The organism is Nonomuraea sp. NPDC001831, assembly GCF_042892035.1.
Classification (GTDB): Bacteria; Actinomycetota; Actinomycetes; order Streptosporangiales; family Streptosporangiaceae; genus Nonomuraea.
On the sequence record NZ_JBIATU010000007.1, the window covers coordinates 219159 to 436819 of the forward strand.

A 217661-nucleotide genomic window follows, 5' to 3' on the forward strand; every position below is an offset into this window, starting at 1 on the left:
CTTGACGCGGAACCACGTCCGGGCGTCGCCGTACAACTGCTGCTGGGCCTGGGACGTGCAGCCGCGCGAGCTGTGACGTACGCGTCCGCCCGACGGCAGATTCGCCTCGAACTGCTCGTCCGTCAGGCTGCCGTGGATGGCGAGGAGCCAGGCGTGCCGCCGCTCCGGCGGGAGGCTCATCCCGTGGACCTGGTTGGGGTGGGGTGATCCGCCATGCGTTCCGCCGGTGTCGTAGCCGCGGGCGCCGGCCGCGTTCACGTCGTCCACGACGTAGGGGAACGCGGGGGGCGGCGCGTACTCGACGACCCAGTAGGCGAAACCTCCGTGCCGCATGCATCGCTGGATGAGGAGCTCCTCCGCGTCGTGCAAGAGTGCCTCTTCCCGCGGCGTGGGATCACGAGAAGCGGTGAGCGCCGGCGTCGGGACCGCGGCTCCCGAGCCGGCGGCGACCGTGGCCAGCACGCCCGCGAAGGCCAGCCACCGCCGCCACCGCGAGGACGGACTCATCGGCCCGGCCGCGCCGCGGGGCGCGGGATTCTTCGAGGCATGGCGGCGGCCTTTCCGGAGGAAGGGGATGCGCGAGAAGCCGCCCGGACGCGGGCTGCGCGGCGAGCGCCGCGCCACGAGCCGGCGCTCTCACGACCCTCAGTCTCGGCCGCCGGAGAATTGTCCGGCACCCCCATCCGCCACCCCGGACAAACCTGATCGATCTCCTCCGCTTCCCTCCCGCACCAGCGTGCCCAACGGCAACACCCCCGTCGCCCGTCGACGGTGGCCCGCTCGTGTTCGCCTCACGTTCCGTGGGGCGCTACGCAGCCTGTCGCCTGGGACGCATGTCGAACATGTAGAAGACGAGCAGCAACACGTAGAACACGAGCGCGCCAATCGCGCTGAGCGCGCCGATGACGGTCGCGACGAGATAGAGCACCGGCCCCATGCCCCAGCGGAATCGCAACGAGCGCGCCTCGGCCGGAGTGATGTGCCCGCCGAGGTGGCGGTGCCCCGACGAGGCGTACCACCACACGGCGTTGTAGAAGATGCCGCCGATCACCAGCACGATTCCGTAGAAGACGGCGGCCATCTGGGTGCCGTGGTCGGCGTGCAGCGCCTCGGCCAGCACGTGCGTGGGAAACGGCAAGAAGGCGACATCCATCAGGAGGAGCACGTTGAGGGCCAGCAGCGGGCCGTCGGTCCGGCGGATGAAGTGGAACATCCGATGGTGGTTCATCCAGATCATTCCCACCAGCAGGAACGTCACCATGTAGGCGAGGTAGGACGGCCACAGGCGGATCAGCGCGCCCCCGAGGTCCTCTTCCCAGCCCTCGGGCAGCCGGATCTCCAGCACCAGCAGCGTGATCGCGATGGCGAAAACGCCGTCGCTGAACGCCTCCAGGCGCCCGGTGCTCATCACGGAAGAGTCATCACTCACGCCGCGTATCGTAGCGAGCGAACCAAGTCGCCCGACGACGGGCAGTTCGCCGCATTTCTACTGCTAGCCGGGCCTCGATGCACCGCTACGTCTCAGCGGCACGGCGAGGCTCAACCTCGTCAGCACACCGGAGAACCTCAACCCAACCTCTGTAGTGCTGTGGTCCGGCCATCCCGCGCGACTCGGTCAAACAAGGGGACCGCAGCGCTGCTCCGACAAGTTGAGTCCGAGCGAGATGGCTCCCCTCGACTTCCGGAAACGGAAAAGGGCTCGACCCGCTTAGCGGATCAAGCCCTCTACCTGGTCAAACTGTGTCGGGGTGGCGGGATTTGAACCCACGACCTCTTCGTCCCGAACGAAGCGCGCTGCCAAGCTGCGCTACACCCCGGTGCACGCCCGTCTTGCGCGTGCTTGAGAAAGTCTAGCGGACTTCGCGGGTACTCGTGACCGCCTCAGCGCCGCGGAACCAGCGTGAGCAACGTCGCCTCCGGGAAACACGCGAAACGGGCCGGTGCGTACGGCGAGGTGCCGAGGCCGGCGGACACGTGCAGCCAGGCGTTCTCGTGCCGGCTCAGGCCCTTCACGCGGGCACGGTCGATGCCGCAGTTGGTGACCAGGGCGCCGTAGAACGGGACGCAGAGCTGGCCGCCGTGGGTGTGACCGGCGAGCAGGAGCTGGTAGCCGTCCTCGGCGAAGCGGGTCATGTTGCGCGGCTCGGGGGAGTGCATGACGCCGAGGCGGAGGTCGGCGTCGGCGGGGGCCGGGCCGGCGACCAGGTCGTAGCGGTCGCGGGAGATGTGGGAGTCGTGGATGCCCGCCACCGCGACGTCGAGGTCGCCGATCTTGACGCGGGCGGTGGTGTTGTTCATGTCCAGCCAGCCCTCGGCGGCCATGCCGGCGCCCAGTTCCTCCCACGGGAGGTTGGGGATGTGCTGGCGGCGGTCGTTCTTCGAGGTACGCCAGAGGTAGCGGGCCGGGTTCTTCGGCTGCGGGGCGTAGAGGTCGTTGGACCCGTAGACGAACAGGCCGGGACGGGACAGCAGCGGCTCCAGGGCGTGCAGGAGCGCGGGGACCGCTTCGGGGTGGGCGATCGAGTCGCCGGTGTTGACCACCAGGTCGGGCTCCAGGGCGCCCAGGGAGCGCACCCAGTTGATGAGCATCGTGCGCCTGGGGGTCAGGTGCAGGTCGGACAGGTGCAGCACGCGTACGGGACGCCGCCCGCGCTCCAGCACCGGCACGTCGAAGCGGCGCAGGCGGAACCAGTTGCGCTCCACGACGGAGGCGTAGCCCAGCCCGGCCAGGCCGAGACCGATCATGGACAGGGGCACTGCGACGGCTTTCCTCACGTACTCATGATGCCTGACAACGGGCACGAGCCGTCCCCGCAGACGGCAAGATGGACCGCATGAGCGCAATGAAGGACAAGCTGAAGGCCGATCTCACGGCCTCGATGAAGAGCCGGGACGAAGTCCGTCTCCGGACGATTCGCATGGCTCTGGCGGCCGTGAACGTCGAGGAGGTGGCGGGCAAGGCGGCCAGGGAGCTCAGCGATGACGAGGTCATCAAGGTGCTGACCAAGGAGGCCAAGAAGCGGCGCGAGGCCGCCGAGGCGTTCCAGAACGCCGGACGCACCGAGCAGGCCCAGGCCGAGCTGGACGAGCAGGCGGTGCTGGAGGAGTACCTGCCGGCGCAGCTCTCCGACGAGGAGCTGGCCCAGATCGTCGACGCGGCCGTGGCCGAGACCGGCGCGTCGGGGCCGCAGGCCATGGGGCAGGTCATGAAGGTGGTCAACCCCAAGGTCGCGGGCAGGGCCGAAGGCGGCCGCGTCGCCGCCGCCGTCCGCGCCCGCCTCACGGCCTGACCCCGGCACCACTTCACCCACCGACCGCCACACCCGCGCCGCCTTCACCTGGGAGGCCGTCGCCCGTGCCGCCTTCGTGTGGGGCGCCTGCGCGTGGGATGCCCTCGCTCGGGACGCCCTCGCTCGGGACGCCGCCCTTGGGACGTGACTGCGGCGGTCCTACATGGCGGCGGCGGTCCGAGGGAGTGGCGGTGCCGGTTCACCGGGCGGTGTCGTGGCCCCGCGGCGGTGTCGGTCTGAGAGGTGTTGTGGGAGGTGGCCAGGGGGCGGCTGTTGAGGGCCGTCTCTGGGAAGCCTCTGGAGGCGTTGCAGGAGGGGCTGGGCGGCCATGGAAGGGCAATCCGGTGGCAAAGGCTGTTCGGGGCCGCCCAGTGCCTCTCAGCGGCGGGTTCGGGCCGCCGGGGCGGTGAGCCCGGTGTCGGCCCGCCCGCCGAGCCCATCGCCGAGCCCGCCGAGCCCGCCGACTCCCGGCCCGCCGCCCAGCCCGCCGCCGAACCCGTTGCCCGGCCGCTGCCAGTCGCCCGGCCCGCGCCCGTCCCCGCCGTCGCCACGGTCGTTGTGGTCGCCGAAGAAGTTGTCGAACGGGTCGCCGTCCCCGGGCCCCTCGTCGCCGCGCTTCTTCTTCTTGGGCTTCGGCGCGCACTTGTCGGAGCAGCCGCCGAACCGCGAGTGGTCCACCGGCGTGAACTTCGCCGGCTCCACCCCCTTGAGCGCCTGCATCATCGCCTGCTTCCAGATGGGCCCGGAGATGGAGGCGCCGTACACGTACGGGAAGTACTGCCCCCCGATCGTGACCCCGATCAGCTTGTGGGTGGAGGCGCCGCGCGGGTCGCCGAGGCTCACGGCCGAGGACAGGTTCGGGGTGTAACCGGCGAACCAGGCGGACATGTAATCGTCGGTCGTTCCGGTCTTGCCGGCCGCGTCACGTCCGATGCCGCCCACGCCGCTCATCGTGCCCTTGGTGAACACGCCCGACAGGATGCCGCTGACCGCGTCGGCGACCTCCTCCTCCATGACCTGCGAGCACTTCGGCTTGTACTGCTTGGCGGCGCCGTTCCTGTCCTTGATCTCGGTGATGGCCAGCGGCTGGCAGTACTGGCCGCGCGAGGCGAACACGGCGTAGGAGTTGGCGATCGTGACGGGGTCGACCTCGTTGACGCCCAGCGTGAACGTCTCGACCTCGCGCAGCTTGCCGCCGTCGGCCCGCTTGACGCCGAGGCGCTTGGCGAGCTTGACGACCTTGCAGAGCCCGACCTCCTGCTCCAGCTTGAGGAAGAACGTGTTCACCGAGCCCCACGTGCCGGTCTGCAGGGTCTTGAAGCCGCCGCCGCCCTCGCTGGAGTTGTGCGCGGTGTGCGAGGGGTCGCCGACGTTGTCGCCCTTGCAGTCCTTGAAGGAGTTGTAGCCGCTCGCGGTGAACCCGGCCGGCGCGGGGAAGCCGTCGCCGTACTTCAGGCCCTCCTCCAGGGCGGCGGCCAGCGTGTACGCCTTGGCCGTCGAGCCCTGCTGCAAGCCGCGCCCGCCGCCGTGCGCGGCGTCGGCGACGACGTTGTAGCTCATCTCGTTCTTCTTCTTGCTGCCGCCGAACTTGCGCGAGGCCGCCATCGCCTTGATCTCGCCGGTGCCGGGCACGACCATGGCCTGCGCGGCCACGGGCTTGTCCTTGGGGCTGACGTACTTCTTGATGGCCTTCTCGGCGGCCTTCTGCATCTTGGGGTCGAGCGTGGTCTTGATCGTCATGCCGCCGCGCTGGAGCAGCTTCCTGCGCTCGTCCTGGTTCTTGCCGAAGTCGTCGTTGTTGAGGATCTCGTACTGGACGTAGAGGCAGAAGTACGGGAACTTGCTGGCCTCGCAACCACCGGGGAACTTGACGTCCTTGTAGCCGAGCTTCTCGGCCTTGGCCGCGTCGGCCTCCGCCTGCGTGATCTTGTGAATCTCGGCCATCCGGTCGAGCACGGTGTTGCGGCGCAGCAGCAGCCGCTCGCGCGACTCGGGGCCGACGTTGGGGTCGGTGCGGGCCGGGTTCTGGACGGCGCCGGCCAGCGTGGCGGCCTCCGACAGATCGAGCTCGGAGGCGGGCTTGTCGAAGAAACGCCTGGCCGCGGCCTGGATGCCGTGCGCGCCCGCGCCGAAGTAGGCGATGTTGAGGTACTTCTCCAGGATCTGCTGCTTGCTGTACTTGCGCTCGATCGCCATGGCGTAGCGCAGCTCCTGGAGCTTGCGGGACATCGTCGGGGCGATGGCCGCCTGCTGCTCCTCCGGCGTCTCGGCCTTGTTGACCAGCACCTGCTTGACGTACTGCTGGGTGATCGAGGAGCCGCCCTGCATGACGCCGCCGCCGGTGAGGTTCTTCACCAGGGCGCGGGCGGTGCCCTCGACGTCGATCGGGCCGTGCTCGAAGAAGCGGAAGTCCTCGATCGCGATCAGCGCGGTCTGCATGATGGGCGCGACCTTGTCGAGGGTCACGGACTGCCGGTTCTCGTAGTAGAACTGGGCGATCTGCTTGCCGTTGGCGTCGACCAGCTTCGTGCGTTCGGGCAGCGGGGGTTCGTCGAGTTCCTGGGGCTTGAGTTCGAGGCCGTCCATGGCGGTCTTGGCCGACACGCCCGCCCCGCCCACCGCCGGCAGCGCCACCGCCGCCGCCAGCACACCCGCCGCCGTCCCGGCGATGATCAGACGCAGGACGCTGACGAGCGGGTGGGAGCGGTCTTTGCGCTTCGCTTGCACGCTCCCAAGGGTACGTCGAAACACTGTCCTTATCGGTAACACGACACCATTTCGCCTTGACTGGGAGGGGTGACTAGTCATTCCCGGTCAACAGTCCGGCGAGAAATTGGTCCTCTGGGGTCTGTCGGCCCGAACGTGAAGTTGCGTACGTTCATCCTCTGCGGCAACTGAATACGGAGGCTCGGCGCCCGCGCCCGTCGGCCCCAAATGACGACTGACCACCTAAGGGGAGTGGGGTCGAAAAATGTGGATCACGGATTGGACCTCCCGTGCCGCCTGTAAGGGTGCGGACCCGGACGCGCTGTTCGTCCAGGGCGCCGCACAGAACAGGGCGAAGCTGATCTGTCGAGGATGCCCGGTCCGTACCGAATGCCTCGCCGATGCGCTGGACAACCGCATCGAGTTCGGGGTGTGGGGCGGTATGACCGAACGCGAACGCCGCGCGCTGCTCAGGCGCCGGCCCGACGTGGACTCGTGGCGCGACCTGCTCGAGTCCGCGAAGGAAGAGTACGAACGGACCAATGAGCTGATCGCGGGCTGATCGGGCCCGCGGCGGGAAAGCACGGCCGGCGCCGCCCGTCGGCCGTGCTTTCTCTACGCGCTCGCCAACAGGTTCCCGATCTGCCGCAAGCCGGCTAGGTCGTGGACATCTCCGGACATCGCACGTACCTGTGCCACGGGCACCGTGGGATGCGCCGAGACGAAATGCTCCTGCTCGCGGCTCTCGCGAGTGGCGAGTTGCATCCGGCCGGTGTGCAGCCGCAGCACAGCGGCCGTCAACTCGTGTTCGCCCCTCGACGCCAGGTCCTCGGCCGCGGCGGCGCTGCGTGCCGCCGAGAGCGCCGAGCCGGGCGACACGTGCACCCGGTTCACCACGAGCCCGGCGAGGGGCATGCGCTCCTCGGCGAGCCGTTCCACGAAGTACGACGCCTCCCTCATCGCGTCGCGCTCCGGCGCGGCCACCACGAGGAAGGCCGTGCCCGGCGCCTGCAACAGCTTGTACGTCATCTCGGCCCGCTGCCTGAACCCGCCGAACACGGCGTCCAGCGCGGACACGAACGTCTGCAGGTCCTTGATCACCTGCGCGCCGAGCAGCTTGGTCATCGCGCCGGCCATCAACCCGAACCCGGCGTTGAGCAGCCGGAACGCGCTGCGTCCGCCCGCCTTGGCGGGAGCGGTGAGCAGCCGGATGAACCGTCCGTCGAGGAAGCGGCCGAGCCGCTCGGGCGCGTCGAGGAAGTCCAGCGCCGACCGCGAGGGCGGCGTGTCCACGATGATCAGGTCCCACTCGTCGGAGCGGCGGAGCTGGCCGAGCTTCTCCATCGCCATGTACTCCTGCGTGCCCGAGAAGCTGGAGGACAGCGACTGGTAGAAGGGGTTCGACAGGATCTGGCGGGCCCGTTCCGGGTCGGCGTGCGCCTCGATGATCTCGTCGAACGTGCGCTTCATGTCGAGCATCATGGCGAAGAGCTGGCCGCCGCCCTCGGGCGAGCTGACCAGGCGCGGGGTGTTGTCCAGCTCGGTCAGGCCCATCGACTGGGCCAGGCGGCGCGCCGGGTCGACGGTCAGCACCACCGCGCACCGGCCGCGTTCGGCGGCGCGCAGGCCGAGGGCCGCGGCGGTCGTGGTCTTGCCGACGCCGCCGGAGCCGCAGCAGACGATGATCCGGGTGCCCTTGTCGTCGAGGATCGCGTCGACGTCGAGGGGGATGGGCTTCTTCACGCGGCTCCCCGGTGGGTGCGGAGGATTTCGGCCAGCTCGTACAGGCCGGCCAGGTCGACGCCGTCGGCCAGCAGCGGCAGCTCGACGCGCGGCAGGCCGGCCTCGGCCAGCGACTCGCGCTCGGCGTGCTCCAGCTCGGTGCGGCGGGCGTGCTCGACGACCTCCTCGGCGAGCGCCTCGGCCATCGCGGCGGCGTCGGAGGTGTCGGCGAGACCGGCCGCCTTGAGCCCGAGCGCCAGCTCGCCCACGTCGAATCGGCCCTTGACAGCCATGTCAAGAGCGGCCTGTGGAAGCAGTGATTCACGGACCATGTTGATGAAAACGCAACCTGCGGGGAGCCCGGCCGAGCGCAATTCGGCGACCCCGTCGAGGGTCTCCTGCACCGGCATCTCCTCCAGGAGGGTGACGAAGTGCACCATCGTCTCCCTGGACTTCACGACGCCGTTCACGAGTTCCGAGTGGTTCTTGATCGGTCCGACCTTGGCCAGGCCGGCGACCTCCTGGGTGACGTTCAGGAAGCGCGTGATGCGGCCGGTGGGCGGCGCGTCGAGGACGACGGCGTCGTAGACCCGGCGGCCGTTCTTGCCCCGCCTGCGCACGGCCTCGGTCGTCTTGCCGGTGACCAGGACGTCGCGGAACCCGGGGGCCACGGTGGTGGCGAAGTCGACGATGCCCATCTTGGTCAGCGCGCGCCCGGCCCTGCGCATGCCGTAGAACATCTCCATGTATTCGAGCATGGCCTCTTCGGGATCGATGGCCAGCGCGTACACGTCGCCGCCGGAGGGCGCGACGGCGATCTTGCGCTCCTCGTAGGGCAGCGGCGGCAGGTCGAAGATTTGGGCGATGCCCTGCCTGCCCTCCACCTCGACGAGCAGCACCTTGCGCCCGCCCGCGGCCAGTGCGAGGGCGAGGGCGGCGGCGACGGTCGTCTTGCCGGTGCCGCCCTTGCCGGTGACGACGTGCAGCCGCACGTCGCCCCAATCCGTGTCCGGGAAGTCCACGTTTCGAGGCTACCGAACGGTTACTTGTCGAAACCCGACGGCCACCGTTTGATTGCTCACATTGTGGTCACCGCCTCCCGTACGGGTGGGGTGACAGGCCGGGAAGCGGCTTTCCATGAGATCGTCATGCCATGAAGAAATGGGAGTACCTCACCGCTCCGGTGCTGATCCACAACACGAAGATGATCCTCGACAACTTCGGGTCCGACGGCTGGGAGCTCGTCCAGATCGTCCAGGGCGCCTCGCCCGAGCAGCTCGTCGCCTACTTCAAGCGGGAGAAGGCATGACCCCCGAGGAGCGGATCGCCGAGCTCGGGTACGAGCTGCCCCAGCCGGTGACGCCGCTGGCCGCGTACGTGCCGACCGCCCGTACCGGTGACCTGGTCTACACCTCCGGCCAGGTGCCCATGCTGGAGGGCAAGCTGCACCAGACCGGCAAGCTCGGCGTCGACCTCGGCGTCGACGAGGGCAAGGCGCAGGCGCGCATCTGCGTGCTCAACGCGCTGGCCGCGCTGAAGGCCGAGCTGGGCGAGCTGTCCCGGGTGCGGCGGATCGTCAAGGTCGTGGTCTTCGTGGCCAGCGCGCCGAGCTTCACCGAGCAGCCGCAGGTGGCCAACGGCGCCAGCGACTTCCTGGCCGAGGTGTTCGGCGAGGCGGGCAAGCACGCCCGCAGCGCCGTGGGCGTGGCCGCGCTGCCGCTGGACGCCCCCGTGGAAGTGGAGCTGATCGCGGAGGTCTCCTGACCATCAGGATGTGTCACCATGACCGAGTGATGTTCTAGTAGGAGGTCAGGTGGCCGGTCTTCCCCTTCCCGACGAGCTCGCCGCGCGAGCCAGAGAGATCATCGCCGGGCGGCTCGCCCCCGTCCCGGCGCGCGACGCCGCCACGGTGGTGATCCTGCGCGGCTCGGGCCCGCGCGGCGGGCCCGAGGTCTACCTGCTCCGGCGGAAGTCCACGATGGCCTTCGCGGCGGGCGCCTACGTCTTCCCCGGCGGCTCCGTCGATCCACGCGACACCGACCAGGCGGTGGCCTGGGCCGGGCCGTCCCCCAAGGAGTGGGGAGAGGTCTTCCACGCCAGTGAGAACGTGGCGCGCGGGCTGGTGTGCGCGGCCGTGCGGGAGACGTTCGAGGAGTCCGGGGTGCTGCTGGCCGGGCCGGGGCCGGACAACGTGGTCGAGGACACCACGGGCGACGACTGGGAGGCCGACCGGCTGGCGCTGATCGACCGGAGTCTGGCCTTCGCCGACTTCCTGGCCAAGCGGGGCCTGGTGCTGCGGTCCGACCTGCTCAAGCCGTGGGCCCACTGGATCACGCCGGAGATCGAGCAGCGCAGGTTCGACACCCGGTTCTTCGTGGCGGTGCTGCCCGAGGGGCAGCGCACGCGCGACGTCGGGGGCGAGGCCGACCACGTGGTGTGGCGGCGGCCGGCCGAGGCGATCGAGCTGTGGCGCGCGGGCGAGATCTTCCTGATGCCGCCCACCTCCCACACGCTCACCGAGCTGGCCGGGCACGACAGCGTGGCGTCCGTGCTGGCCGAGGAGCGGCGGATCACCGCGATCCTGCCGGCGGCCGTGGAGGTCGAGGGGGAGATGAGGTTGATGACGCCGTGAGCGGCCTGCACATCCCGCTCGGCACGCCCGACGGCTCCCGTACCGAGCACGCCGAGAACCTGCTGGCGCCCAACCCGTCCGCCATGACGCTCGACGGCACCAACACCTGGGTCATCGGCACCCGCGACGCGGTCGTGGTCGATCCCGGGCCCGACGACGAGGCGCACCTGCTGCGCGTACGTGACCATCTGGGCGAGCGGCGGGTCACCCAGATCCTGCTCACGCACGGCCACGCCGACCACAGCGGCGGCGCCAAGCGGTTCGCCGAGCTGGTCGACGCCCCCGTACGCGCCCTCGACCCGCGCCACCGGCTCGGCGACGAAGGGCTCGGCGACGGCGACGTGATCACGGTCGACGGCCTGGAGCTGCACGTCCACGCCACGCCCGGCCACTCGTTCGACTCGCTGTGCTTCTGGCTGGCCCAGGACCGGGCCATGCTGACCGGCGACACCGTTCTCGGCCGGGGCACCACGATCATCGCCCAGGACGGCGGCCTCGGCGACTACCTGCGCAGCCTCGACCGGCTGCGGGCGGCGGCCGAGGGCCTGGGGGCGCGGGCGCTGCTGCCCGGCCACGGCCCGGTGCTGCCCGACCCGATCGCGGCCCTCGACGGCTACATCGCCCACCGGCGGCAGCGGCTCGACCAGATCAGGGCGGCGCAGGCGCAGGGCGCGCGCACGCCGCGGGAGGTCGTCGAGATCGTGTACGCCGACGTCGACAGGTCGCTCTGGCCCGCCGCGGAGGTCTCCGTGCGGGCCCAGCTCGACTACCTGGAACGGTTGTAGAGCCGGTCCATGTCGAGGATGACCACGGCCTTGGCCTCGATGCGCAGCCAGCCGCGCTGGGCGAAGTCGGCCAGGGCCTTGTTCACCGTCTCGCGCGAGGCCCCGACGAGCTGGGCCAGCTCCTCCTGGGTGAGGTCGTGGTGCACGCGCATGCCGTCGTCGGTCTTGGCGCCGAACCGCTCGGCCAGGTCGAGGAGCTGCTTGGCGACCCGGCCGGGCACGTCGGTGAAGACCAGGTCGGCCAGCACGTCGTTGGTGCGGCGCAGCCGCTGGGCCAGCGCGCGCAGCAGGTGCAGCGCCACCTCGGGGCGGCCGGTCAGCCACGGGCGCAGGTCGTCGTGGCCCAGGCCGGCCAGGCGCACGTCGGTCAGCGCCGTCGCCGTGGCGGTGCGCGGACGCGGGTCGAACAGCGACAGCTCGCCGAACATCTCGCTCGGGCCGAGCACGCTCAGCAGGTTCTCGCGGCCGTCGGGCGACGTGCGGGAAAGTTTGATCTTGCCTTCGAGCACGACGTAGAGCCGGTCGCCGGTCTCGTTCTCGTGGAAGAGGGTCTGTCCCTTGGACAGCTGGACCTCGGTGATGCTCGTCCGCAGCGCCGCGGCGCTCTCGCGGTCGAGCGCGGCGAACAGGGGGGCCTTGCCCAGCACATCTTCGGTGTTCACTCTGCCTCCTCTGCTGCCATTGTGACTCACCCCACTCCGGGCGGCACACACAGGCTATGGGAATGCCCGGGTTAGCCCGGTATTGCCCTGTTGTGTGGCGCACTGAAGTGTATGAACAAATCGGGTGACCTGCTTACTTCCGCAGGAGGTCGTCCACGGAGGCGACCGCCGTCGCCATCGTGTGGCCCAGCAGGACGCGTACGACATGGGCCGCCGAAGGGCGGCCGGCCGGCTCCGGACGGCGGCACCGCTCGACGACGCCGCGCAGCGGCTGCGGCAGCGCGCCGGACCCGCTCGCGAACCTCACTAGCTCGGCCCAGTCCCGCACGTCGGCGGCCGGACCGCCGCGGCCGGGCGAGCCCTGGACGCCCACCAGCACCTGGCCGCGCGTGCCGAGCGCGACGTTGTCCGGGGTGAGCCGCAGGCCGGTCACGCCGTGGGCGTGCATCCTCGCCATCGCCGCCGCGCTGCCCAGCGCCAGCCGGTGCAGCGCCGCGCCGCGCAACGGCCCGCCCGCGCGGACGAACTCGGTCAGTGACTCGCCCTTGTGCCGATCGCCCATGGTCGCCGCCCTCCAAGCCGCCAGGTTGTACGCGAACGCGGCGTAGAAGGTTCAACCGTTCCCATAGTCTTGCGGCATGGCCACGAACGCGGCGGGGCGCAAGCCGGAGACCCAGCTCGCCCTGGTACGGCGGGCACGCAAGATGAACCGCATCCTCGCCGAGACCTACCCCGACGCCCACTGTGAGCTCGACTTCCGCAACCCGCTGGAGCTCCTGGTCGCCACCATCCTGTCGGCCCAGTGCACCGACAAGCGGGTGAACATGGTGACCCCCACCCTGTTCGCCAAATACCCCACCGTCGAGGACTACGCCGCCGCCGACCGCGCCGAGATGGAAGACATCATCCGCTCGACCGGCTTCTTCCGCGCGAAGACCAACAGCATCATCGGCATGGCCCAGGCCGTGTGCGAGCGTTACCGCGGCGAGGTGCCCGGCCGGCTCAAAGACCTGGTCACCCTGCCCGGCGTGGGCCGCAAGACCGCGAACGTGGTGCTCGGCAACGCGTTCGGCGTGCCGGGGCTGACCGTCGACACGCACTTCCAGCGGCTCGTGCGCCGCTTCGGCTGGACCGAGGAGACCGACCCCGTCAAGATCGAGCACATCGTGGCCGAGCTGCTGCCCCGCCGCGAGTGGACGATCTTCTCCCACCGGGTGATCTGGCACGGCCGTCGCATCTGCCACGCCCGCCGTCCGGCCTGCGGCGTGTGCCCGCTGGCGAGCCTGTGCCCCTCCTTCGGCACCGGGCCCACCGGCGAGGCGGAGGCCGAGAAGCTGGTCAGGCCCGGTCCCTTCTCCTGATCCCCGAGCCGCGGGAAGTGATCGAGGCCGTGCCGTGTTGGAGGTTGGCGTGACAGAAGTGCCCGACTGGCTCGAACGGCTGGCGGCGCAGGCCGCGCGCATCACGGTCCCCCGATACCTGCGTCCCCCGGCCGACGGCGGGCGCCCGGCCGCGGTGCTGATGTTGTTCGGCGAGGGCCCGCTCGGCCCCGACGTGCTGCTCATCCAGCGCAGCTCACGCGGGCGCAGGCACGCGGGCCAGCCCGCCTTCCCCGGCGGCGGCGTCGATCCCGGCGACGGCGGCCCGGTCGGCGCGGCCCTGCGCGAGGCGGAGGAGGAGACCGGCGTCGATCCCCGCGGCGTCCGCGTCCTCGGCATGATGCCCGAGCTCTACCTCGACCACAGCGACAACCGCGTCACCCCGGTGTTCGGCTGGTGGCACACGCCGTCCGCCGTGCACGCGGCCTCGCCGGACGAGGTGGAGTCCGTGGAGCGGGTGCCGATCGCCGAGCTGGTCGATCCGGGCAACCGGGTCATGTTGCGGCATCCCAGCGGGCTCGCCGGCCCGGCCTTCCACGTGCGGGGCATGCTGGTGTGGGGGTTCACCGCCATGGTGCTCGACGCCGTGCTGCGCGAGGGCGGCCTCGAACGTCCCTGGGACCAGGCGCGGCTGGAGGACCTGCCGGCCGAGGTCGTGCGGCTGGGCCTGCGCGAGCGCACCACTCCGGCCCCCTGACGCAGGACGCCGGGCCAGGGTCGCTCCGGCGCCCTGACGCGGGACGCCGGGCCGGGGTCACTCCGGGGCTCTGAGCGAGACGCCCAGCGAGGCCCAGTCGGCCACGTCGGCGTCGTCGTCGGCGGCCAGGGTGCGCAACATCTCCAGGCCGGCCCGGTCGGGCGGGTCGCCGAGCACGTGCTGCAGCGCGTACGCGGCCCCGTACCGCACCCGGGCATCGCCGTGACAGGCCAGGTCGATCACCGAAGGCAGCGAGCGGGGGTCGGCCAGGTGGCCGAAGGCGATCAGCACGGAGTACAGGACCATGGCGTCGTCCTCGCTGGCGGCCAGGTAGCGCAGCACCGGCAGCGTACGGTCCACGAACGGCCGCAGCATGCCCATGATGTCCACCCCGAGCAGGCGCTCGGCCACGTTGTCCGCAGCGCACAGGCGGCGTGCCTCGATGAACGACTCCAGGTCGGCCCGCTGGCGCAGCTGGCAGATCACGTGCCAGCGCAGCGGGCCGTCCGGATCGGTGTCGCTGAGAGCTGCCTGGATGAGATCGCGCACTGTTCCCTCGGCCGGCGGCATACCGCTCAAGATAGCCAGGCGGGTGACGCCGTCCTGGCGGAAGACGTGCACACTTGACCGTATCGCTGGCTACCTTTGAAGCGTGCGCGGTGATCTGCTTGACCTCATATTGATCGGCCTCGTGATCGCCTTCGGCGTATCCGGCTACCGACAGGGCTTCATCATCGGCGCGATGAGCTTCGTGGGGTTCGTGGGCGGCGCCGTGCTCGGCATCTTCATCGCTCCGCCGATCGCCAAGGCCGTCGTCGACGGCGACACGCCGCAGGCGCTGCTCGCGATCGTGATCGTCTTCCTGGCCGCCACGATCGGCCAGTTCGCCTCCTCCACGGTCGGCGCGGTCGTGCGCAGCCACGTGACGTGGGAGCCGGCCAAGATGGCCGACGCGGTGGGCGGCACGTTCGCCAGCGCGCTGTCCGTGCTGGTGATCGCCTGGCTGATCGGGTCGCTGATCGTCTCGACGACGTTCACCCCGCTGGTCGACCAGGTCAAGAACTCCGCGCTGCTGACCACCGTCGACGACGCGATCCCGCAGGCCGCGCGCAACTGGCAGCAGCCGTTCAAGAAGTTCGTCGACAGGTCGGAGTTCCCGCCCGTCTTCGACGCGATCGGCGCCGACACGCTGATCGACGTGCCGCCGCCCGCGCAGAGCATCCTCCAGGGCGCCAAGCTGGGCCGGGCCCAGCGGGCCATCGTCAAGGTCCAGGGCAACGCCGAGAGCTGCAACAAGCACATCGAGGGCACCGGCTTCGTCTACGCCGACGACCGGATCATGACCAACGCCCACGTCGTCGCCGGCGTCACCCGCGATCTCGAGGTCATCGACTACAAGAACGTGCGCCACCCGGCCAAGGTCGTGCGCTACAACCCCCAGCGCGACATCGCGATCCTCTACGTGCCCGGCCTCGACCTGCCGCAGCTCAGCTTCGAGGCCGACGGCAAGCGCGGCGCCAACGCGATCATCGCCGGCTTCCCCAGGGGCAAGGGCTTCACCGCCGAGCCGGCCCGCATCGGCGGCCGCCTCGACGCCGAGGGCCCCGACATCTACCACGGCAGCAACGTCCGGCGGAAGGTCTACGCGATCCGCGGCAAGGTGCTGCCGGGCAACTCCGGCGGCCCGCTGCTCACCGTCGACGGCCGCGTCTACGGCGTGATCTTCGCCGCCGCGGTCAGCGAGAAGGACACCGGTTACGTGCTGACCGCCGAGGAGGTCGCGCCCGACGCCGGCCAGGGCAGGAACGACACCTCCGCGGCCAGCACCCAGGAGTGCGACTAACCGGGCAGCTCGCCCAGGACCAGGGCGATCGCCTCGGCGGGGTCGCTGTCCTGGGTCAGGCCGGTGGCCGCCCTGCCGACGGCGTCGTAGTCGCCGCCGTACGCCTGCGCCCTGGCCGCGCCGCGGCTGAACAGGGTGACCGCGCCGCGGCCGTTGCCGCGCTGGAGGTGCGTCAGGCCGACGCAGATCTGCGCGAGCCCCTGCCACAACTCGCGCTCCTCCTCGGGCGCGCACTTCCAGCGGCCCTCGAAGACCTCGTGGGCGTTGAACGGCAGCCCTTCGGCCAGGAAACGCCGCGCGTCGGCGAGCGCCTGTTCGGTGGTGGGGGCGTAGTCGTCGGGGACCCGGTCGACGCCGGGCGAGCCGTAGGGGAGCGGCCTGCCGTACGCGTCGCGTGGCCTGGCGTTGCGCGGCTTGCCCTGGGGGTCGCGGTCTCTCATCGCTCGCGGGGCTTCCTCATCGGTCGGGCTCGGGGTCGGCCAGCCAGCCGAGCAGCTCGGTGTCGAACACGTCGGGGATCTCTTCGTGGGGGAAATGGCCGGCGCCCTCGAACAGCCGCCAGCGGTAGGGGGCGGCGACGTACCGGCTGGAGCCCTGGGCGGTGCGGGGCAGCACGCACGGGTCGAGCGCGCCGTGCAGGTGCAGCGTCGGCGCCTCGATCTCGGTACGCATGACCCGGGCGTAGCGGCGGCCGTCGGGCCGCAGCTGGGAACGGCCGAACCAGCGGTGGTACTCCAGCGCCGAGTGGGCCACGGCGGGGATCCGGAACGCCTCCCGGTAGGTGCGCGCGGTCTCGGCGTCGGGCCAGCCGGGCGCCGACCAGCTCGTCAGGATGCGGCCGACCAGGGCGGCGTCGTGCCGGGTGAGCCGGCGTTCGGGCAGCAGCGGGAGCTGGTAGCCGAGCGCGTGCCGGCCGGCCTTGAACTGGGCGGGGTCGGTCATCAGCGCGTTGCGCAGCCGCAGCGGGTGCGGCGCCGAGACCGCCACCAGGCGGCGCACGCACTTGGGGTCGAGCACGGCCATCGTCCAGGCCAGCAGGCCGCCCCAGCCGTGCCCGACGACGACCGCGCCGGTCTCGCCCAGCGCGCGGATCAGGCCGGTCGCGTCGGCGGCCAGGGTGGGCAGGTCGTAGCCGCGCGGCGGCTTGTCGCTGCCGCCGTAGCCGCGCAGGTCGGCGGCGACCGCCCGGAAACCGGCCCGGGCGAGGGAGGTGAGCTGGTTGCGCCAGGTCCACCAGAACTGCGGGAACCCGTGCAGCAGCAGGACCAGCGGCCCCTCGCCGGCCTCCACGACGTGGAAGCGGGTGCCGCCGGCGTGCACGGCCCGGTGTGTCCACGGGCCGTCGATCTGGACGACCGTCTCGTCAGGTGCCATCACGACTCACCGGCTGGCCCTCGGGACTGGGCACGGGAAGCGGCTGCTCCTCCGGCGTCGCGATCTCCTTGAGGCCCTTGATCGACCTGGCGGTGCGCTTCATCCCGGCCAGGCCCTTCAGCCGGCGTACGCCGACCAGCACCAGCAGGCCCGCGGCCACCAGGTAGAAGACGGTCACGATGAGGAAGGCCAGCCAGTTGGGCAGCCACTGGGCCAGCACGTACGCGATGGTGAACGAGGCCAGGATCAGGCACAGGTGCGCCATGAACGCGGCGGCGGCGAACAGGCCCGCGGCCATGCCCACCCGCTTGGCGTCGAACTTGAACTCGGCCTTGGCCAGCTCGATCTCGGAGCGGACGAGGTCGGAGATATGGCTGCTGGCCTGGGCGACCAGCGAGCCCAGGGATTCTTCCTCGGGAGTCTGCGGCATGAACGTCTCCTATCGAGGCCTGGTGGCCGTGTCAAACATCCCGTACTGACGGCTGGGCGCCACCGAACACGCCGAGGACGCTGCTACTCACAGAACTACCCGATCGCCCACGATAACGCCGTCCGGTGGAGACAGCTGAGGCGCATGCCCAGTTCGGGCATGCGCCTCAGCTGTCCTGCGGCCTGATCAGTCCTCGGACTTGGCCGCGGGCAGCTTCTCGGAGATGAGGTTCATCACCGTGCTGTCGGCCAGCGTGGTGACGTCGCCGATGCTGCGGTTCTCGGCCACGTCGCGCAGGAGACGACGCATGATCTTGCCGGAGCGGGTCTTCGGCAGCTCGGGGACGACCAGGATCTGCCGCGGCTTGGCGATCGGGCCCAGCGTCTTGGCCACGTGGTCGCGCAGCTCGGCGGCGATGTCGTCGCTCTCCTCCACGCTGCCGCGCAGGATCACGAACGACACGATGGCCTGGCCGGTCACCGGGTCGGTGGCGCCGACCACGGCCGCCTCGGCGACCTTGGGGTGGCTCACCAGCGCGCTCTCCACCTCGGTGGTGGAGATGTTGTGGCCGGAGACGAGCATGACGTCGTCGACGCGGCCGAGCAGCCACAGGTCGCCGTCCTCGTCCTTCTTCGCGCCGTCGCCGGGGAAGTACATGCCCTCGAAACGCGACCAGTACGTGTCGATGTAGCGCTGGTCGTCGCCCCAGATCGTGCGCAGCATGGAGGGCCACGGCTCGCGCACCACGAGGAAGCCGCCGCCGCCGTTGGGCACGCTGTTGCCCTGGTCGTCGACCACGTCGGCGTTGATGCCCGGCAGCGGCCGCATCGCCGCGCCCGGCTTGGCCGAGGTGACGCCCGGCAGCGGGCTGATCATGATCGCGCCGGTCTCCGTCTGCCACCAGGTGTCCACGACCGGGCAGCGGTCGTGGCCGATGTTCTCCCGGTACCAGACGTAGGCCTCGGGGTTGATCGGCTCGCCGACCGAGCCCAGGACGCGCAGGCTGGACATGTCGAACTTGGCGGGGATGTCGTCGCCCCACTTCATGAACGTCCGGATCGCCGTGGGGGCGGTGTAGAGGATCGTGACCTTGTACTTCTGCACGATCTCCCAGAACCGGCCGCGGTGCGGGGTGTCCGGGGTGCCCTCGTAGATGACGCTGGTCGCGCCGTTGGCGAGGGGGCCGTAGACGATGTAGGAGTGGCCGGTGACCCAGCCGATGTCGGCCGTGCACCAGTAGATGTCGGTCTCGGGCTTGAGGTCGAAGACCGCGTGGTGCGTATAGGCGGTCTGGGTGAGGTAGCCGCCGGTCGTGTGCAGGATGCCCTTGGGCTTACCGGTGGTGCCGCTGGTGTAGAGGATGTACAGCGGGTCCTCGGCGTCGTGGGGCTCGGCGGTGTGCTGGTCGCTCTGGCGCTCGACCAGGTCGTGCCACCACACGTCCTTCTCGCCCACCGCGACGTCCTGGCCGGTACGCCGTACGACGAGCACGTTCTCCACCTGGGGGCACTCGGCGACGGCCTCGTCCACGGTGGGCTTGAGCGCGCTCGGCTTGCCGCGGCGGTAGCCGCCGTCGGCCGTGATCACGAGCTTGGCGTCGGCGTCGTCGATGCGGCTCTTGAGCGCGCCGGCGGAGAAGCCGCCGAACACCACCGAGTGGATCGCGCCGATGCGGGCGCAGGCCAGCATCGCGATCGGCAGCTCGGGGATCATCGGCATGTAGATGGCCACCCGGTCGCCCTTGCCCACGCCGAGCTCCTGCAGGGCGTTGGCGGCCTTGCTGACCTCGGTCTTGAGGTCGTTGTAGGTGAGCGTGCGGCTGTCGCCCTCGGGCTCGCCCTCCCAGTGGTAGGCGACCTTGTCGCCGCGTCCCTCCTCGACGTGCCGGTCGACGCAGTTGTAGGCGACGTTGAGCTCGCCGCCGACGAACCACTTGGCGAACGGCGCGTTCCACTCCAGCGTCGTGTCCCACCGCCTGGCCCAGGTCAGCCGCTCGGCCGCGCGCTCCCAGAAGGCGAGACGGTCGGCGTCGGCCTCGGCGTAGGCGGCGGCGGTCACGTTCGCGGCCGCGGCCAGCTCAGCCGGTGGTGCGAACCGGCGGTTCTCCTGCAGCAGGTTGGACAGCGCCTGGGTCTCGTTGCCAGGGGTCTCCGGGGCCACTTCGTGCTCCTTCTATGGCCAGGTGGGATAGGTCGGGTCCCACTTCACCAGCTCACGGCCTCCCCACACAAGAGGTCTAGACAGGTCTGTACCGATTCGCGTGGGTGGCCGCACGATTATCAGCTCGCATGACAAACGCAATTGAACTGTTGTCATCCTGAAATCAGGAGAATATGCGGTTCGGCGTGGCGGGAAAAAGCGGGGGGTGCCGTAGCGCCTAATCCGGCGGCGGTCCGGTCCATGGCGAGGGGCGGCGTGGCGCCTCATATGGCGGTGGCCGTGGTCGCGGGCGGGGCATGACGTGATGCCTTTTGCGGCGGTGGTGTGGCCCGTGGCGGGGCATGGTGCGGTGCTATTTGCGGCGGTGGTGTGGCCCATGGCGGGGCATGGTGCGGTGCCATGTGCGGCGGTGGTGGGGCCCGTGGAGGGGCACGGCGTGACGCCTTTCGCGGCGGTGGTGGGGCCCGTGGAGGGGCATGGCGTGATGCCTTTCGCGGCGGTGGTGTGGCCCATGGTGGGGCACGGTGTACCCGCCGGTAAGGTCGGTTTCCGTGAGTGACCCATTGGCCGTCATCGCGCGGTTCCCAGGCGTGTCCGAGGCGGTTGACGAGGCCCGGCAGGCCGTCGACAGGCTCTATCGGCATCGCGTCCTGCGCCGGGCGAGCCCGGCGGTGTCCACCGAGTCGTCCCTGCGTGGCGCGCGGGCCTCGGCCGCGATCGAGGGCGCCGACGTGCCGCTGGACGCGCTGCGCCGCGACGAGGTGCACGACCCGCTGGTCCAGGGGGCGCTGCGGGCGTCCGCGGAGATGGGCCGGCTCGGCGCCACCTGGCGGAAGGCGCCGAGGCAGGTGCTGGCCCGCCTGCACACCGTCGCCGCCGCGGGGCTCGCCGACCAGCCCGCCTTGGGACGTCCCCGTACGGACGACTCGGCCCCCGACCCGCTCGGGCTCGGCCCCGCGCCGGGGGCCGCGGAGACCGCGACGCGGATGGAGGCCCTGCTCCGGCTGCTGGAAGGGGCGGGCAAGGCCCCGGCGATCGTGCTGGCCGCCGTGGTGCACGCCGAGCTGGCGGTGCTGCGTCCGTTCGGTACGTGCGACGGCGTCGTGGCCCGCTCGGCGGAGCGGCTGACCCTCGTCGAGTACGGGCTCGACCCGAAGTCGCTGGTCGTCGTGGAGATCGGGCACCTGGAGCTGCCGTACGCGGAGGCGCTGCGGGCGTACCTGACCGGCACCCCCGAGGGCGTCGGTCAGTGGGTACAACACTGTGCCTCGGCGGTAAGCCTGGGGGTGCGGGAGACCACCGCGATCTGCGAAGCGATGCAGCGGGGCTGACGGACGGGCTGGTCACATAGCTGACGGCGTCTCGTGCGAGACGCCGTCTGCCGGTGCATCACACCGGGTTACCAAGCGTGCACCTCAATTCGTCGGAGCGGGTCAAGCCCGTCACGACGCGCCTCCCGCGGCTGGTCGCACGTGGGTGCCCGGCTGATGCACCCGGACAAGTGGTCCGTAACACCTTTCTACGTCGGATCCCCCCTGATGGGAACCCCTTGGCACAAGACCTTTACCGGGCCGTGGGGCGGCCGGGAGGGTTCCGTTGCGGCGCCCGCGAACGCCAACCCGTTACCTACCTGTGACGATTACGGACAGTGATCGCCTTTATGCGATCGTTATGGGGTGGCGAAAAAACTTGGCGAAAATGCCAGATTACTGCTCGACGAAACTCGAGTGGATCGGGCAGCATACGGTGGTATCGCCCGAAACTGGAGCGACTGAGTGAGGGATTGCTTTGCAAGTCTCTTGCCATGCTCCGGTGAAGTGATGAAAGCTTTCTTCTGAAACGGGACCGGCTCTACCCCCCCGGAGCCGGACCGATCAGGCGACCCCCGCTCTCCCCCCCGGCGGGGGTCGCCCTTTTTCCGCCCCAGGTCGTCTCGGGCTCACCGGTTGTCCACAGGCGGTACGTGCCTCGGCGCCGCCGTCCACAGAATCCCGTTCGCCCTCTCGCGACGTCCCTCCTCACCGGCAGGGTTGGCCTCCCACGCCCCCGCAAGAGGAGGACCCCGTGCACCGCCCCCTCGTCATCACCGAGGACCACGACCTCCTCGACGACCTGGTCCGCATCGCGGCCGCCGCCGGCGCCCAGCTCGACGTGGCCCAGTCCCCCGCAGGCGCGCGCCCCTACTGGAACCTCGCCCCCCTGGTCGCCGTCGGCCCCGACCAGGCCGACGCGCTCTCCGCCACCTCGCCGCCCGCCCGCGACCAGGTGCTCCTGGTGACCCGCGTCCCCGACGACCCCGACACCTGGCGAAAATGCGTGGCCGTGGGCGCCCAGGGCGTCGTCCGCCTGCCCGGCGACGAGCGCCACCTCGTGGAGCGCTTGGCCGACGCCATGGAGCCCGAACCCCGCTCCGGCGCGGTGACCTGCGTCGTCGGCGGCCACGGCGGGGCGGGCGCGAGCGTGGTCGCCGCCTGCCTGGCCCTGCGCGCCTCGGGCGACCGCCTCCGTACGCTGCTGGTCGACGCCGACCCGCTGGGCGGCGGCATCGACGCGCTGCTCGGCCACGAGGAGGCGGCGGGCGCCCGCTGGGGCGACCTCGTGGCCAGAGAGGGAAGGATCAGCTCCACCGCCCTGCGGGCGGCGCTCCCGTCGTTCGGCGACCTCGCGGTCCTGTCCTTCCACCGGGGCGCGGTGGCCGCGATCCCGTCCCAGGCCATGCGCTCGGTCCTGGAAGCGGGCCGGCGCGGCTTCGACCTGATCGTCGTCGACCTGCCACGCCATCTCGACCCGGCCGCCGTGGAAGCCCTCACCAGGGCGACCACGACCCTGACGGTCACCACGGCAGACCTGCGCGGCATCCTGTCCACCGTCCAGGTCCTGGGCGAGCTCCGCAAACACACCTCCGACGTGCGGGCCGTCCTGCGTCCCGGCGTCCTCGACGAGGAGACGGCCGCGGCGTCCCTCGGCATCCCCGTCGCCGCCAACCTGCCCGACCACCCGAGGCTCACCGCCACCCTCAACCGCGGCGAGCTGCCCGGGCTCGGCCCGCGCACGGTCCTCGGGGCCCTCTGCGCCGCCCTCCTCCGCGACCTGCTCCCGGCATGAGCGCCGCAGAGGAGGTCTCGCCGGAGCTCGTGGAGGCCGTCCGCGTCCGCCTGGCGCGCGCCGGTGTGGAGCCGACGGCGGCCCAGGTGGCCGTGGCGCTCCGGGCCGAACGCTCGGTCTACGGAGACGCCGAGATCCTGGCGGTGGCCCGCGCCCTGTGCGCCGACCTGATCGGCGCCGGCCCGCTGGAGCCGCTCCTGGCCCGCCCCGACGTCACCGACGTACTGGTCAACGGCCCACGCGAGGTGTGGATCGACGACGGCGGCGGCCTGCGCCGCACCTCCGTCACCTTCACCGACGACGGGGCGGTCCGCAGGCTGGCCCAGCGCCTCGCGGCCGCCGCCGGTCGCCGGCTCGACGACGCGTCCCCCTACGTCGACGCGCGGCTGGCCGGTGGCGTCCGGCTGCACGCCGTACTGCCGCCGATCGCGTCCGGTGGCACCTGCGTGTCGCTGCGTCTGCCGCCGCGCCGCACCTTCACCCTGTCCGACCTGGTGTCGGCCGGCACGATCGCCCCGGCGGCCGTCACGGTGCTGACGGCGATGGTCGACGCCCGGCTCGCCTTCCTCGTCACCGGAGGCACCGGCACGGGCAAGACCACGCTCCTGTCGGCCCTGCTGTCCCAGGCCGACCCGGCCGAACGGCTCCTGCTGGTGGAGGACTCCGCCGAGCTGCGCCCTCTGCACCCCCACGTGGTCCGTCTGGAGACGCGCCCGGCCAACCTCGAAGGAGCGGGCGGGGTGGGCCTGCGCGACCTGGTGCGCCAGGCGCTGCGCATGCGTCCCGACCGTCTCGTGGTGGGCGAGGTCAGGGGAGCGGAGGTCGTCGACCTGCTCGCCGCCCTGAACACCGGCCACGAGGGCGGCTGCGGCACCCTGCACGCCAACGCCGCGGCCGACGTGCCGCCCCGCCTGGAAGCCCTCGGCTGCGCGGCTGGTCTGACCAGGGAGGCCGTGCACAGCCAGCTGGCCGCGGCCCTCGACGTGGTCGTCCACCTGACCCGCACCCGCAGCGACGGCCGAAGGCGCGTCGCCGAGATCTGCCTGCTCTCCAGAACCCCGGCCGGCCTCGTCGAATCGGTCCCCGCCCTCACCTTCGCCGCGAACGGCTCCTCCCACACCGGCCCCGGCTACGAATCCCTGCTGCGCAGGACATCGTGAAGGCCTCCGGGCGATGACCGCCGCGCTCGTCTCGGCCCTGTCCACAGCCTGCGCCATCTGGTTGTGGACCGGCCCCGCCACGCCCGCCCGCCGCCTGCACGCGCTCCTGACCGCTCGCCATCGCCAGCTCCCATGGCAGCACCTGCTGCGGGCCACCCTCACCCGCCCCGGTCCCGCCCGCCGCGCCGACTCCTGGCGCCGGGCCTCCATAGAGCTGTGCCAGTCGCTCTCGGCCGAGCTCGCCGCGGGCCGCACCCCCGGCGAAGCCCTGACCCGGGCCATCACGACAGTCGACTTCCCCGACCCGCAAGCTCTGCGCCCCGCCCTGGCCGCCGCGCGAGACGGCGGCGACGTCTCCGCGGCCCTCACGGCGGCGGCGCCGGCTCAGGGCGGCGAGGGCCTCCGCCGGCTCGCGGCCTGCTGGGACGTCAGCCTCACCGTGGGCGCCGGCATGTCCGCCCTGGTCGAACGCGTCGGCGGCACGCTCCGCGCCGCCCAGACACACCGCCAGGACGTCGCCGCCCAACTGGCCGGCCCCCGCACGACGGCCCGGATGCTCGCGGGCCTGCCGGTCCTCGGTCTGCTCATGGCGGGAGCGCTCAACATGCATCCGCTGAGCTTCCTGTTCGGCACCTGGCCGGGCCTGCTCTGCCTCCTGTCCGGCACCGCCCTCGACGCCTGCGGCCTGTGGTGGACCCACCGCATGGCCACCAAGGCCCAACCCTGACCCACCACGCCTTCGGACACCTGTAGGCCAGTACTTCGGCGTGATCTGTAAGCCGGTACTCCGGCGAGGCGTCCTCATCTCTGCCAACCGAACCTCTGGATTTCGTCCGATGCTCCCTGTGTTGTCCGCCCTCTGCGCAGCCCTCGCGACCTGGTTGTGGTCAGCCCCATGCGTCCCGGCAGACCGCCTCAGCCGCCTCCTGCCCGCGCCCGGCCCGCCGTCGAGCCCCGCCACATCTCCGACGGACGTCCCCGCCCAGCCCGACTGGCTCGACAAGAAGGATCCCCACCACCGCCGCCCGAGCCGCAGAACCGTCACCACCGCCGCCGTCACCAGCGTGATCACCGCCCTCCTGGTCGGCGGCCTCCCAGGAATCGCGGTGGCCCTTCTGCTGACCCCGGTGACCGCCCTGATCCTGCACAGGAAGGAACCTCCGCGGTCCCGCCAGGAACGCGAGCAGATCACCGCCGATCTACCCTTCGCCGCCGACCTGATGACCGCCTGCCTTCTCGCCGGACAACCGGTGACCGCTGCCACCGACCTGGCCGCGACCACGATCGGCGGCCCCCTCGGTCAGCGTCTGGCATGGGTGGGCAGCCAACTCCGGTTGGGCGCCGACCCCGAGCCGACCTGGGCGACCCTGGCGAAGGACCCGGCCCTGAGCCAGCTGTCGAGAGCCATGAGCCGGGCCGCGCAGACCGGTGCCCCGCTGGCGGACGTCCTGACCCGGCTGGCCGACGACGCCCGAGACACTGCCAGAGCCGCCTCACTCGCCGCCGCCCGGACCGTGGGCGTGAAGGCGGTCGCCCCGCTGGGTCTGTGCTTCCTGCCGGCTTTCGTCCTCCTCGGCATCATCCCGGTGATCGCCGGCCTCGCTTCCACGATCGTCCTGCCGTGACGTCCCCCTTGGCGGCGGCCTTGTCCACAGTCTGGGGGCCGACGCGCCGACAATCCCCAGAACGCCATTCGGCCTGACGGCGGTTGTGCCTTCTCGGCGAACCTTGGACTCCCGCCGGACAAGACCCGGCTCCGACCACCTGGAGGCACGATGCAAGGTCCCGCCACCATGCCAGGCACCCACAGCCCCACTCCAGCTCACGCGTACGCCACCTCATCCTGGCCCACCGCCTGCACCGAGCCGGCCACCACCACGCCGCCCCCCGAAGCCGACGACTCCTCCGACGTCGAGACGGCAGCCACCCACGCTTCCTCGACCATCCCCGCACCTCCCAGCGGGCCCACCGGGCAGAGCTCACGCTGGTACCCCGGCAAGTGGATCACCTGCGCTGTCGCGAACCGAGAGCGCGGCATGTCCACAGCCGAATACGCAGTCGGCACCATCGCGGCCTGCGCCTTCGCCGCGCTCCTGTTCAAGGTGGTCAGCAGCCCGGAGGTGCAGGAGATGCTGAAATCCCTGATAGACCGAGCGCTCAAGATGACCGGATGACCCTCCCCCAGACGCGGAACGCCGCCACCAGGCAACGGTCGGCATCACGCGGCTCGGTGACGGCCGAGACCGCCGCCATGCTGCCCGCGCTCATGATCGTCCTGGCAGCCGCGCTCTGGGCCATACAAGCGGTGAACGTCCAACTGGAATGCGTGGACACAGCCCGAGCGGCAGTGCGCGCCGCAGCCCGAGGTGAGCCGCTGGACCAGGTCCGCGAACTCGCCCGCTCCGCCACCCGCCCAGACGCACACGTAGAGATCGCCCGCGACGCAGAATTCACCCACGTAGAGATCGCAGTAGATGTACGACCAGCTTGGGGCGCTTCGCTGCCGGCCGTCCGCGTGTCGGCCTCGGCGACAGCCGCCACAGAACCGTGACGTCACGCAGGTGCCTGCCGAAATGAGATCTGCCAGGAGGACATGAGCCCTCGTGTCCTCCTGGCAGCCGGGGGGCGAAATCTCCAACCCCTACGGCGTCTTCTACCCACAAGAAGAGACAACAACTCCGCGACGCGGCACGGAGATCGTCAGCGCGGGAGGTGCGGAAGCGTCTCAAAGCTCAGCGAATCGACGACCTTTCACCGATCAATCACTGTGAGGACAAGGATGATCAAGCACAGGGAACGAGGGTCGGCGACCTTATGGGGAGTGGCCCTCATGGGGCTCCTGATGGCGGTTGCCGGAGGGTTGGCCTCCGTGGGGGCGGTTCGTGTGGCCCGCCATCGGGTTGACAGCGCGGCCGATCTGAGCGCTCTGGCCGCGGCCAGAACGGCCATCGTCGACCCCGAGGGCGCTTGCGGCAGGGCGGCCGCGTTGGCCAGAAAGAACGGTGTCCGGCTGGCGGCTTGTGAGATCACAGGAGAGATCGCGGACGTCCGGACCTCGTTGTCGATCACCTTGCCGATCGCCGGAGCACACACCCTTACAGGCAGGTCTCGCGCGGGGCCGGTCACGATGTCACCTGGCTAGCAGCTGATCGCAGCGGCCGGTCGTCAGGCCGCCGTCCTGGGTCCTTGGGGGCGCGTGATCGATCCCGACACATGCATGCCTCGGGGCGTTGCGCGCGAGTCCGGCCACTGGCTGATCGGGAGACGGGGGCGGCGCGAGGCGAGATGCCAACGCGCCTGCGGCGGCTCCGGTGCTCACTCTGCCGTCAGTCCCTCGACCAGGCCGGTGGTCGGCCTGCCGAGGAGTCGCGAGAGATCGTCACCGACGCGAGCGAAAACTCCCGCGGCGATGGTCTCGTCGAGACGTGCCAAGAAGCCGGCCAGCTCGCCGTCCATCCCGGAGTTGATCAGTGCTACCCGCAGCTCTTCGGAAGTGACAGGGCGGTACGTGACCTCCCGCTTCAGGACGACCGACATCGCGTCGGCAATGTCGGCGTAGGTGAAGTTCGTGTCGCCGGAGAGGCTGTAAGTCACATTGTCGTGCCCAGCTGTGGTGACGACGACGGCCAACGCCTCAGCCAGGTCCTTCCGGCTGGCTGCGGCAACGACGGCGTCGCCGGTCGCCGCGGCGAGAACGCCGGTGAAGCGGGGGCCTGCCAGCGTCTGGATGTAGTTCTCGATGTACCAGGTGTTCCGCAGGATCGTGTACGTCACGCCGGACGCGGTGAGAGCGTCCTCTGTCGCTCTGTGGTCGGCGTTGATCTCGAACCGGTCGTCGTCGGCTCGAACTCCGCTGGTGTAGTAGAGGTGCCGGACGTTCGCGTTCTTCGCTGCCTCGATGACCGACTCGTGCTGAGCGAGACGGTTCGGGTCTCTGCCCGAGATCAACACGATGTCGGAGTGCCTGGCGACCAGCTCTGCGACGCCGGCTGAATCCGACAGGTCGACGGCGGCGGTGCTGAACCCGGCGGAGGCGAGTTCCCCCAGACGTGCCTGGTTCCGTCCGGCCGCGGTGATTGTTCCGGGGCTGGTTCCGCGAGCGACCAGCGCGTCAAGGAGGTGGCGGCCGAGTCCCCCGGTAGCTCCGAAGACCAGGGTGCTCGCCTCAGGCGCGGTCATGGAGGGTGATCTGGTAGCCGTCGGGGTCGGCGAAGGTGAAGGTGCGGCCGAAGGGGCCGTCGATCGGTGCGGAGACGATGGTGTGGCCGTCGGCGAGGAGAGCATCGTGGATGGCCTGGACGTCGGTGGCGTGCAGCCAGATCGCGGCACCGATGCCGGGCTGGGCAACGGAGCCGAGATCGGTGCCGGGAACGACTTCGCGGAGTGCGAAGGCGATCGGCTTCGTCTCGAAGACGACGGCGTGCGGAGGGCCGGCCTGCGAACGGACGAGGCCGAGGTACCGCTCGTAGAACGCCTGCGAAGCGTCGAGGTCGCGCGCTTGCAGCGAGATGAAGTCGGGGCCGGTGACGGGCATGAGGATGCTCCTTCAGCTCTATGTCAGTTTTCTGACACGCCTCAATGTATGTCAGAATACTGACATGAGTCAAAACGGGGCCGGCGTCGACCTGGACAAATCGCTGGGCTACCTGCTGAAAGAGGCTTCGAGCGCCCTGCGGGCAGCCATGGAGGAGGTGCTGCGGCCACTCGGGATGAGCGTGACGCACTACTCCTGCCTGGAGTTGCTGGCTCAACGGCCGGGCTTGTCGAACTCCGAGCTGGCGCGTGGCGCGTTCGTGACCCGGCAGTCGATGAACGTGCTGCTCCAGACCCTGGAGCGAGACGGCTACGTGACCAGGCCCGCGGAGGCGCCCGTGGGGAAGGCGCTTCCCGCGCGGCTCACGCCTCGCGGCCGACGGAGCCTGGAGAAGGCGAGCGCGGCGGTCCGGTCCGTCGAGGTCAGAATGCTGGCCGGCATGACCGAGGCCGAGCAGTCGGACGCGTTCCGGATTTTGCAGAGCATGATTCATTCGCTGCGCGATGGCGACGACGGGGCATAGCTGGTTTCTCGGTGCACGATTCGTCGCGTCGGGACAGTGGTGTGGCGGAGCGTGGAAGTCTGTGCGAGGGACCTCGAACTACTGGCCACCCTGTTCTGCGATGGGCTGATAATCGTTCGGCGGGCGAAATGAGTAAGGGCCTTATGGCGTGGGCTGCGGGCATCGATGGTGGCGTGCGAATCAGCGGGTGTGAGGTGCGAGGCGTGGCGGCTCGTGCGCTGGGGCTTTCCGCTTGAAGCGTGCGGAGTAAGGCGCGAGGCGTGCCGGGATGAGTCGACGGCGGCTTCGCCTGGAACCTGGCGGAGCAAGTTGAAGCCAGGGGGGCGGCGGGGGATCGGGCAACGTAGGGCGGTTGGCGGCCGAGGCGGCATGCGGTTCATCGACGGGAAGCTGGCGCGGCGTGCCGGCAGCGGTGTTCGTGTCGAGGTGAGAGGCGTCTTGGGGGCGTCCGGCCAGCGTGCGGTCGGCGGGGGGTGTCGCGTGAAACGCCACGGAGGGTTCGTGGGGCGTGTCCCTTGTGAAACGCCACGGGAGGTTCGTGGGGCGTTCTCGCGTGAAGCGTTGCAGGGAGGTTCGTGGGGGCGTTCTCGCGTGAAGCGCTGAGGAGGCTCGCTGGACGTTCCGGTGTGAAGCGCTGAGGGGGTGCGCGAGACGTTCCCGTGTGAAGCGTTGCGGGGAGGCCCGGGGCGTTTCGGTGTGAGGCGGGGCGCGGAGATTCTCGGGATTTGCTCTTAGGTGAGGTATTGCGCGAAAGTCTGGGGCCGAAGTTGTTTGATTGATGGAAGAGGCGCCTTTTCGGCTGGGGTTTATTGGTGTTTTTGGATCATCCCCATCAAACAGGCGATATTTCTGTGAGTTGCGGTGCAATGTCGCAATCGAGTCACGACTTCTTGGACGCGGTGTCCAAGAGTTCGCTACGTCGCATAAGGTTCCGCTTACCCTCGGTTCATGCCATCCACGGCGCGCCTCCAGAACGTCGCCAACAGGGCGAATTCAGGAGCGGTCGGTGACCGCATCGGCCGGGCGGACTGCACTTCCGGTCGTCGCGTGCACGCCCCCTGGACGGTCATGCGGCGCGAGGCTCTCTGTGGAGGGAATCGTCGTGACGGTGGTTGGCAGAGTGGTGGCCGCTGTGGCGGTCGTGGCGGGTTCGATCGTCCTGGGCGGGTCGGCGCAGGCGGCTGTGGTGACGCGGCAGGCCGAAGCCTCTGGGCAGATCACGTCGCCTTCCGACGGCCAGGTGGTCACAGGGTCGTCCGTGACGGTCTCTGCTCAGACCGGGTTGATGCAGCTCAAGATGGGTTTGTACGTCGAAGGCCCCGCCACCCCGAGCCAGAGGGTCGCCGGAGGCGGGGCGAACCAGACGATCTCCGGTACGTTCGACGCCGGCAGCGCGCCCAACGGCACCTTCACCGTGACGCTCAAAGGAGACATCACGGGCACCAGGTACGCCACCAGCACGTTCAAGCTGCGGCGACCTCCCGAGCCCCCGAGGAACGTGGACGCGCGTCTGGAGGGCGCCACCAAGGTCGAGGTGACCTGGAGCAAGGGCTCGGAGCCGGATCTCCAGTCCTATGAGGTCTCCACAAGTCAGTCCGGCGTCGTCGGCCGGCTGTCCGCGGACAACGCATGCTCCGGCTCCTCGTGCAAGGCCGCCCTCGCGGTGCCCGCCAAGGCGGCGGGGCGGCGGGTGGGCATCACGGTCAAGGCGTTCCGCGGCGACGGCGACGGTGGTTCGGTCGCGTCGGGCAAATCGGGTGTCGCGTACGTCACGGTTCCCGCGCCGGCCGCGTCCCAGCCCAAGAAGCAGACGACCAAGCAGCAGACGACCAAGCAGACGACGAAGACGGGCGGGAGGACGCGGGTCGATCCGCTGCCGACCCTCCCGGCCAAGAAGCACGTCAGGCCCACGACCGTACCCACCCGCAAGCCCACGACGACCCGCAGGCACACCTCCGCCCTGCCCGCAATGCCGGAAAGTCACCCGACCTCGACCGCGGACGACCCCAGCCGCGAGGAAGCGTCCGGGACGAACAAGCGCGCGGACGACGACACCGAAGCGGCTGCGATCCAGGCGGGCGGCGTCAGGGCAGAGTCGGACGAGTCGCCGACGGGGAACTTCGGGCAGTACGGGATGTACGTGACAGGAGGCCTGCTACTTCTCCTGCTCGCGGCGCACGCCGGTGCATGGGCTCGGCGGCGCGCGCTGGCCACCGGCGCCGGACGTGGCGGTGCGAGCGCCGCGGCTTCGGCCAGCCGTGCAGCCACATCAGCAGGAAGCAGGACGGTTCAGCCCAACCCCGACGAGGTTCCGCGAGCCAGGACAGCGTCCCGACGTCCTACCGTGGTGCTCGCCGTCGCCAGGACACGCATGCCGGAACCTCCCCAGCCGAACCCCTCGACGCCCCTGCCCGAGCCTGCGATCAGGCAAGGCGCCGGCGAAGACGAGAGGGCAGGGGATGCGCAGGGCCAGGCGCGTGAGACGCCGCAGCGTGCTCTCGAAGGGGCGGCCGCCGCACCTGGTCCGCTTCCCGAAAGCGCGGCCCCCAGGGCGGGAGAGGCTCAGGGGGCATACGACGTTCGGGGGTGGCGGGAGGCGGAGCCAAGGGGGGCTCGGATGTCGGGTGGGGCGTCGGGGCAGGTGCCGGTCGCTCTGCCGATCCATCTGAGCGTGCAGGACTTACGCGCGGCCCAGAAAGCACGGGAGACAGGCCGTCACGAGGCTCGGCCGAAAACGGGCCAGGAAACGGGCCAGGAAACGGGCCGGGAAACGGGCCGGGAAACGGCGAGGGAGGCAGGGCAGGATCCGCAGAATCCGCCGCGCATCGCGTTGCCCAGTTCGGCTGTCACGGACGTTCCCGAGCCCGCCACCGGCCCCGTCGTCCCACCCGCCACCCCCCTGGAGCAGCGTTGGGACGACTACCTGCCACCGTCGCCCAGGTGCATGGAGGACAGCGGTTTCTGGGAGCGTCCGCTGCCGGGCGCCGGCGACTTCTGGGCCTCCGACGATGACGATGACGATGACGACGAGCGGGCGTATGCGGGGCGCCGGCCGGAGAAGGGTGACAGTTAGGACAGGGGGCCGGGGGCGAGGAGGATGTCCAGGAGCTGGAGCGCGCCGCGTTTGTGCAGGGGCTCGTTGCCGTTGCCGCACTTCGGGGACTGGATGCAGGACGGGCACCCGCGCTCGCACTCGCAGGACGCGATCGCCTCACGCGTGGCCGTCAGCCAGTCGGTGGCCCGCGCGTAGCCGCGTTCGGCGAAGCCCGCGCCGCCTTCGTGGCCGTCGTACACGAAGACGGTGAGCAGGCCGGTGTCGGCGTGCAGTTCGGTGGAGACGCCCCCGATGTCCCATCGGTCGCAGGTGGCGAACAGGGGGAGCAGGCCGATCGAGGCGTGCTCGGCGGCGTGCGCGGCGCCGCCGAGGTCGATGTCCGCCGCCGCGAGCGGCGCGACCGCCGTGGCGGGCAGGGTCCACCAGACCGCGCGGGTGCGGAGGGTGCGGGGCGGCAGGTCGAGGGGTTCGTCGCCGAGCATCTCGCCTGACTGCAGGCGTCTTTTCAGGTACGAGACCACCTGCCTGGTCACCTCCACCTCGCCGAAGTGCAGCGTTCCCGGGCCGAGGGGGCGCGAGCGCTGGGTGGCGAGGATGGAGATGTCGGTGATGTCGCGGGCGAACGTGGAGTAGTCGGGATTGGCTGCCTCGACCAGGGCGACTCCGGCGTCCAGGTCGAGGGTCTCCACGAGGAAGGTCTCGCCCTGGTGGAGGTAGACCGCGCCGGTGTGGACCGTGGTGTGGGCGGACGGCTCGTCCACGCTGCCGAGCAGGCGGCCGGTCGACGACTCGACCACCTGGATCGGGGCGCCTCCGCCGCCTCTGATGTCGGCGAGGTCGGTGGCGCGTTCGCGGCGGGTCCAGAACCAGCCTGCGGGACGGCGTCTCAGGAGGTTCCGGGCGACCAGGTCTTCCAGGACGTCGGCGGTGGTGGCGCCGAAGACGGGCAGGTCGTCGTCCGTCAGCGGGATCTCGGCGGCGGCGGCGCACAGGTGGGGGCCCAGGACGTACGGGTTGTCCGGGTCCAGGACGATCGCCTCCACCGGCCGGCCGAACAAAGCCTGCGGGTGGTGGACGAGGTAGGTGTCCAGGGGGTCGTCCCTGGCGATGAGCACGGCGAGGGCGTCCTGGCCGTCGCGTCCGGCCCGGCCGGCCTGCTGCCAGAGGGAGGCGCGGGTGCCGGGCCAGCCGGCGATCAGCACGGCGTCCAGGCCCGAGACGTCCACGCCGAGTTCGAGGGCGTTCGTGGTGGCCAGGCCCATGAGGGTGCCGGCGCGCAGGGCCTTCTCCAGGAGGCGGCGGTCCTCGGCGAGGTAGCCGGCGCGGTAGGCGGCGACCTTGTCGGGGAGGGCGGCCAGGTCTTGGACGTCGTCGGGGATGGCCCAGGTGAGCGGGCTCGGCGGGGTGGAGTGGCGCGGGTCCTGGACGTCGGATGCGGCGCTTCCGGTGGGGGAAGCGGAGTCCTGAGGGGGCGAGGAGGAGGTGAGCGGCGGGGACTCGGCGCCGGGGGAGAAGCCCGGGGGCGTGGCTTCGGGTGTCGCGTGCGGGGGCCACGGCGTGGTTTCGGGCGTGGCGTGCGGGGGCCACGGCGCGGTTTCGGGCGTGGCGTGCGGGGGCCATGGCGCGGTTTCGGGCGTGGCGTGCGGGGGCCAGGGGGCGGTGACGGAGAAGGCGACGTCGGCCAGCTTGGCGCGGGCGGACAGGGCGACCGTCTCGGCGCCGCGTCGCGAACGTACGAACGCGAGCGTCCGTACGTTCGCCAGGACCAGGTCCGCGAGGAGGTCAGCGGCCTCCGCGGTGGCCGTGCGGCGCACAGGAGCCCCTCCCTCGCCCCGCAGGTCCGTCAGGGGCGGTTCCCAGAGCGCGATGGTCGTGGAACCCTTCGGAGAGGCGTCCGTGGTCACCTCGTCCATCTCAAGCCCCGTCAGCCTCATGGCGAACACGCCGGGCTCGCTCGCCGTGGCCGAGGCGAGCATGAACGTGGGGCGCGAGCCGTACCGGGCGCAGACGCGGCGCAGACGGCGCAGGATCTGGGCCACGTGCGAGCCGAAGACGCCGCGGTATCCATGGCACTCGTCCACGACCACCATGCGGAGGCGGCGGAAGAACGAGGACCACTGCGCGTGGCGGGGCAGCACGCCGCGGTGGAGCATGTCCGGATTGGTCAGGACGTAGTTGGCGTGCTGGCGGATCCACGTACGTTCCTCGAAGGGGGTGTCGCCGTCGAAGCAGGCGGCGCGCACCTGCGTGATGCGCAGTTCGCGCAGGCCGCGGAGCTGGTCGGCGGCCAGGGCCTTGGTCGGCGTCAGGTACAGGACGGTGCCGCCGTCGAGGCAGGAGGCGACCGCCGGCGTGAGGTACGCCAGGGACTTGCCCGAGGCCGTTCCGGTACTGATGATCACGTTTCGGCCACGGAAAGCCAGGTCGGCGGCTTCGTGCTGGTGAGGCCAGAGTCCTGTAACTCCACGGTTCGCCAAGCGCGTAACCAGGACTTCCGGCGCCCAGTCCGGCCAACGCGCTTGACCCGCCTGACGTGCAGGAACATGCTCCACATGGGTGACACGCTCATGACGTGCGGGAACTCCGAGCAGGTGGGCGAGGAGTGGACCTGCCTGTTGTGGGGAGGATGCCGAGGAAGTCACTGTTTCCAGTCTTGCATCGATGGGCAAAGTCGCCGGGAATCGTGATTTCGTATAGACACAAGCCAGACGCGTGGTTGAATGCCGCGCGTCAGGGTCGGACAGTCTGGGGCCACGCTCCAGATTGCCAGGCCCGCAAGAGTACTTTCGCAGGCGAGGCGCTGGAGGATCTGTGGATCTGAAGTTGGATCACCGCACCGAAGACCGACTCACCATCGTGGAGGTCGAGGGTGAGATCGATGTCTACACGGCGCCGAGATTGCGTGAGCTCCTCATCGACCTGGTGAACAAGGGCAACTTCCACCTTCTGGTGAACATGGAGAAGGTCGACTTCCTCGACTCCACGGGGTTGGGAGTGCTCGTCGGAGGGCTCAAGAGGGTCCGGGCGCACGACGGCTCGCTCGAGCTGGTGTGCACCCAGGAGCGCATCCTCAAGATCTTCCGCATCACCGGTCTGACCAAGGTCTTCGGGATTTACGCTTCCGTCGACGAGGCCAAGGAAGCTCACGGCAAAGACAAGTAGCATGGCTACCGTCGAGCTGACGTTCAGCGCTCTCCCCGCGCATGTGCGGACCGCCCGGCTGGTGGCCACGGCGATCGCCCGTCGTACCGGCGTGGAGGAATCGCTGCTGGACGAAGTCAGGCTCGCCGTGGGTGAGGCATGCTCCCGGGCGGTCGAGGCGCATCGACTTCACTGCCCGGGCGAGCCCATCCGCATCGAGCTACGTGACGACTCCGGGCGTTTCGAGGTCACGGTCAGCGATCTGGCCCCCAGTGACGAGATCAAGCAGGAGCAGCCGCTCGATCTGGGCATGCTCTCTGACTCGTTCATGTCAGGCTTCGGCATCGCCGTCATCACGGGTCTGGCCGATGACGTCGAGGTCTTCCCCAGCCCCAAGGGGACGAACATCCGGATGAGCTGGCCCGCCTCCAACGGGGCGGGTTCCTGACCTGACATCGCTTGGATCGGTCCCTTGTCTCCCAAGGGACGTGTTCGAGCTGGTCGGGTGTGGTTTCAGGGGCGATAGACGGGGATGAGGGGGTGTCCGGTCGTGGCATGCCTTCCTCCCTGTCGAGTCGCACCACGTTTCCGCATGTCCTGACGAGGGTGCCGGCTGCCTCGTCCTGTCGGCATGTCCGGACGGCCCGCACCGATCCGAGAGAAGCGGCAGCGTGTGCGCGGTCGTCGGCGGACCAGCCCCAGGGTCTTGGCCAGGCCTGGTGCAGGGGTCAGCGAAGTTGGGTGCAGGGGTCCTGCGGGAGCGGTTCAGCGAGGTCCCGATGCGGGGGTTCAGCGCCGCAGGGGCACGGCGTGGACCGGCGAAGAGCTCAGGGCGATCCGGCGCGGGGCCCGGCACGGCATCGAAGCAGTGCGAGGGCCGCACGTCTCCAGGTCGCACGTCTCCAGGTCGCACGTCTCCAGGTCGCACGTCTCCAGGTCGCACGTCTCCAGGTCGCACGTCTCCAGGTCGCACGTCTCTACATCGCACGCCTCTACGTCGCATGCTGCCTGGGCTTCGGCCTCAAAGCAGGCCAAAGCCCGCTTCGCGCGTTCAACCGCTGTGTTGTACGGCGAGACGTCCAGGTTTCGATCGGGCGGTTGCTCGGGGGCGCGGACTGCGGGCCGGCTGTGCAGGCGGTTCTGCAGGGAGCGGGTAGCGGCTGGGATCGAAGGGCGAAGATCTACGGCGGCGCAGCCGGAGGCTGGAGTCCGAAGGCCAGTGCGGCAAGGGTCTGGGCTGGGGGCTGAGGGCTCGGTACGTTGCGACGCCTTCGCCGGCGAGGGGCGCGCCTGAGGGCCGGGAGGCCAGGATGGCGAGGCTCGGCCTGCGCTGCCTGACGTGCCCTGGTAGAGCAATACGACTGCCCATGGATCTTGCCGCCGCAGTGGTGTCTGTGGACAGGGATAGGAGTTGTCCACAGGCTGTGGATGAGTGGGGGATAGTCGGCCGGGTTGTTGGAAGGGCTTGCGCTGGGCGCCGTGTGTCGCGGGGCGTGTGGCGGCGGGCCGTGTGGGCCTGGCTGTGTCCCTGCGAGGCCGTGGCGTTGTGCCGCGTCGGTCAGGCCGCGGCCGGCGGCCCCGTGTCACGTGGGCGCGTCCACCGGTCGTGGCGCCCCGCCGCATCTCGCGGCGGTGGCGCCGGAAGGTGGCGCCGGAAGGTGGTCCCGGATGGTGGTCCCGGATGGTGGTGCTGGAAGGGGGGCCGGTGGGTGGGGCCGGGAGGTGACGGTCCGGCGGGGGTGTCTGGAGGTGCCGCCAGGTGGTGGGGGCGGGGCGCGGTTGGCAGAGGGCGGTTGTGGGTGGGGGTGGGCGTGGAGGGGGATCGGCGTGTCGTGGGGATTAAATCTGGGTTTCGGGCGGTCCGATTTGTGGGGTTGTCATGCCCGTAAACCTGAGGAAATTTCGCCTGTCAGATCTCAAACCGGCCCGCTGTCAGGGGATTACTGAACGCCCGCGCAAATACCCGCCCCGAGAGCCTTCATATCCGTTCAGTGCCTGCGTAGACTCCCGGCACCGGCCAAGGTGATCCGGCGGAACCGCGGATTCAACCGGAAGCGGCACCCACAACCCGGATGGTGCCGCACCCGCCCGCCGAGAGACCCGCAGCACCGTTCGGGCGAGACGACCGGTCTTGCCGAGGAGAACGATGAGCAGGCACATGCTGGCATTGGCGCCAGCGCCCAATCTGTCCCTGAGCGGTAACAATCTCACCATAGTGATCGTGGTAGCCGCGGTCGCGCTGATCGCGCTAGCCGTCGCCGGCGGCCTCGTACGCGAGGTGCTGTCCGCCGGCCAGGGCACCGAACGCATGCAGAACATCGCGCGAGCCGTGCAGGAAGGCGCGGCTGCCTATCTCGCGCGCCAATTCCGCACACTGGCGATCTTCGTGATCGTCATTCCCTTCCTGTTGCTCTTGCTACCGGGCGAAATGGACGTACGCGTCGGTCGCTCGATCTTCTTCGTGGTCGGTGCGGTGTTCTCCGCATTGACCGGATTCATGGGCATGTGGTTGGCGGTGCGCGGAAACGTGCGCGTCGCCGCCGCGGCCAACGAGTCGGGCGAGAAGCGCGCCATGCGCGTCGCCTTCCGCACCGGCGGCGTCGCCGGCATGTTCACCGTCGGCCTCGGGCTGCTCGGTGCGGCCGTGGTCGTCTTCATCTACCAGGGCGAGGCGCCCCACGTTCTCGAAGGCTTCGGGTTCGGGGCGGCGCTGCTGGCGATGTTCATGCGAGTCGGCGGCGGCATCTTCACCAAGGCCGCCGACGTCGGCGCCGACCTGGTGGGCAAGGTCGAGCAGGGCATCCCCGAGGACGACCCGCGCAACGCCGCGACGATCGCCGACAACGTCGGTGACAACGTCGGCGACTGCGCGGGCATGGCGGCCGACCTGTTCGAGTCGTACGCGGTCATGCTGGTCGCCAGCCTCATCCTGGGCAAGGTGGCCTTCGGCGAGCAGGGCCTGATCTTCCCGCTGATCGTGCCCATGATCGGCGTGCTGACGGCGATCATCGGCATCTTCGTCACCGGGCTGCGCGACCGAGACCGCAGCGGCATGGCGGCGATCAACCGCAGCTTCTTCATCTCGGCCGGGATCTCGGCGGTGCTGGTCGCCGCGGCGGCCTTCTGGTATCTGCCCAGCAGCTTCGGCGCCCTGTCGGGCTCGACCGTCACCTCCGACGCCGATCCGCGCCTGATCGCGGTGGGCGCGGTGCTGATCGGACTGGTCCTGGCCAGCGCCATCCAGCTGCTGACCGGCTACTTCACCGAGACCAACCGCCGTCCGGTGCGCGAGATCGGCGAGAGCTCGGCCACCGGCCCGGCCACCGTCATCCTCGCCGGCATCAGCGTCGGCCTGGAGTCGGCCGTCTACTCGGCGCTGATCATCGGGGGCGCGGTCTACGGGGCGTTCCTGCTCGGGTTCGGGAACGTCACGATCGCGCTGTTCGCGGTGGCCCTGGCCGGCACCGGCCTGCTGACCACGGTCGGCGTCATCGTCTCCATGGACACCTTCGGCCCGGTCTCCGACAACGCCCAGGGCATCGCCGAGATGTCCGGCGACGTCGAGGGCGAGGGCGCGCGGGTGCTCACCAGCCTCGACGCCGTCGGCAACACCACCAAGGCCATCACCAAGGGCATCGCCATCGCCACGGCCGTGCTGGCGGCGACGGCGCTGTTCGGCGCGTTCCGCACGGCGGTGGAGGACCAGCTCTCCAAGGCCGGCCAGGACATCAAGGCGGCGCTCGGCGCCTTCTCCACCTTCAGCCTCAGCATCGACCAGCCCAACGTGCTGGTGGGGCTGATCGTCGGCGCCGCGGTGGTGTTCCTGTTCTCCGGCTTGGCGATCTCGGCGGTCGGCCGCGCGGCCATGCGGGTGGTCTTCGAGGTACGCGACCAGTTCCGCAACAAGCCGGGCATCATGGACGGCACCGAGAAGCCCGAGTACGGCCGCGTCGTGGACATCTGCACCCGCGACTCGCTCCGCGAGCTGGCCACGCCCGGCCTGCTGGCGGTGATGACCCCGATCGCGGTCGGGTTCGCGCTCGGCTACGCGCCGCTCGGCGCGTTCCTGGCCGGCGCGATCGCCTGCGGCACCCTGATGGCCGTCTTCCTGGCCAACTCCGGTGGCGCCTGGGACAACGCCAAGAAGCTGGTCGAGGACGGGCACCACGGCGGCAAGGGCTCCGAGGCCCACGCCGCCACGGTCATCGGCGACACGGTCGGCGACCCGTTCAAGGACACCGCGGGCCCGGCCATCAACCCGCTGATCAAGGTGATGAACCTGGTGGCGCTGCTGGTCGCGCCGGCCGTCGTCCTGTACGCGGGCAACGCCGCGCTGCGGGTCGGCATCACGGTGGTGGCGGTGGCGGTGGTCGTGGCGGCCATCGTCGTCTCCAAGCGCAGGTCGGTGACGAGCGAGCCGGCCAACAACGACCGCGAGCACGAGCCCGTGGCCTCGTAACGACCAATCGGCGAGACGCCCGTCCCGGCCAGGGGCGGGCGTCTTCGCATGTGGGTGGGTGGCGCGGGGACGGCGGGGGCGCGGTGGGAAACTGGGCGGGTGGAAGAGGACAACCGGCCCTCGGGCGGGAAGACGCTGGGCCTGATCCTGCTGGCGATGCTGGTCATCCTGGGCGTGATCATCGGGCTCGGGATCTGGGCGTCGAGGGGATGACGGGTCGACGCATGGACGGGTCAACGCATGGACGGGTCGACGACAAGTCGAGGAAATGACGGGTCGACGCATGGACGGGTCGACGACAAGTCGAGCGAATGACAGGTCGAGGTGACGACGTGACGCGGACCCTGATACTGCTCCGCCATGCCAAGGCCGCACAGGTGCCCGGCCTGGCCGATCGCGAACGTCCGCTGACCGAGCGCGGCGAGCGCGACGCCGGCCGGGCCGGCGACGAGATCAGGGCGGCCGGGCTGAGCCCCGACGCGGTGCTCTGCTCACCGGCGCTGCGGACCAGGCGCACCGCCGAGCTGGCCTTCCCGGGCATGGAGATCAGCTACGAACGCGACATCTACCAGGCATATCCGGAAGAGCTGCTGGAACTGCTCCGCAGGACCGACCCGGAGCTGGGCACGGTCGTGTTGTGCGGGCACAATCCCGCGGTGCACGAGCTGGCCCTGCAACTGGGCGGCGGCGACTACGGCTTCCGGCCCGGGGCGTTCGCGGTGATCCAGGTGGAGGCGGCGTGGGTAGACCTGTGGCCGGGGGAGGGACGCCTGGTCACGCACTGGGCTCCCAAGGAGCACTGACCAGGGACGACGCCTATGCGGGGGGCCGCCAGAGCGCTGCGTGACGGCTTCTCGCTGCCCGCGCGTCCGCCCTGGGGGTACGGGCTGCTGTGCGGGCTCGCGGTGGCCGGGCCGCTGCTGGCCGGGGTGCTGGCGGGCCGGCCGCAGTCGGGGGCGTTCCTGGCCCTCGGGGCCTACCTGACGGCGTTCGGGGACACGTACGGGCAACCGTACGCGGCGCGGGCGCGGTCCATGGCCATCAAGATCGTGCTGATCGCCGGCGGGTGCTGGCTGGGCCTGTATCTGGCGGACCGGCCCTGGTGGGCGGTGCTGGCGCTCGGAGCGGTCGCCGCGGCGGGCGGCCGGTGGCGTACGGTCGGTACGCCGCCCGCGTTCGCCCTGGTCACCGGGTTCTATCTGGCGGTGCCCGCGGGTTTCGGGCCGCCCGAGCTGATGGTGTTCGGCGGCCTCCTGTACGCCGTGCTCGCCCTGGCCCTGTGGCCGTTGCGCCGGTTCGACCCGCTGGCGACGGCGCTGGGCGAGGCCGTCCGCGCCGTGGCCGGGCTGCTCGACGGGCTCGCCGGCGACGACTGGGACGAGCGCAGGGAACGCGCGTCCAAGGCCCTGGAGACGGCGGCCACGGCGTCGGCGTCGTTCGAGAGCATGGACGCGGCCGGCCGGTCCGCCGGTGCGTACGTCGAGGCGCTGGTCCGGATCTTCCACGAGACGGTGGCGCTGCGCGCCCTGCGCGCGGCGGCCCCGGACGAGCAGGACGGGATCGACGACGTGGCCACGACGCTGGCCGCGGACCTGCGGGAGGCCGCGGACGGGCGGCGGGCCGGGGTGGTGGAGGCACTGGCCGTCACCGCCGACTACGCCGAGCGCCTGGGCGCACGCGAGCCGGGCGCCGACCCGGCGGCGCTGCGCAGCGGCGCGGTGCTCGGGCAGGCCCGGCGCTGCCTGGACCGGATCGCGGTGGGGGTGCGCACGGTCGGCCTCCTGGCCGCCCGGCACGTGCCACCGGCGGGCCGCGGGTTGCTGCCGGGGTTGCCAGGAAGGCCGCCGACGGGCGGCGGGCTGCTGGCGGGGTTGCCGGAAAAGCCGCCGGAGGGCCGCGGGCTGCTGCCCGGGAAGCCTGCGGCGGGCCGCCGGCTGTTCCCGCGGCTGCCGTGGAAGCCGCCGCCGGGCGGTTCGGGGCCGGAGCACGCCGGGCGGCTGGGGCTCACCGCCGCCGTGGCGATGGCGCTGATGCTGGGGGTGCACGAGCAGTACGGCAAATGGTTCGTGTTCACCGTGCTGCTGGCGGTGCGGCCCACCTACGGGGACACCGTCGAGCGGGTGGTGCTGCGGGTGGCCGGCACCGTGGCGGGGGCCGCGGGGGCGGCGCTGATCCTGGCGGCGGTGCCGGGGCCCTACACGATCGTGGGGACGGTGCTCGTGTTCGGCACGCTCGGGTTCGCCCTGCGCGAGGTGAGCTACGGCTACTGGTCGATCTTCGCGACGCCGCTGGCCATGATGCTCACCGACTTCTCGACCCGGCTCGACTGGGAGGCGGCGGGGATCAGGCTGGCGCTCACCGCGGCCGGCGGCGTGCTGGCGCTGGCGGCGGCCCGGCTGCTGTGGCCGCGCGGCCAGGCCGGACGGCTGCGCGGCCTGGCCGCCGAGCTGCTGCGCGAGCACGCCTGCCTGGTCCGCGCGCTGGCCGAAGGCGACCTGGACCGGCTGCCCGACCGTACGGAGTCCGCCGGGACGGCGGCCGACCGGCTGCGCGAGTCGCTGGACAAGCTGGACAAGGAGCCGGGCGGCAGGGCCCCGGCCGAGCTGCGCGCCGCGCTGACGCTGGCCAGGAAGGTCAGGGACGACGCGATCCTGCTCGGCGCCGTGCTGCGCGGGGCCGCACCCGGCTCGGACGCCACCGCCGGCGTGCTGGACGCGGTGGCCGACCGGCTGGACGCCGTGGGGCAGGCCGTACGGGAGCGCGAGCCGCCGCCCGCCGCCGACGCGTTCGAGTCGCAGCTGGACGAGGTGGCGCGCGAGGTCAGCTCGCTGATGGAGGAGGCGGCGGCGGGGGAGGGCACGGCCGTGCGCAGGCGGCTGCGGCACGCGGTGACCGCCCACCCGGCGCTCAGGTCGCTCTGCAAGGACGCGCTCGACCTGGCCGCCGAGGTCACCGCCCGGTTCAGGACGTGAGCACGCCGTCCTCGGCGTCGGCGGCCTCGACCTCGTCCCTGGAGATGCCCAGGAGGTAGAGGATCGAGTCGAGGTAGGGCGTGTTGACCGCGGTGTCGGCCGCCTGCCGGACGACGGGCTTGGCGTTGAAGGCGATGCCCAGCCCGGCCGCGGCGATCATGTCGAGGTCGTTGGCGCCGTCGCCGATGGCCACCGTCTGGGAGATGGGCAGCCTGGCCTCCCTGGCGAACCGCTCCAGTGCGCGGGCCTTGCCCGGCCGGTCGACGATCTCGCCGACGACCCGTCCGGTGAGCTTGCCGTCGATGACCTCCAGGACGTTCGCCGCCGAGTAGTCGATGCCCAGCTCCTCGACCAGGGCGTCGGTGATCTGGGTGAAGCCGCCGCTGACGATGGCGAAGCGGTAGTCGAGGCGCTTGAGCGTACGGACGAGGGTGCGGGCGCCCGGGGTGAGCACGACCTCCTGGCGCACCTGCTCGAACACCTCGGCCGGCAGCCCCTCCAGCAGCGCGACCCGGCGGCGCAGCGACTCGGCGAAGTCGAGCTCGCCGCGCATGGCCTGCTCGGTGACCCGGGCGACCTCGTCGAGGCAGCCGGCGTGCGCGGCCAGCAGCTCGATGACCTCGCCCTGGATGAGGGTGGAGTCGACGTCCATGACGATGAGCCGCTTGGCCCGGCGGGACAGGCCGGTGCGCTGGACGGCGACGTCGACCTCCTGGGCGGCGGCCTCGGCGGCCAGCTCGACGCGCAGGGCGGCCGGGTTGGCGCCGGAGACCGACAGCTCGATGCAGGTGACGGGCCACTGGGCGAGGCGTTCGATGCGGTCGATGTTCGCGCCGGCGGCGGCGATGCGGCCGGCGATGCCCGCGATGGCGGCGGGCTGGAGGGTGGCGCCCAGCACGCTGACCGACAGGCGGCCGCGGCGGCGCTGTTCCTTGGCCTGGGAGCCGGTGGAGAGCTCGACCTCCATCCCGAGGTCTTCGGCCACCCGTTCGACGGCGGTCCACATCGCGCCGAGGGTGGTGCCCGTGCCGGTGGACGGGCCGCCGGCGTACGCGACGAGCACGCCGAGCGTGAGCCTGCCGCGGATGACGACCTGTTCGATGTCCGCGACCGTCACCGGGAACCCGGACAGCACGGAGAAGAGCCTGGAGGTGACACCGGGCCGGTCGGGGCCGGTCAGGGTGATCAGGAGGGTGCGCTGGTCCACATCCAGCCACGGTACTGCGCCCGGTCCGGTGCCCGCGCAGCAGGCTCGCCATTCGGACACGGGCGCAGCGTGACTAGCGGACGATCCTGGTCCTGACGGTCTTGGCGTAGCCGTGCACGGGGACGCCGACGCGCTCCAGCTCCTCCTCGGCCAGCGCCCACGTGCCCTTCTCCTGGTCCCACATGCCCTGCTGGACGTCGTAGGAGACCACGCCGAGGGTCGCCTTCTGCGTGCCCGTGGCGTTCTTCTTCAGCTTCGCGTAGAAGTCGAGGCGCACCCAGTCCTTCTTCTCCAGGACGTAGGGGACGCTGCAGTACAGGGCGCGGCCGTCGAGGGTGCAGACGGTGCCCTTCGGAGCGTCGTAGCGGACCCTGCGCAGGTCCACGCCCTTCGGGAACTGGCCGCCCACGAACCAGGCGTCGGCCGAGAACGGGCCGGTGTTGGTGGCCTTGAGGCTGTACCTGATCTGGCCGCCCGCCTTGGCGGTCTTCGACGCCTGCAGCTTGATGTCGAAGACCGCGAACGGGGCGTCGGCCGCCTTGACGGCGTGGGCGGCGGTGGTCGTCGTGGCGGACGCGGGCACCGCCGGGACAATCAGCGCACCGGCCAGCAAAGCCAGCGAGGCGACCTTAGTGAGGGAGTTGCGCATCAACGTCTCCGGAGAGGAAGTGGCACGGGGACGCGCACGAACAAGCCCCCGTAAATGTCCGCTGTTCCTATCACGAGGGCAAAATCCATGTAAAGCTTATTTATCCAGAATCAAGTGCGTGTCGCCGAACTCGTGCCACAGATATCCCTTCCGCAGCGCTTCTTCGTACGCGCGTGCCAGCGCTTTCTCGCCGGCGATCGCCGTCAGCATGAGCAGATGGCTGGAGCGCGGTTCGTGCAGACCGGTGATGAGCCCGGTGACCGCCCGTACGCCGGCGGCCGGGGTGACGACGTGGCCGGTCCAGCCGGAGGCGGCGCCGACCTGGCCGTCCGGGCCCACGGCGGTCTCCAGGGCGCGCACGACGGTCGTCCCCGCGGCGATCACCCGGCCGCCGTTCCGCCGGGTCAGGTTGACCAGCCGGGCGGTGGCGGCGGGCACCTCGTACCGCTCGGCGTAGGGCCGCTCGTCCTTCTCGGGCGAGGCCACGCCGGTGTGCAGCGTGACGGGCGCGATCGTCACGCCCCGCGAGACCAGCGCGGTGACCAGCTCGGAGGTGAACGGCCGGGCCGCGCTCGGCATCTCCGCGCTGCCCGGCACGGTGGCGAACACCGTCTGGTAGGCGTCGATGGGCCAGTCGGCCGGCACGTACGAGTAGCGGATCGGACGGCCGTGCTCGCGCAGGTACGGCAGCACGTCCCGGTCCAGCCGCGCCCGCCACAGCCGCGGCGTCTCCCGTTCGATCAGCCGCAGCGTGGCCCGGCCGGGCAGCGGCAGCCACTCGCCCGGCTCCCCGCCGCCGTACGGCTCGGACGCCTTGGCGGTCCTGCGGCGCAGCTCGACCAGCCAGGTGCCGTCCTCGCGGGCGGTCGAGAAGTGCACGGCGAGCCGGTCGAGGCGGACCGCCGCGGGCAGCGTCGCCGAGTTGTTGACCACGATGAGGTCGCCGGGGTCGAGCAGTCCGGGCAGGTCGCCGAACCGGTGGTGGGCGGGCTCGGCCTCGCCGCGCGAGACCATCAGGCGCACCGCGTCCCTGGTCAGCCCGCGCGCCTCGGGCGGCTCGTGGGCCGACAGGTCGTCGGGCAGCGCGAAGTCCAGCAGCGCCGTCATTGCAGGCTCACCTTCCCGCCCGCCGGCCGGGACGTGACCAGGTCGCGCAGCGCCGCGGCCACTTTGGCGGGGTCGGTCGCCGCCGACGCCTCCTCGGCCCCGACGGCGTCGGCGAGCATGCGGGTGTTCATCTCGCCCGGATCGGCCCACCAGACCCGCAGGCCGGGCTCCTCGGCGGCCAGCACGTTCGACAGCTGCTCCAGGGCGGCCTTGGTCGCGCCGTAGCCGCCCCAGCCCGGGTAGGCGCCGGTGGCGGCGTCGGAGGTGATGTTGACCACGGCCCCGCCGGCCGCGCGCAGGGCCGGCAGCGTGGCCTGGATGAGCGCGAGCGGCGCGGTCACGTTCGTCTCCAGCAGGACCCGGAACGCCTCCAGCGGGTAGCCCGCCAGCGGCGGCAGCGGGGTCACCCCGAGGTCACTGGCGTTGTTGACCAGGAGGTCCAGCTCGGGCACGGCCCGTCCCAGCCGCGCGACGTGCTCCGGGTCGGTCACGTCGCCGGGGATCGCGGTGGCGCCCAGCTCGTCGGCGACCCGGCGCAGCTCGTCGGCGCCGCGGGCGGTGAGCGCGAGGGACCAGCCCGCCTCCGCCAGGGACCTCGCCAGGGCGAGGCCGAGGCCGCGGGAGGCGCCGGTGATGAGAGCGGTGTTCGTCATGACCTCGACGCTAGGATCGGCGCGCCGCGCCGGCATCGGGCGCAGGGCCCGCCCCGGCCTGGGCACATCGTCCTAGGACTCCGCCCCTGGAGCGGGACCCTAGAGTGGGTCCGTGAGCTCATCGGACCGGGACGAGATCCTGCAGGCGGTGAGTTCCGCCGTGCTCGCGGTCACCCGGCATCTGTCGGTCCGCGAGGTGCTCCAGGTCATCGTACGGTCGGCGCAGCGCCTCCTCGACGCCCGCTACGCCGCGCTCGGCGTGCCCGACGACGACGGCTCGTTCGCCGAGTTCGTCGCCGAGGGCATCACCGACAAGCAGTGGGAGGCCATCGGCCCGCTGCCCAGGCAGCACGGCATGCTCGGCGCGATGCTCCGCGAAGGCACCCCGGCCCGGCTGCCCGACCTGCGGGAGGACCCGCGGTTCGAGTGGTGGCCGAAGGCGCACCCGGTGATGAAGGACTTCCTCGGCGTCCCGATCCGCGATGCCGACCAGGTGATCGGCATCATCTTCCTGGCCAACAAGCGCACCCCCGGCGGGTTCACGCAGGAGGACCAGGAGCTGCTGACGCTGTTCGCCGCGCACGCCGCCATCGCGCTCACCAACGCCAGGCTCTACGAGCGCGGGCGCGAGCTGGCCATGCTGGAGGAGCGCAACCGGGTGGCCCGCGAGCTGCACGACGCGGTCACCCAGAAGTTGTTCTCGCTCCGGCTGACCGCCCAGGCCGCCGCCACCATGCTGGACAAGGCCCCCGAGAAGGCGCACGCCGAGCTCGAACGCGTCCAGCGCCTGGCCGGGGAGGCGCTGTCGGAGCTGCGCGCGGTGATCGTCGAGCTGCGTCCGGCCGAGCTCGACCGCCACGGGCTCGCCGAGACGTTGCGCAAGCACGTGCGCATGCTCGACCGGCTCCACCCCTCGCTGGTCACGTTCGAGTGCGACGAGCTGCCGCCGCTCGACTCGGCGGTGGAGGTGGCTGTGCTGCGGGTGGCCCAGGAGGCGCTGCACAACGCGCTCAGGCACTCCGGGGCCTCGCGGGTGTCCGTACGCCTGGCCCTCGGCGACGGGGCGCTGGCGCTGACCGTCCACGACGACGGCGACGGCTTCGAGCAGGGGGAGTCGCGTGGCCTGGGCCTGGTGTCGATGCGCGACCGGGCGGAGTCGGTCGGCGGGGCGATGACGGTCTCCTCGGCCCCCGGCCAGGGGACCACCGTACGCGTGGAGGTGGGCGTGTGATCCGGGTGCTGATCGCCGACGATCATCCGGTGGTCCGGCAGGGGCTGCGGACGTTCCTCGATCTCCAGGACGACGTCACCGTCGTCGGCGAGGCGGCCGACGGCGCGCAGGCCGTCGAGCTGGTCGTCGAGCTGAGGCCCGACGTGCTGCTGCTCGACCTGAAGATGCCGGTGCTCGACGGGCTCGGCGCGCTGGAGCGGCTGGCCGGCTCGGCCACGCGGGTGGTGGTGCTGACGTCCGTGAGCGACCGGTCCGACGTCGGCCCGGCGATGCGGGCGGGGGCCGCGGGCTTCCTCTACAAGGACGTCGATCCGTCCGCGCTGGTCCAGGCCGTGCGCGCGGTGCACAACGGTCAGGTGCTGCTCGCGCCGGAGGCGGCCGAGGCGATGCTGGCCGCCCCGGCGCCCGCGGCCGCCGTGCCGGGGCCGGCGCCGCTGACCGAGCGGGAGCGCGAGGTGCTCGCCCTGATCGCGGCCGGGCGGTCCAACAGGGAGATCGCGCGCAGCCTCGCCGTCGCCGAGAAGACCGTCAAGACCCATGTGTCGAACGTGCTGATGAAGCTGGGCGTCCAGGACCGGACGCAGGCCGCGCTGTACGCCGTGCGGCACGGCCTGGCCTGACCTCGGCGGCCTTCGCCGGTCGGGCCCCCGAGCCGCCTACGAGTGGCGTGCCGGCTCGAAGATGGCGTGATGGGCGGCCACCAGGGCGCGGCGCACCGCCCGGTCGAGCTCCCGCAGGGCCGTGGCCCTGGCCGCCACCTGGGTCGAGGTGAGCCCGCGATCGTCGGCCAGGACGAGGACGGCGGCCAGCCGGGTGGCCAGCGTGGAGACGCGGTGGGCGCGGGCCGGGTAGCCGGGGGCCAGTTCGCCGCCGCGCTGCGGCCTGTCGGGCCGGGCCTGGGCCGGGCCGTCGACGCCGGTCAGCGCCTCGGTGGCGGCGCGCATGGCCGACGACAGCTCGTGCTCGGCCTCGGCCAGCGAGGGCAGGTCCTGGCGTACCGGCCCGGCGTCGTGCACCTCCAGGCGGGTCCCCACGTAGGAGGAGCCGCGCCGGTCGGGCACGGGCACCAGGCCGAGCCGCCGGTCGCGCAGCACGGCGACGGCGGCCTGCCCGGCCTCCACGGCGGAGGAGTTGAACGGCGCCGGCCCGGACAGCCCCAGCGGGTCGCCGGGCGCGGGAAGGGCGAGCCGGAACTCGTGCAGACCGTCGGACCGCAGGTTTGCGAGGTATTTACGCAGCGGCACGTCACCGGCGACGACGGGCCCCGCGACGGCTTCCACGTGGTCAGCCGCCTCGTCGAGGCCGACGTGACCGGAGAGCCACGCGTTGCCCCAGGCGACCAGCGAGGGACAGACAGGTGATTCAGGGTGCACCGATCCACGATAAGCGCTCGCCCTGCAATAGGTTTGTCCCCAGGGTGACTCCAGAGGTCCCCAGGGTGACTCCAAGGGAGGGAACGGGGATGGGTGGTCAGGTGCTGCGGCTCCAGGACGTCGCCGTCAGGCGCGACGGAGCGGCCCTGCTGCGCGGCATCGACTGGACGGTCAACGAGGACGAGCGCTGGGTCGTCATCGGTCCCAACGGCGCGGGCAAGACCACGTTGTTGCAGGTCGCCGCGACGTTGCTCTATCCGACCGAGGGCGTGGTCGAGGTGCTGGGGGAGCGGCTGGGGCAGACCGACGTGTTCGACCTGCGGCCGCGCATCGGGCTGGCGAGCGCCGCGCTGGCCGAGCGCATCCCGCCGGAGGAGAAGGTCATCGACCTCGTCCTGACCGCCTCGTACGCCATCATGGGCCGCTGGACGGAGGAGTACGACTCCAACGACGTCACCAGGGCCGTCGAGCTGATCGACATGATGGGCGCGGCCCACCTGATCAGGCGGCGGTTCGGCACCCTGTCGGAGGGCGAGCGCAAGCGGGTGCAGATCGCCCGCGCGCTCATGCCCGACCCCGAGATGCTCCTGCTCGACGAGCCGGCCGCCGGCCTCGACCTGGGCGGCAGGGAAGACCTGGTGCGCCGGTTGTCGGCGCTGGCCGGCGACTACCGCTCGCCGACGCTGGTGCTGGTGACGCACCACGTCGAGGAGGTGCCGAGCGGGTTCACGCACGGCCTGCTGCTGCGGCACGGGTCCGTGGTGGCGCAGGGGCCGCTCGACCACGTGATGACGGCCGACAACCTCTCCCGTACGTTCGGGGTGCCGCTGACGCTCGACCGGAGTGCCGAGGGCCGCTGGTACGCCAGGGCACACTGACCTCACTGGATCACCATTTATGCGGATATCGGTCGCCTAAAGGTGAAACGAAATATCATGCACCGAGTCGGTCCCCTCGACTCCGGAGCTTCGCCATGTCGACCGAGCAGCTCGTCGTCGCCCTCGTCGTGGTCGCGGCGATGGGTTTCGTGGTGGTCCGCAGCATCCGCATCGTCCCGCAGGCCACGGCGGCCATCATCGAACGGCTGGGCCGCTACCACCGCACGCTGACGCCCGGGCTCAACATGGTGGTCCCGTTCGTCGATCGCATCAAAGACCTGATCGACCTGCGGGAACAGGTGGTCTCGTTCCCGCCGCAGCCGGTGATCACGTCCGACAACCTGGTGGTGTCGATCGACACGGTGATCTACTTCCAGGTCACCAACCCCAAGGCGGCCACGTACGAGATCGCGAACTTCCTGATCGGCGTGGAGCAGCTCACCGTCACCACGCTGCGCAACGTGGTCGGCGGCATGGACCTGGAACGCACGCTGACCTCGCGCGAGGAGATCAACACCGAGCTGCGCGGCAGCCTCGACGAGGCCACCGGCAAGTGGGGCATCCGGGTCAACCGGGTCGAGCTGAAGGCCATCGACCCGCCCGTGTCCATCCAGGACTCGATGGAGAAGCAGATGCGCGCCGACCGGGACAAGCGCGCCGCCGTGCTGGCCGCCGAGGGGCAGCGTCAGGCGGCGATCCTGGCCGCCGAGGGCGACAAGCAGGCGGCCGTGCTGCGCGCCAGGGGCGAGGCGGAGGCCGCCGTGCTGCGCGCGCAGGCGGACGCCGAGGCCCAGGCCATGCGCGCCAAGGGCCAGGCCGACGCGATCGGCATGGTCTTCAAGGCCATCCACGACGGCAAGCCCGACCAGCGGTTGCTGGCCTACCAGTACCTCCAGACGCTGCCCGAGATCGCCAAGGGCGACGCCAACAAGGTGTGGATCGTGCCCTCGGAGATGGGCAAGGTGCTGGAAGGGCTGGGCGGGCTGTTCGCCCCGCCCGCGCCCAAGAACCCCGAAGAATAACTCAAACACATGTACGGATAAATACCGGCCTAAGTGGGTATAAATCAGTACATGAAGGGTGATCGGGTGGAGATCGTCATCGACGCGGGCGGCTCCCCGCGAACCTACGAGGTCACGGCCACCCGCGCGGGCCGGCGCGTCGAGGTGGCCAACCGGCGCGGGCTGGTGGAGGTGAGCGAGGTCACCCGGAGCGGCACGCCGGTACGCACGGCCCGATTCATGTCCAGCCGGATCCTCGCCCTCGTGGAGCATCCGGCCGACGAGGCCGCCGGGGACGACTAGCGGAAGTCCGCCACATGGTCCTCGGCCCACTGGCGGAAGGTCAGCGCGGGCCGGCCGAGCAGTCGCTCCACCGTGTCGGTCACCCGCTCCGGGTTGTCCACCGCCGCCCCCCAGCCCTTCAGCGCGGCCTCCACGAACCCGGGATCGCCCCAGGCGGCCGTCAGTTGCGCGCGGGCCTCGTCCAGCGGCTGCTCCTCCCAGCGCACCTCGTGCCCGGCCACCTCGCCGATGATCCGCACCTGCTCGGCCTGGGTGAGCTGCTCGGGGCCGGAGAGCACGTACCTGCCGCCCGTGTGGCCGGCCGAGGTGAGCACGTGCGTGGCCACCGCGGCGATGTCCTTCTCGTGGATCAGCGCCCTGACCGCCTGCCCGAACGGCCAGCGCACGACTCCCTGCCGGATCTGGGCGGCCCAGCCCAGCGTGTTGGCGGCGAAGCCGCCGGGCCGCAGGAACGTCCAGGCCAGGCCGGAATGCCGGATCAGCCGTTCGACGCTCTGGTGGAACAGCGTCGGCTCCTCGCCGTCGGCCAGGTCCTCGACGTCGGCGGACAGGTAGACCACGCGGCGGGCGTGCCGGGCGAGGGCGGTCACCGCGCCCGCGGTCGCCGCCTCGGAGTAGCCGGGCCACAGCAGGAAGACGCTCTCGACGTCCCGCAGCGCCGGTTCAAGGGTCTCGGGCACGGTCAGGTCGCCGCGCACGGCCTCCACGCCCTCGCGGAGCCGGGCCTTGTCGGGGTTCCTGACCAGCGCCCGCACGTCGAGGCCCGCCTCCGCGAGCTGGGAGACCACATGTTTGCCCACATTGCCGGTCGCGCCGGTCACCAGGATCTTGCTCATGGCCCCGACGGTAGGACCTCAAGTTAAGTTCAGGTCAACCCCGGCCGTACCTGGATCGTGCCGTCGCGGCGGACGCGGGTCTCGAACATGGGCGCGGGCGCGGTCGCGGGACCGTGCTTCACCGAGCCGTCGGCCAGCCGGAACGTGCTGCTGTGCCAGGGGCAGACCACGCACGCCTCGCCGTCCTCCATGACCAGCCGGCCCTGGTGCAGGGGGCCCGCCAGGTGCGGGCAGCGGTCGGCCAGCACGGTCACCCCGTCGCCCTGGCGCAGCACGAAGAGCTGGATGTAGCCGAGCCGGCGGGCGACCGGCCTGCCGTCGGGCAGGTCCTTGAGCGGGCACAGGTCGTGCCAGCCCAGCGGCACGAGATGGGCGACCTGCGGCGCGTGGTTGGCCCCCGCGGCCTGGCGGTAGGCCATGTGGCCGCCGAGGTAGCCGCCCAGCCCGCCCAGCCCGAGCCCGACGTACGACAACACGCGCCCGGCCCGCTCGGCGCCGCGCAGCCGGGCCACCAGCGAGGCCGACATCAGGCCCAGGGCGGTCATGTTGGCCGCCATGTGCACGAAGCCCACGCGCTGCTGCTCGCGGTGGAGCGAGGACCAGTCGGTCAGCCCGGCCGCCGCCGTGGGCAGTGCGTTGGCGATGCCCGTGGCCAGGAGCAGCCTGCTCGCCCTGGGGTCGGCGTGGGCCAGGTCGAGCACGGCGGCCGACAACCAGCAGCCGAGGGTGACCGTGGCCAGCGGCGGGTGCAGCGGTTTCCCCGTGGGCACGCCGTGCAGCAGGTCGCGCAGGGTGCCCTGACGCAGGCGCTCGCGTACGACCTTGGCCAGCCCCCGGATCGGTTTGTCCATCGCCTTCGACTTCTCGAGTCGATCGGCGAGGTCAACCGGACCGACGAAACCCCGCAATTGCCGACGTCTCGCTCGCACTGTCTCTTTCACGACAAGTCCCCTACCCCGGCCTAGACGGGATCACTCGGAGAGGTGTCCCCTGGCCACGGAGAGTTCTACCAGCTCCAGCGCGTACGCGCCGAGGGAGGCCGACCCCTCCTGGATGATCCGCACCTTCTCCCTGACCTCGCCGGCCGTCACCTTGAACAGCGGCCAGGTGCCGCCCTCGGTGTGGTGGTTGGCCAGGATCGGCGCGAACCGGTCGAGCGCCTTGGCGAACCGGGCCTCCGGCGTCTGCCTGGCCTCGAACTCGTCCCAGAGCTCGCGCAGCCGGGCGCCCTGCTCCGCGGGGAGCAGGCCGAAGATGCGGTCGGCCGCGGCGGTCTCGGCGGCGGCCTGGGCGGCGACCGCCACGTGGTCGTAGACGAAGGTGTCGCCGGCGTCGATCTCGACCAGGTCGTGCACGAGTAACATCGCCACCACCCGCTGCAGGTCCGTTCCGGGCGGCGCGTGCTCGCCGAGGACCATCGCCAGCGTGCCCACGTACCAGGAGTGCTCGGCGGAGTTCTCCCGCCGCGACCCGTCGATCAGATGGTTGCGGCGGATGATCCGCTTCAACTTGTCGATCTCGACGGCGAACGCGATCTGGGCGTACAGGCGGTCCTCTTCTGGCGCGATAGTCACGCGCGACACCCTAATGTGCGGTGATCACCCCGGTTGGTGAAATCGTGACCGGAACTCCGTTGAACACTGCGTTACCACTTGGGATATCCAGGGCGGATTCGTCCGTCAGCACGTTCGTGTTGACACCGGCGTGTTGGGCCGCCACCTGCTGCGTGCTGCCCGCGTGCCCCCAGCCGTGCGGCAGGCTGACCACGCCCGGCATGATCGTGTCGGTGGGCTCCAGCGTCACCGTGAGACTTCCGATGGCCGAGGTGACCACGGCCTGGCCGTCCAGGCCGAGCCTGGCCACGTCGGCGGGGTTGATCTGGAGCGTGCAGGTGTTGGTGCCGCCGACCAGCGGGCCCACGTTGTGCAGCCAGCTGTTGTTGGAGCGCAGGTGGCGCCGCCCGATCAGCACCATGTCCGGCGGCTCCTCCGCCAGCCTGCCGCGCAGGCGCTCGACGTCCTCGACGAGCTGCGGCGGGGCCAGCTCGATCATGCCCGAGGCGGTCTTCAGCACCTCGGGCAGCCGGGGCTCCAGCGCGCCGAGGTCCAGGCCGTGCGGGTGGTCGAGCAGCTTGCGCAGCGACAGGTCGCCCTTGCCGGCCCACTCGCCGTACGGGCCGAGCCGGAGCATGAGGTCCAGCCTGCGCTCGGCGCCCGTCTCGCCCTCCAGCGCGGCCCGCAGCGCGGCCACGTCGTGCCCCTCGACGCCGGAGCCGGGCGTCTGCACGGCCTTGCGCAGCATCTCGCCGATCAGGAACTCGTCCAGGGCCTCCTCCGGCCCGTCCGTCCCTCTCGTCACTCCCGCCCCTCCCGGGCCTTCCATGCCGGACGCGATCACGGCCAGCCTGGCCAGGATCCGGGCCTCGCTGGGCCGTCCGTCCAGCGGCAGCGCGGGGCGCGAGTAACGGGCGTAGTTGCGTACGGCGAACCCGAGCAGCGCGAAGTCGTAATGGCCCGACTGCAGCACGCGCGGCGGCGGCAGGATCACGTGCGCGTGCCGGGTGGTCTCGTTCAGGTACGGATCGACGCTCACCATGAAGTCGAGCCCGGCGAAGGCCGCCGCCAGCCGGTCGCCGTGCGGCGCGGACAACACCGGGTTGCCCGCGATCGTGACCAGCATCCTGACCTGGCCCTCGCCCGGCGTCTCGATCTCGTCGGCCAGCGTGGCCACGGGCAGCTCGCCGTTGGCCTCGGGCAGCCCCCGCACCCGGCTGCGCCACCGGCCCGTCGCGTACGGCCGCCGCCGCGCCCCGAACTCGGTCGCCGGCTTGGGGAACATGGCGCCGCCGGGCCGGTCGAGGTTGCCGGTGAGCACGTTGAGCACGTCCACGAGCCACTGGGCCAGCGTGCCGAACTCGGCCGTGCAGGTGCCCATCCGGGCGTACACGGCGGCCGTCCGCGCGCCGGCCAGCTCCCTGGCCAGCCGGACGATCGTCGCGGCCGGCACGCCGGTACGCCGGGAGACCGCCTCCGGCGGGAAGTGCTTGGCCGCCTCGCGCACCTCGGCCAGCCCGTTGACCTCGTGCCACGGCCTGGCCAGGTCCTCGGCGAACAGCGTGTGCACGATCCCGAACAGCAGGTACGCGTCCGAGCCCGGCCGGACGAAGACGTGCTCGTCGGCCAGCGCCGCCGTCCTGGTGCGGCGCGGGTCCACCACGACGAGCCTGCCGCCGCGGCGGCGCAGGGCCTTGAGCCGGCCGGGGAAGTCGGGGGCGGTGCACAGCGAGCCGTTCGACTCCAGCGGGTTGGCGCCCAGCATCAGCAGGAAGTCGGTCCGGTCCAGGTCGGGGACCGGGACGGCCAGCGGGTGGCCGAACATCAGGCCGCTGGCGACGTGCTTGGGCATCTGGTCGGCGGTGGCGGCGGTGAAGACGTTCCGGGTGCCGAGCGCCTTGATCAGCGGCCCGGCGTAGAGGCCGCCGGCCATCGTGTGGGCGTTGGGGTTGCCCAGGTAGACCGCCACCGACCGGCGTCCGTACCGCTCGGTGACCCGGGCCAGGCCCTGCCCGACGGCCTCGAACGCCTCCTCCCAGCTCGCCTCGCGCCACTGGTCGCCCTCGCGGATCAGCGGCTTGCTCAGGCGGTCGGGGTCCTCGTCGAGGCGGCCCAGGCTCGCGCCCTTGGGGCAGATGAACCCCTTGCTGAAGGGGTCGTCCCGGTCGCCGCGGACGCCGATGACGTGCCCGCCGTCGTCGAGGGTGAGCGTCAGGCCGCAGACGGCCTCGCAGAGGGGACAGGTGCGGTGGACGGTCGAGGTCATCGCGACTCCTGAGTTCGCCAGGTGAACTCATCTTGGCCCGTCCCGTCCGCATGGGGAAGCCCCGGGAGCCCCCGCGGTCCCCGGGGCCGTTCCTAGGGAGATGTCCCGCTTTCCCTAGGTCATCGGACGACCTGCGGCAACGCCAGCGGCGTGCGCAGATCGTGCGGCTCCTCCAGGTCGGACCGCAGCGGCGTCCAGGAATGGCGGCCGTACAGGCGTTCCAGGCCGGGAGCGGTCACGCCGGGCAGCTCGTCCCGCCGGACGATCTCCACCAGCAGCAGGTGGGCCCGGTCGCGGTGCCGGTGGACGGTGGCGCTCCTGGCCCAGCAGGCCGCCGCGATCTCCGCGGCGTAGGCGTCGAACTCCTCGGCCGAGATGCCCGCCCGCGTCATGACCAGCGCCTTCTCGCCCCTGGCCGAGGGGGTGATCCAGAGCACCAGCGGGATCCGTCCCGACCGGGTGTGCATGGTCGTCTCCAGGCAGACCCGCTGCAGGCGGTGGCGGGAGACCACGCACCAGAAGTGGGCCAGGGCCCAGTTGCGGCCGGTCCTGGTGACGGCGGGCACCGAGACGGCGCTGCTCAGCAGGACGAACGGCACCCAGCGGCCGTCCCGCGCGGCGCCCAGCAGGGCCAGGACCAGCAGTCCCAGCGCCCCGAGCACCATGAGCTCGCTGCGGACGCGCCAGATCCGCGTCAGCGGGCCCCCGCCGCCCGCGCCCGGCAGGTCCTCGACGGCCGGGTAGATCTGGTTGCGCGGGTTCCTCGGCACGTCAGGACACCTCCTCGGGCACCCGTGACGCCACCGTGAGCTGGTCGAAGCGCGGGTCGCGGTAGGCGCGGGCGCCGAAGCCCGTCCTGGTGACCGTCCAGCCCCGGTAGATGGCGAACTCGTCCGGCTCCATGCAGATCTCGCGGTCCGTCCATGCGATCAGATCCCGGATCCGGGTCTTGATTCGGCCGAGCCCCTTGGTACCTTGTGAGTACATAGAAGACCCCTTTCGCGGCATTTCCAGAGGTGGCTTCTTCGCCGGGTCGCAGATCGGGTCTCCGTCCCGCCGCAGGGTGGCAGCCCATATGCGGCGAACGCGGATCCGGTCTCGGCCCGGCAATTTCTTTCGTGCTCCGATGAGCGACACGCTTTTCAGGTGATGGGACGGTCCTTCCGGCAAGCGGCCTCCCTTGGGCGGACATTCGTATCCGGGACGGCTCCGTTGCCGGTGAGGCGGCCCTGTCGCGGGCGCCCGATCGTGAGCGGAGAGCCCGACGCGCGGGGCCGTTTCGTCATCCCGGCCTCCCCTCGTCGGTCGAGAACCCTCCTGGCTCGATCGTCCTCCGCGTACGGAGATGCTGCAATACATCGAGCAAGGGAAGAATTAACTTTCTTCGCAGGTTGCCGTTCCAGTTGCCGTGCAACTTGCATGCGTTCTGTCAGGTGTATATGAGACGTCCGAGGTGGCCGTAAATCCTCCCCCCGACCTCTATACCTACGTGAAGCCTTGTCTTGCTCCCACGCTCTCTCCGTGAAAGCCTTCGGGCAACCCCATGCGGCAGAGTTCGTGCAAGTTGCAGTGTAAGATTGAGTGAACGGCCCACAAACCGGGTTGCCAAACGATCCGTTCCCGCCACACCTTCATTCCCGACAAGGAGAGTGGACGGTGCCATCGCAGCAGGGCAGTCCGACAGTGCGCAGGCTCCGCCTAGGCCAGGAGTTGCGCCTCCTTCGCGAACGACGGAAGTTCACCGGGGCCCGGGCGGCGCGCGAGCTCGGCTGGTCGGCCAGCAAGGTCAGCCGCATCGAAGCCGCGAAGACCATGCCGAGCGCCGCCGACATCAAGGCGTTGGGCGAGCTCTACAGTCTCGACGGCGACAGACTTGACGAACTCTTCGGCCTCCTGCGAGATGCGGAGCAGCGCGGGTGGTGGGAAGATTATGAAGACTCCCTTCCCGAGGAGTACATCAGGCTTCTCGGGCTGGAGGCGGAGGCGACGGTTCAGCGCAACTGGGAACCCCAGTTGGTGTCCGGTCTCCTCCAGACCGAGGACTACGCGCGAGAGGTCATCCTCTCCGCGCGCGGAATCGTCCGGATCACGCACAGCGGCGTGCGCAGTCGCGTCGAGGCCCGCCTCGACCGTCAGCAACGGGTTCTGCACCGGCCCGATCCCTGCCGCCTCAACGTGGTGCTCGACGAAGCGGTGCTGATGCGGCGCTTCGGGGAGCCCTCGGTCATGCGGGAGCAGATGGAACACCTCATCGAGGTCTCCCTGTTGCCGCACGTCAACGTCCGGGTGTTGCCGCTGGACTCGCTCCATCCGGTCAATACCGGGGCGTTCATTCACCTGAAGTTCACCGGTTTCGACGATGTCGTCTATTTGGAGCACTTGTACACTGCTCACTTCGTAGAGGACCTCGAACGAGTCGCCGGCTATGAGAACGCTTTTGACCACATGTGGGCAGAGGCACTCGACGAGGACGAATCCCGCGTACTCATCCAACGCAAAGCCATGTTGTGGCGGCGCTAGAGCACGCGGTCCCAGTAGGCGGGCAATGGGGCCTGCCTATACCTTTTGGGGAGAAAATGCACACCACTACGATCCCGAACTGGCGGAAGAGCACCTTCTGCAATGGAGCGACCGCTTGTGTCGAGGTCGCCCCTCTGGCAGACGGCAACGTCGCCCTGCGGGACAGCAAGGTTGAGGACGGCCCCGTGCTCGTCTTCACGCCGTCCGAATGGGCCGCCTTCACCGCAGGGGTGCGTGACGGCGAGTTCGACCTGCAGACCCTGGCTGCTGCCGCCGGGTGAGCAAGCGGCCCTGACGAGTTGGCGACACAACCTTCAGGGCCGCCCACGACGAGCCCCGGTCCGAGTTCGCCGGCTCGTCCCGCCTCGTAGGGTTTCCCAGATCCGGCCCACAGCCGCCGCCGCAGCGTTCAGCGCGGCAGGACGTGCGCGGCCGACGAGCAAATGATCCGGCGCCGACGTTCTGCTCTGCCGCCAGGCGTCGTCGATCGCATCGACGAATCGCAGGGCGGCTTTGTCATCCGCGGTCGCGCGTCGGTAGTCACGTGTGCTCTCCCAGAAGCGTCCGCCTGCCGAGGCCGTTGTCCGGCAGCCCCAGCCCGCGCCGCAACACCGGATGGGTCATCTGGAGCTGCATCAGCTGGAGGTGGTGGGCGCGGTTGGCGGCCGAGCGTGACAGCCGCATCTCCTTGGCCTGCAGGAAGAGCGAGAAGCCGATGGCGACGAGCGCGAAGGCGGACAGGATCGCCGAAGCGGCTCCATAGGTCTCGCCGACCGCGCTGAGCTGCTGCCACCGCGCATCTTCCGGCACCAGCAGCTTGAGGAGGAGCGGCGAGCCCATCGTCATCGCGATGAGGCAGGCGACCGCTGCCAGGAGGAGCGTCAGCAGGGTCGACCGCCGCGGAGATCGGGATGCCATGCGTACATGGTGACGAAGGGCTCGCGTCCCGTGAAGGCGAACCGGCGATGGTCGGCGACCCGTGGTGGGGCGATCACCGCCGGCCGGCACGTCAGCGGCGGCGGATCAGGAAGAGGCTGCTCAGGCCCGCCAGGACGGCCAGGGCCGCCATCGCGACGGCGGCCATGAGGGAGGCCGAGACGGTGCCGTGGCCCTGGCTCAGCGAGATGAACAGGGTGCCCACGGTCGAGACGCCGATGACCTGGCCGAGTTGCATCACGGTGAGCAGTGCGCCGCTCGCGTCCGCCGCGTACGCGCCGTCGACCTGCTCGGTCGCCATGTTGGTCACCGCCACCTGCACGCCGAGCCCGGCGCCGATGAGGGCGCTCATGACCGCGTACAGGACGCCGCCGTCGGCGGCGAGGCCGAGGCCGAGGTAGGCGGGCGCAGCCACCACGTAGCCGACCGGGACGAGCGGGCGCTGCAGCCCCGCGGGCAGCCGCGGCCACAGCAGGCCGACGAGGCCGAAGGCGAGCGCGCACGGCACCAGCATCATGCCCGAGCCGAGCGGGGAGAGGTGCAGGTCGCCCTGCAGGTGCAGGGCCGAGGTGAACAGGAACGCGCCCCACGTCGCCGGGCCGAACAGCAGGATCGCCAGGCCGGGACGCATGCCCGGCGCGGCCAGCACCTTGGCGTCCACCAGCGGACGCCCGCCCCGCCCTGTCACCCAGCGCTCGACCCGGACGAACGCCACGAACATCACGACGCTGAGCCCCATCGAGACCCAGCCCCAGACGGGCCAGCCCAGGTCACGTCCGAGCACCAGCGGCACCACGAACAGCAGCACGGCCGCCGACAGGGTCACCAGGCCCCACGGGTCGAGCCCGGTCCTGCCGCCGCCCTCGTCGGCGGGCAGGGCGCGGAACCCGATGCCGAGCAGCACCGCCCCGACCGGCACGAGCACCAGGAACACCACCCGCCAGCCGGCTCCGAAACCGAGCAGGATGCCGCCGAGCGCCTGGCCCACGACGATGCCGCCGCTGATCACCAGTGACCAGAGCCCGATCGCCCGTCCGCGGGCCGCGCCCTGGTAGTTGCGCTGGATCAGGGTCAGCACCTGCGGCATCATCAGGGCCGCGCCGGCGCCCTGGGCGAGGCGGAAGCCGATCAGCCAGCCCGTCGAGGGCGCGAGGCCGGCGCCGAGCGTGGTGACGGTGAACACGGCCAGTCCGCCGAGGAAGGCGTTGCGGTAGCCGAAGAGGTCGCCGATCCGGGCGCCGGTGATCAGAAGGACGGCATAGACAATGGTGTAACCGGCGACGATCATCTGCAGCCCCGCGCCGGAGGAGTGCAGGTCCGCCTCGATGGTCGGGGTGGCCACGTTGACGATGTTGACGTTGAGGATGGCCAGGAACTGCCCGACGAGGATCACTGCGAGGAGCAGACCGCTGGCCTTGGCCCTGTCCGGTGGGGTGACCTGGACAGGAGTGGTGACAGTGGCGGATTCGGTCATGTGTTTCATTATTTAGCGAACCCGATACCAGTAACGAGAGTCCCTTTATACTGGTATTAGCGGCACCTGGATAAGTGTGCGCGGATGCCCCCATAGTGGAGGTGTGACCGTGACCGAGGCAAGACGTACGGATCTGGCGGCGTTCCTCCGGACTCGCCGGGCGCGCATCACCCCCGAGATGGTGAACCTCGCGCCGGGCCCCCGCAGGCGTACGCCGGGGCTGCGCCGCGAGGAGGTCGCCCAGCTCGCCGGGGTGGGCGTCACCTGGTACACGTGGCTGGAGCAGGGCCGGCCGATCAACGTCAGCGGCCAGGTGATCGACGCCGTCGCCCGTACGCTCATGCTGGACAACGCCGAGCGGCAGCACCTCTACCGGCTCACCGGCCAGGCCGAGCCCCCCGCCGTCGCCGACGCCAGCCGCATGCCGCCCGAGCTGCAGGGCATCCTCGACCAGCTCGGCGACATGCCCGCGTCCGTCACCAACAGCCGTTCGGACCTGCTGGCCTGGAACGCGGCCTACGCCACCCTGTTCCCGCACGTCGTCGAGGCCCCGGACGGCGAGCGGAACTCGTTGTGGCAGACGTTCGTCAACACGGAGGCCCCGACCACCCTCGTCAATCGCGAGTCGGAGCTGCCGCGCGCGGTCGCGGTCTTCAGGGGCGCCTACAGCCGGCACGCCGACGACCCCTGCTGGCAGGACTTCGTGCGGCGGCTGAGCGCGGAGAGCGCCGAGTTCGCCCGCATGTGGGCCAGGCAGGACGTGGCCGAGCCGGGCCCCCGCGTGAAGGTCTTCAAGCACGAGGTCGCCGGCGACCTCCGCTTCAGCACGACCAGCCTGAACGTCTCCGCCACGCCCGAGACGCGGCTGATCGTCTACAGCCCCAAGGACGACGCCACCAGGTCCGCTTTGACCTGGTTGATGGGTACCAAGTCCTAATCTGCCGCCCATAGAATGCTCGATCCGTAAAAGTCTGGATCGAGCGGAAATGGCGGTAGATGAGACTCCCCCGTGTGCTACCGGTGCTGGTCGTCGCCGCCTCCCTCGCGGCATGTTCGTCGGCACCTGACAAAGAGCCCCAGAGCAAGCAGGTCGAGCAGCAGGCGGCCGGGTCGCCGAGCTCGAAGCCGAAGCCCGCGCGCCGGCCGTTCACCATCTCCTTCGGCGGCGACGTGCACTTCGAGGGCGTCCTGCGCGGCAGGCTCGCCAACCCGGGCACCGCCCTCGGACCCATCGCGAACGTGCTGCGCAAGGCCGACCTGACGATGGTGAACCTGGAGACCGCCATCACCACGGCCGGGACGCCCGCGCCCGGCAAGCAGTTCACCTTCCGCGCGCCGGCGACCGCGTTCAGCGCGCTCAAGGCGGCCGGGGTGGACGTCGCCTCCATGGCCAACAACCACGGCATGGACTACATGGAGAGCGGCCTGGCCGACTCGCTGGCGGCCATCAAGCGCAGCAAGTTCCCGATCGTGGGCATCGGGGCGAACGCCGCGCAGGCCTACAGACCCTTCCGCAAGACGGTGAACGGCAACCGGGTGGCGATCATCGGCGCGACGCAGGTGCTCGACGCCGAGTTCATCCAGTCGTGGACGGCCACGGCCGACAAGGGTGGACTCGCCTCGGCCAAGGACGAGGCGAGCCTGCTGAAGGCCGTACGCCAGGCGCGCAAGACCTCCGACACCGTCATCGTGCACCTGCACTGGGGCACCGAGATGCAGAAGTGCCCCAACGAGGCCCAGCGTTCGCTCGCCCCCAAGCTGGTCGCGGCGGGCGCCGACGTCGTGGTCGGCGGGCACGCGCACATCCTGCTCGGCGCCGGATACCTGGACGACGCCTACGTCAGCTACGGGATGGGCAACTTCGTCTTCTACAACTCCACCCCGGGCACCACGGGCAGGACGGGCGTGCTGACGCTGACGATCAACGGCCGCAAGGTGCTCAAGGACCAGTGGACCCCGGCCACGATCCAGGGCGGCATCCCGATCCCCATGACGGGCGCGGCCAGGACCCAGGCCGTGAGCGACTGGAAGGCGCTGCGCTCGTGCTCGGGGCTGGCCGCGCGGCCATGATCGATCTATCCTCTGGACAGTTCGTCCAATAGGAGGTCGCCCATGCGGCTGGGTGCGACCGGCGGTCTTCGAGGAGGGCGCCCCCGCCGCGCCCGCGATCCTGCTGCCGGCCCACCGCGTCAGGGACGCGCGCAACGGGCTGGAGCTCCACCGGCGCAACATGTTCGCGCCGTGCACCCGTGGCGGGGGGCCGCCACGCGACGACGGGGGCGGCCCGGCGTCGCTGATATCGCTCGAATTGAAGATTATTCGCGAAATATCGTCTCGCAATATAGTGTGCCGGGCATTGTGCTGAACAATATGGCGGTCGTCGTCCGGAACATTTTATCGAACATATCATCGGCGGGGGTGTCGTCCCGGGCCGCATTCCCATCCGGCGGCACCGGGCCATCGGGTGTCCGCGCTGCGCCGCGGGCCGCGGGCCGGGCCGGATTCGGCGCGCCGACCAGTACGGATATTCGGTTATGCCGGCCCGTGGATTTCGCCATGGGCGACGCGACGGGCAGTCGTCCGAGAAATCCCGCAAATTAGTAGGTAACGATCGTGCAGACGAGAGAAGATGAATCCGTGTCTTCGCCGCAAATGGATGATGACTGCGTCCACCCCAAAGCTCTCCGGCGGCAGCCGGCCCAACGCCGCAGCGCCCGGCGCGTCGAGCGCATGCTCGACGCCTGCGCCGAACTCCTCGACGAGACCGGCTACGAGGCCCTGTCCACCACCCGCATAGCCGAGCGGGCAGGCGTCGCGATCGGTTCGGTCTACCAGTTCTTCCCCGACAAGCGGGCCATCACCCAGGAGCTCACCCGGCGCAACGTCGAGCAGTTCGTGGCGCGCGTGGGGCTGCGGTTCATGGAGGAGGAGTACCGCGGCTGGTGGGAGGCCGTCGATGCGATCATCGACGAGTACGTCGACATGCACCGCACGGTCCCCGGCTTCAGGAGCCTGCACTTCGGCGACGTCGTCGACCTCAACCTGCTCGACTCCGACTCCGAGAACAACACGGTCATCGCGGGCAGGCTGCGCGGCCTGCTGCTCAAGGAGTTCGGGCTGGCCGACAGCGAGACGCTCGACCTGGCCGTGCTGGTCGCGGTCGAGGCTGGCGACGCGGTGCTCAAGCTGGCCTTCCGGCGCGACCCCGCCGGCGCGCCCGACATCATCGACGCCGCCAAGCACCTGGTGCGGGGGTTCCTGTCGCGTCAGCTCAAGTCGTGGTCGCCGCACGTGCTGACCGAGGGCGAGGTGGGACGCTGACCGAGATCTGGGCATGACAGCGACGAGCGATCGTCGCTGTCCGTCACGGGTCTTCCTGAGGTGAGGATGTACGAGCTTCCGCCGTCCGCCTTCAAGCGCAGTGCCCCCTTCGACCCCCGCAACAGGCGTGGGCCGGTCCGCGTCGCGCTCGGGCTCGCCCGGGCCGTGCGGTCCGCGGTCGCCGGCCGGATCACCGGGCCGTGCCGGCGATGACCGGCCGGTGGGCGCCGGGCGCGGCCCGCCGCCACGACTCGGGCACCAGGGGCGCCGCCTCCCGGTGCCGGCGTCTGGCGGACTGCCGGTCGCCCAGCGCGGTCGCGGGCACCTGCTGGATGCGCGGCGTCACCGGCGTGCGCAGGCAGGGCAGCGGGAACGACACCGGCCGGACGTCCCGGGCCTGCCGGACGTCGAGCCTGGCCCGCAGCGCGTGCAGGTTGCGTTCGGCCGTCTGGATCGCCTCCAGCCGGGCCGACAGGTACCCGGCCACACCGGGCCCGAGGGCCGAGAGAACGACGGCGCAGGCCAGCGTGAAGGTCATCTGCCTGGACATGCCCATTACAGCCCCCTCCGCCCGCGTACCGCAAAGCATGCCGTATATGCCCGCTGACCTGCGCATACACGCGCAGCGTGACCAGCCTTGGACGAGACGTTGCCGAATTTGCATGTGACCGGCGATGCGCATTGACCGGGCAAACCGCCTGGCGGCTCGGTAGTCTCGCGGGTGTGGCGCATGTGACCCGAGAGCACCTTGATCGTCTGCTGGAGCAGGCCCTGCTGGCCGACGACCACAGTTCCTTGGCCAGTCGGCTTTACGACGTCGCGCTCGGTTATTCGTCCGGCGACGTCTCCAGGGCGTCCATCCTCGTCCTGGCCGCCGAGGAGTGGCGAGCGGCGGGACAGCCCGCACGCGCGATGGAGTGTTTCCAGCGCGCCGTGGAGGACGGCGGCGACGCGGGCTTCGACCCGCGCGCAGGCATCGCCGACACCCTCTTCGAGCTCGAACGGCCCGACGAGGCCCGGGAGCTCATCGAGACCATCCGCGCGGAGGGCGACGTCTCCACGGCGACGGCCCACACCATCGCGGAGACCCTGGTCGCCTACGGCGATCTGCGGGGCGGCCTCGAATGGGCCACCCAGGCCGTGCTGGGCTGCGACGAGGGCGACCCCGAGCAGGTGGCGCTGCTGCGGACGCGATACCGGATCAGGGTCGACCTCGGCCTTCCGGAGGACGAGCTCGACGAGCTCGTCTCCTAGTCCGGGGGCCGGCCGGCGGGCCCCGCGCGGGGCCCGGCTTGTCGCGTGCCCGCGAAGCCGGGCCGGAGGGGCCGCGACAGTGCGCGGCCACGGCCCCTCCGGCTGAGGAAGCCCGGGCGCGGCAGGCACGACCCGCGCCCGGACGCATTGGCTCAGTGCAGGTCGAGACCGGGCAGCAGGCGGCTGAAGCCGTCGATCGCGGGGTAGCCGCCGGGCAGCGCCGACGCGCCCTCGATGCTCTGCACGGCCCTGGGCAGCAGGGTCGAGATCAGGTCTTCGCCGACCTCCCGCACCGGCTGCCGCGCCTTGCCCGGTGACTTCGCGGCGCGGGCCGAGGCGGGGGCGGTCGGCCTCTCGTCGAGCGTCGTCTCGGCCGGCACCCGGGCCGCGACGGGCGTCTGCGGCAACGCGGGGAGGGCGGGCAGCGCCGGCACCTGCAGCGTCGTCGCCAGGTCACGCATCCCGCTGTTGCCGGAGGCCGCGGGGAACAGCGCGGGCGAGGCGCTGTTCAGCGAGGGCATGCCCCACGTCGCCCCGACGCCGCCGAGGTCGGCCAGCGGGCCCATGGCGGACCTGGCGGCCGCCAGACCCGTCAGGCCGAGCCGCCTGGCCATGTCGCCGGCGGCCATGGCCAGCTTGCCGACCTCCTCGGTGACGACCCGGTGGCCGTTCGTCCTGCCTTCGTTGAGCTGGAGCTTGGCGTGGCCGTCGCAGTACGAGGCGATGGCCTCGGCTCGCGGCCGGCAGGTGTCGGCCACCGAAGGACCGGCGACCGGCCAGGTGAGGCCCGCGGTCAGAGCGGCCACCGTGAGGATGCTTCGGATCTTACGAGATGACACCGCACGTCCCTCTGATCGGAATCGGTGATCTGACGAACGCCGAAGCTAGCCACGTGTCCGGCCGGTCGCGTGCGGCTTGTCCGAAGGGTGGCGGGAACCTTACCCCGCGGCGACGGGACATGACCCTGGCATGACATGCCGGAGCCCGGAGATCCGTGGGGATCTCCGGGCTCGACGCCACGGCCTCAGCCGCGCTGGATGAGCAGCTCGTCGTCGCCGAGCTCCACCCTGACCTTGTCGCCGTCGGCGATCTCGCCGGACAGCACGGCCTTGGCCAGCTTGTCGCCGATGGCCGACTGGACCAGGCGGCGCAGCGGGCGGGCGCCGTACATGGGGTCGTAGCCGGTCAGCGAGAGCCATTCGCGGGCGGCCGGGCTGACCTCCAGCGTCAGCCGGCGGTCGGCCAGCCGCTGGGCCAGGCGGTCGACCTGGAGGTCGACGATCTGGGCCAGCTCTTCGGAGCCGAGCGCGTCGAAGAGGATGACGTCGTCGAGCCGGTTGAGGAACTCCGGCTTGAACGAGCCGCGCACCGCCCCCATGACGGCCTCGCGCTTGGCGTCGTTCTCCAGCTTCGGATCGACCAGGAACTGCGAGCCGATGTTGGAGGTTAGGATCAGGATCGTGTTGCGGAAGTCGACCGTGCGGCCCTGGCCGTCGGTCAGGCGGCCGTCGTCGAGCACCTGGAGGAGGATGTCGAACACCTCCGGGTGCGCCTTCTCCACCTCGTCCAGCAGCACCACCGTGTACGGCCGCCGCCGGACGGCCTCGGTGAGCTGGCCGCCCTCCTCGTAGCCGACGTAGCCGGGAGGCGCGCCGACGAGCCTGGCCACGCTGTGCTTCTCGGAGTATTCGCTCATGTCGATGCGGGTCATCGCCCGCTCGTCGTCGAACAGGAACTCCGCCAGCGCCTTGGCCAGCTCGGTCTTGCCCACACCGGTGGGCCCGAGGAACAGGAACGAGCCCGTGGGACGGTCGGGGTCGGCGATGCCGGCCCGGCTGCGGCGCACGGCGTCGGAGACGGCCTGTACGGCCTGCTGCTGGCCGATGAGCCGGCGGCCCAGCTCCTCCTCCATCCGCAGCAGTTTGGCCGTCTCGGCCTCCAGCAGGCGGCCCGCGGGGATGCCCGTCCAGGAGGAGATGACCTCGGCGATGTCGTCGGCGCCGACCTCCTCCTTGACCATGGCGTTGTCCGGCGGCGCGGCGTCGGAGGCGGCCTGGAGGGCCTGCTCCAGCCGGGGCACCTCGGCGTACATGAGCCGGGAGGCGGCCTCGAAGTCGCCGTCGCGCTGGGCCCGCTCGGCGGCGCCCCTGGCCTCGTCGAGCTGCTTCTTCAGCTCGCCGACCTTGTTGAGCCCGGCCTTCTCGTGCTCCCAGCGGCCGACCAGGGCGTTGAGCTCCTCCTGGCGGTCGGCCAGCTCCTGGCGCAGGCGGTCGAGCCGCTGGACCGACGCCTCGTCGGTCTCCTTCGTCAGGGCCAGCTCCTCCATCTTCATGCGGTCGACGCTCCGCTGGAGCTGGTCGATCTCCACCGGACGGGAGTCGATCTCCATGCGCAGCCGCGAGGCGGCCTCGTCGACCAGGTCGATGGCCTTGTCGGGGAGGAAGCGGTTGGTGATGTAGCGGTCGGACAGGGCGGCGGCGGCGACCAGGGCGCTGTCGGCGATCTGCACCTGGTGATGGGCCTCGTAGCGGCCCTTGAGCCCGCGCAGGATCGCGATCGTGTCCTCGACCGTGGGCTCGCCCACGTAGACCTGCTGGAAACGGCGCTCCAGCGCGGGGTCCTTCTCGATGCGCTCGCGGTACTCGTCGAGCGTGGTCGCGCCGATCATGCGCAGCTCGCCGCGGGCCAGCATGGGCTTGAGCATGTTGCCGGCGTCCATGGCGCCCTCGGCGGCCCCCGCGCCGACGACGGTGTGCAGCTCGTCGATGAACGTCACGATCTGCCCGTTGCTCTCCTTGATCTCGGAGAGGACGGCCTTGAGACGCTCCTCGAACTCGCCGCGGTACTTCGCGCCGGCCACCATCGCGCCCAGGTCGAGCGAGATCAGCCGCTTGTTGCGCAGCGACTCGGGCACGTCGCCGGCCACGATGCGCTGCGCCAGGCCCTCGACGACGGCGGTCTTGCCGACGCCGGGCTCGCCGATCAGCACCGGGTTGTTCTTGGTGCGGCGGCTGAGCACCTGGACCACGCGGCGGATCTCCGAGTCGCGGCCGATCACCGGGTCGAGGCCGCCGCCGCGGGCCCGCTCGGTCAGGTCGACGCCGTACTTCTCCAGCGCCTGGTAGGTGTCCTCGGGCGTCTCGCTGGTGACGCGGGCGTGGCCGCGTACCTTCTCGAAGGCGTCGAGCAGCGCCTGCGGGGTCGCGCCCTGCGACTTGAGCAGCTCGGCCATCGCGCCGCCGTCGGCCGCCAGGCCGACGAGCAGGTGCTCGGTGGAGACATAGAGGTCTTCGAGGCGGTTGGCGTGCTGGGCGGCGGTGTTCATGACGGTGAGCAGCTGCCGCGAGCTCGACGGCGCGCCCACTGTCGCGCCCTGAGCCTTCGGCAGCGCCGCGAGCTGCTCCTCGACGCGCGCCCGCAGCGTGCGCCAGTCGGCGCCGACCGCTTCGAGCAGCGGCACGGCCGTGCCGCCCGTCTGGGAGAGCAGCGTGGAGAGCAGATGGGCCGGAGAGATCTCCGGGTTGCCCTCGGCGGCGGCGCGCCGCATGGCACCCGAGAGAGCTTCCTGGCTCTTCTGGGTGAGCTTGTAGTCCATAACCTAGGCCCCCGGTGGCAGCTCGTAGCGGATCAGCGCCCGGACCATCCGCATCTCGGCGCGCAGGCGGTGAACCTCCTCACGCAGCCGCAGAGCTTCGTTCTCGAGCTCGAGAATCCGCTTGATGCCCGCGAGGTTGATGCCCTCCTCCTGGGAGAGCCGCTGGACCTCGCGGAGCTGGATGATGTCTCTTGTGGAGTAGAGGCGGCCGCGCCCGGCGGTGCGGCCCGGGCTGACCAGGCCGAGCCGGTCGTACTGGCGCAGCGTCTGCGGGTGGAGCCCGGAGAGCTGCGCGGCCACCGAAATCACATAAACAGGCGTGTCGTCGGACAGGTCGAAATAGTTGGCGTCCATCGGCTACTCGCTTCTGGCTCGCTGAATCAGATCGGCGCGCGGGTCGTCGCCCGCGGTCGCGGTGTTGAACTCGGTGAGGAGCTCGCGCGACTTGTCGTCGAGCGTCTTCGGCACGAGCACCTCGACGCTGGCGAGCAGGTCACCCTTGGTGCCGTCCTTGCGGGTGACGCCCCTGCCCCGCACGCGGAACGTGCGGCCGTTGGGCGTGCCCGCCGGGATGCGCAGGGTCACCGGCATGCCCTTGAGGATCGGAACCTTGATCTCGGCGCCCAGCGCGGCCTCCGAGAACGTCACGGGAACCGTGATCGTGAGGTTGTCGCCCGTCCGGCCGAACACGGGGTGCGGCTTGACGTGCGTCAGGATGTAGAGGTCGCCGGCCGGGCCGCCGTTCTCGCCCGGCGCGCCCTTGGCCTTGAGCTTGACCCGCTGCCCGTCGGCCACGCCCGCGGGGATCCTGGCCTGGATCGTGCGGGTGCTCTTGGCCCGGCCGCTGCCCTCGCACACGGGGCAGGGGTCGTCCACGAGCAGCCCGCGGCCCTTGCAGTCGCGGCAGGGCTCGGAGAAGGCGAAGTTGCCCAGGTTGCGGCTGGCCGCGCCGGTGCCCTCGCAGGTGGGACAGACCCGGGGGGTCGTGCCCGCCTTGGCGCCGGTGCCGCTGCACGCGGTGCAGGCGGCCGAGCTGGTCAGCCTGAGCGACACCGTGGTGCCCTCGACGGCCTCGGTGAACGAGAGCGTGACCTCGGACTCGACGTCCTGGCCGCGGCGCGGTCTGGTCGCGCTCGTCGTGCGGGTGGAGCCCCCCGCCCCACCGCGGTTGAACAGCCCGCCGAACAGGTCGCCGAGCCGCTCACCGGCGCCCCCGCCCTGCTGGCCGGCGGTGCCGCCGAACAGGTCGCCGAAGTCGAACGGGAAACCGCCACCGCCGGGGCGCTGACCGCCCACCCCGGACCCGAACAGCGTGCGCGCCTCGTCGTACTCCTTGCGGCGCTTGCTGTCGGACAGGATGTCGTACGCCTCCGAGACCTCCTTGAACTTGGTCTCCTTGGTGGCGTCGCCCTGGTTGGTGTCCGGGTGGTACTGCCTGGCCAGCTTCCGGTACGCCTTCTTGATCTCGTCGGCGGTGGCGGTCTTGGGCACACCAAGGACGGCGTAGTAGTCCTTTTCCAGGTAGTCCTTGGTGCTCATCTACGGCCCTTCGTCCTTTTGTCAGTTTGCTTCGTCGTCATTGGACGCGGGAGGAGCGTCCTCGGGCTCGGCCACCGCCACCCGCGCCGGGCGCAGCACCCGCTCACCCATCCGGTAACCGGGCTGCAGCACCTCGATCGCGGTGGGCTCGGTCACGTCGGGCGAGTAGCTGTGCATCAGTGCCTCGTGGACCGTCGGGTCGAACGGGTCGCCCTTCTGGCCGAAGGCGCTGAGGCCCAGCTTGGTGAGCGCCGACTCCAACGACTCCGCCACCTTCGCGAAGCCGCCGTTCAGCTCGCCGTGGTCACGGGCCCGTCCGATGTCGTCGAGCACGGGGAGCAGCTCGGTCAGCGCGCCGGCGACGGCCTGCTCGCGGACCGCTACCCTGTCGCGCTCGACCCTTCTGCGGTAGTTCGTGTACTCCGCCTGGAGGCGCTGGAGGTCGGCGGTCCGCTCGGCGAGCTGGGCCGCCAGCTCACCGTCCTGGGCCGCCGCCGGCGCCTGCTCGGCGGGCGCCTCGGGCTGCTCGCCCGAGGTCTCCCGAACCTCGCCCGTCTCCGGGTCGATCTTGCGCTTGTCGCGGATCACCGGCTCCTCGTGCCCGTTGTCGCGCGCCGGCATCACTGGTCCTTCTTCGGCTGGTCTTCGTCGACGATCTCGGCCTCGACCACGTCGTCGTCGGCCTTGGCGCCCTGACCGGCCGAGGCGTCCTGCGGAGCGCCCTCGGGGCCGGCCTGCTGGCCCTGGCCGGCGGCGTAGATCGCCGAGCCCATCTTCTGGCTGACCGTGGCGAGCTTCTCCGCGGAGGTGCGGATGACGTCGGTGTCGGTGCCCTCAAGAGCCTTCTTCAGCTCGGCCAGGGCGTCGTTGACCTCGGTCTTGATGTCGCCGGGGACCTTGTCGTCGTTCTCGCGGAGGAACTTCTCCGTCTGGTAGGCCAGACCGTCCGCGTTGTTGCGGACCTCGGCCTCCTCGCGGCGCTTCTTGTCCTCCTCGGCGTACGACTCGGCCTCGCGCATCATGCGCTCGATGTCGTCCTTCGGCAGCGCGGAGCCGCCGGTGATGGTCATCGTCTGCTCCTTGCCCGTGCCCAGGTCCTTGGCGGAGACGTTGACGATGCCGTTGGCGTCGATGTCGAAGGTGACCTCGATCTGCGGGATGCCGCGCGGCGCCGGGGCGATGCCGGTCAGCTCGAAGGTGGCCAGCTTCTTGTTGTACGAGGCGATCTCGCGCTCGCCCTGGTAGACCTGGATCTGCACCGACGGCTGGTTGTCCTCGGCCGTGGTGAAGACCTCCGAGCGCTTGGTCGGGATCGTCGTGTTGCGCTCGATGATCTTGGTGAAGATGCCGCCCTTGGTCTCGATGCCCAGCGACAGCGGGGTCACGTCGAGCAGGAGGACGTCCTTGACCTCACCCTTGAGCACGCCGGCCTGGAGGGCGGCGCCGATGGCGACGACCTCGTCGGGGTTGACGCCCTTGTTGGGCTCCTTGCCGCCGGTCAGCTCGCGGACGAGCTCGGTGACGGCGGGCATGCGGGTCGAGCCGCCGACGAGCACCACGTGCGCGATGTCGGAGACCTTGATGCCGGCGTCCTTGATGACCTGGTGGAACGGGCCCTTGGTGCGCTCGAGCAGGTCGGCCGTCAGGCGCTGGAACTCGGCCCTGGTCAGCTTCTCGTCGAGGTGCAGCGGGCCCTCGGCGGAGGCGGTGATGTAGGGCAGGTTGATGTTGGTCTCGGCCTGGCTGGACAGCTCGATCTTGGCCTTCTCCGCGGCCTCACGCAGGCGCTGGAGGGCCATCTTGTCCTTGGCGAGGTCGACGCCGTGGGCGTTCTGGAAGCGCTTGACCAGCTCGTCGACGACGCGCTGGTCCCAGTCGTCGCCACCGAGGTGGTTGTCGCCGGAGGTGGCCTTGACCTCGACGAAGCCGTGGCCGTCCTCCTGGCCGACGTCGAGCAGCGAGACGTCGAAGGTGCCGCCGCCGAGGTCGAAGACCAGGATCGTCTGGTCCTGCTCCTTGTCGAGCCCGTAGGCGAGGGCCGCGGCGGTCGGCTCGTTGATGATGCGCAGGACGTTGAGGCCCGCGACCGTGCCGGCCTCCTTGGTGGCCTGGCGCTGGGCGTCGTTGAAGTAGGCCGGGACGGTGACCACCGCGTCGGTGATCTTCTCGCCCAGGTACGCCTCGGCGTCCTGCTTCAGCTTCTGCAGCACGAAGGCGCTGATCTGCTGGGGGGAGAACTTCTTGCCGTCGATCTCCTGGGACCAGTTGGTGCCCATCTCGCGCTTGACCGAGCGGATCGTCCGGTCAACGTTGGTGACGGCCTGCCGCTTGGCGACCTCGCCCACCAGGACCTCGCCGTTCTTCGCGAAGGCGACCACGGACGGCGTGGTCCGCGAGCCCTGCGCGTTGGCGATGACGGTGGGCTCACCGCCCTCGAGGATCGAGACGACGGAGTTGGTCGTCCCAAGGTCGATACCTACCGCACGTGCCATGAGTACGTCCTTGTAGTCAAAGTTGAGTCGGTTGGACTCAAGCTACGGATTCGTGTCGTCTTTGTCAAACGACTTGAGCCTACCCGACTCAACCCCGATGAGCGCGTCGGCATTCCCACGAACTGGGGTGATTCCACACATCAGGCGTAACGGGGGCGGACGCCCGGCGGTTCCACCGGCATGAGGAAGCCGCCCACCTCGCGGTCATGAGGAGGGCGGCCGAGGGGGACGTCGGGCGTTAGGGCTTCGCGCCGTCCACGAGCTTGCGCTTGCCGAGGGCGTGCTTGAGCTTGACGGTCGTGGTCTTCTCCACGGCCAGCATGATGCAGGAGACGCTCTTGGCCTTGGGGGACGTGCCCTCGTACAGGGTGATGGTGACCTTCCTGGCGGTCTCCTTCACCTTGACCTTGTCCAGCACGGTGCACGGCTCCACGCCCGACCACCAGGTGAGCTTGACCTGCTTGCCGCGTGCGAGGGACGCGGCCTTGGTCCAGCGGACCTTGTGCACGTTGATGGCGTCGCCGGTGGGCTTGACCGGCTCGGGGGCCTTGCTGGGGGCGGACGTGACCGGTGTCACGACGTGCTCGGCGGGCGTCTGCGGCAGCGGACGGGCGGCCGGCGGCGATGTGGCACAACCCGTCGCGAGCACCAGAGAACCGGCGAGAAGAGTCGCTGTCGTCATTGTGCGCATATCCCTAAGACGAAAAGGGCAGGTCCGCGGTTCAGCGATATACCCGGGAAGTGGGCGGTTAGTGTGGGTCACGTGCTCCGTCAGGCAATGCTCGCCGTCTCCAAGAGCGAACGCGCCGAACGCGTCATCACCACATCGCCGCTGACCAGGGACGTGGTCAAGCGATACGTCGCCGACGACGTCGGCGAGGTCATCCGCGCGCTGTCCCACGAGGGCCTGCTGGTGACCGTCGACCACCTGGGCGAAGAGGTGACCGACAGGAGACAGGCCGAGGCGGCCGTGCGCGAGTACCTGTCGCTGCTCGACCGGCTGCCGCCGGGCGGCGACGCCTCGGTCAAGCTGACCGCGCTCGGCCTGCGGCTGTCGGAGCAGGTCGCGCTCGACAACGCGGCCACCATCTGCGAGGCGGCGGCCGCCCGCGGCATCACGGTCACGCTCGACGCCGAGGAGCACGACACGATCGGCGGCCTGCACTTCGTGCACGCCACCCTGCGCAAGGAGCACCCCGACGTCGGGATCGTGGTCCAGGCGTACCTGCCCGACGCGCTCGAACGCTGCGAGAAGCTGGCCGGCGCCCGCGTCCGGCTCTGCAAGGGCGCCTACACCGCCCCCGGCGCCTACAGCAGGCCGGCCGACGTCGACCGCTCGTTCGTGCGCTGCCTCAAGATCCTCATGGCGGGCACCGGCTACCCCATGATCGCCACGCACGACCCCAGGATGATCCAGATCGCCTCCACCCTGGCCGTGCTCGACGGCCGCGACGTCAACGGCTTCGAGTACCAGATGTTGTACGGCGTGCGCCCCGGCGAGCAGCGCCGTCTGGCCGGCCTCGGCGGCCAGGTGCGCGTGTACGTCCCGTACGGCGCCGACTGGTACGCCTACCTCATGCGCCGCCTGGCCGAACGCCCCCGTAACCTGGCGTTCTTCCTCAGGTCGCTGCTGTCGCGGGGCTAGTAGGCTGGGCCGGCGTCCGTTCCCCCTTCGAGAGGTCGAGATGATCGCGATTCTGGGCACCGGCAAGATGGGCGAGGCCCTGCTGTCCGGGCTGCTGCGCGCCGGGTTCAAGCCGGGCGACATCATGGCGACCAGCCGCCGTCCGGAGCGGGCGCAGGCGCTGCGCGAGACCTACGGCGTGCGCACGGTCGACAACGCCGAGGCGGCCAAGTCGGCCGACACCCTGATCCTGGCCGTCAAGCCCCAGGACATGGCGACCCTGCTGGCGGAGATCGCCCCCTACGTCCCGGCCGACCGTCTGGTCATCACGGCGGCGGCCGGCATCACCACCGCGTTCGTGGAGCAGCGGCTCGGCGTCGAGGTGCCGGTGGTCCGGGTCATGTCCAACACGCCGATCAAGTTCGACGAGGCGATGAGCGTGATCTCGGCGGGCGCGCACGCCGGCGAGGAGCACCTCAAGCTCACCGAGGGCCTGCTCAAGCCGGTCGGCAAGGTGCTGCGCATCCCCGAGTCCCAGCAGGACGCCGCGACCGCGCTGTCCGGCAGCGGCCCCGCCTACTTCTTCTACCTGGTCGAGGCCATGGTCGACGCGGGCATCCTGCTCGGCATGCCGCGGGCCGCCGCGCTCGACATGGTCACCCAGTCGATCGTCGGCGCCGCCGTGATGCTGCGCGACTCCGGGGAGCACCCGGTGATCCTCCGGGAGGCCGTCACCTCGCCGGGCGGCACCACGATCGCGGCCATCGCCGAGCTGGAGCGCCACAGCGTGCGCGCCGCCTTCCTGGCCGCCATCGAGGCCGCCCGCGACCGGGGGCGTCAGCTCGCCTCGGGCTGACCCGCGGCGGGGGAGCCGGCTCGCCTCGGGGTGACCCGCGGCGGGAGAGCCGGCTCGCCTCGGGGTGACCCGCGGCGGGAGAGCCGGCTCGCCTCGGGGTGACCCGCGGCGGAAGAGCCTGCCGTGCTGCTCAGGCGTCCCGCCGCTGCATGAGCACGGCCCCCGCCGCCACCGCGACGGCGACCCACAGCGCGTAGACGCCGAGCCCGCTCCACGGCCCCAGCGGGTTCCCGGGCTGGTCCAGCACGATCTCCAGGCCGGCGTTGGTGGTGAAGTGGTCGGCGACGGCCTTGCCCCACGCGCCGGGCAGCGCGTTGGTGAGCTGCGGCAGCACCATCATCAGCGCGATGGCCGAGACGATCGCGCCCGGCGTGTGCCGGATCAGCGTGCCGAGCCCGAGCCCGAACAGGCCGCAGGCGGTGAGGTAGAGCCCGGCCCCGAACACCGACTGCGCCGCGGTGCCCATGTCGACCGAGCCCGGCCGCAGGATCGCCACGCCGACGGCCACCGCGGCCGCCGCCGCGACCGTGGAGACGACCAGCGCCGTCACGGTGAACACCACGATCTTGCCGGCGAGCAGCCTCATCCGCCTCGGCACGGCCAGCAGCGACGTGCGGATGCCGCCGGTCCGGTACTCGCTGGAGATCACCAGCACGCCCAGCGTGGCCATGGACAGGGAGGCGAACATGATGCCGGTCAGGCTCGTCATGACGGCCTGGTCACCGGTGATGGGCTGCCCGTCGGCCGTGGCCCTGGACGCGACCGACAGCAGCCCGCCCAGGCCGATCAGGAGCAAGGCGGTGACGGCGAGCGTCCACACCGTCGAACGCACCGAACGGATCTTGGTCCATTCGGACCTCAGGATGTCGGTCATGACGAGTACTCCACACTGTCCTTGGTGAGCTCCATGTACGCCGCTTCGAGCGAGGGCTGCACGAACGTCAGCTCCTCCAGGGGGATCCCGGCCCGAGCGGTCAGGGTGCCGATCTCCAGCGTGCTCATCGCGGTGACGCGCAGGTGGTCGGGGTACAGGTCGCCCACCTTGACCAGGTCGGCGACCTCGGCCAGGCGCGGCGAGCGCACCCGTACGTAGCCCTGCGAGCTGCGCCCGATGAACTCCTGCACGCTCGTGTCGGCGATCAGCCGGCCCCGGCCGATCACGATCAGGTGGTCGGCCGTCTGGGCCATCTCGCTCATGAGGTGGCTGGAGACGAACACCGTGCGCCCCTCGGCCGCCAGCTTGCGCATGAACGTGCGGATCCACAGGATGCCCTCGGGGTCGAGCCCGTTGACCGGCTCGTCGAAGAGCAGGATCTCGGGGTCGCCGAGCAGCGCGGCCGCGATGCCCAGGCGCTGCGACATGCCGAGCGAGAAGCCGCCGATCCGCCGCCGTGCCACCTCGCGCAGGCCGACGGCCTCCAGCACCTCGTTCACCCGGCTCGCCGGGATGCCGTTGCTCTGGGCGATGGCCAGCAGGTGGTTGCGGGCGCTGCGGCCGCCGTGCACGGCCTTGGCGTCCAGCAGCGCGCCCACCTTGCGCAGCGGGTGCCGATGTTCCTGGTACGGCCGCCCGTCCACCAGCACGGACCCGCTCGACGGCCGGTCGAGGCCGAGGATCATCCGCATGGTCGTGGACTTGCCGGCGCCGTTGGGCCCGAGGAACCCGGTCACCTGGCCGGGCTCGACGTCGAACGACAGGTCCGCGACGGCATGGGTGGCGCCGTAGCGTTTGCTCAGGTTGGTTGCGCGAATCGCCGTCATGTCACCAAGCGTGCCGCCGGCGCCCGCCGTTCTCTTCGGCCGTGAGGACGTTCTTGCCGGGCGCGGCCTGGGAGCCTGGTCCTAGTCTCCAGGTTTGATCAGCGCCGCCTCGTACGCGACGATCACGGCCTGCGCCCGGTCCCTGACCCCGATCTTGGCGAACAGGCTGGTCACGTGGTTCTTGACGGTCGAGGGGGAGACGGCCAGCTGCCCGGCGATCTCGGTGTTCGACCGGCCTCTGGCGATCAGCACGAGGATCTCCCGCTCGCGCTCGGTCAGCGCGTCCAGCCCCCGCGGCGCGGGCGCGGCCGGCGGCCTCGACGCCCGCACGAACGTGCCGATCAGCCGGGTCAGCAGCCGCGGCGCGACCGCCGACTCGCCCCGGTGCACCACGCGCACGCCCTCGATCAGTTCCTCGGGGGAGACGTCCTTGGGCAGGAAGCCGTCGGCGCCCGCCCGCAGCGCCGCGACCACGTTCTCGTCCAGGTCGAACGTGCTCAGCGCGAGCACCCGCACGCCCGGCAGCTCCGAGGTGATCAGCTCGGTCGCCCGCACGCCGTCGAGCCCCGGCATGTGCAGGTCCATCAGCACCACGTCGGGACGCAGCCGCCGGCTCAGCTCGACGGCCGACTCGCCGTCGCCGGCCTCGCCCACCACGGACAGGTCGGGCTGCGCGTCGAGCATCAGCCGGAACCCCTTGCGGACCAGCTCGTGGTCGTCGACCAGCAGCACAGTGATCATGTTGCCTCCAAGGGGATGCGGGCGTGCACGCGAAATCCTCCCCCGGGACGCGGGCCGGTCGAAAGCCGGCCGCCGCACAGCGCGACCCGCTCGGCCATGCCGCCCAGCCCGAACCCCGGCGTGCCGCCCGGCTGCGGCACGCCGTCGTCGAGCACTTCGACCTCCACCGCCTCGGACCCGTAGGCCAGGCGCACGCTGGCCCTGGCACCGGCCGCGTGCTTGCGGGTGTTGGTCAGGGCCTCCTGCACGATCCGGTAGACGGCGTGGTCCACGGCCGAGGGCAACGCCACCGGCTCGCCCGTGACGGTCAGGCTGGCGGGCAGCCCGGCGCTCCTGGCCTCGCCGATGAGCGCGGGCAGCCGGTCGGCCCCCACGCCGGTCGCGGCGTCCGGGCCGTCGTTGCCGTCGGCCCGCAGCACGTGCAGCAGCCGGCGCATCTCCGACATGGCCTGGCGGGCGGTCTGCTGGGCGCTCTCCAGCGCCTCGCGGGTGACCTCCTGCTCCGGCGCGAGCGTGGCCCGCGCGCCGCCGACCAGGGCGTTGATCACCGTGATGTGGTGCGCGACGACGTCGTGCAGCTCCCGCGCGATGCGCCGCCGCTCGGCCTGTACGGCGGCGTCGGCGGCCTCCAGCCGGCTGCGCTCGTTCAGCTCGGCCCTGGTCTTGACCAGCGCGCCGATGCCGGCCGGGATCGCGACGACGAAGGCGCCGGCCAGGAACTGCCCGATGCCCGGCCCCTTGATCTCCATCACCGTGCCGTAGGCGACGATCCCCGCCACCGCCATGACCAGCGAGGGACGGCCGGAGGAGTGGCGCGCCAGGCTGTAGAAGGCGATGCCCTCCGGGATGGTGGCCGACGTCACCAGTCCGGCCGCGATGCCGATCAGGTCCACCACCGTGACGGCCCCGGCCACCAGCACCGGCCTGGTCCGGCGGACGAGCAGCAGCACGCTGGTCAGCAGGAAGTGCGCCGACCCCAGCGCCCCGTCGACCCCCGTCTGAAGGGACGACACGATCACCCCGAGGCTCGCGAACAGAGCGAGCACGACCACGATCGTGGTGTCGAAAACCCGGGGACGTCGGAAGAAATTGAAGATTCTGCGGAAAGGTCGCGCCCAGCGCACCATAAAACACTAAGTCACGAAATTTCTGATGCGACCGAGGCCGTCCCCGACGATCACCCGGGCTACAACCGGAACAGGGCGCTGCGGTAACGTCGGCGCAAGGTGAGGGACGCGCGGAGGGCGGGGCATGAGCCGAACGGCACGAGTCATCTGGGACGACGCTCTCACCTCCTACAACTTCGGCCCGAGCCACCCGCTGGCGCCCATCAGGGTCGAGCTGACGATCGCGCTCGCCCGCGCGCTCGGCGTCCTCGACAAGGTCGAGATGGCCGGCTGCGCGCCCGCCGGCGACGACGAGCTGGCCATGGTGCACGACCGCGCCTACATCGAGGCGGTCAAGGGCGTCTCCGTGGCCGGCGTGCCCGACCTGCGGGCGGGGCTCGGCACCACCGACAATCCGGCCTTCAAGGGCGTGCACGAGGCGTCCGCGCTGATCGCGGGGGCGTCCCTGGCGGCGGCGCGCGCGGTCTGGGAGGGCGCGGCCGAGCACGCCGTCAACGTCGCGGGCGGGCTCCACCACGCCATGCCGGCCGCGGCCAGCGGCTTCTGCGTCTACAACGACCCTGCTCTGGCCATCGCCTGGCTGCTGGAGCAGGGGGCCACCCGGGTGGCCTACGTCGACGTCGACGTGCACCACGGCGACGGCGTGCAGGCCGTCTTCTACGACGACCCCCGGGTGCTGACGATCAGCCTGCACGAGAGCCCGCGCACGCTGTTCCCGGGCACCGGCTTCCCGCACGAGACCGGCGCGGAGGGCACGGCCGTCAACGTGGCGCTGCCGGCCGGCACCGGCGACTCCGGCTGGCTGCGCGCCTTCCACGCGGTCGTGCCGCCGCTGCTGCGCGAGTTCGGCCCGCAGATCCTGGTCACCCAGCACGGCTGCGACAGCCACGCCCTCGACCCCCTCGCCAACCTCATGCTCAGCATCGACGGCCAGCGCGCCGCCTACGCCGCCCTGCACGACCTGGCGCACGAGACGGCGGGCGGCCGGTGGATCGCGGTGGGCGGCGGCGGTTACGAGCTCGTCCAGGTCGTGCCGCGCATCTGGACGCACCTCATCGCCGTGGCCGCCGGCCATCCCGTCGATCCGGCCACGCCCACCCCCGACGCCTGGCGCCAGTACGTCAGGGAGCGCACCGGCGAGGCGCCCCCGCTGACCATGACCGATGGCCGCAACCCGGAATTTCACGACATCTCCGGCGGTTATGACCCAGCGGACCCCATCGACCGTGCGGTCATGGCGACCCGGCAGGCGGTGTTCCCCCTGCACGGCCTCGATCCGATGCCCTGACGACCGCCCCGAGGACGCCTGACGGCCCTCGATGCCCCTGATGAGGAAGACCTGTGCTGAGCCGCGACGAACTCCGCCGACACCTGATCCACAGCCGCATCGCCGGTGACGTCGCGACGTCGCGCGAGAACAACCTCGACCACTACAGCTCGCTGGCCAACCGCGACCCGTACTACATGCTCGGCCTGACGTTCGAGCAGCCGTGGAGCTTCCGGGACGTCCTCGACCTGATGGCCAAGTCGGCCGGCGTGGTCGCCGATCCCGGCCACCGCCGGGGCCAGGACACCATCGACCCCGACCTGACGATCGACGCGATCGACGCCATGGCGGCCCGCATCGCGTCGGTGTTGTCGCGGCCGTCCCCGCGGGTGTTGTTCGCCACCGGCCACCCGACCGGGCTGCTCGCCGTCCACCTGCCGCTGGCCAGGTTCGCCGTCGAGCGCGGCGCGACCCTGCTCACCCCGGCCGAGGGCTGGACGTACGCCGGCTCCGGCTTCGGCCGCCCGCGCCGCCTGCGCTACCTCCAGGACGTCGCCATGCTCGACGACCGCGGCGGCTTCGTGCACACCCACGACTCGGCCCCGATGCGGCACATGCTCGACGAGCTCGAAGGCGAGCTGCCCGACCTGGTGATCGCCGACCACGGCTGGGCGGGGGCGGCGGGCGAGGCGGGCGTGCCGACGGTGGCCTTCGCCGACAGCAACGACCCCGGCCTGTTCCTCGGCGAGGCCGAGGGAAAGATCGACGTCGTCGTGCCACTCGACGACAATGTGCTACCCCGCTATTACGCTCCGCTGACCGAGCGGTTGGTCACTCTGGTCTCACGAGCCCTTTGAGTCGAAAACGGCCCTCCCCATACCGTCTTTTCGCGCCTGCATTCCAAGAGGCTCGCTGTCCCTTTGCCAACTTTTGATGGGGCTTGGGCGACTCTTATGTGTGGCAACTTGGACAGTTCCAAGGTCCAGGCGAGGTGCTCGGCCCGGCTGCTAACCAGCGACTTTACTGGTCCGGCTGACAGGTGGCTCCGCGGACTGAGAAAATAGGGGGTTTGCGCACCCGGAGTCCCGACTTACGCTGACGGCAGTACACGTGCGTGAGCAATGGCACCAGTGGGGATAACCCGGAAACACGTGCGGAAGAGGCGTCCGATGGGTGCAGGCGAAAGACCTCTCAGCGAGGTGAAGTTCCTGACCGTGGCTGAAGTCGCGACGGTCATGAGGGTGTCCAAGATGACGGTGTACCGGCTCGTCCACTCAGGTGAGCTGCCGGCCATCCGAGTTGGCCGGTCGTTCAGAGTGCCCGAGCAGGCGGTCCACGACTATCTGCGGGAGGCCTACATCGAGGCAGGTTGAAGTAGCGGCGCGCCCGAACGCGCCGTGAATTCGGTCGCGGGAGAAGCCCGGCCTGCGCACCACGAGGCCGGGCTCTCACCCCCCAAGGGGCGATCTACCTCGGATCGCCGGTAGTCTGTGACCCGGTGTGCGCTCGCACATCGATTCAGACTTGCTATCAGTACCTGGGGGTCCCGTGGGCTCTGTGATCAAGAAGCGCCGCAAGCGGATGGCCAAGAAGAAGCACCGCAAGCTGCTCAAGAAGACGCGCATCCAGCGGCGCAACAAGAAGTAACCGACGCAGCTGCGAGGCGCTGATGACCCACACCGTGCTTGTCACCGGGGTCTCGCGCCACATAGGCGCCCGGGTGGCGAGCGTCCTCGCGGCTGACCCGGAGATCAGCCGCGTCATCGGAGTGGACACCGTGCCGCCCCCCTCGCTGACGCGGGACGGCGGCATCACTCTGGGCCGGACGGAGTTCGTCCGGGTCGATCTGCGCAGCCCCGACATCGCTGAGGTGATCGCGGCCGCGGACATCGACACCGTTGTGCACATGAGCCTGGTCAGCGCCCCGTCCAAGGGCGACGGCAGGGCTGCCATGAAGGAGCACAACGTCATAGGCACCATGCAACTGCTCGGTGCCTGCCAGCGGTCGTCGACCGTGCGGCGCGTGGTGGTGCGCTCCACCACCGCCGTCTACGGCTCGTCCCCGCGCGATCCCGCGGTGTTCACCGAGGACCTGGAGCCGCACGTCGGCCCGGTCCACGGCTACGCCAAGGACGCGGCGGAGGTCGAGGGCTACGTGCGCGGTTTCGCGCGCCGCCGCCCCGACGTGACGGTGTCGTTGCTGCGCTTCGCCAACTTCATGGGTCCTGGCGTCGACTCGCCGCTCACGCGGTACTTCACCCAGCCCGTCCTGCCGACGGTGTTCGGCTTCGACCCGCGGTTGCAGTTCGTCCACGAGGACGACGCGGTCGAGGTGCTGCGCAGGATGGCGAACGAAGACCACCCCGGCACGTTCAACGTGGCCGGGGCAGGCGTGTTGCTGCTGTCGCAGTGCGCGCGGCGGGCCGGGCGGGCGTCGTTGCCGCTGTTCGCGCCCGTCTTCCGCACGCTCGGCAACACCGTGCGCAGGCTCGGCCTCGTCGAGTACTCGCCCGAGCAGCTGCGGCTGATGAGCTACGGCCGGGCGGTCGACACCGCCAGGCTGGAGGCCGAGCTGGGCTGGCGGCCCAAGTACACCACCGCGGCGGCCTTCGACGACTTCGTGCGTTCACGGGGTATGCACCCGTTCGGAGGTGTGCGTCCGTGAGCGTGCCGCACGAGGAGGAGGGCCGGGTGATCCCGATCAGTGCCGCGCCGTCCTACGAGGAGCCCGACCCGCTGGCGCGGCTGCTGGCGTTCGTCCGCCGGCGCATCACCGGCGAGTACGAGGTCGACGAGTTCGGCTACGACCCCGAGCTGACCGACAAGGTGCTCCTCGAGCTGATCAGACCGCTCTACCACCGCTGGTTCAGGGTCGAGACGGCCGAGCTGAAGAACGTGCCCGCCGAGGGCGGCGCTCTGGTGGTGGCCAACCACTCCGGCACGCTGCCGGTCGACGCGCTCATGATGCAGGTCGCCCTGCACGACGAGGCGGGCCGGGCCGTCCGCCTGCTCGGGGCCGACCTGGTCTACCAGCTCCCGCTGCTCGGTCACCTGTCCCGCAAGACCGGCCACACGCTGGCCTGCCCCGAGGACGCCGACCGGCTGCTGCGCAAGGGCGAGCTCGTCGGCGTGTTCCCCGAGGGCTTCAAGGGCGTCGGGAAGCCGTTCTCCGAGCGCTACAAGCTGCAGCGGTTCGGCCGGGGCGGTTTCGTGGCCTCGGCGATCCGCGCGGGCGTGCCCATCGTGCCCACGGCCATCGTGGGGGCCGAGGAGATCTACCCGAAGATCGGCGACCTGAAGTTCCTGGCCCGCATGCTCGGCGTCCCCTACGTGCCGATCACGCCGTTCTTCCCGCTGCTCGGGCCGCTCGGGCTGGTGCCGCTGCCGTCCAAGTGGATGATTCAGTTCGGCGAGCCGATCCGCACCGACGAGTACGAGCCCGCCGCGGCCGACGACCCGATGCTGGTGTTCAACCTGACCGACCACGTGCGGGAGGTCGTCCAGCAGATGCTCAACGAGTTGCGGCTGCGCAGGGGGCCGGCCTTCCCGCCGTTCCTGTGACCGCCGTTCCTGTGACCGCCGTTCCTGTGACCGCCGTTCCTGTGACCGTCGTTCCTGTGAAGGGTGCAACCGGTCGCGCCCGGCCGGTGTTCTCGCGGGTGTAGTCACTGACACCCGAGAGGAACCTCTTCGATGGATCTCCAGCTTTCCGGCCGTGTGGCCGTCGTCACCGGCGCGTCCAAGGGCATCGGCCTGGCCGTCGCGCGCACCCTGGCGGAGGAGGGCGTGCACGTCGTGGCGGCCTCGCGGACCGCGCCCGACGCCAAGGTGACGCACGTCGCGGTCGACCTGATGGACCCGCAGGCGCCCGCCCGGGTGATCGCCCGCGCCGTCGAGGAGTTCGGCGGGGTGGACATCCTGGTCAACAACGCCGGCGGGCCGCCCCCCGGCGTGACGCTGCCCCGGGTCGGGTTCATGGCCCCGGGCGACGACGACTGGCAGGCCATGTTCGAGTTCAACCTGTTCGCGGCCGTACGCATGATCCGCGCGGCCGTGCCCCTCATGGTGGAGCGCGGCGGCGGCTCGATCGTGAACATCTCCTCCGGCTCGGCCCGCCAGCCGGGGGCCATGAACGTGGACTACGGCGCGGCCAAGGCCGCCATGAACCACGTGAGCAAGGCCGTCTCGGAGGAGTACGGCCCGCAGGGCGTCCGGGTGAACACGATCTCGCCCGGCCCGGTGCTGACCGACTGGTGGACCAAGGACGGCGGCGCCGCCGACGTCATCGCCGGGATGGCCGGGGCCTCGAAGGAGGACGTCATCGCCCAGGTCGCCCCCGGCATGATGAAGCTGGCCACCGGACGCCTGGTGAGCCCGCAGGAGATCGCCGACATGGTCGCCCTGCTGGTCTCGCCGCGCTCGGGCAGCACGACGGGCGCCGACATCGCCGTGGACGGCGGGTTCCTGAAGGAGATCTGAACCCTCTTGGCGGGTTGTGGCAAGACATCCGTGACCGATTCTCCACAGAAGGGCGGAGATGATCACGCAACCCGCCACCAGGGGGGCGGACTCGGAGCTCGTGAGCGCCTCCCTGACCGAGCCGGAGGCGTTCGCCGAACTGTTCGACCGCTACTCCGCCATGCTCTACCGGTACGTCTCCAAACGCCTCGGCCCTGAGCCGGCCGAGGACCTCGTCGGCGAGACGTTCCTCGTCGCGTTCTCCCGCCGCAAGAGCTACGACCTGTCCTGCCCCGACGCCAGGCCGTGGCTCTTCGGCATCCTCACCAAGCTCATCTCCCGCCACCACCGCAAGGAGGCGGCGCGGTACCGGGCGTTCCTGCGGGCCCCCCTCGACCAGCACGTGGAGTCGCCCGCCGACCGCGTCGCGGCGGGGGTCACGGCGCAGGCCGCCCGTCCCCGCCTGGCGGGCGCGCTGGCCGCGCTGCCCGCCAAGGACCGGGACGTCCTGCTGCTGATCGCCTGGGGCGACCTCACCTACGAAGAGGTCGCCCGGGCGCTCGGCATCCCGATCGGAACCGTGCGCTCCCGCCTCAACAGGGGCAGGCGGAAGGTACGGGCCGCGCTCGGCGACACCAACCCCATGCTGGAGGAGGAGTGACCATGGACGACCTGCGGATGCTCCGCGACCTCGGCGGGGAACTGGAGCACGAGCCGCCCCCGACGCTCGCCCGCCAGCGCGACCGCCTGCTGCGGGAGCGCCCGCGGCGCAGATGGAACGCCTACTGGACGGCCGGCCTGGTCGCCGTGGGCACGGCCGCGGCCGTCGCGGTGCCGACCATGCTGGTCAACGGCAACACCGTGGCCGGTCCGTCGACGGGCGCGCGGCCGGTCGACATGAGTGGCGCCCGCAACATCCTGGTGATCGGCTCCGACACGCGCGACGGGCCGGGCAACGCCAAGTACGGGCCCCACCTGGCCAGGACGCCCGACAAGGGCGGCAGGCGCTCCGACACCATCCTGCTCGTGCACGTGCCCGCCGACCGCGGCCAGGCCGTCGGGGTCAGCGTGCCGCGCGACTCGATCGTGCAGATCCCGTCGTGCGGGTCCGACCCGGCGCGGAAGGACATGGTCAACTCGGCGTACAACACCGGCGGCGCGTCCTGTCTGGTCAAGACGCTGGAGAAGCTGACCGACGTCCGCATCGACCACACGGTCGAGGTCGACTTCGCCGGCTTCAAGGGCATGGTGGACGCCCTCGGCGGCGTGCAGATCACGCTCAGGTCCCCCGTGGACGACAAGGCGGCGAAGCTGAGACTGCCCGCCGGCAAGGTCACCCTGAACGGCGAGGCCGCCCTCGGCTACGCCCGGCTGCGCCGCTACGGCGACGGCTCGGACATCCAGCGGATCAAGCGGCAGCAGATCCTGCTGCTGGCGATGCTGAAGAAGGCGAGGAGCGCGGCCGCCGACCCGGCCCGGCTGCGCGGCTTCCTCGGCGAGGTGCGCAAGTCGGTCAGGACGGACCTGAGCCTGGAGGCCATGGTCGAGCTGGCCAGGGCCACGTCCGCGACGAAGGTGACGTTCGTCACCGTGCCCTGGAAACCGGCCCAGGACGATCCCAACCGGATCGAATGGCTGCAACCGGACGCCAGGAAGCTGTTCGAACGCCTGCGATGACCGGCGCCGGCGCGCGCCCGGCCGTGGACGTCAAGGAGCCGTCCACGCCGCCGGGCGCGCGCGGGCGGCCTCGTCGGCGGCCTCGTGGGCGGGCGGTCAGTGGGAGCGGTAGTGCCTGCGCAGGGCGATGCCGGCCGCCACGCCGCCCGCGATCGCGCCGACCCCGGCCGCGATCGGCAGGGCGGTCATGGTGGCCTTGCGGCCGGTGCGGAAGTCCTTGACCGGCCAGTCGTGCTTCCTGGCGTGCTCGCGCAGCTCGCTGTCGGGGTTGATCGCCACCGCGCTGCCGACCAGCGACAACATCGGCAGGTCGTTGGCCGAGTCGCTGTAGGCCGTGCAGCGGGTCAGGTCGAGCCCTTCGCGGCGGGCCAGCGCGCGCACCGCCTCCGCCTTGGCCGGGCCGTGCAGCAGGTCGCCCACCAGGTGGCCGGTGTAGACGCCGCCGGCGGTCTCGGCGACCGTGCCGAGCGCGCCGGTGAGGCCGAGCCGCTGGGCGATGACCCGGGCCAGCTCGACGGGCGTGGCCGTGACGAGCCAGACCCGCTGGCCGGCGTCGAGGTGGCTCTGCGCGAGCGCGCGGGTGCCGCCCCAGATGCGGTCGGCCATGACCTCGTCGTAGATCTCTTCGCCGAGGCGGACGACGTCGTCGACCTTGGCGCCCGCGACGAAGGCGAGCGCGGTCTCCCGGGCGACCGCGATGTGCTCGGGGTTCTCGTTGCCGCGCAACCGGAACACGGCCTGGCCGACGGCGAACTTCAGCAGATCGGACGTGGTGAACATGCCGCGCGTGGCCAGCCCGCGGGCGAAGTGGTAGATGGACGCGCCGCGCATCATGGTGTTGTCGACGTCGAAGAAGGCCGCCGCCTCCAGGTCCGGCTCGACCGGCTCGGCCGGCGCGACGGTGACCGCCGCCCGCGCCGCGGCCTCGCCGGCGGCCTCGGCCTCAACCTCGTGTCGTCGTCGCATTAGCCGCCACATGCGGTTCAGCTTACCTAGCCGGTGCCACGAGCCCCTCGATGTAGTCGAGGTAGCCGGCGGCCTGTCCCTTCTGTGCCTCGTTGAGGTGGTCCAGCATCGGCTCGACCGTCTCCCGCTGCTTCTGGGCGAACTTCTTGATCTTGGACGAGCGGGGCTGCGTACGCGTCAGCCGGCTGATCCCGGAGCGGGTGGAGTCCTCCATGTCCTTGAGCGTCTGGCCGACCAGCGGGCTGTCGGTGGACGAGCCGAGCAGGCTGGCGACCTCCTTGGCGCGGGTCTCGGCCGAGGCCAGCTCGCGCTCGCCGCGCTGGGCGTCGTCGGTGCTCAGGTGCACGAGGGTGCTCTCCGCGGCCCGCTTGAGCGGGTAGAGCGTGTCACCGGGGACCGCCTGGTAGGTGGCGAAGGACGCCACCATCATCGCCCCCGCCAGACCCAGCGTGGCGACCTGGGACAACAGCGGACGGCGTCGCCGGCGCACGGCCGGAACGGCCGGGCCCGGCGCGCGCTCCTCGTCGGGGGCCGTCAGCAGCAGGCGGCCGGAGACCAGGTCCTCGCGCAGGCGCTCGCGGAAGGCCGCCCCGGGTCCGCCGCCCAGAGACGGGCCGTGCAGCTCCGTGAGACGCTCGATGACGAGCTCCCGCCGCCTGCGCGCCCTACTCATGACAGCTCCCTGAGGGATCCAGCCGTGACAACTGGCCTAACGAGGTGCGGGTGGGAGAGGTTACGCCAGGTCGTGCTTGAGTGCCCTGGCGAGCGTTCGAATGGCCCGAAACTGCAGCGCTTTGATCGCTCCACTCTTCTTCCCCATGATCAACGCGGTTTCCGCGAGCGAGAGGCCGTGCAGGAAGCGCAGCACCACGCATTCCTGCTGGTCGGGATTGAGATCGCGGACGGCGCGCAGCACCCGGTCGTTGATGATGGCCGTGACCACCGCGTTCTCCGGGATGTGCGCGCCTTCGAGCGGCACGTCGATCAGCTCTCCCGTCGGGATCTCCAGTCGGTAGCGGCCGGACTTGAAGTGGTCGGCCACCAGGTTCCTGGCGATGGTGACGAGCCAGGCGCCGAAGTCGCGGCCCTGCCAGGTGAAGTCGCCGATCCTGCGCAGCGCGCGCAGGAAGGTCTCGCTGGTCAGGTCCTCGGCGAGCTGGTGGGAGCCGACCCGGAAGTAGATGTAGCGGTAGACGAGGTCCACGTAGCGGTCGTAGAGCGTGCCAAAGGAGTCCGTGCATCCGTTCTTGGCGTGCAGCACCAGCGTACGGATGTCGTCGGGCACTTCTTCGCGCACGCCAAGCTCGCCCGTCCGGGCAGGTCCAGCGACCGCTGGAGCAAGCAGCCCGGCGAACGGCCACGAATCAGGCATCCGGTATCCCTAGGGGTAAGGGGTGCGGCGTGCTCGAATACTCTAGAAATCAACTGGAAATTCCACAATCCGCGCCTGCTGGCCTGGCTACGAGTAATCGCCCTATACCGTATAGGCGCATACCCCACAGCCTGCGGCGAAGCCCCTCATGGAGCGCCTGTTTCCTCTTCGGCTACCGGCCGGGAGGCATCGTCCGGCAGCATTGGAGTCACCATGGAGATCCTCGTTGCTGTCATAGCCCTTGCCGGTGCGCTCCTCGCCGCCGTCGCGACCGGAGCCCTGATCAGGCGGCTGCGCGACGAGCCCGAGGGCTGGTTGATCGCCTGGACCGTTGCAGCCGGCGCCCTGTGCCTGTCGCTGGCCGCGATCGGCGTCGGTTACGTCCTGGGGTTCGGGCCGGTCACCTTCCGCCTCTACCAGGTGACCGGGTCGCTGCTGGCGCCGCTCTGGCTGGCCGTGGGCCTCATCCAGCTGCTGTCCGACAAGGTGCCGCCGAGGTTCCTGGCCTGGTTGTTCGGCATCGCGCTCACCGTCGTCTCCGTCGCGATCCTGACCTTCGACCCGCTCAGGTCCACCGACCTGGGCAAGGCGCTGCCGTCCGGCTCTTCCATGTGGGGGCTCATCCCGGACAAGCTGCTCATCGGCGTGCACACGATCGACGTGGTCGTCCTGCTGGCGTGCGTGGTGGTGGCCGGGCTCAAGTGGCGCGGCGGCGACGAGTACGACACCGACAACCTCCACGCGGTCCTGGTCATCGCGCCGTCGAGCATCGCCCTGGTCGGGGCCATGCGGTTCTCGGTGCCGCCGCTGTTCACCACCGCGCTGCTCGCGGTGGGCGCGGCGGCGATCTGGTACACCGTGCTGCGCCCGCTGGCGCCGTACGAGGACGACGAGGACGACCTGGAGGCGCCGCAGCACGACGACGTGGAGCGCCGGCCGGGCCGCAGGGCCGCGCCCGAGCCCGTGCCGGCCGCCGTGCCGCCTCCCGTGGCGCCCCCCGTGGCGCCCCCTGTGGCGGCCCCGCGCCGCTCGCCCGGCCTGGGCGACCTGGTGGCCGAATACCGGGCGGGCGACCAGCAGGTCGACCACGCCGCCCGGATGGGGGCCGCGCCCGACTCGGGCCCCGCGACCGGCTACATCATGAACGGCTCCCCGCCCCCGCGCATGGACACCTCCCCGCGCATGGACGCCCAGCCCCCCCGGCCCGACTACGCGATGCCCGGCACCGGCGTGGTCTACCCGGGCGCCGAGCTGTTCACCCCGCCGCAGCCCCAGCAGGCGGGCGGCAGGCCCTCACCCAGCATCTACGGCCTGCTCACCGTCTTCACCATCATGGACGGCGCCGGCGACGCGTTCGACCGCCTGGCCGAGGCCACCGTCGAGGCCGTGCGCCGCGGCGAGCCCGACACGCTCGTCTACGCCTGCCACGCCGTCAAGTCGGCCCCGCTGCAGCGCATCGTCTACGAGCTCTACCGCGACGAGGTCGCCTACCGCGACCACCAGCGGCAGCCGCACGTCGAGCGGTTCCTCAACGAGCGTCAGGCGATGGTGCTGGCCACCAACGTCATCGAGCTCAACGTCAACGCCGCGAAGGTGGTGCCGCTGCCCACCGTCATGTTCTGACCGTCATGTTCTAGGCGAGGGCGGCGCGCAGGCGGGCCTCGTCGACCCGCCAGAAGTCGTGCTGCACGCCGTCGATCAGCGTCACCGGGATCATCTCCCAGTACTTCTCCCTGAGCTCCTCGGAGGAGTCGATGCTGACCTCCTCCCACGGCACGCCCAGCTCTCCGGCCACCCTGGCGATGACCGCGCGGGCGTCGTCACAGAGGTGGCAGCCGGGTTTGCCGAGCAAGGTGATGCGATGCATGTCACCAACGGTAGCGCCCCTACTTTGTGCATCGGTTCACAAAGGGATTAACCTGAAAGACGGTTCTAATCCGTTCAGCGGTCCCCACCGCCCGTTCCCTGGAGCTCCGGCACGTGAAGAGCACGTCCCAGTCCCGTGACCGCGGCATCCCCGAGGCGACGGTCGCCAGGCTTCCGCTGTACCTGCGGGCGCTGCACGGGATGGCGGAGCGCGGCGTCGCGACCGTGAGCTCGGAGGACCTGGCCGTGGCCGCGGGCGTGAACTCGGCCAAGCTCCGCAAGGATCTCTCGCACCTCGGCTCGTACGGCACCCGCGGCGTAGGCTACGAGGTGGAGTACCTCGTCTACCAGATCTCCCGCGAACTCGGCCTGACCCAGGACTGGGCGGTCGCGATCGTCGGGGTCGGCAACCTCGGCCGCGCCCTGGCGAACTACGGCGGCTTCGTCTCCAGGGGCTTCCGCGTGGCCGCGCTCTTCGACGCCGACCCCGAAGTCGTGGGCGACACCATCGCGGGGTTGAATGTGGAGCACATCGACGAACTGGAAGCCGTCATCAAGCGGCGTGGAGTCTCGATCGTGGTACTGGCGACACCGGCGGCAGCGGCGCAGGAAGTGTGCGATCGTGTTGTCGCCGTGGGCGTGACCAGCATCCTGAACTTCGCCCCAGTCGTTCTCACCGTTCCGGACACCGTCGACGTCCGGAAGGTCGACTTGTCAATCGAACTGCAGATTCTCGCGTTCCACGAGCAACGCAAAGCTGGAGGGCCACTCATGGCGGTGGACGGTCAATGAGTGTTCTGGCGATCGGACTCAGCCACCGGACCGCTCCGGTGGCGCTTCTCGAACGCGTCTCGGTGACCGGTGACGCGCTGGTCAAGCTGCTGCACGACGTGCAGCAGGACACCAGCGTCGCGGAGGCCATGGTGATCTCGACCTGCAACAGGGTCGAGATCTACGTCACGGTCGACCGCTTCCACGCCGCGGTCACCTCGATCAGCGGGCTGCTGGCCGTCCACTCCGGCGTGCCGGCCGACGAGCTGACCCCGCATCTCTACGTGCACTACGAGGAGCGGGCCGTCGAGCACCTGTTCTCGATGGTGTGCGGCCTCGACTCCATGGCCGTCGGCGAGGGCCAGATCCTGGGCCAGGTCCGCCAGGCGCTCAAGCTCGCCCAGAAGCACGGCACGGTCGGCGCGACCCTCAACGAGCTGACGCAGCAGGCCCTGCGCGTCGGCAAGCGCGCCCACACCGACACCGGCATCGACCAGGCGGGCCCTTCGCTGGTCTCGGCGGGCCTGGCGCTCGCCGGCGACCTGGCCGGGCGGCGCGCGCTGGTGGTGGGCGCGGGCTCGATGAGCTCGCTGGCCGCCGTCACGCTCCAGCGCGCCGGGGTCACCGACATCGTCGTGGCCAACCGCACGTACGAGCGGGGCGCGCGGCTGGCCGAATCGGTCGGCGGCCGGGCCGTCGCGTTCGCCGCCGTGCGCGAGGAGCTGGCGGGCGCCGACGTCGTCATCACCTGCACCGGCGCCGGGCGGCACGTCATCACCCCCGACATGCTGACCAGGGGCGTGTTCCTGCTCGACCTGGCGCTGCCGCACGACATCGACCCGGCCGTGCGCGAGGTGCCCGGCGTCACGCTGGTCGACCTGGAGACGATCCAGGAGTCCGGCGTCGGCGCGCGCGGCGGCGACGCCGTCGAGTCCGTGCGCGCGCTCGTGGCCGAGGAGCTGAACGCCTACCTCGACGCCGCCCGCGCGGCCCGCGTCACCCCTACCGTGGTGGCGCTGCGCAGCAAGGCGGCGGGCGTGGTGGAGTCCGAGCTGGGCCGCCTGATGATGCGCATGCCCGATCTCGACGACAAGGCCAGGGACGAAATCGCCATGACCGTGCAGAGGGTCGTTGACAAACTGCTTCACGAGCCGACTGTGCGTGTCAAGCAGCTCGCCGCCGGTCCAGGGGGCGATCATTATGCGGAAGCCCTGCGTGAGTTGTTCAATCTCGATCCGAAGATGCCCGCGGCCGTGAGGGAGGTGGAGCTGTGAACCTGCGGTTGGGCACCCGCCGCAGCATGCTGGCGACCACGCAGTCCCAGATGGTGGCCGACGCCCTCACCGCGCGCACCGGGCGCCCGGTCGAGCTGGTGGGCGTGACGACCTTCGGCGACGTGACCAAGGCGCACCTGGCGCAGCTCGGCGGCACCGGCGTGTTCGTCAGCGCGTTGCGCGACAAGCTGGTCGAGGGCGAGATCGACTTCGCCGTCCACTCGCTGAAGGACCTGCCGACCAAGCAGGACCCGCGCTTCACGCTGGCCGCGCTGCCCGAGCGCCACGACCACCGCGACGCGCTGGTCGGCTCGCACAAGTTCGCCGACCTGCCCGCCGGGGCCAGGGTCGGCACGGGCTCGCCGCGCCGCGTCGCCATGCTGAGCGCGCTCCGCCCCGACCTGGAGTACGTGCCGATCCGCGGCAACGCCGACACGCGCATCGGCAAGATCGCCGCGGGCGAGCTCGACGCCGTCGTGCTGGCCAGCGCCGGGCTCACCAGGCTCGGCCGCGCCGGCGAGATCGCGCAGATCTTCGAGGTCGAGGAGCTGCTGCCGGCCCCCGGCCAGGGCGCGCTCGCCGTGGAGTGCCTGGCCGCGCGCGCCGACCTCATCGAGATCCTGTCCGTGCTCGACGACCCGCGCACACGCAGCGCGGTGACCGCCGAACGCGCCGTGCTGTCCGCCCTGGAAGCGGGCTGCGCCGCACCCGTGGGTGCTTTCGCGGCCGATCACGGGCACACTCTGAACCTGACCGCAGTGGTCGTCTCCATCGACGGCCGCGAAGCGGTCCGCAAGTCCGCCGCCGGTTCTCCTTCGGAGGCTGCACAGCTGGGCCGCCTCCTGGCGGCCGAGATGATCGCCGAAGGGGCCGACAGATTGATGGGGGAGCAATCCCATTGAGCTCCGATAGTCCAACCTCCGGTTTCGTCGCCTTCGTGGGGGCGGGTCCCGGTGACCCCAACCTGCTGACGCTCCGCGCCGCCGAACTTCTCGGCAAGGCGGACGCCGTCGTGCTCGACGACGAGCAGTCCGGCCCGCTGCTCAAGCACTGCCGTGAGGGCGTCGAGGTCGCCGAGGGCGACTACGTCCAGCGGGCCAAGGCCGGGCAGCTCGTGGTGCGCCTGTGCGCGGGCGACCCCATGTTGTTCTCCTCGATCGACGACGAGGTCGCGGCCTGCGTGGCGGCGGAGGTGGACTTCGAGATCGTGCCCGGCGTGCCGCCCGCGACCGCGGTGCTCACCTACGCCGGCATCCCGGCGGCCACGGCCGTGCCCGAGTTCCGCGTCGTCGACGCCGCTCAGGAGCAGGACTGGTCGTCCCACGCCGCCACCCGCGGCACGCTGGTGATCTACAACGGCATCGCCGAGGCCGTCGCCATCGGCAAGGCGCTGATCGCCGGCGGCAAGCCCGACACCACGCCGGTCGCCGTCAGCAGCGGCGGCACCACCACCGAGCAGTACACCGTCGTGTCCTCGCTCGGCCGGCTGCAGGCCGACCTGAAGCACGCCGGGTTCACCGAGCCCGCGCTGATCGTGGTCGGCGAGGCCGTGGGGCAGCGCGAACGGCTGTCGTGGTTCGAGACCAAGCCGCTGTTCGGCTGGCGGGTGCTGGTGCCGCGGACGAAGGAGCAGTCCCGCAGCCTGTCCGAGCAGCTCGTGGCCTACGGCGCGGTGCCCGAGGAGGTGCCGACCATCTCGGTCGAGCCGCCGCGCACGCCGCAGCAGATGGACCGCGCCATCAAGGGCCTGGTCACCGGCCGCTACGAGTGGGTGGCCTTCACCAGCGCCAACGCCGTCAAGGCGGTGCGCGAGAAGTTCGAGGAGTACGGGCTCGACGCGCGGGCCTTCGCCGGGCTCAAGGTGGCCGCCGTGGGCGAGGCCACCTCGCGGGCCCTGGTCGAGTTCGGCGTCAAGCCTGACCTGCTGCCCTCGGGCGAGCAGTCCTCCGAAGGGCTCGTGGCCGAGTGGCCGCCCTACGACTCGATGCTCGACCCGATCAACCGGGTGTTGCTGCCCCGGGCCGACATCTCGACCGACACGCTGGTGGCCGGGCTCACCGAGCTGGGCTGGGAGTGCGACGACGTGACGGCGTACCGGACGGTGCGCGCCGCGCCGCCGCCCGCGCCCATCCGCGAGGCGATCAAGGGCGGCGGCTTCGACGCCGTGCTGTTCACCTCGTCCTCCACCGTGCGCAACCTGGTCGGCATCGCGGGCAAGCCGCACAACGTCACCGTGATCGCGGTGATCGGCCCGCAGACGGCCAAGACGGCCGAGGAGTTCGGCCTCCGGGTCGACGTCATGTCCGACAAGCCATCCGCATCAGCCCTGGCCGCAGCGCTGGCCGAGTTCGGTGCCAAGCAGCGCCAGGCGGCCGTGGCCGCGGGTGACAGCCCGCGCAGGCCCTCCCAGAACCGCCGTGGCGCCAGGAGGAGAGCCAAGTGAGCGCCCAGTACCCCGTCGCACGTCCCCGGCGCCTGCGTCGCAGCCAGGCGCTGCGCCGGATGGTGTCGGGCACGCGGCTGCACGCCGCGGACCTGATCCTGCCGATGTTCGTCAAGGAGGGCATCGACGCGCCGCAGCCGGTGGCGTCCATGCCGGGCGTGTCCCAGCACACCCGCGACTCGCTGCGCAAGGCCGCGCACGACGCGGCCGAGGCGGGCGTGGGCGGCCTGATCCTGTTCGGCATCCCCGCGGTCAAGGACGCGACCGGGTCGGCGGCCGACGATCCCGACGGCATCCTCCAGGTCGCGCTGCGCGAGGTGACCGCCGAGGTCGGCGACGCCCTCGTGGTCATGGCCGACACCTGCCTCGACGAGTTCACCGACCACGGCCACTGCGGGATCCTGACCCCGTCCGGCGAGGTGGACAACGACGCCACGCTTGAGCGTTACGCCTCCATCGCGCTGGCCCAGGCCGCCGCCGGCTCCCAGATGATCGCGCCGAGCGGCATGATGGACGGCCAGGTCGGCGCCATCCGCGCCGCGCTCGACGGGGCCGGCCACGCCGACGTCCCGATCCTGTCCTACTCCGTCAAGTACGCCTCCGCCTTCTTCGGCCCGTTCCGCGAGGCCGCCGAGTGCGCGCCGCAGTTCGGCGACCGCAGCACCCACCAGCAGGACCCGGCCGGTCCGCTGGAGGAGGCGCTGCGCGAGGTCAGGCTCGACCTGGCCGAGGGCGCCGACGCCGTCATGGTCAAGCCGGCGCTGGCCTACCTCGACGTCATCACCCGGGTGCGCGACGCGGTCGACGTGCCGGTGGCGGCCTACCAGGTGAGCGGCGAGTACGCGATGGTCGAGGCGGCGGCGGCCAACGGCTGGATCGACCGCGACCGGACGATCATGGAGTCGCTGGTCGCCATCAAGCGCGCCGGCGCCGACATGATCCTCACGTACTGGGCGACGGAAGTGGCGCGCCAGCTCTAACCAAGGGGTTTCCCGTCAACTCCTGAGGCGTGTGCGTTAGAGTGCGATGACAAGTGCTGGTGTGTCCCGCGGTGTGCGAACGGCCCGGAGCCGGGACCTCCTCAGGCGCTGACTCGACGGGAGACACCATGGTGGGGGTACCACTGGCTCGGCGTACCAGAAAGCGGTCGCGCCCGACACGCATCGATTCCGTGCTGGAGTACGCGTCCCTGGGCTGGCCCGTCGTGCCGGGTGCCTATCCGCTGCGGCACGGCCCGCGCGCGTGTTCGTGCGACCGCGTCGGCTGTCCCGACCCCGGCGCCCATCCGCTCTCGCCCGCCTGGCACATGCAGGCCACGACGGACACGACGCTGCTCACCCGCTGGTGGGAGAGCGAGCCGGAGGCCGGCGTGATCCTGCCCACAGGGCGCGTGTTCGACGTGTTCGACGTACCGCTCGCCGCCGGCCTGTCGGCCCTCACCCGGATCGACGCCGCCGGAGCCCACCCAGGCCCGGTCGCCGCTCAAGGCGACCGGGTCTTGTTTTATGTGGCCACCCGCGGCAACCCCGAGGACGAGGACGAGTGGTGGTCCTGCCAGCTCGACTGCGACCCGGCCACCATCGACGACACGCCGGGCCTGCGCTGGCACTGCCGCGACAGCTACGTGCTCGCGCCGCCCTCGATGCTGCCCTCGGGCCAGCCGGTCTCCTGGCTGCGGCCCCCCGACGGCCGTCCGCTGCCCGACCCGCTGCGCATCCTGGAATGGCTCGCCGACTGAGCACGCCCCGCGGCGGGGGCACGGACCTGCGGGACTAACCTGGGTCGGGTGAGCCGTACACAGAACTCCGAAGGTCTTTTCACCCGCGCCAGGGAAGTGGTGCCCGGCGGCGTCAACTCGCCCGTGCGCGCGTTCGGCGCGGTGGGCGGCACGCCGCGTTTCATGGCCTCGGGCCAGGGGCCGTACATCACCGACGTCGACGGCAACCGCTACGTCGACCTGGTCTGCTCCTGGGGCCCGATGATCCTGGGCCACCGGCATCCCGCGGTCGTCGAGGCCGTCTCGGGCGCGGTCGCGCACGGCTTCTCCTACGGCACCGCCACGCCGGGCGAGGTCGAGCTGGCCGAGGAGATCGTCTCCCGGATGGCGCCGGTCGAGAAGGTGCGCCTGGTCAGCTCCGGCACCGAGGCGACGATGAGCGCGGTGCGCCTGGCGCGCGGCTTCACCGGGCGGTCCAAGGTGATCAAGTTCGCCGGCTGCTACCACGGGCACGTCGACGCCCTGCTGGCCTCGGCCGGGTCGGGCGTGGTGACGTTCGGGCTGCCGGACACGCCCGGGGTGACCGGGGCGTCGGCGGCCGACACGATCGTGCTGCCGTACAACGACATCCAGGCGGTGACGGAGGCGTTCGCGGCCGCCGAGGTGGCCTGCGTGATCACCGAGGCGTGCCCGGCGAACATGGGCGTCGTCCCGCCGCGCGACGGGTTCAACGCCCGGCTGCGCGAGCTGTGCACGGCCAACGGCGCGCTGCTCATCGTCGACGAGGTGCTGACCGGCTTCCGCGTCTCGTCGGCCGGCTGGTACGGCCTCGACCCGGTCGACGCCGACCTGATGACGTTCGGCAAGGTCATGGGCGGCGGCCTGCCCGCGGCGGCGTTCGGCGGCCGGGCCGACGTGATGGCCTTCCTGGCTCCGGAGGGCCCGGTCTACCAGGCGGGCACGCTGTCCGGCAATCCGCTGGCCTGCGCCGCCGGCCTGGCGACCCTGCGCGCCCTCGACGCCGACGCCTACGCGCGCATCGACGCCGCCGCGCTAGCGGTGGGCGACGCGGCGGCCGACGCGCTGGCGAAGGCGGGCGTGCCCCACCGGTTGCAGCGTGCCGGCAGCCTGTTCTCGATCTTCTTCGCCGAGGGCGAGGTCAGCAACTTCGACCAGGCCAAGGCGCAGAACACGGCGGCCTTCACCGCGTTCTTCCACGCGATGCTCGACCAGGGCGTCTACCTGCCGCCGTCGGCGTACGAGGCGTGGTTCCTGTCGGCCTCGCACGACGACGAGGCGCTCAACCGGATCGGCGAGGCCCTGCCGGCAGCGGCGAAGGCGGCCGCGGCGGTTCTGTAACGCGGCGCGGCCTGGTGCCGGCGTACAGCACGCCGGCGACGATGAGGGCCGCGGCCAGGACCTCGGTCCAGGAGAGGGGCTCGCCGGCCGCCAGCGCGGCCGACGACATGCCGAACACCGGCACCAGCAGCGTGTACGGCGCCACGGTCGAGGCGTCGTACCGGCGCAGCAGCCAGCCCCACACGCCGAACCCGCCGAGCGTCGAGACGAAGGCCACGTAGGCCAGCGACAACCAGCCCTCGGCGGGGGCGGCCAGCACCGGCGGCCCCTCGACCAGCAACGACAGCAGCAGGAGGGGCGGCGCCGAGAAGGCGCTCACCCAGACCATGAACCGCAGCGAGTCCGGCGGCGCGGCCCTGCGCTGGACCACGTTGCCGAGCCCCCAGGCCGCGGCGGCGGCCACGCACAGGGCGAACGCGCCCAGCGGGCCGGACACCCCGAAGTCGAACGCCACCAGGGCCAGGCCGCAGAAGGCGACCGCCAGGCCGAGGACGCGGCGGGCGGTGAGCCGCTCGCCGAGCAGCGTCACCGCGAACAGCACGGTGAACAACGCCTGCATCTGCAGGACGAGAGAGGTCAGTCCGGCCGGCATGCCCGCTCGCATGCCCACCAGCAACAGGCCGAACTGACCCACTCCGAGAGTGGCCGCCACCCCGGCGACCCAGCGCCACGGGACTCCTGGCCGCCCCACGATCAGCAGGGCGGGGAACGCCGCCAGGGTGAACCTGATCCCCGCGTACAACAGGGGAGGGAAGTGCTTCAGGCCGACCTGCATGACGACGAAGTTGAAGCCCCACACGGCCGCGAGGCCGACGGCTAGGGCGAGGTGGCGGGGGCTCACGCAGAGCGGGTCTTCTGGTACCGGTTGCGCTGCTCGCGGGCCTGCTCGGCGAGGACCTTCAGGTACGAGGTGGAACGGGTCTCGGGCTTCCTGCTCTTAATGATTCGCATGCATATATTTTCATCTGCTTCAGATACAAGGACAAGCGAGACTTTCTACGCTAAACCCTTTAGTCTGGCTTACATGTTGGACCTGAACCGGCTCAAGGCCCTTCACGCCGTGCACGTGTACGGGTCGGTCGGCGCGGCGGCCGACGCGCTCATGGTCACCCCGTCGGCCGTCAGCCAGCAGATCGCCAAGCTGGAGCGGGAGACGGGCGCCCGGCTCATGGAGCGCAACGGCCGCGGCGTGCGGCTGACCGACGCCGCCGGCCTGCTCGCCGAGCACGCCGAGCGCATCCTGGCCCTGGTCGAGACCGCGGAGGCGGACTTCGAGGCGCTGCGCGGCGAGGTCGTCGGCCGGCTCAGCATCGCCGCCTTCGCCACCGCCACCCGCGGCCTGATGCCCGGCGCGCTCGTCCAGCTCAAGAGGCACCACCCCGACCTGCACGTGCAGCTCTACGAGCGCGAGCCGGAGCGGGTGCTGCGCGAGGTGGCCAGGGGCGAGCTGGACCTGGGCGTGATGCAGGACTGGCTCAACCGGCCCATCGCCATGCCCGAGGGCCTGTCCAGGGCCACGCTGCTCGACGACGTGGCCGACGTCGCCATCCCGGCCGGCCATCCGCTGGCCGGGCGCAGGGAGGTGGGGCTGGCCGAGCTGCACGGCGAGCGGTGGATCAGCTCGTCGCCCGGCACGGTCTGCCACGACTGGCTGGTCTTCACGCTGCGCAACGCCTCGCTGGAGCCGGAGATCGCGTGCATGGCCGACGAGTACCCCACCCAGCTCGCGCTGGTCGCCGCCGGGCTCGGCTGCGCGATCGTGCCGCGCCTGGGCCGCGACTGCGTGCCCGACGGCGTGCGGCTGGTGCCGATCATGCCGCGGCAGACGCGCCGCATCTACGCGGTGTGGCGCACCGACGCGGCCCGGCGTCCCGCGATCAGGGCCACGGTCGAGGCGCTGATCGGCGTCAGCCGCGAACAGGAGAACGCCTGGGCGGTCAACTGAGCACCCAGGCGCGCAGTCGGCCCGGCACCCGGCCGCGCACCCGCCCGACCCGCGCTCAGCTGAGCGCGATCGCCACCACGCCGCCGAGGATCACGCCCGCGGCCAGCAGCCGCCGCCGCAGGTCGCCCTCGGCCAGCAGCCGCCCGCCGAGCAGCACCGCGATCAGCACGCTCACCTCGCGCGCCGGCGCCACCACGCTCACCGGCGCCATCGTGAACGCGACCAGCACCAGCAGGTACGACAGGAAGATCAGGAACGCCGCTCCCACGATCCGCGACCGGTGCTCCCGCCACACGGCCCCGACCAGCCGCCGCCTGGCCCCGGCGACGAACGGCGTGAGCGCCAGCGCCCGCCCGACCTCCCCGAGGTAGTTGAGCATGATCGGCGCCACCGCGAACGCGCTGACCACCTGCGAGTCCCACACCGTGTACCCGGCGATGAACAGCCCCACGACCAGCCCCGACGCCAGCCCCCGCAGGTCGCCCCGCCCGGCCGCGCCGCCGCTCATCATGAACACCCCGACGCCGACGAGCACGATCCCGGCCACGCCGGCCGGCGCCGGGTGCTCGTCCAGGAACAACACGGCGACCAGGCTGGCCAGCATCGGCCCCGTCCCGCGGGCGACGGGGTAGACCAGCGACAGGTCGCCGGCGCCGTAGCCGCGCTGGAGCAGCACGAAGTACCCCAGGTGCAGGGCCGTGCTGCCGCCGATCACCGCCAGGTCGCCCCACGACAGCCGGGCGCCCGTGAACAGCAGGAACCCGGCGAACAGCGGGCTCCACACCACCATGGCCACGACCCCGACCAGCCAGAGGAAGACGATGCCGTCGGCCTGGGCCGCCTTCTTGCTCAGCAGGTTCCAGGTGGCGTGCGCGACGGCGGCGACGAGGATGAGGACCAGCGCCCAAGGGCTCATCCGGGCGACTCCTTCCAGCGGTGACGGAGAGGAGCCTCCAGGCTTTTGTCCCGTCAGCTGTACGGCCCGGCGGGCCGCGGCGCCGCTCGGACCTGTCTTCCGGCCCTGGTTGTGTGACGGGGAGGCGGACCGGACGCGGAACCCTAGGCGCAGTCGTCCCGACCATACCTCCGCGCGAAATGCCGGACCAGGCAGCCCCTGACTATGACCGGCATCGAAACGGATAGGCTGTGGCACACCATGGCTGAAACGACCGTCGTCCACCTTTTGCGCCACGGTGAGGTGCACAATCCCGGCGGCATCCTGTACGGCAGGCTGCCCGGCTACCACCTGTCCGACACCGGCAGGCTCATGGCCGAGACGGTCGCCAAGGCCGTCGGCGGCCGCGACATCGTCGCGATCCACAGCTCGCCGCTCGAACGCGCGCTGGAGACCGCGGCCCCGCTTGCCGACAAGCTCGGCCTCGACGTGACCGAGGACGACCGCCTGCTCGAAGCGGCGAACATGCTGCAGGGCCGTCCGGTCGGCCAGGGGCTGGCCATCTTCCGCAACCCGCGCAACTACCGCTATTTCTGGAACCCGCTGCGCCCGTCGTGGGGCGAGGCGTACCCGGCGATCGTGGCGCGCATGAAGGCGGCCGTCGACGACGCCAGGGCGGCCGCGCGCGGGCACGAGGCCGTGCTGGTCAGCCACCAGCTCCCGATCTGGACGATCAGGATGGCCGCCGAGGGCCGCCGGCTCTGGCACGACCCGCGCCGCAGGCAGTGCGCGCTGGCCAGCCTCACCACCTTCACCTTCGAGGGCGACCGCCTGGTCAGCGTCGGCTACAGCGAGCCGGCCGGATCGCTGAGTTCGGGGCCGTCGATACCAGGGGCCTGATGTCGGGGCCATGTCTGCCCGCCGGTAGAGTTGCAAGCTCTACCGGTTGTAGTACAAGGAGATCATCCTCCGTGCGCGCGACGTCCATCTCCCTCGTTCTCCTGGCCGCGCTGGCCGCGGGCTGTGCGGCCAACCAGAGCGGGCAGCCCCAGGTGGGCGACACCCGGTTCGTCGCGGGCGACGGCAAGATGCAGGTCTTCGACGCCGCCGACCGCAAGGCGGCCCCGCCGGTCGAGGGCCCCACGCTCGACGGCGGCACGGCCTCGCTGGCCGCCCACAAGGGCAAGGTCGTGGTGATCAACTTCTGGGCCTCGTGGTGCGGCCCGTGCCGGGCCGAGGCGCCGGTGCTCAAGGAGGTCGCCGCCAAGACCAAGGGCGACGTGCAGTTCCTCGGCATCGACTTCAAGGACCGCCAGGCCGACGCCCTCGCCTTCGAGCGCACCGAGCAGACCGGCTACTCCCACATCTTCGACCAGCCCGGCAAGGTCGCGCTGTCCTTCCAGGGCACCGTGCCGCCCGCGGCGATCCCGTCCACGCTGGTCATCGACAAGCAGGGGCGCATCGCGGCCAGGGCGCTCGGGGCGGTCAAGTACACCGACCTGATGAACACGGTGACCAAGGTGCGCGATGAGTGACGTCGTCGCCTCGGGCTCGTTGCTGCTCGCGGTGCCGATCGCGCTGCTGGCCGGGGTGGTGTCGTTCCTGTCGCCGTGCGTGCTGCCGCTGGTGCCGGGCTATCTGTCGTACGTCACGGGCATGAGCGCCGACCCCAAGCGGGGGCGGCTGGTGCTCGGCACGGTCCTGTTCGTGGCCGGGTTCGCGCTGGTGTTCGTGCTCAGCGGCGCGCTGTTCGGCGGGCTCGGCTCGATCATGCTGGGCAACGCCCAGGTCATCACGCGGGTGCTCGGCGTCCTGACGATCCTGCTCGGGCTGGCCTTCCTGGGCGTGCTGCCCGGCCTGATGCGCGACGTGCGCATCCACAAGCTGCCGGCCGCGGGCCTGGCCGGCGCGCCGCTGCTCGGCGTGGTGTTCGGCCTGGGCTGGACGCCGTGCATCGGCCCCACGCTGGCCGTCGTGCTCACGCTCGGGCTCAACGAGGGCAGCGCCTCGCGCGGCGCGCTGCTGGCCGTCGCCTACGCGCTGGGCCTCGGGCTGCCGTTCGTGGCCGCCGCCCTGGCCTACAGCAAGGCGCTGCGCACGTTCCAGGCCGTGCGCCGGCACACCCGGCTGATCACCAGGATCGGCGGGGGCATGATGGTGGCCGTCGGGCTGCTGCTCGTCACCGGACTGTGGGGTGCGATGATCGCGGCCATGCAGGGGCTCATCGGCGCGTTCGAGCCGGTGATCTGATGAGCGTCGACGAGCTGGTGCGCGAGGAGCGCGAGCCGCGACAGGCCGGCATGGGGCCGGTCGGGTGGCTCCGGTGGGGCTGGCGCACCCTCACCTCGATGAAGACCGCGCTGATCATGCTCTTCCTGCTGGCGCTCGGCTCGATCCCGGGCTCGCTGGTGCCCCAGCGCAGCGTCGAACCCGACAAGGTGGCCCAGCTCTACCAGCAGAACCCGACCCTGGCCGAGTGGTACGACCGGTTCCAGCTCTTCGAGGTGTTCACCTCGGTCTGGTTCGCCGCCGTCTACCTGCTGCTGTTCACCTCGCTCGTCGGCTGCATCATCCCGCGCACCGCCACCTACCTGCGCGAGCTGCGCCGCAAGCCGCCCGCCGCGCCCAAGAACCTGTCCCGGCTGCCGCACTCCGACTCCTTCGAGGGCGACCTCACCGTGGAGGAGGCCGCCGGGCGGCTGCGCAAGATGCGCTTCCGCGTCGTCACCGGCGACGGCTGGGTGGCCGCCGAGAAGGGCTACCTGCGCGAGACCGGCAACCTGTTCTTCCACGTCGCGCTGCTCGGCATCCTGCTCGCGGTCGGCTTCGGCTCCCTGTACGGCTACCGCGGCAACGTCCTGGTCGTCGAGGGCGACGGCTTCGCCAACACGGTGGCCGCCTACGACAGGTTCATCCCCGGCAGTCAGGTCTCGGCCGAGTCCCTCCAGCCGTTCTCGTTCGAGCTGACCGACTTCAAGGCCACCTACCAGGTCGAGGGCGACAAGAAGGGCCAGGAGCTCGACTACTCCGCCTACCTGAAGGTGCACGACCGGCCCGGCGCGCCCGCCCGCGACTACGAGCTCAAGGTCAACGACCCGCTGGAGGTCGACGGGACGCAGACGTACCTGATCGGCCACGGCTACGCGCCCGTCTTCAAGGTCACCGACGGCAAGGGCCAGGTCGCCTACGAAGGGCCCGTGGCCTGCCTGATCGACCAGAAGGCCACGCTGACCTCGTCGTGCGTCGTCAAGGCGCCCGACGCGCAGCCGTCCCAGCTGGGGTTCCTGCTGCGTTTCCTGCCCACCAGCGTGCCGCTGACCGACGGCACCTACGCCTCGGCCTTCCCCGGCGAGCTCCAGCCGCAGGTGCAGCTCCTCGGCGGTTACGTGGGCGACCTCGGCATGCGGTCGGGCAAGCCGCAGTCGGTCTACAAGATCCTGCCGGACGAGCTCGACGGCAAGGTCGTCCCCGTGGTGCGGGGATCGTTCGCGACCAAGCCGTTGTCGGTGGGGGAGTCCACCGAGCTGCCCGGCGGCGCGGGGAAGCTGGAGTTCACCGGCGTCAAGGAGTGGATCACGCTCCAGACCGCCTACGACCCCGGGCGGGTGCCCGCGCTGGTCGCCGCGGCCGTCGCGGTGGTCGCCATCGCGCTGTCGTTGATGATCCGCCGCCGGCGTGTCTGGGTGCGGGTCAGGGAAGGGCGGGTCGACGTGGGCGGCCTGACCCGTACCGAGGGCTCCGCGGCGGGCTTCGCCGAGGAGTTCGCCGAGATCGTCAAGGCTCTATCAGCAGGAGAACAGCATGTCCGCTGAGCAATTGGCCGGGCTGAGCGACAACTTCGTCGTCGGCGCCGTCCTGCTCTACATCATCGCCATGGTGGGCTTCGCGATGGAGCTGGCCTTCGGAAGGGCCGTCCTGGGCAAGGCGGCCGTGAAGCGGGCCGCCCGGCAGCCCGTCACGGTCGGCGCCCCCTCCGACGGCGACGCCGCCGCCGCGGCCGAGGCGCCCGTCGCCGAGCCCGTGCCCGTCATGGCGGGCGGGGCCAGGGCCGGGCGGGTCGCGCTCGTGCTGGCCTGGATCGGGTGGGCCGCCAACCTTGGCGCCATCATCACCCGCGGCCTGGCGGTCGGCCGGTGGCCGTGGGGCAACATGTACGAGTTCGTGGTGGCCATCTGCTTCGCCGCCGTGACCGCGTTCCTGTTCACCCAGGTCCGCCAGAACGTGCGCTTCCTGGGCGCGTTCGTCATGATCGCCGCCACGCTCGGGCTCGGGTTCGCGGTCAAGGTGCTCTACACGGCGGCCGGGCCCGTGGTGCCGGCGCTGAACTCGTACTGGATCGCGATCCACGTCACCGCGGCGATCCTGGCCAGCGGGCTGTTCACGCTGGCCGGCGTGTCGGGCGTGCTGTTCCTGGTGCGCGGCGAGGGGCTGTCGCGCCTGCCCAGCCGCGACGACCTGGAGCGGGTGGCCCACCGCGCGATCGTGCTGGCCTTCCCGCTGTGGACGTTCGCCGTCATCGCCGGCGCGCTCTGGGCCGACCGCGCCTGGGGCCGCTACTGGGGCTGGGACCCCAAGGAGGTCTGGTCGTTCATCACCTGGGTGGCGTACGCGGCCTACCTGCACGCCAGGGTGACCGCCGGCTGGCGGGGCAGGGCCGCCATGATCGTGCAGCTGCTGGCGTTCGGGTGCCTGATCTTCAACCTGGTCGGCGTCAACATCTTCATCTCCGGCCTGCACAGCTACGCCGACGTCAGCGGTTAGTCCTCGCCGCGCATCCGCCGGTCGAGATCTCTCAGGAAGTCGGGGTCGTCGTCCGGGCCCTTCGGCGCGCCCGGGCCCGGCGGCACCGGCCACGGGTCGCGCTCGGCCCTGGGCCGCCCGCGCAGCATCCAGATCACGCCGCCGAGCAGCGGGACCAGCACGACGATGAGGACCCACAGCGCCTTTGGTACGTTCCGGACCTCTTCCTCGGGTGCGGTGATGACGTCGAAGAGCGAGAAGAGCCAGAAGGCCAGCAACGCCAGGCCGATCAGAACACCTGCCATGCCCGAACTGTAAGCCATCCGCGACGTGATCGTGTCGGACGATGTCCCGTTTCGGATGACTAGGGAAGATCAGCGTCGTACCGTGGAACCCGGTTCGCCATGGAAGCGGCGTGAAGGGGTGCGATGGCCTTTTCTCACGACAAGGGCCGACATCGGCGCGGCCGTTGGTGGCGCCGCGGGTCGTACCTCTTCTCGCGGCGTGACGAGGCTCCTCCGGACGCGGACCGTTCCTTCTGGTCCCGGCGGAGGGAGAGCCGCCCCGAGGTCCCGAGAGAGCAGCTCAAGGGCGCGGAGCGGCGCAGGGAGCAGCAGCCGGAACGGTTCGCCCGTCCGGGCGACCCCCAGCGGCGCGAGGTCACCTGGGACGGCCTCTCGCTGCGCGAGCGCGCAGCCCGCCTGCCCGCCGCCGTCGCCGAACGCCCCCGCTACACCTGGTACGACTTCGAGCTCGACGACACGCCGCCGAGGGCCCAGCCCAACAGGCCGGAGGCGCCCTCCATCGGCGACGGACTGCGCCACTGCGGCAAGCTGGAGAAGATCCTCCACCGCCAGTGGGACGCCCGGCACGGCCCGCCCTCCAAGGACGCCGTACGCGCCGTGGAGAGCCTGGCCCGGCTGCCCGACCGGCTGAAAGAGCTGCTGGCCGCCGGCCTCGAAGGCATCTACGTCGGCCCCGGCGGCGTCCCCGACCTCGACGACATGGGCTACTTACGCGGCGCGCCGCTCCCGTCCGGCCGGGCCACCTGGGACATCTGCGCCGGCGCGTACGGCGACCGCAAGATCGTGGTGGGCGACCGCCCCTCACCCACGCCGGACGTGATGATGCACGAGGTCGGCCACGCCATCGACGACCTGGACTCCTTCCACGGCGAATGGGTGTCGGACTCGCCGGAGTTCGTCCGGCTCTACGAGAACGCCTTCCCCAAGCTGGCCTCGACCTTCCACCGCCAGGGCAACGGCCTGGGCCGCAAGGAGTTCTTCGCCGACGCCTTCGCCGCCATCGCCGCCCGCCAGCGCCCGGCCCTGGTCGACATGCTCGGCGGCGACACACGGATGGCGCTCGACGTCATGCTCTTCTTCAACCGGCGCTACGGAATCTAGGTGATCACCCATGTACGTCATCCGGCTCGCTGACGGGACCCTGCGCGTGCCGCAGAGCCTGACCAGCGAAGACGGGCGTCTGATCGGCAACGCGTACGTGGACGTGCAGCCCGGCGATCCCGACTACGACAAGTGGCTGCCCGAGTCGGTGACCGAGGAGGAGGCGGCCGAGCGCCGCAGTCGCTGGGAAGAGGAGAACGACGACCTCGAACGCGAGTTCCTGGCCTTCAAGGCCAGCCAGGAGGACGTCTGAGAAGGACAGACGCCAGCCACGGTCGGCGGTTGGCGCCGCCCCGTGCCTGCCCTCGGGAAGTGTGGCCCGCAGGCATGCTCGTTCACGGCCTCACGAGATGAGGCGAATTGAGGTCCCGCCAGCGGTGATCCTGGCGGATCTCAGGATCACCGACTAGACGGAACGTCACACGCGCGGGGACTCACCTGCTGGCCTGTCGGCCGTGAGAACGTCCTCGCCTCGAAGAAGGGCGTGCACTTCCGACTCGCGGAAGCGCCGGTGCCCTCCGGGGGTGCGGATACTGCTGATGCGGCCTGCCGCAGCCCAGCGCGTAACCGTCTTTGGGTCTACCCGGAAGAGGGCGGCAACCTCTCCTGGGGTCAGCAGACGCTCGCTGCTACTCTCCACCAATCTCTCCCCCTCGCATCCCGCTTCCTGCCAGCGGGCGGACAGGTAACCAGTGTGTCGAGCGAAGCCTGATTTATCCGTGGTTTTCGACAAAGATCACGGGTTGTTATCAGCTGACTGCCCGATTGTTATATGATAGAGCCTCTTTGGGGCTCTCGTGGGTGTTTCTTTACGAAACACCCTTACTGGAACAGTAGCAGCGCTCGCGTCCGATGCGAAGAGCGACCGCTACGCAGGGACGAGTAACCTCGAACCTGTGCATCCCGTTCTCGTTTACACCGCGTCGCGGATCGCCCTGTTTGTCGTGACCCTGGGTGTTCTGTACCTCGTCGGCCTGCAAAACCCGCTGTTCCTGCTCGCGGCCGCTTTCGTCATCAGCGGCATAGCCAGCTACGTGCTGCTGTCGAAGCAGCGTGACGCCGTCAGCGCACGCCTCAGCGGCCGGATCGACCGGCCGGAGCCGCAGGACGACTAGGGCAGGGGGAACATGCCAATCCGGGCATGGTACTCCCGTCCGAGTCGCGTTGTGTCACTACCGACTAGTAGGCCGGTCTTGTGCGCCAGAAATGCCTTCACGCCGATGCCCCGCTCACGGCCGGGATTCCAGGCGAGCGCCTTTCCCGTGCGCGGATGAATGGCGCCGATGCCCTCGCGGGGCACCGCTCCCGGGCCGGCCGAGTCGCGGCCCTGCGGGTTGTCCAGCCAGCGCTGGTGGCCGCCGACATACACCGCTGAGCCGGTGACCGCCACCGCGTAGAGCGAGTCGCCGCCGGTGGCGTTGGTCCAGGTCGGCCTGACGTCCGGGCCTGCGGCGTACGTCTCGAACCGGGCGGCCGTGTCGCACATGCGGCCCTTCGGGCCCCCGGTCGTGACGACCACGAAGGAGCGGCCGTCGGGGGCGAAGTCGAGGCCGCGCACGTAGGAGGGGAACGCCTCCGCGCAGCGCTGCGCGTAGACCTCGGTCCGCCAGTCGGCGACCCTGGCCACGGGCCCGCTGACGTCGATCAGCCCGAGCTGCGGCCGGGACCGCCCGCCGAGCGTGGTGAACGAGCCGTCGACCGCCAGCCGGCCGCCCGACAGGGCGAGGGCCTGGACCTTCACCCTGGGCGTCAGCGGCTCGCCCGGCGTGACGGCGAAGCCGGGGTCGGCCACGCCCGTCGCGGCGTCGAGCCGGGCCAGGGCGACGCGCGGCCGGACGAAGTCGCCGCCGACGTAGAGCCTGGAGCCGTTCCTGACCAGGGCCGTGACCATGCCGCCCTCGATCCGGGGCAGGAAGCCGTCGACGAGCTGCCCGTCGGCGACGCTGATCCGGGCGAGCGCGCGGGCGCCGACGTTGTTGACGCCGGGGAAGGCGCCGCCCACGTAGACCGTGCCGTGGTCGCCGGCGGCCAGCCCGTAGACCGGCCCGGCGACGGACGGCGCGAAGTCGCGCAGGATGCGGCCGGTCGCCAGGTCGTAGGCGAACAGGTTGGCCCGGCGCAGCGTGTACGTGCGCCCGGCGTCGCTGACCTCGCTGAACGAGCCGCCGACGACGACGGTGCCACCGACCAGCGCGATGGCGTTGACGATGCCGTCGAGGACGTGGGGGGTGTTGTCGACCGGGTCGGCCGAGACCACGCGGGGGTGCGCGACGGGGGCCGAGGCGATGATCGCCGCAAGGGCGACACGGGCAAGCATTCACCAACAACTAGCAGACGTTCGGTAGCGGTGCCGCTACTTTGCGTGAATTGCCGCAAGGGCCTGGCTCGCCGGCGGCCCGGCGGCGGCTGGTCAAAGGCCGTAGTGGCGGCCGGCCAAAGGCCGTAGTGGCGGCTGGCCAAAGCCGTAGTGGGGGCTGGTCAAAGGCCGTAACGCCCGGCGAATACCCCACTGGCGGCGTGAGTACTCTTGTCCGCATGACGCGCGCTCAGTTGGACAAGCAGCCGGACGAGGTCGCCGCGATGTTCGATCGCACCGCCCGGCGCTACGACCTGGTCAACGACGTGGCCTCGCTGTGGCAGGTCAGGCTCTGGCGCAAGGCCGTGGCCGCCGCCGTCGACGCGGGGCCCGGCGAGGTCGTGCTCGACCTGGGAGCGGGCACCGGCACCTCCACCGACAGCTTCACCAGCCTCGGCGCCCGCGCGGTGGCCTCCGACTTCTCCCTCGGCATGTTGCGCACGGGCGTGCAGCGGCACGGCGGCAACTCGCTGAGCGGGCCCGGCATCCCGTTCGTGGCCGGCGACGCGATGCGGCTGCCGTTCGCCGACGACGTCTTCGACGCGGTGACGATCTCGGTGGCGCTGCGCAACGTGCACGACACCTCGCAGGCGCTGCGCGAGATGCTCCGCGTGACCAGGCCGGGCGGCCGGCTGGTGATCCTGGAGTTCTCGCACGTCACGTTCGGGCCGTTCGACCTGGTCTACCGCGAATACCTGATGCGGGCCCTGCCCAAGGTGGCCAAGGTGTTCGGCTCCAACGACGACTCCTACGACTACCTGGCCGAGTCCATCAGAGACTGGCCCGACCAGCGGACGCTGGCCCGGACGATCAGCGACGCCGGCTGGGAGCGGGTCGCCTGGCGCAACCTGACGATGGGCATCGTCGCCGTCCACCGGGCGTTCAAGCCGGCCTGAGCCGCTCCGGCCGCGGGCGGGCGGCCATGGCGAAAGTTCCTGGAATCGTTTTCCGTCTTTTGCCGGAGGGAAATTCTCGCCGGATGACGACAGGGCCTCTTTCCGGTTGCCGTCGCCCTTTGTGGGCATATCTCGCGATTTCTCGGAAGGGCCCCCAGGGATCGGAGAAAGCCCGCCGCCACCGCAAGCCCGCCGCCGAGCGTCCCGCTCACCGGCCGAACGCCGGATCCGGACCAGGACGGGCCGCCGGCGAGGGCGACCCTCGCCGAGGAAGAGGGGACGGCCTTCTTGGCTGGGCGCGCTCTGCCCACGGCACAACAATCGTAACGGCATGGTTATCGCGGCGTGTCTTGCAGGCTCGGCCGATCTTCTGTTGGCTACCGTCATTGGTCCAGACCAATGAGACTCGGGAGGTAGTCCGTCCGATGAGCGGTCCCACTGTCTCGCCGGACGGATGGCGCAGGAGCAGTCTCAGCGCGGCCGCCGGCGACTGCGTCGAGTTCGTCGGTGGAGTGCGCAACGCCGAGTTCGAAGTCTGACGTTCCCGTGCCCGGCCCTTCGTTGACGACGGAGGGCCTTGTCGTGTCCAGGATCCGTACCCCGACTGCCACTATGTACAGGAAAAGCAGTAGACTGCGGGCCGACAAGTTTGTGAAGGGGTTCACAAAGGAACGAAGGCGCAAGACCCCGAGGCCTTCGAGCGTGTAGGACAGGACAGTCCAGTGACCGTGCCACCAGCCATACAGGCTGACGCCGACGTCATCGTCGTCGGCGCCGGTCCCGCCGGTTCCGCAACCGCCTTTTACCTCGCTCAGGCCGGTCTCGACGTGCTGCTCCTGGAGAAGACCAGGTTCCCCCGCGAGAAGGTCTGCGGCGACGGCCTGACGCCACGTGCCGTCAAGCAGTTGCTCAACATGGGCGTCGACATCGACGCGCCCGGCTGGATCAGGAACAAAGGCCTGCGCGTCGTCGGCGGCGGCCTCCGCTTCGAGCTCGACTGGCCGCAGTTGGAGCGCTTCCCCGACTTCGGCCTGGTCCGCACCCGCAAGGACTTCGACCAGATCGTCGCGGCCAACGCTGTCAAGAACGGCGTGCGCCTCATGGAGGGCGTCACCGTGACCGGGCCGGTGCTCGACGACCGCAGCGGGCACATCGTCGGCGTGCGCACCAAGGACGGCGCGACGTACCGCAGCCGGGTGGTCGTGGCGGCCGACGGCAACAGCACCCGCCTGGCGATCGGCATGGGCCTGCACAAGCGGGAGGACCGGCCCATGGGCGTGGCCGTCCGCACCTACTTCGAGAGCCCCCGCCACGACGACGACTACCTGGAGACCTGGCTGGAGCTGTGGGACGGCGACACCCTGCTGCCCGGCTACGGCTGGGTGTTCGGCGTCGGCGACGGCACCGCCAACGTCGGGCTCGGGCTGCTCAACACCAGCGCCCAGTTCGGCAACATCGACTACCGCGACCTGTTGAAGCGCTGGTGCAGGGCCATGCCGGCCGACTGGGGCTTCACCGAGGAGAACATGACGGCCCCCATCCGCGGCGCCGCTCTCCCGATGGCCTTCAACAGGCAGCCGCACTACACGCGGGGTCTTATCCTCGTGGGTGACTCCGGCGGGTCCATCAACCCGTTCAACGGCGAGGGCATCGCCTACGCCATGGAGACCGGCGAGATCGCCGCCGAGATCATCGCGAAGGCACTCAAGGACACCACTCCCGCACAGCGCGAGCGGATCCTGAGGACCTACCCCCAGGTGATGAAGGACGCCTACGGCGGCTACTTCACCCTGGGGAGGTTGTTCGTCGAGGCGATTGGGAAGCCGGGTGTGATGAGCTTCGGGACCAGGCACGGCCTGCCACACCCGAGGCTGATGCGCTTCGCGCTCAAGCTCCTTGGTAATCTCACCGACCGGCGAGGCGATGCGTCCGACATGATCATCAACGCTCTCTCGAAGGTCGCCCCACCAGCATGATTCCCACGACAGACACATCAAGCTGCGCGCCGGCGCGCGCGGCGACTCCAGAGGAGGCGTAGCGATGGACCTTTACGTGCCCATCCTGGTGCTCGCCGTTCTCGCGGGGGGCTTCGCGATCTTCTCGGTCGCCATCGCTCCCTTCACCGGACCCAAGCGCTGGAACCGCGCGAAGCTTGACGCCTATGAATGCGGCATCGAGCCGACGCCCCAGCCGGTCGGTGGCGGACGGTTCCCGCTCAAATACATGATCACCGCGATGCTCTTCATCGTGTTCGACATCGAGATCATCTTCCTCTATCCGTGGGCGGTCTCCTTCGCGCCGCTGAAGAACGACGCGGGCACCACCATCGCGTCCGGCCTCGGGCTGTTCGCGCTGGTCGAGATGCTGCTGTTCATCGTCACCGTGCTCGTCGCCTACGCGTACGTGTGGCGCCGCAAGGGTCTGGACTGGGACTGAAAATGGGACTTGAAGAGAAACTCCCCAGCGGGTTCATCCTCAGCACGGTCGAAGCCGCCGCAGGATGGGCGCGGAAGAGCTCGGTGTGGCCGGCCACGTTCGGCCTCGCGTGTTGCGCCATCGAGCTGATGGCCACCGGTGGCCCCCACTACGACCTGGCGCGCTTCGGCATGGAGCGCGCTTCGGCGTCTCCCCGCCAGGCCGACCTCATGATCGTCGCCGGGCGCGTGTCGCAGAAGATGGCGCCCGTCCTTCGGCAGATCTACGACCAGATGGCCGAGCCCAAGTGGGTCATCGCCATGGGCGTGTGCGCCTCCAGCGGCGGCATGTTCAACAACTACGCCATCGTGCAGGGCGTCGACCACGTCGTGCCGGTCGACATCTACCTGCCCGGCTGCCCGCCGCGGCCGGAGATGCTGATCGACGCGATCGTGAAGCTGCACGACAAGATCCAGAACATGAAGTTCGGCGCCCACCGCGCCAAGCAGATCGAGGACCTCGAACTGCGGGCGCTGCGCACGCTGCCGCTGATCGACCAGGGGGCCGGAAAGTGACCTCGCCCGACCACCTTCCCGGGAGCCCGGAGAGCGGGGAGGCCCCCGAGGCCGCCTCGGTCCCGGCCGTCCCCGAGGCGCCCGTCGCCCGGCACGGCATGTTCGGCGCGCACGACTCCGGCGACACCTCCGGCTACGGCGGTCTCGTCGTCCGCCGGGCGCCGCAGATCTCCACGCCCCGCCCGTACGGCGGCTACTTCGACGAGCTGGTCGACGCCCTCGCCCTCGACGACGCCATCGAGCGCGTCGTGGTCGACCGCGGCGAGCTGACCCTGCACGTCCGCCGCGAGCGCCTGGTGGAGGTCTGCCAGAAGCTGCGCGACGACCCGGCCCTGCGTTTCGAGCTGTCGCTCGGCGTCTCCGGGGTGCACTACCCGCACCTGAAGGGCGAGGAGCTGCACGCCGTCTACCACCTGTGCTCGATCACCCACAACAGGCGCGTGCGCCTGGAGGTCAGCGCACCGGACGCCGACCCGCACATTCCATCCACCGTGGGCGTTTACCCTGGTCATGACTGGCATGAGCGGGAGACGTACGACTTCTTCGGAATCGTCTTCGACGGCCATCCGTCACTCACCCGGATCATGATGCCGGATGACTGGGACGGTCACCCGCAGCGCAAGGACTACCCGCTCGGCGGCATCCCGGTCGAGTACCGGGGCGCCACCATCCCCTCGCCGGACCAGAGGAGGTCTTACTCATGAGCACCGCTTATGACGAGGCGACAGAGGGCAAGGTCTACTCGGTCACCGGCGGAGACTGGGACGAGGTCGTCGGCGGAGCGCGCGACACCGAGGAAGAGCGCCTGGTCGTCAACATGGGCCCGCAGCACCCGTCCACGCACGGCGTGCTCCGCCTGGTCCTGACGCTCGACGGTGAGACGGTCACCGAGGCGCGCAGCGTCATCGGCTACCTGCACACCGGCATCGAGAAGAACATGGAGTACCGGACGTGGACCCAGGGGACCACGTTCGTGACCCGCATGGACTACCTCTCGCCGATCTTCAACGAGACCGCGTACTGCCTGGGCGTGGAGAAGCTGCTCGGCATCACCGACCGCGTGCCCGAGCGGGCGCAGGCCATCCGCGTGATGATGATGGAGCTCAACCGCATCGCCTCGCACCTGGTCGCGATGGGCACGTTCGGCATGGAGCTGGGCGCGACCACGCCGTTCCTGTTCGGCTACCGCGACCGTGAAATGATCATGGACCTGTTCGAGTACATCACGGGTCTGCGCATGAACCACGCCTACGTCAGGCCGGGCGGCGTCAGCGTCGACCTGCCCGCGGGCGCGGTCGACAAGGTGGGCGAGTTCCTCAAGGAGATGCCCAAGCGGATCAAGGACATCCGCAAGCTCCTCGACGAGAACCCCGTCTACGTGCGCCGCACCAAGGACGTGGGCTACCTCGACCTGACCGGCTGCATGGCGCTCGGCATCACCGGCCCGATCCTGCGCGCCGCCGGGCTGCCCTGGGACCTGCGCAAGTCGCAGCCCTACTCCGGCTACGAGACGTACGAGTTCGAGGTCGCCACCGAGCGCGGCTGCGACGTCTACTCGCGTTACCTCGTGCGCATGCGGGAGATGGAGGAGTCGCTCAAGATCATCGAGCAGGCTCTCGACCGCATCGCCGGCCCGCTCAAGGGCGACCCGGTGATGATCGAGGACAAGAAGATCGGCTGGCCCGCGCAGCTCGCGCTCGGCCCCGACGGCTTCGGCAACTCGCCCGACCACATCGCGCACATCATGGGCAGCTCGATGGAGGCCCTGATCCACCACTTCAAGCTGGTGACCGAGGGCTTCCGGGTCCCGGCCGGCCAGGCGTACGCGAGCATCGAGTCGCCCAAGGGCGAGCTCGGGGCGCACGTCGTCAGCGACGGCGGCACCCGCCCGTACCGCGTGCACTTCCGCGAGCCTTCCTTCTGCAACCTGCAGGGCTTCCCCGCCATGGCGGAGGGCGGCCAGGTCGCCGACGTGATCGCCGCGGTGGCTTCTATCGACCCCGTCATGGGAGGTGTGGACCGGTGACTTATTCACCGGAAGTCCGCGAGCGTCTCGAACAGGACGCCAAGGAGATCATCGGCCGCTACCCCAAGACGCGGTCCGCCCTGCTGCCGCTGCTCCACCTCGTGCAGTCGGCCGACGGCTACGTCTCCGACGACGGCAAGGAGTTCTGCGCCGAGATGCTGGGCCTGAGCAAGGCCGAGGTCACCGGCGTGGCCACCTTCTACACGATGTACAAGCGCAAGCCGGCCGGCGACTACCACGTCGGCGTCTGCATCAACGCGCTGTGCGCCGTCATGGGCGGCGACCAGATCTGGGACGAGCTGTCCGAGCACGTCGGCGTCGGCCACGAGGAGACCACCGGCGACGGCAAGATCTCGCTGGAGCGCCTGGAGTGCAACGCGGCCTGCGACTTCGCCCCGGTCATGATGGTCAACTGGGAGTTCTTCGACAACCAGACCCCCGCCTCGGCCAAGCAGCTCGTCGACGACCTGCGTGACGGCAAGGACGTGCGGCCGACCCGCGGACCGAAGAAGCTCTGCACCTTCAAGGAGGCTTCGCGCGTGCTCGCGGGCCTGCCCGACGACCTGGCGGGCGACGGCCCGTCGGCCGCCGGCCCCTCGCTGGAGGGCCTGAAGGTGGCCAAGGCCAACGGATGGAAGGCCCCCGAGGCATGAGCACCACACTGACCCCGGTCCTGACCGCCAACTGGGACCAGGCCGACTCCTTCACCCTCGACGGCTACGGCGGTGACTACAAGGCGGCCAAGAAGGCGCTGGGCATGGACCCCGACGCCGTCATCCAGGCGGTCAAGGACTCCGGCCTGCGCGGCCGCGGCGGCGCGGGCTTCCCCACCGGCATGAAGTGGGGATTCATCCCGCAGGGCGACGGCAAGCCCCACTACCTCGTCGTCAACGCCGACGAGTCGGAGCCGGGCACCTGCAAGGACATCCCGCTGATGATGGCCAACCCGCACTCGCTGGTCGAGGGCGTCATCATCACCGCGTTCGCGATCAGGGCCAACTACGCCTTCATCTACGTGCGCGGCGAGGTGCTGCACGTCATCCGCCGGCTGCACGCGGCCGTGCGCGAGGCGTACGAGAAGGGCTTCCTGGGCGAGGACATCTTCGGCTCCGGGTACAACCTGGAACTCGTCGTGCACAGCGGCGCCGGCGCGTACATCTGCGGCGAGGAGACGGCGCTGCTCGACTCGCTGGAGGGCTTCAGAGGTCAACCGCGACTCAAGCCCCCGTTCCCGGCCGTGGCGGGCCTGTACGCCTCGCCGACTGTCGTGAACAACGTCGAGTCGATCGCCAGTGTTCCCTCGATCATCAGCAACGGCGCCGACTGGTTCGCCTCGATGGGCACCGAGAAGTCCAAGGGCTTCGGCATCTTCTCCCTCAGCGGCCACGTCACCAGGCCCGGCCAGTACGAGGCCCCGCTCGGCATCACGCTGCGCGAGCTGCTCGACATGGCCGGCGGCATCCGCGAGGGGCACCAGATCAAGTTCTGGACCCCGGGCGGCTCGTCCACACCGATCTTCACCGACGAGCACCTCGACGTGCCGCTCGACTTCGAGGCCGTCGGCGCCAAGGGCTCGATGCTCGGCACCCGCGCGCTGCAGATCTTCGACGAGACCACCTGCGTGGTCCGCACGGTGCTGCGCTGGACCGAGTTCTACGCCCACGAGTCCTGCGGCAAGTGCACGCCGTGCCGCGAGGGCACGTACTGGCTCAAGCAGGTGCTCAAGCGCCTGGAGAAGGGCCAGGGCACCGAGGAGGACCTGTCCACGATCACCGACATCGCGGACAACATCCTCGGCCGCTCGTTCTGCGCCCTCGGCGACGGCGCGACCAGCCCGATCCACTCCTCGGTGAAGTACTTCCGCGAGGAGTACCTCAAGCACTTCGAGATCGGCGGCTGCCCGTTCGACCCGAAGAAGTCCACTCTCTGGGGTGAGCAGTGACCGTCGTAGAAACAGAAACCACCCTGGTGACCCTCACCATCGACGGGTTCCAGGTCAGTGTCCCCAAGGGCACCCTGATCATCAGGGCCGCCGAGCTGCTGGGCATCCAGATCCCCCGGTTCTGCGACCACCCGCTGCTCGACCCGGCGGCCAACTGCCGCCAGTGTCTCGTCGACATCCCCGACGCGGGCAACGGCCGCGGCTTCCCCAAGCCGCAGCCGTCCTGCGCGATCGAGGTCGCCGAGGGCATGGTCGTGCAGACCCAGCTCACCTCGCCGGTCGCCGAGAAGGCGCAGCGCGGGGCCATGGAGCTGCTGCTGATGAACCACCCGCTCGACTGCCCGGTCTGCGACAAGGGCGGCGAGTGCCCCCTGCAGAACCAGGCCATGTCGAACGGCCAGGGCGAGTCGCGGTTCCAGGAGCAGAAGCGCACGTTCCCCAAGCCGCTGCCGCTGTCCACGCAGGTGCTGCTCGACCGTGAGCGCTGCGTCCAGTGCGCCCGCTGCATCCGCTTCTCCGACCAGATCGCCGGCGACCCGCTCATCGAGTTCTTCGAGCGCGGTGCCAAGGAGCAGGTCCGGGTCGCCGACGGCAAGCCGTTCAACTCCTACTTCTCCGGCAACACGGTGCAGATCTGCCCGGTCGGCGCGCTCACCGGCGCGGCCTACCGGTTCCGGGCGCGCCCGTTCGACCTGGTCTCCACGCCCAGCGCGTGCGAGCACTGCGCGTCGGGCTGCTCCCTGCGCACCGACCACCGGCGCGGCCGGGTGACCCGCCGCCTGGCGGGCAACGACCCGCAGGTGAACGAGGAGTGGAACTGCGACAAGGGCCGCTGGGCCTTCTCCTACGCCACCCAGCCCGACCGGCTCAAGACGCCTCTGGTGCGCAACGAGGAAGGCGTGCTCGTGCCCGCCTCGTGGCCGGAGGCGCTGGCGGTCGCCGCCGAGGGTCTGGCCGCCGCCCGCGGCCGGGCCGGCGTGCTGGTCGGCGGCCGGGTCACGGTCGAGGACGCCTACGCCTACAGCAAGTTCGCCCGGGTCGCGCTGGGCAGCAACGACATCGACTTCCGCGCCCGCCCGCACTCCGCCGAGGAGACGCAGTTCCTGGCGCACGCGGTCGCCGGCAAGGGCATCGAGATCAGCTACACCGACCTGGAGAAGGCTCCGGCCGTGCTGCTCGTCGGGTTCGAGCCCGAGGAGGAGTCGCCGATCGTCTTCCTGCGCCTGCGCAAGGCGTGGCAGAAGAAGGGCCTGAAGGTCACCGCGATCGCGCCGTTCGCCTCCGCCGGGCTGGCCAAGATGGGCGGCACGCTCATCGCCACCGCCCCGGGCGCCGAGGCCGACGCGATCGGCGACCTGGTCGGCACGCTGGCCGAGGGCACGATCGTGCTGGCCGGCGAGCGGCTGGCCACCGTGCCGGGCGCGCTGTCGGCCCTGGTCCGCCTCGGCGCCGGCTCCGGCGTCCGGCTGGGCTGGGTGCCGCGCAGGGCCGGTGAGCGCGGCGCGCTCGAAGCCGGCGCGCTGCCCAACCTGCTGCCGATCGGCCGTCCCGTGGCCGACGAGACCGCCAGGGCCGAGGTCGCCAGGGTCTGGAACGTGGGCTCGCTGCCCGCCGTGCCCGGCCGCGACACCGACGGCATCCTCGCCGCCGCCCGCGCCGGCGAGATCGACGCGCTGGTCGTGGCCGGCGTCGACCCGCACGACCTGGCCGACCCCGCCGCCGCGCTGGAGGCGCTGGAGAACACGCCGTTCATCGTCAGCCTGGAGATCCGCGCCAGCGCCGTCACCGACCGCGCCGACGTGGTGCTGCCGGTCGCGGCGGTTCAGGAGAAGAGCGGCACGTTCGTCAACTGGGAGGGCAGGGGCCGCTCGTTCGAGGCGCCGCTGCGCGTGCCCGGCATCCAGAGCGACCTGGCCGTCATCGGCAACCTCGCCGACCGCATGGACGTGCACCTCGGCCTGCCGGACGCCAAGGCCGTCCGGCGCGAGCTGGCCAGCCTCGGCGCCTGGCGCGGGGTCCGCGTCGCCGCGCCGAGCACCGCCACCCGCGCCCAGGCCGCCCCGGCGGCCGGCGAGGCGCTGCTGGCGACCTGGCACCTGCTGCTCGACGAGGGCAGGCTCCAGGACGGCGAGCCGTACCTGGCCGGCACCGCCCGCGCCACCGAGGCGCTGGTGTCGGCGGCCACGGCGGCCGAGATCGGCGTCATCGACGGCGACAAGCTCGTCGTCGGCGGCCCCGGCCCCAACGCGGTCACGCTGCCGGTCCGCGTCGCCGACCTGCCCGACCGGGTGGTCTGGGTGCCGGCGAACTCCGGCGGCTGCTCGGTCACGCGCGACCTGCGCGCGCTGGCCGGCGACATCGTCACGATCGGGAGCGCATCATGACCCACGTTCTCGCGGCCGATCCCACCCTTGCCGACTTCGGCAAGGACCCGCTGTGGATCACCATCATCAAGGCCGTGATGCTGTTCGCCTTCCTGATGCTGGGCATCCTGTTCGGCGTCTGGTACGAGCGCAAGCTGATCTCGCGGATGCAGCACCGCTACGGCCCCAACCGGGCCGGCAAGTTCGGTCTGCTGCAGTCGGTCGCCGACGGCATCAAGATGGGTCTGAAGGAGGACATCTTCCCGCGGACCGTGGACAAGGTGCTCTACCTGCTGGCCCCCGTGATCATGGTCGTGCCGGCGTTCCTGGCCTTCTCGATCGTGCCGTTCGCGCCGATGGTCAACCTGTTCGGCGTCCAGACGCCGCTGCAGCTCGTCGACCTGCCGGTGGCGGTGCTGTTCATGCTGGCCATGGGCGCCATCTCGGTCTACGGCGTGGTGCTGGCCGGCTGGTCGTCGCGCTCGCCGTACGCGCTGCTGGGCGGTCTGCGGTCGGCGGCGCAGGTGGTCTCGTACGAGATCGCGATGGGCCTGTCGTTCGTGGCGATCTTCCTGTTCGCCGGGACGCTGTCCACCTCCGAGATCGTCAAGGCGCAGGGCGAGCAGGGCTGGTTCGTCTTCCTGCTGATCCCGTCGTTCGTGATCTACGTGATCTGCATGTTCGGCGAGGCCGCCCGAATCCCGTTCGACCTCCCCGAGGGCGAGGGTGAGCTGGTCGGCGGTTTCCAGACCGAGTACTCCTCGTCCCTGAAGTTCGCCCTCATCATGATGGGCGAGTACCTGCACACCTTCACCGCCTCGGGCATCGCGGTCACCCTGTTCCTGGGCGGCTGGCGGGCCCCGTGGCCGATCTCCCTGTGGGACGGCGCCAACACGGGCTGGTGGCCGGTGTTGTGGTTCTTCATCAAGTTCGTGCTGACCTTCAGCTTCATCGTGTGGGTGCGTGCCTCGCTGCCGCGCGTGCGCTACGACCAGCTCATGTCCCTGGGCTGGAAGGTGCTGATCCCGGTGAACCTGGCCTGGATCCTGCTCGTCGCCGCGGCTCGCAACGTGGTCGTCAACGAGGGCAACAAGACGGTCGGCATCGTGATCGGCGCGGTCATCGTGGTCGGCGCGCTGGCCATCTGGATGCGGTTCGACACCGTCAACCAGCGGCGCAAGGAGGCGCGCAAGGCCGAGGTGGAGGCCGAGTTCGAGCAACTGTCCGACGAGCCGACGGCCGGCGGCTTCCCTGTGCCGCCGCTCGATCTGCCGCACTACCACGGGGTGCAGCACAAGGAGATTCCCAGTGGGACTAACTGATTGGCTGAACCCCGTCAAGGGCTTCGGGGTCACCTTCCACACGATGTTCAAGAAGCCCGTCACGACCAACTACCCGGAGGTCAAGAAGCCGACGGCTCCTCGCTTCCACGGTCGTCACCAGCTCAACCGCTGGCCGGACGGGCTGGAGAAGTGCGTCGGTTGTGAGCTGTGCGCGTGGGCGTGTCCGGCGGACGCGATCTACGTCGAGGGCGCGGACAACACCGACGAGGAGCGCTACTCGCCGGGTGAGCGTTACGGGCGCACGTACCAGATCAACTATCTGCGGTGCATCCTGTGCGGCCTGTGCATCGAGGCCTGCCCGACCCGCGCGCTCACCATGACCAACGAGTACGAGCTCGCCGACAGCAGCCGCGAGAGCCTCATCTACACCAAGGAGATGCTCCTCGCGGACCTGACGCCGGGCATGGAGCAGCCGCCCCACCCGATGCGGCTCGGCGAGACCGAAGAGGACTACTACCGGCTGGGACGAACCAATGGGTGAGACCATCACATTCTGGGTTCTCGCCGTCGTATCGGTCGGCGCGGCGCTCGGCATGGTCTTCAACAGGAAGGCCGTCTACTCGGCGCTGATGCTCGGCACCGTGATGCTCTGCCTCGCGGTGCTCTACGCCGTCCAGGACGCGCCCTTCCTCGCCGCGGTGCAGATCATCGTCTACACCGGCGCCATCATGATGCTGTTCCTGTTCGTGCTCATGCTGGTGGGCGTGGACTCCTCCGACTCCTTCGTGGAGACGCTGCGGGGTCAGCGCTTCTGGGGCGCCCTCGCGGCCCTCGGCTTCGCCGTCCTGATCATCCTGGCGGTGGGCAACGCGATCTTCTCCGGTGAGGCGGGCCTGGCGCAGGCCACGGCGCAGGGCGGCTACGTCCGCTCGATCGCGCTGCTGCTGTTCACCAAGTACGTCTTCGCGTTCGAGGTCACCTCGGCCCTGCTGATCACCGCCGCCCTGGGCGCGATGGTCCTGGCGCACCGGGAGAAGTTCACCGAGAAGGCCACGCAGAAGGACCTCTCGCGCGCCCGGTTCCTCGGCGAGCGTCCCTCGCCGCTGCCCGGCCCCGGCACCTACGCCAGGAACAACGCCATCGATATGCCGGCGCTGCTGCCCGACGGCTCGGTCGCGGAGTCGTCGGTCAACCGCTACATCGCCCGCTACGACGTCGAGCACGGCCACCTCCCCGAGGACCCGAAGCTCGCCGAGGCCATCAGGCACACGGCCGAGGATGACGCCGAGGAGACGACCAACGAGGTGACCAAGTGACGACCCACTACCTGATCCTGTCGGGTGTGCTGTTCGCGATCGGCGCGCTCGGCGTGCTGATCAGGCGCAACGCGATCGTGGTGTTCATGTGCGTCGAGCTCATGCTCAACGCCTGCAACCTCGCGTTCGTCACCTTCGCCAGGCAGAACGGCAACCTGGAGGGCCAGATCATCGCGTTCTTCGTGATGGTGGTGGCCGCGGCCGAGGTCGTCGTCGGCCTGGCCATCATCGTGACGATCTTCCGAACCCGCAGGTCCGCGTCCGTCGACGACGCCAACCTGCTGAAGTACTAAGAGGTGACTGGTGGAATCTCCTGCTGAGATCGTCCAGCACACCGCCGGTGGCGCGATCGGGGTCTCCTGGTTGATGATCGCTCTCCCCTTGCTGGGTGCGTTCATCCTCCTGGTGTTCAACCGGTTCACCAACCGGTGGGGCCACCTGCTGGGCGTGGCCATGTCCCTCGCCTCGTTCGTCGTGGCTGTGCTGGCCTTCTTCGAAATCCTCGGACTCGGGGACGATCAGCGTCGCCAGGCCGTGCATCTGTACGAGTTCATTCCCGGCATGGTCGACATGGGGCTGCTCATCGACCCGCTGTCGATCAGCTTTGCCCTTCTGATCACGGGTGTCGGATCGCTGATCCACATCTACTCGATCGGCTACATGTCGCACGACGAGCACCGGCGCAGGTTCTTCGCGTACCTGAACCTGTTCGTCGCCGCGATGCTCCTGTTGGTGCTGTCCGACAACTACGTCGGGTTGTTCATCGGCTGGGAGGGCGTGGGTCTCGCGTCCTACCTGCTGATCGGGTTCTGGCAGTTCAAGCCCTCGGCGGCGGTCGCGGCGAAGAAGGCGTTCGTCGTCAACCGCGTCGGTGACTTCGGCCTGCTGGTCGGCATGTTCATCATCTGGACGTCGTTCGGCACCCTGGCCTTCAAGGACCTCGGCGCGAAGATCGGCTCCGGCGCCGCCTCCGACGGCACCATGCTCGCCATCGGCCTGCTGCTGCTCCTCGGCGCGTGCGGCAAGTCGGCGCAGCTCCCGCTGCAGTCCTGGCTCCTCGACGCCATGGAGGGCCCGACCCCGGTCTCGGCCCTGATCCACGCGGCGACCATGGTCACCGCCGGCGTCTACCTGGTCGTCCGCTCGGGCGCGTTCTTCTTCCCCGAGGGCTCCGGCGCGGCGCTGGCCGTCTCCATCGTCGGCGCGGCCACGCTGCTCGCCGGTGCGATCATCGGTTGTGCGAAGGACGACATCAAGAAGGGCCTGGCCGGTTCGACGATGTCGCAGATCGGCTACATGATGCTCGGCGCGGGCCTCGGCCCCGCGGGCTACGCCTTCGCGATCGGCCACCTGATCACCCACGGCTTCTTCAAGGCCGACATGTTCCTCGGCGCCGGATCGGTCATGCACGGCATGAACGACGAGGTGAACATGAGGAAGTACGGCGGCCTGCGTAAGTTCATGCCGATCACGTTCGTCACGTTCTTCATCGGCTACCTGGCGATCATCGGGTTCCCGCTGCTGTCCGGCTACTTCACCAAGGACGGCATCATCGAGACCGCGGTCCACCACCAGCCGATCCTGGGCTGGCTGGCCGTGCTCGGCGCGGGCATCACCGGCTTCTACATGTCGCGGATGGTCTTCATGACCTTCTTCGGCCAGAAGCGCTGGGCCGACGACGCCCACCCGCACGAGTCGCCGCTCGTCATGACGGTGCCGCTGATGATCCTTTCGCTGGGCGCGCTCGGTCTGGGTGCGTACCTGGTGCTGGGCGGCAGGCTGTACGACTTCCTGCGGCCCGCCGTGGGCGGCGAGGCGGAGGCCCCGAGCTTCCAGTTCGCCAGCACGCCCGGTCTGGCCACCCTCGCGCTCGTCGCCGTCGGTGTGGTCTTCGCCTGGATGAGGTACGGCCGGGCAGAGGTGCCCTCGGTGCAGCCGCGCGGCTCCTTCCTCACCACGTTCGCCCGCCGTGACCTGTACGGCGACGCCCTCAACGAGTCCCTGTTCATGCGTCCCGGCCAGTGGCTGACCCGCATCGCGGTGTTCTTCGACAACCGCGGCGTCGACGGGCTGGTCAACGGTCTGGCGGCAGGCATCGGCGGGAGCTCGGGTCGCCTGCGCAGGCTCCAGACGGGCTTCGCGCGAACGTACGCGCTGTCCATCCTGATCGGTGCCGCCCTGCTGACCGGCGCCCTGCTCCTCGTTGGGAACATCTGATGTCACCCTGGCTCCCGATACTCATGGCGGTGCCCGTTGTGGGCGCCATCGTGGTGGCCCTGCTTCCCAAGGGCGGCGACAAGCTGGCCAAGCAGGTCACGCTGGCGGTCTCGCTGCTGACGATGGTGCTGACGGGCGTCATGGCCGCCGGGTTCAAGCCCGGTGGCGAGCGCTTCCAGTTCAAGGCGGAGTACGACTGGATCCCGAGCTTCGGCGTGAAGTTCGGGGTCGGCGTCGACGGCGTCGCCCTGGTGCTGATCGCCCTGTCGGTCGTGCTGGTGCCGATCGTCGTCCTGGCCTCCTGGCACGACGCCGACGGCGTCAGGACCGCGGACGGCACGCTGATCACGCCCAAGCGGTCGGTCAAGACGTACTTCTCGCTGCTGCTCGTCCTTGAGACGATGATGATCGGCGTCTTCGCGGCGACCGACGTCTTCCTCTTCTACGTGTTCTTCGAAGCCATGCTGATCCCGATGTACTTCATGATCGGGTCGTACGGCGGCGCCCAGCGGTCGTACGCGGCCGTCAAGTTCCTGCTGTACTCGCTCTTCGGCGGCCTGCTCATGCTGGTCGCGGTCATCGGCCTGTACGTGCTGGCGAACAAGGGCACGTTCATGTTCGAGCCGCTCGTCGGGGCCATCAAGGACCCGACGACGCAGAAGTGGCTGTTCGGCGGCTTCTTCATCGCCTTCGCCATCAAGGCGCCGCTCTGGCCGGTGCACACCTGGCTGCCCGACGCGGCCGCCCAGGCCCCGGCCGGCGCCGCCGTGCTGCTCGTGGGCGTGCTCGACAAGGTCGGCACGTTCGGCATGCTCCGCTTCTGCCTGGAGCTGTTCCCCGACGCGGCCAAGGCGTTCACGATGCCGATCGTCGTCCTGGCGGTCATCAGCATCATCTACGGCGCGATCGTGGCCATCGGCCAGACCGACATGAAGCGGCTCATCGCCTACACGTCGATCTCGCACTTCGGCTTCATCGTGCTCGGTGTCTTCGCCATGTCGTCGGTCGCCCAGTCCGGCGCGGCCCTCTACATGGTCAACCACGGCTTCGCCACGGGCGCGCTGTTCCTCGCCGCCGGGTTCCTCATCGCCCGGCGCGGCTCGCCGTTCATCGCCGACTACGGCGGCGTCCAGAAGGTCGCCCCGGTGCTCGCCGGCTTCTTCCTGGTCGCCGGTCTGGCCGGTCTCTCGCTGCCCGGACTGTCGTCCTTCGTCAGCGAGTTCATGGTGATGATCGGCACGTACTCCAGCGAGGCGCACGGCTCCGGCGCGCTGACGGTGGCCGCGATCATCTCCGCGGTGGCCGTGATCCTGGCCGCCGTCTACATCCTGTGGATGGTCCAGCGCACGCTGAACGGCCCGACCGCCGAGCCGGTCAAGGCGTTCAAGGACCTCAACGCCCGGGAGATCTGGGTGCTGGCGCCGCTGGTCGCGCTGATCATCGGGTTCGGCTTCTTCCCCAAGCCGCTGCTCGACGTGATCAACCCGTCCGTGCAGCAGACGCTGACCAACGTGCACGTACCCACTGCCACCATCGCTGAGAAGGGGACAGGTCAGTGAACGACGTCATCCCAGCGCCGACGATCGAGTACGGCACGCTGGCGCCGTTGCTGATCATCTTCGGCGCTGCCTGCATCGGCGTGCTCGTCGAGGCGTTCGCGCCCCGCTACCTGCGCAAGTCCATCCACGTCCCGCTCACGCTGCTCAGCCTGATCGGCGCGTTCGCGCTGGTCATCCTGCAGGTCGTGCGCGGCGTGCCCACCCAGGCCGCCGCCATGGGCGCGGTCGCGGTGGACGGTCCCGCGCTGTTCATCTGGGGCGTGATCATCGTCCTGTCGTTCGTGTCGGTGCTGCTGATCAACGACGAGGGCCACTTCGTGGCCTCGGCGGCGGCCGTGCCGGGCAGCGCGGACGAGGAGGAGGCCGAGGCGGCCGACAACGGCGCCGGGCAGACCGAGGTCTACCCGCTGGTGCTGTTCGCGGTCGGCGGCATGCTGCTCTTCCCGGCCTCGCACGACCTGCTGACGATGTTCGTGGCCCTCGAGGTCATGTCGCTGCCGCTGTACCTGCTGTGCGGCCTGGCCCGCCGGCGCCGCCTGCTGTCGCAGGAGGCGTCGATGAAGTACTTCCTGCTCGGCGCGTTCTCCTCGGCGTTCTTCCTGTACGGCACCGCCATGATCTACGGCTACGCGGGCACCGTCTCGCTGCCCGGGATCAACGCCGCCCTGGCCAAGGGCGCGCTGCTCGACCCGCTGCTCATGGCCGGGCTCGCGCTGCTCGGCGTCGGCCTGCTGTTCAAGATCGGCGCCGCGCCCTTCCAGGCGTGGAAGCCCGACGTCTACCAGGGCGCCCCGACCCCCATCACCGCGCTCATGGCCTCCGGCACGCTCGTCGCGGCCGTCGGCGCGCTGCTGCGGGTGTTCTGGGTCGGTCTGGGCAACCTCGACTGGAACTGGCGGCCGGTCATCTGGGCCGTCGCGGCCCTGACGATGATCGTCGGCTCGATCCTGGCGATCACGCAGACCGACATCAAGCGCATGCTGGCCTACTCCTCCATCGCGCACGCGGGCTTCCTGCTCGTCGGCGTGATGGCGACGTTCGGCTCGGCCGGGCAGAACGCCCAGTCGCTCAAGTCGATCCTGTTCTACCTGGCGGTCTACGGCATCACCACGGTCGGCGCGTTCGCGGTGGTCACGCTGGTGCGCGACCCCGGTGGCGAGGCGGGACACCTGTCGCGCTGGGCCGGGCTCGGCAAGCGTTCGCCGGTGCTCGCCGGGGTGTTCGCCTTCTTCCTGCTCGCCTTCGCCGGAATCCCGCTGACCAGCGGCTTCTTCGGCAAGTACGCCGTGTTCGCGGCCGCGCTGAACAGCGGCACGCAGCCCGGCGACTCGATGGGCGGCTGGATGGCCGGCCTGGTCGTGGTGGGCGTGGTGGCCTCGGCCATCGCCGCGTTCTTCTACGTCCGGGTCATCGTGCTGATGTTCTTCAGCGAGCCCGCGGCCGACGGCCCGGCGATCTCGGTGCCCAGTATGGGGACCGTGGCCGTCATCGCCGTTTCCCTGCTGGTTACCGTAGGAGTGGGGCTCTACCCGGAGACCCTCCTCGGTGTCGCCAACGACGCCGCTTCGGCTCTGTTCATTAGATAAGGGGATCTCGTATGTCTGCGCCACCCGTGGTTGACCTTCCCATTGAGGACGAACGGTTGGCGCAGGACGTGGCCACCGGATTGGCCGCGGTCGAGAAGCTCCTGCGCTCGTCGGTGGAGAGCGAGGACGCCTTCGTCACGGAGGCGTCCAAGCACCTCATCGAGGCGGGCGGCAAGCGGTTCCGCACGCTGATGGTGCTGCTCGCGGCCCAGTTCGGCGACCCGTCCGCGCCGGGTGTCGTGCCCGGCGCGGTGGTCATCGAACTGACCCACCTGGGCTCGCTCTACCACGACGACGTCATGGACGAGGCCCCGGTGCGCCGGGGTTCGCCCTCGGCCAACGCCCGGTGGGACAACACCGTGGCGATCCTCACCGGCGACTACCTGTTCGCCCAGGCCTCGGACCTCCTGGCCGACCTCGGCCCCGAGCTGATCCGCATCCAGGCCCAGACGTTCTCCCGCCTCGTCCAGGGGCAGATCCGCGAGACGGTCGGCCCGCGCGACGGCGAGGACCCCGTGGGCCACTACCTGAGCGTCCTGGCCGACAAGACGGGCTCCCTCATCGCGGCCTCCGGCCGCTTCGGCGCGCTGCTGTCCGGCGCCCCCGCCGACGTCGAGGAGCGGCTCAGCCGCGCCTGCGAGGCCGTCGGCGTGGCCTGGCAGCTCGGCGACGACCTGCTCGACGTGGCCTCCTCGGGCGCCCAGTCGGGCAAGACCCCCGGCACCGACCTGCGCGAGGGCGTCCGTACCCTGCCGGTCCTCTACGCGCTCACCAGCGGCGAGCAGTCGCGCCTGACCGAGCTGCTGTCCGGCCCGGTGCCGGAGGAGCACGTGGAGGAGGCGCTCACCCTGCTGCGGGCCCACCCGGCCATGGAGCGGGCCCGCGCCGAGCTGACCGCCTGGGTCGACCGGGCCCGCGTCGACCTCTCCGCCCTGCCCGACATCCCGGCCAGGGCGGCCTTCCTAGCTCTCTGCGACTACGTGGTCGAGCGTTCGGGCTGACCGCCTGACCCGGGCGGCCGTCCGTGCCGCCCGGAGGCTGTCGTAGGTGAAGATGGCCAGGGCCAGCCACACGATCGAGAACCCGATCCACCGGCTGGGCGGCATGACCTCGCCGGCGATCGTCACCCCCACCACGAACTGCAGGATCGGCGCGATGTACTGCAGCACCCCGACGGTGCTGAGCGGCACCCGGATCGCCGCGGCGCCGAAGCAGATCAGCGGCACGGCCGTGATGATCCCGGCCCCGATCAGCAGCAGCGCGTGCCCGACGCCTTCCTGTCCGAACGTGGCCTGCCCCGCGAACTCCAGATAGATCAGGTATCCGAGCGCCGGCAGCAGCAGCACCAGCGTCTCGACGGCCAGGCTCTCGGTGGCGGCCACGTTGGCCTGCTTCTTGGCCAGCCCGTACACGCCGAAGCTGACGGCGAGCGTGAGCGCGATCCAGGGCAGCCTGCCGTAGTCCAGGGTCAGCACGACCACCGCCAGCGCCGCGAACCCGACCGCCGTCCACTGCAGCGGACGCAGCCGCTCCCGCAGCACCAGCACCCCGAACAGCACGCTGACCAGCGGGTTGATGAAGTACCCGAGGGCGCTCTCGACCACGTGGCCGGTGTTGACCGCGTAGATGTAGGTGCCCCAGTTGACGGTGATGACGAGGGCGGCGATCGTCAGCAGGACGAGCTTGCGCGGCTGCCGGGCCAGCTCCCTGAACCAGCTCCAGTGCCGGCGCACGGCCAGCACGACGGCGACGGCGACCAGGGACCAGACCATCCGATGAGCCAGGATCTCCACGGCTCCGGACGGTTTGAGCAGCGGCCAGTACAGGGGGAAGAGCCCCCACATGGTGTAGGCGGCGATCCCGAACAGTACACCGCGCCGAAGGTCAGGCATGTAACCCATTTTCGGGCCTTACCAGCTTAAATACAAATGTGTGTCACTATACGGGAATGTTTAGGCATCCTTAACTGTTCGGGCGTTGTGTAGGCGCAATCCCGCTACCCACGCCACACCGCCGCCCGCGGCGCTTGCGTAGGGTAGAGACACCTGATGGAGGTGGCACGATGGGCTGGCTGTTCGGCGGCAACAAGACATCGATGGTCCGTCCCGAGGACGCTCTGCCGGGTCGCTCGGAGGCGATGCCCGTGCCCCCGCGGCACGCGGTTCTCGACGCCCCGCTCGCCCCGCCGTACCCCTCGGGCCTGGAGGTGGCCGACTTCGGGCTGGGCTGCTTCTGGGGGGCCGAGCGCAAGTTCTGGCAGACGCCGGGGGTGGTGACGACCGCCGTGGGCTACCAGGGCGGCTACACGCCCAACCCGACGTACGAGGAGGTCTGCAGCGGCCTTACCGGGCACACCGAGGCCGTCCGGGTGGTGTTCGACCCGGCCCAGGTGTCGTACGAGGAGCTGCTGAAGGTCTTCTGGGAGAACCACGACCCGACCCAGGGCATGCGGCAGGGCAACGACACCGGCACCCAGTACCGGTCGGCGATCTACTACCACTCGCCGGAGCAGGAGAAGGCGGCGGAGACGTCCCGCGCCGCCTACCAGCAGGTCCTCACCCAGGCCGGCTACGGCACCATAACCACCGAAATAGCCCCGGCCAAGCCCTTCTACTACGCCGAGGACTATCACCAGCAATATCTCTTTAAAGTGCCCAACGGGTACTGCGGGATCGGTGGCACGGGCGTCGCCTGCCCGGTGGGCCTGACGTCCGGCGAGGCGTGAGCCGAACGCGGGCCCAAGCATCGCACTTCTGTGCAGATAGATATACAGTTAATGTATGACTGTTCTGCACGACGCTACTGAGCTGAGCGTCACAGAGGCGGCCCAGCGAGGGGTTGCCCGCCTGGTGGCTGATGCGGAGCAGGGGACTGATCTGGTGGTCACCCGTCGGCGTCAGCCAGTGGCGGCGGTGGTGAGTATCCGCCGGCTCAATGAGCTGGAGGAAGCGGCGGCTGATCTGCGTGATCTGGCGCTGGTGCTCGCCCGGTCGGTTACGGACACGGGGGAGCGGGTCTCACTCGATGAGGTGCTTGCCGCCTTCGGGCACACTCGCGAGTCGCTGTCCGCCATCCCGGACGATGAGTGAATCGTGTCCGACGTCGCCTTCACGGCGCCGGCGGTCGACGACCTTCGGCGGATCGGCCCAGACGCGGCACCCAAGGTGCTCAAGAAGATCCTTCTCCTGCTGGACAACCCTGAAGCTGGTTATCCGCTTGGCGGGGAACTGACCGGTTTCCGGAAGCTGGTGGTCGGTCGCAACACCTGGCGTGTCGTCTACCGCATCACCGAGGACAAGTCAGTGGAGATCTGCGAGGTGTGGGCTGTCGGTGAACGTGCCGACGCCGAAGTGTACGAGGAGGCGACAGCGAGGGTCCGGGAGGCTGGTACAGGCCGGCCTGAGATCATCCAGCTCGGCCAGGTGATCGAACGCCTCGGCGCGCTGGCCGACCACATTCGGGTGGAGAAGGCATCTCCCAGGGAACCCGTTCCAGATTGGCTCGCGGACCGCCTGATCTACACGGTTGGTATGGCGCGTGAGGATGTTGCCGCCCTTGACCTTGAAGAGGCGGTCGACACGTGGGCTGAGTACCGGTCCAAGCCTCATTAGGTCGCGCATCCATCGCCTGAAGCAAAGCGCTACCACCAGCAGTACCCGTACAAAGTCCCCAACGGCTACTGCGGCATCGGCGGCACCGGAGTCACCTGTCCTGTGGGCTTCGTATCGTCGGGAGAGTAGATCAGCCCCCCGCCTGTGGCTCAGCGGTGGGCGTGGGCGGGGCGTTGTCTGGAGAGGAGCGCCTACTTACGACCGTGTCCCCCGCCCAGGGCAACCATCCGTTCGCTAGATGGCTCAACGCATGCGCCGCTTTGTCGAGGGCGCAGCGGTCCGGTTGGTGGCGCGGACGATCCGTACGGACGCTCCGCTGCCCTGTCCGGAGTCACTTCTGCATACCTGGCGGCGCTCGCCTCACTCGCGTCGTGGAGGCGCTCCAGCGACGTGAGGGGCTCGATGTGACCGCCGTACTGCTACTGCGCCTGGGGAGGTTAGGTGGGCCGCGGGTCAGTGGTTTGACTGTCCATCAGTCGGCCCCCTGCTTCTGGAGGAGCTTCGGCGCATGGGCGGCCCGCTTGGCGTTGTTCTGCCGGGCTTTCAGTGGTACGACCAGCGCCTGTGTCATGTCCTCGTCGGCGTTCTTCGTGGCGTCGTACATCTGGGTGAGCGGTCGGGCGCCAGGCTCGTCCGCATGGCGTCGCGGACGGTCGGCTGATTCCTGGCGGCATCGATGTGCGTGAGGGCCTTCGGCGGCATTGCCGCCCGCTTCGGGACTGACGGCGGACATCAGATTGTGTTCTGACATAGACTGCGGGAGTGAGCACTAGTCATGCCGACGCAGTGACCTTCTCTGATCTGTCCAGGAATCCGCGAGCGGTTGCGGAACGGGCCGCACGTCTTGGACGGGTACGTGTCACGCACCGAGACGCTCCGGACTTCTATCTCACCGCAGCTGATCGTGAAGAAGAGCGGGAACGGACGCTGGCCACCGCCTCGCGGTTGTTTCTTGCGTTGATCAAGCACGATCCCACCGCGCGCGCCCTGGTCATCGCCATGCCAGAGGTCTTCCCGTGGGTCCGCCACCTGTCGTCCACCGAACTGCGTGCCTTCACGCGGGAACTGATGGAGGCGCTCTCGGATGCGGCTGAACTGGATGTCGACGCCACCAGCCAAGAGGTCATAGCGGGCTGGCGAGCCACTGCGAGGATCAAGGCGGATCCTGGCCACTATGCCGAGGCTCGTAAGGCCACGAGCGGCGACTTCGGGCCGGTGCGGGTTTCGTATGAGCCCGAAGAGGGGTGACCGCGTTACGGTCCCGCCCCCTGATGACGAATGGGATGTCCGGTTCGGTACCGGAGAAGCTGTCCGCGATTGGGAAGAGCTGTGCCGCCATGCGTTGGCCAATACCCGTCGTTGCTACGAGATCTTGCGCCTTGATCCGCGCACGGGTGCCAGTCGTGATCGACAACATCGTCTACGTGGCGATCTCGCGTCCCATCGTCACAACGGCAAGGATCTGGAGCAATGGGAGTTTGAGATCACCAGTGGGGGGCGCGTGCGGTATGTCATCGATGACACCGCTCGTACCGTCTGGGTGATCTACGCATCACCTCGACACCCGAAGGACGCGGAGTAGGCGGTCATCGCTTCGTGAAGCTGGGTGCTACCGGCAGATCAGGGTGAGGGTACGGCGCGCCTTGCACTCCGTCCTCCGGGTGAACGCTTCGGCTGGGGTTGCTGCGTCGGAGCACGTGCAGCTCTGGCCGCCGTAGGTGGATTCGTTCCTCGGCCTCGGTTGGTTGGAAGAGGTGAAGCCTCCAGGGCGTGCCAGGACGCGGGCGGTATCGGCGGCTGCTCGTGAGGGTGGTCGTCGCCCGGTTGATCGCTAGAACTTGCCTGACTGTACCTCTATGCGGTGTCCCAGTTGCTGGCTCAACTCCTTGTGGAAGCTGACGCTGAGAGGTGGCCAGCCCCAGAAGTCGATTGCGAGTGCCCCGAGGTCGAAACCGGAACCGAACTGCCACTCGGTGACCGGGACGGAGGCCCTGCATGAGGGGCAGGTGACACTCCCTTCGCCAGTCTCCTTCCAGGTGTCGATGCCGTCACTGAACGGCCGCCAAGCCGCCTGGTCCGCCTCCCACGCGTTCGGGTAGTCGATGATCACGGTGGTCGCGTCACATCGTGGGCAGGTCGCGGAGTCCGCCTCGCTCATTCCCTGGCCTCCGACGTGGGAATCCCGTCCGACGATGACCGCCACCGGGCCCGGTATCCAGGACGAATCCGAGGAGTCAGCCACTGCCCGTTCCCAGTTGGGGCCGGCTGTGTATCCGTCGTCCACTTGCAGGCTGTACATGCCGTCGCTGGACCTTTCGTGTGTGATCAGTCCCTCGGTGACCATCCAGTCGACCACCCGCTCTGCGAGCGACTCAGCCTCTTGGCCGGTCACCTCGACATCGACGATCCGTTCGAAGTAGTCACCCATGGTCCTTCAACTCCTCCTCGATTCGAGTCAGCTTTCAGCGAGTGCTGGAAGGGGTGCTCGTGTTTTCAGTACGGCCGGATCGGGGGTGCCGCAGGCCATATGAGCAGCGCTTTTCAGTCACTTTCTCGGTCGTGATACCGCAGACGATACAGGAAAGCAACGGGGAAAGATCGTGTGCCTTTCGTCGTCCAATCCATGAGCCATCCTGCGAGGAAGACCGCGTCCGACGTGGGCAGGAAGCATAGAGTCCGGCGCCGACAATCTCGGTCGGCCGGTGCGCCTCACCTGGCCGGCCGGGACAAGCAGAAATGCGGGGGAGTCGAAAGACAAAGGCTCCGTCTTGGAAAGTGCCTCGTTACTGGTGGATCATTTCGCATAGCATCGTGAACATGGATGAGGCCAACACCGTAAGGCTCCCGCACGGGCAGAACCTCAGGTGCGACACGTGCCAGAGTGAGATCTTCGAGTCCCGTCAGTGGAAGCTGCAGACGACCGGAATGAGTTTCATGGGCCTGGACTGGGCCAACCGGGACGCGACCTGCTTCGTCTGTACGACTTGTCGGCGGATTCACTGGTTCCACCTGTAAGGGGGAACTGGGTGCCGGTGCGCGAACATCTGGATGGTGTCCTGATCACGGTGCGCGTCGCTGTGTCCGGGCACAGGGGTTTGGCGGGAGAGACCGCTGCCCTGGTCGATCGGGCGATACGTGAGGCTCTTGCGGAGTATCTTCCCGGCCTCCGTGGGTTGTCCTGCCTGGCGGACGGGGCCGATCAGATCTTCGCTCGCGCGGTGCTCGATCTCGGCGGTGCGCTGGAGGTCGTGATCCCGGCCGAGCGGTATCGGGACGGGCTGCCGGGCGAGTGCCGTGCCGCGTACGACGAGCTGCTGGGCCGGGCACGGCGGGCTCACAGGCTGGAGTTCGTGGAGTCCACCGCGGAGTCGCACATGGCGGCCAGTGAGCGGATGCTGGATGACGCCGATGTGTTGGTCGCCGTCTGGGACGGGCAGCCGGCCCGAGGTCATGGCGGCACGGCTGACGTGGTGGCCGAGGCCCGGCGGCGGGGGATGTCCGTCCGGGTGATCTGGCCCGAAGGGGCTCGGCGAGGTTGAGTGCCTCTGGCCGGGACGGGCCTGAGACGTGCGGGGCGTGGCCCGGGCGGTGAGCGTCGGTGACGGGCGCGAGCCGGCTGTAGATCCGTGTGCCTGTTTGCTTATCCCGCTTTCCGGCTGTTCGGCAGTGTTTGTGGTCGAGGAGCTGGTGAGAAACCGCATCCCCGGGAGGAAAGACGCGTGGTGGTGGGAGAAAGAACCACACCTCGTGTCGGACCGGGGCTCGGCTTCTTTGCCTTCCATCTGTCACTGTGCTCCCGTCAGAGCACGCGCCGGGCCACCGGTGCGGCATCTTCTTCCCTGCGTGGAACAGGCAGGAGCCGTGAACCTAGAGGCGGAGATCCTCGAGGTGATGCTACGCGTCAAGGCGCTCGAGACGAGCACCCGCACCGCGGAAGACCTCACCATGATCAGCATCGTTCTGATGATGACCGAACTCGCCACCTTCCAGGCTGAGCTGAGACAAGACTACGAGGCCCTGGTGGACGAGATCACCGGGCTGCGGCACCACATCAACGCCCATGACGCCGTTCCGCAGTGTGGCCTGCCGCGTTGCAGCCTCCTGCGCCGCCCCGGCACTCGGCAACGGCCAGAGAGCAACTAGATGATTGGTGCCAAGCCCTAGCTGTGGCGAAGGTGTGGTTCACGAGGGCGTTCATGCTCGATGAGAGAGCTGGGCGCCTTCGCGACCGCACCTCGGTATTGCAGGTCTCACTGCTGGGCATCGACCATCCCGCGTGCTGGAGTCGTCGTAACTCCGTGGACGCCGGCTGCCCGGACAGCCGATCATGGAGTGTGGTGCGGGAATCGGCGGGGCGGTTGTGGGCCGGGTTGGCTGGGGTGCCTGGCGTGCCCGGGCGTGGCGAGGTTGCGGTGGTGGTCTCCCGCGGGTCGGGGTTGTGTCCGCCTGGGTGGACGGGGATCGTCGTGCTGGACGGCGGGGCGCTCGTCACGGTGCCTGATGCCGGGTTGGTCGAGCCGTTGCGCCGGGCCCTGCGCGGCGGTTTCGGCGAGGACGGCGTCGATCTTCCGCGGCTTTCCGAGCGCCTGTCCGACGGGCTGTCTGAGGGGCTGTTCGAGCGGCTGGAGGTGCGCGAGGTCTTGGGGCCGGCGACGCTCGCGTACGTCGATGCCGAGGAGTTCGTCCCCTGCCATGCCGGGGCAGAGGTCGAACGGCTGGCGGTGGGGGATCGGGACGTCGGCGGGCTGCTGGCGGCGGTGAGCGAGCAGGATGCCGACGAGAGCGGGCTGGCGGAGGTCGGTTCGGCGGTCTGGGTGGTTCGGGCGGAGGGCGGTGAGGTGGTCGCCGCCGCCGGATATCAGGCGTGGTCGGATATGGCGGCGCATGTGTCCGTACTGACTGCCGAGGGGTTTCGGGGACGGGGGTTGGCTCGGACGGTGGCGTCGGCGGCTGTGGCCGACGCGCTCGGTGCGGGGTTGCTGCCGCAGTGGCGAGCGCGTCCGGAGGCGTCGCGGCGGGTGGCCCGGGCTCTCGGGTTCCGCGAGCTGGGGTCACAGGTGAGCCTTCGCGTAGAGCGGTGACCGAGCGCGTGACCGGAAGGGGCGGACGTACGTCGACCGGTTGCTGCGGATGGCGGATCTGATCCTTGGCAGGGCCGTTGCGGACGGGCCCCATGGATCCCCGGCTGGATGAGCGGCTTGGCGGCCGGTCAGATCGCGTCGGTGAAGCGGGTGAGGAGGGTGCGGAGGGTGGTGCGTTCCTCGGGGGTGAAGGCGGCGGAGATGCGGCGTTCGATGATCACGGCTGCCTCGTCCGCCACCCGCAGAGCTTCGCGGCCGGCGTCCGTGAGGTGGGTTTCGAGCATGGTGCGGTGCCACTGATGGGGGGAACGTTCGATCAGGCCGTGTTCGAGCAGGTTCTTCAGTACGACGTTCATGGCCTGCGGCGTGACCAGGCATGCCCTGGCCAGGGCGGCGGCGGAGATGCCCGGGTTGGCGTCGAGGGCGAGGAGGGCGGCGTACTGGGGCACGGTCAGTCCGGCGGTCTTGACCGCGGCGTGCTTGGCCGCCATGAGTCGCTGCTCGGCGCGCTTGACGTCGAGGCCGAGCCGCTCCTCCGGGGGCATGTCCATGCCTGGAGCCTACAAGTCGGCAGGAACTCAAAGCTCTTATGAGCATAAAAGCTTTGATAGTGTGCCACGCATGTCTGTGATTCCGGAGAGCCATCTCGACCTGCTGACCCGTCCCCTGTACGTCCATCTGGCGACGTTGATGCCCGACGGCACCCCGCAGGTGACGCCCGTGTGGACCATCTGGGACGGCGAGTTCCTGCGCTTCACCACCACGTACGACCGGCAGAAGGGGCGCAACGCGAGCGCCCGCCCGCACGTGGCGATCTCGGTCAACGATCCCGAGCAGCCGTACCGCTACCTGGAGGTGCGGGGCACGGTCGAGCGGGTCGAACCCGACCCCCAGGGTGACTTCTTCGACGTGCTGGCCGGGCGGTACGGCCTCGACTACGCGCGGCCGGTCGGCGACGCCGAGCGCAGGGTGGTCATCGTGGTGCGGCCCACCCGCTGCACCAGCCAGTGACCGGACACCGCTAGGACGGCTGCCGGGGGCGCGGCCGGGCGCGCATGTGCATGCGTTCGCCCTGCCGTCCGAACAGGTTGAGCACCTCCACCGGATGATCGCCCGCGGGGCCGAACCAGTGGGGCAGGTGGGTGTCGAACTCGGCGGCCTCGCCGGGCCCCATGACCAGGTCGTGGTCGCCCACGATCAGGCGGACGCGTCCCGAGAGCACGTACATCCACTCATATCCCTCGTGCGTGACGGGCTGCGGCTGGTTCTGGTCGGCGGGGATGACCGACTTCCACGCCTGCAGCGGGCCGGGCTGGGTGGTCAGGGGCAGCACGGTCCGGCCGTTGCGGACCACCGGCTTGAGCCGGACGCGCGGGTCGCCGACCTCCGGCGCGCCGACGAGCTCGTCCAGCGGCACCTGGTGCGCCTCCGCGATCGGCAGCAGCAGCTCCAGGCTGGGCCGGCGCTGCCCCGCCTCCAGCCGCGAGAGCGTGCTCTTGGAGATGCCGGTGGCCTCGGCCAGGGCCGACAGGGTCACGCCGCGCTGGGTGCGGAGGTGCCTGAGCCGGGCGCCGACCTGGGCCAGCGTGGCGTCGATCCGGGATTGCTGCTCCATGGGGCCCATTCCACCTCCGATTTCCCAGAAATGGCAACAGAAGTTGTCGTTCCCGCGTGCCGGATCGCAGCATCGGGGCCGGAGGTGATCGCCATGACGACGGCGACGAACAGCAAGGACACCGAATACGACGTGGTGGTGGTCGGCGCGGGGGCGGCCGGACTGAGCGCGGCCCTGCTCCTCGGTCGTGCGCGGCGCAAGGTGGCCGTGGTCGACGCGGGCGCGCCGCGCAACGCCCCGGCCGCGCACATGCACGGCTTCCTGTCCCGCGACGGCCTGCCGCCCGCGACCCTGCTGGAGCTCGGCCGGGCCGAGATCGACCGGTACGGCGTGCGGCTCCTCCGGGGACGCGTGGAGGAGGTCGAACCGGGGTTCGCGGTGCGGCTGGCGGGCGGCCCGGTGCTCGGCGCCCGCCGCCTCCTGGTCGCCACCGGCCTGTCCGACGAGCTGCCCGCCATCCCCGGCGTGCGCGAGCGGTGGGGCAAGGACGTCCTGCACTGCCCCTACTGCCACGGCCACGAGGTCGGCGACCAGGCGCTGGCGGTGCTCGGCACGCATCCGGGGGCGGTCCACCAGGCCCTGCTGCTGCGCCAGTGGAGCGACGACGTCGTCTTCCTCGCCCACACCCTCGACCTGACGCCGCAGGACCGCGACCGTCTGGAGGCCCGCGGCGTGCGCATCGTCGAGGGCCCGATCGACCACCTCGTCGTCGAGGACGGACGGCTGCGTGGCGTCGAGCTCACCGACGGGCGGGTGCTGCCGCGCGCCGCCGTGTTCCTGTCCCCGCGCATGGTGCCGCAGGACCAGGTGCTCACCCGTCTGGGCTGCGACAAGGACGACGCCGGCTGGGTCGTCACCGACCGGACGGGACGGACCAGCGTGCCCGGGGTCTGGGCGGCGGGCAACGTCGTCGACCCGCGCGCGCAGGTCGTCACGGCGGCGGGGATGGGCTCGGCCGCCGCGTTCGCCGTCAACGCCGACCTGCTGGACGAAGAGGTGCGGGACGCCGTCGAGCGGCGCCGCGCGACGTCCGTCCCGGTTCGCTAGCCCCCACGTGCGAGGAGACTTCGTCATGTCCGTGCATGTTGCCGGCCCGGTGCGCAGCGTCACCGAGCAGAACCTCACCGAACGCGTCCTGGAGGCGGAACGTTCGGTTCTGATCCAGTTCTGGGCGGCCTGGTGCCGTCCGTGCAAAATGGTCACCCCGATCGTGGAGAGCCTGGCAGCCGACCAGTACCTCGCCTCGGCCCTGCGCGAAGCGGGGGCGGACCGATGAGCGCCACGGCCGCCGGGCGGGCGGCGGTCGCCCGCGGCAGGCTGCCGCTGGGGGTCTACCTGCTGTCCTTCAGCCTGTTCTCGATGGGCAGCGCGGAGTTCCTGCTCGCCGGGGTGCTGCCGGCCGTGGCCGCGGACCTGCGGATCACGCTGGCCTCCGCCGGCGGGCTGATCTCGGCGTTCGCGGCGGGCGTCGTGATCGGCGGGCCGCCGCTGGCCGTCATGACCCTCCGCTGGCCGCGCCGGACGACGCTGGTGGCCACGCAGGCGGTCTTCGCCGCCTGTGTGGCGATCGGCATCCTCGCCGACGGCTATCCGGTGCTGCTGGTCACGCGCTTTCTCTCCGGTCTGGCGTACGCGGGGTTCTGGGCGGTGGCGGCGGTCACCGCGATCGGGCTGGTCCCGGCGGACCGCACCGCCCGCGCGTCCGGGGTGGTCGTCAGCGGGCTGAGCCTGGCGATGATCGCGGGCGGGCCGGCCGGGGCGATGATCAGCTACTTCACCGGGTGGCGCGGCGGCTTCTGGGCCGTGACCGCCCTCACCGTCGCCGGCGCCGTCCTGACGCTCGTGGCGTTGCCCGCCACCGGCGGGCACGGGCAGGCGGGCGTCCGCGGCGAGCTCCGCACGATGCGCCGGCCGCAGCTGTGGATCGTGTACGCCGTCACCCTGCTGAGCACCGCGGCCTACATGATCTCCTACAACTACCTGGCGGCGTTCCTGACGGAGGTCACGGGCGTGCCCGGCGTGTGGGTGCCGGTGATCCTCACGCTGTTCGGCGTGGGGGCCTTCGCCGGACTGTCGGTCGGGGGCCGCATCGCCGACCGGCTGCCCACCCACGCGCTCCTGGCCGGGGCGCTCGGCATCGCGGCCTGCTCTGTGCTGCTGGCCGTGCTCGGACGGCACGTCGCGGCCGTCGTGCCGCTGGTGCTGCTGCTCGGCGTCGCCGGGTTCGTGCTGAACCCGGCCATCTACGGGCGGGTGTTCGCCATCGCGTCGGGGGCGCCGACGCTCGCCGGGGCCACCACCGTCTCGGCCTTCCAGCTGGGCATCAGCCTCGTGCCGGTGCTGGCCGCCGTCGTGCTGGACGCGGGGGCGGGGGTCGCCGCCGTTCCGTGGATCGGCGCGGGGCTGGCCGCGCTCACGGTCGTCCCCGTCCTGCTGGACCGGTGGTCCGCGCGCCGGGCCGGCTAGCAGACGCCGGGCAGGCCGCAGACCTTGACGGCCATCTTCCTGGCGTTCTTGGTGAGCCGGCCGGGGTCGTAGTCGCCCTCGTCGGTCCGGTAGAGGATCAGCGCGCTGCCCCTGCGCGCGACGACCCCGGTGATCGTCTGGTCCACGTCGCCGTCCTGCAGGGTCCGGTAGCCCATGCCCACGGCCTCGTCCCCCGCCTTCACCTTGGTCGTCCGCCACTGGATCCTGAGCGTGGGCGCCGACGGGTCACCCTTGCGCGCGCACCGCGCGGCCTCGGCGCGCAGGCCGGCGAGCGCGGCACGGGCGGCCCGCGGGCTCTTGTAGAGGACGAGCTGCTCGGCCGAGTTGCTGGGCGCGCTGCTCCAGTAGGTGATCGTGCGGGCGGCAGTGCGGCCCCGGTCGACGGCACGCCGGTGCCCGCACGGGTTCAGCTCGAAGGGGCGCGGTGAGCCTGTCGCTGATCTTGTATCCCTGCTCGGCGGCGTCGTCCGGGCTCAGCGGCACGCGCGCCTGGCGCTCGGTGAACAGGAAGTTCTTCGGAATCTCGGTCACGGCCGCCGGCGACAGGGCCAGCAGGAGGGAGAGCGTCACGCCGATCATGAACAGTTGGATGCCATCGGAGGCGACTTCGTTCGCCGAAAGGGTCATGTAATCGGGCGTAAGTGCGAATAGGCGGATGAATGTTTATTGGAGCGATGATTGCCGGCATTCGACTTTCCGGCCTCGCGTCCTCATCTGTATGTGTGCGATTATCGCACTATGAAGGAGCCGGGAGAGTGGCTGGACATCGGCGAGCGCGTACGCGAGTGCCGCATGGCCGTCGACATGTCCCAGGAGGAGCTGGCCTCGGAGCTGAAGCTCGACCGGACGATGATCGCGAAGATCGAGAGAGGCGTCCGCCGGGTCGACGCGCTCGAACTGGCCCGATTGTCGGCGGTTCTCCGGGTTCCTCTGAGCTATTTCCTCGATCCGACCCCACTGGTGGTGTCCCGGCGCGCTGAGCTGGCCGACGACACGGTGACCGACGCGTCCCGGCAGTCTCACCGGTTGGAGGTGGCGCTCTCCACGTGGCTGGCCGACATTCGGCAGCTTGTGGACCTCGGAGTGTTCAGTCCTCCCGAAACAGGGCGCTGCCCGGAGCCGGTTCTGGATATTGCGGGTGCCCGCCGCGCGGCCCTGTGGGTGCGAGAGCGCCTGGGGCACGGGGCCGAACCCATCGATTCGCTCATGAGCGTGTGCGAGCGGCTCGGGCAGTTGGTCGCGGTTGTCGAAGTGCCGGGTGAAGGCGCGTCACTGATTGACGGCGACGTGGCCGTGGCGGTCGTCAGCAAGCACGGCGATCCCGGCCGCCGGCGCGCGACCGCGGCCCACGAGCTGGGGCATCTGATCGTCGGAGACGAATACTCGACCGACATCGGCGTCCACGCCTCCCGTGACGACAGAGAAGCGGTCATTGACGCGTTCGCCGCCGAACTTCTGCTTCCCGTCGAAGCGTTCCGCGCGGCGGCCCGGACGGACGGGGGAGCGAGGCGTGAGGATCTGGTGGTTCTCGCGGCCCGGTTCAGGGCGTCCTGGTCTTTGACCGTACGGCAGGCGGTGGAGGCCGGAGCCGTCACCAGAGGCGTCGCCAAAGAGATGCGCCGGAGGAACCCCACCCGGGCGGAGCTGATGGAGGCGGTCGGTTGGGCGCCCCAGCCCGACCTGGAGGCGGTGCGAGTTCCCCCGAGCTTCGCGCATGCCGTGCTGGAAGCGTTCAAGAGATCGCTCATAACGGAGTCCCGTGCGGTCGAGCTCATGCGCGGCCAGATCGTGGCAGGCGACCTGCCGGTGCGCGAGGACACGGATTGCGAGCTGTGAGCGACCCTGGCCCGGAGCCCGTCCTGGTGTTCGACGCGATGTGCCTGAACCATTTCGCCCGCGCCGAGCGCCTCGACGTGTTGCGCGACCTTCTGGCCGGCACCGCGTGCCTGACCACGCATGTCGTCCGGGAAGAGATCCGAGCGGGGATGGAGGAGCATCCCCTCCTTCGTACGGTGCTGGACGCAGACTGGCTGGGGCTGGCGCGGCTCGACTCGCTGGAGGAGCTCAGGTGCTTCATGAAGTGGGCGCAGCGCATCGGGTCGGCTGAGCGCAACCTCGGCGAGGCCAGCGTCTTCTCCGCGGCGGAGCTGGCCCGGGGCATCGCCGTCACGGACGATCGCGAGGCCGTGACCGTGGGGCGGGCGCACGGCCTTGACGTGCACGGCACCTTGTGGCTGCTCGCCCGCGCCACCCAGGACGGCAAGCTCAACGAGGTCGCCGCAGGGAACCTCGTGGACGCTCTGATCGCGACGGGCATGCGCCTGCCCTGCAGCGGCTCGACCTTCGGGTCCTACATCCGGCGTAACGGCCGGACCTGACCTTCCTGGCAGCGCCAAGTCGTGAAGACCCGCCGCCGGGCGTGTGGCGCGGATCACAGCGGGGCCGTGTCACGGATGGGGTGGGGGTTCGCATCACGTGGTCAGACGCACCGCATGAAAGGGCACAATGATGACCACACAGCGCGAGAACGGCAAGGCTCCGTACCACGTCCTGGTGCTGGGGGCGGGGTATGCGGGGATGGCGGCGGCCGTTCAGCTCGCGGCGCGGACCAAGGGGCGGGCGGACGTCCGGGTGACCCTGGTCAATCCGCAGGAGCGGTTCACCGAGCGGTTGCGGATGCACGTCGTGGCGAGTGGGCAGCAGGTCGCCGAGATGCGCATCCCGGACCTGCTGGAGGGCACCGGGGCGCGGTTCGTGCGCGGCTGGGTGACGGCCGTGGACGTGCAGGCCAGGAGTGTGCGGATCGACGACGACCAGGTCCTGCACTACGACACCCTCGTGTACGGGCTGGGCAGCGTGGCCGACACGGTGACGGTGCCGGGGGTGGAGGAGCACGCCTACACGCTGGACAGCGTCCAGGACGCCGAGGCGCTGGCCGTCCGGCTGGACCGGCTGGGCCGCCTGGGACGTGGCACGGTGGCCGTCTGCGGCAGCGGGCTGACCGGCGTCGAGTCGGCCGCCGAGATCGCCGAGCGCCACCCCGGGCTGGACGTCGTGCTGCTCGGCAGGCAGGAGCCCGGCGCGGCCATGGCGGCCGGGCCGCGGGAGTACGTGCGCAAGGCGCTGGCCCGGCTGGGCGTCCGGGTGCGCAGCGGCGTCGAGGTCACGAAGGTGCTGCCCGGCTCGGTCGAGGTGGTGTGCGGAAAGGACGCGGAGAGCATCGCCGCCGACGTCGTCCTGTGGACGAGCGGCACGCGGGTCCCGCCGCTGGCGGCGGCCGCCGGGCTCACCGTGGACGACCGCGGCCGGATCGTCACCGACGCCTTCCTGCGCTCGGTGTCGCACCCGGACGTGTACGCCCTCGGCGACGCCGCCGCGATCCGCCAGGGCTACGGCGTCATGCACGGCACCTGCCAGAGCGGCATGCCGACCGGCGTGCACGCCGCGGTGTCGATCCTGCGCGCCCTGGACGGCCGGCGGCTCAAGCCGTTCCGCTTCGGCTACTACCACACCCCGGTGAGCCTCGGCCGCAACGACGGGGTCGTGCAGTTCACCCACCCCGACGACAGCCCGCGCAGGGTGTATCTCACCGGTCGCACGGCCGCACGGTATAAGGAGACGGTGACCGCAGCACCCTGGCCGACGTACCTCCGCATGAAGAAGATGCCGGTCTCCGGCGCGCTGTGGCCGCGTGGCGGCCGGTTCACCCGGATCGGCGCCGCGCGATGAGCCGCGCGTACTCGGAGCAGGACCAGCGGGTCTTCGACGAGCATCGCAGGCTGCTGTTCTCGGTGGCCTACCGCGTGCTCGGCTCGGCGGCCGACGCCGAGGACGCGGTCCAGGACGCCTGGATCAGGTGGTCGGCCGACGACCGTTCGCAGGTGGCCGATCCGAAGGCGTACCTGGCGCGGATCGTGTCGAACGTGGCCCTGCAGCGGCTGCGGTCCACGCAGTACCAGCGCGAGACGTACGTGGGGCCGTGGTTGCCGGAGCCGATCCTGACCAGCGGCGACACCGCCGACGACGTCGCGGGCGCCGATTCTGTCTCGACGGCGATGCTGGTGGTCCTGGAGACCCTGAGCCCGCTCGAACGCGCGGTGTTCGTGCTCAAGGAGGTCTTCGGATTCAGCCACGCCGAGATCGCCGAGGCGGTGGAGCGTTCCGAGGCCGCGGTGCGCCAGGTCGCGCATCGGGCGCGGGAGCACGTACAGGCCCGGCGGCCGCGCTTCACGGCGGACCGGACGCGGCAGCGGGACGTCACGCGGCGCTTCCTGGCCGCCGCGACCGGCGGCGACATCAACACGCTCATGGAACTGCTGTCCCCTGACGTCACCCTGTGGACCGACGGGGGCGGCAAGGTGCGCCAGGCGCTGCGTCCGGTCGTGGGCGCGAACACGGTGGCCGCGTGGTTCGCCGCGATCGGCACGGTCGCCTACCAGGGCGTCGAGCCGGGCGACATGCGGGCCGAGCCGGCCGAGATCAACGGCGGCCCCGGCGTGGTGTTCAGCGGCCGGGGCCGGGTGGTCGCCACCGTGACGTTCGACTTCGACGCCGACGGGCACATCACCGCCATCCACAACGTCGCCAACCCCGACAAGCTGGGCGCGGTCGCGGCGGGCACCGCCCGCGACCTGACGCCTTGACAACCGTTGCTGACCCAGGCGGTGGCGACGACCTGACATGTCGGTTGTCCGCCATGCCTAGTCGTGGTGTGTACGTCCCTTTCTGGCGAAACTTTGTTCTGCCGGTTGCGCAACCCCCCAACCGGTAGAAAGAGAGCCACCGCCATGCCATTCAGTCGTAGAGCGGCGCTGCTCAGCGCCGCCCTCGCCGCCACGCTCGTCGCGGCCGGCACCGGAAGCGCCCACGGTGACGCGACGGCCCCCGCCCCCGGAGTCACCGGCGGAGTCACCGGCGTCCCGGCGTCGTCGGTCACCACCGCGCGGGTCACCCTCATCACCGGGGACGAGGTCGTCGTGGCCAGCCAGGCCGGCCGTCCCGTCTCGGTCACCGTCACCCCCGGCGAACGGTCGGCCGGCGACCTGCGCACCTACACGGTCGGCGCCGACGTATACGTGATGCCGACCCAGGCCGCGCCGCTGGTCGCCTCGGGCCAGGTGGACAAGCGGCTGTTCAACGTCACCCAGCTCATCGCCCAGGGGTACGACGACGCCCACAGCGAGTCGATCCCGACCATCGTCCGCTACTCCGGCAAGGGCCTGGCCAAGGCCGCTCCGCCCGACGGCGGCCGGCTCACCCGGTCCCTGCCCGGCATCCGGGGAGCGGCTGTCGCCGCGGACAAGAAGCGCGGCGGCGCGTTCTGGGAGGCCGTGGACGACGACACCGCCAAGGCGGGCACGCCCAAGGCCCGGCTGTCCGGCGGCATCGAGAAGCTCTGGCTGGACGGCAAGGTCAAGACGCTGCTCGACAAGAGCGTGCCGCAGATCGGCGCCCCCGAGGCCTGGGCCGCCGGTTACGACGGGACCGGCGTCAAGGTCGCCGTCCTGGACACCGGCGTGGACGCCAAGCACCCCGACCTGGCCGACCGGATCGCCGACAGCCGCAGCTTCGTCCCCGGCGAGACGGCGCAGGACGGCCACGGGCACGGCACGCACGTCGCCTCCACGATCGCGGGCAGCGGCGCGGGCTCGGGCGGCACGTACAAGGGCGTGGCGCCCGGTGCCCGGCTGATCGTGGGCAAGGTGCTGGCCGACGAGGGCGCCGGCATGGAGTCGTGGATCCTCGACGGGATGAACTGGGCCGCCCACTCGGGCGCGAAGGTCGTCTCGATGAGCCTGGGCGGCCAGGAGGGCGCCGACGGCACCGACCCGATGGCCGTGGCGGTCAACGAGCTGACCGCCGAGACGGGCGTGCTGTTCACCATCGCCGCGGGCAACAGCGGCCCGGGGGCGACCACGGTGGGCTCGCCCGGCGTGGCCGACGCGGCGCTCACCGTCGGCGCGGTCGACTCGGCGGACGCGATCACCGGCTTCTCCAGCCGCGGTCCCCGCGGCGGTGACGGGGCGCTCAAGCCGGAGATCACCGCTCCCGGCTTCAAGATCGTGGCCGCCCGCGCCGCGGGCACCTCGATGGGCACGCCCGTGGACGGCACGTACACCACGGCGAGCGGCACGTCGATGGCCACGCCGCACGTGGCGGGCGCCGCCGCCATCCTCGCGCAGCGGCACCCCGACTGGACCGCCGCGAGGCTGAAGAACCAGCTCGTCAGCACCGCGCGGACGACGGCCGGCACCCCCGTGCACAGCCAGGGCGCCGGCCGGGTGGACGTGAGCCGCGCCGTACGCCAGCCCGTCTCGGGCTCCGGCGTGATCGACTTCAGGCTCGTCGACTGGGACGCCGGAGGGCCGGCCACCAAGCAGATCGAGTACGTCAACGACGGCGACCAGCCCGTCACCCTGACCCTGGCCGCCAAGGGCGCCGGCGAGGACCTGCCCGCCGCGGCGCTGACCCTGGGCGCCCAGACGGTGACCGTTCCGGCGCACGGCACCGCGTCGGCGGCCGTCACCGTCGACGCCTCGGCCGTGCCGGCCGGGGCGCACGGCGCGCACGTCACCGCGACCACCGCCGACGGCCAGACGGTCGTGACCACGGCCGTCGGCGTCGTCCGGGACGTGGAGCGCTTCGACGTCACCCTCAAGGTGCTCGACCGGGACGGCAGGCCGACCACCGGCGCCGCCGTCGTGCACGACATCAACCTCGACAGGCTGGCCCTTCCGGACAGCTACCTGATCGGCGCGGACGGCACCGCCAAGGTCCGGCTGCCCCGGGGCGAGCACGCCTTCATGGCGGAGATCTTCCACTACGCCGCCGACGGGAACCGGGTCTGGGAGTACACCTACGGCGCCGAGCCGGGCGCGGTCATCGACTCCGACCGGACCGTCACCTTCGACGGCGCCAAGGCAGGGCCGGTCACCATGGACACCCCGAAGCCGAACCAGACGGACCGGGTCCGGCTCGGCCTGGCGATCCAGAACGCGGCCGGCACCAGCGCCTACGGCCTCGAACAGTGGATGAACGGCGAGACGAAGGTGTACTCCGTCCCGTCCCAGGGCACGAGCAGCCGCTTCGAGTCCCGGGTCGGCTGGTCGCTCACCGCGCCGGAGCTGAAGGCGCAGGTCCTCGGCGCCGGGGCCGAGCCGATCGAGCCGGCCTATTTCCGGGGCCGGGCCGGCTCCGCGCGCATCGACGGCGCCCAGGTCCTGCGGGCCGCGGACGCCGGGACCGGGCGTCCCGAGGACTACGCGGGGCAGCCGGTCCGGGGACGGCTCGCGCTGGTCAAGCGCAGCGCCGAGATCACGCCGCAGCAGCAGGTCGACAACGCGGCCGCCGCGGGCGCGGGCGCGGTCATCATCTACAACGACAAGCCCGACAACTGGGGCGCCGACAACTGGAGCACGTCGCCGACCAGGATCCCGGCGATGACGCTCGCGGGCGAGCAGGGCGCCCGGCTGGCCGCGGCGGCGGCCAAGGGCAGGCTGCAGGTCCGGCTCTCGGGCACGGCGGTGAGCCCGTACGCCTACGAGCTGGTCAAGTACCGCAACGGCGGCGTCCCGGCGGACCAGCGGTACAAGGTGCGCGAGGGCGAGCTGGCCACCGTGCAGTCGTCGTTCCACGCCTCTGCGCCGGCCACGGAGGCCGGGTACGCCCGGGCGCTGGTCTCGCCGATGCAGGGCACGGCCTACGCGGTCTTCACCCGGCTGATCACGCCGCGGCCGCTCACCGAGTACGTCACGGCCGACCTGCGGACCTTCGAGTCGATGCAGGTGGGCTCGGTCTGGGAGGGCGGCCAGGCGTGGCAGCAGACCGCGCCGTCCGTGCTCAAGGCCGGTCAGCGGGTGTCGCGCGACTGGAACAAGGCGGTGGTCCGCACGGCGCTGCCGGCCGCGGTGGACAAGTCGGCGGTCCGCGAGGGCGCGGTCGGCGTGGTCTACGCGGGCGGGCTGTTCGACACCGCGCCGGGCCAGACGTACCTGTTCCGCGCCTCCGCCGACAAGGAGCAGTCGACGGTCTACCGCGACGGCGAGCTGCTGGGCTCCGCGCCGTCGGCGGCCGTCGCCTTCCCGGTGGTGCCCGAACGCGCCCAGTACCGCGTGGTGACCGACGTGCAGCGGAACCAGCCGTTCTGGACGACCTCCACCAAGGTGCGCACCGACTGGACGTTCCACTCGCAGCAGGTGGCCGCCCAGGACCTGCTGCCGGTCCTGTCGATCGACTACGACCTCGACGTGGACGAGAGCAACAGCGCCCGCGCGAACGCCCCCACCCGCGTCGGCCTCGGCCTGCGCTACCCGAAGGGCCTGGCCGGGCCGCGCATCACCCGGGCCGCCCTGTGGACCTCCGCCGACGACGGCGCGACCTGGCAGCCGGTACGGCTCGCCGGGGCCGGTGAGCGCGCCTTCACCGGCACGATCAGGAACCCGGCCGAGCCCGGCGGGTTCGTGTCGCTGCGTGTGCAGGCCACCGACGCCGACGGCGGCACCGTCGAGCAGACCGTGACCCGCGCGTACCAGCTGCGCCGGTAGTTCCAGGTGAGGGGCGTCCCCGGCGGGGGCGCCCCTCACGGCGGGATCATGCCGGACCGGGCCGCGTACCAGGCGAGCTGCATGCGGCTGTCGGTCCCGGCCAGCTTCATCAGCCGCCGGATCCGGCGCTGGACGGTGCGCTCGCTGGTGCCGAGCCGGCTGGCGACCGTCTTGTCCGGCATCCCGGACAGCAAGTACGTCATCAGCGTGACATCGGTGTCGTCCCAGGCCGCGACCCCTTCGGTCACACTCGTGGCGGTGAGCCGCAGCGGGGTCGCCGCCTGCCACACCCGCTCGAACAACGCCACCAGAAGATGGACCAGGGACTGCCCCCTGACCAGGAGGAAGCCCGGCTCCACGCTCGTCTGGTCGGGCAGGACGGGCAGCAGCACGACCTCCCGGTCCACGATGATCATCTTGCTGGGCAGCTCGGCGGCGATCCTGATCTCGTAGCCGCCCTTCAGGAACCTGGCGATCTCGGCCGGGGCCCTGGGGTCGTCCAGCGCGGCGCGTTCGTACACGTAGCGGTAGGTGGCCAGGGCGTTGGTGGAGTCGTCGAGGCTGACGTCGAGCACGTACGGAGGCCGGAAGAAGGCCAGCACCTCCCGCCGGGCGCCGCGTTCCAGGTTCCCGAGCCAGGTGGCGAGCTGTTCCGGCGTGGTGAGCGCCTCGATCTCGCCCGCCGGGGAGGCCGCGCCCGTGCGGTACACCTCCACCAGCTCGGCCAGCCTGCCCTGCACCTGCTGCAACGCGGCCTGACGCTCGGCGATCAGCGTGCCGAGGCCCACGTCGGGGGGCACGGCCATGTACAGCCCGGTGTTGTCGCGGCTGGCCAGGCCGAGCGCGACGAGCCGGGTCACGGCCGCCGTCACGGCCGTCGCCGGCAGGTCCAGCGCCTCGCCCACTTCGGGGATCGTCACCCGGCGGCGGCGCAGGAGCTCCAGGTAGACGACCTCCTCCTCGTCGCTGAACCCGAGCCTATCCAGCATTTCTCAGCACTTTCCGGCGGCCTCGCAGCATCAGTGTCGCTCGTACGCGGCCGCGGCCAGCTCCCAGAGGCCGACGGGACGCAGGGCGCGCGCGGCGGCGAGCACCTGCTTCTCGGGCATGTCGCCGGCGGCGATCCGCAGCAGGGTGTTCCCGCGGGCGGTGAAGACGACCCTGCCGTGGTCGTACCTCAGTACCCACAGGTCCGGCGCCGCCTCCGTGCAGGTCATGTGTCCCGGGTCGGTGCCCTCCCGCTCGCACGCGTGCTCGGGAGACACCGTCTCCGGCAGCACATCGACCGCGACGGTGGCGGCGTCGGCGCGCTCGTACGTGAGGCTGAGGTCCGGGTGGTGGATCTCCACCTCGGTCAGCCGGAAACCGGGCAGGTCGGGCACGACGTTCGTGGCGTTCCGGGCGGCCATGGCCTGCGCCTGTGCGGCGAGCGCGGTCACGTCGTGGTTCGACCAGGCCGCCAGGAACACCGACGCGGCCACGCCGACCGCCGAGAGGCGCAGGGGCGTGGCGACGGGCAGGGCGATCCCCGCTCCCAGCGCGTAGCCGCACGCCCCGGTGGCCATGGTGATCAGGCCGACGCGCCAGGCGCCGAAGGCGAGGAGGGCGGAGAAGGGCGCGGTCATGGTCAGGCCGACGTGCAGCGCGACCAGGGCGAACTGCCCCAGCAACGCCACCAGCCACCAGTTGCGCAACATGGCGTACCAGGCCAGCAACATCCCGGCCGGAAGGGGCGCGAACAACATCAGCAGCAGGTTGCCCGCGGCGTCGTCAGGGCCGTGGAAGGCGAGGACGGCCTGTGCCAGCCCCACGACGGCCCCCACGAGGGCCGCCCGGATCAACGCGTTCATGCCCGATCATGGACGATCTTCGCCCATTCCTGTCAAGAGGGGGCATCCGTCCGCTTCCGCTGCGAGAACCAGCGCCAGGACGGCGGCAGCAGCAGCAGGACGACGACGGGCAACGGCCCGGCGGCGTTCTGGGGGAGCAGCCCCAGCAGGTCGAGTCGGCCGGAGTCGGCCACGTCGATCACGACGGAAACGACGACCTCAAGCAGTTCCAGGGCGACGGCCGCCCAGGGCACCCACGTCCTGCGGCCGCCGAAGCGCCCCATCAGCCAGCCGGCCGCCCAGAGGAACGCCACTTCCCACGCGATCAGGAGGAGCAGGGCGGGCGCGAAGCCGGACAACGCCGCGCCGCCCAGGAAGACCAGCCCCATCATGCCGAACGCCACCTGGAGCGTCATGACGAACCTGGCGGCCCGTACGACGAAGGGCATCGGCTCGGTCCGCACGGTCACCGTCACAGGACAAATGATGACCGATCGGTCGCCCGCCGGGACAGGGAAAGCCCGAGTGAATCCCGTCTTTCGAGCAGGGGACGATCGTCCGTCCCGGAGGCCCCCAATTGGACAGCGGCATGCGCGCAACGGATATTGGACGGGAATGGAGGATCTATTACATGGATGCGCGTCTGGACCATCTCGTTCTCTGGGTCTCCGACCAGCTTGCCGCCCTGCGCTTCTACGAGCAGGTGGTGGGCCTGCCCGGGGTCCGGGGGGAGGAGTTCCGCGAGGGCGAAGCGGGGTTCCCGAGTGTACGGATCGCCGAGGAGACGATCATCGACCTGATGGCGCAGGACGTGTCGAAGGGCGTGGAGGAGGGCACGGGGGTGACGGGCAGCGCCGGGCACCAGATCAACCACTTCTGCCTGTCGGTGAGCAGGGAGGACTTCGAGGCGCTCAAGGTCCGGCTGAAGGACCACGGGGTCGAGGTCACCGGCACCGGCTCCAACTCCTTCGGCGCCCAGGGCATCGCCCCCGAGACCATCTTCTTCCCCGACCCGGACCGCAACGTCATCGAGGTCCGCTACTACCGCTGAGCCGGCGGGAGTTGTCGGTCGGGTTTGGTAGACAGGCGGCATGGGTGTGAGCGTCGACGAGTTCCTCGATCTGGTCCGTGGGTTGCCGGAGGTGACCGAGCATCCCGGCCCGGAGTGGGTCGGCTTCAAGGTCCACGGCAAGGGCTTCGGCTACCTGTGGGAGAAGACCGAGACGGTCGGGGTCAAGGCCACGATCGAGGAGCAGCTGGCGCTGGTGGCCGAGCGGCCCGAGGTGTTCGAGGTGCAGTTCACCGCGGGGCGCTTCGGGTGGGTCGTGGTCCATCTCGACAAGATCGATATCGACGAGCTGTTCGAGCTGACGGCCGAGGCGTGGTGCCTGACCGCGCCCCGGCCGCTGGTCAGCGTGTTCGAGGCGGAGCACCAGATCGCGCCGTCGTGAGCCGGGGGTAGTCTCGGGCAGCGTGACCCCCGTCGACATCCGGCTTCGCGAGTGGCGCGAGGACGACGCCCCGGCCGTGCTGCGCGCGTTCCGCACGCCTGACCTGCGCCGCCAGTCGTCCTTCCCCGTCGTCACGCTCAAGGACGCGGTGGGCTGGATCACCTCCTGGACGGGCGTCGGGCACGCGTTCGCGGTGACCGTCGAGGGCGGCGCGGTGGTCGGCAACGTGGCCGTGGCCGGGATCGACGCCCACGACAACGGCTGGGTGTCCTACTGGGTTTTGCCCGCGTACCGGGGGTTCGGGATCGCGACGGCGGCCACCGAGGAGCTGGCCCGGTGGGCGTTCGGCGAGCGCGGGCTCTTCCGGCTGGAGCTGGGGCACCGCACGGACAACCCGGCGTCGTGCCGGGTGGCGACCAAGGCGGGGTTCCGGGCGGAGGGCATCGAGCGTGGCAAGCTCCGCGACGAGGGCGTGCGCCTCGACGTCGAACGCCACGCCCGCCTGGCCACCGACTGAACGCCCGTCCCCCTCGGTCGCGGCCCGCCCGTCCCGCCCGGTCGCGGCCCGTCGGTGCCGGCCGGAGCCGGCCGGCACCGCGGACGGCGGGTCACGGAAGTGTTTGCCAGACGCCGAAGGGGCTGTCGGCGCCGGGCGCGGTCTGCTCGCGCAGGTGCAGCCTGCCGTCGGTGCCGACGGCGAACAGCACCACGCCGCCGGCCTGGTCGAGGGCTGCCGCCGGATAGTCGGTGATGGCGCCGCCGAGGCTGCTCCACCCGCCGTACGTCCCGTTGGGGCTGACCTGCTTGGCCATGCTCACCCCGGCGTCGGCGTTGCGGTGGAACATGAGGATCCTGGCGTCCGGGCCGGGCGGGGTGGTGACCAGTTCGGGCTCGCCCACCCCGTCCTCGCTCCCGATGACGACGGGCGCGAGGGTGAAGGGGCCGCCGGCCGTCGTCTGCTTGGTCACGACCAGCTCGGCGGTGCCGGCCCGGCGATAGGCCAGCTCGATCCTTCCTGCCTGGTCGAGGGCCGCCGTGGGCGGGCTGGCCGGGGTCATCGACGGCAGCAGGGTGTCGGCGACGAACGCCCCGCCGGGTATGGCCTGGTACCAGCGCACGATCCGGGTCCTGCTGGCGGCGAACAGCTCGATGCGGCCCTGCGGGTTGGTGACCGCGGTGAGCCCGTCCTGGATGTCGGTGCCGCCGCCGGACAGGGTCGTCCACGAGCCCCACGTGCCGCTGTTGGCCGCCGACTGGGTGCGCGTGCTGACGCCGCCCGCGCCGTTCTTGACGAAGATCTGCAGCCGGCCGTTGCCGTTGGCGGCCACCGCGGGCACGCCGATCTGCTCGGGGGCGCCCGTGCCCGGGTTGCCGAGGTCGCTCCAGGTGGCGGCCCAGGAGCCGCCGGCGGTGGTCTGGCTCAGGGACACGACGTGGTGGTCGGACAGCCGCTGGGCGAAGATCTGCAGGCGGCCGTCGGCGTTGACGCCCACGCTGACCGCCGGCCTCAGGGGGCCGCCCGCGCCGCCGAGGACGGCGGGGCCGCCCCACTGCCCGGCCGCGGTCTGCCAGTAGGTGCTCACCACGCCGCTGCGGACCACGAAGACCTGGGGCCGGCCGTCGGCGTTCCGCCCTGCCCAGGCCGTTCCGCGGGCCCACCGGTAGTACATGCGCGACTCCCACCCGTCGGGGTCGAAGGGGTCGTACTGGAAGTAGCTCTGCAGGACGGTGTTCTTGCGGGTGACGGTGGCCGCCGACAGGTTGACCGGCACGTCGGAGATGTTGTAGTCGCGATAGTTCACCTCGACGAGCGGCACGCCGTAGGAGGCGGCGGCGGCCGAGGCGAACGCGGAGGACGCCACGTGGTCGCCGTGCCCGGGGTTGTAGCGGTTGTCGGGCATCGGGTCCATCGCCCGCAGGACGGTGGGCTGGTAATGCTGCATCAGACCGCGCAGTACGGCGACCACGTCGTCGTAGGCGTAGGTGTACGACTGGGTCACCAGGCTGCCCTGCGGAATGATCGTGTGATCGACGAAGTCGTCCACGACGGTGAACCAGCCGAGCTGGTCGTCGCGCAGGTTCATGAACACGAGCTGGACCCGTGGTTCGGCGGTGAGGGTGTACCTCTCGACCTGGCGGCCGGCCAGCGACCAGGCGTCGCGGCTCCACTCCTCCTGGTCATGGGGATCGGCGTCGGGCACCCCGGCCATGCGCGCGTAGGCGTCCTGGATGCCGCGCTGCCGGTTGCGGGCGCGTTGCTCGTCGGTGCTGCCGAGCCCGGTGAGCTGGCCGGCGGTGATGAACACGGTCACGCTCGACTGCCCCGACCGGATGGAGTCGTGGATGTCGGGGTTCATGAACAGCAGGTCGTCGTCCTCGTGCGCGACGATCTGCATGACCTGGTCGCCCGCCGTGGTGGCCGAGGCGGTGCCTCCGGCTCCGGTCATCGGGATCAGCGTGACCAGTGCCACGGCCAAGGCAGTCAGCCGAACGGATAAGGACGTGAACGCGTTTCTGCGCATGTGTTCTCCCCCCACCAGGTCCTCCGGGCCGTCGTTGCGCGCCCAGAAGCCGATGCTGATCAGCCCGTAATTGGCGAGCAAGGGGAAAAGAGATAACAACTGCGTAACTCGCGCCGCGAGTAAGGCAGTGTTATGGCACGGACCGCACGGGAAAACGGTTGCCTCGCGGTTTTCGGCCGCGCCTTTCCCGTCGGCGCGAAAAGGTTCCCGGCAATCCACGGGCGAATATGGCGCGGCGCATGGCTTTCCGTGATCGCGGGATCGCTCCGGCGGCCGTGAATGCGGTCACGCGCCCGCGGGCCGGCGCAGCGGAATTCCGGACGGTTCCATTCGTTCCCCGCGGCCCGACGGAAACGGACGCCGAGGGCCGGTATTCCGGGCCGGCGCGCATGCGAATGGACGCGAGTGGTCGGCGTGGCGCGCCCTGATCTAGGCTTTCGGACGTGAATGGAGAGAGTCTGGCCGCGGCTGGCCTGCTGGAAACTCTGAGCCGGGCCGCGGTGGTTCTCGCCGAGTCGCGGCACCCCTTCGTGTGCAGCACCCCGTTCTCCTTCTTCGTCCCGCCCGCCGGGGTCAGGGTCGGAACCGTGTTCACGCTTCCCGACGGGCGCGAGGTGTCCTTCGCCGTCTCCGTCGCGGTCGCCGGCGACGCCTTCCACGTGGACGGTTCGGTGACGGTCGAGAGCGAGGTGCTGCTGGAGTTGCCGCGTGCGAGCGCGCCGGCGATCCAGGACGCGCTGGCGGTGCTGGAGGACCACGCGGGGGAGGTGGCGGCGGCGTCGGGCCGGCTGATCGACCAGTTACTGGAGGATATTGTATAGTTGTCAGACAATGTCTGGCATGAAGAACGGTCCTCTCGCCGTCGTGGCCGCCTCCGTGCTGTGGGGCACGGCCGGCACAGCGGGGCTGCTGGTTTCCGCGGACTCCGTCGCCCTGGCCGCGGCCAGGCTGGTCGTCGGCGGCACGGCGCTCGCCCTGCTCGCCGGGTCCGGGCTGCGGCGCACGATCACCCCTTCCCTGCTGCTGGCCGCTGCCGCCGTGGCCGCGTACCAGTTGTGCTTCTTCGCCGCCGTCAGCCGCACGGGCGTGGCCATCGGAACGGTGGCGGCGATCGGGAGCGGGCCGGTCTTCACCGGATTGCTGTCCTGGCTGCTGCACCGCAGAAAGCCGGACGCGCGGTGGGCGCTGGCGACCACCGCGGCCGTCTGCGGCTGCGCGGCCCTGATCGTCGGCGGCGACCCGGCGGGCGGGCAGGTGGCGGGCGGTCAGGTGGTCATCGGGGTCGCGTTCGCCCTGCTCGGCGGACTGCTCTACGCCTTCTACGCCGTCACCGCGGCGCGGGCCATCAGCGGGGGCGCGGCGTCCGGTGCCGTCATGGGCGTCCTGTTCGGCGGAGCGGCCCTGATCATGCTGCCGGTCCTGCTGCTGACCGGCGCCGAGTGGCTGGCCGAGCCGGAGAGCCTGATCGCCGTCGCCTATCTCGGCCTGGGAACCACGGCACTGTCCTATTTCCTGTACGGCCGTGGCCTGCGCACCACCCCGGTCGCCACGGCGGCGACCCTGGCCCTCGCCGAGCCGGCGGTCGCGGCGCTCCTCGGCGTCGTGGTGCTGCGGGAGCACCTCGGCCTGGTCCCCGTCGCGGGGCTCGTGCTGATGGCGATCGGGCTCGTCGCGGTGGCCGTACCGGATAAGGCGCGGGCGGGGGCGTTAGAGTCACAGCCGTGACGTTGTCCCTCAAACCAGTCTCCGCCGTCGACGCGCTGGCCGACGCCCTGCGCACCAGGGTGTTGTCGGGCGAGTTCGAGCCGGGCACCTCCCTGCCCGAGCAGGAGATCGCCGCCGCGTACGGCGTCGCGCGGCCGACCGTTCGCGAGGCGCTGGCGATGCTGGTCCACGAGGGGCTGCTCAGGCGCGAGCGCAACCGCAGCGCCTATGTCCCCGAGGTGACGATCTCGGACCTGGACGACCTCATGTACGTGCGCCGGCCGCTGGAGGACCTGATGGCGAGGGCCGTGGCGGGACGCCGGGTCGAGCCGGCGGAGGCGGCGCTGCGCAGGATGGACGGCCTGCCGGAGCAGGCGCCGTGGTCGGCGGTCGTGGCCGAGCACATGGCGTTGCACCAGGCGCTCATCGAGGCCGTGGGCAGCCCCCGGCTGGAACGTCTCTACGCTGGTCTCGCCGCCGAGACCAGGCTCGGCCTGGTGCGGCTCAAGCAGGTGTACAAGGACCGCGACGTGCTGGTCCGCGAGCACCGCGCCCTGCTGGACGCCGTCGCCGACGGGCCGCAGGACGCAGCGCGGGCGGCGGTGGCCGCGCACCTCAACCACTCGTGGGGGCAGGAAACGGACGGCTGACCGTCCTTCGGACGGGGCATTCAGGACGAACCCTTGCGTGATCCGCCCGCGACTCGCAAGAATCGCGCCCATGCACGGCAATGCGATGCCGGACTCCTACGTGTATGTCACTGAAGAGGGCGTCACTCGTCACTACGCGGACGGGAGCGTCGAAGCCCTCGCGTGGGAGGACGTGGTCGAGATCCGTGTCGTCGCCGCCTCCGGGGAAGACATCCACTACATCCTGCTCGATCGGGACGGCGAGGGCTGCGTGGTCCCGCGCAGCGCGACGGACGCCACCTTCCTGGCCCGGCTGAGGTACCTGCCCGACTTCGACGTCGATCGCCTCCGCCTGGCGGCCGACTCGGCCGGCGACGCCGTCGTGGTCGTCTGGCGCAGCCCGGACCCGCCCAGCGCGCTTCCGGACCTGGAGTACGACTAGGCCGTTATGGCGTCACCAGCCGAAATATTGCCTTAAACCTCACATTTACCCCTCGCGGGCGTTGCATTTTTGGACCGTTCCGTCAAGGTCTCTTGTCAACTAACCTTCGTCCGATTGTGGACATTTGCTCGGTATTTCCCTGCTTCGGATTGATCTTTACCCTTTAGTGGGGGCCGCCGCCCTTGATCAGACATGGGCTATGTCAACCCATGTGGCTCAAGAGACGTCATGTACAGCGGTGTACGGAGTCATCAGGGTGGTTTCTATGAGGGTGGGGACTGGGGAGTCCGCTGTCGTGCTCCTTGAGGCCGTACCGCGTCATCCGTCCAGCATCTGGACGCGGGCCTACTCGCGACTTCTGTTGCTCGGGGACACTACCTGCGCTTTCGCGGCGTGTGTCGGAGTGATTGGAGTTCGAGCGCTCGACGACGCGTACGTTCCTTTCGAGGAGTTCGTGCTCGGATTCGTTCTGGTACTGGCCTGGCCGGTCGCGCTCGTGTTCGGCGGCGCCTACCGGCAGCGGGCCAACGGAGAAGGAACGGAGGAGTTCAAGGCGGTCTTCAACGGCGGGATCGGCCTCATGGCGGCGGTGGCGATCGGCGCCTACGCCACGCAGACCGCCGTCGCGCGGAGTTTCGTCATGGCGATGCTGCCGATGGCGCTGCTCTCGACGCTGTACTTCCGCTACAGAATGCGCAAGTACCTGCACCGCCGGCGAGTGAGCGGCGACTACATGCGCCAGGTCATCGCCGTCGGCCATCGGGACTCGATCCTCGACCTGATGGTGCAGTTCCGCCGCCAGCCCTATCACGGCATGGAGGTGGTGGGAGCCTGCCTGCCGACCGGCGATCCCGACATCGACCTCGACGGCGTCCCGGTGATGGGCTCGTTCCACGACGTGGCGGACGTGGTCGCGGACGCGCGCGCCGACGCGGTGGCGGTGCTGGCCTGTCCCGAGCTGGACGGCGCCGCGCTGCGCAGGCTCGCCTGGAGCCTGGAGCCGACCAGGACCGACCTGTTCGTCGCCCCCGCGCTGCTGGACGTGGCGGGGCCGCGCATCAGCATCAGGCCGGTGGCGGGCATGCCGCTGATGCACGTGGAGCACCCGGAGTTCGACGGCGCCAGGCGCTTCGTCAAGTCGGTCTTCGACCGCCTGGTCGCCGGCGTGGCCCTGCTCCTGCTCGCCGTGCCGCTGCTGCTGGTCGCGCTGCTGATCAGGAGCACCAGCGACGGGCCCGCGCTGTTCCGGCAGACCAGGATCGGCAAGGACGGCGCCGAATTCAGGGTCGTGAAATTTCGTACGATGGTGGCTGACGCTGAGCGGCTGAAAGGCACACTCCTCGACTCGAACGAGTTCGACGGCGTGCTGTTCAAGATGCGGCACGATCCACGGATCACCCGGGTGGGCGCGTTCCTGCGGAAGTACTCCGTGGACGAGCTCCCCCAGCTGCTCAACGTCATCCGCGGTGAGATGTCGCTGGTCGGCCCGAGACCGCCGCTGCCCGACGAGGTCGCCAGGTACGGGACCGACGTGCGCCGCCGCCTGGTGGTCAAGCCGGGCATGACCGGTCTCTGGCAGGTCAGCGGCAGATCCGACCTGAGCTGGGAGGAGTCCGTCCGTCTCGACCTGCGATACGTGGAGAACTGGTCGCTCATCCTCGACCTGCAGATCCTCTGGAAGACCTGGTCAGTCGTCACCCGTGGAGAAGGGGCTTACTAGCAGTGAAGGCGCTCGTGCTCGCCGGAGGATCCGGTACACGGCTACGGCCCATCACCCACACCTCGGCCAAACAACTGGTGCCGGTCGCGAACAAGCCGGTGCTGTTCTACGGCCTGGAGGCGATCGCGGAGACCGGCATCCAGGAGGTCGGCCTGGTGGTCGGCGACACCCAGCCGGAGATCGAGGCCGCCGTCGGCGACGGCTCGGCGTTCGGGTTGCAGGTCACCTACCTGCGTCAGAGCGCTCCGCTGGGGCTGGCGCACGGCGTGCTCATCGCACGGGACTTCCTGGGCGACGAGGACTTCGTCATGTACCTGGGCGACAACTTCATCGTCGGCGGGATCGGCGCGCTGGTGGACAGGTTCGCCGCCCGGCGGCCGGCCGCGCAGATCCTGCTGACCAGGGTCGGCGATCCCACGCAGTTCGGCGTGGCCGAGCTGGACGGCCTGGGCAGGGTGGTCGGCCTCGAGGAGAAGCCGGCCCGGCCCAAGAGCGACCTGGCCCTGGTCGGCGTCTACCTGTTCACCCCGGCCGTGCACGCCGCGGTCGCGGAGCTCAAGCCGTCGTGGCGGGGCGAGCTGGAGATCACCGACGCCATCCAGTGGCTGATCGAGGCGGGCATGGCCGTCGACTCGTCGGTGATCACCGGCTACTGGAAGGACACCGGCAACGTCACCGACATGCTGGAGGTCAACCGGCTGGTGCTCGAAGCGCTCGAACCGCGGGCCGAGGGCCTGGTGGACGAGGCCAGCGAGCTGGTCGGCCGGGTGGTGGTCGAGGCCGGCGCCGTGGTGGAGCGCTCCCGCCTGGTCGGCCCGGTGATCGTCGGGCCGGGCACCCGCGTCGCGGACAGCTACATCGGCCCGTTCACGTCCGTCGGCGCCGACTGCCTGGTCAGCGGCAGCGAGCTGGAGTATTCGATCGTGATGCCCGGCGCCTCCCTCACCGGGGTGGGCAGGATCGAGTCCTCGCTGATCGGCCACCACGTCGAGGTGACCGCCTCACTCAACACACCCAAGGCCCACCGTCTCGTGCTGGGCGATCACAGCAAGGTGCGGATCGGTACATGAAGAGGATTCTGGTGACCGGAGGGGCGGGATTCATCGGGTCCCACTTCGTCCGAGGGCTGCGTGACGCCGACGTGACCGTGCTCGACAAGCTCACGTACGCCGGCAACCTGGCCAACCTGGAGGGGGTGCCGCACGCGTTCGTCCGCGGCGACATCTGCGACGCCGACCTGCTGCGCCGGGTCGTCCCGGGGCACGACCTGGTGGTGAACTTCGCCGCCGAGTCGCACGTGGACCGGTCGATCGCGGGCGCGGCCGAGTTCGTGCGCACCAACGTCCTGGGCACCCAGACGTTGTTGCAGGCGTGCCTGGAGGCGGGGGTGCCGAAGGTCGTCCACGTCTCCACCGACGAGGTGTACGGCTCGATCGACATCGGCTCCTGGGACGAGTCCGCGCCGCTCCAGCCCCGGTCGCCGTACGCGGCGTCCAAGGCGGGCGCCGACATGCTGGCCCGCGCGTACGCCGTCACCCACGGGCTGAACGTCAGCGTCACCCGGTGCGGCAACAACTACGGCCCGCGCCAGTACCCGGAGAAGCTCATCCCGCTGTTCATCACCAACCTCCTGCGCGGCAGGAAGGTGCCGCTCTACGGCGACGGCGGCAACGTCCGGGACTGGATCCACGTCGAGGACCACTGCGCCGGGATCCGCCTGGTCGCGGAGGCGGGCGAGTCCGGCGAGGTGTACCACATCGCCGGTACGGCGGAGCTGACCAACAAGGAGCTGACCGGCCGCCTGCTCGAAGCCTGCGGCCGGAGCTGGGACCTGGTCGCCTACGTCGAGGACCGCAAGGGCCACGACCGGCGCTACTCGCTGGACGACCGCAAGCTGCGCGCGATGGGCTTCCGCCCGCAGGTCTCCTTCGAGCAGGGCCTGAAGGAGACCGTGCGGTGGTACCACGAGAACCGGGCCTGGTGGGCGTAGGTGACGCCGGAGCAGGCGGCGCCCGGCGCCGCCCTGACGTGGCTGGTGACGGGGGCGGGCGGGATGCTCGGCCACGACCTGACGCGGTCGCTGCGCGCCCTGCCGGACACGCGGGTGGCCGCGTTCACCAGGGCGGAGCTCGACGTGTGCGACGCGGCGGCGGTGGCGGCGGCGGTGCGCGCGACCGAGCCCGACGTGGTGGTCAACTGCGCCGCCTGGACCGACGTGGACGGCGCCGAGGCGGACGAGGCCGGGGCCATGGCCGTCAACGGAACCGCGGTGACCGGGCTCGCCCGGGTGTGCGCGGAGAGGGGAGCGCGGCTGCTGCAGCCCTCCACCGACTACGTCTTCGACGGCACGGCGCGCACGCCGTACGCGGAGGACGCCCCGGGGTGCCCGATCAACGCGTACGGCAGGTCCAAGCTGGCCGGTGAGCGTGCCGCCCTCGGCCACGGACACTACGTCGTGCGCACCGCGTGGCTCTACGGCGCGCGCGGGCGCAGCTTCACCCGGACGATGGCGGCGATGGCGGCGGCGGGCAGGCCGGCGAGGGTGGTCGACGACCAGCTCGGCCAGCCCACCTGGACCGCGGACCTGGCCGAACGGCTGATCCTGCTCGGCCGCGGCCAGGCCCCGCCCGGCGTCTACCACGCGACCAGCACGGGCCGGACGAGCTGGTACGGCCTGGCCCGGCTGGTCTACTCGCTGGCCGGGGCCGACCCCGGCCTGGTCGAGCCGGTCGGCTCCGCCGCCTTTCCCCGGCCCGCGCCCCGCCCCGCCTACAGCGTGCTGGGCCACGACGCCTGGGGGACGGTGACGCCGATGCGCGAGTGGCGCGCCGCCTTATCCGCCGCCTGGCCCCACCTGCTGGCCGGTTGGAACCCCGTAATGGGCCAGGCAGTCGGCGTAGGAGGGCAGTAGACCTTGTTCGGCTGCTTGCGCCAGCGTGGGCGCTGCGGCGTCCTTCTCCGACAGGACGGGCTCGATGCCAGCCGGCCAGGCGATGCCGAGGGCCGGGTCGAGCGGGTGGATGCCGTGCTCCATCTTCGGCGTGTAGGGGGTGGAGCACAGATAGACGACCGTGGCGGTGTCGCTGAGCGCGAAGAAGCCGTGCCCGAGGCCCTCGGCGAGGTAGACCGCCTGCCGCCGCCGGTCGTCGAGCTCGACGGTCACCGAACGGCCGAAGGTGGGCGATCCGGTGCGCACGTCCACGACGACGTCGAGCACTTTCCCGGACACGCACGTCACGAATTTCGCCTGTCCGGGCGGCACGCTGGAGAAATGCACGCCGCGCAGGGTGCCTTTGAAGGAGGTCGAGCAGTTGGCCTGGGCCACCTCCATGGGGCGGTCGAGCTCGTCCCTCTTGAACCATTCAAGGAACGACCCGCGGTGGTCACCGTGGATACGCGGGCTGAACAGCCGGGCACCGGCGAGATCAAGGGGGTCCATGAGGCGGATGATGGCACAGCGGGAACGTTCCGACCAGTGCCTGTAACGCCTGTGGTCATGGCCGCGAAATGTCAGTTGGCGCGGGTAAGGGGCCGGCGTCAAATGAGCACCCGGCACCGCATGCCCGTCGCGGAATTCGCGGTCGTGCTCGCCGGCCGCGAAATTTATTTCCTTCGCCACCCGGCCGTAGAAGGCAGATGAACCGCGCCGAACCGCACGTCCCAGAAATTCACCTGAATCCAGAACGCCTGTCATTGGGGAGGGACCATGGCTCGTCGGTACCAGTGTGAGAGAGGTCGAGGCCGGTGAGGCGGTGCCGGTTGTGCGGCTCGGACCGGCTGGCGAGCGTCGTCGATCTCGGCGCCACGCCTCCGTGCGAGCTGTTCCTCACCGAGGAACAGCTCGACGAGCCCGAACCCACCTACCCCCTGCACCTACGGGTCTGCACCGATTGCCGGCTGGCCCAACTCCCTCCGCTGATCAGGCCGGAGGACACCTTCACGGAGTACGCCTACTTCTCCTCCTACTCGGCCTCCTGGGTCGAGCACGCGCGGCGGTTCGCCGACTCCGCGCTCGACCGCCTGGCCCCCCGTTTCGTGGTCGAGGTGGCGAGCAACGACGGTTACCTGCTGCGGCATGTCGTCGAGCGCGGCGTCCGCTGCCTGGGCGTCGAGCCGTCGGCGAACGTGGGCCAGGCCGCCAGGGACAGGGGCGTGCCCACCCTCACCGCGTTCCTCGACCCGGAGACCGGGGCGGCGATCAGGGCCGAGCACGGGCCGGCCGACCTGGTGGTGGCCAACAACGTCTACGCGCACGTGCCCGACATCGTGGGCTTCACGCAAGGGCTGCGCGCGCTCGTCGCCGACGACGGCTGGGTCTCCATCGAGGTGCAGCACCTGCTCACGCTCATGGAGCTGAACCAGTACGACACGATCTACCACGAGCACTTCCAGTACTACACGGTCGCCTCGGCCCGGCGGGCGCTGGCGACGGGCGGGCTGACCCTGGTGGACGTGGAGCTCCTGCCGACGCACGGCGGCTCCATCCGCCTGTGGGCCAGGCCCGCCGAGGCGGCCGCCGGCCCGGGGCCACGCGTCGCCGACGTGCTGGACAGGGAGAAGGCCGCCGGGCTGGCGGAGACCGGCGGCTATGCCGAGTTCGGCGAGCGGGTGGCCAAGGTACGCCGCGACCTGCTGCGGTTCCTCATCGACGCGGCCGAGTCGGGCAAGACGGTGGTCGGCTACGGCGCCCCGGGAAAGGGCAACACCCTGCTCAACCACTGCGGCATCCGTCCCGACCTGCTGGCCTACACGGTGGACCGCAACCCGTACAAACACGGCAGGTTCACACCCGGGACGCGCATCCCCGTGCTGCCGCCCAGCAAGATCGCCGAGGACAGGCCCGACTACGTGCTGGTCCTGCCGTGGAACCTGCGGACCGAACTCCTCGAACAACTCTCCTACGTCCGCGAATGGGGTGGACGGCTGGTCTTCCCCATCCCGTCACTGGAGGTCGCGCCATGAAGGTCGTGCTCTTCTGCGGCGGTTACGGCACCCGCATGCGCAGCGGCGCGCCGGGAGACGTGCCCAAGCCCATGCAGCTCGTCGGCCCCCGCCCGCTCCTGTGGCACGTGATGCGCTACTACGCGCACTTCGGGCACACCGACTTCGTTCTCTGCCTCGGCTACGGCGCCCAGCACATCACCGAGTTCTTCCTCAACTACCGCGAGACGCTCTCCAACGACTTCGTGCTGCGCAAGGGCGAGGTCGAGATGCTCTCCCAGGACACCTCGGACTGGTCGATCTCCTTCGTCCAGACCGGCATCCAGTCGCCCATCGGGGAGCGGCTGCGCCGGGTCCGCCCGTACCTGGAGGGCGAGGACGTCTTCCTGGCCAACTACGCGGACGTGCTCACCGACGCCCCGCTGCCCGACATCGTCGACAGGTTCATGGCGGCGGACGTGGGCGCGTCCATGATGGTGGTGCCGCCGCCCGGCACGTTCCACTGCATCGACGTCACCGACGACGGGCTGGCCCGCGACATCGTCCCGGTCAGCGAGATGCCGCTCTGGGTGAACGGCGGCTACTTCGTCCTGCGCCAGGAGGTCTTCGACCATCTGCCGGAGAACGGCGACCTGGTCGGTGACGCCTGCGTGGAGCTGGCCAAGCGCGGCCGGCTGACGGCCTACCGGCACCGCGGCTACTGGCGGCCGACCGACACCGTCAACCAGCGCGTCGAGCTGGACGAGGCCTACTCGCGCGGCGACCGGCCGTGGGCGTTGTGGGAGAGATGATCGGGCTCCTCCCGGCACGCCTCGGCGAGGTCGTCGCGCTCGGCGCGCACTGCGACGACCTCGCGATCGGCGCGGGCGGCACCCTGCTCACCCTCTGCGCGGCCCGCCCCGGACTACGGGTCCACGCGCTCGTGCTGTCCGGCGGCGGCACCGGGCGCGAGGAGGAGGAGAGGGCGGCGCTGGCCGCCTTCTGCCCGGACGCCGACCTGCGGTTGAACGTGCTCAAGCTGCCCGACGGCCGGCTGCCCGCGTACTGGCAGGAGGCCAAGGACGCGCTGGAGGAGCTGCGCCGCGCGAGCGACCCGGACCTGATCCTCGCCCCGCACCGGGCCGACGCCCACCAGGACCACCGGGGCCTGGCCGAACTCGTGCCCACCGCCTTCCGTGACCACCTGACGCTCGGCTACGAGATCGTCAAATGGGACGGCGACCTCGGACGTCCCTCCCTCTACCAGCCGCTGCGCCCCGAGGTTGCGCGGGAGAAGGTCGCCCTGCTCCAGCGCCACTACCCCTCGCAGCGGCACCGCCCCTGGTACGACCCGGAGGCGTTCATCGGCCTGGCCCGCATCCGCGGCATCGAGTGCGGCGCCAGGTACGCCGAGGCCTTCCACGCCAGCAAACTCGTCATCGACCTCACAGCCGGAGGCTAGCCGGACATGCGTGTACTCCTGACCGGGCACCAGGGTTACCTGGGCACCGTCATGGCCCCCGTCCTGGCCGCGGCCGGGCACGAGGTGACCGGCCTCGACTCGGGCCTGTTCGCCGACTGCGTGCTCGGCCCGCCCCCACCCGAGCCGCTCGGGCTGGCCGCCGACCTGCGCGACGTGCCCGCCGAGGCGCTGGCCGGCTTCGACGCGGTCGTGCACCTGGCCGCGCTGTCCAACGACCCGCTGGGCTCGCTGGCGCCCGAGCTGACCTACGACATCAACTACCACGCCTCGGTCCGGCTGGCCCGGCTGGCCCGTGAGGCGGGGGCCAAGCGCTTCCTGTACGCCTCCACCTGCTCGGTCTACGGCTCGTCGGGAGGCGGGCAGCTGGTGACGGAGGACGCGCCGCTGCGTCCGCTGACGCCGTACGCCGAGTCCAAGGTCAGGGTCGAGGACGCGCTGCTCGACCTGGCCGACGACGACTTCACCCCGGTCTTCCTGCGCAACGCGACGGCCTTCGGCTTCTCCCCCCGGCTGCGCGCCGACATCGTGCTCAACAACCTGGTCGGGCACGCCCACCTGTCCGGTGAGGTCAGGGTGCTGTCCGACGGCACACCCTGGCGGCCGCTGGTGCACGCCCTCGACATCGCCGAGGCGTTCGCGGCCGCGCTGACCGCTCCCCGGGAGGCCGTGCACGCGCGGGCGTTCAACGTCGGCAGCGAGCAGAACAACGTCACGGTGGCCGAGATCGCCGCCGCCGTGGTCGCGGCGGTGCCGGGATCGACGCTGGTCATCACGGGGGAGACGGGGGCGGACCCGCGCTCGTACCGGGTGGACTTCTCCCGGGTGCGGGCCGCGCTCCCCGGTTACGAGGCCCGCTGGACGGTGAAGGAGGGCGCGATCGAGCTGATCGACGCCTACCGCCGCCACGGCCTCACCAGCCAGGGCTTCGAACGGCGGTTCACCCGGCTGGCCCGGCTGGCCGACCGGCAGGCCGACGGCACGGTGGACGGGGAGCTGCGGCCACAGTGAGCGGCAAGGAGATGCACGAGCTGGTGAGACGCCTCTACCCGCTGTGCAGGAGCATCACGGGCGACGGGGTCAGGGCCACCCTCGACGTCATCGGCGAGCATCTGCCGCTGAAGGTGTACGAGGTGCCCACCGGGACCCCGGTGCTCGACTGGCACGTGCCACGCGAGTGGAACATCAGGGACGCCTACGTCCGGGACCCCGCCGGGCGCAAGGTCGTCGACTTCGCCGAGTCCAACCTGCACGTCGTGGGCTACAGCGTCCCGGTCTCGGCGACGATGCCGCTGCGCGAGCTGCGCGGCCGCCTGCACACGCTGCCCGACCAGCCGGACCTCGTCCCGTACCGGACCAGCTACTGGGCCGAGGACTGGGGTTTCTGCCTGCGCCAGGAGACCCTGGACGGCCTGGCGGACGGCGACTACGAGGTCGTCATCGACTCCACGCTGGCCGACGGGCACCTCACCTACGCCGAGCACGTCGTGCCCGGCGAGAGCGAGCAGGAGGTGCTGATCTCCTGCCACACCTGCCATCCCTCGCTGGCCAACGACAACCTCGCCGGCATCGCGGTGGCCGTCTGGCTGGCCCGGCGGCTGGCCGGGACCCGCCTGCGGCACACCTACCGGTTCCTGTTCGCGCCGGGCACCATCGGCTCGATCACCTGGCTGGCCCGCAACCGGGAGGCGGCCGGGCGGGTCCGGCACGGTCTGGTGCTGGCCTGCGCGGGAGACGCCGGCGCGCTCACCTACAAGCGCAGCAGGCGCGGCGACGCCGAGATCGACCGGGCGATGGCGTACGTGCTGGCCTCCTCGGGCCGGCCGCACTCCACGCTCGACTTCTCGCCGTACGGCTACGACGAGCGGCAGTACTGCTCGCCCGGCTTCGACCTGCCGGTCGGCTCCCTGACCCGCTCGACCTACGCGAGCTATCCCGAGTACCACACCTCCGGCGACGACCCGGACTTCGTGCTGCCGGAGTCGCTGGAGGACACGCTGGAGACCTGCTGGGAGACGTTCGCGGTGCTCGAAGGCAACCGGCGTTACGTCAACCTCCGGCCGTACGGGGAGCCGCAGCTCGGCCGGCGCGGGCTGTACGACGCGCTGGGCGGGCGCAGCGACACCAAACAGGCGCAGCTGGCGATGCTCTGGGTGCTGAACCTTTCCGACGGAGACAACACGCTGCTCGACGTGGCCCAGCGGTCCGGCCTGCCGTTCGCCGCGATCGCCGAGGCCGCGCAGAGCCTACGAGAGGCGGAACTGGTGGCGGAATGCACGGAATGAGCCTGCGCGCGGGCGACCTGGTGGAGGTCCGCGGCGAGGCCGAGATCCTCGCGACCCTGGACGAGAACGGCGAGCTGGACGGCCTGCCGTTCATGCCGGAGATGGTGAAGTTCTGCGGCCAGCGCCTCACCGTGCACAAGGTGGCGCACAAGTTGTGCGACACGTTGTACAAGACGGGCCTGCGCCGCATGGAGGACGCCGTGCACCTGGTCTCCGCGCGCTGCGACGGCGCGGCGCACGGCGGCTGCCAGACGGCCTGCTCCATGTACTGGAAGACGGCCTGGATCCGGCGGGTCGAGGCGGGCGATCCGCCGCCCGACACCGTGCCGGACTCGCGGCTGCTGCCGCTGCTGGAGGTCAACACCCGCAAGCCCCCCGGCGAAGACGGCTGCGCACGGTACTCCTGCCAGGCGACCGAGCTGCTCAGAGCCGCGCCCCAGCCGCTGCCGATGGCCGACGTCAAGCAGTTCGTGGCCGACGTGCGCACGGGCAACGCCGGCCTCGGCCAGACGGCGCGGGCCGTCGCCATCGGGCTGTACAACCGGTTCCAGCACGCCACGAGGAAGCGGCTGCCTGCGGCGATCCTGATCAACAAGGGCAGGCCCTGGGGGCACATGACCGGCAGCGTGCGCGGCCGCACCCCGGTGAGAACGCTCGACCTGCGACCCGGTGAGCTCGTGCGCGTCCGGTCCAGGGAGGAGATCCTCGCCACCGTCAACGAGGAGCTGTCCAACCGCGGCATGAACTTCGACGCCGAGCTGGCCCGCTACTGCGGCACGACCGCCCGGGTGCGCGCCAGGGTCGAGCGGTGCCTGGACGAGCGGACCGGGCGCATGCTGGAGATGAAGACGCCCTGCATCGTCCTGGAGGACGTGGTGTGCGCGGGCGTGCACTCGCTCAACTGTCCCCGGGAGTTCTTCCCGTTCTGGCGGGAGATCTGGCTGGAGCGGGTCGCGGATGACGAGTGAGCCGGTCGAGAGCACCAGGGCGGGGTCGGCGGCCCGGGGGCTGCGCTGGGGGCTGGTCGCCAGAGGCGCCTCGAAGCTGGCCACCTTCGCCATGAGCCTGGTGCTGGCCCGCCTCCTCGCGCGCGAGGACTTCGGCCTGTACGCCGTCGCGCTCTCGGCCAACCAGTTCCTGTTCTACGTCAACGACGCCGGGATCGTGGCGGCCGTGGTGCAGTGGCGGGGCAGGCTGGAGGACATGGTGGCCACCGCGACCACCGTGGTCCTGACGATCAGCGTGACCGTGTACGCGCTGTTCTGGTTCTCCGCGCCGTTCTTCACGGCCATGGCGGGCAGCGAGTCGGCGACCCCCGTCGTACGGCTGCTCACCCTGATCATCGTCATCGACGGCTTCGTCAACGTCCGCAGCGCGATCATGTTGCGCGGCTTCCGGCAGGACATGATCGCCAAGGCGAACATGATGGGCATCGCCGTACAGGTGCCGCTGGCGATCACGCTGGCGGCGCTCGGTGCGGGCGTCTACAGCTTCGCCCTCGGCGCGGTGGCCAACTCGCTGGTCAGCGGGGCGCTGGTGCTGTGGTGGGCCAAGGTGCCCTTCCGGCTCGGCTTCGACCGGGCCATCGCGGGCCGGCTGCTGCGCTTCGGCGTGCCGCTGGCCGGCAGCCTGGGGCTGGAGGCGCTGGTGCTCAACGCAGACGCGGTCATCGTCGGCAGGACGCTGGGCCTCACCATGCTGGGCTACTACATGCTGGCCATGAACGTGTCGAGCTGGGTGCCCGGCCTGATCGGCGAGGCCCTTCGGCACGTCACGCTGCCCGGCTTCTCCCGGGTCGCCGACGAGAACCCGGCCGCCTTCTCCGACCGCGTCCAGCAGATCGTGCCCATGCTGATCATGCTGGTGACGCCGGTCGCGGTGCTGATCGGCGTGCTCGCGCCGCAGCTCGTCGCCCTGCTGTACGGACCCCGCTGGCTGCCGGCCGCGGCTGCCCTGTCCTTCCTGATGGCGCTCATGGTGGTGCGCATGCTCACCGCGCTGGCGTTCGACATCCTCACCTCGCTCGGCGTCACCCGGCGCATCGTGTGGATGAACCTGAGCTGGGCGGCCGTGTTGCTGCCCGCGCTCTACCTGGGGGCCGAGCTGGGCGGCATCCGGGGCGTGGCGATCGGGCACGTGGTGGCCGCGTTCCTGGTCGGGCTGCCCGTGGCGGCCTGGCAGCTGCACCGGTCGGGCGTGGTGATCGCGCCGGTCGCGGCGCCCGTCGCGCGGCTGCTGCTGGGCGGCCTGGCGGGCGGCGCGGCGGCCTGGCTCGTCGCCGGGCTGACCTCGGACGCCGTCGTGCTCGTGCAGCTCGTGGCGGCGGGCGCGGCCGGCTTCGCCGTCTACGTGGTCGTCGGGATCTCGCGCGCCCGGTTCAGGCAGATCCGCGAGGTGGCGGCCGGCTGAGCCGGGGCGGTCAGGGCCCGGGGTCCGCGCGCCGGGGACGCAGGCTGCGCGCCACGTCGATCGCGGAATGGGCGACGTTGCGCGCCATCGGCACGGCGTTCCTGGCCAGCCAGGGACGCAGCGCCGCGTAGGCGCGCAACCGCTGGCCGAAGCCCATCGGCGCGGCGTGGATCACCCGTAGCAGCGCCCTGCCCTCCTCCACGTTGGGGAGGAAGAAGCGCTGGTCACCGGGCATCTCCCGGGCACGGTACCGGCGGGCGTGGTTGGCCTGGCTGTCGCTGCCCGGGTGGTTGCGGTGCCGCAGCAGCGGCTCGTCCACCACGACGAGCGGCCCGAACAGCGCCCAGCCCGCGATGATCACCCGGTCGGCGGGCAGGATCGGCTCCAGCGGCCTGGCCCGCAGCAGCGTCTCGCGGCGGATGAGGCCGTAGAAGTGCATGGTGTCGTCGTAGTTGAGCATCCGGTGGCGCAGCCGGGCGGCCGGGGCGGGCTGGACCGTCGGCGACTCGTCCCGCCAGAAGCCGATCGTCCGGCCGTTCTCGTCGATCTCCTCGACGGCCGAGAGGGCCGCGGCGGCCTCGGGATGACGTCGCAGCGCCGCGGAGAGCAGGGCGAGCCGGTCTTCGCGGTATTCGTCGTCGGAGGTGGCATAGGAGAAGAACTCGCCGCGCGTCTCGTGCATGAGGGCGTTGTGGTTGGCCGTGACGCCGATGTTCCGGTCCCTGCGGATGTACCGCACGCGCGGATCGGTCCGCGCGGTCTCGCGGCACAATTCCTCGGTGCCGTCGGTCGAGCAGTTGTCGGCGATCACCAGTTCGAAGTCGGCGTCCTTCTGCGTGAGCACCGAACGCAACGCGCCGGCCAGGTACGGCTCGCCGTTGTAGACCGGCAGGCCCACGCCGATCGGCGGCTCCGCCCGGCCGATCAAGGACGCTGTGGAACGTTCTTCCGGAATTCGGGACGTCATCCGGCGACCTCTCGAGGAATTCTTCGGCGGGCGGGCGACATGGTCTCGCGAAGGGTGCCGTGCGGCAAGATGCACCAACCATTCGTAACATCCCACCTTCTGGACACGATAAGCCATCTGCATCGCAATATGGCGAGACAAACCCGTACTGGCAGGGGGTTGGTCGGGACAATGGCCTTTTGGAACGATTTGCTGCGGCTCGTTCGACGGAAGAACATTGTCATCCCCATCCTCGCCGCCGGCCTCCTCCTCGCCGCGGTGGCCTTCCTCCTGGGCCCGTCGCGCTACAAGGCCGAGTCGTCCCTCATCCTGACCGCGCCGCCGAGCGGCGGCACGCTCTCCATGGACCCGACCAAGCCGGTCGGCCTGACCAACCCGTTGCTCCAGTACAACGACGGGCTGCGGACCGTGGCGGGCATCCTGATCGTCGCGATCAACAGCAAGGAGGAGATGGGCAAGCTGGGCGTACGGGAGAACGACGGCACCGAGGTCGTGATCGACGACGGACGGTCCAACTCCGACCTGCTCGGCGTCGTGACGCTCGGCCCGTTCCTGCACGTCAAGGTCGAGAGCGGCGAGCCGGGGACCGCCCAGCGCATCCTGGAGCGGGCGCACCAGCGCCTGCGCGAGGAGCTGATCGCCTACCAGACCAAGCTCGGCGCGCCCAAGACCACGTTCATCGCGATCAACACCGTCGCCCTGCTGCCGCCCGAGTACGACGGCGCCCGGCGGACGCAGCTCGCCGTGGGCGTGCTGGTCGCCACGTTGTTCCTCGGCCTCGCCGGCGCGTACGGGGTGGTGGTGCGGGGGCTCTTCCCCCGCCGCCCGCCGGCCGGGACCGCGAAGGCGGACGACGACGCGCCCGAGGAGGCCGAGGCGGCGGCGGAGACGCCCGCCAAGGAACACACCGCCAACGGCCAGGTCCCCGCCGGCACCCCGCTGAACAGCGTCGCCGACGACGAGGACGTTCCCGACGGACAGGCCGCGCCGAACCCGCATCGTTAGGGCGTCCGGCCGGCGATCTCCGTGCAGCGCCTGATGGCCGCCTGCCGCACGTCGTCGGGGGTGCCGGACTTGGAGGAGATCAGCATGCCGATCGCGCCGGGGCCCAGCCGTCCGGCGAAGTCGAGCGCGGTCGCCAGGTCCATCGGCGACTCGTCCGGATTCTTGTGGCAGATCGAGGTGTCCGAGGGCGGGCGGCCCTCCGTGGCGCTGAGCACCTCGTCCACGAACACGCCGTAGAGCATGAACTCCGACACGTGCAGCCGCGAGCCGAAGGCGTCGATCCAGTGCCGCCCGGTGGTCTCCCGCAACCTGTCCTGAAGGGCGCGTACGACGACCGGCCGCCAGAAGGTCAGCGGGCTCATGTAGTCGGGCAGCGGCGGCTCGGGCGGCGGCGGGAGCCGGAGCAGCTCGCGGGCGACGCGATGCCACAGGACGTGCCGGGTCATGAGGGGATGGACGCCGTTCTCCAGCCGGTGCAGCAGCACGCGGCCGTCGATCAGGGCGCGCTCGGCGGTGACCGGCCGGACCAGCACCACGTCGGAGTCCGCCACCAGGACCACGTCGGTGTCCATGGCCGCGGTGGCGGCGAGCTTGACGATCTGCTGCATCACCCAGCCGCGTACCGGGGGCCAGGGCCGCAGCACGTTGACCCACAGGCCCTTCCGCGGCACCTTGACGTACCGGCCGGGCAGCAGGCTCTCCACCGTCCGGACCCGGCAGCGCGGCCCCTCGTACGCCCGGAACAGCCCGAGGTCGCCCGCCGGGACGACCACGTGGTGGACCGTGTCGTCGGGGGTGCACTCCAGCACCGAACGGTGCAGGTCGGCGAACTGCCCGGCATCGGGTCCGTAGCTCGGGGTCACGACCGAGAGCGTCCTCATGGTCGGCCCTCCGGCGCGCGGCACTCTTCCACGGCTCACCTTTCGTGGACGGCTGTGTCGGCCCACCGTCTATCGACGCGCGACTTTGGCACGTTACAGGTGAGGGGTAACACCATCTGCGTTCCTGGCGATTGCCTGGATATCGGGGGAAACCTGTCTGGGGGCTGTGTTGGACTTCTGGAAAGCGATCACCGTCCTCCTGCGCCGCTGGTACGTGGCACTCCCCGCGCTGCTGCTGACCCTCACGCTCGCCTACGGCGTGTACGCCACGATCCCGACGCAGTACTCCTCGACCTCCCTCCTGGTGCTCACGGTGCCGACCACCGGCTCCTACCGGCCGGCGCGGCCCACTGAGCCGAACCCGCTGGTCAACCCCATGCTGAACTTCGACGGCGGGCTCAACATGACGGCCTCGGTGCTGGTTCAGATACTCAACGGGCCCGAGGTGGCCGGGCAGCTCGGCGTGCGGCCCGACTCCACGACCAGCTACAAGGTCAACAACGGCCACCCCAACCCCGAGCTGCTCATCAGCGCGCCCTTCGTGGTCATCGAGGGCACCAGCCGCTCGCCCCAGGACGCCAAGGCGCTGGTCGAGCGGGTGGCCGAGCGGGCGAAGGTCGAGCTGAAGCGGCGGCAGCAGGTCCTGAACGCCCCGCCGGAGACGTACATCAACCTGACCGAGATGGTCGCGCCCACCGAACCCCAGGGACAGCGCGGCGGCAAGACCCGTACGGCCGCCGCCGTGTTCGCGCTGGGCGTCATGGCGGCGCTGGGCTCGTCGTTCGCCGCCGAGAGCATCATGGACGGGCTGCGGCGGCGGCGGCAGGAGGGGCCGCCCGACGACGCGGGAACGGCCGCCCCGGACAAGGAAGCGGTGTTGCGGCCTTGAACGTCGCCCCTCGTCCCATGGGAGCCGTGCGCAGCGCCGACGGCGCCACCCTGTGCGCGATCTTCGTGGTGGTCCTCATGCTGGTGCCGGCCCGCCAGGTGATCGGCGGGCTGCCGTTCGACCTCACCTACGCCGAGGCGGTCGGGCTGTTCGCCGCCGTGTGGTGGTTCTGCGCCCACCTGACCAGCACGCTCGGCGCGGCCAAGGGCCCGTCGCCGGTCAGGTACGGGATCTACTTCTACGTGCTGGCCTTCCTGATCACCTACGGCTACACCGCCGCCGGTTACCTGCCCTCCTACGAGCTGGAGCTGTCCGACCACATCCTGGTGATCACGGTGGGCATCGTCGGCATGTCGCTGCTCGCCGTGGACGGCGTGTCCGGCCGCGACCGCCTCGACCTGGTGCTGAAGACGCTCGTGGTCGCCGGTGCCGTCATGGGCGTGATCGGCGGGATCCAGTTCCTGCTGTCGTTCGACATCACCCAGTACATGCAGGTCCCCGGCGCCCGGCTGCGCGCGGTCGAGGAGACGATCCTGCAGCGCAACGGCGTCAACAGGGTGGCCTCGACGGCCGGGCACCCCATCGAGTTCGGGGTCGTGTCGGCGATGGTGCTGCCGGTGGCGCTGCACTACGCCTACGACGCCTGGGAGCGCAGGGTGCCCGCGCTGCGCTGGTGGATCCTGTGCTCGCTGGTCGCCTGCGGCATGGCGTTCTCGGCCTCGCGCTCGACGGTGCTGGGCCTCGCGTCCTCGGGCGCCATCCTGCTGGTGGGCTGGAACAACGCCAGGCGGCTCAGGGCGGCGGCCGGGCTGGTCGGGTTCCTCGTCCTGCTGCGGCTGTTCGTCCCCGGGCTGCTCGGGGCGATCTTCGGGTTGTTCACCAACCTGGACAACGACGAGAGCCTGCGCTGGCGGACCAACGACTACTCGACCGCGGTCTCCGAGTTCGCCAGGCACCCGCTGCTCGGGCGGGGGAACGGCACCTGGTTCCCGCCGCACCACCCGGTCTTCGACAACCAGTACCTGCTGACCGGCGTGCAGGGCGGGGTGCTGGGGCTGCTGGCGTTCGTCGGGCTCTTCCTGATCGGGATGTGGGCGGCGATGCGGGCCAGGAGGATCAGCGCGGACGTGCGCGCCAAGGACCTCGGGCTGACGTTGACGGCGTGCCTGGCCGTGCCGCTGATCGGCTGCGCCACGTTCGACCTCAACTCCTTCAGCACCGCCAACTCGCTGGCCTTCCTGCTGATCGGCCTGGCCGGCGCGCTGCTGCGGGCGGTGCGCCGGGAGGTCACGCCCCCAGCCGCCGCCGCGCCTCCTTCCACGAGCCGGCTGCCAGATCCCGCGCGCTGATCGCGGTGACCGGCAGCGGCCAGGCGATGTCCAGGTCGGGGTCGTCGTAGCGCACCGAGACGTCCTCGGACGGGTCGTGCTCCCGGTCGATGCGGTAGCAGACGTCGGCCTCGGTGAGCGCCTGGTAGCCGTGCAGCAGGCCGGGGGGCACGTACAGATGGGTGAAGGCACGGTCGTCGAGCACCACCGTCATCCGCTCGCCGAAGGTCGGCGAGCCGGGACGCGCGTCGACCAGCACGTCGTGGACGGCCCCCCGCGCGCACCTGACGAGTTTGGCCTCGCCGCGCCCCGACCTGCCGTGCAGGGCCCTGATCCCGCCGGCGACCGTGCGCGACTGGCTGTCCTGGATGAAGGCGGCCGGGTCCAGCCCGTGCTCCCTGGCGATCGCGGCGTCGAACGTCCTGGTGAACAGGCCGCGGTCGTCGAGGTGAGGGGTGGGGACGAACAGCAGGGTCCCGGCCAGCGCGCCGCGCTCGACTCTCATGAAGCCATCCTGACCTCTGACGACCCTGGCATCCAGTGTGTAACGGAGAATGCCCTCCTCCGATGACAAAAAGGAAGGACTGGCGGCGCGGGTCAAGTGGCGTCAAGCCCGAGGAGGGTGAGGGCACCTGGTGGACCACTCCCCGTACGAAGTCGTCCCACGCGCCTGTGTCGGGGCCGTCGAGGTCATGGCCCTAACCGAGACCGAGGTCGCCGGCCTGGTCACTCAGGGCTGGCGGGACGGCCGCGGCGGCTCGATCGTCACCGCGAACGTGGACATCGTCAGGGCCGCCACCCGTGATCCCGGGCTCGCCGCGCTCGTGGCGGAGGCCGAACTGGTCGTGGCCGACGGCATGCCCGTCGTGTGGGCCGCCAGGCTGGCGGGCCTGGCCCTGCCGGACCGCGTCACCGGCGCCTCCCTGGTCTTCACCCTCAGCGAGAGCGCCGCGCGCGAAGGACGCTCGGTGTTCCTGCTGGGCGGCGAACCCGGCGTGGCGCGGACGGCGGGCGAGGTGCTCGCCGGACGCTTCCCCGGACTGCGGGTGGCCGGCTCGTCCTCGCCGCCCTTCGGCTTCGAGCGCGAGCCGGGCGGCATGGAGGAGGTCGTGGCGGAGGTCCGCGCGGCGGCGCCCGACCTGGTCCTGGTAGGGCTCGGCTTCCCCAAGCAGGAACGGGTCATGGCCGCGCTCCGCCCCGAACTGCCGCGCGCCTGGTACCTGGGCTGCGGCGCGGGCATCCCGATGGCCGCCGGCCACTTCAGGCGCGCCCCCCGCGCCATGCAGCGCGCGGGCGGCGAATGGATCTTCCGGCTCGCGCTGGAGCCCCGCCGCCTGGTGCGCCGATACCTGCGCGACGACCTGCCCTTCGCGCTCAGGCTGCTGGCCGGGACCGCCTGGCGGCGCCTGATCGCAGACCACCGTCCCTGACCGTCCAGAGATTGGTTTCCGCAGATGAGCGTGCCTGGGCTTGCCGTCGTCATCGTCACCTACAACAGCGGCGAGATCATCGAGGAGTGCCTGGCCAGCCTGGAGCCCGCGCTGCGCGGGGCGGGAGCCGCCAGGACGATCGTGGTGGACAACGCCTCGGCCGACGACACGGTGGAGCGGGTGCTCGCCGCCGGGCCACGCGTCGAGCTGGTCAGGACGGGCCGCAACGGAGGGTTCGCGGCCGGCGTGAACGCGGGCATCACCGCCGCCCCCGGCTGTGACGTCCTCGTGCTGAACGCCGACATCAGGCTCGGACCGGGCTCGGTGCGCCTGCTGCGCGAGCGGCTGGGCCGGGCGGGCGCGGGCATCGCGGTGCCCCGGCTGACGGACGCGGACGGCACGCTCCAGCTGTCGCTGCGCCGCCGTCCGACCGTGCTCAGGGCGCTCGGCGAGGCCCTGCTCGGCGGGCTCAGAGCAGGCAGGTACGCGCCGCTCGGCGAACTGGTCGTGGACCCTCGCCGCTACGACAGGCCGGGCAGCCCCGACTGGGCGACCGGCGCGGCCTGGCTGATCTCCCGGGCCTGCCTGGACGCCGTGGGCCTGCTCGACGAGCGGTACTTCCTGTACTCCGAGGAGACCGAGTACATGTTGCGCGCCCGCGACCACGGGTTCGCCATCGCCTACGAACCGCGGGCGCACGCCGTCCACCTCGGCGGCGAGCAGGCCAACTCCAGCCCGCTGTGGACGCTGGCCGCGCTCAACCGCGTCCGCCTGCACCGCGAGCGGCACGGGCGGCCCTGGGCCCAGCTCATGAGGCTGGCCGTCGCGCTGAACGAGGCGCTGCGCGCGGCCCGCCGAGGCAGCCGGGACGGCGAGCGCCATCTGCGCGCCCTGCGCGAGCTGGCCACGATGACCGAATGGCCCGCGCCGCCCGGGACGGGCCGGGCGGCCCGGCCGCAGCCGCCGCCCTACGTCTGCTTCTCCGCCCAGGACTGGTGGTACCACAACAGGGCGCACTCCGACTTCCAGCTCATGCGCCACCTCGCCGGCTCGCGCCGGGTCCTGATCGTCAACAGCATCGGCATGCGCATGCCGGTGCCCGGACGGACGACGTTCCCGGCCAGGCGCATCGTCAGGAAGCTGCGCAGCGTGGCCAAGTTCGTCCGGCGGGTGGGACCGCGGCTGTGGGTGATGTCGCCGCTTCCCGTCCCCCTCTACAACAGCCGGCAGGGCCGGGCGCTGAATGCCTGGCTGATCAGGACGCAGGTGCGGGCGGTCTGCGCCTGGCTCGGGCTGCGCCGCCCGGTGATCGTGGTGACGATCCCGACCGCCTGGGACGCGGTGCGCCCGATGAGCCGCCGCGCCCTGGTGTTCAACCGCTCCGACCGCCACTCGGCCTTCCCGGAGTCGGACGCCGCCACGATCCAGGCGCTGGAACGCCGCCTGCTGGAACGTGCCGACCACGTGGTCTACGCGGGCCGCGGCCTGATGTGCGAGGAGTCGTCGCTGACCGGGGACCGCGCCCACTTCCTCGACCACGGCGTGGACCTGGAGCACTTCACCCGGGTGCCGCCGGGGAGCCAGCCGCCGGATCTGCTGGCCGTCCCGGGGCCGCGCGTCGGCTTCTTCGGCGCGCTCGACGACTTCGTGGTCGACTTCGCGCTGCTCGAACGGGTTGCCGCGGAACTGCCGGACGTCTCGCTCGTGCTGGTCGGCGACGCGACGGGCGACGTCGAGCGGCTGACCAAGCACCCCAACGTGCACTGGCTCGGATTCCGGCCGTACTCGGCGATCCCGGCGTACGGGTCGGGGTTCGACGTGGCGATCATGCCGTGGCTGGACAACGAGTGGATCAGGCACGCCAATCCCATCAAGCTGAAGGAGTACCTGGCGCTCGGCCTGCCGGTGGTCAGCACCGCGTTCGACGAGCTGGTCCACTACGCCGGCCGGGTCAGGGTGGCGCGTACGCCCGAGGACTTCATCACGGCGATCAAGGTGAGCCTGGCCGAGGGCGCGCCGAGCCCGCCCGCGGCGTTACGCGCCTCGCTGGCCGGCAAGACGTGGGCCGCGCGGGCTGCGGACCTGGCGGCGCTGGTCGAGCGGACGCCGCCCGCCTAGGCGGGCGCCCGGGGGAGGAGGCGCTGTGAAGCTGCTGACGTTGTCCAAGGCCGGAGCGGTCGTGACGGCCGCCGCGGTGGCGCTGGCCGGCTGGACCTGGCTGCGCGGCCACCCGGCGAGCCCGGCTCCGAGGTCGATGACGGCGGCGTCGATGTCCATGCGCGCCCTGCCCTGGGAGGGTGGCCCGGCGGCCTACGCCGGATGGCCCGCGGCGGTGGGCGCCGGCTGGACGCGCCCGTCCTTCTTCCCCGTCGGGCTCTGGTTCGCCGCCGTCCGCCGGGGTGAGCAGGTCGCCGCGGACCGGGGCATGGGGATCAACACCTACGTCGAGCTCACCGGCGACAGCCGTCCCGGCCTGCTGCGGAAGGCGGGCATGAGCGCGCTGACCGCCCGGCGGCTGCCCGGCTCGGGCGCGGAGACGGTGGGGTGGACGCTGGCCGACAAGGCCGACGTGTGGGCGGGCATCGGCGACGCCCGCTGGACCGGCTCGGTGGGCGCGACACCGCCGCCGTGCAGGCCCGAGCTCCTGGCCTGCGGCTACACCGTCCTGCGCACGCTCGACGGCAGGCTGCCGCACGACGCCCGTCCGCGTTACGCCACGTTCGGCAAGGGAGTGGCCCTGTGGGCGACCGACCCGCAGGGGGCCAGGTTCGTCGACGACTACGCCGGCATCGCCGGGGTGGACGTCTCCTGGTACGGCGATCGGAACATCTGTGCCGAGGCCGCCCGCTGGCGGCAACTGCCGTCCGGCCGGTGCCGCCAGGCCGCGAACTACGGCGCGACCGTGGACCGGGTGCGGGAGCTGGACGCCGCCGACGGCCGCCGCAAGCCCGTCTTCTCGGTCATCGCGCTCGCCGGGCTGACGCCGCAGCAGGTGGGCGGAGCCGTGATGAGCTCGCTGATCCACGGCGCCCGCGGCATCGTCTACGACGCCCACGCCGCGGGCCCGGCGTGCCGGAGCGAGAACGTGCTGCGCAGCGCCTGCGGCCAGGCGCTCAGGAAGGCGGTGAGCGAGGTCGATGGCCAGATCCACCGCCTGGCCCCCGTGCTGAACACGCAGTCCTACGCCTACGACTTCGCACCGGACCTGGACACGATGGTCAAGGCGTACGACGGCTCCTACTACCTGTTCGCCATGCTCGCGGGCGGCAGATCGCCCGGGACGTACACGCTCACCGTGCCCGCGAACCTGTCGAAGAGCGGCCGGATCGAGGACTACCTGACGAACCGTCCCATCGCGGCCGACCAGGAGGGCCGGTTCACCGCCACGTTCGACGCGGAGCACGTCTACCGCGTCTATCGCATCAGGCCCTAGCTGGGAGGAACATGGCTTTCCGCAAGGTACGAAGGTGGGCGTTCGTGCTGCCGGTGATCGTCGTGCTGTTCTGCGCGGGGTGGCTCGTCACGCGGCCGGACCCGAAGCCCGGCCACCCCGGCCTGTCCCGCATCCCCTGGGAAGGCGGCCCGGCCTACTACGCCGGGTTCGGCGCCCCGGCGAAGGCGGGCTGGACCGATCCGGCGTTCTTCCCGATCGGCGTCTGGTTCGAGTCCGTGGTCGAGGAACACGACGTACGGCTGGACAAGGAGGCCGGGCTCAACACCTACGTCGAGCTGACCGCCAACAGCAGGATGGACCTGGTCCGCTCCTCGGGCATGTACGCCATCACCAGCAAGCCGCTGCCCGGCGCGGGCGCCGAGACGGTGGGCTGGATGATCGCCGACGAGCCCGACATGTTCGCCGGCCCCGGGGACGGCGTCTGGAGCGGCAAGTACGGCGGGGAAGGGCAGGTGTGCCTGCCGGACAAGCCGCCCTGCGGCTACACGGCGATGCGCACGCTCAAGGACAGGCTCCCCAAGGGCGACGGCCGCCTGCACTACGCCAACTACGGCAAGGGCATCGCCATGTGGGAGTCCGACCAGGAGGCGACCCGGTTCGTCAACGGCTACACCGACGTCATGTCCACCGACGTCTACTGGTACACCGACACCGGCATCTGCCCGGAGGCGGAGAACTTCATCAAGCTCCCGAGGGATCGCTGCCCGCGCGCCGCCAACTACGGGCGGGTCGTCGACCGCGGCCGGCAGCTCGACGCCCTGGACGGCCGCAGGCAGCCCGTCTACGCGTTCGTGGAGCTCGGCTGGCCCGGCTCGAACGGCCGGCGGGCCATCACCCCCGACGAGATCGCCGGAGCCGTCATGAGCTCGCTCATCCATGAGGCCCGCGGCGTCATCTACTTCAACCACAGCTTCGGCGGCCCCTGCGCCAGCCAGCACGTGCTGCGTGAGCCGTGCGCCAAGGAGACCAGGGCGGCCGTCACCGAGCTGAACCGCAGGATCACCGGCCTGGCGCCGGTGCTCAACACCCAGTCGTACGCCCACTCCTTCAGCCCGAGGCTCGACACCATGCTCAAGGAGAAGGACGGCTCCTTCTACGTCTTCGCCATGACCAAGGAGGACGCCGCGCCCGGCGAGCACACGCTGCGACTGCCCGGCACGCTCGCCGGGGCGCGGAACGTGGAGGTGATGTTCGAGAACCGCAGCCTTCCGGTACGCGGCGGCTCCTTCACCGACGCGTTCGCGCGGGCCGACTCCTACCACGTCTACCGGATCATGCCGTGACCGCGCCGGTGGAGGTGGGCCTGGTCGGGGCGGGTCCGTGGGCGCGGATCTTCCACGCGCCCACGTTCGCGGCGGGCCCCGAGACCAGGCTCGCCGGAGTGTGGAGCAGGAGCCGCCCGGCCGCCGAACGCCTGGCGGCCGAGTACGGGGTGCCGGCCTTCGGCTCGTACGAGGAGCTGCTCGGGCGGTGTGCGGGGGTCGTGTTCGCGGTGCCGCCCGACGTCCAGGCCGCGCTGGCGGTGCGGGCGGCCCGCGCGGGCCGTGCCCTGCTGCTGGAGAAGCCGATCGCGTTGTCGGTGGCCGACGCCGAGGCGCTGGCGCAGGCCGTGACGGCCGCGGGCGTGGCCACGCAGATCGTCCTCACCCACCGGTACCGGCCGGTCATCCGCGACTTCCTGGCGCGGCTGCGCGACTTCCCCGTGTTCGGGGCGCGCGGCTGCCAGCTCACCGGCGAGTTCCTGGACGGCACGTACGACGACAGCCCGTGGCGGGCGACGGCGGGGGTGCTCTACAACACCGGGCCGCACGGGCTCGACCTGCTCGACGCCGCGCTGGGGCCGATCGAGGAGGTCAGGAGCATGAGCAACAAGGACGGCCTGCTCGCGCTGACCTGCCGGCACGAGAACGACGCCGTCAGCCAGCTCACGATCTGCGGCCGGGTGCCGCCGCGCCGCCGCAGCCACTACGAGCTGTACGGCCCGCGCGGCACGCTGACCCTCGACTTCGACCGGCTCCCGGAGGATTCGGGGGCGACCAGGGCGAACCTGCGGGCGGAGTTCGCGCATGCCGTGTGCACCGGGGAGCCGCACCCCATCGACGTGCATCGCGGCCTGCACCTGCAGCGGCTGCTGGCGCAGGCCGAACCGTCCTAGGGCGCGCCCGCCGCCGCCTCCGGAGCCGCGTCCGGCGGGACGGGGTCGGGCCGGTGCCGGCGCAGCCGGAGGGCGGGGGCCTCGACCAGGCGCCAGCTCAGCGCGGCGAGCGGCAGCACGACGCAGGCCGTGGCCGTCAGCACCAGCCAGGGCGTACGGACGCCGAGCTGTACCAGCACCTGCTGGACGGGGAAGGCCAGCAGGTAGGCGCCGTAGGACAGATCGTAGGAGCCGGTGGGCCGGTGCAGCGCCGCCGGCGAGCGGAAGGCGACGAAGAAGGTCGCGCAGGTGATGGCGGCGATGGCGCACAGGTTGGCCGCGGGCGTGCCCCACGACAACCACCAGGCCACCAGCGCGGCCGGGGTCAGCCACGCGGGCGGCACCCAGCGCAGCTCCCTGACCAGCATGCCGAGGGCGAAGAACGCCAGCGGCTGCGCGGCGAAGGCCGAGACGACCAGCGGGATCAGGGGGCCGCTGTAGCCGGTGAGGTGGATGACCGTGGTGACGGCGAGGGTGACCGCCACCAGCCCGGCCAGCACCGTACGGCGCCGCAGCAGTCCCAGCGCCCCCATGACGGCCACGCCCGCGTAGCACAGGACCTCGACCCAGATCGTCCACAAGGAGCCGTTGACCGCGCCCGGATAGGGCAGCCCCTCGAAGACGCCGGGCAGCGCGTAGCTCACCGGCTGGACGAGCAGCCCCCGGACGATGTAGGCCCACGCGCCCGGTCCCGAGAAGTACCCGGCCGCGGGCAGCGTGCTCACCAGGGGCCCGAGCAGCAGCGCGGTCAGGACGATGACCAGCGCGTACGCGGGGTAGATGCGCAGGGCCCGGCGCAGCGTGTAGCGGGCGGGCGACGGGTCGGCCAGCCAGCTCGCGCTGATCAGGTAGCCGCTGATGAGGAAGAAGACGCCGACGCCGATGCCGCCGGCGCCGATCCCGCTGGCCGGGGTCAGCGGCGTGCCGTGCCCGGAGAGCACCCAGCTGTGCTCGACGACGACGGCGAACGCGCCGAGCAGCCGCAGCAGGTTGAAGGCGTTGGCCCGGGAGGAGCCGGGACCTGTGCGTAACGCGCTTGCTCCGGCCACTCAGCAGCCCCCTGGGGAGTACTCCGACGCGTCCGGAGATGTATCGATCCAGCGCGGAGCCGCGTTACCGGACGTATCTGGCGCAATGTGGACAGCCCGCGGCGTGCCGGGGTGCGAGGCGCCGGTGCACCGGCCGCTTGGCCGCCGCCGGCGGGTGCCCGGGGGCCAGCGACGAGTCGCTGGTGAGGATGGCCAGCTCCAGGCGGCGCAGCTCCTGGGAGGGTTCGAGGCCGAGGTCGGCGGCGAGGATGCGCCTGCCCTCCCGGTAGACCTCCAGGGCGTCGCTCTGCCGGCCGGTCCGGTAGAGCGCGATCATGAGCTGGCCCCGGAACTTCTCCCGCAGGGGATGCTCGCGTACGAGGTCGGACAGCTCGGCCACCAGGTCGGCGTGCCTGCGCAGGCGCAGATCTGCCTCGATCCGGTCGACCAGCGCGCCGAGGCGCTGCTCCTCCAGCCGCGTGGCCTGGTGGTGGAGGAGGGAGATGTCGCTCAGGCCGGACAGGGCCGGGCCGCGCCACATGGCCAGGGCGCTCCTGATCAGGTCGCCGCCCTTTGGATCGTTCCCGGACTGGATCAAGGTCCGGCCTCTGCGCACCAGGTCCTCGAAGCGTAAGGCGTCCACCGCCTCGCGCGGCACGTCGAGCCGGTAACCGGTGGAGCGGTGGATGATCGGCGCCCGGTCGCCCAGCGTGTGGCGCAGCCGGTGGAGTTGCAGGCGCAGGCGCCGGGCTCCGGCCTCGCCCGCGCCGCTGCCCCACAGGGCGTCGATCAGCACGTCGCTGCGCGCGACGGTGCCGTGGTGACAGAGCAGCAGGGCCAGCAGGGTGCGTTGCTGGATCGAACGGAGGGATAAGTCATGCTCCCCGTCGGTCACTTCCAACGTTCCGAGGATGCCGAACTGCATGGGTCCCCCCTGCAAGTGCCCGACTTTTCTAGACGGCAAGCATATGGGGGTTTCCTGAGGCGCGGGAGCCTATGGGGGGAAATTGGGCTGAAACTCAACTGAAACTCAGTGATCTCACACTCAATGCTGGTCGTTGGTGTCTATAGCGACTTGGAAGCATTCGGGGGACTTGCCCGAATGGGGGGGATCGTGGTGTTTTCACTCTGGCGCCGGCGCGCTCTGGCCGCGGCCGGCGGTTTCGTGCTCGTCTCTTCTCTCACGGCCGGTGCCGACGGACGTGGACAGGATCATGCGCACGCCGCACCTGTACGCGCCGACGTGCAGCGGGCCAAGGCGGCCAAACTCGGTCCGCTGCCCAGAACCAGGCAGGGGACCGTTCCCGTCAAGCGCTCCACCACGGTCGCCAGGTCGGCCGCCGCGCTCGCGGCAGCCGCCGACGACAAGGTCGGCCTGCGCGTGCTCGTCGTCGCCGTGGACCAGGACGACTGGGGCATCGCGACCTGGCGGGCCACCCTCGACCGGGTCGGCGCCCAGTACGACGTGCTGCTCAGCAAGACCCAGGCGCTCACCGCGGCCGACCTGGTACGCCCGGACGGCGTCGGCAAGTACAACGCCGTCCTGCTGACCAACAACTCGCTGCTCTACTACGACGGCTCCAGCTATCTCAGCGGCCTCGACGCCACCGAATGGAACGTTCTATGGGCCTACGAGCGGGACTACGGCGTCCGTCAGGCCTCGCTCTACACCGCCTACGGCACCTGGCCCGAGGACTACTGCCTGCGCGCGGGCAGTGAGGGCGGCGTCGCGAGCACGCCCATCGGCACCCAGCTCACCACGGCGGGCGCCGGCGTGTTCGACTACCTGAAGACCGGCGTGAACGTGCCGATCTCGCTGTCGTACGTCTACCGCAGCACGGTCGCGCCCGGTTGCGCCGCCGACGTGGTCATGACCAGCGGCTCCGACGTGCTCGGCGTACGCAGCACCTCCGGCGACGGCCGCGAGCGCATGGCGCTGACGTTCACCTCCAACCAGTACCTGCCGCAGGCCGACCTGCTCACCTTCGGGCTGTTCCGCTGGGCCACCCGCGGCCTCTACCTGGGCGAGCAGCGCCACTACCTCAACGCCGACGTCGACGACTACTTCAACTCCACCGATCACCTCTACCCGGACGGCCACGTCGAGTCCAACCCTGGCTACCGCATGACCAGGGCCGACGCGATCAGCACGTACAACCAGCAGGTGGCCTTCACCGGCGCCAACCCGCTCGCCTCGGGCTTCAAGCTGAACCTCGCCTACAACGGCGAGGGCGCCGACCCGACCGCGCCCTCCACGTGCTCGACCCCGCCGCTCTTCAAGGACGCCCTGACCAGCTACTCGCGCTGCCGCGCCGGGGCCTTCTCGTGGATCAACCACACGTTCACGCATCCGAAGCTGAACTTCACGGACTACGCGACGAGCTACGCCGAGATCCAGGACAACCTCACCAGGGCCGCCGCGATCGGCCTGACCGTGGACGGGACCGTGCTCAAGACCGGCGAGTACTCCGGTCTCGGCGTCTACAACCCCGATGTCAACAACGACATCGACCCGCCCACCGACTACGGCCTGGCCGCCTCCAACGCGGCCATGTTGCAGGCCGCCAAGGACCTGGGCGTGAAGTACCTGCACGGCAACATGTCGTTCGCCAGCCACCAGCCGTCCTGCTTCAACTGCGGCATCTACCACCCGCTCCAGCCCACGCTGATGGTGGTGCCCGACTGGCCGACCAACATCGCCTACCACAGCACGGCGCCCGCCGAGGAGACGCTGTTCTACAACTCCTACTACGGGCCCAACGGGAAGTTCCCGTACTGGCCGGCGGACCAGACCTACAGCCAGATCCTGGACCACGAGAGTGACGTGGCCATGCAGCACGTCATGTCGGGTTCGATCTACGCCCACACCTTCCACCAGGGCAATCTGCGGGACTACGGCTCGTCCAAGAACCTCGTCTTCGACTGGCTGAACGCGGTCCTGGCCAAGTACAACGGCTACTACAACGTCCCGCTCCTCACGCCGGCCTGGGGCTCTCTCGCCCAGTACGTCGAGAACCGCACCAAGCACTTCACCGGGCTGTCCGGGGTGAGCGCGGTCTACGACAGGACGGCGGGCACGGTCACCTTCGAGTCCGCCGCCGGCGCGTCCGTCTTCGCCACCAACGCAGCCGCCCCCGGCGCGACGGCGTACGGCACCGACTCCATCGCCCTCCTGACGCTCACCGCCGGCGTCCCCGTCACGTTCACCGCGGGCGTGCGACCGTGAAGGTGACGCTGGTCTCCGAGGGGACCTACCCGTTCGCCATGGGCGGGGTGAGCGTCTGGATGGACCAGCTCATCAGGGGCATGCCCGACTACCGGTGGGACGTCGTGACCATGACGGTCGACGGCAAGGAGCGGCCGGTCTGGGAGCGGCCGGCCAACCTGGAGCAGGTCATCTCCGTCCCGCTCTGGGGCAGGACCCGCAGGCGCTCGTCCAAGCCGCCGGGGCCCGGCTTCAGCGACGCGTACGGCCGCTTCCTGGAGATGGTGCTGACCCCGGCCGTCATGGGCGACGGCGGCGCGGAGTTCCTGGCGGTGCTGGAGCAGATCTACCGGTTCGCGGCCGAGGGCGGCGACCTCATCGGCGCCCTCACCGCCAACGAGTCGTTGTCGCAGCTCATGGACGCCTGGTACTGGAACAGGACCGACGGGCTCACCCTCGCCGACGCCATCGTGGCGGGGAACCTCATGGGCCACATGTTGCGCCCGCTGTCGGAGCCGCCGCCGCGCACGGACCTGATGCACGTCGCCATGAACGGGCTCAGCATGCTCATGGCGATGACCGCCAAATGGCGGTACGGCACCCCGATCGTGCTCTCCGAACACGGCGTCTACCTGCGGGAACGCTATCTCCAGTACGTCAACGAGCCGGTCTCGCACGCCGTGCGGGTCTTACTGCTCAGCTTCTTCCGCCGCCTGGCGGGGGCGGCGTACGTGGCGGCCGACCGCATCGCGCCGCACTCGACGTACAACCGGCGCTGGCAGGTTCACAACGGCGCCGACCCGGCCCGCATCCGGGTGATGTACAACGGCGTGGACCCGGCCGACTTCCCGGTGGCCACCTCCGAACCGTCCCAGCCCACGATCGTGTTCATGGGCCGGGTCGACCCGCTGAAGGACCTGCACACCCTGATCCGCGCGTTCGACATCGTCCGGGACAAGGTCCCGGGCGCCCGGCTGCGGATCTTCGGCGGCGTCCCGAAGGGCAACGAGAGCTACCAGGAGAGCTGCCTCGACCTCATCGACGAGCTCGGCCTGGAAGGCTCGGCGGTGCTGGAGGGCCGGGTCGCCACCCAGGTGGACGCCTACCACGCGGGCCAGGTCGTGGCCCTGACCAGCATCTCCGAGGGCTTCCCCTACACCGTCGTCGAGGCCATGGCCTGTGGCAGGCCGTGCGTCGTGACCAATGTCGGCGGGGTGGCCGAGGCGGTGGGCGACACCGGGTTCGTGGTGCCGCCCCGCGACCACGCGGCCGCCGCCGATGCCATGGTGCGGCTGCTGCACGACGCCGAGCTGCGCCGCAGGCTCGGCGCGCTGGCCAGGCAGCGGGTGCTGAGCCGCTTCACGCTCCGGCAGTCGCTCGACGACTACCGCGCGGTCTATCGCGAGCTCGTCGGGGCGCGCGCGTGACCGCGGTGGAGCCCTCCCGCTCGATCGACGACCTCATCGAGCCCATGGGCACCGGGGTCTTCCGCGCCGTCGAACCCCTCCAGGTCGCGGCCATGCTGGAGTCCCAAGGGCTGAACGACAAGATCGCCCGCGAGCAGTACGGCCACGCCGACATCTTCGCCCTGGCCGAGACCGCCTACTTCCACGTCAAGGCGATGAACCGTCCGCAGGCGCGCACCCGCACGCCGCTCAAGCGGGCCAGGCCGGCCGCCCAGATGTTGCACGGCCTGCTCTACGCCCTGCCGGCGGCCCTGCTCCCGGCCGCCTCCGGCCTGGTGGGCAGCCAGTGGCTGATGCCCGGCCTGGTGCTGACCACGGGTTTCGGCTGGATCGTCGGCAGCGCCGCGGCCCACCTGGGCTATTCGCTGATCGCCCAGGGACACCCGCGCTCGGCCGGCCGCGTGCTGCGCAGCGGCCTGCTCGTGGGCGTGCTGGCCGCCGCCTTCATGGCGGGCACCGTCGCCATCTCCCGCGACGGGCCGGTCATGCTGGTCGCCCTGTGCGTCATGCAGATGGCCTTCCAGATCGCCTCGGGGATCCTGCTGTTCTACCGGCGGGAGGGCTGGCTCGGCATGATGATGGCGCCGGCCGCGGTCGCGGGCCTGGCCTACATCGTCATCGGCGACCGCTGGGTGGGGCTGCTGACGATCTGGGTGGGCCTGATGTGCATCCTGGCCACCGTGGCCGGCGCGCTCAGGCTCACGCTCACCCGCGGCCCCGACGACGCCGCCGAGCCGCCGCTGCGCACGCTCGTCGAGGCCAACGCCCGCGCCCTGGCGCCCTCGCTCGTGTACGCCCTGTTGAGCGCGGTGTTCCTGCTCCAGGCCGAGGGCCGGTACGTGCTCGACCGGGCCGACATCGCGGTCGCCGGCGCCGGGCTCGTCGTCGGCATGGGGATCCTGGAGTACCGGGCCCACTCGTTCGAGGACGACGTCCGGGCCGCGATCGGGGAGGTGCGCTATCCGGCCGACTTCACCCGCCGCGGCCGGTGGCTGCTGGCCAAGGGCCTGTTCGTCTGCCTCGCCGCGCTCGCCGTCCTGTCGGTGCTGCCGCTGGCATTCCTCTACGCGACCGGCGACCTGACCGAGGCGAGCGTCGCCATGGCCGTCGCCCACGTCGTCATCGGCGGCGCCTACTTCGTCGCCTTCCTGCTCGCCAACCAAGCCAAAGTGATCCATCTGTGCATCGCCCAGGCGGTGGCGCTCGCCGTACACCCCTTGGGCCGCCTCTTCCTGCCCGCCGGACACACCGCGCTGGCCGACGTCCTGCTCTTCGCGGCCGCCGCGTCGCTGTTCCTCGTGATCCTGACCGTCCTGATGAGTCTCGGGCTCAGGGACGTCAGGCAGTACAGCTGATCCTTCACACCAGGAGACCACTGTGCACGTCGTCATACTCGCGGGCGGCAAAGGAGTCCGCCTGCGCCCGTACACCTCCGCGCTGCCCAAACCGCTGGTGCCGATCGGCGAGGAGTACGCCATCCTCGACATCATCCTGCAGCAGCTGACCGCCCAGGGGTTCACCGCGGCCACGCTCGCGGTCGGGCACCTGAGCCCGCTGATCCGGGCGTTCGTGGGCGACGGCTCCCGATGGGGGATGGAGGTCGACTACACCGAGGAGGTCAAGCCGCTGTCCACGATCGGGCCGCTGTTCCCGATCAGAGACCGGCTGCCCGAGCAGTTCCTCGTCATGAACGGCGACGTGCTCACCACGCTCAACTACGCCGACCTGCTGAACCGGCACATCCAGACCGGCGCGCCGCTCACCGTGGCGACCTCTCCCCGCGTGGTCAAGATCGACTTCGGCGTGCTGGAGACCCAGGGCGGCCAGATCGTCGGCTTCCGCGAGAAGCCGCTGCTCAGCTACCTCGTGAGCATGGGCGTCTACGCCCTGTCCCGCTCGACGATCGAGCACTATCCCGAGGGCATGCCGTTCGGCTTCGACGAGCTGGTGCTCGAACTGCTGGCGCGCGGCACCCCGCCCGGCGTGTACGAGTTCGAGGGCTACTGGCTCGACATCGGGCGGCCCGACGACTACGACGAGGCCAACGCCCGGTTCGACGAGATCCGCCCGTTGTTGTTGCCGGCCAGGGATCCGGTGCGATGAGCACGATCGTGCTCTTCGGCGCCACCGGCTTCCTTGGCCGTCAGGTCAGGGAGCTGCTGGCCGGCGACCCCCGGCCCGCACAGCTCGTCTGCCCGGGCCGTGCCGACCTCGACCTGCTGTCGGCGGACCCCGGCGCGGTGGCGGCGTTCCTGCGCGAGGTGGCCCCCTCGGTCGTGCTCAACTGCGTGGGCCGCATGTCCGGCGGCCACGCGGAGCTGTTCCGCGGCAACGCGGGGGTGACCGCGCTCCTGCTGGAGGCCATGGCCGTCGCCGCGCCGCGCGCCCGGTTCGTCCGGCTCGGTTCGGCCGCCGAGTACGGCCCCGTGCCCTACGGCCACGTCCAGCACGAGGAGGACCCGGCCAGGCCGATCACCGCGTACGGCATCAGCCACCTGGCGGGGACGCTCCTCGTCGAGCGGACCCGCGAGATCGACGGCCTGTCACTGCGCGTCTTCAACCCGGTCGGACCGGGCATCTCCGCCGACAACGTGCTCGGCCGGGCCAGGGAGCTCATGCGCGCCGGCCGCGCCGACCTCGGGCCGCTGGGCGCGATGCGCGACTTCGTGGACGTCAGGGACGTGGCCGACGCCGTGGTCCGCGCCGCGTTCGTCGCCGAGCCCGCCGAACGGGTGATCAACGTCGGCAGCGGGAGGGCGGTCGCCGTGCGGGAGGCCGTCAAGCTGCTGGCCGAGGTCTGCGGGTTCACCGGGGAGATCCGCGAGAGCGCCCTCGCCTCAGGCAGGGCGGGCGCCGCCCCGTGGAGCCGCGCCGACGTCGGCAGGGCCTGGGACGTGCTGGGCTGGCGGCCCTCGATCCCGCTCGCCGACTCGATCAAGGCGATGGCATGAACGTCCTCCTGGCGGGCGCGCTGCTGATGTCGCTGACGGACGTGCGGTCGTTCACGTACGTCCTGCAGGACTACCCCGCGGGCCGCCTCGACACCGTCGCCCGCGCCCCCCACCAGCTCGCCATCGTGGACCTGTCGCGCGACGGCACCACGAAGGGCTACTTCCGGCCCGCCGAGATCGCCCGGGTGCGCGCGAGCGGCAAGAAGGTGCTGGCCTACTTCGAGATCGGCTCCATCGAGACCTTCCGCACCGAGTACCGCGGGCTGCCGAGGGACCTCGTCCTCAACGTCTGGCCCGACTGGCCCGACGAGCGTTTCGTGCGCTACTGGGACCGCCGCTGGTGGGACGTCGTGGTCAAGCCCCGCGTGGATCAGGCGCTGCGCGCCGGGTTCGACGGCGTCTACCTCGACACGCCGCTCGCGTACGAGGAGATCGACCTCAAACGGGTGCCCGGCGAGAGCCGCGCCACCCTGGCCAGGAAGATGAGCGACCTGATCGTCCAGATCAGTGGGTACGCGAAGAAGGTCCGTCCCGGCTTCTTCGTCGTCCCCCAGAACTCACCCGAGCTGCGGCTCCAGCCCGGGTACGTCCGGGCCATCGACGGCATCGGCATGGAGGAGCTGTTCGTCAAGGCCACCGACAAACCCTGCGTCGAGGACTGGTGCCGGGAGAACCTGGCGCACGCCCTCGCCCTGCGCAAGCTCGGCAAGGCCGTGCTCGCCACCGACTACGCGCGCAGACCGGCCGGCATCGCCGCCGCCTGCGCCGCCTACCACCGCTACGGCATAGCGGGGAACGTCACCACGGTCGAACTCGACCGCGTGTCTCCGTCCTGTTCAAAGAGAGGATCGTGAAATGCCGAAGACAGTCGGCGTGATCGGCATGGGCTACGTCGGCCTGACGCTGACCGCCGCCCTGGCCCGCAAGGGTTACACCGTGTACGGCGTGGACAACAGCCCGCACGTGGTCGAGGCGCTGTCCGGCGGCCGGATCCACGTGTACGAGCCAGGGGTCGAAGAGGCCTTCGCCGAGCACCTGGGCAGCTCCATCTTCATCTCCGACCAGCTCCCCGAGCAGCGGCTCGACGCGGCGATCCTGTCCGTCTCCACCCCGGTGGACCTGTCCACGGGCCGGCCGGACCTGCGCAACCTGGCCGCCGCCGCCGAGCACGTCGCCGAGCGTCCGGAGACGCTGGTCGTCGTCCGCAGCACCGTGCCGGTCGGCACCAGCAGGAAGGTCGTGCTGCCTCCGCTCACCGCCCGCTGGGGCGGCGCGAAGGTCGTCATGGCGCCCGAGCGCACCATCCAGGGCCAAGCGCTGCGCGAGCTGGTCGAACTGCCCCAGGTGATCGGCGGGCTCGACGAGGAGAGCCTGCGGGCCGGCATCGAGGTCTTCCAGGGCCTCGCCGACCAGATCGTGCCCGTCTCCAGCCTGGAGACCGCCGAGATGGTCAAGCTGTCCAACAACTGCCACACCGACCTGATCTACGCCTTCGGCAACGAGATCGCGCTCATCGCCGAGCAGCACGGCCTGGACCCCCTGGAGGTGATCAGGGCGACCAACCTCGACTACCCGCGGCCCGACCTGGCCAAGCCCGGGTACGTCGGCGGCGGCTGCCTGTCGAAGGACCCGTACATCATGATCGCCAGCACGTCGCGGAGCCCGTACCTGGTGGGGCAGGCGCGCAAGCTCAACGAGCGGCTGCCCGCGCACGTCGCCGAGCGCGTGGTCGAGCTGGTCCGCGAGGCGTTCGGCCGCACCGAGGGGGTCACGCTGTCCGTGCTCGGCTGGGCCTACAAGGGCTGGCCGGCCACCGACGACATGCGCGGCACCCCCGTCGCCGACATGGTGCCGGTCTTCCGCGCCGCCGGGCTCACCGTCCTCGGCCACGACCCGATGGTCACCGACCAGGTCATCCGCGAGTACGGCGGCGAACCCGTCAGCCTGGACAAGGCGTTCAGCGACGCCGACGCCATGATCGTCATCAACGACCACCCCGACTACCGGGCGCTGGAGATCGGCGGCAGGCTCGCCGGATCGAGGCTGCGGGTGGTGTTCGACTCCTGGCGCATCCTCGACGAGGCCGCCGTCGTGCGGAGCGGCGTGCGCTACGCCGGCATCGGCTACACCGCCAAGGAGGTCGTGGCGTGAGGACACTGCTGCTGGGCGGCGCCGGATTCATCGGGCTGCACCTGGCCCGCCGGCTGCTCGCCGACGGCCACGACGTCACCGTCGTGGACGACTTCTCCCGCGGCCGCCGCGACGACGCGCTCACCGGCCTGGACGTCGAGGTGCGCTCGGCCGACCTCACCGACCCGGCCGCGTACGCCGCGATCGAGCACGGCTGGGACCAGATCTACATGCTGGCCGCGGTCGTCGGCGTTCGCAACGTCGAGAAGGACCCGGCCAAGGTGATCAGGGTCAACACGCTGGCCCTGATGCACCTGCTCGACTGGCTGAGCCCCGGCGACCGGCTGTTCTTCGCCTCCACCAGCGAGGCGTACGCGGGGGCCGTCACCACGGGCCTGGCCCCCGTGCCGACGCCGGAGAGCGTCCCGCTGGTGATCGAGGACGTCGGCTCGCCGCGGTACACGTACGCGATCAGCAAGCTGCTCGGCGAGGCCGCGGTGCTGCACACCGCGCGCGCCAAGGGCTTCGAGGCCGTCATCGGGCGCTTCCACAACGTCTACGGCCCGCGTATGGGCGCCGACCACGTGATCCCCGAGCTGTCACTGCGGGCCGCCCGCGGCGAGAACCCCTTCACGCTGTACGGCGCCGACCAGAGCCGTGCCTTCTGCTACGTGGACGACGCCGTGGAGGCCGTGGTCAGCCTCATGGACACGCCCAAGGCCTTCGGGCAGATCGTGCACATCGGCAACGACACCGAGACCAACATCGGCGACCTGGCCGAGCTCGTCCTGAGCGTGGCGGGCGTCAGTCCGGAAAGGCACGACGTGCCCGCCCCCGCGGGATCCGTCGCGCGCCGCTGCCCCGACCTCACGCTGCTGCGCGAGCTGACCGGGTACGAGCCCCGCGTCGGCCTGGAGGAGGGCGTGCGCAAGACGTTCACCTGGTATCAGGAATCGTGGAGACCATGACGCAACTGCCTATCGCGTTCTACTACGGGGCGGGGCACCTCGACCGGCTGTCCAGGTTCGACAAGGTCGTCCTTCAGGCCGAGGAGAACTACTACAGCACGCAGGAACTGAGCCTGCTGCGCGAGCGCGGGGTGCAGACGCTCGGCTACCTGTCGCTGACCGAGGACGTCGGGCCGCCCGCCCCCTGGCAGCGGCAGGAGCGCAACCCCGACTGGGGCGGCGCCTTCGTCCACTGCGGCGACCCGCGCTGGGTGGCGCACGTCGTGGAGCAGGCCAGAGCGGCCATCGCCCGCGGCTTCGACGGCCTGTTCCTCGACACGCTGAACATCGAGTTCAACTACCCCGAGGACCTGCCCCACCTGCTCTACCTGATCGCCGCGATCAGGGAGGAGGCCCAGCCGGACTACATGCTGGCCAACCGGGGGTTCGGGCTGCTGCCGCAGCTCACCGGGCTGGTGGACGGCATCCTGTTCGAGTCGTTCTCCGCCCGCTGGGTGGACACGGACTCGTACGCGCCGTGGCCCGACGACGTGCTGGAGACGCACGCGGAGGTGGCCGAGCGGCTGCTCGGCCACGACGTGGACCTCTACGCCCTCGACTACGCCGAGGACGAGGAGCTGACCGACTTCGCCTACCGCAGGGCGCGCGAGTTCGGGATGTTGTGCTTCGTCACCGATCGCGTGCTGTCGAAGATCTGAGACGCCGCCGCCCGACGGACGGCGGCGTCTCCCTTCTGCACCGGTCTGCTACGCCTGGCGTCAGCCGATGCGCCAGGTGTCGCCGCCCAGCAGCAGCTCGCTCAGGTCGCCGGGGCCCTTCTGCGCCACGGCCTCCTCCAGCTGGTCGGCCATGAGCACGTCGTAGGCCGGGCGGTCGACCTGGCGGAAGATGCCGATCGGCACGTGCTCGAAGGCCGGCTCGTCGAGCCTGCTGAGGGCGAAGGCCACCGACGGGTCGGGGTTGTGGGCGTCGTGCACGAGGATCTGCTCCTCGCTCACGCCGTCCCTGGCGACGACCTCGATGCCGCCGTTCGCGCCGCGCACGACGGCCTTGGACGCGCTCACGATCGGCTGGCCGTGCTCCAGGCGCAGCGTGATGTCGTCGCGGACCGCCGGGTCCTTGAGCTGCTCGAAGGCGTTGTCGTTGAAGATGTTGCAGTTCTGGTAGATCTCCACCAGCGACGTGCCGCGGTGGGCCGTGGCCTCGCGCAGCACCGACTGCAGGTGCTTGCGGTCGGAGTCGATCGTGCGGGCCACGAACGACGCCTCGGCGCCGATGGCCAGCGAGATCGGGTTGAACGGCTTGTCCAGCGAGCCCATCGGGGTCGACTTGGTGATCTTGCCGACCTCGGAGGTGGGCGAGTACTGGCCCTTGGTCAGACCGTAGATCCTGTTGTTGAACAGCAGGATGTTCAGGTTGACGTTGCGGCGCAGCGCGTGGATCAGGTGGTTGCCGCCGATCGACAGCGCGTCGCCGTCACCGGTGATCACCCACACCGACAGGTCCGGCCGCGAGGCGGCCAGGCCGGTCGCGATCGCGGGCGCGCGGCCGTGGATCGAGTGGAAGCCGTAGGTGTTGAGGTAGTACGGGAAGCGCGAGGAGCAGCCGATGCCGGAGACGAACACGATGTTCTCGCGCCGCAGCCCCAGCTCGGGCAGGAAGCTCTGCACCGCGGCCAGGATCGCGTAGTCGCCGCAACCCGGGCACCAGCGCACCTCCTGGTCGGACTTGAAGTCCTTCAGCCCCTGCTTGACGTCGGTCTTGGGAACCAGGCTCAGGCCCTTCCCGTTCACCAGCTCAGTCACTGTCGATCACGTCCTGAATGACTCCGGCCAGCTCCTCGGCCTTGAACGGGAGCCCGCGCACGCGGTTGTAGCTGATCACGTCGACGAGGTAGCGGGCCCGCAGCAGCAGCGCGAGCTGGCCGAGGTTGATCTCGGGCAGCAGCACCTTGTCGTAGCTCTTGAGCACCTCGCCGGTGTTGGCCGGCAGCGGGTTGAGGTGGCGCAGGTGCGCCTGGGCGACCTTGCCGCCCTCGCGCCTGATGCGCCGCACGGCCGCCGCGATCGGCCCGTACGTCGAGCCCCAGCCGATGACCAGGACCTTGGCGTCGCCGTCGGGGTCGTCGACCGCGAGGTCGGGCACGTCGACCCCGGCGATCTTGGCGGCCCGGGTGCGGACCATCAGGTCGTGGTTGTCCGGGTCGTAGGAGATGTTGCCGGTGCCGTCGGCCTTTTCGATGCCGCCGATGCGGTGTTCGAGGCCGGGGGTGCCGGGGATGGCCCAGGGGCGGGCCAGCGTCTCGGTGTCGCGCTTGAAGGGCAGGAACTCGCCGCCCTCACCGTTGGGCTCGGTCGTGAATTCCTGCGAAATGTCGGGCAAGTCGGAAACTTCGGGCAGGCGCCACGGCTCCGAGCCGTTGGCCAGGTAGCCGTCCGAGAGCAACATGACCGGCGTGCGGTACTTGACCGCGATGCGGGCCGCCTCGACGGCCGCGTCGAAGCAGTCGCTCGGCGACAGCGGCGCGACGATCGGCACCGGCGACTCGCCGTTGCGGCCGAACATGGCCATCAGCAGGTCGGTCTGCTCGGTCTTGGTCGGCATGCCCGTGCTGGGACCGGCGCGCTGGACGTCAACGATGATCAACGGCAGCTCGGTGGTGACCGCGAGGCCGACCGTCTCCGCCTTCAGCGCCACGCCGGGGCCGGAGGTGGTGGTCACGCCCAGCGCCCCGCCGAACGCGGCGCCCAGCGCCGCGCCGACGCCCGCGATCTCGTCCTCCGCCTGGAAGGTGCGGATGCCGAACCGCTTGTGCTTGGACAACTCGTGCAGGATGTCGCTGGCCGGCGTGATCGGGTACGAGCCCAGGAACAACGGCAGCTTCGACTGCACGCTGGCCGCGATCAGCCCGTAGGCCAGAGCCTGGTTCCCGGAGATGTTGCGATAGACGCCGGGAGCCAGCCTGGCCGGCTTGACCTCGTAGGAGACAGAGAACGACTCGGTCGTCTCGCCGTAGTTCCAGCCCGCCTGGAAGGCCGCGATGTTCGCCTTGGCGATGTCGGGCTTCTTGGCGAACTTCTGCTGCAGGAACGAGATCGTCTGCTCGGTCGGCCGGTGGTAGAGCCACGACAGCAGGCCGAGGGCGAACATGTTCTTGGCGCGCTCGGCGTCCTTCTTCGAGATCTCGAAGCCTTCGAGCGCCTTGACCGTCAGCGAGGTCAGCGGCACCGCGTGCACGCGCCACTCGCTCAGGGAGTCGTCCTCCAGCGGGTTGGCCGCGTAGCCGACCTTCTGCAGGTTGCGCTTGGAGAACTCGTCGGTGTTGGCGATGATGTCGGCGCCGCGCGGCAGGTCGCCCAGGTTGGCCTTCAGCGCCGCCGGGTTCATGGCCACCAGCACGTTGGGCGCGTCGCCGGGCGTCAGGATGTCGTGGTCGGCGAAGTGGAGCTGGAAGCTCGACACGCCGGGCAGGGTTCCTGCGGGGGCGCGGATCTCGGCGGGGAAGTTGGGCAGCGTCGACAGGTCGTTGCCGAACTCCGCCGTCCCCGCGGTGAAGCGGTCGCCGGTGAGCTGCATGCCGTCGCCGGAGTCGCCGGCGAACCTGATGATCACGCGGTCGAGTTGCTGGACCTGCTTCGTCACAGCTCAGTCCTCCTCGACGCGCCAAGGCGCGGTTGCGTTGGGCGCGTTCTCTGTTTCCATGCTAGATCCTCGGAAGGTCACGCGTTTGCCAGCCGCGAAAGCGGGTAACGCGGTCGGAAGTCAGGGTGAGGCGGGAGAACGACGACACAGCCCTGACGCGAGCCTGCAGAGGTCTACATGCAGGCGTGCGAAGAGGACGGTTCGGGTCACGAGCGCCAATGATACGTCCCCCCAACACGTGTGCTACGTCAGGGGCTGCTTACGCGACTGCTGGTTCCCCGACTCGTACAGGCGTCCGGCGCGCATCGCTGCGGAGCCGTACAACTCTGGAACGGTCACGAAGGTGTAACCCTTCCCGCTGAGTTCTTTCAGGATGCCCGGAATCGCGTCGATCGACTCGGGGTTGGTGTCGTGCATCAGGATGATCGCGCCCGGATGCGCCTTGCGCACGACGCGGTCGGTGATCTCCGACGCCGTCGCGCCGGGCTCGTCCCTGGAGTTCACGTCCCAGCCGACCAGCGACAGTCCCAGGTCGCGGGCGACGTCGCGCACGTCCTTGCTGATCGCGCCGTAGGGCGGGCGGGCCAGCGTGGGCTCCTGCCCGATCGCCGCCCGGACGGCGTCGTCGGTACGCCGGAAGGAGTCGGCGATCTTGCTGGTGGCCTGCTTCGACAGGTCCCGGTGCGACCAGGAGTGGTTGCCGACCAGGTGACCCTCCGCGCTCATCCGGCGCAGCAGGCCCGGCTGCGCGACGGCGTTCGTCCCGACGGCGAAGAACGTGGCCCGCGCCTTGCCGGCGGCCAGCAGGTCGAGCAGCCGCCCGGTCCGCGGCCCGGGCCCGTCGTCGAACGTCAGCGCCACGCACTTGGTCCTGGCGCAGTTCACGCTGCCGGCCCGGTTGCTGGACGCCTCGGGGCTCGCCGTCGGCGCCGTCTTCGGCGTCGTCGTGGGCCCGGCCGGAGGGGCGCTGCGGGCGGCCTCCCGCACGCTCTCCTGCGCCCGGCGTCCCAGCTCCGACAGCAGCGGCGCGACCCGTCCCGCCTGGACGGCCACCGCGACCCGGCCGAGCGAGCACGGCCCGATCTGGCAGTCGTCGAACTCGACCACCAAGTCACCGCTCCGGTTGAAGGCCATGGAGTCGAACTGGCCGGGGTCGGCCCGCACGCCGTCCCGCTCGACCTGCGGCCCGCGTCCCTTGAGCTGCTCCTTGACCAGCGCCGCGAGCCGGTCCAGCGCCTGCGGCCCGCCGAGCAGCGCCGTGGACCCGCCCGCCTTGCCGGTACGCGGGTCGAACCAGAAGGTACGGGTGGAGTTGCCCCAGCTCGCGCCCAGGAACTCGCCGGTGCGCAGCCGTACCGCGACGGCCTCCGGGGAACGGGCGGCGAGCTGCCAGTCCACGTTCAGCTCGGGACGCGGGTAGTCGCCGTTGACGCTCTTGGCGGCCCGGAAGTCCCGCAGCTGCCGCTCGGCGTCCGCGCGCAGCGCGCGGTTCAGGCCCGGCGCGTCGGCCAGTTCGGGGTAGCTGATGTGCACGAATCTGCTGTGGTCGTCCTCGTTCGTGATGGTCGCGGTGGACAGGCCGACGACTGTCGCGGGGTCGACGAAGTCGATCGCGGTCGGCTCTGCCGGGACCACCACGTCCCGCTCGGGTGCGGCGGCGGCCAGCCCGCAGCCCCCGGCCGAGAGGGCCAGCAGAGCGATTCCAGCAAAGAATCGCGTTTGGTGCATGTCTGTCAGGGTATGTGGGGGATCTTACCTTTTGCCCCGTCTTGGGGTTATGGGGTCTGAGGTTTGACTGGGTTACGATCACGTCATGGAGGGCTACTTCGGGTCCTACGTGCTGGTCGCCGTGCTGTTCGCGATCGGTGTCGCCATCGTCGCCGGGGCCCTCACGGTCAACCGGCTCCTGCGGCCCACCAGGCCGACCCCCGAGAAGCTGACCACGTACGAATGCGGCGTCGACCCCGTGGGCGACGGCTGGGCGCAGTCGCAGGTCCGCTACTACGTCTTCACCTACCTCTACGTCGTCTTCGCCGTCGACGCCGTCTTCCTCTTCCCGTGGGCCACCGTCTTCGACGCGCCCGGCTACGGGCTGACGACCCTGGTGGAGATGTTCGTGTTCCTCGGCTTCATCGCCCTCGGCATCCTGTACGCCTGGCGCAAACGCGTCCTCAGCTGGACGTAGATCGCTCTTGACGTTCTCGTGCCGTCTCGGCACATTTGTCTGCCATGTCGAGCACCGGCAAGGGATGGGCGGCGCGCCGGCAGGCGGCCGTCGTCCACGGCCTCCACCGTGACGTGATGCGAGCCGCCCGCGAGGGTGACGCCGCTCGGGCGGGCGGATCGGCCGGGGTCGCGCGGGCCGCCGGTTACGCGCTCGCCGCGCTGGTCCATCTGCTCCCGTTCGCCTTCCTCGTCCTCGGCGGCTACCTGGTGACCAGGTTCACCATCCTCAGCGTGCCCTTCGGGGTGATCGCGCTCGACGTCGCCTGGTTGCTGCGTCCCCGCGTCGAACGCGTCCCGGGCGGCGCCGAGACCCTCACCCGGAAGAACGCCCCGCGCCTGTACGAGCTGATCGACCGGATCGGCGACGAGGTCGGCGCGCCGCGCACCGACCTCGTCGTGCTCAGCGGCGCCGCGAACGCCGCGTTCACCACGTACGGCTGGCGTCGGCGCCGTCTGGTGGAGATCGGCTACCCCCTCTGGATGCTGCTGACCCCGGCCGAACGCGTGTCGGTGATCGCCCACGAGATGGCCCACTCGCGCAACGGCGACGCCAGGCACGGGCTCGTCGTGGGCGGCGCGTTGTACTCGCTGGACGAGCTGCGGGAGGTGACCCGGTTCTGCTGGCAGCCGGGCGACGGCCTGTCCCGGCTGGCCGCCGAATGCCTGCTCGCGGTCGTCGGGCTGCCGGTGCGGGGGCTCATCGTCGTCCTGGAGCTGCTGGTCTACCGGTCGTCGCAGCGGGCCGAGTACCGGGCCGACGCCATCCAGGCCCGCGTGGGCGGGACCGAGGCGGCACTCTCCCTGATGGATGCCCTGAGAACCCGGGTCGTGCCCGCCGACCATTTCCTGATGACGCAGACCCTCGCGGTGGGCCGGCAGGACCTGTGGGCGGAACTGCGGGCCCACGTCGCCGGCATCTCGGAGGCGGAGGTCGAACGGCTGTGCGTGGAGACCGGGCTGGACGAACTACGGGTCGACAGGACGCACCCGCCCACGCACCTGCGGAAGGAGCACCTGGCCGCGCTCCCGTACGCGGAGGCGCGGGTGCGGGCGCAGGCCATGGAGGAGATCGAGGAGGAGCTGGCGACGCCGGCCGAACGCGTGGCGCGCGGCCTCAAGGAAGACGCCCAGTCGGCTCTGTACCGCTGAGGACGCCGCCGGGCGCCGTGGGCGCGTCCTTTGCCTGACCTGCGATTCGCGCAAGAATGGGCGACATGGCAGCAACGGATCTCCCGATGCCCACCGTCGGACCTGTCTCCAGGCTCGCGCCCAAACCCATGCGGTTCGTGCTCAACTGGGGGCGGCGCTATTCGCTGTGGGTGTTCAACTTCGGGCTGGCCTGCTGCGCCATCGAGTTCATCGCGACCTCCATGAGCAGGCACGACTTCATCCGGTTCGGGGTCATCCCGTTCGCCAACGGCCCTCGTCAGGCCGACCTGATGATCGTCTCCGGCACGGTCACCGACAAGATGGCCCCGGCCGTGAAGCGCCTCTACGAGCAGATGCCCGACCCCAAGTACGTGATCTCGTTCGGCGCCTGCTCCAACACCGGCGGCCCCTACTGGGACTCCTACTGCGTGACCAACGGCGTCGACCAGATCATCCCCGTCGACGTCTACGTGCCCGGCTGCCCTCCCCGTCCCGAGGCGCTGCTCTACGGGATCATGAAGCTCCAGGAGAAGATCGCGGGGGAGAAGCTCAGCGACCGCTACGTCTGGTCCCGCTCCCACGGCTCCGAGGACCAGGCGTGAACGCCGCCGTCGCCGCCCGCTTCGGCGAGCGCGCCGAGATCAGCGAGTCCTACGGCGAGACCACGGTCGACGTCGCCCCCGCCGACTGGATCGAACTGCTGACCTTCGCGCGCGACGACCTCGGCCACGCCTTCTTCGACTGGCTGACCGGCGTGGACGAGCCGCCCGACGCCTTCGTCGTCGTCGCCCACGTCTACAACCTGGACACCCGCGCGCGGCTGCTGCTGCGCACCCGGGTGCCGCGCGCCGACCCGCGCCTGCCGTCCGCCGTCGGGGTCTACCGGGGGGCGAACTGGTACGAGCGCGAGACGTACGAGATGTTCGGGGTGATCTTCGAGGACCACCCGTACCTGGTGCCGCTGCTCCTGCCCGACGGCTTCGAGGGCCATCCGCTGCGCAAGGACTTCGTGCTGGCCGCCCGCGTGGCCAAGCCGTGGCCCGGCGCCAAGGAGCCGGGCGAGTCAGGGCACGGCGCCCCGAGCCGCCGCAAGACGCTTCCGCCCGGAGTACCGGCCGATTGGGGTCCGCCTGATGCTTGAAGTGGTGCTGAGCTTCGTCGTCATCCTCGTCGTGTTCCTGGTGCTGCCGCTGATCGTCGGCCAGACCGAGCACAAGGTCATGGCCCACATGCAGTCGAGGCTCGGCCCCATGTACGCCGGCGGCTTCCACGGCTGGGCGCAGCTCATCGCCGACGGCGTGAAGTTCATGCAGAAGGAGGACGTCATCCCGGCCGCGGCCGACCGCCGCGTCTTCATGATCGCGCCGGGCGTGGCGCTGGTCCCGTACCTGGTCGTGCTGATCGTCATTCCGCTCGACCGCGGCCTGGTCGCCGTCGACCTCGATCTCGGGCTGTTCTTCGTGCTCGCCGTCATGGGCGTCGGGGTGCTCGGCGCGATCATGGCGGGGTGGTCGTCGGCCAACAAGTATTCGGTGCTCGGCGGCATGCGGGCGGCGGCCCAGCTCATGTCGTACGAGCTGCCGCTGGTGCTGGCGGCCTCGTCCGTGGCGATGGCGGCGGGCACGCTGTCGATGCCCGGCATCGTGGAGGCGTGGCAGTGGTGGTGGCTGCCCTGGCAGGCGATCGGCGGCGTGGTGTTCTTCGTGGCGGGGCTGGCCGAGCTGCGGCGTCCGCCGTTCGACATGCCGATCGCCGAGTCCGAGATCATCATGGGCCCGATGACCGAGTACACCGGCATGCGTTTCGCCCTGTTCATGCTCTCCGAGTACGCCGGGATCGTCGTCCTGTCCTTCCTGACCACCGTGCTCTTCCTGGGCGGCTGGCACGGGCCGTTCCTCCCCGGCTGGATCTGGACGCTGATCAAGGTCTTCGCGCTGGCGTTCGTGGTCATCTGGCTGCGCGTCACCTATCCGCGGCTGCGTGAGGACCAGCTCCAGAAGCTGGCCTGGGCCGGTCTGGTGCCGCTGGCGCTCGTGCAGCTCGCGCTCACCGGAGTGGTGAAGGTCCTCGTCTGAGTTTCGCGCCGGCGGAAACTTTACGTCGCCTTTATCCGTCATACCCGGCATAGGGGGCCCCGGATGAAGGGGACGATTCGTGAACGCGCAAATCCTGCCCGTCGCGGGTGCGATGAAAGGCGCCCGCTGCCCGAAAGTCAGCCTCACCTCCGACGGCCGCACCGTGACCGTCACCGACAGAGCCAGGGGCCGTTCCACGACCCTGACGCCCGCGTCGCTCTACCGTTACGACTATTCGACAGACGGTTCCGGAAAGAGGTCGCGGTTCCTGAAAGGGGTCGCCGCCCTCGACCCTGACGGGCTCGTCCTGCTGGACCTGCCCGGCGACTGGCACCCACCCCACCTGCGGGACTTCGCCGCCAAGGCCCGCCTCCCGCTCCGGGACGGCCGGGACGACAGCTCTGCACGGGCGCGCCGGATCCTCGCCGCCCGCGCCCCCGGCTGGGAACGCATCCGCGGAATCCCGGCGCCGCGGACGGGCCGATGGAACCTGGCGCTGGGGGTGTGCGCGGGAATCACCGGGCTGGCGTTGATGGTGTATCTCGGGGCCGCCGGAATGTGGGGCGCCTGGCGCGGCTTCTCGACCTTCGGACATTTCCTGACGGACCTGATCCACGCCAAATGGCTGATGGTGGCTTTCAGTCCCGCGTTGCTCGTCGTGCGGCCTGTGCTGGGCGGGATACACCGATGGCAGGAGAAGCGTGGCCTTGTCGTGGGGCCGCCTGGAGGGCCGTATCTGCGGATGAAGTCGTCCCGGAGGTTGTCGGTGTACCGCCCTTCGGGGGTCATCACCGAAGTTCCGGTCGAACCGGGCAGCAGCCTCCTCCGGTACCGCCACGACGACCTGTGCGGCGTCTTCCTCCTCGACCCCGCGGGCAACCCCCTGCTCCACCTGCCCGGCCGCTGGCCCCCGGCTTCTCTCCACCGCTTCACCGAACGCCACGGGCTGGGGCTGGCGATGCACCGGATCTCCCGAGAGGAATACCTGACCCTCACCACCCACTCCCCCCAAGCCTGCCCCTGACCCCCTCCTCGCCGCCCTCGAAGGGTCTCCCTCACCTCCACCGTTCCTGCCCCTTGGGCGGGGGTGCCCGCTTTCGCCGTACGACGCTTCGGGGTGGGGTGACTCGCTGCGATCCCTGGTCACCAGGGGCGGCCGGTGAGTGGTGGTCACCTGGCTGCGGCTGGTTGTGCGGTGGTTGCCCGCCTGTACGGGGGTGGCCGGCGGTCAGTGGACGATCGCGACCATCACGTCCGACGCCGACGGGCGCTCCTGGGGGCGTTTGTTCAGGCATGCCCCCACCACACCGCGCAAGGCGGGCGGCAACGGTGACAGGTCAGGATGAAACGTGAGCACCCGGTTGAAGACGGCAGGCACGGTGTCCTCCCCGAACGCCGGACGTCCGGTGGCCGCGAACATCATCGTCACCGCCCAGCTGAACACGTCGGACGCCGGCCCCACAGGCTCCCCGGTCAGCTGCTCAGGCGACATGTACGGCGGCGTCCCCACCATCTTCCCGGACGTCATGGTCATCCGATCGAGCGCCCGGGCGATCCCGAAGTCGATCACCCGCGGCCCGTCGTGCCCGATCAGGACGTTGCTCGGCTTGAAGTCACGATGCACCACCCCGGCCTTGTGGATGGCCGCCAGCGCTCCGGCTGTGGATAACGCGAGCCTCGTCAGGCCGTCCTCGTCACGGGGGCCGTGGCGCCGTACGAGTTGCTCCAGCGACGGCCCCTCCACGTATTCGGAGACGATGTACGCGTGCTGCCCGTTGATGTTCACATCGAGCACCCGGGCTGTGGAGAACGTGGCGACGCGCCGAGCCGCGTCCACCTCCCGCGCGAACCGGGTGCGGGCCGTCTCGTCGACCAGGTCGTGCAGCACCTTGACCGCCACCCGCGCCCCGTTGGGCGCCATGGCCAGGTAGACCGCGCCCTGCCCGCCGCGCCCGAGCTGGTGCAGCACCCGGTAGTGCCCGATCCACTCCGGCTGCCCGCGATGTTGCTGATGGGTGGGGGCCGTGGTCCGTTGATGCAGGTCGGCGGGCCGGTGTTGCGGTGTGGGCGTCTGCGCCGGCGCATGCATGGGCGCCTGCGTGCGCGCGGGGGCCTGCGCGTGCACAGGGGCCTGCGCGTGCGGCGGCGGTCGGTGGCGAGCCCGCGCCATCACCGGCACCAGGACGGCCGAATGGGCGACCCCGCCGATCCAGGCGATCACGAACCCGAACGAGATCAGGGTGGACATCGGCTCGGGGATGTTGTCGAAGTCGTCGTACAGCATGATGGCGATGACGAACGAGCCGATCAGGACCAGGTAGACGCAGGCTCCGATGGCCTGCCAGGTGCTGCGCAGCCAGAATGCCGCGAACCCGATCGTGAACGGGGTCGCCAGCCCGCACGAGATGAGGGCCAGGCTGGCCCACCCGATGGCGGCCGCCCACGCCCCGCTGCTGGGACGGACCGGATGGCTGTACGGCATGGCCGAGAGACTATCGCCATGCAGTCGCTCATATCGGACAGTCACCCAGCCTGTGGATAACTTCCACAGAACCTGTGGACAGCTGTGGAAAAACTGGGGACAACGGTCTTGGCTCATTCACCTCCGCCGCCAAGTACGTCATGATGTTGAACCATGGCGCGGATACCGGGAGTCGGACTGGCGAAAGGGCTGTCCATCACTCTTCGCCACATGCTGCGCAAATCCGTCACCCAGCAGTATCCCGAGGTCAAGCCGGCTCTTCCGCCGCGCAGTCGAGGCGTTATCGCCCTCGTTGAGGAAAATTGCACCTCTTGCATGCTCTGTGCCCGAGAGTGCCCCGACTGGTGCATCTACATCGACTCCCACAAGGAGACGATCCCGGCCCCGGAGGGCGGGCGTCCCCGCCAGCGCAACGTGCTCGACCGGTTCGCCATCGACTTCGCGCTGTGCATGTACTGCGGCATCTGCATCGAGGTCTGCCCCTTCGACGCGCTCTTCTGGTCTCCGGAGTTCGAGTACGCCGAGGGTGACATCCGGAACCTTCTTCACGAGAAGGACAAGCTGGCGTCCTGGACCCAGACCGTCCCGCCGCCGCCCGCCCACGATCCCGGCGCCGAGCCTCCCAAGGAGCTCACGGCGGCCCCTCGCCGTCCCGCGGCCCGTACCGGAACGACCCGCCCCGGAGCGGCGCCGGAAGCACCCGGCCCCGCCGGAGCCGCCCGCCGCGCCCCGCGAGAGCGGGACCGGGAGAGCGCCACGAGCGAAGCAGCGTCAACGGGCCCTCGGGAGGGCGCCACGGGCGAAGCAGCGTCAACGGCGCCTAGGGAAACGGGCACAGCTCGCCCGGGTGCCGGCCCGCGGGGCGAGCGTGCCCTCAGGGGAGCGACGGGCGTCCCGGGCGAGGGCGTGACCGAGCCAGGAGCCGCGCCCCCGGGAAGCGGAGAGCCGGGAGCGGCTGCCTCCGGTGCGAACGCCGGCGCCGGCTCCGAGACCGGCGCCGCATCGGCGCTCGGCCCCGACTCCGCCGTCAGCGCAACCCCCGGCGCTGAAGCGGCGCGCCGCCCCGAAGGTGGGGAAGGCGTCCCTGCCCCCGAGGGTGACGCCGGACGGATGGGCGCAATTCCGCCTTCAGGGCGCACCGACGCGGGCCCGTCGGTCGTCGAAGAGCGCGCCGGCGCGGACCGGGAAGAGCGGGCAGGCGAGAAGGCCGGCTCCGCGGAAGCGCCCGCGGCCGCTCCCGGCGAAGGCCCGGCCGCGCCCCCTGCGGGCCGCCGCGAGCGTACGCGCAGGCCCATGTCGAACGTACGAGGCATCCGCCCTCCAGGCTCTCTCCCGCCCAGCCCGCAGGCGGCCGAACCGCCCGCCGATGCACAGGACGAAGAGCCGGAAGGCACTCGCCCGTCCGACACGAAGGCGCCGAAACCGTCAACAGCGGCAAGCCCGTCAGACGTGGCGGAAGGCGACGTTCCGCCCGCGGCGGAGGGCGCCGCGCCGCGCGTCCATGACGACGACGCCGCCGCTCCGGCGGGCGAGGCCCCCGTTCCGGCGGGCGAGGAGCCGAACCGCCCATCCGGCCAGGCCGGCCCAGCCTCGGACGAGCGCCCGCCGCGCACGCCTTCATCCACAGGCGAGCCGCCCTCGAACGGGTTTTCCACAGGCGCGGGTGAACCGGCTCCGGAACCCGGCCCGGACGAGCAGACTTCTTCCGCGAGCCCCCGCAGGCGCCGGATGGCGGACCCGAGGTCCATCCGACCGCCGGGGCGGCTCGGCCCTGACGACACAGAGGAGTCCGAGGAGGAGTCGTGACCGAGGCGGTGCCCTCCTACCTGTCACCCACCGGGCAAGAGATCGTCTTCTTGCTGCTGGGAGCGGTAGCGGTTGGATCGGCGCTGCTCGTCGTCACGACCCGGCAACTCGTCCACGCCGCCCTGTGGCTCGTGGTCTCCTTCGGCGCGCTCGCGGGCGGCTACCTGGTGCTGACCGCCGAGTTCGTGGCCTGGGTCCAGGTGCTCATCTACGTGGGCGCGGTGGTGGTCCTGATGTTGTTCGGCATCATGCTCACCCGTGCCCCGATCGGCCGTTCCGCCGACCTCGACAGCGGCAACCGGCCGGTGGCCGCCCTGGTGGCGGTGGCGACCGCCGCGGTCCTGGTCACGGTCGTGATCGACGGTTTCCGCACGGCGTACACCCCGCTCACACCGGGCCAGGGGGCGGCGAAGGAGCTGGGCGCCAGCGTCTTCGCCACCTGGGTGCTGCCGTTCGAGGCGCTGTCCGTGCTGCTGCTCGCCGCATTGATCGGAGCCATCGTGCTGTCCCGTACGGACATTCCCGGCTCGCCGCCCGATCAGACCGGGGGTCACTAGTGCACATCGTCTATCCGGCGGTCGTCTCCGCGCTGCTGTTCTCCGTGGGCGTCTACGGCGTGCTCGCCAGGCGCAACACGATCCTCGTGCTGATGTCGGTCGAGCTGATGCTCAATGCCGTCAACCTCAACCTGGTGGCGTTCGACGTGTGGCTGCGCGACCGGCTGCACAGCGGTCAGGTGCTCACCCTCTTCGTCATCGTCATCGCCGCCGCCGAGGTCGGCCTCGGCCTGGCGATCGTCCTGGCCCTCTACCGCAACCGCCGCACCGTCGACCTCGACCACCTCCGCGACCTGTCCGAGCCCACCGACGAACGCCCTGACCTGGTCCCGAGCTCCGCCTCCGCTGGCACCGGACCGCCCTCTCTCAACGACCACCATCCGGCCTCGCCGACCGGCCCGGGCCGGCCCCTCTCGGACGACCGCCCCGCCCGGCGAGGGGGCCAGCTGTGACGACGTTCCCGCTGCTGGCCGTGTTGCTGCCCGCCATCGCCGCCGCCACCGGCCTGCTGCTCTCCCGCTGGCCGCACGCCCGCCCCGCTGTCCAGGAACCCCCACCGGACAGAGCGCGGCTCGCGGCTGCCGAGAAGACCGCCGGCGAACGCGCCAACACCCGAGCCGCCTGGATCGCCGTCGTCCCGACCGCGGCGTCGGCCGTCCTGGCTCTGTGGCTGGCCTGGGGGCCGGGCTTCGCGTTCCTCGAAGGCGGCGTCCCCTCGGCGCCGGTGGGCCGCACGTACGGCTCGATCGTCACCGGCGGCGTCCCGATCTCGCTGACCCTGCTGGCCGACGACCTGTCGGCCGTCCTCGGCGTCCTGGTGACGCTGGTGGCGCTGGCCGTGCAGGTCTACTCGGTCGGCTACCTCAAGGACGATCCCCGCTACCCCTCCTACAGCGCGTTCATCAGCCTGTTCACCAGTGCCATGCTCCTGGTGGTCTACGCGGGCGACCTCCTGGTCCTCTACGTCGGCTGGGAGATCATGGGCCTGTGCTCCTACCTCCTCATCGGACACTGGTGGGAAGACCGGGGCAATTCGCGCGCGGCGGTCAAAGCGTTCCTCGTCACCCGGCTCGGCGACGTCGGCTTCCTGTTCGGCATCTTCGTCCTCGGCACGGCGGCGGGCAGCTTCCGCGTCGCCGACGTGCTGGCGAAGGTGCCCGACATGTCCGCGGCCACCCTGACGACGGCCACCATGCTGCTGCTGTGCGGCGTCGCCGGCAAGAGCGCCCAGGTGCCGCTGCACACCTGGCTCCCCGACGCCATGGCCGGCCCGACCCCGATCAGCGCGCTGATCCACGCCGCCACCATGGTCGCCGCCGGCATCTTCATCGTGGCCAGGCTCTATCCCGCCTTCCTCGCCGCCCGTCCCACGCTCGACGTCCTGGCCGTCATCGCGGCGGTCGGCATGCTGGGCGCCGCACTGGCCGCGTTCGCCCAGGACGACCTGAAACGCGTGCTCGCCTACTCCACGGTCAGCCAGCTCGCCTACATGGCCGGCGGCCTGGCCGCGGGCTCCGACCGGGCGGCCGTCTTCCACCTGGTGACCCACGGGGCGTTCAAGGCGCTGCTATTCCTGTGCGCGGGAGTGGTGATCCACCACGTCGGCTCCAACCTGATGACCCAGATGGGCGGGTTGCGGCGCGAGCTGCCGGTCACGTTCGTGACGATGACGGTGGGGTTCGCCGCCCTGATGGGCCTCCCGCCGGCCAGCGGTTTCTTCAGCAAGGACGGCGTCCTGGCGGCCATGGACGGCGCGCTGTCCGGCGGCGGCCTGACGGACGCCGCCGCCCTGCTCCTGTACGGCTGCGCCCTCGCGACCGTCGCCGTCACCGGCGCGTACGCCACCAGAGCCTGGCTCCGTACGTTCTTCGGGCCGTCGCACGTGGTGGCGCTCCCCGAGCCCGAGCCCGGCACGGCCCACGTCGTCGACGTCACCGAGGCTCCCAAGACCATGCTCGTGCCCGTCGTGCTTCTGGCGGTCCCCGCCCTGCTGCTGGGCTTCGCCGGGCAGCCGCACGTCGACCTGGCGGTGGCCGCGATCAGCGTCGTGCTCGCCCTGCTCGGCGCGGGTGTCGTCTACGCCGTCTGGCGCGGCGATCCCGTCACCGACCCGGCCCGCCTGCTCGGCCCTCTACGGGTGCCCTGCGAGCGCGCCTTCTACGTCGACGACGTCTACGCGGCGCTGTTCGTCCGCCCGATCGCGGCCCTGGCCCGGCTGGTCGTCAGAACGGACGACGTGGTCGTGGACGGCGCCGTCCGCGGGTCGGGCCGCACCGCCCGCGGCCTGTCCGGATGGCTGCGCCTGGCCCAGAACGGCAACGTCCAGCTCTATGTCAGCGGCGTTCTCGCAGGCGTGATCCTGATCGCGGTGGGGGCGGTGATGCTCACATGACGGGCTGGCTGTCGGTCGCACTGCTCGCCGTGCCCCTGCTCGGCGCGCTTCTGCTGCTCCTCGCCCCCGGCGCGCTCCGTCCGGCCCTGCGCACGTACGGCCTGATCGTCTCGGGGGTCACGCTGGCGCTGGCCCTGATCATGGCGGCCACGTTCGACCACGGGCGGCCGACGAGCCTGCAGTTCGCGATCGACCAGCCGTGGATCCCCGGTCTGGGGCTCCGCTTCCACCTGGGCGTCGACGGCATCTCCCTGCCGCTGATCGTGCTCACCGCGCTGTTGACGTTCCTCTGCTTCGGCTACCTGTCCTGGGGGCGGCCCAGCACGCCGAGCCGGTTCCTGGGGAACAGGCCGAGGGCGCTGGTGTTCACGCTGCTGGTGCTCGAAGTCGGCATGATCGGCACGTTCCTCGCCCTCGACCTGCTGCTCTTCTTCGTCTTCTTCGAGATCGTGCTGATCCCGATGTACTTCCTGATCGGCATCTGGGGCGGCGCAGGGCGCCGGACGGCGTCGTTCAAGTTCATCCTGTACACGCTGCTCGGCTCGGTCGTGATGCTCCTCGGCCTGCTGCTCGTCTGGGCACGCACCGGCACGCTCGACATGGCCGAGCTGGCCGCGGCCCACGGCGCGGGCATGTCCAGGTCCGTGCAGATCCTGGCGTTCGTGGCGATCGGTGTGGGCCTGGCGGTCAAGACGCCGATGTGGCCCCTGCACACCTGGCTGCCCGACGCCCACACCGAGGCCCCGACCGTCGGCTCCGTGCTGCTGGCCGGAGTGCTGCTGAAGATGGGCACGTACGGCTTCGCCAGGATCGCCATCCCCGTCCTCCCCGAGGGAGCGACCGCGGTGGCGCCGTGGCTCGGGGCGTTCGCCGTGGCCGGCATCGTCTACGGCGCCCTGGCCTGCCTGGCCCAGCGTGACCTCAAACGCATGATCGCCTACTCCTCCGTGGGCCACATGGGATTCGTCCTGCTCGGCTTCGCCACCCTGACCCCGGTCGGCGTCAACGGCGCCCTGTTCGCGAACGTCGCCCACGGCCTGATCACCGGCCTGCTGTTCTTCCTGGCCGGCGGGATCAAAGATCGCTACCACACGGCCGACATGCCGAGCCTCGGCGGCGGCCTGCTGGCCACGATGCCGCGCCTGGGATCGGTGCTTACGTTCGCCGCGATCGCCTCGCTCGGGCTGCCCGGCCTGGCCGGGTTCTGGGGGGAGATGCTGGCGCTGCTGGGGGCGTTCCAGCCGGCGAGCGGCCTGCCGCGTGCGCTCTTCCTCGCGTACATGGTGATCGGCGGCCTGGGGGCGGTCCTGACGGCCGCGTACTTCGTGCTCATGTTGTCCCGCGTCACCCACGGCCGACCGTCGGGAGCCGTGCGGCAACAGGAGGCCCCGGACGAGCGTCCCGTTGCGCCTCTCGGCTCGGCGGAGTCGCTCGCGGGGCAGCCGGCGACCGCGACGCTCGAAGCCGGGAACGCCACGCAGCGCATCGACGACCTCCGGTCCTACGAAGTGGCGGCGTGGACCCCGCTGGTGGTCCTGATCGTGCTCTTCGGGCTCTGGCCCGGTCTCCTGCTCTCCCTCACCACGCCGGTGGCGCAGACCCTGCTGGGAGCCCTGCCATGACTCAGCAGATCGACTACTTCGTCATCGCGCCGCCCTTGGCGTTGGCGGTCGTGGCCGGGCTCGTGCTGCTGCTCGACGTGTTCCTGCCTGTCGCGACGCGTACCCGCACCGCGCTCGGGCTGGTGACCCTGGCGGGGGTCGTCGTGGCCCTCGGGTTCGTGATCGCGCAGGCCGCGGGCGACACGTCCCGGGCGACGTTCTGCGTGCCGCCGGATCTCGCGACCGGGGGAGCGGGCACGCTCTGCTCGTTCGTCGCCGACCGGTTCACGACGGTCTTCGCCGGGCTGGTGCTCGTCGCGGCCCTGGTGGTCGTGCTGATGTCGATGACGGAGCTGGCCGGGGGCGGCATCCCGGCCGGTGAGTGGTACTTCCTGCTGCTGTGCACCCTCGTCGGCGCGGTGACCCTGCCGGCCTCCCGCGACCTGATCATGCTCGTGGTGGCGCTCGAACTGGTCTCGCTCCCGGTGTTCGCCCTCACCGCGCTCCGGCGCTACGACGGCCGCGCCTCCGAGGCAGCGGTCAAGCTCTTCGTCGTGTCGGTCGTGTCCACGGCCGTCATGCTGTTCGGCGTCTCCCTCCTGTACGGCGTCTCGGGGGCGGTCCATCTCTCCCGCGTGGCGGCCGTCCTGGGCGGCCGGATCCCGGCACCCGGAGCGGCGGCGGGCACGCACTCCACGGTCTTGGCGACGGCCCACGGGCTGCCCGCGGTCGTCACGGTGGGCGTCGTCCTCGTGGCGGCCGGATTCGCGTTCAAGATCGCCGCCGTGCCGTTCCACTCCTGGGCGGCGGACGTCTACCAGGGCGCGCCCGTCCCGGTGGCGGCCCTGCTGTCGGTCATCTCCAAGGCGGCCGGGTTCGCGGGGCTCATCCTGGTCCTGGTCACCGGGCTGGCCGGCCAGTCGTCCACCTGGGGGCCGGTGATCGCGGTCGTCTCGGCGCTGACCATGACGGTGGGCAACCTGCTCGCCATGCGTCAGCGGTCGGCCGTCCGCATGCTGGCCTGGTCCTCGGTCGCGCAGTCCGGCTACGTCCTGGCCCCGCTGGCGATCGCCGCCACGGCGGCCCCGTCCCAGGCCGCGTCCCAGGCCCCGTCCCAGGCCGCGACCGGCACATCCGTCGCGTACCTGGTCATCTACGCGGCCATGAACCTCGGCGCCTTCGCCGTCGTCATGCTCGTCTCCAGGGCCGCCCCGCGCAACGAGCTCGACGACTATCGCGGCCTGGTCCTCCGCAGCCCGGCGGCCGGCATCGCGCTGGCGTTCTGCCTGGTGTGCCTGGCGGGGCTGCCGCCGGGGCTGGCCGGCCTCTTCGCCAAGGTCTTCGTGTTCCGGACGATCGTCGAAGGCGGCCTCGGCTGGCTCGCGCTGGTCATGGCCGTCAACACCGTGATCGGCCTCTACTACTACGCCGCCTGGGTGGCCCGCCTCTTCGCCCCTGCCGGGGAGACGCGTCTGCGTGGCTCGTCGCCGTCTGCGTGGCTCGCCGTCGGCCTGGCCCTGGCCGTGGCGATCCTCTTCTCGGTCGCTCCGCAGCTCGTGCTGGACCTGACCTCCTTATCGGCCACGAGCTGACCGCAGGCCGGTCATGACGCCCGGCTGTCCCCACGCGGGCAGCCGGGCCGCAACCCGTCCTGCCCCGGCGAACAGGGGGTAAGTCGCGCTCCGCCCGCAGCTGAGCACGCCGGGGAACGATAGACCGGGTCGTCGTCGTTGGACGAGGTGAAACCCGGACCACGAAGGGGGGGAGACCTTGCACCACAACGGTCTGCGTACCGCCATCCTCCTGGGAGGTCTGTCCGCGTTCATCGTCGTGATGGGCGCGTGGCTGGGGGGTGGCACCGGCCTGCAGATCGCGCTCGTGCTGGCCCTGCTGAGCAACGGCGTCGCCTACTTCTTCTCCGACCGCATCGCGCTGTCGGCCATGCGGGCCAGGCCGGTCAGCGAGGTCGAGCACCCCACGCTCTACCGGATCGTCCGCGAGCTCTCCACCGAGGCGCGCCAGCCGATGCCGCGGCTCTACATCTCCCCGACGGTCCAGCCCAACGCCTTCGCGACCGGCCGCAGCCCACGGAAGGCCGCCGTGTGCGTCACGTACGGCCTGACCCAGCTGCTCGACGAGTCCGAGCTGCGCGGCGTGATCGGGCACGAGCTGTCCCACGTGTACAACCGGGACATCCTGGTCTCGTCCGTGGCCGGCGCGCTGGCCACGATGATCACGTGGCTCAGCTACGTCGCCGTCTTCTTCGGCGGTTCCGACGACGACGAGGGGCCCGGATTCTTGGGCGCCCTGCTGATGATGATCCTCGGGCCCGTGGCGGCCGGGATGGTCCAGATGGCGATCTCCCGCACCAGGGAGTTCCAGGCCGACGAGTCGGGCGCGCGGCTCACGGGCGACCCGCTGGCCCTGGCCTCGGCCCTTCGCAAGATCGAGATGGGGGCGCGCAGGTTGCCGCTTCCCGAGAACAGCCGCCTCACGTCGGCGTCCCACATGATGATCGCGAACCCGTTCAGCGGATCCGGCTTCGGCCGCCTCTTCTCGACGCATCCGCCCACGTCGGAGCGGGTGGCGAGGCTGGAGCGCATGGCCGGTTACCGCCGCTGACCTTCCCGGCCGGCGGGAGTGCGGGGGACACGTCCGCGCTGAAAGCGCCAGAGCCGCCGAAATCGACCGAGAGCCCCGAACGGGGCTCACCCGTCATATCGCTCTTCGGCGGACTTGCTGCAGCGATCAGGGCCTTCCAGCGACGTCGGGGCTACCCGGGTTCTCCGGCCGCCGTGATCCTTCGCAGGATGGCGGGCAGGTCCTCCGGGAAGAAGGTCTCCTCGGTGCTGTCGAGTTCCTCCGCGCTCCACCACCGATGCCCGGTCGTCGTCTCCTTCTCGATCTGCTCCATGTGCTCGAACGAGACGGCGGTGTCGTGCACCCGGATCGCGAAGAAGGTCTGGTCCTGTGTGATCGCATAATCGGACCAGCAGAACTCGATCGTGCTCGTCCCGTACGGCCCGGTGAATTCCGCCACCTCCCGCCGGATCCCGACCTCCTCGTACAACTCGCGCGCGGCGGCCTGCCGAAGCTCCTCCCCGGCCTCCGCCGCACCCCCGATGGTGAACCAGAACGGCTTGTCCGGCAGTTGCGGATCAAAGCCGTGCAGCAGCAGCACCCGGTCGTTCGCATCAAGGGGCAGGACGCGTGCCGTGAAGCGGCGCAGGGGGATCTTCGTCACGGTCGTCGAGCCTACGATGCCGGATTCGCCCGTTCCAACGCGAACGCAGGCCCGAGGCACAAGAAGGCGCGTACGCCGCCATGTGCCCCGGAGGCCGACCTGTTAGCGGTAGTTCACGAATTGCAGGGCGATGTCCAGATCCTTGCCCTTGAGCAGAGAAATGACGTCCTGCAGATCGTCCTTCTTCTTGGAACTGACCCGCAGCTCCTCGCCCTGGATCTGCGCCTTGATGCCCTTGGGGCCCTCGTCGCGGATCAGCTTGGAGATCTTCTTGGCGTTCTCCTGGTCGATGCCCTCCTTGAGGGTGACCAGCATGCGGTATTCCTTGCCCGACAGCCTGGGCTCGCCCGCGTCGAGGATCTTCAGCGAGAGCCCGCGCTTGACCACCTTGTCCTTGAACGCGTCGAGTGCGGCGTTGGCGCGCTCCTCGCTGTTCGCCTTGATCTCGATGTTGTCACCGGCCCAGCTGATGCTCGCCCCGGTGCCCTTGAAGTCGAAGCGGTGTCCGATCTCCTTGGCCGTCTGGTTCAGCGCGTTGTCGACCTCCTGACGGTCGATCTTGCTGACGATATCGAAAGATGAATCGGCCAAAACACCCATCCTCTCGGCTGTGAAAGCGTTATTCGGGATCCCGCCTCTCGGGCGTACACGAAACCGCTCCGTCGTACGCCGAATGCGCGGACCCAGCGAACGAGCCTAGCCAGCATCGGCCCGCTGTGCAGTCCACGTGGGCGCGAGGCGGCTTGATGCCGGATCCTTGGCGACGGATCATGCCTGTGGACCCACATTTCGCAGTTTCCGATCGTATTGGTAGGGATCATGCGAGTCATCGGAGCCGGCTTCGGCCGTACCGGAACCTTGTCCACGAAGACCGCGCTGGAACGTCTGGGCTTCGGCCCATGTCACCACATGACGGAGGTGCTCCAGAATCCCGTCCACATCCGCCGCTGGCTGGACCTCGCCGAAGGCCGTCCGGTCACCTGGGAAACCCTCATGTCGGGGTACGACTCCTGCGTCGACTGGCCGGCCGCCGCCTACTGGCGCGAACTCGCCCACCACTACACCGACGCCAAGGTCATCCTCACCGTCCGCGACCCGGAACGCTGGCTGGCCAGCATGAACGCCACCATCTTCAAACAGTCGGCCCGCGCCCGCACCTGGTCGGGCCGGACGATGGCCACCCTCTCCCGCCTCCTCGACACGGACTTCGCGGCATTCATCCGGATGACCCGGCTGGTCGTGAGCGAGCGCGTCTTCGGCGGCGGCATCCCCGACACCGAACTCGCCCTGAAGATCTTCACCGAACACGTGGAGGAGGTTAAAGCCACCATCCCCCAGGACCGCCTGCTGGTGTTCGAAGTCGCCCAGGGCTGGCAGCCACTGTGCGACTTCCTCGACGTACCCGTCCCGGACGAACCCTTCCCCCGAACCAACGACGCGGCAGGCTTCGACCAGCACGCACGCGGGATGGGACGCCTGATGTTCCGGCGCAGCCGGTGACCACGATCCGGCTGGGGACAAACTGGTGTCACGTACACCTCGGAAGTCCGCTATTCTTCTGTCTGTCGCCGCGAGAGCGGATGGCACGGCAGGTTGCCCGAGTGGCCAAAGGGAGCGGTCTGTAAAACCGTCGGCTCAGCCTACGCAAGTTCGAACCTTGCACCTGCCACATCAGCGGGGAGAGGCCCGTCACCAGCGGAAACGCGGTGACGGGCCTCTCGCTTTGTGTCCGGCTGTCCTTGGTCGTCAACGGCGCTCTACGGGCTCTCGCGACGGATCCGCGTCGGCGCTTTGTCGGCCTCTTGTCGAGGCTTCAGGGCCTCGCTGATCAGCTTTCGGTCGAAGTCGTCCCTGACCCACGATGCACTTCGCATAGACCCGTAGAAGCACGTTCATGCTGTGTCCTGCCCACTCAGCGACTTGGGGGGCGGCCGGAACGCCGGCGTTGAGCCACGTCGAGACGCAGGCGTTGCCGGCGAGTGCGGCCATAGCGAGGGTGGGGATGCTCTCTACCCGGTGGGTGTTGGCGTCGAACACCATCCGCACCGCGCGCACGCAGTTCTTGCGGGTACTTCCTCAGGGCGCACCAGAGCCTACAAGAAACCTGGACCGGTTCAGGGCCTAAGTCGCAGCGGTCCGCTGCACTGCCCTAGGAACTGTTCGAAGTTCGGATCATGTGGTTGAGGTGAGGAGTCTTAACCACATGATCGAGCCTCGGAGGTAGAGCCCGGCCTCGTAACTTTCCGA

General features: G+C 70.6%; 219 protein-coding genes, 2 tRNA genes and 3 pseudogenes (1 of these 224 only partly in view). 147 read left to right on the plus strand and 77 right to left on the minus strand.

Translation table 11 applies throughout. From position 1 onward, the window contains the following. From ACFYYW_RS24145 to ACFYYW_RS24160, 4 genes are all read right to left on the minus strand, one after another. Positions 1-507, minus strand: the 5' portion of a protein-coding gene (locus tag ACFYYW_RS24145) for a hypothetical protein (RefSeq protein WP_387651659.1). The gene continues 363 nt to the left of window position 1, outside the view; 507 of the gene's 870 nt are visible here — the first part of the coding sequence; it begins with the start codon at positions 505-507; its stop codon lies beyond the left edge, outside the window. 301 nt (positions 508-808) lie between these two features. Further along, positions 809-1429 (minus strand): TMEM175 family protein, encoded by a 621-nt coding sequence (locus ACFYYW_RS24150; protein ID WP_387651662.1) that lies wholly within the window; start codon positions 1427-1429, stop codon positions 809-811. 314 nt (positions 1430-1743) lie between these two features. Further along, positions 1744-1817: transfer RNA gene (locus ACFYYW_RS24155), tRNA-Pro, on the minus strand. A 64-nt stretch (positions 1818-1881) separates the two neighbouring features. Beyond that, positions 1882-2745 carry a metallophosphoesterase gene (locus tag ACFYYW_RS24160; RefSeq protein WP_352321394.1) on the minus strand — a complete coding sequence of 288 codons (864 nt, stop codon included), beginning with the start codon at positions 2743-2745 and terminating at the stop codon, positions 1882-1884. 89 nt (positions 2746-2834) lie between these two features. Here ACFYYW_RS24160 and ACFYYW_RS24165 point away from each other — a divergent pair, with 89 nt between their 5' ends. Continuing rightward, a complete protein-coding gene (locus ACFYYW_RS24165) occupies positions 2835-3290 on the plus strand; it encodes a GatB/YqeY domain-containing protein (protein ID WP_352321362.1) in 456 nt (151 codons plus the stop codon). 378 nt (positions 3291-3668) lie between these two features. On the opposite strand, the gene ACFYYW_RS24170 is transcribed toward ACFYYW_RS24165, so the two are convergent. After that, positions 3669-6017 (minus strand): transglycosylase domain-containing protein, encoded by a 2349-nt coding sequence (locus ACFYYW_RS24170; RefSeq protein WP_387651665.1) that lies wholly within the window; start codon positions 6015-6017, stop codon positions 3669-3671. 244 nt (positions 6018-6261) lie between these two features. Between ACFYYW_RS24170 and ACFYYW_RS24175 the strand changes: the two genes are divergently transcribed. Further along, positions 6262-6558: a WhiB family transcriptional regulator gene (locus ACFYYW_RS24175; protein ID WP_090771382.1), complete on the plus strand. Its 297-nt coding sequence runs from the start codon at positions 6262-6264 to the stop codon at positions 6556-6558. Between the two features lie 53 nt (positions 6559-6611). Here the strand turns inward: ACFYYW_RS24175 and ACFYYW_RS24180 are convergent, their stop codons facing one another. Further along, on the minus strand, positions 6612-7739 hold the full coding sequence (locus ACFYYW_RS24180; RefSeq protein WP_387651667.1) for an ArsA family ATPase: 1128 nt from the start codon (positions 7737-7739) through the stop codon (positions 6612-6614). Beyond that, entirely contained in the window at positions 7736-8740 is a 1005-nt protein-coding gene (locus ACFYYW_RS24185; protein ID WP_352321368.1) for an ArsA-related P-loop ATPase, read from the minus strand. Before ACFYYW_RS24185 ends, ACFYYW_RS24180 begins: the two co-directional genes overlap by 4 nt. A gap of 131 nt (positions 8741-8871) precedes the next feature. On the opposite strand from ACFYYW_RS24185, the gene ACFYYW_RS24190 reads away from it, so the two are divergent. The 4 genes from ACFYYW_RS24190 to ACFYYW_RS24205 are packed head-to-tail and all read left to right on the plus strand — an operon-like array spanning position 8872 to position 11135. Next, the gene (locus tag ACFYYW_RS24190; RefSeq protein ID WP_352321370.1) at positions 8872-9027 is read left to right on the plus strand and encodes a hypothetical protein; all 156 of its coding nucleotides are present in this window, start codon (positions 8872-8874) and stop codon (positions 9025-9027) included. Beyond that, positions 9024-9482 (plus strand): RidA family protein, encoded by a 459-nt coding sequence (locus ACFYYW_RS24195; RefSeq protein WP_352321372.1) that lies wholly within the window; start codon positions 9024-9026, stop codon positions 9480-9482. The genes ACFYYW_RS24190 and ACFYYW_RS24195 overlap by 4 nt, the downstream gene beginning before the upstream one ends. Positions 9483-9531: 49 nt before the next feature. Beyond that, a complete protein-coding gene (locus ACFYYW_RS24200; RefSeq protein ID WP_387651670.1) occupies positions 9532-10350 on the plus strand; it encodes an NUDIX hydrolase in 819 nt (272 codons plus the stop codon). Beyond that, entirely contained in the window at positions 10347-11135 is a 789-nt protein-coding gene (locus tag ACFYYW_RS24205; protein ID WP_352321376.1) for an MBL fold metallo-hydrolase, read from the plus strand. The genes ACFYYW_RS24200 and ACFYYW_RS24205 overlap by 4 nt, the downstream gene beginning before the upstream one ends. Here the strand turns inward: ACFYYW_RS24205 and ACFYYW_RS24210 are convergent. Both ACFYYW_RS24210 and ACFYYW_RS24215 read right to left on the minus strand, forming a co-directional pair. Further along, entirely contained in the window at positions 11117-11797 is a 681-nt protein-coding gene (locus tag ACFYYW_RS24210) for a Crp/Fnr family transcriptional regulator (RefSeq protein ID WP_352321378.1), read from the minus strand. The two genes, ACFYYW_RS24205 and ACFYYW_RS24210, sit on opposite strands and share 19 nt — an antisense overlap. A 133-nt stretch (positions 11798-11930) precedes the next feature. Then, positions 11931-12359, minus strand: coding sequence for a hypothetical protein (locus ACFYYW_RS24215; RefSeq protein WP_352321380.1), 429 nt, complete (start codon positions 12357-12359; stop codon positions 11931-11933). Positions 12360-12435: 76 nt separating this feature from the next. On the opposite strand from ACFYYW_RS24215, the gene nth reads away from it, so the two are divergent. Next, positions 12436-13158 (plus strand): endonuclease III, encoded by a 723-nt coding sequence (nth, locus tag ACFYYW_RS24220; protein WP_358290477.1) that lies wholly within the window; start codon positions 12436-12438, stop codon positions 13156-13158. A gap of 49 nt (positions 13159-13207) precedes the next feature. After that, the gene (locus ACFYYW_RS24225) at positions 13208-13873 is read left to right on the plus strand and encodes an NUDIX hydrolase (RefSeq protein ID WP_387651673.1); all 666 of its coding nucleotides are present in this window, start codon (positions 13208-13210) and stop codon (positions 13871-13873) included. 57 nt (positions 13874-13930) lie between these two features. Here ACFYYW_RS24225 and ACFYYW_RS24230 read toward each other — a convergent pair whose 3' ends face one another. Beyond that, on the minus strand, positions 13931-14422 hold the full coding sequence (locus ACFYYW_RS24230) for a HEAT repeat domain-containing protein (protein WP_352321385.1): 492 nt from the start codon (positions 14420-14422) through the stop codon (positions 13931-13933). Between the two features lie 103 nt (positions 14423-14525). Between ACFYYW_RS24230 and ACFYYW_RS24235 the strand changes: the two genes are divergently transcribed. Further along, positions 14526-15716 (plus strand): MarP family serine protease, encoded by a 1191-nt coding sequence (locus ACFYYW_RS24235; RefSeq protein WP_352321387.1) that lies wholly within the window; start codon positions 14526-14528, stop codon positions 15714-15716. Here ACFYYW_RS24235 and ACFYYW_RS24240 read toward each other — a convergent pair. The 4 genes from ACFYYW_RS24240 to acs form a co-directional block, all read right to left on the minus strand. Continuing rightward, entirely contained in the window at positions 15713-16156 is a 444-nt protein-coding gene (locus ACFYYW_RS24240) for a DUF309 domain-containing protein (RefSeq protein WP_387651678.1), read from the minus strand. The two genes, ACFYYW_RS24235 and ACFYYW_RS24240, sit on opposite strands and share 4 nt — an antisense overlap. A gap of 16 nt (positions 16157-16172) precedes the next feature. Then, positions 16173-17090, minus strand: a complete 918-nt coding sequence (locus ACFYYW_RS24245; protein WP_387651680.1) for an alpha/beta fold hydrolase — start codon at positions 17088-17090, stop codon at positions 16173-16175. Continuing rightward, the gene (locus tag ACFYYW_RS24250) at positions 17080-17520 is read right to left on the minus strand and encodes a phage holin family protein (RefSeq protein ID WP_352321392.1); all 441 of its coding nucleotides are present in this window, start codon (positions 17518-17520) and stop codon (positions 17080-17082) included. The genes ACFYYW_RS24245 and ACFYYW_RS24250 overlap by 11 nt, the downstream gene beginning before the upstream one ends. 186 nt (positions 17521-17706) lie before the next feature. Then, the gene (gene acs, locus ACFYYW_RS24255; RefSeq protein ID WP_387651682.1) at positions 17707-19680 is read right to left on the minus strand and encodes an acetate--CoA ligase; all 1974 of its coding nucleotides are present in this window, start codon (positions 19678-19680) and stop codon (positions 17707-17709) included. A gap of 551 nt (positions 19681-20231) precedes the next feature. Here acs and ACFYYW_RS24260 point away from each other — a divergent pair. The 5 genes from ACFYYW_RS24260 (at position 20232) to ACFYYW_RS24280 (ending at position 25570) form a co-directional block, all read left to right on the plus strand. Beyond that, on the plus strand, positions 20232-21011 hold the full coding sequence (locus ACFYYW_RS24260; RefSeq protein ID WP_358290459.1) for an oxidoreductase: 780 nt from the start codon (positions 20232-20234) through the stop codon (positions 21009-21011). Positions 21012-21744: 733 nt separating this feature from the next. After that, positions 21745-22785 carry a septum site-determining protein Ssd gene (ssd, locus tag ACFYYW_RS24265; protein WP_387651686.1) on the plus strand — a complete coding sequence of 347 codons (1041 nt, stop codon included), beginning with the start codon at positions 21745-21747 and terminating at the stop codon, positions 22783-22785. Continuing rightward, positions 22782-23945 carry a TadA family conjugal transfer-associated ATPase gene (locus ACFYYW_RS24270; protein WP_387651689.1) on the plus strand — a complete coding sequence of 388 codons (1164 nt, stop codon included), beginning with the start codon at positions 22782-22784 and terminating at the stop codon, positions 23943-23945. The genes ssd and ACFYYW_RS24270 overlap by 4 nt, the downstream gene beginning before the upstream one ends. A 13-nt stretch (positions 23946-23958) precedes the next feature. Next, entirely contained in the window at positions 23959-24672 is a 714-nt protein-coding gene (locus ACFYYW_RS24275; protein WP_387651692.1) for a type II secretion system F family protein, read from the plus strand. 400 nt (positions 24673-25072) lie between these two features. Beyond that, the gene (locus tag ACFYYW_RS24280) at positions 25073-25570 is read left to right on the plus strand and encodes a type II secretion system F family protein (RefSeq protein ID WP_387651694.1); all 498 of its coding nucleotides are present in this window, start codon (positions 25073-25075) and stop codon (positions 25568-25570) included. Between the two features lie 197 nt (positions 25571-25767). Here the strand turns inward: ACFYYW_RS24280 and ACFYYW_RS24285 are convergent, their stop codons facing one another. After that, positions 25768-25890, minus strand: a complete 123-nt coding sequence (locus tag ACFYYW_RS24285; RefSeq protein WP_387651697.1) for a hypothetical protein — start codon at positions 25888-25890, stop codon at positions 25768-25770. 91 nt (positions 25891-25981) lie between these two features. Here ACFYYW_RS24285 and ACFYYW_RS24290 point away from each other — a divergent pair, with 91 nt between their 5' ends. The 3 genes from ACFYYW_RS24290 to ACFYYW_RS24300 all read left to right on the plus strand — a co-directional run bounded on the left by ACFYYW_RS24290 (position 25982) and on the right by ACFYYW_RS24300 (position 27087). Next, a complete protein-coding gene (locus ACFYYW_RS24290; RefSeq protein WP_387651699.1) occupies positions 25982-26119 on the plus strand; it encodes a DUF4244 domain-containing protein in 138 nt (45 codons plus the stop codon). Then, positions 26116-26496: a TadE family type IV pilus minor pilin gene (locus tag ACFYYW_RS24295; protein ID WP_387651702.1), complete on the plus strand. Its 381-nt coding sequence runs from the start codon at positions 26116-26118 to the stop codon at positions 26494-26496. The genes ACFYYW_RS24290 and ACFYYW_RS24295 overlap by 4 nt, the downstream gene beginning before the upstream one ends. A 228-nt stretch (positions 26497-26724) precedes the next feature. Next, positions 26725-27087, plus strand: coding sequence for an Rv3654c family TadE-like protein (locus tag ACFYYW_RS24300; RefSeq protein WP_387651704.1), 363 nt, complete (start codon positions 26725-26727; stop codon positions 27085-27087). Positions 27088-27260: 173 nt separating this feature from the next. Here ACFYYW_RS24300 and ACFYYW_RS24305 read toward each other — a convergent pair whose 3' ends face one another. After that, positions 27261-28124 (minus strand): NAD(P)H-binding protein, encoded by an 864-nt coding sequence (locus ACFYYW_RS24305; protein ID WP_387651707.1) that lies wholly within the window; start codon positions 28122-28124, stop codon positions 27261-27263. Beyond that, positions 28111-28479 carry a VOC family protein gene (locus ACFYYW_RS24310; RefSeq protein ID WP_352319135.1) on the minus strand — a complete coding sequence of 123 codons (369 nt, stop codon included), beginning with the start codon at positions 28477-28479 and terminating at the stop codon, positions 28111-28113. The genes ACFYYW_RS24305 and ACFYYW_RS24310 overlap by 14 nt, the downstream gene beginning before the upstream one ends. A 64-nt stretch (positions 28480-28543) precedes the next feature. Here ACFYYW_RS24310 and ACFYYW_RS24315 point away from each other — a divergent pair, with 64 nt between their 5' ends. Next, complete coding sequence (locus ACFYYW_RS24315) at positions 28544-29002, plus strand: MarR family winged helix-turn-helix transcriptional regulator (protein ID WP_387651709.1); 459 nt, start codon at positions 28544-28546, stop codon at positions 29000-29002. A gap of 1102 nt (positions 29003-30104) precedes the next feature. Further along, positions 30105-32075, plus strand: a complete 1971-nt coding sequence (locus tag ACFYYW_RS24320) for a hypothetical protein (RefSeq protein ID WP_387651711.1) — start codon at positions 30105-30107, stop codon at positions 32073-32075. On the opposite strand, the gene ACFYYW_RS24325 is transcribed toward ACFYYW_RS24320, so the two are convergent. After that, positions 32072-34459 (minus strand): DEAD/DEAH box helicase, encoded by a 2388-nt coding sequence (locus tag ACFYYW_RS24325; RefSeq protein ID WP_387651714.1) that lies wholly within the window; start codon positions 34457-34459, stop codon positions 32072-32074. The two genes, ACFYYW_RS24320 and ACFYYW_RS24325, sit on opposite strands and share 4 nt — an antisense overlap. 409 nt (positions 34460-34868) lie before the next feature. On the opposite strand from ACFYYW_RS24325, the gene ACFYYW_RS24330 reads away from it, so the two are divergent. The 5 genes from ACFYYW_RS24330 to ACFYYW_RS24350 all read left to right on the plus strand — a co-directional run bounded on the left by ACFYYW_RS24330 (position 34869) and on the right by ACFYYW_RS24350 (position 42629). Next, entirely contained in the window at positions 34869-35219 is a 351-nt protein-coding gene (locus ACFYYW_RS24330; protein ID WP_043629845.1) for an STAS domain-containing protein, read from the plus strand. Between the two features lies 1 nt (position 35220). After that, complete coding sequence (locus ACFYYW_RS24335) at positions 35221-35646, plus strand: ATP-binding protein (protein ID WP_352319127.1); 426 nt, start codon at positions 35221-35223, stop codon at positions 35644-35646. 1698 nt (positions 35647-37344) lie between these two features. Beyond that, positions 37345-39657 (plus strand): sodium-translocating pyrophosphatase, encoded by a 2313-nt coding sequence (locus ACFYYW_RS24340; protein ID WP_352319125.1) that lies wholly within the window; start codon positions 37345-37347, stop codon positions 39655-39657. Positions 39658-39989: 332 nt separating this feature from the next. Further along, positions 39990-40460 (plus strand): SixA phosphatase family protein, encoded by a 471-nt coding sequence (locus ACFYYW_RS24345; RefSeq protein ID WP_387651717.1) that lies wholly within the window; start codon positions 39990-39992, stop codon positions 40458-40460. Positions 40461-40475: 15 nt separating this feature from the next. Beyond that, a complete protein-coding gene (locus ACFYYW_RS24350; RefSeq protein WP_387651720.1) occupies positions 40476-42629 on the plus strand; it encodes an FUSC family protein in 2154 nt (717 codons plus the stop codon). Here ACFYYW_RS24350 and serB read toward each other — a convergent pair. The 4 genes from serB to ACFYYW_RS24370 all read right to left on the minus strand — a co-directional run bounded on the left by serB (position 42619) and on the right by ACFYYW_RS24370 (position 46245). Next, positions 42619-43836, minus strand: a complete 1218-nt coding sequence (serB, locus tag ACFYYW_RS24355) for a phosphoserine phosphatase SerB (protein WP_352319119.1) — start codon at positions 43834-43836, stop codon at positions 42619-42621. The two genes, ACFYYW_RS24350 and serB, sit on opposite strands and share 11 nt — an antisense overlap. A 73-nt stretch (positions 43837-43909) precedes the next feature. After that, positions 43910-44485 (minus strand): hypothetical protein, encoded by a 576-nt coding sequence (locus ACFYYW_RS24360; protein ID WP_387651722.1) that lies wholly within the window; start codon positions 44483-44485, stop codon positions 43910-43912. 96 nt (positions 44486-44581) lie between these two features. After that, on the minus strand, positions 44582-45592 hold the full coding sequence (locus ACFYYW_RS24365) for an S-adenosylmethionine:tRNA ribosyltransferase-isomerase (RefSeq protein ID WP_364327444.1): 1011 nt from the start codon (positions 45590-45592) through the stop codon (positions 44582-44584). Then, positions 45589-46245, minus strand: coding sequence for an SDR family NAD(P)-dependent oxidoreductase (locus tag ACFYYW_RS24370; RefSeq protein WP_387651724.1), 657 nt, complete (start codon positions 46243-46245; stop codon positions 45589-45591). The genes ACFYYW_RS24365 and ACFYYW_RS24370 overlap by 4 nt, the downstream gene beginning before the upstream one ends. Positions 46246-46357: 112 nt before the next feature. Between ACFYYW_RS24370 and ACFYYW_RS24375 the strand changes: the two genes are divergently transcribed. Together ACFYYW_RS24375 and ACFYYW_RS24380 are read left to right on the plus strand one after the other, a co-directional pair. Beyond that, a complete protein-coding gene (locus ACFYYW_RS24375; protein ID WP_364415891.1) occupies positions 46358-47476 on the plus strand; it encodes a GAF domain-containing sensor histidine kinase in 1119 nt (372 codons plus the stop codon). Next, a complete protein-coding gene (locus tag ACFYYW_RS24380; protein ID WP_387651728.1) occupies positions 47473-48096 on the plus strand; it encodes a response regulator in 624 nt (207 codons plus the stop codon). Before ACFYYW_RS24375 ends, ACFYYW_RS24380 begins: the two co-directional genes overlap by 4 nt. A gap of 36 nt (positions 48097-48132) precedes the next feature. On the opposite strand, the gene ACFYYW_RS24385 is transcribed toward ACFYYW_RS24380, so the two are convergent. Beyond that, the gene (locus tag ACFYYW_RS24385; RefSeq protein WP_352319108.1) at positions 48133-48849 is read right to left on the minus strand and encodes a hypothetical protein; all 717 of its coding nucleotides are present in this window, start codon (positions 48847-48849) and stop codon (positions 48133-48135) included. 89 nt (positions 48850-48938) lie between these two features. Between ACFYYW_RS24385 and ACFYYW_RS24390 the strand changes: the two genes are divergently transcribed. From ACFYYW_RS24390 to ACFYYW_RS24400, 3 genes are all read left to right on the plus strand, one after another. After that, the gene (locus tag ACFYYW_RS24390) at positions 48939-49727 is read left to right on the plus strand and encodes an ABC transporter ATP-binding protein (RefSeq protein WP_352319106.1); all 789 of its coding nucleotides are present in this window, start codon (positions 48939-48941) and stop codon (positions 49725-49727) included. A 95-nt stretch (positions 49728-49822) separates the two neighbouring features. After that, on the plus strand, positions 49823-50749 hold the full coding sequence (locus ACFYYW_RS24395; protein ID WP_352319105.1) for an SPFH domain-containing protein: 927 nt from the start codon (positions 49823-49825) through the stop codon (positions 50747-50749). Between the two features lie 51 nt (positions 50750-50800). Next, positions 50801-51031, plus strand: coding sequence for a hypothetical protein (locus tag ACFYYW_RS24400; RefSeq protein ID WP_352319104.1), 231 nt, complete (start codon positions 50801-50803; stop codon positions 51029-51031). Here ACFYYW_RS24400 and ACFYYW_RS24405 read toward each other — a convergent pair. The 6 genes from ACFYYW_RS24405 to ACFYYW_RS24430 form a co-directional block, all read right to left on the minus strand. Next, positions 51028-51867 carry an NmrA family NAD(P)-binding protein gene (locus ACFYYW_RS24405; protein WP_387651733.1) on the minus strand — a complete coding sequence of 280 codons (840 nt, stop codon included), beginning with the start codon at positions 51865-51867 and terminating at the stop codon, positions 51028-51030. The two genes, ACFYYW_RS24400 and ACFYYW_RS24405, sit on opposite strands and share 4 nt — an antisense overlap. 29 nt (positions 51868-51896) lie before the next feature. Next, positions 51897-52718 carry a Rieske 2Fe-2S domain-containing protein gene (locus ACFYYW_RS24410; RefSeq protein ID WP_352357371.1) on the minus strand — a complete coding sequence of 274 codons (822 nt, stop codon included), beginning with the start codon at positions 52716-52718 and terminating at the stop codon, positions 51897-51899. A gap of 120 nt (positions 52719-52838) precedes the next feature. Continuing rightward, entirely contained in the window at positions 52839-53450 is a 612-nt protein-coding gene (locus ACFYYW_RS24415) for an HD domain-containing protein (protein WP_352319099.1), read from the minus strand. Position 53451: 1 nt separating this feature from the next. Beyond that, positions 53452-55686, minus strand: a complete 2235-nt coding sequence (locus tag ACFYYW_RS24420) for a molybdopterin-dependent oxidoreductase (protein WP_387651737.1) — start codon at positions 55684-55686, stop codon at positions 53452-53454. Between the two features lie 119 nt (positions 55687-55805). Beyond that, a complete protein-coding gene (locus ACFYYW_RS24425) occupies positions 55806-56456 on the minus strand; it encodes a hypothetical protein (protein WP_387651740.1) in 651 nt (216 codons plus the stop codon). 1 nt (position 56457) lies between these two features. Continuing rightward, entirely contained in the window at positions 56458-56673 is a 216-nt protein-coding gene (locus tag ACFYYW_RS24430; RefSeq protein ID WP_364415899.1) for a hypothetical protein, read from the minus strand. Between the two features lie 669 nt (positions 56674-57342). Between ACFYYW_RS24430 and ACFYYW_RS24435 the strand changes: the two genes are divergently transcribed. Together ACFYYW_RS24435 and ACFYYW_RS24440 are read left to right on the plus strand one after the other, a co-directional pair. Further along, entirely contained in the window at positions 57343-58206 is an 864-nt protein-coding gene (locus tag ACFYYW_RS24435) for a helix-turn-helix transcriptional regulator (protein ID WP_352319091.1), read from the plus strand. A 56-nt stretch (positions 58207-58262) separates the two neighbouring features. Then, on the plus strand, positions 58263-58487 hold the full coding sequence (locus ACFYYW_RS24440) for a DUF397 domain-containing protein (RefSeq protein ID WP_387651743.1): 225 nt from the start codon (positions 58263-58265) through the stop codon (positions 58485-58487). 259 nt (positions 58488-58746) lie between these two features. On the opposite strand, the gene ACFYYW_RS24445 is transcribed toward ACFYYW_RS24440, so the two are convergent. Both ACFYYW_RS24445 and ACFYYW_RS24450 read right to left on the minus strand, forming a co-directional pair. Next, positions 58747-59124, minus strand: coding sequence for a DUF6082 family protein (locus ACFYYW_RS24445; RefSeq protein WP_387651746.1), 378 nt, complete (start codon positions 59122-59124; stop codon positions 58747-58749). Positions 59125-59215: 91 nt separating this feature from the next. After that, positions 59216-60616: an MFS transporter gene (locus ACFYYW_RS24450; RefSeq protein ID WP_387651749.1), complete on the minus strand. Its 1401-nt coding sequence runs from the start codon at positions 60614-60616 to the stop codon at positions 59216-59218. 109 nt (positions 60617-60725) lie between these two features. Here ACFYYW_RS24450 and ACFYYW_RS24455 point away from each other — a divergent pair, with 109 nt between their 5' ends. The 3 genes from ACFYYW_RS24455 to ACFYYW_RS24465 all read left to right on the plus strand — a co-directional run bounded on the left by ACFYYW_RS24455 (position 60726) and on the right by ACFYYW_RS24465 (position 63937). Further along, complete coding sequence (locus tag ACFYYW_RS24455) at positions 60726-61553, plus strand: helix-turn-helix transcriptional regulator (protein WP_387651751.1); 828 nt, start codon at positions 60726-60728, stop codon at positions 61551-61553. A gap of 59 nt (positions 61554-61612) precedes the next feature. Further along, positions 61613-62686 carry a CapA family protein gene (locus tag ACFYYW_RS24460; protein ID WP_387651754.1) on the plus strand — a complete coding sequence of 358 codons (1074 nt, stop codon included), beginning with the start codon at positions 61613-61615 and terminating at the stop codon, positions 62684-62686. 660 nt (positions 62687-63346) lie between these two features. Beyond that, the gene (locus ACFYYW_RS24465) at positions 63347-63937 is read left to right on the plus strand and encodes a TetR/AcrR family transcriptional regulator (protein WP_387652033.1); all 591 of its coding nucleotides are present in this window, start codon (positions 63347-63349) and stop codon (positions 63935-63937) included. Between the two features lie 190 nt (positions 63938-64127). On the opposite strand, the gene ACFYYW_RS24470 is transcribed toward ACFYYW_RS24465, so the two are convergent. Beyond that, the gene (locus ACFYYW_RS24470) at positions 64128-64487 is read right to left on the minus strand and encodes a hypothetical protein (protein ID WP_352319081.1); all 360 of its coding nucleotides are present in this window, start codon (positions 64485-64487) and stop codon (positions 64128-64130) included. Between the two features lie 173 nt (positions 64488-64660). On the opposite strand from ACFYYW_RS24470, the gene ACFYYW_RS24475 reads away from it, so the two are divergent. Further along, positions 64661-65191, plus strand: coding sequence for a tetratricopeptide repeat protein (locus ACFYYW_RS24475; RefSeq protein WP_352319079.1), 531 nt, complete (start codon positions 64661-64663; stop codon positions 65189-65191). 152 nt (positions 65192-65343) lie between these two features. Here ACFYYW_RS24475 and ACFYYW_RS24480 read toward each other — a convergent pair whose 3' ends face one another. The 7 genes and pseudogenes from ACFYYW_RS24480 to ACFYYW_RS24510 all read right to left on the minus strand — a co-directional run bounded on the left by ACFYYW_RS24480 (position 65344) and on the right by ACFYYW_RS24510 (position 73499). Next, entirely contained in the window at positions 65344-65997 is a 654-nt protein-coding gene (locus ACFYYW_RS24480; protein WP_387651757.1) for a hypothetical protein, read from the minus strand. A gap of 218 nt (positions 65998-66215) precedes the next feature. Beyond that, a complete protein-coding gene (gene clpB, locus ACFYYW_RS24485) occupies positions 66216-68786 on the minus strand; it encodes an ATP-dependent chaperone ClpB (protein ID WP_352325250.1) in 2571 nt (856 codons plus the stop codon). Positions 68787-68816: 30 nt separating this feature from the next. Further along, a pseudogene (locus ACFYYW_RS24490) lies at positions 68817-69140 on the minus strand (heat shock protein transcriptional repressor HspR); the annotation flags it as partial. A gap of 3 nt (positions 69141-69143) precedes the next feature. Beyond that, complete coding sequence (gene dnaJ, locus ACFYYW_RS24495) at positions 69144-70325, minus strand: molecular chaperone DnaJ (protein ID WP_387651760.1); 1182 nt, start codon at positions 70323-70325, stop codon at positions 69144-69146. 21 nt (positions 70326-70346) lie between these two features. Beyond that, positions 70347-70946, minus strand: a complete 600-nt coding sequence (gene grpE / locus ACFYYW_RS24500; protein WP_387651763.1) for a nucleotide exchange factor GrpE — start codon at positions 70944-70946, stop codon at positions 70347-70349. Next, positions 70946-72817 carry a molecular chaperone DnaK gene (gene dnaK / locus ACFYYW_RS24505; protein ID WP_352325253.1) on the minus strand — a complete coding sequence of 624 codons (1872 nt, stop codon included), beginning with the start codon at positions 72815-72817 and terminating at the stop codon, positions 70946-70948. Before dnaK ends, grpE begins: the two co-directional genes overlap by 1 nt. Positions 72818-73055: 238 nt before the next feature. Further along, positions 73056-73499, minus strand: a complete 444-nt coding sequence (locus ACFYYW_RS24510) for a hypothetical protein (protein ID WP_387651766.1) — start codon at positions 73497-73499, stop codon at positions 73056-73058. An 81-nt stretch (positions 73500-73580) separates the two neighbouring features. On the opposite strand from ACFYYW_RS24510, the gene ACFYYW_RS24515 reads away from it, so the two are divergent. Beyond that, positions 73581-74462: a proline dehydrogenase family protein gene (locus ACFYYW_RS24515; protein ID WP_352325256.1), complete on the plus strand. Its 882-nt coding sequence runs from the start codon at positions 73581-73583 to the stop codon at positions 74460-74462. Positions 74463-74502: 40 nt separating this feature from the next. After that, positions 74503-75297, plus strand: coding sequence for a pyrroline-5-carboxylate reductase (gene proC / locus ACFYYW_RS24520; protein WP_352357328.1), 795 nt, complete (start codon positions 74503-74505; stop codon positions 75295-75297). A 130-nt stretch (positions 75298-75427) separates the two neighbouring features. On the opposite strand, the gene ACFYYW_RS24525 is transcribed toward proC, so the two are convergent. The 4 genes from ACFYYW_RS24525 to ACFYYW_RS24540 form a co-directional block, all read right to left on the minus strand. Then, entirely contained in the window at positions 75428-76171 is a 744-nt protein-coding gene (locus ACFYYW_RS24525) for an ABC transporter permease (protein ID WP_352325259.1), read from the minus strand. Next, positions 76168-77058: an ABC transporter ATP-binding protein gene (locus ACFYYW_RS24530; protein WP_387651770.1), complete on the minus strand. Its 891-nt coding sequence runs from the start codon at positions 77056-77058 to the stop codon at positions 76168-76170. Before ACFYYW_RS24530 ends, ACFYYW_RS24525 begins: the two co-directional genes overlap by 4 nt. A gap of 81 nt (positions 77059-77139) precedes the next feature. Continuing rightward, positions 77140-77799: a response regulator transcription factor gene (locus tag ACFYYW_RS24535; RefSeq protein WP_352325261.1), complete on the minus strand. Its 660-nt coding sequence runs from the start codon at positions 77797-77799 to the stop codon at positions 77140-77142. After that, entirely contained in the window at positions 77796-78845 is a 1050-nt protein-coding gene (locus ACFYYW_RS24540; protein WP_387651772.1) for a sensor histidine kinase, read from the minus strand. The genes ACFYYW_RS24535 and ACFYYW_RS24540 overlap by 4 nt, the downstream gene beginning before the upstream one ends. Positions 78846-79050: 205 nt before the next feature. Here ACFYYW_RS24540 and ACFYYW_RS24545 point away from each other — a divergent pair, with 205 nt between their 5' ends. The 9 genes from ACFYYW_RS24545 (at position 79051) to ACFYYW_RS24585 (ending at position 86328) form a co-directional block, all read left to right on the plus strand. Continuing rightward, positions 79051-80214, plus strand: a complete 1164-nt coding sequence (locus tag ACFYYW_RS24545) for an acetoin utilization protein AcuC (RefSeq protein WP_387651775.1) — start codon at positions 79051-79053, stop codon at positions 80212-80214. 53 nt (positions 80215-80267) lie between these two features. Further along, on the plus strand, positions 80268-81050 hold the full coding sequence (locus ACFYYW_RS24550; protein ID WP_364415913.1) for a phosphatase: 783 nt from the start codon (positions 80268-80270) through the stop codon (positions 81048-81050). 312 nt (positions 81051-81362) lie between these two features. Next, complete coding sequence (locus ACFYYW_RS24555; protein WP_026214222.1) at positions 81363-81566, plus strand: helix-turn-helix domain-containing protein; 204 nt, start codon at positions 81363-81365, stop codon at positions 81564-81566. A gap of 175 nt (positions 81567-81741) precedes the next feature. Further along, complete coding sequence (locus tag ACFYYW_RS24560; protein WP_018654693.1) at positions 81742-81840, plus strand: 30S ribosomal protein bS22; 99 nt, start codon at positions 81742-81744, stop codon at positions 81838-81840. 22 nt (positions 81841-81862) lie between these two features. Further along, the gene (locus ACFYYW_RS24565) at positions 81863-82858 is read left to right on the plus strand and encodes an NAD-dependent epimerase/dehydratase family protein (protein WP_352325265.1); all 996 of its coding nucleotides are present in this window, start codon (positions 81863-81865) and stop codon (positions 82856-82858) included. Positions 82859-82884: 26 nt separating this feature from the next. Beyond that, positions 82885-83754 carry a lysophospholipid acyltransferase family protein gene (locus tag ACFYYW_RS24570; RefSeq protein ID WP_387652036.1) on the plus strand — a complete coding sequence of 290 codons (870 nt, stop codon included), beginning with the start codon at positions 82885-82887 and terminating at the stop codon, positions 83752-83754. 132 nt (positions 83755-83886) lie between these two features. Then, complete coding sequence (locus ACFYYW_RS24575) at positions 83887-84672, plus strand: SDR family NAD(P)-dependent oxidoreductase (RefSeq protein ID WP_358290313.1); 786 nt, start codon at positions 83887-83889, stop codon at positions 84670-84672. A 58-nt stretch (positions 84673-84730) separates the two neighbouring features. Then, positions 84731-85312, plus strand: a complete 582-nt coding sequence (locus ACFYYW_RS24580) for a sigma-70 family RNA polymerase sigma factor (RefSeq protein ID WP_352325268.1) — start codon at positions 84731-84733, stop codon at positions 85310-85312. Between the two features lie 2 nt (positions 85313-85314). Further along, positions 85315-86328, plus strand: a complete 1014-nt coding sequence (locus tag ACFYYW_RS24585; RefSeq protein ID WP_387651780.1) for an LCP family protein — start codon at positions 85315-85317, stop codon at positions 86326-86328. A 96-nt stretch (positions 86329-86424) separates the two neighbouring features. Here the strand turns inward: ACFYYW_RS24585 and ACFYYW_RS24590 are convergent, their stop codons facing one another. Genes ACFYYW_RS24590 through ACFYYW_RS24600 form a run of 3 tightly spaced genes read right to left on the minus strand, consistent with a single transcriptional unit; the run spans position 86425 to position 88591 of the window. Then, positions 86425-87294 carry an HAD-IB family hydrolase gene (locus tag ACFYYW_RS24590; protein ID WP_364388508.1) on the minus strand — a complete coding sequence of 290 codons (870 nt, stop codon included), beginning with the start codon at positions 87292-87294 and terminating at the stop codon, positions 86425-86427. A gap of 22 nt (positions 87295-87316) precedes the next feature. Next, positions 87317-87967 carry a DUF5667 domain-containing protein gene (locus ACFYYW_RS24595; RefSeq protein ID WP_387651783.1) on the minus strand — a complete coding sequence of 217 codons (651 nt, stop codon included), beginning with the start codon at positions 87965-87967 and terminating at the stop codon, positions 87317-87319. A gap of 60 nt (positions 87968-88027) precedes the next feature. Beyond that, entirely contained in the window at positions 88028-88591 is a 564-nt protein-coding gene (locus tag ACFYYW_RS24600) for a sigma-70 family RNA polymerase sigma factor (RefSeq protein ID WP_352322539.1), read from the minus strand. A gap of 288 nt (positions 88592-88879) precedes the next feature. Here ACFYYW_RS24600 and ACFYYW_RS24605 point away from each other — a divergent pair, with 288 nt between their 5' ends. Beyond that, positions 88880-90289, plus strand: a complete 1410-nt coding sequence (locus ACFYYW_RS24605; RefSeq protein WP_364415917.1) for an antibiotic biosynthesis monooxygenase — start codon at positions 88880-88882, stop codon at positions 90287-90289. A gap of 10 nt (positions 90290-90299) precedes the next feature. On the opposite strand, the gene ACFYYW_RS24610 is transcribed toward ACFYYW_RS24605, so the two are convergent. Then, positions 90300-90533 (minus strand): glutaredoxin family protein, encoded by a 234-nt coding sequence (locus ACFYYW_RS24610; protein WP_352322537.1) that lies wholly within the window; start codon positions 90531-90533, stop codon positions 90300-90302. A gap of 113 nt (positions 90534-90646) precedes the next feature. On the opposite strand from ACFYYW_RS24610, the gene ACFYYW_RS24615 reads away from it, so the two are divergent. The 7 genes from ACFYYW_RS24615 to hemL all read left to right on the plus strand — a co-directional run bounded on the left by ACFYYW_RS24615 (position 90647) and on the right by hemL (position 98096). Then, positions 90647-91324: a redox-sensing transcriptional repressor Rex gene (locus ACFYYW_RS24615; protein ID WP_352322536.1), complete on the plus strand. Its 678-nt coding sequence runs from the start codon at positions 90647-90649 to the stop codon at positions 91322-91324. Next, the gene (locus ACFYYW_RS24620) at positions 91321-92577 is read left to right on the plus strand and encodes a glutamyl-tRNA reductase (RefSeq protein ID WP_352322535.1); all 1257 of its coding nucleotides are present in this window, start codon (positions 91321-91323) and stop codon (positions 92575-92577) included. Before ACFYYW_RS24615 ends, ACFYYW_RS24620 begins: the two co-directional genes overlap by 4 nt. Next, positions 92574-93479 (plus strand): hydroxymethylbilane synthase, encoded by a 906-nt coding sequence (gene hemC / locus ACFYYW_RS24625; RefSeq protein WP_387651788.1) that lies wholly within the window; start codon positions 92574-92576, stop codon positions 93477-93479. Before ACFYYW_RS24620 ends, hemC begins: the two co-directional genes overlap by 4 nt. A 35-nt stretch (positions 93480-93514) precedes the next feature. Continuing rightward, complete coding sequence (locus tag ACFYYW_RS24630; RefSeq protein ID WP_352322533.1) at positions 93515-95020, plus strand: bifunctional uroporphyrinogen-III C-methyltransferase/uroporphyrinogen-III synthase; 1506 nt, start codon at positions 93515-93517, stop codon at positions 95018-95020. After that, positions 95017-96000: a porphobilinogen synthase gene (gene hemB / locus ACFYYW_RS24635; protein WP_387651791.1), complete on the plus strand. Its 984-nt coding sequence runs from the start codon at positions 95017-95019 to the stop codon at positions 95998-96000. Before ACFYYW_RS24630 ends, hemB begins: the two co-directional genes overlap by 4 nt. A gap of 128 nt (positions 96001-96128) precedes the next feature. Next, on the plus strand, positions 96129-96758 hold the full coding sequence (locus ACFYYW_RS24640) for a bifunctional DNA primase/polymerase (RefSeq protein ID WP_352322531.1): 630 nt from the start codon (positions 96129-96131) through the stop codon (positions 96756-96758). 48 nt (positions 96759-96806) lie between these two features. After that, a complete protein-coding gene (gene hemL / locus ACFYYW_RS24645) occupies positions 96807-98096 on the plus strand; it encodes a glutamate-1-semialdehyde 2,1-aminomutase (RefSeq protein WP_387651795.1) in 1290 nt (429 codons plus the stop codon). Here hemL and ACFYYW_RS24650 read toward each other — a convergent pair. Continuing rightward, the gene (locus ACFYYW_RS24650) at positions 98038-98937 is read right to left on the minus strand and encodes an EamA family transporter (RefSeq protein ID WP_387651798.1); all 900 of its coding nucleotides are present in this window, start codon (positions 98935-98937) and stop codon (positions 98038-98040) included. The genes hemL and ACFYYW_RS24650 overlap by 59 nt on opposite strands. A gap of 183 nt (positions 98938-99120) precedes the next feature. Between ACFYYW_RS24650 and ACFYYW_RS24655 the strand changes: the two genes are divergently transcribed. Then, positions 99121-100041 (plus strand): LysR family transcriptional regulator, encoded by a 921-nt coding sequence (locus tag ACFYYW_RS24655; RefSeq protein WP_352322528.1) that lies wholly within the window; start codon positions 99121-99123, stop codon positions 100039-100041. A 55-nt stretch (positions 100042-100096) separates the two neighbouring features. Here the strand turns inward: ACFYYW_RS24655 and ACFYYW_RS24660 are convergent, their stop codons facing one another. Continuing rightward, the gene (locus ACFYYW_RS24660) at positions 100097-100957 is read right to left on the minus strand and encodes an EamA family transporter (RefSeq protein ID WP_387651801.1); all 861 of its coding nucleotides are present in this window, start codon (positions 100955-100957) and stop codon (positions 100097-100099) included. Between the two features lie 240 nt (positions 100958-101197). Here ACFYYW_RS24660 and ACFYYW_RS24665 point away from each other — a divergent pair, with 240 nt between their 5' ends. The 5 genes from ACFYYW_RS24665 to ccsA all read left to right on the plus strand — a co-directional run bounded on the left by ACFYYW_RS24665 (position 101198) and on the right by ccsA (position 105697). After that, positions 101198-101836, plus strand: a complete 639-nt coding sequence (locus tag ACFYYW_RS24665; protein WP_387651804.1) for a histidine phosphatase family protein — start codon at positions 101198-101200, stop codon at positions 101834-101836. A 71-nt stretch (positions 101837-101907) separates the two neighbouring features. Beyond that, a complete protein-coding gene (locus ACFYYW_RS24670; RefSeq protein ID WP_352322525.1) occupies positions 101908-102471 on the plus strand; it encodes a TlpA disulfide reductase family protein in 564 nt (187 codons plus the stop codon). After that, positions 102464-103186 (plus strand): cytochrome c biogenesis protein CcdA, encoded by a 723-nt coding sequence (locus ACFYYW_RS24675; RefSeq protein WP_352322524.1) that lies wholly within the window; start codon positions 102464-102466, stop codon positions 103184-103186. The genes ACFYYW_RS24670 and ACFYYW_RS24675 overlap by 8 nt, the downstream gene beginning before the upstream one ends. Continuing rightward, positions 103186-104748 (plus strand): cytochrome c biogenesis protein ResB, encoded by a 1563-nt coding sequence (locus tag ACFYYW_RS24680; RefSeq protein WP_387651808.1) that lies wholly within the window; start codon positions 103186-103188, stop codon positions 104746-104748. The genes ACFYYW_RS24675 and ACFYYW_RS24680 overlap by 1 nt, the downstream gene beginning before the upstream one ends. Next, the gene (gene ccsA, locus ACFYYW_RS24685) at positions 104738-105697 is read left to right on the plus strand and encodes a cytochrome c biogenesis protein CcsA (protein WP_387651810.1); all 960 of its coding nucleotides are present in this window, start codon (positions 104738-104740) and stop codon (positions 105695-105697) included. Before ACFYYW_RS24680 ends, ccsA begins: the two co-directional genes overlap by 11 nt. On the opposite strand, the gene ACFYYW_RS24690 is transcribed toward ccsA, so the two are convergent. Next, on the minus strand, positions 105694-105981 hold the full coding sequence (locus tag ACFYYW_RS24690; protein WP_352322521.1) for a PLDc N-terminal domain-containing protein: 288 nt from the start codon (positions 105979-105981) through the stop codon (positions 105694-105696). The two genes, ccsA and ACFYYW_RS24690, sit on opposite strands and share 4 nt — an antisense overlap. Positions 105982-106104: 123 nt before the next feature. On the opposite strand from ACFYYW_RS24690, the gene ACFYYW_RS24695 reads away from it, so the two are divergent. Then, a complete protein-coding gene (locus ACFYYW_RS24695; RefSeq protein WP_352322520.1) occupies positions 106105-107082 on the plus strand; it encodes a hypothetical protein in 978 nt (325 codons plus the stop codon). 10 nt (positions 107083-107092) lie between these two features. Beyond that, on the plus strand, positions 107093-107335 hold the full coding sequence (locus ACFYYW_RS24700) for a hypothetical protein (protein ID WP_352322519.1): 243 nt from the start codon (positions 107093-107095) through the stop codon (positions 107333-107335). Between the two features lie 165 nt (positions 107336-107500). On the opposite strand, the gene ACFYYW_RS24705 is transcribed toward ACFYYW_RS24700, so the two are convergent. Beyond that, positions 107501-107722, minus strand: a complete 222-nt coding sequence (locus ACFYYW_RS24705) for a BldC family transcriptional regulator (protein WP_026214226.1) — start codon at positions 107720-107722, stop codon at positions 107501-107503. A gap of 256 nt (positions 107723-107978) precedes the next feature. Here ACFYYW_RS24705 and ACFYYW_RS24710 point away from each other — a divergent pair, with 256 nt between their 5' ends. Further along, positions 107979-108197, plus strand: a complete 219-nt coding sequence (locus tag ACFYYW_RS24710) for a DUF4229 domain-containing protein (protein WP_352322518.1) — start codon at positions 107979-107981, stop codon at positions 108195-108197. Here ACFYYW_RS24710 and ACFYYW_RS24715 read toward each other — a convergent pair. Further along, positions 108194-109399 (minus strand): hypothetical protein, encoded by a 1206-nt coding sequence (locus ACFYYW_RS24715; protein ID WP_387651814.1) that lies wholly within the window; start codon positions 109397-109399, stop codon positions 108194-108196. The genes ACFYYW_RS24710 and ACFYYW_RS24715 overlap by 4 nt on opposite strands. Positions 109400-109617: 218 nt before the next feature. On the opposite strand from ACFYYW_RS24715, the gene ACFYYW_RS24720 reads away from it, so the two are divergent. The 18 genes from ACFYYW_RS24720 (at position 109618) to ACFYYW_RS24805 (ending at position 128617) form a co-directional block, all read left to right on the plus strand. Continuing rightward, positions 109618-110334, plus strand: a complete 717-nt coding sequence (locus ACFYYW_RS24720) for a demethylmenaquinone methyltransferase (RefSeq protein ID WP_352322516.1) — start codon at positions 109618-109620, stop codon at positions 110332-110334. Positions 110335-110759: 425 nt separating this feature from the next. Continuing rightward, positions 110760-110873: a DUF397 domain-containing protein gene (locus ACFYYW_RS24725; protein WP_352322515.1), complete on the plus strand. Its 114-nt coding sequence runs from the start codon at positions 110760-110762 to the stop codon at positions 110871-110873. Positions 110874-111056: 183 nt separating this feature from the next. After that, positions 111057-112310, plus strand: coding sequence for a geranylgeranyl reductase family protein (locus ACFYYW_RS24730; RefSeq protein WP_352322514.1), 1254 nt, complete (start codon positions 111057-111059; stop codon positions 112308-112310). A 64-nt stretch (positions 112311-112374) separates the two neighbouring features. Beyond that, positions 112375-112770, plus strand: a complete 396-nt coding sequence (locus tag ACFYYW_RS24735; RefSeq protein ID WP_352322513.1) for an NADH-quinone oxidoreductase subunit A — start codon at positions 112375-112377, stop codon at positions 112768-112770. A gap of 2 nt (positions 112771-112772) precedes the next feature. Continuing rightward, entirely contained in the window at positions 112773-113324 is a 552-nt protein-coding gene (locus tag ACFYYW_RS24740) for an NADH-quinone oxidoreductase subunit B family protein (RefSeq protein ID WP_352322512.1), read from the plus strand. 98 nt (positions 113325-113422) lie between these two features. After that, a complete protein-coding gene (locus ACFYYW_RS24745) occupies positions 113423-114028 on the plus strand; it encodes an NADH-quinone oxidoreductase subunit C (RefSeq protein WP_352322542.1) in 606 nt (201 codons plus the stop codon). Further along, a complete protein-coding gene (locus tag ACFYYW_RS24750) occupies positions 114025-115350 on the plus strand; it encodes an NADH-quinone oxidoreductase subunit D (protein WP_352322511.1) in 1326 nt (441 codons plus the stop codon). Before ACFYYW_RS24745 ends, ACFYYW_RS24750 begins: the two co-directional genes overlap by 4 nt. Beyond that, the gene (nuoE, locus tag ACFYYW_RS24755; RefSeq protein WP_352322510.1) at positions 115347-116003 is read left to right on the plus strand and encodes an NADH-quinone oxidoreductase subunit NuoE; all 657 of its coding nucleotides are present in this window, start codon (positions 115347-115349) and stop codon (positions 116001-116003) included. Before ACFYYW_RS24750 ends, nuoE begins: the two co-directional genes overlap by 4 nt. Next, positions 116000-117292 (plus strand): NADH-quinone oxidoreductase subunit NuoF, encoded by a 1293-nt coding sequence (nuoF, locus tag ACFYYW_RS24760; protein WP_352322509.1) that lies wholly within the window; start codon positions 116000-116002, stop codon positions 117290-117292. The genes nuoE and nuoF overlap by 4 nt, the downstream gene beginning before the upstream one ends. Next, entirely contained in the window at positions 117289-119676 is a 2388-nt protein-coding gene (locus ACFYYW_RS24765) for an NADH-quinone oxidoreductase subunit G (protein WP_387651821.1), read from the plus strand. Before nuoF ends, ACFYYW_RS24765 begins: the two co-directional genes overlap by 4 nt. Further along, positions 119673-120977, plus strand: coding sequence for an NADH-quinone oxidoreductase subunit NuoH (gene nuoH / locus ACFYYW_RS24770; protein ID WP_352322507.1), 1305 nt, complete (start codon positions 119673-119675; stop codon positions 120975-120977). Before ACFYYW_RS24765 ends, nuoH (ACFYYW_RS24770) begins: the two co-directional genes overlap by 4 nt. Further along, positions 120964-121479, plus strand: a complete 516-nt coding sequence (gene nuoI, locus ACFYYW_RS24775) for an NADH-quinone oxidoreductase subunit NuoI (RefSeq protein ID WP_352322506.1) — start codon at positions 120964-120966, stop codon at positions 121477-121479. The genes nuoH (ACFYYW_RS24770) and nuoI overlap by 14 nt, the downstream gene beginning before the upstream one ends. Beyond that, entirely contained in the window at positions 121472-122254 is a 783-nt protein-coding gene (locus tag ACFYYW_RS24780) for an NADH-quinone oxidoreductase subunit J (RefSeq protein WP_352322505.1), read from the plus strand. Before nuoI ends, ACFYYW_RS24780 begins: the two co-directional genes overlap by 8 nt. Further along, positions 122251-122547 carry an NADH-quinone oxidoreductase subunit NuoK gene (gene nuoK, locus ACFYYW_RS24785; RefSeq protein WP_352322504.1) on the plus strand — a complete coding sequence of 99 codons (297 nt, stop codon included), beginning with the start codon at positions 122251-122253 and terminating at the stop codon, positions 122545-122547. Before ACFYYW_RS24780 ends, nuoK (ACFYYW_RS24785) begins: the two co-directional genes overlap by 4 nt. 10 nt (positions 122548-122557) lie before the next feature. Next, on the plus strand, positions 122558-124471 hold the full coding sequence (gene nuoL / locus ACFYYW_RS24790; RefSeq protein WP_387651826.1) for an NADH-quinone oxidoreductase subunit L: 1914 nt from the start codon (positions 122558-122560) through the stop codon (positions 124469-124471). Next, positions 124471-126030 (plus strand): NADH-quinone oxidoreductase subunit M, encoded by a 1560-nt coding sequence (locus ACFYYW_RS24795; RefSeq protein ID WP_352322502.1) that lies wholly within the window; start codon positions 124471-124473, stop codon positions 126028-126030. The genes nuoL and ACFYYW_RS24795 overlap by 1 nt, the downstream gene beginning before the upstream one ends. Further along, positions 126027-127616 (plus strand): NADH-quinone oxidoreductase subunit NuoN, encoded by a 1590-nt coding sequence (gene nuoN, locus ACFYYW_RS24800; protein WP_387651829.1) that lies wholly within the window; start codon positions 126027-126029, stop codon positions 127614-127616. The genes ACFYYW_RS24795 and nuoN overlap by 4 nt, the downstream gene beginning before the upstream one ends. Before the next feature lie 11 nt (positions 127617-127627). Then, a complete protein-coding gene (locus ACFYYW_RS24805) occupies positions 127628-128617 on the plus strand; it encodes a polyprenyl synthetase family protein (RefSeq protein ID WP_352322500.1) in 990 nt (329 codons plus the stop codon). Here the strand turns inward: ACFYYW_RS24805 and rarD are convergent. Beyond that, on the minus strand, positions 128579-129508 hold the full coding sequence (gene rarD, locus ACFYYW_RS24810) for an EamA family transporter RarD (protein ID WP_387651832.1): 930 nt from the start codon (positions 129506-129508) through the stop codon (positions 128579-128581). The genes ACFYYW_RS24805 and rarD overlap by 39 nt on opposite strands. A 170-nt stretch (positions 129509-129678) precedes the next feature. Here rarD and msrA point away from each other — a divergent pair, with 170 nt between their 5' ends. From msrA to ACFYYW_RS24825, 3 genes are read left to right on the plus strand one after another with little or no spacing between them, the layout of a single operon-like run. Further along, positions 129679-130341, plus strand: a complete 663-nt coding sequence (msrA, locus tag ACFYYW_RS24815; RefSeq protein ID WP_387651835.1) for a peptide-methionine (S)-S-oxide reductase MsrA — start codon at positions 129679-129681, stop codon at positions 130339-130341. Between the two features lie 55 nt (positions 130342-130396). Then, positions 130397-130705 (plus strand): type II toxin-antitoxin system prevent-host-death family antitoxin, encoded by a 309-nt coding sequence (locus ACFYYW_RS24820; protein WP_237103413.1) that lies wholly within the window; start codon positions 130397-130399, stop codon positions 130703-130705. 3 nt (positions 130706-130708) lie between these two features. Beyond that, positions 130709-131227: a type II toxin-antitoxin system RelE/ParE family toxin gene (locus tag ACFYYW_RS24825; protein WP_387651838.1), complete on the plus strand. Its 519-nt coding sequence runs from the start codon at positions 130709-130711 to the stop codon at positions 131225-131227. A 472-nt stretch (positions 131228-131699) separates the two neighbouring features. On the opposite strand, the gene ACFYYW_RS24830 is transcribed toward ACFYYW_RS24825, so the two are convergent. Then, complete coding sequence (locus ACFYYW_RS24830) at positions 131700-131978, minus strand: hypothetical protein (protein ID WP_387651841.1); 279 nt, start codon at positions 131976-131978, stop codon at positions 131700-131702. 35 nt (positions 131979-132013) lie between these two features. Here ACFYYW_RS24830 and ACFYYW_RS24835 point away from each other — a divergent pair, with 35 nt between their 5' ends. Next, entirely contained in the window at positions 132014-132475 is a 462-nt protein-coding gene (locus ACFYYW_RS24835; protein WP_387651843.1) for a hypothetical protein, read from the plus strand. 583 nt (positions 132476-133058) lie between these two features. Here the strand turns inward: ACFYYW_RS24835 and ACFYYW_RS24840 are convergent. Continuing rightward, positions 133059-133655: a hypothetical protein gene (locus tag ACFYYW_RS24840; RefSeq protein ID WP_387651845.1), complete on the minus strand. Its 597-nt coding sequence runs from the start codon at positions 133653-133655 to the stop codon at positions 133059-133061. A gap of 598 nt (positions 133656-134253) precedes the next feature. On the opposite strand from ACFYYW_RS24840, the gene ACFYYW_RS24845 reads away from it, so the two are divergent. The 3 genes from ACFYYW_RS24845 (at position 134254) to ACFYYW_RS24855 (ending at position 136308) form a co-directional block, all read left to right on the plus strand. After that, entirely contained in the window at positions 134254-134766 is a 513-nt protein-coding gene (locus tag ACFYYW_RS24845) for a hypothetical protein (protein ID WP_387651848.1), read from the plus strand. 304 nt (positions 134767-135070) lie between these two features. Next, positions 135071-135370 carry a hypothetical protein gene (locus tag ACFYYW_RS24850; protein ID WP_352322182.1) on the plus strand — a complete coding sequence of 100 codons (300 nt, stop codon included), beginning with the start codon at positions 135071-135073 and terminating at the stop codon, positions 135368-135370. A 53-nt stretch (positions 135371-135423) separates the two neighbouring features. Further along, positions 135424-136308 (plus strand): GNAT family N-acetyltransferase, encoded by an 885-nt coding sequence (locus ACFYYW_RS24855; RefSeq protein ID WP_387651851.1) that lies wholly within the window; start codon positions 135424-135426, stop codon positions 136306-136308. A gap of 128 nt (positions 136309-136436) precedes the next feature. On the opposite strand, the gene ACFYYW_RS24860 is transcribed toward ACFYYW_RS24855, so the two are convergent. Continuing rightward, on the minus strand, positions 136437-136859 hold the full coding sequence (locus tag ACFYYW_RS24860) for a MarR family winged helix-turn-helix transcriptional regulator (protein ID WP_387651854.1): 423 nt from the start codon (positions 136857-136859) through the stop codon (positions 136437-136439). 70 nt (positions 136860-136929) lie between these two features. Here ACFYYW_RS24860 and ACFYYW_RS24865 point away from each other — a divergent pair, with 70 nt between their 5' ends. Next, positions 136930-137319: a PPOX class F420-dependent oxidoreductase gene (locus ACFYYW_RS24865; RefSeq protein WP_387651856.1), complete on the plus strand. Its 390-nt coding sequence runs from the start codon at positions 136930-136932 to the stop codon at positions 137317-137319. Between the two features lie 10 nt (positions 137320-137329). Here ACFYYW_RS24865 and ACFYYW_RS24870 read toward each other — a convergent pair whose 3' ends face one another. Continuing rightward, positions 137330-137923, minus strand: coding sequence for an XRE family transcriptional regulator (locus ACFYYW_RS24870; RefSeq protein WP_352322189.1), 594 nt, complete (start codon positions 137921-137923; stop codon positions 137330-137332). Between the two features lie 93 nt (positions 137924-138016). On the opposite strand from ACFYYW_RS24870, the gene ACFYYW_RS24875 reads away from it, so the two are divergent. Genes ACFYYW_RS24875 through ACFYYW_RS24885 form a run of 3 tightly spaced genes read left to right on the plus strand, consistent with a single transcriptional unit; the run spans position 138017 to position 140389 of the window. Next, positions 138017-138970 carry an NAD(P)/FAD-dependent oxidoreductase gene (locus ACFYYW_RS24875; RefSeq protein WP_387651858.1) on the plus strand — a complete coding sequence of 318 codons (954 nt, stop codon included), beginning with the start codon at positions 138017-138019 and terminating at the stop codon, positions 138968-138970. Between the two features lie 25 nt (positions 138971-138995). Then, entirely contained in the window at positions 138996-139199 is a 204-nt protein-coding gene (locus ACFYYW_RS24880; RefSeq protein WP_387651860.1) for a thioredoxin family protein, read from the plus strand. Next, a complete protein-coding gene (locus ACFYYW_RS24885; RefSeq protein WP_387651863.1) occupies positions 139196-140389 on the plus strand; it encodes an MFS transporter in 1194 nt (397 codons plus the stop codon). The genes ACFYYW_RS24880 and ACFYYW_RS24885 overlap by 4 nt, the downstream gene beginning before the upstream one ends. On the opposite strand, the gene ACFYYW_RS24890 is transcribed toward ACFYYW_RS24885, so the two are convergent. Both ACFYYW_RS24890 and ACFYYW_RS24895 read right to left on the minus strand, forming a co-directional pair. Beyond that, the gene (locus tag ACFYYW_RS24890; RefSeq protein WP_387651866.1) at positions 140386-140592 is read right to left on the minus strand and encodes a hypothetical protein; all 207 of its coding nucleotides are present in this window, start codon (positions 140590-140592) and stop codon (positions 140386-140388) included. The two genes, ACFYYW_RS24885 and ACFYYW_RS24890, sit on opposite strands and share 4 nt — an antisense overlap. 43 nt (positions 140593-140635) lie before the next feature. Next, positions 140636-141037 carry a hypothetical protein gene (locus tag ACFYYW_RS24895; protein WP_387651868.1) on the minus strand — a complete coding sequence of 134 codons (402 nt, stop codon included), beginning with the start codon at positions 141035-141037 and terminating at the stop codon, positions 140636-140638. Between the two features lie 111 nt (positions 141038-141148). Between ACFYYW_RS24895 and ACFYYW_RS24900 the strand changes: the two genes are divergently transcribed. The 5 genes from ACFYYW_RS24900 to ACFYYW_RS24920 all read left to right on the plus strand — a co-directional run bounded on the left by ACFYYW_RS24900 (position 141149) and on the right by ACFYYW_RS24920 (position 148953). Continuing rightward, positions 141149-142246 carry a helix-turn-helix domain-containing protein gene (locus ACFYYW_RS24900; RefSeq protein WP_387651871.1) on the plus strand — a complete coding sequence of 366 codons (1098 nt, stop codon included), beginning with the start codon at positions 141149-141151 and terminating at the stop codon, positions 142244-142246. Next, the gene (locus ACFYYW_RS24905) at positions 142243-142788 is read left to right on the plus strand and encodes a DUF3368 domain-containing protein (RefSeq protein WP_387651874.1); all 546 of its coding nucleotides are present in this window, start codon (positions 142243-142245) and stop codon (positions 142786-142788) included. Before ACFYYW_RS24900 ends, ACFYYW_RS24905 begins: the two co-directional genes overlap by 4 nt. A gap of 127 nt (positions 142789-142915) precedes the next feature. Then, on the plus strand, positions 142916-144139 hold the full coding sequence (locus ACFYYW_RS24910) for an NAD(P)/FAD-dependent oxidoreductase (RefSeq protein WP_387651877.1): 1224 nt from the start codon (positions 142916-142918) through the stop codon (positions 144137-144139). Beyond that, the gene (locus tag ACFYYW_RS24915) at positions 144136-145053 is read left to right on the plus strand and encodes an RNA polymerase sigma-70 factor (protein WP_387651880.1); all 918 of its coding nucleotides are present in this window, start codon (positions 144136-144138) and stop codon (positions 145051-145053) included. The genes ACFYYW_RS24910 and ACFYYW_RS24915 overlap by 4 nt, the downstream gene beginning before the upstream one ends. A gap of 144 nt (positions 145054-145197) precedes the next feature. Next, complete coding sequence (locus ACFYYW_RS24920) at positions 145198-148953, plus strand: S8 family serine peptidase (protein WP_387651882.1); 3756 nt, start codon at positions 145198-145200, stop codon at positions 148951-148953. 35 nt (positions 148954-148988) lie between these two features. Here ACFYYW_RS24920 and ACFYYW_RS24925 read toward each other — a convergent pair whose 3' ends face one another. From ACFYYW_RS24925 to ACFYYW_RS24935, 3 genes are read right to left on the minus strand one after another with little or no spacing between them, the layout of a single operon-like run. Further along, a complete protein-coding gene (locus ACFYYW_RS24925) occupies positions 148989-149942 on the minus strand; it encodes a helix-turn-helix domain-containing protein (RefSeq protein ID WP_387651885.1) in 954 nt (317 codons plus the stop codon). Between the two features lie 30 nt (positions 149943-149972). Continuing rightward, positions 149973-150803 carry a hypothetical protein gene (locus ACFYYW_RS24930; RefSeq protein ID WP_387651888.1) on the minus strand — a complete coding sequence of 277 codons (831 nt, stop codon included), beginning with the start codon at positions 150801-150803 and terminating at the stop codon, positions 149973-149975. Positions 150804-150835: 32 nt separating this feature from the next. Continuing rightward, entirely contained in the window at positions 150836-151258 is a 423-nt protein-coding gene (locus ACFYYW_RS24935; protein WP_387651891.1) for a hypothetical protein, read from the minus strand. 155 nt (positions 151259-151413) lie between these two features. Here ACFYYW_RS24935 and ACFYYW_RS24940 point away from each other — a divergent pair, with 155 nt between their 5' ends. Genes ACFYYW_RS24940 through ACFYYW_RS24950 form a run of 3 tightly spaced genes read left to right on the plus strand, consistent with a single transcriptional unit; the run spans position 151414 to position 152750 of the window. Continuing rightward, a complete protein-coding gene (locus ACFYYW_RS24940) occupies positions 151414-151833 on the plus strand; it encodes a VOC family protein (protein ID WP_387651894.1) in 420 nt (139 codons plus the stop codon). 40 nt (positions 151834-151873) lie between these two features. Then, positions 151874-152233, plus strand: a complete 360-nt coding sequence (locus tag ACFYYW_RS24945; RefSeq protein WP_352322209.1) for an MmcQ/YjbR family DNA-binding protein — start codon at positions 151874-151876, stop codon at positions 152231-152233. A gap of 22 nt (positions 152234-152255) precedes the next feature. Continuing rightward, positions 152256-152750 carry a GNAT family N-acetyltransferase gene (locus ACFYYW_RS24950; protein ID WP_387651897.1) on the plus strand — a complete coding sequence of 165 codons (495 nt, stop codon included), beginning with the start codon at positions 152256-152258 and terminating at the stop codon, positions 152748-152750. 91 nt (positions 152751-152841) lie between these two features. On the opposite strand, the gene ACFYYW_RS24955 is transcribed toward ACFYYW_RS24950, so the two are convergent. Next, positions 152842-154680: a PIG-L family deacetylase gene (locus ACFYYW_RS24955; protein ID WP_387651900.1), complete on the minus strand. Its 1839-nt coding sequence runs from the start codon at positions 154678-154680 to the stop codon at positions 152842-152844. 518 nt (positions 154681-155198) lie between these two features. On the opposite strand from ACFYYW_RS24955, the gene ACFYYW_RS24960 reads away from it, so the two are divergent. The 8 genes from ACFYYW_RS24960 (at position 155199) to rfbD (ending at position 162161) form a co-directional block, all read left to right on the plus strand. Next, entirely contained in the window at positions 155199-155576 is a 378-nt protein-coding gene (locus tag ACFYYW_RS24960) for a hypothetical protein (protein WP_387651903.1), read from the plus strand. 19 nt (positions 155577-155595) lie between these two features. Next, positions 155596-156480 carry a DMT family transporter gene (locus ACFYYW_RS24965; RefSeq protein ID WP_387651906.1) on the plus strand — a complete coding sequence of 295 codons (885 nt, stop codon included), beginning with the start codon at positions 155596-155598 and terminating at the stop codon, positions 156478-156480. Then, positions 156477-157109: a GntR family transcriptional regulator gene (locus tag ACFYYW_RS24970; protein ID WP_387651908.1), complete on the plus strand. Its 633-nt coding sequence runs from the start codon at positions 156477-156479 to the stop codon at positions 157107-157109. The genes ACFYYW_RS24965 and ACFYYW_RS24970 overlap by 4 nt, the downstream gene beginning before the upstream one ends. A gap of 70 nt (positions 157110-157179) precedes the next feature. After that, positions 157180-157530, plus strand: coding sequence for a hypothetical protein (locus tag ACFYYW_RS24975; RefSeq protein ID WP_352322218.1), 351 nt, complete (start codon positions 157180-157182; stop codon positions 157528-157530). A 265-nt stretch (positions 157531-157795) separates the two neighbouring features. Further along, positions 157796-159250 (plus strand): sugar transferase, encoded by a 1455-nt coding sequence (locus tag ACFYYW_RS24980; RefSeq protein ID WP_387651911.1) that lies wholly within the window; start codon positions 157796-157798, stop codon positions 159248-159250. Positions 159251-159252: 2 nt separating this feature from the next. Continuing rightward, the gene (locus ACFYYW_RS24985; protein WP_387651914.1) at positions 159253-160320 is read left to right on the plus strand and encodes a glucose-1-phosphate thymidylyltransferase; all 1068 of its coding nucleotides are present in this window, start codon (positions 159253-159255) and stop codon (positions 160318-160320) included. After that, positions 160317-161240: a dTDP-glucose 4,6-dehydratase gene (gene rfbB, locus ACFYYW_RS24990; protein WP_387651918.1), complete on the plus strand. Its 924-nt coding sequence runs from the start codon at positions 160317-160319 to the stop codon at positions 161238-161240. Before ACFYYW_RS24985 ends, rfbB begins: the two co-directional genes overlap by 4 nt. Beyond that, on the plus strand, positions 161241-162161 hold the full coding sequence (gene rfbD, locus ACFYYW_RS24995) for a dTDP-4-dehydrorhamnose reductase (RefSeq protein ID WP_387651920.1): 921 nt from the start codon (positions 161241-161243) through the stop codon (positions 162159-162161). Here rfbD and ACFYYW_RS25000 read toward each other — a convergent pair. Beyond that, the gene (locus tag ACFYYW_RS25000) at positions 162084-162944 is read right to left on the minus strand and encodes a dTDP-4-dehydrorhamnose 3,5-epimerase family protein (RefSeq protein WP_387651923.1); all 861 of its coding nucleotides are present in this window, start codon (positions 162942-162944) and stop codon (positions 162084-162086) included. The two genes, rfbD and ACFYYW_RS25000, sit on opposite strands and share 78 nt — an antisense overlap. 50 nt (positions 162945-162994) lie before the next feature. Between ACFYYW_RS25000 and ACFYYW_RS25005 the strand changes: the two genes are divergently transcribed. Genes ACFYYW_RS25005 through ACFYYW_RS25035 form a run of 7 tightly spaced genes read left to right on the plus strand, consistent with a single transcriptional unit; the run spans position 162995 to position 170344 of the window. Beyond that, a complete protein-coding gene (locus ACFYYW_RS25005) occupies positions 162995-164212 on the plus strand; it encodes a class I SAM-dependent methyltransferase (protein WP_387651926.1) in 1218 nt (405 codons plus the stop codon). Beyond that, on the plus strand, positions 164209-164982 hold the full coding sequence (locus tag ACFYYW_RS25010) for a glucose-1-phosphate cytidylyltransferase (RefSeq protein WP_387651929.1): 774 nt from the start codon (positions 164209-164211) through the stop codon (positions 164980-164982). Before ACFYYW_RS25005 ends, ACFYYW_RS25010 begins: the two co-directional genes overlap by 4 nt. Beyond that, positions 164979-165632: a PIG-L deacetylase family protein gene (locus tag ACFYYW_RS25015; protein WP_387651932.1), complete on the plus strand. Its 654-nt coding sequence runs from the start codon at positions 164979-164981 to the stop codon at positions 165630-165632. Before ACFYYW_RS25010 ends, ACFYYW_RS25015 begins: the two co-directional genes overlap by 4 nt. A gap of 6 nt (positions 165633-165638) precedes the next feature. Next, a complete protein-coding gene (locus tag ACFYYW_RS25020) occupies positions 165639-166661 on the plus strand; it encodes an SDR family oxidoreductase (protein ID WP_364419655.1) in 1023 nt (340 codons plus the stop codon). Then, positions 166658-167935, plus strand: coding sequence for a DUF4910 domain-containing protein (locus ACFYYW_RS25025; RefSeq protein WP_387651934.1), 1278 nt, complete (start codon positions 166658-166660; stop codon positions 167933-167935). Before ACFYYW_RS25020 ends, ACFYYW_RS25025 begins: the two co-directional genes overlap by 4 nt. After that, entirely contained in the window at positions 167923-168903 is a 981-nt protein-coding gene (locus ACFYYW_RS25030; RefSeq protein WP_387651936.1) for a hypothetical protein, read from the plus strand. The genes ACFYYW_RS25025 and ACFYYW_RS25030 overlap by 13 nt, the downstream gene beginning before the upstream one ends. Next, positions 168893-170344, plus strand: a complete 1452-nt coding sequence (locus tag ACFYYW_RS25035) for an oligosaccharide flippase family protein (RefSeq protein ID WP_387651938.1) — start codon at positions 168893-168895, stop codon at positions 170342-170344. The genes ACFYYW_RS25030 and ACFYYW_RS25035 overlap by 11 nt, the downstream gene beginning before the upstream one ends. A gap of 10 nt (positions 170345-170354) precedes the next feature. Here ACFYYW_RS25035 and ACFYYW_RS25040 read toward each other — a convergent pair whose 3' ends face one another. Then, positions 170355-171311 (minus strand): glycosyltransferase family 2 protein, encoded by a 957-nt coding sequence (locus tag ACFYYW_RS25040; RefSeq protein ID WP_387651940.1) that lies wholly within the window; start codon positions 171309-171311, stop codon positions 170355-170357. Positions 171312-171569: 258 nt separating this feature from the next. On the opposite strand from ACFYYW_RS25040, the gene ACFYYW_RS25045 reads away from it, so the two are divergent. Then, the gene (locus ACFYYW_RS25045) at positions 171570-172316 is read left to right on the plus strand and encodes a hypothetical protein (RefSeq protein WP_387651942.1); all 747 of its coding nucleotides are present in this window, start codon (positions 171570-171572) and stop codon (positions 172314-172316) included. Here ACFYYW_RS25045 and ACFYYW_RS25050 read toward each other — a convergent pair. Beyond that, positions 172313-173197, minus strand: a complete 885-nt coding sequence (locus ACFYYW_RS25050; RefSeq protein WP_387651945.1) for a DUF6492 family protein — start codon at positions 173195-173197, stop codon at positions 172313-172315. The genes ACFYYW_RS25045 and ACFYYW_RS25050 overlap by 4 nt on opposite strands. A 169-nt stretch (positions 173198-173366) precedes the next feature. On the opposite strand from ACFYYW_RS25050, the gene ACFYYW_RS25055 reads away from it, so the two are divergent. Together ACFYYW_RS25055 and ACFYYW_RS25060 are read left to right on the plus strand one after the other, a co-directional pair. After that, positions 173367-174086, plus strand: coding sequence for a hypothetical protein (locus ACFYYW_RS25055; protein WP_387651948.1), 720 nt, complete (start codon positions 173367-173369; stop codon positions 174084-174086). Further along, a complete protein-coding gene (locus ACFYYW_RS25060; protein WP_387651951.1) occupies positions 174083-175435 on the plus strand; it encodes an O-antigen ligase family protein in 1353 nt (450 codons plus the stop codon). Before ACFYYW_RS25055 ends, ACFYYW_RS25060 begins: the two co-directional genes overlap by 4 nt. Here ACFYYW_RS25060 and ACFYYW_RS25065 read toward each other — a convergent pair. Continuing rightward, complete coding sequence (locus ACFYYW_RS25065) at positions 175374-175919, minus strand: dTDP-4-dehydrorhamnose 3,5-epimerase (protein WP_352322251.1); 546 nt, start codon at positions 175917-175919, stop codon at positions 175374-175376. The two genes, ACFYYW_RS25060 and ACFYYW_RS25065, sit on opposite strands and share 62 nt — an antisense overlap. Before the next feature lie 187 nt (positions 175920-176106). Between ACFYYW_RS25065 and ACFYYW_RS25070 the strand changes: the two genes are divergently transcribed. From ACFYYW_RS25070 to ACFYYW_RS25090, 5 genes are read left to right on the plus strand one after another with little or no spacing between them, the layout of a single operon-like run. Then, positions 176107-176844 carry a WecB/TagA/CpsF family glycosyltransferase gene (locus ACFYYW_RS25070; RefSeq protein WP_387651954.1) on the plus strand — a complete coding sequence of 246 codons (738 nt, stop codon included), beginning with the start codon at positions 176107-176109 and terminating at the stop codon, positions 176842-176844. A gap of 24 nt (positions 176845-176868) precedes the next feature. After that, entirely contained in the window at positions 176869-178962 is a 2094-nt protein-coding gene (locus tag ACFYYW_RS25075) for a glycosyltransferase (protein WP_387651957.1), read from the plus strand. A 25-nt stretch (positions 178963-178987) separates the two neighbouring features. After that, positions 178988-180277 (plus strand): hypothetical protein, encoded by a 1290-nt coding sequence (locus ACFYYW_RS25080; protein WP_387651959.1) that lies wholly within the window; start codon positions 178988-178990, stop codon positions 180275-180277. Positions 180278-180288: 11 nt separating this feature from the next. After that, complete coding sequence (locus ACFYYW_RS25085) at positions 180289-181581, plus strand: hypothetical protein (protein WP_387651962.1); 1293 nt, start codon at positions 180289-180291, stop codon at positions 181579-181581. Next, complete coding sequence (locus ACFYYW_RS25090) at positions 181578-182453, plus strand: Gfo/Idh/MocA family protein (protein WP_387651964.1); 876 nt, start codon at positions 181578-181580, stop codon at positions 182451-182453. The genes ACFYYW_RS25085 and ACFYYW_RS25090 overlap by 4 nt, the downstream gene beginning before the upstream one ends. Here ACFYYW_RS25090 and ACFYYW_RS25095 read toward each other — a convergent pair. Both ACFYYW_RS25095 and ACFYYW_RS25100 read right to left on the minus strand, forming a co-directional pair. Then, positions 182450-183541 carry an acyltransferase family protein gene (locus ACFYYW_RS25095; protein ID WP_387651966.1) on the minus strand — a complete coding sequence of 364 codons (1092 nt, stop codon included), beginning with the start codon at positions 183539-183541 and terminating at the stop codon, positions 182450-182452. The two genes, ACFYYW_RS25090 and ACFYYW_RS25095, sit on opposite strands and share 4 nt — an antisense overlap. A gap of 64 nt (positions 183542-183605) precedes the next feature. Next, a complete protein-coding gene (locus ACFYYW_RS25100; protein ID WP_352322498.1) occupies positions 183606-184415 on the minus strand; it encodes an AfsR/SARP family transcriptional regulator in 810 nt (269 codons plus the stop codon). Positions 184416-184634: 219 nt separating this feature from the next. Between ACFYYW_RS25100 and ACFYYW_RS25105 the strand changes: the two genes are divergently transcribed. From ACFYYW_RS25105 to ACFYYW_RS25145, 9 genes are read left to right on the plus strand one after another with little or no spacing between them, the layout of a single operon-like run. Beyond that, on the plus strand, positions 184635-186746 hold the full coding sequence (locus ACFYYW_RS25105) for a hypothetical protein (RefSeq protein WP_387651968.1): 2112 nt from the start codon (positions 184635-184637) through the stop codon (positions 186744-186746). After that, entirely contained in the window at positions 186743-188152 is a 1410-nt protein-coding gene (pelF, locus tag ACFYYW_RS25110; protein WP_387651971.1) for a GT4 family glycosyltransferase PelF, read from the plus strand. Before ACFYYW_RS25105 ends, pelF begins: the two co-directional genes overlap by 4 nt. Beyond that, positions 188149-189546 carry a hypothetical protein gene (locus ACFYYW_RS25115; protein ID WP_387651973.1) on the plus strand — a complete coding sequence of 466 codons (1398 nt, stop codon included), beginning with the start codon at positions 188149-188151 and terminating at the stop codon, positions 189544-189546. The genes pelF and ACFYYW_RS25115 overlap by 4 nt, the downstream gene beginning before the upstream one ends. A gap of 22 nt (positions 189547-189568) precedes the next feature. Beyond that, positions 189569-190294: a sugar phosphate nucleotidyltransferase gene (locus tag ACFYYW_RS25120; protein WP_387651976.1), complete on the plus strand. Its 726-nt coding sequence runs from the start codon at positions 189569-189571 to the stop codon at positions 190292-190294. After that, a complete protein-coding gene (locus ACFYYW_RS25125; protein WP_387651978.1) occupies positions 190291-191142 on the plus strand; it encodes an NAD-dependent epimerase/dehydratase family protein in 852 nt (283 codons plus the stop codon). Before ACFYYW_RS25120 ends, ACFYYW_RS25125 begins: the two co-directional genes overlap by 4 nt. Continuing rightward, a complete protein-coding gene (locus ACFYYW_RS25130; RefSeq protein ID WP_387651981.1) occupies positions 191139-191996 on the plus strand; it encodes an endo alpha-1,4 polygalactosaminidase in 858 nt (285 codons plus the stop codon). Before ACFYYW_RS25125 ends, ACFYYW_RS25130 begins: the two co-directional genes overlap by 4 nt. Before the next feature lies 1 nt (position 191997). After that, positions 191998-193293: a nucleotide sugar dehydrogenase gene (locus ACFYYW_RS25135; RefSeq protein WP_387651984.1), complete on the plus strand. Its 1296-nt coding sequence runs from the start codon at positions 191998-192000 to the stop codon at positions 193291-193293. Then, positions 193290-194240 carry an NAD-dependent epimerase/dehydratase family protein gene (locus ACFYYW_RS25140; RefSeq protein WP_387651987.1) on the plus strand — a complete coding sequence of 317 codons (951 nt, stop codon included), beginning with the start codon at positions 193290-193292 and terminating at the stop codon, positions 194238-194240. Before ACFYYW_RS25135 ends, ACFYYW_RS25140 begins: the two co-directional genes overlap by 4 nt. Beyond that, positions 194237-194938 (plus strand): hypothetical protein, encoded by a 702-nt coding sequence (locus tag ACFYYW_RS25145; protein ID WP_352322476.1) that lies wholly within the window; start codon positions 194237-194239, stop codon positions 194936-194938. The genes ACFYYW_RS25140 and ACFYYW_RS25145 overlap by 4 nt, the downstream gene beginning before the upstream one ends. A 60-nt stretch (positions 194939-194998) precedes the next feature. On the opposite strand, the gene ACFYYW_RS25150 is transcribed toward ACFYYW_RS25145, so the two are convergent. The 4 genes from ACFYYW_RS25150 to ACFYYW_RS25165 all read right to left on the minus strand — a co-directional run bounded on the left by ACFYYW_RS25150 (position 194999) and on the right by ACFYYW_RS25165 (position 199610). After that, a complete protein-coding gene (locus ACFYYW_RS25150) occupies positions 194999-196045 on the minus strand; it encodes a 2-oxoacid:ferredoxin oxidoreductase subunit beta (protein WP_352322477.1) in 1047 nt (348 codons plus the stop codon). Next, positions 196038-197882, minus strand: a complete 1845-nt coding sequence (locus ACFYYW_RS25155) for a 2-oxoacid:acceptor oxidoreductase subunit alpha (RefSeq protein ID WP_387651991.1) — start codon at positions 197880-197882, stop codon at positions 196038-196040. The genes ACFYYW_RS25150 and ACFYYW_RS25155 overlap by 8 nt, the downstream gene beginning before the upstream one ends. A 120-nt stretch (positions 197883-198002) precedes the next feature. Continuing rightward, complete coding sequence (locus ACFYYW_RS25160) at positions 198003-198092, minus strand: putative leader peptide (protein WP_352322479.1); 90 nt, start codon at positions 198090-198092, stop codon at positions 198003-198005. 33 nt (positions 198093-198125) lie between these two features. Next, positions 198126-199610 carry a polysaccharide deacetylase family protein gene (locus ACFYYW_RS25165; RefSeq protein WP_387651994.1) on the minus strand — a complete coding sequence of 495 codons (1485 nt, stop codon included), beginning with the start codon at positions 199608-199610 and terminating at the stop codon, positions 198126-198128. 85 nt (positions 199611-199695) lie between these two features. Here ACFYYW_RS25165 and ACFYYW_RS25170 point away from each other — a divergent pair, with 85 nt between their 5' ends. The 6 genes from ACFYYW_RS25170 (at position 199696) to ACFYYW_RS25195 (ending at position 204356) form a co-directional block, all read left to right on the plus strand. Continuing rightward, positions 199696-200067: an NADH-quinone oxidoreductase subunit A gene (locus ACFYYW_RS25170; protein WP_387651997.1), complete on the plus strand. Its 372-nt coding sequence runs from the start codon at positions 199696-199698 to the stop codon at positions 200065-200067. Positions 200068-200111: 44 nt separating this feature from the next. After that, complete coding sequence (locus ACFYYW_RS25175; RefSeq protein ID WP_387652000.1) at positions 200112-201257, plus strand: M48 family metallopeptidase; 1146 nt, start codon at positions 200112-200114, stop codon at positions 201255-201257. 86 nt (positions 201258-201343) lie between these two features. Continuing rightward, positions 201344-201859 carry an NADH-quinone oxidoreductase subunit B gene (locus ACFYYW_RS25180; protein ID WP_387652039.1) on the plus strand — a complete coding sequence of 172 codons (516 nt, stop codon included), beginning with the start codon at positions 201344-201346 and terminating at the stop codon, positions 201857-201859. Next, positions 201856-202398, plus strand: coding sequence for an NADH-quinone oxidoreductase subunit C (locus ACFYYW_RS25185; RefSeq protein WP_352322483.1), 543 nt, complete (start codon positions 201856-201858; stop codon positions 202396-202398). Before ACFYYW_RS25180 ends, ACFYYW_RS25185 begins: the two co-directional genes overlap by 4 nt. Further along, positions 202391-203332, plus strand: a complete 942-nt coding sequence (nuoH, locus tag ACFYYW_RS25190; RefSeq protein ID WP_387652003.1) for an NADH-quinone oxidoreductase subunit NuoH — start codon at positions 202391-202393, stop codon at positions 203330-203332. Before ACFYYW_RS25185 ends, nuoH (ACFYYW_RS25190) begins: the two co-directional genes overlap by 8 nt. Before the next feature lie 163 nt (positions 203333-203495). After that, a complete protein-coding gene (locus tag ACFYYW_RS25195; protein WP_387652006.1) occupies positions 203496-204356 on the plus strand; it encodes a hypothetical protein in 861 nt (286 codons plus the stop codon). A 204-nt stretch (positions 204357-204560) separates the two neighbouring features. Here ACFYYW_RS25195 and ACFYYW_RS25200 read toward each other — a convergent pair whose 3' ends face one another. Further along, positions 204561-205814 carry a protein kinase gene (locus ACFYYW_RS25200; RefSeq protein WP_387652009.1) on the minus strand — a complete coding sequence of 418 codons (1254 nt, stop codon included), beginning with the start codon at positions 205812-205814 and terminating at the stop codon, positions 204561-204563. A 315-nt stretch (positions 205815-206129) separates the two neighbouring features. On the opposite strand from ACFYYW_RS25200, the gene ACFYYW_RS25205 reads away from it, so the two are divergent. The 7 genes and pseudogenes from ACFYYW_RS25205 to htpX all read left to right on the plus strand — a co-directional run bounded on the left by ACFYYW_RS25205 (position 206130) and on the right by htpX (position 214792). Beyond that, entirely contained in the window at positions 206130-207620 is a 1491-nt protein-coding gene (locus ACFYYW_RS25205; protein WP_387652042.1) for a 4Fe-4S binding protein, read from the plus strand. Further along, complete coding sequence (locus tag ACFYYW_RS25210) at positions 207617-208177, plus strand: NADH-quinone oxidoreductase subunit J (protein ID WP_352322488.1); 561 nt, start codon at positions 207617-207619, stop codon at positions 208175-208177. The genes ACFYYW_RS25205 and ACFYYW_RS25210 overlap by 4 nt, the downstream gene beginning before the upstream one ends. Beyond that, positions 208177-208458: pseudogene (gene nuoK, locus ACFYYW_RS25215) on the plus strand (NADH-quinone oxidoreductase subunit NuoK); the annotation flags it as partial. The gene ACFYYW_RS25210 and the pseudogene nuoK (ACFYYW_RS25215), both read left to right, overlap by 1 nt. Before the next feature lie 167 nt (positions 208459-208625). Beyond that, positions 208626-210569, plus strand: coding sequence for an NADH-quinone oxidoreductase subunit L (locus tag ACFYYW_RS25220; RefSeq protein ID WP_387652012.1), 1944 nt, complete (start codon positions 208626-208628; stop codon positions 210567-210569). Next, positions 210566-212191 (plus strand): NuoM family protein, encoded by a 1626-nt coding sequence (locus ACFYYW_RS25225; RefSeq protein ID WP_387652014.1) that lies wholly within the window; start codon positions 210566-210568, stop codon positions 212189-212191. Before ACFYYW_RS25220 ends, ACFYYW_RS25225 begins: the two co-directional genes overlap by 4 nt. Beyond that, the gene (locus ACFYYW_RS25230; RefSeq protein ID WP_387652017.1) at positions 212188-213762 is read left to right on the plus strand and encodes an NADH-quinone oxidoreductase subunit N; all 1575 of its coding nucleotides are present in this window, start codon (positions 212188-212190) and stop codon (positions 213760-213762) included. Before ACFYYW_RS25225 ends, ACFYYW_RS25230 begins: the two co-directional genes overlap by 4 nt. A 178-nt stretch (positions 213763-213940) precedes the next feature. Beyond that, entirely contained in the window at positions 213941-214792 is an 852-nt protein-coding gene (htpX, locus tag ACFYYW_RS25235) for a zinc metalloprotease HtpX (RefSeq protein WP_352322492.1), read from the plus strand. A 151-nt stretch (positions 214793-214943) separates the two neighbouring features. Here the strand turns inward: htpX and ACFYYW_RS25240 are convergent, their stop codons facing one another. Together ACFYYW_RS25240 and ACFYYW_RS25245 are read right to left on the minus strand one after the other, a co-directional pair. Beyond that, entirely contained in the window at positions 214944-215414 is a 471-nt protein-coding gene (locus ACFYYW_RS25240) for an NUDIX domain-containing protein (RefSeq protein ID WP_352322493.1), read from the minus strand. 102 nt (positions 215415-215516) lie between these two features. After that, positions 215517-216005 (minus strand): YajQ family cyclic di-GMP-binding protein, encoded by a 489-nt coding sequence (locus ACFYYW_RS25245; protein WP_387652021.1) that lies wholly within the window; start codon positions 216003-216005, stop codon positions 215517-215519. 228 nt (positions 216006-216233) lie between these two features. On the opposite strand from ACFYYW_RS25245, the gene ACFYYW_RS25250 reads away from it, so the two are divergent. Both ACFYYW_RS25250 and ACFYYW_RS25255 read left to right on the plus strand, forming a co-directional pair. After that, positions 216234-216914 carry a sulfotransferase family protein gene (locus tag ACFYYW_RS25250; protein WP_387652024.1) on the plus strand — a complete coding sequence of 227 codons (681 nt, stop codon included), beginning with the start codon at positions 216234-216236 and terminating at the stop codon, positions 216912-216914. Positions 216915-217001: 87 nt separating this feature from the next. Next, positions 217002-217083 (plus strand) — tRNA-Tyr (locus ACFYYW_RS25255). Between the two features lie 77 nt (positions 217084-217160). Here the strand turns inward: ACFYYW_RS25255 and ACFYYW_RS25260 are convergent. Further along, a pseudogene (locus ACFYYW_RS25260) lies at positions 217161-217385 on the minus strand (hypothetical protein); the annotation flags it as partial. Positions 217386-217661 lie beyond the last annotated feature (276 nt).

Coding starts and splice junctions, on each gene's coding strand:
- ACFYYW_RS24160 (WP_352321394.1), bottom strand. CDS start 2,745: ATGATCGGTCTCGGCCTGGCCGGGCTGGGCTACGCCTCCGTCGTGGAG.
- ACFYYW_RS24165 (WP_352321362.1), top strand. CDS start 2,835: ATGAGCGCAATGAAGGACAAGCTGAAGGCCGATCTCACGGCCTCGATG.
- ACFYYW_RS24175 (WP_090771382.1), top strand. CDS start 6,262: ATGTGGATCACGGATTGGACCTCCCGTGCCGCCTGTAAGGGTGCGGAC.
- ACFYYW_RS24190 (WP_352321370.1), top strand. CDS start 8,872: ATGAAGAAATGGGAGTACCTCACCGCTCCGGTGCTGATCCACAACACG.
- ACFYYW_RS24195 (WP_352321372.1), top strand. CDS start 9,024: ATGACCCCCGAGGAGCGGATCGCCGAGCTCGGGTACGAGCTGCCCCAG.
- ACFYYW_RS24215 (WP_352321380.1), bottom strand. CDS start 12,359: ATGGGCGATCGGCACAAGGGCGAGTCACTGACCGAGTTCGTCCGCGCG.
- nth (WP_358290477.1), top strand. CDS start 12,436: ATGGCCACGAACGCGGCGGGGCGCAAGCCGGAGACCCAGCTCGCCCTG.
- ACFYYW_RS24240 (WP_387651678.1), bottom strand. CDS start 16,156: ATGAGAGACCGCGACCCCCAGGGCAAGCCGCGCAACGCCAGGCCACGC.
- ACFYYW_RS24245 (WP_387651680.1), bottom strand. CDS start 17,090: ATGGCACCTGACGAGACGGTCGTCCAGATCGACGGCCCGTGGACACAC.
- ACFYYW_RS24250 (WP_352321392.1), bottom strand. CDS start 17,520: ATGCCGCAGACTCCCGAGGAAGAATCCCTGGGCTCGCTGGTCGCCCAG.
- ACFYYW_RS24270 (WP_387651689.1), top strand. CDS start 22,782: ATGAGCGCCGCAGAGGAGGTCTCGCCGGAGCTCGTGGAGGCCGTCCGC.
- ACFYYW_RS24275 (WP_387651692.1), top strand. CDS start 23,959: ATGACCGCCGCGCTCGTCTCGGCCCTGTCCACAGCCTGCGCCATCTGG.
- ACFYYW_RS24285 (WP_387651697.1), bottom strand. CDS start 25,890: ATGGTCGAGGAAGCGTGGGTGGCTGCCGTCTCGACGTCGGAGGAGTCG.
- ACFYYW_RS24290 (WP_387651699.1), top strand. CDS start 25,982: ATGTCCACAGCCGAATACGCAGTCGGCACCATCGCGGCCTGCGCCTTC.
- ACFYYW_RS24295 (WP_387651702.1), top strand. CDS start 26,116: ATGACCCTCCCCCAGACGCGGAACGCCGCCACCAGGCAACGGTCGGCA.
- ACFYYW_RS24300 (WP_387651704.1), top strand. CDS start 26,725: ATGATCAAGCACAGGGAACGAGGGTCGGCGACCTTATGGGGAGTGGCC.
- ACFYYW_RS24305 (WP_387651707.1), bottom strand. CDS start 28,124: ATGACCGCGCCTGAGGCGAGCACCCTGGTCTTCGGAGCTACCGGGGGA.
- ACFYYW_RS24310 (WP_352319135.1), bottom strand. CDS start 28,479: ATGCCCGTCACCGGCCCCGACTTCATCTCGCTGCAAGCGCGCGACCTC.
- ACFYYW_RS24315 (WP_387651709.1), top strand. CDS start 28,544: ATGAGTCAAAACGGGGCCGGCGTCGACCTGGACAAATCGCTGGGCTAC.
- ACFYYW_RS24335 (WP_352319127.1), top strand. CDS start 35,221: ATGGCTACCGTCGAGCTGACGTTCAGCGCTCTCCCCGCGCATGTGCGG.
- ACFYYW_RS24340 (WP_352319125.1), top strand. CDS start 37,345: ATGAGCAGGCACATGCTGGCATTGGCGCCAGCGCCCAATCTGTCCCTG.
- ACFYYW_RS24350 (WP_387651720.1), top strand. CDS start 40,476: ATGCGGGGGGCCGCCAGAGCGCTGCGTGACGGCTTCTCGCTGCCCGCG.
- ACFYYW_RS24360 (WP_387651722.1), bottom strand. CDS start 44,485: ATGCGCAACTCCCTCACTAAGGTCGCCTCGCTGGCTTTGCTGGCCGGT.
- ACFYYW_RS24365 (WP_364327444.1), bottom strand. CDS start 45,592: ATGACGGCGCTGCTGGACTTCGCGCTGCCCGACGACCTGTCGGCCCAC.
- ACFYYW_RS24370 (WP_387651724.1), bottom strand. CDS start 46,245: ATGACGAACACCGCTCTCATCACCGGCGCCTCCCGCGGCCTCGGCCTC.
- ACFYYW_RS24390 (WP_352319106.1), top strand. CDS start 48,939: ATGGGTGGTCAGGTGCTGCGGCTCCAGGACGTCGCCGTCAGGCGCGAC.
- ACFYYW_RS24395 (WP_352319105.1), top strand. CDS start 49,823: ATGTCGACCGAGCAGCTCGTCGTCGCCCTCGTCGTGGTCGCGGCGATG.
- ACFYYW_RS24400 (WP_352319104.1), top strand. CDS start 50,801: ATGAAGGGTGATCGGGTGGAGATCGTCATCGACGCGGGCGGCTCCCCG.
- ACFYYW_RS24405 (WP_387651733.1), bottom strand. CDS start 51,867: ATGAGCAAGATCCTGGTGACCGGCGCGACCGGCAATGTGGGCAAACAT.
- ACFYYW_RS24410 (WP_352357371.1), bottom strand. CDS start 52,718: ATGGACAAACCGATCCGGGGGCTGGCCAAGGTCGTACGCGAGCGCCTG.
- ACFYYW_RS24420 (WP_387651737.1), bottom strand. CDS start 55,686: ATGACCTCGACCGTCCACCGCACCTGTCCCCTCTGCGAGGCCGTCTGC.
- ACFYYW_RS24430 (WP_364415899.1), bottom strand. CDS start 56,673: ATGTACTCACAAGGTACCAAGGGGCTCGGCCGAATCAAGACCCGGATC.
- ACFYYW_RS24440 (WP_387651743.1), top strand. CDS start 58,263: ATGCACACCACTACGATCCCGAACTGGCGGAAGAGCACCTTCTGCAAT.
- ACFYYW_RS24445 (WP_387651746.1), bottom strand. CDS start 59,124: ATGGCATCCCGATCTCCGCGGCGGTCGACCCTGCTGACGCTCCTCCTG.
- ACFYYW_RS24450 (WP_387651749.1), bottom strand. CDS start 60,616: ATGACCGAATCCGCCACTGTCACCACTCCTGTCCAGGTCACCCCACCG.
- ACFYYW_RS24460 (WP_387651754.1), top strand. CDS start 61,613: ATGAGACTCCCCCGTGTGCTACCGGTGCTGGTCGTCGCCGCCTCCCTC.
- ACFYYW_RS24465 (WP_387652033.1), top strand. CDS start 63,347: ATGCTCGACGCCTGCGCCGAACTCCTCGACGAGACCGGCTACGAGGCC.
- ACFYYW_RS24470 (WP_352319081.1), bottom strand. CDS start 64,487: ATGTCCAGGCAGATGACCTTCACGCTGGCCTGCGCCGTCGTTCTCTCG.
- clpB (WP_352325250.1), bottom strand. CDS start 68,786: ATGGACTACAAGCTCACCCAGAAGAGCCAGGAAGCTCTCTCGGGTGCC.
- dnaJ (WP_387651760.1), bottom strand. CDS start 70,325: ATGAGCACCAAGGACTACCTGGAAAAGGACTACTACGCCGTCCTTGGT.
- grpE (WP_387651763.1), bottom strand. CDS start 70,946: ATGCCGGCGCGCGACAACGGGCACGAGGAGCCGGTGATCCGCGACAAG.
- dnaK (WP_352325253.1), bottom strand. CDS start 72,817: ATGGCACGTGCGGTAGGTATCGACCTTGGGACGACCAACTCCGTCGTC.
- ACFYYW_RS24510 (WP_387651766.1), bottom strand. CDS start 73,499: ATGACGACAGCGACTCTTCTCGCCGGTTCTCTGGTGCTCGCGACGGGT.
- proC (WP_352357328.1), top strand. CDS start 74,503: ATGATCGCGATTCTGGGCACCGGCAAGATGGGCGAGGCCCTGCTGTCC.
- ACFYYW_RS24525 (WP_352325259.1), bottom strand. CDS start 76,171: ATGACCGACATCCTGAGGTCCGAATGGACCAAGATCCGTTCGGTGCGT.
- ACFYYW_RS24530 (WP_387651770.1), bottom strand. CDS start 77,058: ATGACGGCGATTCGCGCAACCAACCTGAGCAAACGCTACGGCGCCACC.
- ACFYYW_RS24535 (WP_352325261.1), bottom strand. CDS start 77,799: ATGATCACTGTGCTGCTGGTCGACGACCACGAGCTGGTCCGCAAGGGG.
- ACFYYW_RS24545 (WP_387651775.1), top strand. CDS start 79,051: ATGAGCCGAACGGCACGAGTCATCTGGGACGACGCTCTCACCTCCTAC.
- ACFYYW_RS24555 (WP_026214222.1), top strand. CDS start 81,363: ATGGGTGCAGGCGAAAGACCTCTCAGCGAGGTGAAGTTCCTGACCGTG.
- ACFYYW_RS24565 (WP_352325265.1), top strand. CDS start 81,863: ATGACCCACACCGTGCTTGTCACCGGGGTCTCGCGCCACATAGGCGCC.
- ACFYYW_RS24575 (WP_358290313.1), top strand. CDS start 83,887: ATGGATCTCCAGCTTTCCGGCCGTGTGGCCGTCGTCACCGGCGCGTCC.
- ACFYYW_RS24580 (WP_352325268.1), top strand. CDS start 84,731: ATGATCACGCAACCCGCCACCAGGGGGGCGGACTCGGAGCTCGTGAGC.
- ACFYYW_RS24585 (WP_387651780.1), top strand. CDS start 85,315: ATGGACGACCTGCGGATGCTCCGCGACCTCGGCGGGGAACTGGAGCAC.
- ACFYYW_RS24590 (WP_364388508.1), bottom strand. CDS start 87,294: ATGCGACGACGACACGAGGTTGAGGCCGAGGCCGCCGGCGAGGCCGCG.
- ACFYYW_RS24595 (WP_387651783.1), bottom strand. CDS start 87,967: ATGAGTAGGGCGCGCAGGCGGCGGGAGCTCGTCATCGAGCGTCTCACG.
- ACFYYW_RS24605 (WP_364415917.1), top strand. CDS start 88,880: ATGGAGATCCTCGTTGCTGTCATAGCCCTTGCCGGTGCGCTCCTCGCC.
- ACFYYW_RS24610 (WP_352322537.1), bottom strand. CDS start 90,533: ATGCATCGCATCACCTTGCTCGGCAAACCCGGCTGCCACCTCTGTGAC.
- ACFYYW_RS24620 (WP_352322535.1), top strand. CDS start 91,321: ATGAGTGTTCTGGCGATCGGACTCAGCCACCGGACCGCTCCGGTGGCG.
- ACFYYW_RS24640 (WP_352322531.1), top strand. CDS start 96,129: ATGGTGGGGGTACCACTGGCTCGGCGTACCAGAAAGCGGTCGCGCCCG.
- ACFYYW_RS24655 (WP_352322528.1), top strand. CDS start 99,121: ATGTTGGACCTGAACCGGCTCAAGGCCCTTCACGCCGTGCACGTGTAC.
- ACFYYW_RS24660 (WP_387651801.1), bottom strand. CDS start 100,957: ATGAGCCCTTGGGCGCTGGTCCTCATCCTCGTCGCCGCCGTCGCGCAC.
- ACFYYW_RS24665 (WP_387651804.1), top strand. CDS start 101,198: ATGGCTGAAACGACCGTCGTCCACCTTTTGCGCCACGGTGAGGTGCAC.
- ACFYYW_RS24675 (WP_352322524.1), top strand. CDS start 102,464: ATGAGTGACGTCGTCGCCTCGGGCTCGTTGCTGCTCGCGGTGCCGATC.
- ACFYYW_RS24680 (WP_387651808.1), top strand. CDS start 103,186: ATGAGCGTCGACGAGCTGGTGCGCGAGGAGCGCGAGCCGCGACAGGCC.
- ccsA (WP_387651810.1), top strand. CDS start 104,738: ATGTCCGCTGAGCAATTGGCCGGGCTGAGCGACAACTTCGTCGTCGGC.
- ACFYYW_RS24690 (WP_352322521.1), bottom strand. CDS start 105,981: ATGGCAGGTGTTCTGATCGGCCTGGCGTTGCTGGCCTTCTGGCTCTTC.
- ACFYYW_RS24695 (WP_352322520.1), top strand. CDS start 106,105: ATGGCCTTTTCTCACGACAAGGGCCGACATCGGCGCGGCCGTTGGTGG.
- ACFYYW_RS24700 (WP_352322519.1), top strand. CDS start 107,093: ATGTACGTCATCCGGCTCGCTGACGGGACCCTGCGCGTGCCGCAGAGC.
- ACFYYW_RS24715 (WP_387651814.1), bottom strand. CDS start 109,399: ATGCTTGCCCGTGTCGCCCTTGCGGCGATCATCGCCTCGGCCCCCGTC.
- ACFYYW_RS24720 (WP_352322516.1), top strand. CDS start 109,618: ATGACGCGCGCTCAGTTGGACAAGCAGCCGGACGAGGTCGCCGCGATG.
- ACFYYW_RS24725 (WP_352322515.1), top strand. CDS start 110,760: ATGAGCGGTCCCACTGTCTCGCCGGACGGATGGCGCAGGAGCAGTCTC.
- ACFYYW_RS24735 (WP_352322513.1), top strand. CDS start 112,375: ATGGACCTTTACGTGCCCATCCTGGTGCTCGCCGTTCTCGCGGGGGGC.
- ACFYYW_RS24740 (WP_352322512.1), top strand. CDS start 112,773: ATGGGACTTGAAGAGAAACTCCCCAGCGGGTTCATCCTCAGCACGGTC.
- ACFYYW_RS24745 (WP_352322542.1), top strand. CDS start 113,423: ATGTTCGGCGCGCACGACTCCGGCGACACCTCCGGCTACGGCGGTCTC.
- ACFYYW_RS24750 (WP_352322511.1), top strand. CDS start 114,025: ATGAGCACCGCTTATGACGAGGCGACAGAGGGCAAGGTCTACTCGGTC.
- nuoF (WP_352322509.1), top strand. CDS start 116,000: ATGAGCACCACACTGACCCCGGTCCTGACCGCCAACTGGGACCAGGCC.
- nuoH (WP_352322507.1), top strand. CDS start 119,673: ATGACCCACGTTCTCGCGGCCGATCCCACCCTTGCCGACTTCGGCAAG.
- ACFYYW_RS24780 (WP_352322505.1), top strand. CDS start 121,472: ATGGGTGAGACCATCACATTCTGGGTTCTCGCCGTCGTATCGGTCGGC.
- ACFYYW_RS24795 (WP_352322502.1), top strand. CDS start 124,471: ATGTCACCCTGGCTCCCGATACTCATGGCGGTGCCCGTTGTGGGCGCC.
- ACFYYW_RS24805 (WP_352322500.1), top strand. CDS start 127,628: ATGTCTGCGCCACCCGTGGTTGACCTTCCCATTGAGGACGAACGGTTG.
- rarD (WP_387651832.1), bottom strand. CDS start 129,508: ATGCCTGACCTTCGGCGCGGTGTACTGTTCGGGATCGCCGCCTACACC.
- msrA (WP_387651835.1), top strand. CDS start 129,679: ATGGGCTGGCTGTTCGGCGGCAACAAGACATCGATGGTCCGTCCCGAG.
- ACFYYW_RS24820 (WP_237103413.1), top strand. CDS start 130,397: ATGACTGTTCTGCACGACGCTACTGAGCTGAGCGTCACAGAGGCGGCC.
- ACFYYW_RS24830 (WP_387651841.1), bottom strand. CDS start 131,978: ATGTCAGAACACAATCTGATGTCCGCCGTCAGTCCCGAAGCGGGCGGC.
- ACFYYW_RS24840 (WP_387651845.1), bottom strand. CDS start 133,655: ATGGGTGACTACTTCGAACGGATCGTCGATGTCGAGGTGACCGGCCAA.
- ACFYYW_RS24855 (WP_387651851.1), top strand. CDS start 135,424: ATGCTCGATGAGAGAGCTGGGCGCCTTCGCGACCGCACCTCGGTATTG.
- ACFYYW_RS24860 (WP_387651854.1), bottom strand. CDS start 136,859: ATGGACATGCCCCCGGAGGAGCGGCTCGGCCTCGACGTCAAGCGCGCC.
- ACFYYW_RS24865 (WP_387651856.1), top strand. CDS start 136,930: ATGTCTGTGATTCCGGAGAGCCATCTCGACCTGCTGACCCGTCCCCTG.
- ACFYYW_RS24870 (WP_352322189.1), bottom strand. CDS start 137,923: ATGGAGCAGCAATCCCGGATCGACGCCACGCTGGCCCAGGTCGGCGCC.
- ACFYYW_RS24875 (WP_387651858.1), top strand. CDS start 138,017: ATGACGACGGCGACGAACAGCAAGGACACCGAATACGACGTGGTGGTG.
- ACFYYW_RS24880 (WP_387651860.1), top strand. CDS start 138,996: ATGTCCGTGCATGTTGCCGGCCCGGTGCGCAGCGTCACCGAGCAGAAC.
- ACFYYW_RS24885 (WP_387651863.1), top strand. CDS start 139,196: ATGAGCGCCACGGCCGCCGGGCGGGCGGCGGTCGCCCGCGGCAGGCTG.
- ACFYYW_RS24895 (WP_387651868.1), bottom strand. CDS start 141,037: ATGACCCTTTCGGCGAACGAAGTCGCCTCCGATGGCATCCAACTGTTC.
- ACFYYW_RS24900 (WP_387651871.1), top strand. CDS start 141,149: ATGAAGGAGCCGGGAGAGTGGCTGGACATCGGCGAGCGCGTACGCGAG.
- ACFYYW_RS24910 (WP_387651877.1), top strand. CDS start 142,916: ATGATGACCACACAGCGCGAGAACGGCAAGGCTCCGTACCACGTCCTG.
- ACFYYW_RS24915 (WP_387651880.1), top strand. CDS start 144,136: ATGAGCCGCGCGTACTCGGAGCAGGACCAGCGGGTCTTCGACGAGCAT.
- ACFYYW_RS24920 (WP_387651882.1), top strand. CDS start 145,198: ATGCCATTCAGTCGTAGAGCGGCGCTGCTCAGCGCCGCCCTCGCCGCC.
- ACFYYW_RS24925 (WP_387651885.1), bottom strand. CDS start 149,942: ATGCTGGATAGGCTCGGGTTCAGCGACGAGGAGGAGGTCGTCTACCTG.
- ACFYYW_RS24930 (WP_387651888.1), bottom strand. CDS start 150,803: ATGAACGCGTTGATCCGGGCGGCCCTCGTGGGGGCCGTCGTGGGGCTG.
- ACFYYW_RS24940 (WP_387651894.1), top strand. CDS start 151,414: ATGGATGCGCGTCTGGACCATCTCGTTCTCTGGGTCTCCGACCAGCTT.
- ACFYYW_RS24945 (WP_352322209.1), top strand. CDS start 151,874: ATGGGTGTGAGCGTCGACGAGTTCCTCGATCTGGTCCGTGGGTTGCCG.
- ACFYYW_RS24955 (WP_387651900.1), bottom strand. CDS start 154,680: ATGACCGGAGCCGGAGGCACCGCCTCGGCCACCACGGCGGGCGACCAG.
- ACFYYW_RS24965 (WP_387651906.1), top strand. CDS start 155,596: ATGAAGAACGGTCCTCTCGCCGTCGTGGCCGCCTCCGTGCTGTGGGGC.
- ACFYYW_RS24975 (WP_352322218.1), top strand. CDS start 157,180: ATGCACGGCAATGCGATGCCGGACTCCTACGTGTATGTCACTGAAGAG.
- ACFYYW_RS24980 (WP_387651911.1), top strand. CDS start 157,796: ATGAGGGTGGGGACTGGGGAGTCCGCTGTCGTGCTCCTTGAGGCCGTA.
- rfbB (WP_387651918.1), top strand. CDS start 160,317: ATGAAGAGGATTCTGGTGACCGGAGGGGCGGGATTCATCGGGTCCCAC.
- ACFYYW_RS25000 (WP_387651923.1), bottom strand. CDS start 162,944: ATGACAGGCGTTCTGGATTCAGGTGAATTTCTGGGACGTGCGGTTCGG.
- ACFYYW_RS25010 (WP_387651929.1), top strand. CDS start 164,209: ATGAAGGTCGTGCTCTTCTGCGGCGGTTACGGCACCCGCATGCGCAGC.
- ACFYYW_RS25015 (WP_387651932.1), top strand. CDS start 164,979: ATGATCGGGCTCCTCCCGGCACGCCTCGGCGAGGTCGTCGCGCTCGGC.
- ACFYYW_RS25020 (WP_364419655.1), top strand. CDS start 165,639: ATGCGTGTACTCCTGACCGGGCACCAGGGTTACCTGGGCACCGTCATG.
- ACFYYW_RS25030 (WP_387651936.1), top strand. CDS start 167,923: ATGCACGGAATGAGCCTGCGCGCGGGCGACCTGGTGGAGGTCCGCGGC.
- ACFYYW_RS25035 (WP_387651938.1), top strand. CDS start 168,893: ATGACGAGTGAGCCGGTCGAGAGCACCAGGGCGGGGTCGGCGGCCCGG.
- ACFYYW_RS25040 (WP_387651940.1), bottom strand. CDS start 171,311: ATGACGTCCCGAATTCCGGAAGAACGTTCCACAGCGTCCTTGATCGGC.
- ACFYYW_RS25050 (WP_387651945.1), bottom strand. CDS start 173,197: ATGAGGACGCTCTCGGTCGTGACCCCGAGCTACGGACCCGATGCCGGG.
- ACFYYW_RS25065 (WP_352322251.1), bottom strand. CDS start 175,919: ATGAGAGTCGAGCGCGGCGCGCTGGCCGGGACCCTGCTGTTCGTCCCC.
- ACFYYW_RS25070 (WP_387651954.1), top strand. CDS start 176,107: ATGGCCCTAACCGAGACCGAGGTCGCCGGCCTGGTCACTCAGGGCTGG.
- ACFYYW_RS25075 (WP_387651957.1), top strand. CDS start 176,869: ATGAGCGTGCCTGGGCTTGCCGTCGTCATCGTCACCTACAACAGCGGC.
- ACFYYW_RS25085 (WP_387651962.1), top strand. CDS start 180,289: ATGGCTTTCCGCAAGGTACGAAGGTGGGCGTTCGTGCTGCCGGTGATC.
- ACFYYW_RS25125 (WP_387651978.1), top strand. CDS start 190,291: ATGAGCACGATCGTGCTCTTCGGCGCCACCGGCTTCCTTGGCCGTCAG.
- ACFYYW_RS25130 (WP_387651981.1), top strand. CDS start 191,139: ATGAACGTCCTCCTGGCGGGCGCGCTGCTGATGTCGCTGACGGACGTG.
- ACFYYW_RS25135 (WP_387651984.1), top strand. CDS start 191,998: ATGCCGAAGACAGTCGGCGTGATCGGCATGGGCTACGTCGGCCTGACG.
- ACFYYW_RS25145 (WP_352322476.1), top strand. CDS start 194,237: ATGACGCAACTGCCTATCGCGTTCTACTACGGGGCGGGGCACCTCGAC.
- ACFYYW_RS25165 (WP_387651994.1), bottom strand. CDS start 199,610: ATGCACCAAACGCGATTCTTTGCTGGAATCGCTCTGCTGGCCCTCTCG.
- ACFYYW_RS25170 (WP_387651997.1), top strand. CDS start 199,696: ATGGAGGGCTACTTCGGGTCCTACGTGCTGGTCGCCGTGCTGTTCGCG.
- ACFYYW_RS25175 (WP_387652000.1), top strand. CDS start 200,112: ATGTCGAGCACCGGCAAGGGATGGGCGGCGCGCCGGCAGGCGGCCGTC.
- ACFYYW_RS25180 (WP_387652039.1), top strand. CDS start 201,344: ATGCCCACCGTCGGACCTGTCTCCAGGCTCGCGCCCAAACCCATGCGG.
- nuoH (WP_387652003.1), top strand. CDS start 202,391: ATGCTTGAAGTGGTGCTGAGCTTCGTCGTCATCCTCGTCGTGTTCCTG.
- ACFYYW_RS25200 (WP_387652009.1), bottom strand. CDS start 205,814: ATGCCGTACAGCCATCCGGTCCGTCCCAGCAGCGGGGCGTGGGCGGCC.
- ACFYYW_RS25205 (WP_387652042.1), top strand. CDS start 206,130: ATGCTCTGTGCCCGAGAGTGCCCCGACTGGTGCATCTACATCGACTCC.
- ACFYYW_RS25225 (WP_387652014.1), top strand. CDS start 210,566: ATGACGGGCTGGCTGTCGGTCGCACTGCTCGCCGTGCCCCTGCTCGGC.
- ACFYYW_RS25230 (WP_387652017.1), top strand. CDS start 212,188: ATGACTCAGCAGATCGACTACTTCGTCATCGCGCCGCCCTTGGCGTTG.
- ACFYYW_RS25250 (WP_387652024.1), top strand. CDS start 216,234: ATGCGAGTCATCGGAGCCGGCTTCGGCCGTACCGGAACCTTGTCCACG.